Annotated in this window: 204 protein-coding genes, 1 tRNA gene, 1 other RNA gene and 2 riboswitches (2 of these 208 cut by a window edge); of the genes, 127 read left to right on the top strand and 79 right to left on the bottom strand. The window is 63.4% G+C overall.

The genetic code is table 11. The annotated features are described in order from the left end of the window. From B0E46_RS02760 to B0E46_RS02730, 7 genes are all read left to right on the top strand, one after another. Positions 1 to 989, top strand: partial view of a hypothetical protein gene (locus B0E46_RS02760; RefSeq protein WP_139350389.1) — the 3' portion only. Its footprint begins 4 nt before the window's first position; only the last 989 of its 993 coding nucleotides appear in the window; its start codon lies beyond the left edge, outside the window; the stop codon is at positions 987 to 989. A 306-nt stretch (positions 990 to 1295) separates the two neighbouring features. Then, the gene (locus B0E46_RS02755; protein WP_077554125.1) at positions 1296 to 1814 is read left to right on the top strand and encodes a DUF3016 domain-containing protein; all 519 of its coding nucleotides are present in this window, start codon (positions 1296 to 1298) and stop codon (positions 1812 to 1814) included. A 14-nt stretch (positions 1815 to 1828) separates the two neighbouring features. Further along, complete coding sequence (locus B0E46_RS02750) at positions 1829 to 2131, top strand: hypothetical protein (RefSeq protein WP_077554124.1); 303 nt, start codon at positions 1829 to 1831, stop codon at positions 2129 to 2131. A gap of 102 nt (positions 2132 to 2233) precedes the next feature. Next, the gene (locus B0E46_RS02745; RefSeq protein WP_077554123.1) at positions 2234 to 2851 is read left to right on the top strand and encodes an OmpH family outer membrane protein; all 618 of its coding nucleotides are present in this window, start codon (positions 2234 to 2236) and stop codon (positions 2849 to 2851) included. 108 nt (positions 2852 to 2959) lie between these two features. Next, positions 2960 to 3349: a GFA family protein gene (locus B0E46_RS02740; protein WP_077554122.1), complete on the top strand. Its 390-nt coding sequence runs from the start codon at positions 2960 to 2962 to the stop codon at positions 3347 to 3349. A gap of 197 nt (positions 3350 to 3546) precedes the next feature. Further along, positions 3547 to 4506 (top strand): hypothetical protein, encoded by a 960-nt coding sequence (locus B0E46_RS02735; RefSeq protein WP_077554121.1) that lies wholly within the window; start codon positions 3547 to 3549, stop codon positions 4504 to 4506. A gap of 163 nt (positions 4507 to 4669) precedes the next feature. Continuing rightward, positions 4670 to 4984: a hypothetical protein gene (locus B0E46_RS02730; RefSeq protein WP_139350388.1), complete on the top strand. Its 315-nt coding sequence runs from the start codon at positions 4670 to 4672 to the stop codon at positions 4982 to 4984. A gap of 97 nt (positions 4985 to 5081) precedes the next feature. Here the strand turns inward: B0E46_RS02730 and B0E46_RS02725 are convergent, their stop codons facing one another. After that, on the bottom strand, positions 5082 to 5303 hold the full coding sequence (locus tag B0E46_RS02725) for a hypothetical protein (protein ID WP_077554119.1): 222 nt from the start codon (positions 5301 to 5303) through the stop codon (positions 5082 to 5084). Positions 5304 to 5860: 557 nt separating this feature from the next. Here B0E46_RS02725 and B0E46_RS02720 point away from each other — a divergent pair. The 5 genes from B0E46_RS02720 to B0E46_RS02700 all read left to right on the top strand — a co-directional run bounded on the left by B0E46_RS02720 (position 5861) and on the right by B0E46_RS02700 (position 15846). Beyond that, positions 5861 to 8788: a TonB-dependent receptor gene (locus B0E46_RS02720; protein WP_077554118.1), complete on the top strand. Its 2928-nt coding sequence runs from the start codon at positions 5861 to 5863 to the stop codon at positions 8786 to 8788. Between the two features lie 203 nt (positions 8789 to 8991). Further along, the gene (locus B0E46_RS02715; protein WP_254425014.1) at positions 8992 to 11610 is read left to right on the top strand and encodes a glycoside hydrolase family 3 protein; all 2619 of its coding nucleotides are present in this window, start codon (positions 8992 to 8994) and stop codon (positions 11608 to 11610) included. 54 nt (positions 11611 to 11664) lie between these two features. Then, the gene (locus B0E46_RS02710; protein WP_077554189.1) at positions 11665 to 13209 is read left to right on the top strand and encodes a glycoside hydrolase family 30 beta sandwich domain-containing protein; all 1545 of its coding nucleotides are present in this window, start codon (positions 11665 to 11667) and stop codon (positions 13207 to 13209) included. Between the two features lie 311 nt (positions 13210 to 13520). Next, a complete protein-coding gene (locus B0E46_RS02705; RefSeq protein WP_217316305.1) occupies positions 13521 to 14774 on the top strand; it encodes an alkaline phosphatase family protein in 1254 nt (417 codons plus the stop codon). 130 nt (positions 14775 to 14904) lie between these two features. After that, positions 14905 to 15846 carry a M14 family metallocarboxypeptidase gene (locus B0E46_RS02700; protein ID WP_077554117.1) on the top strand — a complete coding sequence of 314 codons (942 nt, stop codon included), beginning with the start codon at positions 14905 to 14907 and terminating at the stop codon, positions 15844 to 15846. A gap of 239 nt (positions 15847 to 16085) precedes the next feature. Here the strand turns inward: B0E46_RS02700 and B0E46_RS02695 are convergent, their stop codons facing one another. Beyond that, on the bottom strand, positions 16086 to 17192 hold the full coding sequence (locus B0E46_RS02695; protein ID WP_217316304.1) for a DUF6765 family protein: 1107 nt from the start codon (positions 17190 to 17192) through the stop codon (positions 16086 to 16088). 67 nt (positions 17193 to 17259) lie between these two features. On the opposite strand from B0E46_RS02695, the gene B0E46_RS02690 reads away from it, so the two are divergent. Continuing rightward, a complete protein-coding gene (locus B0E46_RS02690) occupies positions 17260 to 17520 on the top strand; it encodes a TonB-dependent receptor (protein WP_254425013.1) in 261 nt (86 codons plus the stop codon). A gap of 20 nt (positions 17521 to 17540) precedes the next feature. On the opposite strand, the gene B0E46_RS02685 is transcribed toward B0E46_RS02690, so the two are convergent. After that, on the bottom strand, positions 17541 to 18935 hold the full coding sequence (locus B0E46_RS02685; RefSeq protein WP_077554114.1) for an Hsp70 family protein: 1395 nt from the start codon (positions 18933 to 18935) through the stop codon (positions 17541 to 17543). A gap of 126 nt (positions 18936 to 19061) precedes the next feature. Between B0E46_RS02685 and B0E46_RS02680 the strand changes: the two genes are divergently transcribed. The 6 genes from B0E46_RS02680 to B0E46_RS02655 all read left to right on the top strand — a co-directional run bounded on the left by B0E46_RS02680 (position 19062) and on the right by B0E46_RS02655 (position 24464). After that, a complete protein-coding gene (locus B0E46_RS02680; protein WP_077554113.1) occupies positions 19062 to 20228 on the top strand; it encodes an acyltransferase in 1167 nt (388 codons plus the stop codon). Between the two features lie 56 nt (positions 20229 to 20284). After that, a complete protein-coding gene (locus B0E46_RS02675) occupies positions 20285 to 20668 on the top strand; it encodes a hypothetical protein (protein ID WP_077554112.1) in 384 nt (127 codons plus the stop codon). Positions 20669 to 20703: 35 nt separating this feature from the next. After that, positions 20704 to 21297 (top strand): nuclear transport factor 2 family protein, encoded by a 594-nt coding sequence (locus B0E46_RS02670; protein WP_254425012.1) that lies wholly within the window; start codon positions 20704 to 20706, stop codon positions 21295 to 21297. A 217-nt stretch (positions 21298 to 21514) separates the two neighbouring features. Next, the gene (locus B0E46_RS02665) at positions 21515 to 22846 is read left to right on the top strand and encodes a M48 family metallopeptidase (RefSeq protein WP_217316303.1); all 1332 of its coding nucleotides are present in this window, start codon (positions 21515 to 21517) and stop codon (positions 22844 to 22846) included. Between the two features lie 93 nt (positions 22847 to 22939). Next, a complete protein-coding gene (locus B0E46_RS02660; RefSeq protein WP_077554111.1) occupies positions 22940 to 23242 on the top strand; it encodes a hypothetical protein in 303 nt (100 codons plus the stop codon). Positions 23243 to 23366: 124 nt separating this feature from the next. Continuing rightward, positions 23367 to 24464: a diguanylate cyclase gene (locus B0E46_RS02655; protein ID WP_077554110.1), complete on the top strand. Its 1098-nt coding sequence runs from the start codon at positions 23367 to 23369 to the stop codon at positions 24462 to 24464. A 139-nt stretch (positions 24465 to 24603) separates the two neighbouring features. Here the strand turns inward: B0E46_RS02655 and B0E46_RS02650 are convergent, their stop codons facing one another. Then, entirely contained in the window at positions 24604 to 25104 is a 501-nt protein-coding gene (locus B0E46_RS02650) for an META domain-containing protein (RefSeq protein ID WP_168171118.1), read from the bottom strand. Positions 25105 to 25506: 402 nt separating this feature from the next. Further along, positions 25507 to 26097: a tRNA (N6-threonylcarbamoyladenosine(37)-N6)-methyltransferase TrmO gene (tsaA, locus tag B0E46_RS02645; protein WP_254425011.1), complete on the bottom strand. Its 591-nt coding sequence runs from the start codon at positions 26095 to 26097 to the stop codon at positions 25507 to 25509. A gap of 31 nt (positions 26098 to 26128) precedes the next feature. Here tsaA and B0E46_RS02640 point away from each other — a divergent pair, with 31 nt between their 5' ends. The 4 genes from B0E46_RS02640 (at position 26129) to B0E46_RS02625 (ending at position 28923) form a co-directional block, all read left to right on the top strand. Beyond that, positions 26129 to 26503: a YciI family protein gene (locus B0E46_RS02640; protein WP_077554108.1), complete on the top strand. Its 375-nt coding sequence runs from the start codon at positions 26129 to 26131 to the stop codon at positions 26501 to 26503. A gap of 67 nt (positions 26504 to 26570) precedes the next feature. After that, the gene (locus tag B0E46_RS02635) at positions 26571 to 27104 is read left to right on the top strand and encodes a hypothetical protein (protein WP_077554107.1); all 534 of its coding nucleotides are present in this window, start codon (positions 26571 to 26573) and stop codon (positions 27102 to 27104) included. 68 nt (positions 27105 to 27172) lie between these two features. After that, the gene (locus tag B0E46_RS02630) at positions 27173 to 27886 is read left to right on the top strand and encodes an HAD family hydrolase (protein WP_077554106.1); all 714 of its coding nucleotides are present in this window, start codon (positions 27173 to 27175) and stop codon (positions 27884 to 27886) included. Between the two features lie 74 nt (positions 27887 to 27960). Continuing rightward, positions 27961 to 28923: a quinone oxidoreductase gene (locus B0E46_RS02625; protein WP_077554105.1), complete on the top strand. Its 963-nt coding sequence runs from the start codon at positions 27961 to 27963 to the stop codon at positions 28921 to 28923. Positions 28924 to 28964: 41 nt separating this feature from the next. Here B0E46_RS02625 and B0E46_RS02620 read toward each other — a convergent pair whose 3' ends face one another. Together B0E46_RS02620 and B0E46_RS02615 are read right to left on the bottom strand one after the other, a co-directional pair. Further along, positions 28965 to 29243 (bottom strand): hypothetical protein, encoded by a 279-nt coding sequence (locus B0E46_RS02620; protein ID WP_077554104.1) that lies wholly within the window; start codon positions 29241 to 29243, stop codon positions 28965 to 28967. 58 nt (positions 29244 to 29301) lie between these two features. Further along, positions 29302 to 30198, bottom strand: coding sequence for an ion channel (locus B0E46_RS02615; RefSeq protein ID WP_077554103.1), 897 nt, complete (start codon positions 30196 to 30198; stop codon positions 29302 to 29304). A 136-nt stretch (positions 30199 to 30334) separates the two neighbouring features. Between B0E46_RS02615 and B0E46_RS02610 the strand changes: the two genes are divergently transcribed. Both B0E46_RS02610 and B0E46_RS02605 read left to right on the top strand, forming a co-directional pair. Then, a complete protein-coding gene (locus B0E46_RS02610) occupies positions 30335 to 30523 on the top strand; it encodes a CPXCG motif-containing cysteine-rich protein (protein ID WP_077554183.1) in 189 nt (62 codons plus the stop codon). 46 nt (positions 30524 to 30569) lie between these two features. Further along, the gene (locus tag B0E46_RS02605) at positions 30570 to 31055 is read left to right on the top strand and encodes a putative toxin-antitoxin system toxin component, PIN family (protein WP_077554184.1); all 486 of its coding nucleotides are present in this window, start codon (positions 30570 to 30572) and stop codon (positions 31053 to 31055) included. 9 nt (positions 31056 to 31064) lie between these two features. Here B0E46_RS02605 and pncA read toward each other — a convergent pair whose 3' ends face one another. Next, positions 31065 to 31718 (bottom strand): bifunctional nicotinamidase/pyrazinamidase, encoded by a 654-nt coding sequence (gene pncA, locus B0E46_RS02600; protein WP_077554102.1) that lies wholly within the window; start codon positions 31716 to 31718, stop codon positions 31065 to 31067. 117 nt (positions 31719 to 31835) lie between these two features. On the opposite strand from pncA, the gene B0E46_RS02595 reads away from it, so the two are divergent. Further along, positions 31836 to 32231 carry a hypothetical protein gene (locus B0E46_RS02595; RefSeq protein WP_077554101.1) on the top strand — a complete coding sequence of 132 codons (396 nt, stop codon included), beginning with the start codon at positions 31836 to 31838 and terminating at the stop codon, positions 32229 to 32231. A 52-nt stretch (positions 32232 to 32283) separates the two neighbouring features. Here B0E46_RS02595 and cls read toward each other — a convergent pair whose 3' ends face one another. The 4 genes from cls to B0E46_RS02575 all read right to left on the bottom strand — a co-directional run bounded on the left by cls (position 32284) and on the right by B0E46_RS02575 (position 36632). Beyond that, the gene (gene cls, locus B0E46_RS02590; protein WP_077554100.1) at positions 32284 to 33675 is read right to left on the bottom strand and encodes a cardiolipin synthase; all 1392 of its coding nucleotides are present in this window, start codon (positions 33673 to 33675) and stop codon (positions 32284 to 32286) included. Between the two features lie 19 nt (positions 33676 to 33694). Beyond that, entirely contained in the window at positions 33695 to 35062 is a 1368-nt protein-coding gene (locus B0E46_RS02585; protein ID WP_077554099.1) for an FAD/NAD(P)-binding protein, read from the bottom strand. Positions 35063 to 35089: 27 nt separating this feature from the next. Beyond that, positions 35090 to 35668, bottom strand: coding sequence for a cysteine dioxygenase family protein (locus B0E46_RS02580; protein WP_077554098.1), 579 nt, complete (start codon positions 35666 to 35668; stop codon positions 35090 to 35092). 298 nt (positions 35669 to 35966) lie between these two features. Next, a complete protein-coding gene (locus B0E46_RS02575) occupies positions 35967 to 36632 on the bottom strand; it encodes an energy transducer TonB (protein ID WP_077554097.1) in 666 nt (221 codons plus the stop codon). Between B0E46_RS02575 and B0E46_RS17610 the strand changes: the two genes are divergently transcribed. The 3 genes from B0E46_RS17610 to B0E46_RS02565 all read left to right on the top strand — a co-directional run bounded on the left by B0E46_RS17610 (position 36631) and on the right by B0E46_RS02565 (position 38102). Further along, the gene (locus B0E46_RS17610; RefSeq protein ID WP_168171117.1) at positions 36631 to 36777 is read left to right on the top strand and encodes a hypothetical protein; all 147 of its coding nucleotides are present in this window, start codon (positions 36631 to 36633) and stop codon (positions 36775 to 36777) included. The two genes, B0E46_RS02575 and B0E46_RS17610, sit on opposite strands and share 2 nt — an antisense overlap. A 288-nt stretch (positions 36778 to 37065) precedes the next feature. After that, the gene (locus tag B0E46_RS02570; protein WP_077554096.1) at positions 37066 to 37734 is read left to right on the top strand and encodes a hemolysin III family protein; all 669 of its coding nucleotides are present in this window, start codon (positions 37066 to 37068) and stop codon (positions 37732 to 37734) included. A 2-nt stretch (positions 37735 to 37736) separates the two neighbouring features. Beyond that, positions 37737 to 38102, top strand: coding sequence for a TfoX/Sxy family protein (locus B0E46_RS02565; RefSeq protein WP_254425018.1), 366 nt, complete (start codon positions 37737 to 37739; stop codon positions 38100 to 38102). Positions 38103 to 38153: 51 nt separating this feature from the next. Here the strand turns inward: B0E46_RS02565 and B0E46_RS02560 are convergent, their stop codons facing one another. The 3 genes from B0E46_RS02560 to B0E46_RS02550 all read right to left on the bottom strand — a co-directional run bounded on the left by B0E46_RS02560 (position 38154) and on the right by B0E46_RS02550 (position 41393). Beyond that, entirely contained in the window at positions 38154 to 39929 is a 1776-nt protein-coding gene (locus B0E46_RS02560) for a DUF885 domain-containing protein (protein ID WP_077554094.1), read from the bottom strand. 76 nt (positions 39930 to 40005) lie between these two features. Then, a complete protein-coding gene (locus B0E46_RS02555; RefSeq protein ID WP_077554182.1) occupies positions 40006 to 40488 on the bottom strand; it encodes a DUF456 domain-containing protein in 483 nt (160 codons plus the stop codon). A 128-nt stretch (positions 40489 to 40616) separates the two neighbouring features. Beyond that, complete coding sequence (locus B0E46_RS02550) at positions 40617 to 41393, bottom strand: ferredoxin--NADP reductase (protein ID WP_077554093.1); 777 nt, start codon at positions 41391 to 41393, stop codon at positions 40617 to 40619. Between the two features lie 228 nt (positions 41394 to 41621). Here B0E46_RS02550 and dusA point away from each other — a divergent pair, with 228 nt between their 5' ends. The 4 genes from dusA to B0E46_RS02530 all read left to right on the top strand — a co-directional run bounded on the left by dusA (position 41622) and on the right by B0E46_RS02530 (position 45108). Further along, positions 41622 to 42626, top strand: coding sequence for a tRNA dihydrouridine(20/20a) synthase DusA (gene dusA / locus B0E46_RS02545; RefSeq protein ID WP_077554181.1), 1005 nt, complete (start codon positions 41622 to 41624; stop codon positions 42624 to 42626). Positions 42627 to 42708: 82 nt separating this feature from the next. Beyond that, positions 42709 to 43029, top strand: a complete 321-nt coding sequence (locus B0E46_RS02540; RefSeq protein WP_077554092.1) for a hypothetical protein — start codon at positions 42709 to 42711, stop codon at positions 43027 to 43029. Further along, positions 43029 to 43721: a response regulator transcription factor gene (locus B0E46_RS02535; protein WP_077439428.1), complete on the top strand. Its 693-nt coding sequence runs from the start codon at positions 43029 to 43031 to the stop codon at positions 43719 to 43721. Before B0E46_RS02540 ends, B0E46_RS02535 begins: the two co-directional genes overlap by 1 nt. Next, positions 43687 to 45108 (top strand): ATP-binding protein, encoded by a 1422-nt coding sequence (locus B0E46_RS02530; RefSeq protein ID WP_077554091.1) that lies wholly within the window; start codon positions 43687 to 43689, stop codon positions 45106 to 45108. The genes B0E46_RS02535 and B0E46_RS02530 overlap by 35 nt, the downstream gene beginning before the upstream one ends. 18 nt (positions 45109 to 45126) lie before the next feature. On the opposite strand, the gene B0E46_RS02525 is transcribed toward B0E46_RS02530, so the two are convergent. After that, positions 45127 to 45921 (bottom strand): M90 family metallopeptidase, encoded by a 795-nt coding sequence (locus tag B0E46_RS02525; protein ID WP_077554090.1) that lies wholly within the window; start codon positions 45919 to 45921, stop codon positions 45127 to 45129. Positions 45922 to 45932: 11 nt separating this feature from the next. After that, positions 45933 to 46256, bottom strand: a complete 324-nt coding sequence (locus B0E46_RS02520; RefSeq protein ID WP_077554089.1) for a hypothetical protein — start codon at positions 46254 to 46256, stop codon at positions 45933 to 45935. Between the two features lie 224 nt (positions 46257 to 46480). Here B0E46_RS02520 and B0E46_RS02515 point away from each other — a divergent pair, with 224 nt between their 5' ends. The 10 genes from B0E46_RS02515 (at position 46481) to B0E46_RS02475 (ending at position 54151) form a co-directional block, all read left to right on the top strand. Next, on the top strand, positions 46481 to 47470 hold the full coding sequence (locus B0E46_RS02515; RefSeq protein ID WP_077554088.1) for a biotin--[acetyl-CoA-carboxylase] ligase: 990 nt from the start codon (positions 46481 to 46483) through the stop codon (positions 47468 to 47470). Next, positions 47467 to 48228 (top strand): type III pantothenate kinase, encoded by a 762-nt coding sequence (locus tag B0E46_RS02510; RefSeq protein ID WP_077554087.1) that lies wholly within the window; start codon positions 47467 to 47469, stop codon positions 48226 to 48228. Before B0E46_RS02515 ends, B0E46_RS02510 begins: the two co-directional genes overlap by 4 nt. Positions 48229 to 48259: 31 nt before the next feature. Next, positions 48260 to 48925, top strand: a complete 666-nt coding sequence (locus tag B0E46_RS02505; protein WP_077554180.1) for an SPOR domain-containing protein — start codon at positions 48260 to 48262, stop codon at positions 48923 to 48925. Positions 48926 to 48962: 37 nt separating this feature from the next. Beyond that, positions 48963 to 49038, top strand: a tRNA-Thr gene (locus B0E46_RS02500). 497 nt (positions 49039 to 49535) lie between these two features. Then, positions 49536 to 49781, top strand: a complete 246-nt coding sequence (locus tag B0E46_RS17155; RefSeq protein WP_139350387.1) for a hypothetical protein — start codon at positions 49536 to 49538, stop codon at positions 49779 to 49781. 142 nt (positions 49782 to 49923) lie between these two features. Continuing rightward, positions 49924 to 50175 (top strand): hypothetical protein, encoded by a 252-nt coding sequence (locus B0E46_RS02495; RefSeq protein WP_077554086.1) that lies wholly within the window; start codon positions 49924 to 49926, stop codon positions 50173 to 50175. Positions 50176 to 50458: 283 nt separating this feature from the next. Further along, the gene (locus B0E46_RS02490; RefSeq protein WP_077554085.1) at positions 50459 to 50701 is read left to right on the top strand and encodes a hypothetical protein; all 243 of its coding nucleotides are present in this window, start codon (positions 50459 to 50461) and stop codon (positions 50699 to 50701) included. A gap of 777 nt (positions 50702 to 51478) precedes the next feature. Then, on the top strand, positions 51479 to 52393 hold the full coding sequence (gene rocF, locus B0E46_RS02485; protein WP_077554084.1) for an arginase: 915 nt from the start codon (positions 51479 to 51481) through the stop codon (positions 52391 to 52393). Positions 52394 to 52427: 34 nt separating this feature from the next. Next, complete coding sequence (locus B0E46_RS02480; protein WP_077554083.1) at positions 52428 to 53792, top strand: tryptophan--tRNA ligase; 1365 nt, start codon at positions 52428 to 52430, stop codon at positions 53790 to 53792. 35 nt (positions 53793 to 53827) lie between these two features. Then, positions 53828 to 54151 carry a hypothetical protein gene (locus B0E46_RS02475; protein WP_077554082.1) on the top strand — a complete coding sequence of 108 codons (324 nt, stop codon included), beginning with the start codon at positions 53828 to 53830 and terminating at the stop codon, positions 54149 to 54151. Between the two features lie 19 nt (positions 54152 to 54170). On the opposite strand, the gene B0E46_RS02470 is transcribed toward B0E46_RS02475, so the two are convergent. Then, entirely contained in the window at positions 54171 to 54554 is a 384-nt protein-coding gene (locus B0E46_RS02470; RefSeq protein ID WP_077554081.1) for a VOC family protein, read from the bottom strand. A gap of 76 nt (positions 54555 to 54630) precedes the next feature. Between B0E46_RS02470 and B0E46_RS02465 the strand changes: the two genes are divergently transcribed. Together B0E46_RS02465 and B0E46_RS02460 are read left to right on the top strand one after the other, a co-directional pair. After that, the gene (locus B0E46_RS02465) at positions 54631 to 55149 is read left to right on the top strand and encodes a M48 family metallopeptidase (protein WP_077554080.1); all 519 of its coding nucleotides are present in this window, start codon (positions 54631 to 54633) and stop codon (positions 55147 to 55149) included. Between the two features lie 2 nt (positions 55150 to 55151). Continuing rightward, complete coding sequence (locus B0E46_RS02460; RefSeq protein ID WP_077554079.1) at positions 55152 to 55805, top strand: DUF6348 family protein; 654 nt, start codon at positions 55152 to 55154, stop codon at positions 55803 to 55805. A 64-nt stretch (positions 55806 to 55869) separates the two neighbouring features. Here B0E46_RS02460 and B0E46_RS02455 read toward each other — a convergent pair whose 3' ends face one another. The 3 genes from B0E46_RS02455 to pdhA form a co-directional block, all read right to left on the bottom strand. Then, positions 55870 to 57267 carry a dihydrolipoamide acetyltransferase family protein gene (locus B0E46_RS02455; RefSeq protein ID WP_077554078.1) on the bottom strand — a complete coding sequence of 466 codons (1398 nt, stop codon included), beginning with the start codon at positions 57265 to 57267 and terminating at the stop codon, positions 55870 to 55872. A gap of 98 nt (positions 57268 to 57365) precedes the next feature. Then, on the bottom strand, positions 57366 to 58346 hold the full coding sequence (locus B0E46_RS02450; protein WP_077554077.1) for an alpha-ketoacid dehydrogenase subunit beta: 981 nt from the start codon (positions 58344 to 58346) through the stop codon (positions 57366 to 57368). 3 nt (positions 58347 to 58349) lie between these two features. Then, on the bottom strand, positions 58350 to 59435 hold the full coding sequence (gene pdhA, locus B0E46_RS02445; RefSeq protein ID WP_077554076.1) for a pyruvate dehydrogenase (acetyl-transferring) E1 component subunit alpha: 1086 nt from the start codon (positions 59433 to 59435) through the stop codon (positions 58350 to 58352). Between the two features lie 308 nt (positions 59436 to 59743). On the opposite strand from pdhA, the gene B0E46_RS02440 reads away from it, so the two are divergent. From B0E46_RS02440 to B0E46_RS02430, 3 genes are all read left to right on the top strand, one after another. Next, complete coding sequence (locus B0E46_RS02440; RefSeq protein WP_077554179.1) at positions 59744 to 60592, top strand: tryptophan 2,3-dioxygenase family protein; 849 nt, start codon at positions 59744 to 59746, stop codon at positions 60590 to 60592. 78 nt (positions 60593 to 60670) lie between these two features. After that, entirely contained in the window at positions 60671 to 62170 is a 1500-nt protein-coding gene (locus tag B0E46_RS02435; RefSeq protein WP_077554075.1) for an oligopeptide:H+ symporter, read from the top strand. A gap of 191 nt (positions 62171 to 62361) precedes the next feature. Further along, positions 62362 to 63870 (top strand): peptide MFS transporter, encoded by a 1509-nt coding sequence (locus B0E46_RS02430; RefSeq protein WP_077554074.1) that lies wholly within the window; start codon positions 62362 to 62364, stop codon positions 63868 to 63870. 62 nt (positions 63871 to 63932) lie between these two features. On the opposite strand, the gene B0E46_RS02425 is transcribed toward B0E46_RS02430, so the two are convergent. Beyond that, the gene (locus tag B0E46_RS02425; protein WP_077554073.1) at positions 63933 to 64403 is read right to left on the bottom strand and encodes a MarR family transcriptional regulator; all 471 of its coding nucleotides are present in this window, start codon (positions 64401 to 64403) and stop codon (positions 63933 to 63935) included. A 111-nt stretch (positions 64404 to 64514) separates the two neighbouring features. Here B0E46_RS02425 and hppD point away from each other — a divergent pair, with 111 nt between their 5' ends. From hppD to B0E46_RS02410, 3 genes are read left to right on the top strand one after another with little or no spacing between them, the layout of a single operon-like run. Beyond that, positions 64515 to 65609, top strand: a complete 1095-nt coding sequence (gene hppD, locus B0E46_RS02420) for a 4-hydroxyphenylpyruvate dioxygenase (RefSeq protein WP_077554072.1) — start codon at positions 64515 to 64517, stop codon at positions 65607 to 65609. An 11-nt stretch (positions 65610 to 65620) separates the two neighbouring features. Continuing rightward, entirely contained in the window at positions 65621 to 66979 is a 1359-nt protein-coding gene (hmgA, locus tag B0E46_RS02415) for a homogentisate 1,2-dioxygenase (RefSeq protein ID WP_077554071.1), read from the top strand. A gap of 34 nt (positions 66980 to 67013) precedes the next feature. Then, positions 67014 to 68000, top strand: coding sequence for a fumarylacetoacetate hydrolase family protein (locus tag B0E46_RS02410; RefSeq protein WP_077554070.1), 987 nt, complete (start codon positions 67014 to 67016; stop codon positions 67998 to 68000). Positions 68001 to 68145: 145 nt separating this feature from the next. Here the strand turns inward: B0E46_RS02410 and B0E46_RS02405 are convergent, their stop codons facing one another. After that, complete coding sequence (locus B0E46_RS02405; RefSeq protein ID WP_077554069.1) at positions 68146 to 68682, bottom strand: DUF2058 domain-containing protein; 537 nt, start codon at positions 68680 to 68682, stop codon at positions 68146 to 68148. Between the two features lie 260 nt (positions 68683 to 68942). Between B0E46_RS02405 and tpx the strand changes: the two genes are divergently transcribed. Beyond that, positions 68943 to 69443: a thiol peroxidase gene (tpx, locus tag B0E46_RS02400; RefSeq protein WP_077554178.1), complete on the top strand. Its 501-nt coding sequence runs from the start codon at positions 68943 to 68945 to the stop codon at positions 69441 to 69443. Between the two features lie 43 nt (positions 69444 to 69486). On the opposite strand, the gene B0E46_RS02395 is transcribed toward tpx, so the two are convergent. After that, positions 69487 to 69906, bottom strand: coding sequence for a group III truncated hemoglobin (locus B0E46_RS02395; RefSeq protein WP_077554068.1), 420 nt, complete (start codon positions 69904 to 69906; stop codon positions 69487 to 69489). A 145-nt stretch (positions 69907 to 70051) separates the two neighbouring features. Further along, positions 70052 to 71056 carry a type I glyceraldehyde-3-phosphate dehydrogenase gene (gene gap / locus B0E46_RS02390; RefSeq protein WP_077554067.1) on the bottom strand — a complete coding sequence of 335 codons (1005 nt, stop codon included), beginning with the start codon at positions 71054 to 71056 and terminating at the stop codon, positions 70052 to 70054. 183 nt (positions 71057 to 71239) lie between these two features. On the opposite strand from gap, the gene B0E46_RS02385 reads away from it, so the two are divergent. The 4 genes from B0E46_RS02385 (at position 71240) to B0E46_RS02370 (ending at position 75366) form a co-directional block, all read left to right on the top strand. Then, positions 71240 to 72067, top strand: coding sequence for a S1/P1 nuclease (locus B0E46_RS02385; RefSeq protein WP_077554066.1), 828 nt, complete (start codon positions 71240 to 71242; stop codon positions 72065 to 72067). A 135-nt stretch (positions 72068 to 72202) separates the two neighbouring features. After that, positions 72203 to 73672, top strand: a complete 1470-nt coding sequence (pyk, locus tag B0E46_RS02380) for a pyruvate kinase (protein ID WP_077554065.1) — start codon at positions 72203 to 72205, stop codon at positions 73670 to 73672. Between the two features lie 116 nt (positions 73673 to 73788). Then, positions 73789 to 74220: an energy transducer TonB gene (locus B0E46_RS02375; RefSeq protein ID WP_077554064.1), complete on the top strand. Its 432-nt coding sequence runs from the start codon at positions 73789 to 73791 to the stop codon at positions 74218 to 74220. 141 nt (positions 74221 to 74361) lie between these two features. Further along, complete coding sequence (locus B0E46_RS02370) at positions 74362 to 75366, top strand: class I fructose-bisphosphate aldolase (protein WP_077554177.1); 1005 nt, start codon at positions 74362 to 74364, stop codon at positions 75364 to 75366. 101 nt (positions 75367 to 75467) lie between these two features. Here B0E46_RS02370 and B0E46_RS02365 read toward each other — a convergent pair whose 3' ends face one another. Both B0E46_RS02365 and B0E46_RS02360 read right to left on the bottom strand, forming a co-directional pair. Next, positions 75468 to 76064: a porin family protein gene (locus B0E46_RS02365; protein WP_077554063.1), complete on the bottom strand. Its 597-nt coding sequence runs from the start codon at positions 76062 to 76064 to the stop codon at positions 75468 to 75470. A 238-nt stretch (positions 76065 to 76302) separates the two neighbouring features. Further along, entirely contained in the window at positions 76303 to 76887 is a 585-nt protein-coding gene (locus B0E46_RS02360; RefSeq protein WP_077554062.1) for a porin family protein, read from the bottom strand. 276 nt (positions 76888 to 77163) lie between these two features. Here B0E46_RS02360 and tkt point away from each other — a divergent pair, with 276 nt between their 5' ends. Beyond that, complete coding sequence (tkt, locus tag B0E46_RS02355; RefSeq protein ID WP_077554061.1) at positions 77164 to 79173, top strand: transketolase; 2010 nt, start codon at positions 77164 to 77166, stop codon at positions 79171 to 79173. A 66-nt stretch (positions 79174 to 79239) separates the two neighbouring features. On the opposite strand, the gene B0E46_RS02350 is transcribed toward tkt, so the two are convergent. After that, positions 79240 to 79878, bottom strand: a complete 639-nt coding sequence (locus B0E46_RS02350; protein ID WP_077554060.1) for an HAD hydrolase-like protein — start codon at positions 79876 to 79878, stop codon at positions 79240 to 79242. Further along, positions 79878 to 81059: a phosphoglycerate kinase gene (locus B0E46_RS02345; RefSeq protein WP_077554059.1), complete on the bottom strand. Its 1182-nt coding sequence runs from the start codon at positions 81057 to 81059 to the stop codon at positions 79878 to 79880. The genes B0E46_RS02350 and B0E46_RS02345 overlap by 1 nt, the downstream gene beginning before the upstream one ends. Before the next feature lie 173 nt (positions 81060 to 81232). Here B0E46_RS02345 and maiA point away from each other — a divergent pair, with 173 nt between their 5' ends. Next, positions 81233 to 81901, top strand: a complete 669-nt coding sequence (gene maiA / locus B0E46_RS02340) for a maleylacetoacetate isomerase (RefSeq protein WP_077554058.1) — start codon at positions 81233 to 81235, stop codon at positions 81899 to 81901. Between the two features lie 87 nt (positions 81902 to 81988). Here the strand turns inward: maiA and B0E46_RS02335 are convergent, their stop codons facing one another. Further along, on the bottom strand, positions 81989 to 83101 hold the full coding sequence (locus tag B0E46_RS02335) for a PilT/PilU family type 4a pilus ATPase (RefSeq protein WP_077445983.1): 1113 nt from the start codon (positions 83099 to 83101) through the stop codon (positions 81989 to 81991). A gap of 87 nt (positions 83102 to 83188) precedes the next feature. Between B0E46_RS02335 and B0E46_RS02330 the strand changes: the two genes are divergently transcribed. From B0E46_RS02330 to glmS, 5 genes are all read left to right on the top strand, one after another. Continuing rightward, complete coding sequence (locus B0E46_RS02330) at positions 83189 to 83776, top strand: DUF4398 domain-containing protein (protein WP_077554176.1); 588 nt, start codon at positions 83189 to 83191, stop codon at positions 83774 to 83776. Next, complete coding sequence (locus B0E46_RS02325) at positions 83773 to 84432, top strand: hypothetical protein (protein WP_077554057.1); 660 nt, start codon at positions 83773 to 83775, stop codon at positions 84430 to 84432. The genes B0E46_RS02330 and B0E46_RS02325 overlap by 4 nt, the downstream gene beginning before the upstream one ends. 354 nt (positions 84433 to 84786) lie before the next feature. Beyond that, positions 84787 to 85014 carry a YdcH family protein gene (locus tag B0E46_RS02320; protein WP_077554056.1) on the top strand — a complete coding sequence of 76 codons (228 nt, stop codon included), beginning with the start codon at positions 84787 to 84789 and terminating at the stop codon, positions 85012 to 85014. A 166-nt stretch (positions 85015 to 85180) separates the two neighbouring features. After that, positions 85181 to 86551, top strand: a complete 1371-nt coding sequence (locus tag B0E46_RS02315) for a pyridoxal-phosphate dependent enzyme (RefSeq protein WP_077554175.1) — start codon at positions 85181 to 85183, stop codon at positions 86549 to 86551. A 132-nt stretch (positions 86552 to 86683) separates the two neighbouring features. Further along, a complete protein-coding gene (glmS, locus tag B0E46_RS02310) occupies positions 86684 to 88513 on the top strand; it encodes a glutamine--fructose-6-phosphate transaminase (isomerizing) (protein WP_077554055.1) in 1830 nt (609 codons plus the stop codon). 67 nt (positions 88514 to 88580) lie between these two features. Here the strand turns inward: glmS and B0E46_RS02305 are convergent, their stop codons facing one another. The 5 genes from B0E46_RS02305 to rfbB are packed head-to-tail and all read right to left on the bottom strand — an operon-like array spanning position 88581 to position 93508. After that, the gene (locus B0E46_RS02305; protein WP_077554054.1) at positions 88581 to 89993 is read right to left on the bottom strand and encodes a mannose-1-phosphate guanylyltransferase/mannose-6-phosphate isomerase; all 1413 of its coding nucleotides are present in this window, start codon (positions 89991 to 89993) and stop codon (positions 88581 to 88583) included. Between the two features lie 17 nt (positions 89994 to 90010). Further along, positions 90011 to 90946, bottom strand: coding sequence for a dTDP-4-dehydrorhamnose reductase (rfbD, locus tag B0E46_RS02300; protein ID WP_077554053.1), 936 nt, complete (start codon positions 90944 to 90946; stop codon positions 90011 to 90013). After that, positions 90943 to 91500: a dTDP-4-dehydrorhamnose 3,5-epimerase gene (rfbC, locus tag B0E46_RS02295; RefSeq protein WP_077554052.1), complete on the bottom strand. Its 558-nt coding sequence runs from the start codon at positions 91498 to 91500 to the stop codon at positions 90943 to 90945. The genes rfbD and rfbC overlap by 4 nt, the downstream gene beginning before the upstream one ends. Continuing rightward, a complete protein-coding gene (rfbA, locus tag B0E46_RS02290; protein WP_077554051.1) occupies positions 91497 to 92381 on the bottom strand; it encodes a glucose-1-phosphate thymidylyltransferase RfbA in 885 nt (294 codons plus the stop codon). Before rfbA ends, rfbC begins: the two co-directional genes overlap by 4 nt. Positions 92382 to 92437: 56 nt before the next feature. Continuing rightward, a complete protein-coding gene (gene rfbB, locus B0E46_RS02285) occupies positions 92438 to 93508 on the bottom strand; it encodes a dTDP-glucose 4,6-dehydratase (protein WP_174567051.1) in 1071 nt (356 codons plus the stop codon). Between the two features lie 233 nt (positions 93509 to 93741). Here rfbB and B0E46_RS02280 point away from each other — a divergent pair, with 233 nt between their 5' ends. From B0E46_RS02280 to B0E46_RS02250, 7 genes are all read left to right on the top strand, one after another. Further along, positions 93742 to 94533, top strand: a complete 792-nt coding sequence (locus B0E46_RS02280; protein WP_254425010.1) for an ABC transporter permease — start codon at positions 93742 to 93744, stop codon at positions 94531 to 94533. Beyond that, a complete protein-coding gene (locus tag B0E46_RS02275) occupies positions 94523 to 95896 on the top strand; it encodes an ABC transporter ATP-binding protein (protein WP_254425009.1) in 1374 nt (457 codons plus the stop codon). The genes B0E46_RS02280 and B0E46_RS02275 overlap by 11 nt, the downstream gene beginning before the upstream one ends. After that, on the top strand, positions 95886 to 97346 hold the full coding sequence (locus B0E46_RS17860) for a class I SAM-dependent methyltransferase (RefSeq protein ID WP_077554048.1): 1461 nt from the start codon (positions 95886 to 95888) through the stop codon (positions 97344 to 97346). Before B0E46_RS02275 ends, B0E46_RS17860 begins: the two co-directional genes overlap by 11 nt. Positions 97347 to 97424: 78 nt before the next feature. Beyond that, entirely contained in the window at positions 97425 to 99722 is a 2298-nt protein-coding gene (locus B0E46_RS02265) for a glycosyltransferase family 2 protein (protein ID WP_217316302.1), read from the top strand. Positions 99723 to 99733: 11 nt separating this feature from the next. Next, positions 99734 to 100456 carry a hypothetical protein gene (locus B0E46_RS02260; protein WP_139350385.1) on the top strand — a complete coding sequence of 241 codons (723 nt, stop codon included), beginning with the start codon at positions 99734 to 99736 and terminating at the stop codon, positions 100454 to 100456. After that, positions 100453 to 101553: a GSCFA domain-containing protein gene (locus tag B0E46_RS02255; protein ID WP_077554045.1), complete on the top strand. Its 1101-nt coding sequence runs from the start codon at positions 100453 to 100455 to the stop codon at positions 101551 to 101553. Before B0E46_RS02260 ends, B0E46_RS02255 begins: the two co-directional genes overlap by 4 nt. Next, positions 101540 to 102574: a phytanoyl-CoA dioxygenase family protein gene (locus tag B0E46_RS02250; RefSeq protein WP_168171116.1), complete on the top strand. Its 1035-nt coding sequence runs from the start codon at positions 101540 to 101542 to the stop codon at positions 102572 to 102574. Before B0E46_RS02255 ends, B0E46_RS02250 begins: the two co-directional genes overlap by 14 nt. 118 nt (positions 102575 to 102692) lie before the next feature. On the opposite strand, the gene B0E46_RS02245 is transcribed toward B0E46_RS02250, so the two are convergent. Further along, positions 102693 to 103589: a class I SAM-dependent methyltransferase gene (locus tag B0E46_RS02245; RefSeq protein ID WP_077554043.1), complete on the bottom strand. Its 897-nt coding sequence runs from the start codon at positions 103587 to 103589 to the stop codon at positions 102693 to 102695. After that, on the bottom strand, positions 103586 to 105997 hold the full coding sequence (locus B0E46_RS02240; RefSeq protein ID WP_077554042.1) for a CmcI family methyltransferase: 2412 nt from the start codon (positions 105995 to 105997) through the stop codon (positions 103586 to 103588). Before B0E46_RS02240 ends, B0E46_RS02245 begins: the two co-directional genes overlap by 4 nt. A gap of 224 nt (positions 105998 to 106221) precedes the next feature. On the opposite strand from B0E46_RS02240, the gene B0E46_RS02235 reads away from it, so the two are divergent. The 11 genes from B0E46_RS02235 (at position 106222) to B0E46_RS02185 (ending at position 124089) form a co-directional block, all read left to right on the top strand. Next, entirely contained in the window at positions 106222 to 107388 is a 1167-nt protein-coding gene (locus B0E46_RS02235) for a PLP-dependent aspartate aminotransferase family protein (RefSeq protein ID WP_077554041.1), read from the top strand. A 40-nt stretch (positions 107389 to 107428) separates the two neighbouring features. Next, positions 107429 to 108247: an ABC transporter permease gene (locus tag B0E46_RS02230; protein ID WP_077554173.1), complete on the top strand. Its 819-nt coding sequence runs from the start codon at positions 107429 to 107431 to the stop codon at positions 108245 to 108247. Then, a complete protein-coding gene (locus tag B0E46_RS02225) occupies positions 108237 to 109589 on the top strand; it encodes an ABC transporter ATP-binding protein (protein ID WP_168171115.1) in 1353 nt (450 codons plus the stop codon). Before B0E46_RS02230 ends, B0E46_RS02225 begins: the two co-directional genes overlap by 11 nt. Before the next feature lie 57 nt (positions 109590 to 109646). Continuing rightward, the gene (locus B0E46_RS02220) at positions 109647 to 112862 is read left to right on the top strand and encodes a glycosyltransferase (RefSeq protein ID WP_077554039.1); all 3216 of its coding nucleotides are present in this window, start codon (positions 109647 to 109649) and stop codon (positions 112860 to 112862) included. 123 nt (positions 112863 to 112985) lie between these two features. Further along, positions 112986 to 115415 (top strand): hypothetical protein, encoded by a 2430-nt coding sequence (locus tag B0E46_RS02215; protein ID WP_139350384.1) that lies wholly within the window; start codon positions 112986 to 112988, stop codon positions 115413 to 115415. After that, the gene (locus tag B0E46_RS02210; RefSeq protein WP_077554172.1) at positions 115412 to 115795 is read left to right on the top strand and encodes a GtrA family protein; all 384 of its coding nucleotides are present in this window, start codon (positions 115412 to 115414) and stop codon (positions 115793 to 115795) included. Before B0E46_RS02215 ends, B0E46_RS02210 begins: the two co-directional genes overlap by 4 nt. Positions 115796 to 115797: 2 nt before the next feature. Beyond that, positions 115798 to 116784 carry a glycosyltransferase family 2 protein gene (locus B0E46_RS02205; RefSeq protein WP_077554037.1) on the top strand — a complete coding sequence of 329 codons (987 nt, stop codon included), beginning with the start codon at positions 115798 to 115800 and terminating at the stop codon, positions 116782 to 116784. Between the two features lie 58 nt (positions 116785 to 116842). Next, entirely contained in the window at positions 116843 to 117979 is a 1137-nt protein-coding gene (gene wecB / locus B0E46_RS02200; protein WP_077554036.1) for a UDP-N-acetylglucosamine 2-epimerase (non-hydrolyzing), read from the top strand. Between the two features lie 76 nt (positions 117980 to 118055). Next, positions 118056 to 120128 (top strand): glycosyltransferase, encoded by a 2073-nt coding sequence (locus B0E46_RS02195; RefSeq protein ID WP_077554035.1) that lies wholly within the window; start codon positions 118056 to 118058, stop codon positions 120126 to 120128. A gap of 385 nt (positions 120129 to 120513) precedes the next feature. Then, positions 120514 to 122271, top strand: coding sequence for an LTA synthase family protein (locus B0E46_RS02190; RefSeq protein WP_168171114.1), 1758 nt, complete (start codon positions 120514 to 120516; stop codon positions 122269 to 122271). Positions 122272 to 122601: 330 nt separating this feature from the next. Beyond that, on the top strand, positions 122602 to 124089 hold the full coding sequence (locus tag B0E46_RS02185; protein WP_168171113.1) for a class I SAM-dependent methyltransferase: 1488 nt from the start codon (positions 122602 to 122604) through the stop codon (positions 124087 to 124089). Between the two features lie 118 nt (positions 124090 to 124207). On the opposite strand, the gene B0E46_RS02180 is transcribed toward B0E46_RS02185, so the two are convergent. Together B0E46_RS02180 and B0E46_RS02175 are read right to left on the bottom strand one after the other, a co-directional pair. After that, positions 124208 to 125152 carry an FAD-binding protein gene (locus tag B0E46_RS02180; RefSeq protein WP_077554032.1) on the bottom strand — a complete coding sequence of 315 codons (945 nt, stop codon included), beginning with the start codon at positions 125150 to 125152 and terminating at the stop codon, positions 124208 to 124210. 91 nt (positions 125153 to 125243) lie between these two features. Then, positions 125244 to 125990, bottom strand: coding sequence for an electron transfer flavoprotein subunit beta/FixA family protein (locus B0E46_RS02175; protein WP_077554031.1), 747 nt, complete (start codon positions 125988 to 125990; stop codon positions 125244 to 125246). 279 nt (positions 125991 to 126269) lie between these two features. On the opposite strand from B0E46_RS02175, the gene B0E46_RS02170 reads away from it, so the two are divergent. Together B0E46_RS02170 and B0E46_RS02165 are read left to right on the top strand one after the other, a co-directional pair. Continuing rightward, positions 126270 to 127256: a glycosyltransferase family 2 protein gene (locus tag B0E46_RS02170; protein ID WP_077554030.1), complete on the top strand. Its 987-nt coding sequence runs from the start codon at positions 126270 to 126272 to the stop codon at positions 127254 to 127256. Between the two features lie 7 nt (positions 127257 to 127263). Further along, on the top strand, positions 127264 to 128184 hold the full coding sequence (locus tag B0E46_RS02165) for a glycosyltransferase family 2 protein (protein WP_254425008.1): 921 nt from the start codon (positions 127264 to 127266) through the stop codon (positions 128182 to 128184). Positions 128185 to 128204: 20 nt separating this feature from the next. Here B0E46_RS02165 and B0E46_RS02160 read toward each other — a convergent pair whose 3' ends face one another. Continuing rightward, complete coding sequence (locus B0E46_RS02160) at positions 128205 to 129806, bottom strand: electron transfer flavoprotein-ubiquinone oxidoreductase (RefSeq protein ID WP_077554028.1); 1602 nt, start codon at positions 129804 to 129806, stop codon at positions 128205 to 128207. A gap of 179 nt (positions 129807 to 129985) precedes the next feature. Between B0E46_RS02160 and B0E46_RS02155 the strand changes: the two genes are divergently transcribed. The 5 genes from B0E46_RS02155 to B0E46_RS02135 all read left to right on the top strand — a co-directional run bounded on the left by B0E46_RS02155 (position 129986) and on the right by B0E46_RS02135 (position 135734). Continuing rightward, positions 129986 to 131383, top strand: coding sequence for an amidase (locus tag B0E46_RS02155; RefSeq protein WP_077554027.1), 1398 nt, complete (start codon positions 129986 to 129988; stop codon positions 131381 to 131383). A gap of 93 nt (positions 131384 to 131476) precedes the next feature. Further along, entirely contained in the window at positions 131477 to 132577 is a 1101-nt protein-coding gene (gene gcvT, locus B0E46_RS02150; RefSeq protein WP_077554026.1) for a glycine cleavage system aminomethyltransferase GcvT, read from the top strand. 105 nt (positions 132578 to 132682) lie between these two features. Next, the gene (gcvH, locus tag B0E46_RS02145; protein WP_077554025.1) at positions 132683 to 133078 is read left to right on the top strand and encodes a glycine cleavage system protein GcvH; all 396 of its coding nucleotides are present in this window, start codon (positions 132683 to 132685) and stop codon (positions 133076 to 133078) included. Between the two features lie 692 nt (positions 133079 to 133770). Next, positions 133771 to 134295, top strand: coding sequence for a met regulon transcriptional regulator MetJ (gene metJ, locus B0E46_RS18040; protein WP_077554024.1), 525 nt, complete (start codon positions 133771 to 133773; stop codon positions 134293 to 134295). A gap of 398 nt (positions 134296 to 134693) precedes the next feature. Next, entirely contained in the window at positions 134694 to 135734 is a 1041-nt protein-coding gene (locus tag B0E46_RS02135) for an energy transducer TonB (protein ID WP_077554023.1), read from the top strand. Positions 135735 to 135837: 103 nt separating this feature from the next. On the opposite strand, the gene B0E46_RS02130 is transcribed toward B0E46_RS02135, so the two are convergent. Beyond that, positions 135838 to 137121 (bottom strand): serine hydrolase domain-containing protein, encoded by a 1284-nt coding sequence (locus B0E46_RS02130; RefSeq protein WP_077554022.1) that lies wholly within the window; start codon positions 137119 to 137121, stop codon positions 135838 to 135840. 55 nt (positions 137122 to 137176) lie between these two features. Here B0E46_RS02130 and B0E46_RS02125 point away from each other — a divergent pair, with 55 nt between their 5' ends. From B0E46_RS02125 to B0E46_RS02115, 3 genes are all read left to right on the top strand, one after another. Continuing rightward, positions 137177 to 137764 (top strand): LemA family protein, encoded by a 588-nt coding sequence (locus tag B0E46_RS02125; RefSeq protein WP_077554021.1) that lies wholly within the window; start codon positions 137177 to 137179, stop codon positions 137762 to 137764. Between the two features lie 51 nt (positions 137765 to 137815). Continuing rightward, positions 137816 to 139741 carry a M48 family metallopeptidase gene (locus B0E46_RS02120; protein ID WP_077554020.1) on the top strand — a complete coding sequence of 642 codons (1926 nt, stop codon included), beginning with the start codon at positions 137816 to 137818 and terminating at the stop codon, positions 139739 to 139741. Between the two features lie 197 nt (positions 139742 to 139938). Further along, positions 139939 to 141201, top strand: a complete 1263-nt coding sequence (locus B0E46_RS02115) for an MFS transporter (protein ID WP_077554019.1) — start codon at positions 139939 to 139941, stop codon at positions 141199 to 141201. A gap of 28 nt (positions 141202 to 141229) precedes the next feature. Here the strand turns inward: B0E46_RS02115 and B0E46_RS02110 are convergent, their stop codons facing one another. The 3 genes from B0E46_RS02110 to mtgA all read right to left on the bottom strand — a co-directional run bounded on the left by B0E46_RS02110 (position 141230) and on the right by mtgA (position 143508). Then, entirely contained in the window at positions 141230 to 141658 is a 429-nt protein-coding gene (locus B0E46_RS02110) for a CBS domain-containing protein (RefSeq protein ID WP_077554018.1), read from the bottom strand. Positions 141659 to 141764: 106 nt separating this feature from the next. Beyond that, positions 141765 to 142703 carry a glycosyltransferase family 2 protein gene (locus B0E46_RS02105; protein WP_077554017.1) on the bottom strand — a complete coding sequence of 313 codons (939 nt, stop codon included), beginning with the start codon at positions 142701 to 142703 and terminating at the stop codon, positions 141765 to 141767. A 64-nt stretch (positions 142704 to 142767) separates the two neighbouring features. Further along, positions 142768 to 143508, bottom strand: coding sequence for a monofunctional biosynthetic peptidoglycan transglycosylase (mtgA, locus tag B0E46_RS02100; protein WP_077554016.1), 741 nt, complete (start codon positions 143506 to 143508; stop codon positions 142768 to 142770). Positions 143509 to 143603: 95 nt separating this feature from the next. Between mtgA and hslO the strand changes: the two genes are divergently transcribed. After that, on the top strand, positions 143604 to 144503 hold the full coding sequence (gene hslO / locus B0E46_RS02095) for an Hsp33 family molecular chaperone HslO (protein ID WP_077554015.1): 900 nt from the start codon (positions 143604 to 143606) through the stop codon (positions 144501 to 144503). A 26-nt stretch (positions 144504 to 144529) separates the two neighbouring features. Here the strand turns inward: hslO and B0E46_RS02090 are convergent, their stop codons facing one another. Then, the gene (locus B0E46_RS02090; protein ID WP_077554014.1) at positions 144530 to 147433 is read right to left on the bottom strand and encodes an EAL domain-containing protein; all 2904 of its coding nucleotides are present in this window, start codon (positions 147431 to 147433) and stop codon (positions 144530 to 144532) included. A 245-nt stretch (positions 147434 to 147678) separates the two neighbouring features. Between B0E46_RS02090 and B0E46_RS02085 the strand changes: the two genes are divergently transcribed. Then, positions 147679 to 148590 carry a hypothetical protein gene (locus B0E46_RS02085; protein WP_077554171.1) on the top strand — a complete coding sequence of 304 codons (912 nt, stop codon included), beginning with the start codon at positions 147679 to 147681 and terminating at the stop codon, positions 148588 to 148590. 94 nt (positions 148591 to 148684) lie between these two features. On the opposite strand, the gene B0E46_RS02080 is transcribed toward B0E46_RS02085, so the two are convergent. The 5 genes from B0E46_RS02080 to B0E46_RS02060 form a co-directional block, all read right to left on the bottom strand. Continuing rightward, positions 148685 to 149587, bottom strand: a complete 903-nt coding sequence (locus B0E46_RS02080; RefSeq protein ID WP_077554170.1) for a DUF4097 family beta strand repeat-containing protein — start codon at positions 149585 to 149587, stop codon at positions 148685 to 148687. A gap of 14 nt (positions 149588 to 149601) precedes the next feature. Then, positions 149602 to 150045: a hypothetical protein gene (locus B0E46_RS02075; protein ID WP_077554013.1), complete on the bottom strand. Its 444-nt coding sequence runs from the start codon at positions 150043 to 150045 to the stop codon at positions 149602 to 149604. Further along, the gene (locus B0E46_RS02070) at positions 150042 to 150587 is read right to left on the bottom strand and encodes an RNA polymerase sigma factor (RefSeq protein WP_077554169.1); all 546 of its coding nucleotides are present in this window, start codon (positions 150585 to 150587) and stop codon (positions 150042 to 150044) included. The genes B0E46_RS02075 and B0E46_RS02070 overlap by 4 nt, the downstream gene beginning before the upstream one ends. Positions 150588 to 150731: 144 nt before the next feature. Continuing rightward, positions 150732 to 152531 carry a phosphoenolpyruvate carboxykinase (GTP) gene (locus B0E46_RS02065; protein ID WP_077554012.1) on the bottom strand — a complete coding sequence of 600 codons (1800 nt, stop codon included), beginning with the start codon at positions 152529 to 152531 and terminating at the stop codon, positions 150732 to 150734. Between the two features lie 126 nt (positions 152532 to 152657). Then, positions 152658 to 153236: a TetR/AcrR family transcriptional regulator gene (locus B0E46_RS02060; protein ID WP_077554011.1), complete on the bottom strand. Its 579-nt coding sequence runs from the start codon at positions 153234 to 153236 to the stop codon at positions 152658 to 152660. A 141-nt stretch (positions 153237 to 153377) separates the two neighbouring features. Between B0E46_RS02060 and B0E46_RS02055 the strand changes: the two genes are divergently transcribed. The 3 genes from B0E46_RS02055 (at position 153378) to B0E46_RS02045 (ending at position 157343) form a co-directional block, all read left to right on the top strand. Continuing rightward, positions 153378 to 154292: an alpha/beta hydrolase gene (locus B0E46_RS02055; protein WP_077554010.1), complete on the top strand. Its 915-nt coding sequence runs from the start codon at positions 153378 to 153380 to the stop codon at positions 154290 to 154292. A 13-nt stretch (positions 154293 to 154305) separates the two neighbouring features. Then, positions 154306 to 156774: an acyl-CoA dehydrogenase gene (locus B0E46_RS02050; RefSeq protein WP_077554168.1), complete on the top strand. Its 2469-nt coding sequence runs from the start codon at positions 154306 to 154308 to the stop codon at positions 156772 to 156774. Positions 156775 to 156869: 95 nt separating this feature from the next. Next, positions 156870 to 157343 carry a hotdog fold domain-containing protein gene (locus B0E46_RS02045; protein ID WP_077554009.1) on the top strand — a complete coding sequence of 158 codons (474 nt, stop codon included), beginning with the start codon at positions 156870 to 156872 and terminating at the stop codon, positions 157341 to 157343. A gap of 43 nt (positions 157344 to 157386) precedes the next feature. On the opposite strand, the gene B0E46_RS02040 is transcribed toward B0E46_RS02045, so the two are convergent. The 6 genes from B0E46_RS02040 to B0E46_RS02015 all read right to left on the bottom strand — a co-directional run bounded on the left by B0E46_RS02040 (position 157387) and on the right by B0E46_RS02015 (position 166173). Beyond that, positions 157387 to 158379, bottom strand: a complete 993-nt coding sequence (locus B0E46_RS02040) for a diguanylate cyclase (RefSeq protein WP_077554008.1) — start codon at positions 158377 to 158379, stop codon at positions 157387 to 157389. Between the two features lie 5 nt (positions 158380 to 158384). Then, on the bottom strand, positions 158385 to 158951 hold the full coding sequence (locus B0E46_RS02035) for a chemotaxis protein CheB (protein WP_077554007.1): 567 nt from the start codon (positions 158949 to 158951) through the stop codon (positions 158385 to 158387). Beyond that, positions 158938 to 159807 carry a protein-glutamate O-methyltransferase CheR gene (locus tag B0E46_RS02030; RefSeq protein WP_254425007.1) on the bottom strand — a complete coding sequence of 290 codons (870 nt, stop codon included), beginning with the start codon at positions 159805 to 159807 and terminating at the stop codon, positions 158938 to 158940. Before B0E46_RS02030 ends, B0E46_RS02035 begins: the two co-directional genes overlap by 14 nt. A gap of 5 nt (positions 159808 to 159812) precedes the next feature. Continuing rightward, positions 159813 to 163451 carry a response regulator gene (locus B0E46_RS02025; RefSeq protein ID WP_077554006.1) on the bottom strand — a complete coding sequence of 1213 codons (3639 nt, stop codon included), beginning with the start codon at positions 163449 to 163451 and terminating at the stop codon, positions 159813 to 159815. 143 nt (positions 163452 to 163594) lie between these two features. Continuing rightward, positions 163595 to 164485, bottom strand: a complete 891-nt coding sequence (locus B0E46_RS02020) for a CPBP family intramembrane glutamic endopeptidase (RefSeq protein WP_077554005.1) — start codon at positions 164483 to 164485, stop codon at positions 163595 to 163597. 86 nt (positions 164486 to 164571) lie between these two features. Beyond that, on the bottom strand, positions 164572 to 166173 hold the full coding sequence (locus B0E46_RS02015) for a peptide chain release factor 3 (RefSeq protein WP_077554004.1): 1602 nt from the start codon (positions 166171 to 166173) through the stop codon (positions 164572 to 164574). A 399-nt stretch (positions 166174 to 166572) separates the two neighbouring features. On the opposite strand from B0E46_RS02015, the gene rhtA reads away from it, so the two are divergent. Then, on the top strand, positions 166573 to 167457 hold the full coding sequence (rhtA, locus tag B0E46_RS02010) for a threonine/homoserine exporter RhtA (RefSeq protein WP_077554003.1): 885 nt from the start codon (positions 166573 to 166575) through the stop codon (positions 167455 to 167457). 133 nt (positions 167458 to 167590) lie between these two features. Here rhtA and fusA read toward each other — a convergent pair whose 3' ends face one another. The 5 genes from fusA to B0E46_RS01985 form a co-directional block, all read right to left on the bottom strand. Next, positions 167591 to 169720 carry an elongation factor G gene (gene fusA / locus B0E46_RS02005; RefSeq protein ID WP_077554002.1) on the bottom strand — a complete coding sequence of 710 codons (2130 nt, stop codon included), beginning with the start codon at positions 169718 to 169720 and terminating at the stop codon, positions 167591 to 167593. A 240-nt stretch (positions 169721 to 169960) separates the two neighbouring features. Beyond that, the gene (locus B0E46_RS02000) at positions 169961 to 170635 is read right to left on the bottom strand and encodes a M24 family metallopeptidase (protein WP_077554001.1); all 675 of its coding nucleotides are present in this window, start codon (positions 170633 to 170635) and stop codon (positions 169961 to 169963) included. Positions 170636 to 170649: 14 nt separating this feature from the next. Next, positions 170650 to 171006: a DUF1304 domain-containing protein gene (locus B0E46_RS01995; RefSeq protein ID WP_077554000.1), complete on the bottom strand. Its 357-nt coding sequence runs from the start codon at positions 171004 to 171006 to the stop codon at positions 170650 to 170652. A 115-nt stretch (positions 171007 to 171121) separates the two neighbouring features. Then, positions 171122 to 172231, bottom strand: coding sequence for an acyl-CoA desaturase (locus B0E46_RS01990; protein ID WP_254425006.1), 1110 nt, complete (start codon positions 172229 to 172231; stop codon positions 171122 to 171124). Between the two features lie 231 nt (positions 172232 to 172462). After that, positions 172463 to 173188 (bottom strand): 2OG-Fe dioxygenase family protein, encoded by a 726-nt coding sequence (locus B0E46_RS01985; protein WP_077553998.1) that lies wholly within the window; start codon positions 173186 to 173188, stop codon positions 172463 to 172465. Positions 173189 to 173393: 205 nt separating this feature from the next. On the opposite strand from B0E46_RS01985, the gene B0E46_RS17605 reads away from it, so the two are divergent. The 4 genes from B0E46_RS17605 (at position 173394) to B0E46_RS01970 (ending at position 177234) form a co-directional block, all read left to right on the top strand. Then, complete coding sequence (locus tag B0E46_RS17605; protein ID WP_168171112.1) at positions 173394 to 173531, top strand: hypothetical protein; 138 nt, start codon at positions 173394 to 173396, stop codon at positions 173529 to 173531. 139 nt (positions 173532 to 173670) lie between these two features. Further along, a riboswitch (SAM riboswitch) is annotated at positions 173671 to 173786 on the top strand. Between the two features lie 85 nt (positions 173787 to 173871). After that, entirely contained in the window at positions 173872 to 174903 is a 1032-nt protein-coding gene (locus tag B0E46_RS01980; protein ID WP_077553997.1) for a homoserine O-succinyltransferase, read from the top strand. A 37-nt stretch (positions 174904 to 174940) separates the two neighbouring features. Further along, positions 174941 to 176128 (top strand): cystathionine gamma-synthase, encoded by a 1188-nt coding sequence (metB, locus tag B0E46_RS01975; protein WP_077553996.1) that lies wholly within the window; start codon positions 174941 to 174943, stop codon positions 176126 to 176128. Then, entirely contained in the window at positions 176125 to 177234 is a 1110-nt protein-coding gene (locus B0E46_RS01970; RefSeq protein WP_077445864.1) for a homoserine dehydrogenase, read from the top strand. The genes metB and B0E46_RS01970 overlap by 4 nt, the downstream gene beginning before the upstream one ends. Positions 177235 to 177253: 19 nt before the next feature. Here B0E46_RS01970 and B0E46_RS01965 read toward each other — a convergent pair whose 3' ends face one another. From B0E46_RS01965 to B0E46_RS17145, 8 genes are all read right to left on the bottom strand, one after another. Next, positions 177254 to 177952, bottom strand: coding sequence for a CDGSH iron-sulfur domain-containing protein (locus B0E46_RS01965; RefSeq protein ID WP_077553995.1), 699 nt, complete (start codon positions 177950 to 177952; stop codon positions 177254 to 177256). Between the two features lie 304 nt (positions 177953 to 178256). Then, positions 178257 to 179921 carry an APC family permease gene (locus B0E46_RS01960; protein WP_077553994.1) on the bottom strand — a complete coding sequence of 555 codons (1665 nt, stop codon included), beginning with the start codon at positions 179919 to 179921 and terminating at the stop codon, positions 178257 to 178259. A 344-nt stretch (positions 179922 to 180265) separates the two neighbouring features. Then, entirely contained in the window at positions 180266 to 182323 is a 2058-nt protein-coding gene (locus B0E46_RS01955; protein WP_077553993.1) for a YjbH domain-containing protein, read from the bottom strand. Positions 182324 to 182558: 235 nt separating this feature from the next. Then, a complete protein-coding gene (locus B0E46_RS01950) occupies positions 182559 to 183341 on the bottom strand; it encodes a capsule biosynthesis GfcC family protein (protein WP_077553992.1) in 783 nt (260 codons plus the stop codon). Next, positions 183338 to 183934 (bottom strand): YjbF family lipoprotein, encoded by a 597-nt coding sequence (locus B0E46_RS01945; protein ID WP_254425004.1) that lies wholly within the window; start codon positions 183932 to 183934, stop codon positions 183338 to 183340. The genes B0E46_RS01950 and B0E46_RS01945 overlap by 4 nt, the downstream gene beginning before the upstream one ends. 325 nt (positions 183935 to 184259) lie before the next feature. Beyond that, the gene (locus B0E46_RS01940) at positions 184260 to 185288 is read right to left on the bottom strand and encodes a polysaccharide biosynthesis/export family protein (protein WP_077445875.1); all 1029 of its coding nucleotides are present in this window, start codon (positions 185286 to 185288) and stop codon (positions 184260 to 184262) included. A gap of 175 nt (positions 185289 to 185463) precedes the next feature. Further along, entirely contained in the window at positions 185464 to 185727 is a 264-nt protein-coding gene (locus tag B0E46_RS01935) for a hypothetical protein (RefSeq protein WP_077554166.1), read from the bottom strand. 218 nt (positions 185728 to 185945) lie between these two features. Next, on the bottom strand, positions 185946 to 186215 hold the full coding sequence (locus B0E46_RS17145; protein WP_139350382.1) for a hypothetical protein: 270 nt from the start codon (positions 186213 to 186215) through the stop codon (positions 185946 to 185948). Positions 186216 to 186300: 85 nt separating this feature from the next. Between B0E46_RS17145 and B0E46_RS01930 the strand changes: the two genes are divergently transcribed. The 20 genes from B0E46_RS01930 (at position 186301) to B0E46_RS01835 (ending at position 209310) form a co-directional block, all read left to right on the top strand. After that, positions 186301 to 186954 (top strand): low molecular weight protein-tyrosine-phosphatase, encoded by a 654-nt coding sequence (locus tag B0E46_RS01930; protein ID WP_343124466.1) that lies wholly within the window; start codon positions 186301 to 186303, stop codon positions 186952 to 186954. Between the two features lie 34 nt (positions 186955 to 186988). Further along, positions 186989 to 189190, top strand: coding sequence for a polysaccharide biosynthesis tyrosine autokinase (locus B0E46_RS01925; RefSeq protein ID WP_077553990.1), 2202 nt, complete (start codon positions 186989 to 186991; stop codon positions 189188 to 189190). Between the two features lie 200 nt (positions 189191 to 189390). Next, positions 189391 to 190668 (top strand): Vi polysaccharide biosynthesis UDP-N-acetylglucosamine C-6 dehydrogenase TviB, encoded by a 1278-nt coding sequence (tviB, locus tag B0E46_RS01920; RefSeq protein WP_077553989.1) that lies wholly within the window; start codon positions 189391 to 189393, stop codon positions 190666 to 190668. A 2-nt stretch (positions 190669 to 190670) separates the two neighbouring features. Beyond that, positions 190671 to 191678 (top strand): NAD-dependent epimerase, encoded by a 1008-nt coding sequence (locus B0E46_RS01915; RefSeq protein WP_077553988.1) that lies wholly within the window; start codon positions 190671 to 190673, stop codon positions 191676 to 191678. 23 nt (positions 191679 to 191701) lie between these two features. Then, on the top strand, positions 191702 to 192652 hold the full coding sequence (locus B0E46_RS01910; protein ID WP_077553987.1) for a Gfo/Idh/MocA family oxidoreductase: 951 nt from the start codon (positions 191702 to 191704) through the stop codon (positions 192650 to 192652). A 10-nt stretch (positions 192653 to 192662) separates the two neighbouring features. After that, positions 192663 to 193250: a UDP-2-acetamido-3-amino-2,3-dideoxy-D-glucuronate N-acetyltransferase gene (gene wbpD / locus B0E46_RS01905; RefSeq protein WP_077445855.1), complete on the top strand. Its 588-nt coding sequence runs from the start codon at positions 192663 to 192665 to the stop codon at positions 193248 to 193250. Beyond that, complete coding sequence (locus tag B0E46_RS01900) at positions 193247 to 194356, top strand: DegT/DnrJ/EryC1/StrS family aminotransferase (RefSeq protein ID WP_077445854.1); 1110 nt, start codon at positions 193247 to 193249, stop codon at positions 194354 to 194356. Before wbpD ends, B0E46_RS01900 begins: the two co-directional genes overlap by 4 nt. A gap of 114 nt (positions 194357 to 194470) precedes the next feature. Continuing rightward, complete coding sequence (locus B0E46_RS01895) at positions 194471 to 195151, top strand: hypothetical protein (RefSeq protein ID WP_174567050.1); 681 nt, start codon at positions 194471 to 194473, stop codon at positions 195149 to 195151. A gap of 33 nt (positions 195152 to 195184) precedes the next feature. Then, a complete protein-coding gene (locus B0E46_RS01890) occupies positions 195185 to 196405 on the top strand; it encodes a glycosyltransferase (RefSeq protein ID WP_139350381.1) in 1221 nt (406 codons plus the stop codon). Between the two features lie 10 nt (positions 196406 to 196415). Beyond that, positions 196416 to 197870 carry an oligosaccharide flippase family protein gene (locus tag B0E46_RS01885; RefSeq protein WP_077445852.1) on the top strand — a complete coding sequence of 485 codons (1455 nt, stop codon included), beginning with the start codon at positions 196416 to 196418 and terminating at the stop codon, positions 197868 to 197870. Between the two features lie 131 nt (positions 197871 to 198001). After that, on the top strand, positions 198002 to 199063 hold the full coding sequence (wecB, locus tag B0E46_RS01880; protein WP_077553985.1) for a UDP-N-acetylglucosamine 2-epimerase (non-hydrolyzing): 1062 nt from the start codon (positions 198002 to 198004) through the stop codon (positions 199061 to 199063). Between the two features lie 67 nt (positions 199064 to 199130). Beyond that, positions 199131 to 200408 carry a glycosyl transferase gene (locus B0E46_RS01875; protein ID WP_254424552.1) on the top strand — a complete coding sequence of 426 codons (1278 nt, stop codon included), beginning with the start codon at positions 199131 to 199133 and terminating at the stop codon, positions 200406 to 200408. A gap of 72 nt (positions 200409 to 200480) precedes the next feature. After that, positions 200481 to 201809 carry a hypothetical protein gene (locus B0E46_RS01870; protein WP_077445851.1) on the top strand — a complete coding sequence of 443 codons (1329 nt, stop codon included), beginning with the start codon at positions 200481 to 200483 and terminating at the stop codon, positions 201807 to 201809. Next, positions 201806 to 202924: a glycosyltransferase family 4 protein gene (locus B0E46_RS01865; RefSeq protein WP_077445850.1), complete on the top strand. Its 1119-nt coding sequence runs from the start codon at positions 201806 to 201808 to the stop codon at positions 202922 to 202924. Before B0E46_RS01870 ends, B0E46_RS01865 begins: the two co-directional genes overlap by 4 nt. Before the next feature lie 64 nt (positions 202925 to 202988). Beyond that, on the top strand, positions 202989 to 204119 hold the full coding sequence (locus B0E46_RS01860) for a glycosyltransferase family 4 protein (RefSeq protein ID WP_077445849.1): 1131 nt from the start codon (positions 202989 to 202991) through the stop codon (positions 204117 to 204119). Continuing rightward, a complete protein-coding gene (locus B0E46_RS01855) occupies positions 204116 to 205330 on the top strand; it encodes a LegC family aminotransferase (RefSeq protein ID WP_254425003.1) in 1215 nt (404 codons plus the stop codon). Before B0E46_RS01860 ends, B0E46_RS01855 begins: the two co-directional genes overlap by 4 nt. Continuing rightward, the gene (locus B0E46_RS01850) at positions 205327 to 206514 is read left to right on the top strand and encodes a UDP-N-acetylglucosamine 4,6-dehydratase (RefSeq protein ID WP_077445847.1); all 1188 of its coding nucleotides are present in this window, start codon (positions 205327 to 205329) and stop codon (positions 206512 to 206514) included. Before B0E46_RS01855 ends, B0E46_RS01850 begins: the two co-directional genes overlap by 4 nt. Positions 206515 to 206516: 2 nt before the next feature. After that, positions 206517 to 207188: a sugar transferase gene (locus B0E46_RS01845; protein WP_077445846.1), complete on the top strand. Its 672-nt coding sequence runs from the start codon at positions 206517 to 206519 to the stop codon at positions 207186 to 207188. A gap of 16 nt (positions 207189 to 207204) precedes the next feature. Continuing rightward, on the top strand, positions 207205 to 207807 hold the full coding sequence (locus B0E46_RS01840; RefSeq protein ID WP_077553983.1) for a GNAT family N-acetyltransferase: 603 nt from the start codon (positions 207205 to 207207) through the stop codon (positions 207805 to 207807). Between the two features lie 63 nt (positions 207808 to 207870). After that, positions 207871 to 209310, top strand: coding sequence for a glycoside hydrolase family 55 protein (locus B0E46_RS01835; RefSeq protein WP_254424551.1), 1440 nt, complete (start codon positions 207871 to 207873; stop codon positions 209308 to 209310). Between the two features lie 32 nt (positions 209311 to 209342). On the opposite strand, the gene B0E46_RS01830 is transcribed toward B0E46_RS01835, so the two are convergent. The 10 genes from B0E46_RS01830 to B0E46_RS01785 all read right to left on the bottom strand — a co-directional run bounded on the left by B0E46_RS01830 (position 209343) and on the right by B0E46_RS01785 (position 223435). After that, a complete protein-coding gene (locus tag B0E46_RS01830) occupies positions 209343 to 210020 on the bottom strand; it encodes a YdcF family protein (protein WP_168171111.1) in 678 nt (225 codons plus the stop codon). A 355-nt stretch (positions 210021 to 210375) separates the two neighbouring features. After that, a complete protein-coding gene (locus tag B0E46_RS01825; protein ID WP_254425002.1) occupies positions 210376 to 211485 on the bottom strand; it encodes an undecaprenyl/decaprenyl-phosphate alpha-N-acetylglucosaminyl 1-phosphate transferase in 1110 nt (369 codons plus the stop codon). Positions 211486 to 212080: 595 nt separating this feature from the next. Further along, positions 212081 to 213280 (bottom strand): methionine adenosyltransferase, encoded by a 1200-nt coding sequence (gene metK / locus B0E46_RS01820; RefSeq protein ID WP_077445842.1) that lies wholly within the window; start codon positions 213278 to 213280, stop codon positions 212081 to 212083. Between the two features lie 255 nt (positions 213281 to 213535). Continuing rightward, on the bottom strand, positions 213536 to 215836 hold the full coding sequence (metE, locus tag B0E46_RS01815) for a 5-methyltetrahydropteroyltriglutamate--homocysteine S-methyltransferase (protein WP_077553980.1): 2301 nt from the start codon (positions 215834 to 215836) through the stop codon (positions 213536 to 213538). Between the two features lie 193 nt (positions 215837 to 216029). Next, a riboswitch (cobalamin riboswitch) is annotated at positions 216030 to 216239 on the bottom strand. Positions 216240 to 216361: 122 nt separating this feature from the next. After that, positions 216362 to 217348, bottom strand: coding sequence for a tRNA dihydrouridine synthase DusB (gene dusB / locus B0E46_RS01810; RefSeq protein WP_077553979.1), 987 nt, complete (start codon positions 217346 to 217348; stop codon positions 216362 to 216364). 42 nt (positions 217349 to 217390) lie between these two features. Then, positions 217391 to 218668 (bottom strand): nucleoside permease, encoded by a 1278-nt coding sequence (locus B0E46_RS01805; RefSeq protein ID WP_077553978.1) that lies wholly within the window; start codon positions 218666 to 218668, stop codon positions 217391 to 217393. Positions 218669 to 218891: 223 nt separating this feature from the next. Continuing rightward, a complete protein-coding gene (locus B0E46_RS01800) occupies positions 218892 to 219488 on the bottom strand; it encodes a uracil-DNA glycosylase family protein (protein WP_174567049.1) in 597 nt (198 codons plus the stop codon). Between the two features lie 46 nt (positions 219489 to 219534). Further along, on the bottom strand, positions 219535 to 220905 hold the full coding sequence (locus B0E46_RS01795; protein ID WP_077553977.1) for an FAD-linked oxidase C-terminal domain-containing protein: 1371 nt from the start codon (positions 220903 to 220905) through the stop codon (positions 219535 to 219537). 251 nt (positions 220906 to 221156) lie between these two features. Continuing rightward, positions 221157 to 221513, bottom strand: a complete 357-nt coding sequence (locus tag B0E46_RS01790) for a YraN family protein (protein WP_077553976.1) — start codon at positions 221511 to 221513, stop codon at positions 221157 to 221159. Then, a complete protein-coding gene (locus B0E46_RS01785) occupies positions 221513 to 223435 on the bottom strand; it encodes a penicillin-binding protein activator (RefSeq protein WP_077553975.1) in 1923 nt (640 codons plus the stop codon). Before B0E46_RS01785 ends, B0E46_RS01790 begins: the two co-directional genes overlap by 1 nt. An 81-nt stretch (positions 223436 to 223516) precedes the next feature. On the opposite strand from B0E46_RS01785, the gene rsmI reads away from it, so the two are divergent. The 6 genes from rsmI to B0E46_RS01755 all read left to right on the top strand — a co-directional run. After that, on the top strand, positions 223517 to 224350 hold the full coding sequence (rsmI, locus tag B0E46_RS01780; protein ID WP_077553974.1) for a 16S rRNA (cytidine(1402)-2'-O)-methyltransferase: 834 nt from the start codon (positions 223517 to 223519) through the stop codon (positions 224348 to 224350). Between the two features lie 118 nt (positions 224351 to 224468). Further along, positions 224469 to 224835, top strand: an RNA gene (rnpB, locus tag B0E46_RS01775) — RNase P RNA component class A. Between the two features lie 314 nt (positions 224836 to 225149). Beyond that, the gene (gene mraZ / locus B0E46_RS01770; protein WP_077553973.1) at positions 225150 to 225596 is read left to right on the top strand and encodes a division/cell wall cluster transcriptional repressor MraZ; all 447 of its coding nucleotides are present in this window, start codon (positions 225150 to 225152) and stop codon (positions 225594 to 225596) included. Between the two features lie 50 nt (positions 225597 to 225646). Continuing rightward, positions 225647 to 226600, top strand: coding sequence for a 16S rRNA (cytosine(1402)-N(4))-methyltransferase RsmH (gene rsmH / locus B0E46_RS01765; protein WP_077553972.1), 954 nt, complete (start codon positions 225647 to 225649; stop codon positions 226598 to 226600). A 5-nt stretch (positions 226601 to 226605) separates the two neighbouring features. Further along, the gene (gene ftsL, locus B0E46_RS01760) at positions 226606 to 226866 is read left to right on the top strand and encodes a cell division protein FtsL (protein ID WP_174567053.1); all 261 of its coding nucleotides are present in this window, start codon (positions 226606 to 226608) and stop codon (positions 226864 to 226866) included. Further along, on the top strand, positions 226866 to 228542 hold the 5' portion of the coding sequence (locus tag B0E46_RS01755) for a penicillin-binding protein 2 (protein WP_077553970.1). It continues 141 nt past the right edge of the window; 1677 of the gene's 1818 nt are visible here — the first part of the coding sequence; it begins with the start codon at positions 226866 to 226868; the stop codon falls past the right edge of the window. The genes ftsL and B0E46_RS01755 overlap by 1 nt, the downstream gene beginning before the upstream one ends.

The following is a 228542-nucleotide window of genomic DNA, read 5'->3' as shown; positions in this document are numbered from 1 at the left end:
CAGCACGTGCACGCCATTTTCCACTGATGCTGGCCGCCGCCTGCACTGTGGTCGCGAGCCTGGCGATGGTTCATGCGGATACGCTGCAGGCGTCGCCGCCGCCAGCAGTCGCGCCACGCAGCCCGGCGGCGCTGCAGGCGGACGCCCTGTTCTGGCAGACGCTGCACGGTGGCGACTACGCGCATATCCAGGCCGCGCTGGAGGCCGAAACGGGTGCGCACCTGCGCGATCCGCGTGACGGCACGACCACCGCCCACGTCGGCTTTCTGCACATCTGGCGTATCTCCGAGCGCGCGCGCCAGGCATCGGTGGCGCCCACGGTGACCGACGATGCGGTGCTGGCGCGCAGCTACTTCCAGCGCGCCGTGGATCAGCTGCCGGACGATCCGCGCTACCAGGGCTTTCTGGCCAGCGCGATGCTGGCCGAAGCGGGCATCCAGCACGACCCGGCGTTGCAGCAGCAGGCCACGCGCACGATGCAGGCGGCGATCAAGGCGTGGCCGGCGTTCAACCTGTTCACGGCGGGCTACGTGATGAGCGGCCTGGATGCGGCGAGCCCCGGTTTCCGGCAGGCGCTGGCATGGCAGTGGAGCAATCTGGACGTCTGCGCCCGCGAGCCGGTCGACCGCCGCCGTCCGGACATCGCCCGGCTGGCCGCCCGCATCGAGGCGACGCCTGCCGATGCGCGCGATCGGCGCGCCTGCAACGAGAGCGCGATCGCCCCGCACAACCAGGAAGGTTTCTTCCTCAACATGGGCGACATGCTGGTGAAATCGGGCGACTGGCAAACCGCACGCAGCATGTATGCGGCCGCCAAATCCGCCCCCGGTTACGCCAGCTGGCCGTTCCAGCGCGAACTCGAACGGCGCATCGCCGACGCGCCGGCGAACGTGGCGCGCTTCAACGCGGTGACTGCGCCGGGCAGCACGCCGCCGGCGCGGATGATGCTCGACTCGACGTTCGCCTGCATGGCCTGCCATCAGCGGTGAAGCGCAGGCACGGGCAGCGGTGACGGCTATCCCGTTCGATCGCTCGACGGTCTGGATGTCGCCTTCGCTTCAATCGGCGCCGCACCGACTGGAGCTCGAATCTCTGGGTTGTAGTCGACCAGCCATCGCCCAGCGTGTGCGCACACTCTCGGTGAGGTTTCGAAAGACGTGCAGGTGCAGCCCGCTGCGCTGGGGCATTCCGGGGTAGCCGTTCACCAATCCGCCTTTTGGCCGGACGTATACTGCTGCACCGCGGCCATGCGCGCCTGTTCCGGTCGCTGTCCCTTCCGCTTCGGGAGACCTGCCATGAAACCTTCCCCGCTGTTCCGCCTGCTGCTGGTGGCCTGCGTGGTTCTCGCCTCGATCGTTGCACGGGCGGCGACACCGCCGCCGGACAACGTCAACGTGCACTACAAGGATCCCCAGAACTTCACCGAGGCGAAGCGCGATGTCGGGGTGCACCTGATCGACCCCGCCGCTTACCTGAAGCCGTTCCAGGCCTACATCGCCCAGCGTGCTTCGCGCATCCTGGCACCGGGCCAGCGGCTGGACATCGAGGTGACCGATGTGGACCGTGCCGGCGAGTACGAGCCCTGGCGCGGGCCCCGCTTCAACGACGTGCGCATCATCAAGGACATCTATCCGCCGCGCATCGATCTCGATTTCACCCTGTACGGCGCCGATGGCAAGGTGTTGCGCGAGGGCAGCCGCAAGCTGCGAGACCCGGCCTTTCTCAACCACAACATGGCAGGCGACCAGGATTCGTTGCGTTACGAGAAATCCCTGATCGACCTCTGGCTGCGCAGGGGCACCGGGAAGCTCTGAGGATCGGCGGCGGGATGGAAGAAGCGGGTGTCGACTGCTACCCCTGCAATGAAGGTGTCGGGGACGAGCGGCGCCTAGTTGAGCTTGTCATCCCCGCGATGCAGGGATCCGGCGCATCTGACCGCCAGAAGTCGCCGGATTCCTGTGGCATGTCCCGGGCGCGACCGATCAGCGGCGAGTTTCCTCTTTCTGCCCGGCGCAAGCTGTATGACGTGGCTGTCAGCGATGCGCTGCTCGCATGCCCGGACTGGCTGGAACCAGTGAAGCTGCGGGCCGGCGTCCTGAAGCCGCAAGAGGACGCAAGGCGTTACTCGTGATACCCGCAAGGCGCATCATTTGGGTATGCTGGAAAACCACGTGGCCCTCTCCCCATGGAGTCGATGGATCGCGTGAATTCCACACATACGGGACTACCCATCATGAACCTGCCTCGTTCGTCGCTCGTCGCCTCCCTGATCGCCGTGGCCAGTCTTTCCGCCTTCCCCGTGTCGTCCGTGCGTGCTGCCGACAACCTTGGCGGAGCCAACACACTTGCTGGTGGCAACCCTGTGCCCGGTCTGTGCCTGCTCTCGCGCGAAGCGGTCTTCGCGCAGGCCAAGATCGGCCAGGCCGCCAGCCAGCGGCTGAGCCAGCTGGCCGAGCAGGCGAACAGCCAGCTGGAGACCCAGCGCAAGCCGCTCGATGCGGACATCCAGAGCTTCCAGCAGACGTCGCCGTCCTTGAGCGAAGCGCAGCGCAAGCAACAGGGAGCGGCCCTGCAGCAGCGCATGCAGGCGTTTCAGACCCAGTCCGGCGAGACAAATCAACGCATCCAGCTGACCCGCGCCAAGGCCATGCAAAGTATCAGCGAGGAGGCACAGCCGATCATCGCCAGCAGCTATACAAGCCATCATTGCGGGCTTTTGCTGAACCGTGACGCGGTGATCGCCGGCAACATGGCCAACGACCTGACCGGCGAGGTTATCCAGGGCCTGGACCGCAAGATCACCACCCTCAGTTTCAACCTGGAGCCGCTGCCGAGCGGCAACGGGAAGTAAGCAGAAAGCGGGGCGGTGGCAAATGGCGATAGCCGTCTCCGCCCCCGCTTCAAGAAAACCGGGTAGCTGAGGTTCACTTGTCGCGGGCCCGGGCGACAGGGAGCAGCGATGATCGAAGGCTCATGCCACTGTGGTGCGGTGCGTTGGCAGTTCGACGGCCAGCCCGCTGGGGCCACGGCCTGCAATTGCACGATCTGCCGTCGCTACGGCGTGCTATGGGCCTACGACTACGTGGACGAGGGCATTCGTGTCTCGGGGCTAACGCGGGCCTACGTCCGCGGCAAGGCGATCGAGTTCCACTTCTGTCCGGTGTGCGGGTGCGTGGTGTGCTGGCGCGGCCTTGAGACGGACGCGGCGGGGCGTCGCCGCACCGCCGTCAACCTGCGTCTGGCCGAGCCCGCCGCCGTGGCGCAGATCCCCATCGACCATTTCGACGGGCTGGACATGTTCGAGGACCTGCCGCGCGATGGCCGCTGTGTCGCCGACTACTGGTTTTGAGGCGTATCTTGGGCAGCGGCAGCAGGCCGAGCAAAGCTAAGGGGCGATCCGTGGATAATTCCGAACATCGGAAACAGGTCGTGTCGCGTTTTTCCTAGCACGGTTCCTTGAACCCGGATTTCCGACGCCGGGTTCCGCCGATTTGCAATGTCTCCGTGCTGTCCCCTTTCGCCGTCACGCGAGCCAGGTTGACATCCATGCCCAGTCATTCGTCGAACCCCAAGAAGATCAAGCCGCTGACCGCCCAGCACGTGAAGCTGCGTTGCCTGCGCTGCGGCCGCAAGGCGACCATGTCGTACGCCATCCACGCTGCGATCCAGAAGCTGGGCGGTGCCGGCGCGCTCGGTTGCTGCTTCGGCAACAACGGTGTGTTGTGCGGCGGGCAGATGGTCAAGTACGGGCCGCTCATCAAGCGCAGTCGCACGCTCGCGCTGTTGCCTACCTATGCCTGGGCCAGGGAGCGTGCCTTGCGCCAGCGGCGCAGCGCAGCGATGGCGGCGGAAGCTGCCATCGATCCGGACGATATCGACGAGAACGATGGCAACGACGATCCGGACTTCGTTCTCAGTCGTGACTTCGACATCAGCATGCGCCTCACGCCGGAAGACATGGAAGCGCCGCGCATCGTGCCGGCAGCCCTCACCATCGGCGGCCCGACCACGCTCACCGGGATATCCACCGGCCTGGTGTCCACCGGCAATGCCGACCTTGCCGAGCGGCTCAAGTCGACCAAGACGAACTCGCCCGCGCAGAAGTCCGCATGGCGGCATGCACTTGACGTCGGCGCACCGAATGCCGGGCGCTATCAGGTTGGCAGGCTGGCGCATTACGAATGGTGCCACCTGCAGGGGGTATGCCTGGGCGGCAAAACCAACGCCGCCAACCTGGTCTGTGGCCACTTTGCCGTGAACACCTACATGGCGGTGATCGAATCGGTGCTTAGCGGTTCGGGTACGCAGCGGCGGATCCGGGTTACCGCCTGGTGTGACAAGCAGTACGTCGCCGACTGGCTGCGCTACGAGGTCTTCGACCTGACCATGAACAACATCTTGCCGCAGGCGCGGGCGGACATCTGGATCGATGGGCGCATCACCAAGTTTTCGCAGAACGACCGGACCCGGGTGGCCGATGAACTCGCACGAGCTGGCCTGGGTTGAATCCGTTTTGTACGCGCTGCGGCTGCGTGGTGTGCTGGCGCGGTCATGAAGAAAATGCGGCGCGGATGATTCCGGCAGCAGGCGATGCCAAAGGTACCTTCCGTTGCGGCAGCCACGATGGAATGGATCAGTCAGGCGTCAACGCCATTGAGGGAGGAGTGGCTTGTCGTTCGGATGGACTTTGCTGGGTACGATCGGCCAGCTGATGCTGGCCAACTTGCTTTTCATGCTCGTGGTTTTTTCCGCAGGCGGCATCGTCACCGGCAATCGACTCGGCAGGCTTGAGGTGAAGGTCCTGGACCTGTCGATGTTTGCGCTGCCTGGCGTCTGCGTGCTGAGCGCGCTCATGGTGTTGTTCATGCACTGGCGTGGCGGCACGGCGGCTTCGTACTGGTGGTATGCGATGCCGCTGGCGGCGACGGCGCTGTATCTTGCGTATTTCACCGGATTGATCCGTCGCACGCAGCACGGTCGATGACGGGGACGGTGTTGCGGATACGGTCAGTGCCTCTCCCGTCGGCGACATCGCGCCCGCGACACCCGCGGGGCGTCGGTCGGGGCTGGCGGCGCTGAACCTATTCCTCCATGCCGATCAGGCTCTCGATGTCGAGTTCGGCGGAAAACAGCCCGCGATCCATCGCTTCGTCCCGGGTCAGCGAGGACCCGACGAAAGCCTTGGGCACGAGGCCGATTTTCTTGATCTCGCCGCTCCTGCTCACCTCGTAGCCAGCATGGTCGTACTTGATCTGATAGGTGTAGCGCTTGCCTTGAATACGTTGGTAAGTTGCTTTGCGCATCTCTGTAGCTCTTGCCGTGTGCCGATCTCGTCCATGGTTAGCGCCAGCTTCACGGTTCGTCCGGCGCGTCCAGTGAAAAGTTTTGCAAGATGCTTGCCAGATTGGCAGGGAGCCTCTGCGACAGGCACGCATCCCCCTGTCCTGGCGGCATGGAACCAGCTTCCACGGCACTGCACGCGGTCATCGCGTGCGGAATACGCTCCTTTGTGGCTGGGCTCTACCGGACGGGAGACATTACGCGCAGGGGCTTTCGCATGGCTGCGCTGCGTCAGGAAGTGACCCGTCGCGTACGTGGGAACGGACGGCCTGCAGGGACGACGAGCAGAAGTTCGGCGCTTGGAGAGTCGCTTCAGTGTTGCCGGGCGGCCAGCCAGCCGTGAACAGGGCCCAAGATCAGGATCGAAAGAAGTCGGGGTCGAAAGCGGTGGCCTGCACGCGGCAGCATGGCATGCAAGATATTGCGCGATCGTCGCAATGACACGGCGTATGTATGTGCTTAAGATGCAGCACGGCCGCCGCAAGACGAAGCCGCATGCGGGTCCTCTGGGGAGATACCAATGAATCGTCGTTGTCCGTCGTGGGCGTTTGTCGCGCATGCCACCTCGTCGCACTTGCGTCCTTTGGCTGCCGCGTGCGCTGCGGCCTTGTTCTTCATCATGGCAACCGGCGCGGCTTCGGCGCAGGAGACGGCAGGCCAGGCTCGAGCGAACCCAGCGACATCCGAACCGGCGCCGGCCAAACCGGACGCGAAGACCCCGGCGGCGGCCAGCAAGAAACCCAAGCCTCCCGTAGCTGACCTCAGCACCATCGTGGTGACCGGCATCAGCAGCAGCATCCAGAGTGCGATGAAGCTGAAGGAGGACTCCGGCAATATCGTCGAAGCCATCTCCGCCGAGGACATCGGCAAGCTGCCGGACGTCAGCATTGCCGACAGCCTGGCGCGCCTGCCTGGCCTGGCGACGCAACGTGTCGATGGCCAGGCCAGCGCCATCTCGATCCGCGGCCTGTCGCCCGACTTCGCCGGCACCACGCTGGATGGGCGCGAGCAGGCGACCATCGGCGAAAACCGTGGTGTCGAATACGATCAATACCCGGCCGAGTTGATCAACGGCGCGGTGGTGTACAAGACGCCGGACGCCAGCCTGGTGGGCCAGGGACTGTCCGGTACGGTGGACCTGCACACCATCAATCCGCTGGATCTGTCCAAGCGGACGCTGGTGTTCAATCTGCGCGGCGAGCACAACAGCGACGGCAACCTCAATCCCGGCACCGGCACCGGAGACAACGGGCACCGCGCGAGCTTCTCGTATGTCGATCAGTTCTTCGACCACACGCTGGGCCTGGCCATCGGCATCGCCCAAGTCGACCAGCCGATCCAGGAGAAGCAATACCAGGCCTGGTGGTGGAGCGCCGACAACGGCTCGGCGGGCATCGACCAGAATTGGGGCGGTCCGCACACGCCGGGCATGCCCGACAACGTGATTTCGCAGGAAGGCATGCAGTTGCGCGCGCAGTCGCAGGACCAGAAGCGCAACGGTTTGATGACCGTGCTGGAATGGGCGCCCAACGAGTACTACTACTCCAAGCTCGACCTGTACTACTCCACGTTCGACAAAAGGAAGTTCACCAACGGTGCGCAGTGGTCCAGCAGCCCGTGGGACAACATCTCCTACGACAACGTGGCGACTTCGCCCGGCCAGCCGTTGCCGATCGTCACCTCGGGCACGGTGAACGGCATCGCGCCGATCCTGCAAAACGAATACACCAAGGAGCATGACAAGCTGTATTCGATCGGCTGGAACAACAAGTTCTATGTCGACGACTGGACGGGCATGGCCGATCTGTCGTCCTCCAGCGCCACGGTGCGGCTGCATGACGCCTACCTGTTCAGCGGCCTGTCCAATGGCGCCTTCACCAGTGTCGGCTTCAACACGCCGGCCGGTTATGGCTATCCGGATTTCACGCCAGCGGTCGACCTGAGCAACCCCGCTTCCGCGGTCTTTACCGATCCGGACAACTACGGCTACAACGGTCGCGAGGAATTCGACCGCCAGATCGACAGGATCCATGCCCTGCGCCTGCAGGTGAGCCATCCGGTGGGGTGGATCTTCAGCAGCATGGATCTCGGCCTGGCCTATTCGGATCGCACCAAGACCAAGCAGGCCGATGTCAACTTCGCCTGGCTGGATGGCAACGGCTCCACCGATGCGACCTACCAGAACCACTACAGCACGCCGATCAATCCGGCGTTTCTCTACAACCCGTCATCGCTCGGCTATGGCGGGATCCCGGGCATCATCAACTACAACGTGCTGGGCGCGATGTACAACCAGTTCTACCTGACCCCGGAAAACGGGCAGGGCGACTGGAGCCGCAACTACACGGTGGAGGAAAAGGTTCCGCTCGCCTACGTCAAGTTCAACATCGACACGACGGTGGCCGGCATCCCGGTGGGTGGCAATGTCGGCGTGCAGTTCGTGCATACCGATCAATCCTCCGATGCGCTGCAGACCGATGGCAATACGCTGGTCGGCAGGATTGCCGGCGGCGCGTCGTACAACAACGTGCTGCCGAGCCTGAACCTGAAGGCCGACCTCGGCAACCGCCAATACCTGCGCTTCGGCCTGGCCAAGACCATGGCGCGCGGCCGCATCGATGACGAGAAGGTTTCCACGTCCGCCTATGTGGCGAAAGTCACCGATGGTCCGGCCGCGGGACAGGTGCTCTGGACCGGCAGCGGCGGCAATCCCCAGTTGCGGCCTTACGTCGCGGTCGGTACCGACCTGTCGTGGGAAAAGTATTTCGGCGAGGCGAGTTACGTGGCGGCGGCGGTGTTCCACAAGAACCTGCTGAACTACATCTACAACCAGACCGTCCTCAACTACGACTTCTCGCATTACACCAACGACACTCCGACGTTGATCCCGACCAGCAACATCGGCTCGTTCACCACGCCGGAGAACGGCACCGGCGGCAAGATGGACGGCCTGGAGCTGTCCGGCTCGCTGGAGGGCGGCTTGCTGGCGCATGCGCTGGAAGGGTTCGGCGTGCAGGCCAACTACTCGCTGACCAACAGCTCGATCCCGACCAGCTCCATTTCGGCGATTCCGGGCAGTCCGAGCACGCTGCCCGGCCTGTCGCGAAAAGTGGCGAACCTGACCTTGTTCTATGAACGCTACGGGTTCTCCGTGCGCGTGGCCGAACGCTATCGCTCGTCGTTCACCGGCGAGGCCGTGGCCTTGTTCGATCAGCTTGGCTACACCAAGATCCTGGCCAACCGCCAGACCGATCTGCAGTTGGGCTATGCGTTCTCCAGCGGACGCCTCGACGGGCTGTCGATCCTGTTGCAGGTCAACAACCTGGGCAACTCGGCGGACTCGACGGTGCAGGTCTCCACGCTCGCCAACAACGTGCCGCTGACCCGTCCGCTGGAATACGACACCTGGGGGCGCACCGTGCTGCTTGGCTTCAACTACAAGTTGTAGCCCTAGCGATGGGCCGCGAGGCGCCGCATCGCGGCGCCCTTGTCCGTCCGGTGCGACTCCAGGCGCGTGCTTCATATCCCGCGGGCTGGTGCCGCAGCAGTCGCGTGCTGCAGAATTATGCTGCCGGTGCAGCCCGCGTGCCTCAATGGAAACCACACGCTTGTAAAGTGTCAGGCGAATGCTCCAGACAAACGAGGCTTCCCATGGTCCCTACCCGATGCTTGTGGTTGGTATGCGCAGCGCTGGCGATGCTCGAGTGCGCGGCCAGCGTGCTGGCGGCCGACACGGCCGCGGCGAAAGACGTTCCATCTTTGGCGGCGCCATCGGCCAGCGATGGCGTGCCGGAGCGGACCCGCTATACGGACTGGCCGGCGATCAAGAGCCGCGTTTCCACCGATCCCGCGCTGGAAGCGCGCGTGCGGCACATCGTGGCAAGCATGAGTCTCGCCCAGAAAATCGGTCAGATGACCCAGGCCGAGATCAAGTCGATCACGCCGGCCGAGGTGACGAAGTTTTATATCGGCTCGGTACTCAATGGCGGCGGCTCCTGGCCCGGCGGGAGCAAGCACGCCGGGATCGCCGATTGGCTGGCGTTGTCCGACCGTTATTACGATGCATCGATGGCGACCGATGCGGCGATCAAGCTGCCGGTCATCTGGGGCATCGATGCCGTGCATGGGGACAACAATGTCTTCGGCGCCACGGTATTCCCGCACAACATCGGCCTGGGCGCCGCGCACGACCCGGCCTTGATCGAGGAGATCGGCGCGGCAACCGCCCGGGCGGTGCGCGCCACCGGCGTGGAATGGGCGTTCGCGCCGACCCTCGCGGTGGCACAGAATGCCCGCTGGGGACGCACCTACGAAAGTTTTTCCAGCGAGGGCCCGCTGGTGCGCGCCTATGCGCGCGCCTACGTCACCGGGCTGCAAGGTGGCTTCGGCGACCACAACGTGATGGCGACCGCCAAGCATTTCATCGGCGATGGCGCGACCTGGAACGGAACGGACCAGGGTGACGCCAGGGTCAGCCTCAGCGACATGATCAACGTGCACGGATCGGGTTACTTCGGCGCGCTCGAAGCCGGAGTGCAGAGCGTGATGGCGTCCTACAGCAGTTGGGACGACGTGGGCGCCGGCATCAATTACGGAAAAATGTCCGGCGCGCACGCCTTGTTGACCGATGCGCTGAAGGAGAAGATGGGATTCGATGGCTTTGTCGTTTCCGACTGGAATGCGATCGGCCAGTTGCCGGGCTGCAGCAACGCCAGTTGCCCGCAGGCGATCAATGCCGGCATCGACATGGTGATGGTGCCCGATGACTGGAAGGCCTTCATCGCGAACACCATCCGCCAGGTCGAGGACGGCCAGATCCCGATGGCGCGCATCGATGACGCCGTCAGCCGGATCGTTCGCGCCAAGTTGCGCATGGGCCTGTTCGGCACGCGGCCTTCGCAGCGCGCAGGGGCCGGTGCTGCCGGGTCATTGCAGAGCCGCGAGCTGGCGCGCCGCGCCGTGCGGGAATCGCTGGTGCTGTTGAAGAACAACCACGACGTGCTGCCGTTGAAGCCGGGCAGGAAAATCCTGGTCGTGGGAAAGAATGCCGACAGCCTGCCCAACCAAACCGGCGGCTGGTCGCTGACCTGGCAGGGCACCGGCAACGGCAATGCCGATTTCCCCCATGGCGAGACGATCCTGGACGGGTTGCGCCAGGCCGCCGGCCCGGCGAATGTCACCTACAGCGAAACGGCACAGGGCGTCGATCTGCAGCCCTTCGATGCCATCGTTGTGGTGATTGGCGAGACGCCCTATGCGGAGACCCTGGGCGACATCATGCCGTCGGCGACGCTGCGGCATAGCGATCGTCATCCGGAGGATCTGGCGGTCTTGCAGACGGTGGCCAAGGGCCACAAGCCCGTCGTTACCGTGTTCGTGGCCGGGCGTCCGCTCTACGTCAACAACCTGCTCAATCTCTCCGATGCGTTCGTGGCCGCCTGGTTGCCCGGGACCGAAGGCGCGGGCGTGGCCGACGTGCTGTTTGCAGGCCATGCCGGTGCGGGTTCCTACAATTTCAGCGGGACACTCGCCATGCCGTGGCCCGGTGTTCCCTGTCCCGACGCAAGCAATGGCAGTGCCAAGGCGACGCGCTGGCTGTTCGCGCCCGGCTACGGGCTGCGCTATCCCGCCAAGCATGCGATGGGTATGCTGCCTACCGATCCGGCCGTCGACGCCTGTGCCGAAGCGTCGGTACTGTCGGTGTTCCACACGCTTGCCGTGCCGCCGTTCTCGATGTACCTGGCCGGTGCGAATCCGGAGCAGCCCGCGCATGACATCGGTTCCGATCTGAACGCCGTGATCGAGTGGCCGGCCAGTCATCCGCTGCTGCGTTTGCGCACGGTGCAAGTCAACACCCAGCAGGATGCCAAGTCCGTCAGCTGGCTCGGCGCCGGCCGATTTTTTGCGCGCAGTCCGCAGCCGAGGAACCTGATGCCGCTGCTGGCCACCCATGCGGCCCTGCAATTCGATGTGGTGATCGCCACGCCCGCCAAGGGGCCGCTGAAGGTTTACATGGGATGTGGCGACCACTGCACGACCAGTGTCGACCTTGCACAGACCTTTGGCCGCTATGCGAACGGTACCCGCCATACCGTGTCGATCCCGTTAGCGTGCTTCGCCAGGAACGGCGCCGACCTCTCGCACGTCGATGTGCCGTTCGGCGTGCTGGCATCGCCGCCATTTTCCGCCGCGTTTGCCGACGTGAAAATCGTCGCGGGTACGGCGGCTGGACGCACCGACTTGCCATGTGCAAGCCTGGGAGCGCCGTGATCGTGGGGTTGTCGCAAGTGAGCCGGAACGTGGTCGACAGGTTTTGTGCGCACCATGGATGAGCGCAAAGGCGTTCCCGGTTGGGTGGCCATGGCATCCGTCGCCTTGATCAGCTTGCTTGCACTGGCTTCCCTTCATGCGCCGCGCCGCAGGTCTCCCGCGGCCGGGCCGAAGGTCACCCCCACGATGCATCCGATGATGCCCACCGTCCAGCTGTGGCTGAGCACGGCGGATCGCCGGCTGCGCCTGGTGCAGCAGCCCGACATCGAGATGAGTGCCGGCGGGTCGCTGCCCGCCGATGTGGTCATCGACACCCACAAGACCTATCAATCCATCGTCGGCTTCGGCGCCGCGCTGACAGACTCGTCGGCGTGGTTGCTGCAGAACAGGATGAGCGAGCAGCAGCGCGGCGCGTTGTTGCAGGAACTGTTCGGGCCGCCACCCAACCTCGATCTGAACATGCTGCGCCTGACCATCGGCGCCTCGGATTTCTCGCTGCAGCAATACACCCTGGACGATCTTCCGTTCGGCCAGGTCGATCCGGCATTGCAGCATTTCAATGTCGCCGCCAATTTGCATGACGTGATACCGACGGTACGCGAGCTCATGGCCGTCGATCCCCAGCTGCGCATCGTCGCGTCGCCGTGGAGCGCGCCGGCGTGGATGAAGGACAGCGAAAACCTGATTGGCGGGGCGTTGCTGCCGCAGTACGAAAGCACCTACGCGGACTATCTCGTCAAGTATCTCGATGCCTATCGCGGCTACGGCATCCCCATCTTCGCCTTGACCCTGCAAAACGAGCCGGGCTTTGTGCCGGTGACCTACCCAGGCATGGAATTGCCTGCGGCCACGCGGGTGCGCCTCATCGCGCAGTATCTCGGCCCGGCGTTGGCCAACCGCAAGCCAAGGACACGCATTCTCGAGTGGGACCATAACTGGGACCAGCCGGAGCAGCCCTTGGGCGTGCTGGCCGACCCCGATGCGGCGCGCTATATCGATGGCGTTGCCTGGCACTGCTACAGCGGCAGCCCGTATGCGCAGGGCAAGGTGCATCGCGCGTTTCCGAAGAAGGACGCCTACATCACCGAGTGTTCCGGCGGCGACTGGGAGTCCAGCAAGAACGGTGAGCTGCTCTGGTTCACGCGAGACCTGCTGCTCGCCGGACTCAGGCAATGGGCGCGCGGTGTCGTGTACTGGAACCTGGCGCTCGACGAGCAGCACGGCCCCCATTTCGGCGGATGTGATGCCTGCAAGGGCGTGGTCACCATCGACTCGCGCACGGGTGCGGTGAGTCGCAACGATGAATACTATGCGTTCGCCCACTTCAGCCGCTTCGTCTTGCCCGGTGCCGTCCGGGTGGGATCGAGCGCCACCGACAAGGGCATCGACAACGTGGCGTTCCGGAATGCCGCTGACGGGAGCATCGTGCTGGTGATGGTAAACAGCAATGCGCAGGCGCGCCGCATCTCGGTGATGCAGGGCCAGGCCGGTTTCCAATATGCGCTGCCGCCGCAGAGCGTGGCGACTTTCGTATGGAATCCGGATCGGGCAGGCGCGTGGGTGCGACGCGTTCTCGACTGGTTGAAAAGTGTCCGCTGACGATGGCCTGGATAAGTCTGTGTCCATCATTCCAGCGTCTTCGGTATCTTCAAGCGGTACTGGGTCCCAGCTTCCGCCGGGATGACGAGCTGTCCAGACTGTTCCTGGCAAGCGGGACGATCGGCGACCGCAATCAATTGGCTTACGCAGTGTTCCGACAGACGCCTATTCTCCAGCGAGAGGACCGCATGATGTGCCCAGCCTCCAGTTTGCTTCGAAACGCCGTTGCCGCGGCGCTGTTCCTTGCGTGCAGCGTCGGGCTTCCGCTTTGCGCACAGGCGGCGCCTGCCGCGCAGGGGCCGAAGGTCGTGGTGATCAGCCTGGACGCCTTTGCTGCGGCCAGCCTGCATGAGCCGGAGCTGCCGGCGCCCACGCTGCAGGCGTTGATGCGGCGAGGCGCCTATGCGGTTGCCATGCAGCCGATCAATCCCACCATCACCTGGCCCAACCACACCGCCATGGTCACCGGCGACGACGCAAGCCTGCACCACGTGCTGGTCAACGGGCTCATCGTCAACCAGCGCGCCGCCACGCCACCCAGGATCGAGATGTGGGTGCCGAAGTCCCGGCTGGTCGCCGTTCCCACCGTCTACGATGCCGCGCACCAGGCGGGGCTCACCACGGCGCAGGTGGACTGGGTCGCCATCGAGGACGCAGCGGGCATCGACTGGCCATTCGCCGAGCGCCCCGATCCCGACGGCGCGATCGAGCAGGATCTGCTGCGGCAGGGCGTGATCACCCATGACCAGCTCGTGCATTTCGGCGAGCCATCCCAGGCCTGGCGCGATCGTATGTATACCCGCGCGGCGATCGACATCATCCGGCAGCATCACCCCGACCTGCTGTTGCTGCATCTGCTGGCGCTCGACAGCATCGAGCACGAGACCGGCTTCGGCAACGACTCGGGACGCAACACGATCGCCTTCCTCGATGACCGCGTGAAGGAGGTCGTCGACGCGGTGCGCGCCGCCGGCGACTTCGACCGCACGACCTTCATCATCGTCTCCGACCACGGTCAGCGCAGCGTGCACCAGCTGTTGCACCCCAACGTCCTGCTCAAGCAGGCCGGCCTGCAGGCGGCCTCGGCGACCCAGCCCAGCTACAGCATCGTCGACGGGGGTTACGCCCTGATCTACCAGCGGCACGCGACGGCGGCTTCGACCGCGGCGCTGAAATCGCTCTTCGCGGGCAAGCCCGGCATCCGCTCGGTACTGACGCCCGCCGAGGCGGCGAAGTCAGGCTGGCCGACGCCGGCACAGAGCGATCAGGCGCCTGACCTGCTGCTCTACGCCACCGACGGCTACGCTTTCCGGGAGGGCGACACGGGCGACTATGTGACAGCGACCAAGGAAGTCGGCGACCACGGTTATCCGAACTCGGATCCCCTGATGCAGGGCATCTTCATTGCGGCGGGTTTCGGCATACGGCCGAAGGGTGAAATCCCCGCCTTCCTCAATGTCGACATTGCGCCGACGATCGCGCAGCTCCTGCACGTTTCGCTCGGCACGATCCAGGGCAAGCCGCTGACGGACATTCTGGAATCGCCGGTCGGCGTGGCCAAGTAGGCAGATCCGGCAGGCCAGTCAAACCCCTGTCGAGTTGCGCCGAGGCACACTGGCCGACTGCCGTGCCGGTCGGCGTTTCAGTCCGGTGTTAAAGTCGCAGGCTTGATATCCATGCAGAGCGAGCCACGCGATGAGCAACCATGCACCTTATCCGATCGGTACACCCGGGCTCCCCTGGGGCAAGCCGGAGAGGGCGGAATGGCTGTCGCGGCAAACCGCCCAGCGTAGTTACGCCGCGGACGTGCTGAGTGTGATCGAGGCACTGCGCGCGCGCTTCGACGTGTCGGAGTACGGCCGGCTTGATTACGCGCCTCACAGCTATCCGCTGTTCGCGATCATGAGCCGCGACTGGCGCGATGAACTTCCCATCATGCTGGTGACGGGCGGCGTGCATGGTTATGAAACCAGCGGCGTGCACGGCGCGCTGCAGTTCGTCGAGCAGCATGCGACGAGCTATGCCGGCCGGGCCAACCTGGTCGTCGCGCCGTGCGTCAGCCCGTGGGCCTACGAGCGGATTCATCGCTGGAACGCGGATGCGCTCGACCCGAACCGCTCGTTCCGCGAGAACAGCCCGGCGCGCGAATCGGCCGCGCTGATGCAGCTGGTCGCGCCGTTCCGCGATCGCGTGCTGATGCACATCGACTTGCATGAAACCACCGACAGCGACGAGAGCGAGTTCCGCCCGGCGCTGGCCGCCCGCGACGGCAAGGCGTACGAACCGGGTGAAATTCCCGACGGTTTCTATCTGGTCGACGACAGCGCGCATCCGCAACCGGCGTTCCAGCAGGCGGTCATCGCGGCGGTGGCGAAAGTCACCCACATTGCCCCGGCCGATGCCAAGGGCGAAATCATCGGTTCGCCGGTGGTGGCGCCGGGTGTCATCGAGTATGCGCTCAGCGAGCTTGGTCTCTGCGCCGGCATCACCAGCGCGCCGTACAAGACCACCACCGAGGTCTATCCGGACAGTCCGCGCGCCACGCCCGAGCAATGCAACGCCGCACAGGCGGCAGCGGTGTGTGCAGCGATCGATTTCGCGTTGGCGCATCCCGCAAAGGCTTTGGTCGAGCGGTAACCAAGCGGACGTTGCCGGCTTGGGCAGCGTCGGCTCTAAGGCCTAGAGGTTGCGCCGCGGCGGCACTGTCGCGCGCGTCGCGCCTGCTGGATGCGCGCGCTCGGTGGCTGGGGATCGCAACGGCTTCGGTGCGGTCGCATGGCAGGGGACGATGGCAGCGCAGCGAGGGTGGCGCGCTGTCGTTGCAGGTTTCGGTTCGTGGCAGTGGTCGCTAGCCGAGGGCTGCGCACGCACTTTTTTCAAGCCAGTCTGACGCCGTGCCTGGGCAGGATGAGCTGCGTCACGACGAACCGATGCTCCTTGATGGCATCGTGGAATTTGCGGTAGTCGGACTGTTCGAATCGCTCGCACCAGGTCGGCAGGCGGTCGCCGTCGGCATCCGCATCGGTGATGCCGGTGGCGAGGTCCTTCCACGAGCCCGATCCCTTGGAAACGTAGGCGGGAATGTCTTCCGCGAAGCCGGGGACGCTGCCACTGGCGAATGCCCGGGTCAGCACCTGCAATCGCTCGACGGGGTCAGCACTGCGGTTGGAGCCAAGCAGCGTCGCCAGTGCGGCGCTGACATCCGGCGGCAGTCCCGCTTGCTGGGCATACGCGCTGTCGCCGCTGTGAAATCCCTTGATGGCGCGGTAGGCCATGTCGGCTGCTTCCATGAAGATAAGCAGGTTGTCGCGCTTGAACTTCAGGCCGTGTCCATTTTCGTACTCCCACTTCGCCCACGGCTGGTCGGGAAAGTACAGGGCGGCACCATGGCCAAGTTTCACCACGTGGTCGAGGAAGCCGGTTTGGGCCGTATGCACCACGTCGTCGAGCGACTGCTTCAGTTTGCCCAGCCAGGTCTCGTGCGTGACGTCGTCGCTGCTAAGTGACCTCACCACGTTGTGGTCGCTGATCGTGCCGCTGAAGTTCTGGTGCGCCCAGGTGTCGATGTAGACATGCAGGGTGATGCCGAGCCGGTGCAGTGCGTTCTCCGCGCCACGGCTGTCGATGGCGTGGGTGACCATTTCCCGCGCGATCGTGCTGTCGGGTTTGCAGACCGACTTGTCCTCCAGCGTGCTGCCTTCGCCGGCGGGCAGGAAGTGGAATGGCGCCCAGATGCGCTTGTCGCTGGTGTTGTCGATGTTCATGTAGTCGAACATCTTGTGCGCGCTGGCAAATCGCTCGTAGCTTTCGCCGCCCTCGAACTCGAGCACGCCGGAGACGGTCGAGTCATCCACGTACTGGCAGGCATGCGCCACCGTTTCCGCGTCCGGCTTTTCCAGTCCGGCGAGCCGGCCCAGCAGGTAGATCACGCCGTAGTGAAAGTCGATGTTCATCGAGCCACCGTCCTGACGGGTTCCAGCCATGGCAAAGATAGCTGCAAACGGCAGTCACATACCGAGCAAATGACGCTGCTGTTCCGGCAAAGAGCCTATGCTGACAATCCATGCACGCCAAGAGGCTTTTTCAGCGATGAGCAATGTCTCCGGCAAGACGAGCAATGGCTTCGCCTACGAAGGGGACTACCAGCCCGCGAGCGCGGGCCGTGTGAACTGGACAGCGACCTTTCGCCATGAGGGTGATTACGCCGGCATGCGACACGGCTGTGTCCATGACATGCCAGGCGTCCCCGTGGCGACCATGGATGACGCAGTAAAGGCCGACATCGAGTCGACCTGGACGGATGCTGCCTGACGAGCTAGGCGCGTCGACGATCAGCGATCAGCCTCGCTCGCCGCCACGGCCAACCCGGACACCACGCCCAGCGAGGGGTCGCCCAGCACCAGCGGGATCTCCGGAAAGCAGGCTTGCACGCGCTCCTTGACTTGCGGCGAGCGCGACGTGCCGCCGGTGAGGAAGACGCTGGCGGGGAGTTCGTCGAGGTCGTTGCGCACGGTCGCGAGGGTGCGCTCCATCTGGCCCAGAAACGAGGCGATGGCGCTGTGGAAATCCTCGCTGTCGAGTTCGACCGCCAGGCCATGCTCGATGAAGTCCAGCTCGGCGCGATGGCGTGTCGACGCGCTCAGGGTGATCTTGCTGCGCTCGGCGGCCTGGTTGAGCCGGGTGGTGGCGCCCGGTTCCTGCAGGGCGCGCAGGCGCGAGCCGTAGGGCTCGTCGATCAGGCGGTAGTTCTGCTGACGGAACTCGCGCTGCTTGGGCAGGTTGTGCACGCTGGCGGCATCCACGTAGCGGTGCGCGGGCATGCTGATCCGATCCTTGCCCAGTTGCGGCATGAAGCCGTGCAGGCTGACGCTCACGTCGAGGTCGGTGCCGCCCTTGGGCAGGCCCCAGCTGCGCGCGATGCACGCGGCTTCGCCGCCGCCGAGCCGGGCATGCGCCACGTCGGTGGTGCCGCCGCCGATGTCGACGATCAGCGCGTGCTGCCGTTGCTGCAGGCTCTGGTGGTAATGCATCGCGGCGGCGGCCGGTTCTTCCAGAAAGGTCACGCTGTCGAAGCCGGCCGCCGCGGCGGCCTCGCGCAGGATCTCGATCGCCTGCGCCGAGCCCTGCGCGCCCATCGAGCTGCGGAACTCCACCGGCCGCCCGATCACCGCGCCGCGGACCGGCACGCCGAACTGGCGGCTGGCGGTGAGGCGGATGTGTTCGAGGATATGCGTGGCGATGTGCACGATCACCTTGCGCACCTGCGGGTCGAGCCGATAGCCAAACATCGACTTGGGCGACTCGATCAGGTTGCCGCCGCCGCTTTCCAGATAGCCTTCCACCGCTTCCTCGCCAAACAGCGCGTGCTGGAAACTGGCGACCGAGGCGCCGACGGCGCGGGTCTGTTCCTCCAGCCACTGCCGGCGTACCACGCGCAGTGCCTCGCGGCGCAGTTCGCCTTCGCTGCGCGATGCGGGTGTCTGTCCATGTGCCGCGGCAGCCGCGGCCAGCTGGCGCTGCTGGGTCCGCGCCAGACGCAGCTGGGCCTCCAGTTGTGCTTCCAGTGCCGGGGTCAAGCTGAAGTCGCTGGGGTCCGGCACCCGTTCGGGGAAGAACACCGCCGTGCGGAACTGCTCGGCGTCGCCGAAGCGCACCAGGGTCAGCTTGCCATCGATGATGGCTGCGGCGGCCGAATAGCTGGTGCCGAAATCGATACCGATGTGCATGGGTCACGTTGTCGCTGCATGGCAACCCGGCAGTATGACGGTTGCACTCGCGATGGCCTAGGCGTCGTGCGTGAAACAGGGGTGGCCGGGCTACACTTGCGCCTGTCAGCCCTCGACAGGATGTCCATGAACCGTCTGCCCGGCCTCGATCTGCTCCGTACGGTCGCCATCGTCTGGGTGATGCTGTTCCACTCGTTCATCGTCGGCGGCCTCGGTCCGGACTTCGCGTGGCTCTCGCGCTACGGCTGGGCGGGGGTGGACATTTTCTTCGTGCTCAGCGGCTTCCTGATCGGCACCCAGGTGCTGCGGCCGTTGCAACGCGGCGAGCCGTTGCCGTTCGGCGTGTTTTACGCGCGTCGTGCCTGGCGCATCCTGCCGGCGTTTGCGGTGGTGCTGGCGTTGTATGTGTTGTTCCCGGCGCTGCGTGAAGCGCCGGGGTTGCAATCGTGGTGGCAGTTCGCCACGTTCACGCTGAACCTGCTGATCGACTACGACCGCAACCAGGCTTTTTCGCACGCCTGGTCGCTGTGCGTGGAAGAGCATTTCTACCTGGTCTTTCCGTGGCTGGCGTGGTGGTTGACGCGCCGGCCATCCGCCGCGAGATTCGTCAGCGTGTGTGCTGGCGTGGCGATGCTCGGCATCGCCTTGCGTACGCTGGTCTGGTTGCACGACGCGGCGACCGATCCGCCACGCAACTGGTATATCGAGGACATTTATTACCCGACCTGGATGCGGCTGGATGGCCTGTCGACGGGTGTCGCGCTGGCCGCGTTGAGGGTCTATCGCGCGCAGGTCTGGGCACGGCTGCAGGCGCGTTCGAACCTCCTGCTGTTCGGTGGCGTGGTGGTGTCATGCCTCGCGTTCTGGTTGTTCCGCGATCGTACGGGTCTGCTTGCGAATGCGCTCGGCTGGCCGCTGCTGTCGTTCGCCTTCGGCTTGCTGGTGTTTGCCGGCGCGGATCGCCAGAGCCTGATCGGTCGCTGGCGGGTGCCTGGCACCGGCTGGCTTGCCGCCATTTCGTACAGCTTGTATCTCAGCCACAAGATTGCCTTCCATGTCGTGCAGACAAGCTTCGGCGTGTCGTTGCAGGGGCGTGGCATGCTCGCCTTCGCAATGTACGCGGCGGCCGTGCTCCTGCTGGGTGCGGCGCTGCACTATCTTGTGGAGCGCCCGTTCCTGCGCCTGCGGGAACGTCGGGAAAGCAACCGTGTCCGCAGGGCGCAGGCGGATGAGGGAAGCCCTGGGCAAGACCGGTGTGCTTGCGTGGCGGGGACGGCGGAATCACTCAACTGATCCCGCTCGCCGAACATCTTGGCGGGTGGGTCGCAAATCAGGCAGGGGAAAGGGGAATGAGTACTTACAATCCGTATGAGGCGCCGAAGGCTGATGTTTCGGTGCCGATGATCGACGAGGCTGGCATCGACGACGTGGCGAGTGCGCAGAAGTTGATCATCTACGCGATCCTGGCCTACTTCGCGGCGGTGGCCATCCAGGCCTCATCCATGGGGCCGGTGGGCTTTCTCGTGGCGTTGGGGGCGCTGGTGCTGGGTTTGGTCGGGACCTATCGCCTTTGCGCCAGCCTGGGGTTTTCGACGGGATGGCGAGTCATTCTGCTGGTGCTGATGTTCGTGCCGCTGGTGAATCTGATCGTGCTGCTGGTACTCAATGCCAAGGCGACGGCAAGATTGCGTGCTGCGGGATTCCGCGTGGGTTTGCTGGGTGCGTCGCGCTGAGGCATGCGTGCCGGCGGAAGCGGACTTTCGCCGGCATGTCCGCACACGGGCCGAGCGGGCGGCTGCACTTCCGCAGTGGTATTTTCCTTCGCTCACATGCTGGCCGTGACGTAGGCCCGGAGATGGATGTGCACAGATTGGCTTCGACGAGCGCCGTTCCCGCACTGATGGCCGTGGGGCTTTCCGTGGCCGTTGCCGCGGGCTCGCCACCCGTCGCGCCATTGCCCGCAGACGTTCTGTTCGACAGGATATCGGCACTCGATACGGCCGTATTCGACGCGTTCAACCACTGCAGCTCGCCGCAACAGCTGCAGCTGCATGCCAGTTATTTCGCACCCGATGTCGAGTTCTATCATGACGAAGGGGGTGTGACCTGGACCCGCAAGGAGATGATCGCCAAGACGGCGAAGAACGTCTGCGGTCATTTTCGCCGCGAGCTGGTTCCGGGCAGCCTGAGGGTTTTCCCGATCAGAAATTTCGGCGCCATCGAGCAAGGCGTGCATCGCTTCTGCCAATTCAGCACCGGTAACTGCGATGGCATCGCCGACTTCGTCATCGTGTGGCGCCAGCAGGGCGACAAGTGGCAGATCACGCGCGTGCTCAGCTACGGTCATCGCCCCAACAAGTGAGCCGGCCCAAGAGGTGATCGCCGGTGGAGGAGATGCCACGCATGCATTGCCTGCGGTGCCATGGGGCGCCGAGCGGCGACCGCCGTGGATATGGCGCATCCGACAGGCAGGGTACGGCGGTGCCGGTGGGGTGTCTGGCCGGGGTGTCGGCAGTCGGGTGGTGAAGATGCATGGCTTTGGGTTACGTTGGAGGTTGTTCAGACGAGGGGAGTCGTCCATGAAATACGTTCTTGCCATCCTGCTGATGGCCGTCGTGACGCTGGGTGTGACATCGGCGCGGGCCGCGCCGGCAGTCGATGCTGCAGCGGCCGTCAGTGCGACAACCGCGGCGGCCGGCACGGCGCATTTCGATGTGGATGCCGCCACCAACGCCTATATCGCGCAGTTGTCGCCGCAGGCACGGGCGAGTTCCGATGCGTATTTCGAGGGCGGCTACTGGCTGATCCTGTGGGATCTGCTGGTGGCGCTGCTAGTGGCGTGGCTGTTGCTCGGCACGCGGCTGTCGGCGCGCATGCGCGATTTCGCCGAGCGCATCACGCGCTTCCGCTGGCTGCAGACGGCCATCTATGCCGTGCAGTACATCCTGCTGACGACGCTGCTGGCGCTGCCGTGGAATGTCTATGAAGGCTTCGTGCGCGAACACCAGTACGGCCTGTCCACGCAGAACCTGGCGCAATGGTCGGGCGATCGGGCCAAGGAGCTGTTCGTGGCTCTGATCTTCGGCACCGTGGCGCTGGTGATCATCTATGCGGTGATACGCAAAGCCGCGCGCACCTGGTGGGTGTGGGGCGCGGGCGTGAGCATCGTGTTCGTCACGTTTTTCGCCACCATCGCGCCGGTATACATCGCGCCGATCTTCAACACCTACAAATCGCTGCCGGACAGCCCGCTGAAGGTGGAGATCCTGTCGATGGCGCGTGCCAACGGCATTCCCGCCACGGATGTGTACTGGTTCGATGCCTCGCGCCAGAGCAAGCGCATCAGCGCCAATGTCAGCGGCATGTTCGGCACCACGCGGATCAGCCTCAACGACAACCTGATGAACCGCGGCACGCCGGCGGAGGTCAAGGGCGTGCTGGGCCATGAGATGGGCCATTACGTGCTCAACCACATCTACAAGGGCCTCATCTTTTTCGGCATCATCATCGTGCTCGGCTTCGCTTTCGTGCGTTGGGGATTCGCCTGGGCGGAGCGTCGCTGGGGTACGCGTTGGGGCATCCGCGGCGTCGGCGATGTGGCCGGCCTGCCACTGATCGCGGCGCTGTTCGCGATCTTCATGTTCCTGTTCACGCCGGTAACCAACACGCTCAGCCGCACGACGGAGGCCGAGGCCGATGCGTTCGGCCTGAATGCCGCACGCCAGCCGGACGGCTTCGCCGAGGCCGCCGTGCAGTTGTCCGAGTATCGCAAGTTGCATCCCGGTCCGCTGGAGGAGTTCGTGTTCTTCGATCACCCCAGCGGCTGGAACCGCATCCACCGCGCCATGGTCTGGAAGGCAGAACACCTCGACGACGCGGATATCAAGCAAGAGGGAACGATTGCACGCTGATCCAACGACCGTGACGACGGCGTGGCGCATGCGCTCCGTCGATCCATGCACCGGCCACCTCGGCGGGATTCATTCAACGGAAGGAGTGCCGTCATGACATCTGGATGGGTCACCCTGGGAACGCTTGGCCAGCTGGCGCTGGCCGGTTTCCAGTTCATGCTGGTGATCGTTTCCGCCAGCAGCCTGGGTGCGGGACCGGCGCTCGGCAAGCTGGAGTCGGCGACTCTCAACGCTTTGATATACGTGCTCCCCGCCACCAGCATCGCGAGCGCGGCGATCGTGTTGTATCTGTACCGGCATGGCGGCAGCAGCGCAGGCTACTGGTGGTATGCGCTGCCGCTTGCGGCGACCCTCGGCTACCTGGTCTATGTGGTCGGCCTGAGCCATCGCTCGTAGCGAAAGGTGGCGTGTCCGGGGCGCCACTCTCTGATGCGCGTCCCCACCCCGGCGTTGGTGCGGTGTGGCGCGGCTCGGATCTTGCTTGCAAGTGCTGGTATCAGAACGGTGACAAGGCAGGATCATGTCAGAAGTGTACGAACGCTACGGCGAGTTGCCTCGCTTGCGAGACTCGCAACGGGCAGGCCAGCAGCTGTTGCCGCGCCGGGTGTACCGCTTCCGCGTGCTCGGCATGGGGGTTGCGGGCCTGCCGATTGCGTTGGTGCTGCGCGAGAACGGCGCGGCGCCGTGGTCGTTCGCGTTGCTGGTCTTTACCTGCCTGTTGTGGCCACATCTGGCCTATTTGCTGGCCCGGCGCAGCCCCCAGCCATTCCAGACCGAGCTGCGCAGCCTGATGCTGGATTCGCTGATCGCCGGATTGTGGGTGCCTCTGATGCACTTCAACCTGCTGCCTTCGGTGCTTCTGCTCACCGTGGCCACCGCCGACAAGATCAATACGGGTGTGCGCGCCCTGTGGCTGCGTTCGCTGCCGGGCATGGCGCTGGGGGTCTTGTTTGGCGGCATGCTGACGCATTTCGTCACCCGTTACGAAACCAGCCTGGTCGTGATGCTCGCCTGCCTGCCGTTGCTGGTGATCCATACCCTTGCCGTAAGCCTTGGCAGTTATCAGCTGGTGCGCATGGTGCAGGGGCGGAATCGCCGGCTTGACGAACTGAGCCGTCTGGACGGGCTCACCGGACTGGCCAACCGCCGGCACTGGCAGGACGAGGCCGGGCGGCTGCTGCAGGCCTGGCATGCCGACGGCAAGCCGGCCACCCTGATGCTGGTGGACGTGGATATGTTCAAGGCCATCAACGACCGTCATGGGCATGCCGTGGGTGACGACGTGCTGCGTCGCCTGGCCGAGCTGATCCACCGCCACATCGGTCCGGACGCCCATGCCGGCCGTCTTGGCGGCGACGAATTCGCGATCGTGATGCCGGGCCCGTTGCATGCTGCCGAAGTGGTGGCAGAGCGCCTGCGCCGCAGCGTGGAGACGCTGGACTTGTCGCACGTGCCTGAACTGCGCTGTTCGATCAGCCTCGGCCTGGCGCAGGCCAGCGAGGCCGGTCGCAGCCTGCGCGAATGGAGCGAGGTCGCCGACCGTGCGCTTTATCGTGCCAAGCATGCCGGTCGCAATCGCATGGCCAGCGGGACCGAGCCGCAGACAGAGCCGGCATGAGGGTTGCCGTCGTGCGGCTGCGTCCGCACTGATTGCCCGCACCTGCATCAGGCCGGTTCGCCGGTGGCTCGCGGTGTCGTGCGCACGAAACGAGGTGCCTCAATTCCAGGCCACCCGGCGGTGTGCGTGGTTGTGCTGCTTAGTGCGTCTCGGTCACGGGGTTGCCGGTGAACGTCAGCGTGTGGCCATCGTCCGACGCCAGTGTCAGCGACGGCGCATTGCCTATCGTGGACAGGATCAGGGTAGGCCTGCTTTGCAGCAGGTTGCTGATCGTGGTCTCGCGCTGCATCAGCGTCTGGTCGTGGCAGGCCATCATGGTGTGCATCATGGATGCGACCACGAGATGGTCCTCGACGATGAGGAAACTGCCGCCCATGTTGTTGCAGGCGTTGCGCACCCTGACCCGGCCGTCGGCGAAATCGAGTTGCAGCGGACGGTCCGGCAGGCCAAACAGTGCATCGAGGCGCTGGCCATGGCTGTCGACGGCATCGTGCAGCTGCCAGTGGTAGCGCGCGAGGGTGGCTGGCCAGGTCGATGCGTTTGAGCTGTCCGCGACGGTTGCAGCGGCATGCGCAGGCGGCACCGGTGCCGTCGTGCAGGCGGCGAGAGCAAGGGTGAACAGCAGCAGGTGGATTCTCATGACAGGTGTCCTCCAGTGCCGATTGAACAACGCATGGCGTGAACAAGGTTTGATGATGGCGTTCACAAAAAAAGCCGCGCCGGGCATGTGCCTGACGCGGCAAGAGCTTTGAGCCGACCACTGCCAGGAAGTCGGGAGCCGTCGCCGGAGGGTTCCGTCGCGGAGGAAGCAAGCTAGCGGGAGTGTGTCTCAGCGGTTGAGATGGTGACGTTCGCATCATCGGCGGCTCAGGTTATGGGCGTATGACAGGATGCCGGCAACGCGATGCATGCCAGGCCCCTTGCAGATGGATCGTTCCGAAGCCCCGTTCAGCCGTGCGGATGCCGGCGATATGGGCATGGCATGCGCGGCAAGCCGAGGTCGAGCCGGCCGTGGAGGTGGTGGCTGCTGGCGCGCCGACGATCAGCCGTGTGGCGTGGCGCGTGGGCGGCGCGGTCCCGGTGCTGAGTGCCGCCCCTGCGCCGCGTCGATGGTGTCGATCCAGCCGGCGCGCGAATCCGGGAATGCATCGGCATAGGGCACGTACGGCTTGATGTCGAGGATCGGGGTGCCATCGAGCAGATCCATGCCGCGCACGCGCAGCGCATGCGCCTCGATCGCCACCAATTCGACCGCGGACAGGCCAATCGCGTTCGGCCGGTGCGGCGAGCGGGTGGCCAGCACGCTGCGCTTGCCGCCGCCGCGTGGCGGCCGCACCTCGGCCTTCCAGCCTTCGCTGCGGTGGAACACGAAGACCAGCCAGATGCGCTCGAAGCCGGCCAGGTCGCGAAACGCCGCGGCAGGCAGATCTGCCACGAACTCGATGACCGCCTCGGCGACATCCCCGGTTTCGGTACCTTCCACCACGGTCGGCTGGTGCGGCGCGTCGATCCGTCGCGCATACGGCGAGCGGACGAAGGCAATCGGATGGCAGGAGAACGCGCTGGAGGTATCGTGCATGGTGGTCACGCAGAGCGGGATGGCGCCATTATCCATCTTCGTACTGCTTGCCATGGCTTTATCCACCTTCCCTGCCGAGGACGCCATGAAATACCTGGTCATGATCTACAACGACGATGCCCTGCTGGGCGCGTTGCCGGAAGGCGAGTTCGACGCGCTGATGCGTGGTTGCCTGGTGCACGCGGACGAGCTGCGCGAAGAAGGTTGTCTGCTCGACTCACAGCAGCTGGAGGCACCGGCCACGGCGAAGACGGTGCGTATCCGCAGCGGCAAGGTGACCGTCGTCGACGGGCCATTCGCCGAGACCAAGGAATACCTGGGCGGCTTCAACCTGATCGAGGCGGCGGACATGGACGAGGCGGTGCGGATCGCCTCGGAATTTCCGTGGTCGCGTACCGGCTGCATCGAGATTCGCCCGGTGCGCGACGTGGCGTCGGTGCGGCGCCGGGTGGGCGCGTGATCTCCGGTGCTTCCCTGGTGACGGTGGACGCGCCACCATGCGACTCCTGCCCGCCCGTGATCCAGCCATGAATTCATACGACGACGACCATGATGCCGAGCGCGAATTCGACGATGTCGATGAGGACTCGGTCGAGGCAAAGGTGTGGCAGCTGCTGTTGCTGATCAATCCCGGCGACGAGGAAACCGCGCTGCTGCAGTTCAGCGACTACCGTGAGGCTATGGCCGACATCGATGCCGACGAAGTCGAGCCGATCGAGCTGATCGGACGGGTGATCGACTGGCGTTCCGGTTTCATCGTGGGCACGCATGACCTGCGCTCGCTGGTACAGGCGATCGACGAGCTCTCTTCGCGCTGGAACCTGTCGGTGGACTGGAACGGCGATCCGGACGACGACGAGTTCTTCGACGACCTGGATGCGGCCGAGCTGTTCTCGATCGCCTACGACCGGCTCGCCGAGTTCGGCTACACGCTGTGGGCGTGGGAAACCAATGGCGACACCTATGCCGGCTGGATGACGCTGACCCGCGACGGCGAACCGTTGCGCGAGCTGGCCACGGCCCTGGGCATCAATCTGCGGCTGGGCAGTGAAGTGAGCTGATCGGAGACGACAGGGCGATGCACGGCATCACTTGCCATTTTCATGAACAACGAGTTTCGGATCATTCCATGCTGCAACTGATCGGTTTCGATGGCGACGACACGCTGTGGCACAGCGAGGGTTACTACCGGCAGGCGAACGAGGAGTTCGCCACCCTCGTCGGGCGCTACGTGGACCTGGCCGACCAGCAGGTGCACGACAGCATGCTGGCGACCGAGCAGCGCAACCTCAAGCTGTTCGGCTACGGCGCCAAGGGCATGGCGCTGTCGATGGTGGAGACCGCGATCACGGTCACGGACGGCCGCATCAGCGCGGGCGATATCCATCGGCTGATCGAGCTGGGCAAGGACGTGCTGCAGCATCCGGTGGAACTGCTGCCGGGCATCCGCGCGGCGGTCGAGGCAGTGGCGCAGCATCACGCGGTGGTGCTGATCACCAAAGGCGACCTGTTCCACCAGGAAAAGAAGGTCGCGCAATCGGGCCTGGCCGAGTTGTTCCGGCGCATCGAGATCGTGTCGGAAAAGAACGCCGATACCTACCGGCGCGTGCTGGCCGAGTTCAGGCTGCAGCCGGCGCAGTTCGCGATGGTCGGCAATTCGCTGCGCTCGGATATCGAGCCGGTGGTGAAGCTCGGTGGCTGGGGCATCCATGTGCCGTATCGCGTGACCTGGGCGCACGAGCTGGAGCACGATCTCGGCGACGACCATCCGCACGTGATCACGGTGGATGCGCCATCGGCGATTCCGGCTGCGGTGGCGCAGTTGCGTGAGCGGGCCGCTTGAATCGCGCGCGCATGAGCGGGTTTGTCGCGAGCAGGCCGGATTGAGCAGGTCGGATTGATCAGGAGCGCCACACGATGCATGCCCTGTTGTTCGAAAAGTTCGGTGGCCCCGAGGTGTTGCATTGGGGCGAGCGACCCGATCCGATCCCGGCACCTGGCCAGGCGCTGGTACGCATGCGCAGCGTCGGGTTGAATTTCGCAGACGTCTACCGGCGCAATGGCAACTACCACCTCAGCGGCACGGCGCCGTGGATTCTCGGCTACGAGGGTGCTGGCGTGATCGAGCAGCCGGTCGCCGGCGATGCGTTGTTTCCGCTCGGCACGCGGGTCGGATTTGCCGACATGCCGTATGCGAACGCCGAGCTGGTCGCGGTGGATCTCGACAAGCTGGTCCCGTTGCCGGATGACATCACCTTCGACACGGCTGCAGCGACCTTGCTGCAAGGCTTGACCGCGCAATATCTGGTGACCGACAGCTATCGGGTACGCCGCGGCGATGTGGCCGTGGTGCATGCCGCAGCCGGTGGCGTGGGTCAGCTGCTGGTGCAGATGTTGAAGGCCGTGGGCGCAAGCGTGCTGGGCGTGGCATCAAGCGCCACGAGACGCGCGGCGGTGCGGGCCGCCGGCGCGGATGCCGCATGCGGCTACGACGAGCTTCTCGCGCATACGAAACAGCTGAGCGCCGGCCGTGGCGCCGACGTGGTTTACGACTCGGTCGGACGCACGCTGGGCGAGAGTCTGGCCGCGGCACGTATCGGCGGTACCGTGGTGTTCTACGGGATGGCGGCCGGTGATCCCGACCCGGTCGACCCGCGTCTGCTGATGGACCGTTCGCTGACGCTGACCGGTGGCGATCTGTGGAACGTGCTGACCAGTGCGTCGATCCGGCGCGAGCGGGCGGCGGCGCTGTTTGCGCAGATCCGTGCCGGCCAGCTGCAGCCGAACATCGCCGCGCGTTTTTCGCTCAGTGCCGGCGCGCAGGCGCATGCGTATCTGGAAAGCCGCGAGGCGATCGGCAAGGTGCTGCTGACGCTGTAAGTGACGCGACCCGGCGCGCTCGACAGGCGCCGGGTGCCGGATCACTCCGGCTCGTCGGCCTGCTTGTCGTCATCGAAGCCGGTGTAGTCGTCCGGGAAGATCGGTGTGCCGTCGTCTTCCAGTCCCAGCATATCGGCCAGTGCCTTGGCGGCGGCGGTCTCGGCGATGCCCTTGTCGCGGAAGCTGCGGTTTTCGCAGATCGCGAAATACATCGGGAAGCCGCTCTTGCGCGGGGTCACCGCGAGCCAGGCGGAATAGCGTGAGCCTTCGAGCGTGGCGCCGGAGCGGGCAAGGTAGTTGTCGAACTCGCGCTCGGCCATCGGGGGTCATCCACTAGAGGGAGAGCACAGTGTATCGCCTGGCAGGCGTGACGCAGCGTCAGCCGGACAGGTTCTCGTCGGCTTCCAGCGGCAGTACTTCGTGAAAGACGCTGTAGTCGATGATGTTGATGCCGGCATCGTCGACGCGGACGAGGTCGGTGTAACGATGGTTCCAGCGCAGGTCCTGATGACTCCATCGCTGGCGCGCCAGCATGGATTGCGAGGTAGTCTCGTCGATGCCTTCGAGGCTCAGCAGGAAGGCCGACTGGGTACGTTCCAGGGTTTGCGCAGTCTCGCCGTAGAGCGGGCTGCTCTCGTCGATCACATGCATCAGGCTCCAGCTCAGCATGAAGATCGGATGGCGATCGCGCACCAGTTTCAGATCGTAGATCTTGCGCAGCCTGAAACCCTCCGGCGAAGTTTCAAGACGCAGCAGATGCAATTGCGCAGAGGCTTCGGCGATCACGTTCTGCCGGGTGTTGGCTGCGCGGACCATCAAGGTCTGCCTGCCGTCGATCATGCGCACGATCGGATGATTGGTGAAGATGATCTTCGCGCGCGGACGCGAGAAGCGCGAGAAGATCAGCCCGGTGACCACCGCGATGCAGGCCATCCCGGTGAAGATTTCCACCGTGGCCACGATATGCGCGTAGACAGTCTGCGGATGCATGTCGCCGTAGCCGACCGTGGCCAGGGTCTCCACGCTGAAGAAGAATGCGCCGGCGAAACCATGCGGATACTGGTTCGCGATGGGTTGCGTGCCGAGCTGGTAGATCCCGGCAAAGAGGGTGTTGAGCAGCAGGAAGGCCGCCGCGGCCAGGCCGAAGAACACCGGCCAGCTCACGGTCAGCGCACGATGATAGACGTCGTCCCAGATGCGCCGGGACAGCCCCTGGCTGACGAACTGCCGCCCGGCGATGTCGATGATCCGTGGTCGATTCAGGAAATGCAGCATCTGCCTGGGAGTCTTCGCAAGGATGGAAGCCACTCGGGCCGGGTGGCAGGACGGATCGATTGTAGCGCGCGCGGCAACGGCATCCGGCGACGCCGGCTTGTGGCAAGCTGCGCTATCCATGTCCCGGTATGCACCCATGCTGACGCCCTTCGATATCGCCTGTCCGTATTGCGGCGAAGCCACCGGGATCCTGGTCGATGCCTCGGCTGGCGATCAGTCTTACATCGAGGACTGTCAGGTCTGTTGCCGGCCGATCACCCTGAGTATCCGGATCGATGCCGACGGCGACGCGCAAGTGAGCGCGGCATCCGAGAATGAGGCCTGATGGAATCGGCCGTGCTCATGCGATGGCCTTGCCCGGTGCTGCGGCGATGATCCGCGATGTTTTGCCGGTGCCGCGCATCGTGCTGGATACCAATGTATGCCTGGACCTGTTCGTGTTCCGCGACCCGCTGTGCTCGCATTTGCTGGCGGCGCTGGAACGTGGCGCGGTGCAGGCAGTGACGCGCGACGATTGCCGCGAGGAATGGCAGCGCGTGCTGCATTACCCGCAACTGCCGATCGATGACCGGCAACGGCCTGCCTTCGACGCGGCTTTCGATGCGCTGGTCCAGCGGCTGCCGCCCGAAGAGGCGACGGCAGGCCAGGATATGGTCTTGCCACGTTGCGGCGATCCGGACGACCAGAAGTTTCTGGAGCTGGCGCTGGCTGCGGGAGCCCGCTGGCTGCTCAGCAAGGACAAGGAACTGCTGAAGCTTGACCGCCGCACCCGCAGTGCCGGGCTGTTCGCGATCCGCTTGCCGCAGCTGTGGTCGATTGCCGACCTACGCTCGCACGGCGTGCCCGGATCGGGATGAGCGGCGGTTTCAGGCGCGCCGCAACTCACTTGTCGCAGCGATCGCGATGCCTTGCGCCTGCAGGGTGGCGCGGATCGCGGTGTCCGTGTCGGGCGTCACCGGGCGGCTGAGATCCCATAGCAGGCTGGCGCGCAAGCCGAGTTCCAGCGCGTCTTGCGCCGTCCACAGCACGCAGACGTCGCGGGCCAGGCCACATACGAACACTTCGTCGACATCGCGTTGCTGCAGCCAGCCGGCCAGCCCGGTAGGCGGCCGCAAGCCGGCCGGGCCGTGGTTCTCGCGGAAACCGCTGTAGGAATCCACGCCGGGGTTGCTGCCCTTGCGGATCACCGCATCGAGGGCCGACCAGTCGATCGCCGGATGCAGCTCGGCGCCGTGCGTGCCCTGCACGCAGTGATCCGGCCACAGCGTCTGCGGCTGGCCGTACAGATCGATCTGTTCGAACGGCGCGCGGCCCGGATGCGAGCTGGCGAACGAGACATGTCCGCGCGGATGCCAGTCCTGGGTCGCCACCACATGGCTGAACATGCGCGAGCGCAGCAGTGCATCGATACCCGGCACGATCGCGTCGCCTTCGTGGCAGGCCAGTGTGCCGCCGGGCATGAAGTCGGGCTGTACGTCGACAACCACCAGGGCGGCATGGGGCGAAATGGAATGGCTCATGCGGGGAATTCGAAACCGGAGGCGACAGGGGGAGTCTAGCGCGGTCATGTCGTGGGCCGGGGCATGCGCGGCTGCAGGCATAATGCATGGGCCATCCCAGACGGAAGCCGCCGCACCATGCATTACAACCAGAACTGGATGGGCTACGGCATCGTCGGTGGCATCGAGGCCGGAGTCATTTCCGCGCTGGCGGGTTTGTTGCTGTTCGGCGTGTTCCATTGGCTGGGACGTCGCAACGGCTGGAGTTACGGCCCGCAGATCGGCTGGTCGTTCCTGCTGGCCACGATACTCACGGCGAGTGGCGACCTATGGGATCTGTTCTATTTCAACTACGCGCGCCTGCAGTCGCTGCAGCTGCTCAAGGCTAAACTCGCGCAAGTGCATGACCCGGACAGCATGGGGCTGCGCGTGCTGTGCGAATTGCTGGGCGTGGCTCTGGGCATCTACATCGGTTGGGTGCTGTGCAGCGGCAACGGTAGCCGGCGCGCCGGCAGCCCGAATAAACGGGGATAACCGCTGCCGCCGGCCGGCATGAACGGCTTCGGCGTGGCGCCGCCGCCATCGCCTACAGGACCGGATCGAACAACCGTGCCACGTGCATGGCTACCCGGCGCAGATAGCTTGCGTCGCGGTATTCGTGTTCGTCGATGGCACGGGCGCGGTCGAAGTCCGCCGCCAGCATGGTTTCCACCTCGCCGGCAAACGCCCGGTCGACGATCAGGGCGCTGACTTCGAAATTGAGCCGGAACGAACGGCTGTCGAGGTTCATGCTGCCGATCGCCGCGCTGTCATGATCGATCAGCAGCGCTTTCTGGTGCAGGAAGCCGGGCTGGTAACGGAACATGCGGATGCCGGTGCGCACGGCATGGTAGGCGTGCAGGGTGGAGGCGAGGAAAACCGTGCGATGGTCGGGCCGCGCCGGGATCAGCACGCGCACGTCGACCCCGCGCAGCACCGCCAGTTGCAGCGCCGAGCGCACCGCGTGATCCGGCACGAAGTACGGCGTGCTCAGCCATACGCGCTCGCGTGCGGCGTGAATGGCGGCGGTGAAGAACAGCGAGCCGGTTTCCAGTTCATCGGCCGGACCGCTGGCCACGATCAGCGCGCTGGCATCGCCCGCGCCGGGCGCTGGCGGCAGCATTGGCGGCAGGTTGCCGGTGATCCATTGCCAGTCTTCGGCAAAACGCTGCTGCAGATCGGCGACCGCCGATCCACGCAGCTCCAGCTGGGTATCCCGCCACGGCGCCAGCGGCGGTTTCAGGCCCAGGTATTCGTCGCCCACGTTGAGGCCGCCGACGAAGGCGCAGCTGCCGTCGACCACCACGATCTTGCGGTGGTTGCGGAAATTCAGCTGGAAGCGGTTGCGCCAGCGATGGGTCGCGAACGGGTGGATCGCCACGCCGCCGGCGCGCAGCGTGTCGACGTAGTGGCGCGGCAGGTCGTGGCTGCCGACGCCGTCGAACAGCACGCACACGCGCACGCCGGCCGCGGCGCGTTGCAGCAGCACCTGCTGCAGCCGGCGGCCGAGGCCGTCGTCGTGGATGATGAAGAACTGCACCAGCAGGTAGCTTTCCGCGGCGGCCATCGTCGCCAGCATGGCGTCGAACGCGGCTTCGCCATCGATCAGCAGCCGCAGCCGGTGGCCGCCGCGGAACGGACGCCCCTGCAGGGCGCTGATCGCGGCGAAGCGGGCACAACCCGGATCGATGGCGTGCCCGTCCGTGCTGACCGGCGACAGCGGCGCCGGTCGCCGCCGCCGCCCGGTGCGGTAGCCCAGGAAGCGGCTGGAGCCGAGGTACAGGTAGGGCAGCAAGGTGACATACGGCAGCAGCAGCAGGCCAAGTGCCCAGCCGATGGCGCCCTGCGGCGTGCGTGTGCGCATCACCGCATGCATCGCTGCGAAGGCGCCCAGCAGGTGCAGCAGGAGGATGCAGGTGGTGAGCACGCTGGCGGTCATGGCAGGCTGCGCAAGCCGGCTAGTCGCCCAGTAGCTGATCGGCGAGGTTGCGGGCCTGCTGGCGGATCTCCGGCATGGCGGTGGACTCCCACAGCGTACCGCGCAACAGGCTGCCGATGGCAAACAGGTGCTGCCAGCTGCCGCCGTTGTGGTGCAGGCGGCCCGTCGCGTCGGCCTGGACGCCCAGGCCGAGCGGATCGGCCGCGATGTGCGCGTTGGTCACCAGTTGTCGCACCAGTCGATGCCGGGTACGGCGCACGTCGGTATCCAGGCCGACGGTCTGGATCACCAGGTCGGCTTGCAATGTGCGCGTCTCGCCGGCATGGTTGAGGGTGAGCTGCAGAGCATCGTCGACAAGCTCCACCGACTGCACGCGACCGCGTTGACGTTGCAGCTGGCCCGCCTGTTCCAGGCCCGTGATCGAGTCGAGTACCTGCGGTGGCATGCGATGGCGCATGCGTTCCCAGGCCCAGCGTGCATGACGCAGGAAGCGCGCGCGCTGCTCCAGCGGCAGCACATGCCACAAGCCGGAGGTATGCGGTCGCAGGCTATCGATGACCGGGCGCCAGTCGGTTTCCTGTGCGCATGCTTCGCGCAGCAGGTGCAGCCAGCGATGGATCTCAGGCGCGTCGCGCATTGAGGCGATCAGCTCGGCGCCGTCATCGGTCGGTGCCGTGGCCCTGGACAGATGCGCGGTGGGCAGCAGGCCATGGCGGGAGATCGCGGTGAATTCGGTCTGTGGCCATTGCGCGGCAAGTTCCAGCAGCACGTCGACGGCGGTCAGCCCCAGGCCGATCAGCGCCACCTTGCGCGGCGGCGGATGGATGTTCGCCGCATCGGCCAGCAGTTGCCACGGATCCATCACATAACGACCGCTCTCCAGCGAGGCGGCGTTGACGCCACCGAGCGGCTGCGGCGGCAACGCGCCGAGTGCCAGGACGGCGGCGTCGGCCCGATGGCTTTCCTCGCCGTGGATCAGCGTGACGCCATCGCTTTCGGGAACCAGCGCATCGACGGTGAACGGGATGATGTTGACATCGTGTCCGTGCGCCTTGCCCTGCTCCAGCGCGCGCACGATTTCCGCCTCGAGATAGTCGCCGTAACGGCGGCGTGGCAGGAAATCGGTGCCGGCAATCGCCGGGTCGTCGCGCTGCAGGAAGTCCAGGAAGCCGCGTGGCTTGCCGGCGAACATGCTCATTGATGCCGCCCGCACGTTCAGCAGATGGCGATCCGAGCGGGTGCCATACGCGACGCCGCGCCCCGGCGCAGCGGTAGCGCCGGCATACCAGTCCAGATGCAGCGGTTGCGGTGGCTGGCGCTCCAGCAGTTCGCCGAGCAAGGTCGCTGCCGCGGCACCGCCGCCGATGATGGCGACCCGTCGAAACATGAAATTACCTGTGTGAGTGGCGTACGGTCAGCCGCGCAGGCGGCCGGCGATGCGGCTGTACTGCGGCTGTGCGATCCAGCTGCCGGCAGGGCCGGCCTGTTCGTATGCGAAGAACTGCTCCAGGCTGCCGCCGTAGACGTGCAGGGTCAGCGCGGTATCGTGCTTCGACAGATTGCGGCAGCGGTGCGCGTGGTTTTCGTCCCCTTCGAACCAGGTGCCATCGCCTGGGCCGAGCCAGTCGCGGCCCAGCATGCGCAGGTCGCCCGAGGCCTGGTCGCGTGCATACGACTGCACTTCCAGTGCGCCGGCGAGGGCCACTTCCAGCCCCCACAAACCGGCGTGGTCGTGTACCGGGGTGAGGTGGTTCGGGGGCCATGCCATGACCAGCACGCTGAGTGCCGGCTTGTTGCGCTCGGCCAGCAACCAGCGTTCGAAGCCGCGCTGGCGTGCACGCAACGGGGCCAGGCGGTTGGCCAGCGTCGCCGCATTCTGGTGCACCACGCGGCCCAGTTCACGTGCCATCGTGGCCAGATCCGGTTGCTCGGTGCTGCCGTACTCAAGCGCGATCTCGCGCAGCGTTTTCAGGGTGCGGCTGTGCTTGCCCATGCATGAAGCTCTACAGGGTAACTGAGCATCAGTGGAGCATGGCCGTCGTTAAAGACGTGTAAGCCGATGGCGGGTTTCTACCATGACTTTTGCACCATGCGCCGGACGTGCGAGACGTCCATGCTGGGCCTGCGCCGGTGGCCTCGAAACGCTTTCATGGTGGCGGTTCGGGTTGCCGCGCACCGCGTGCGGTGCGACCCGGCAGGTGATGCGCAGGGACCTGCGATTCAGTTGAGTGGTTGCCGTGGAAGGGCCCGGTCGGCATGTGTTTGTCGGCCGGGCCTTCCGTTTGTCGGACCTATTGTTCCTGCAGTGCGAAGCTCACCGGGACGCGTGCACATGCACGCACTGCCTGGCCGTTCACCAGTGCCGGCTGAAAGCGCCAGCCGGCCAGCACCTGTTCGCGTGCGCTGCGATCGAGCAGGGCATAGCCGCTGCCGTGTTCCACCTGCACATCCACCGGCTTGCCGCTCTCATCCACCAATACGCGCAGCAGCACGGTGCCCTGCATATGCTGGCGCATGGCCTGGACCGGGAACTGCAGTGGCGCCGAGCGATAAGCCAGGCTTGCCTCGACCGGTGCTGAAGCCGTCGGTGCGGTGCCGATGCCGGTGGGACGCAGGGTCGGCATGGTCGCCGGCGGGACGGCGACCTGTCCGTCAATGCTGGGTGTCACCACGGGTGGCGTGGTTAGCGGGATCGGCTGCTGGCGTGCCTGCGGCAAGGCCTTGGGCTGCTTCAAGGGCTTCAGTTCAATCGCTGGCGGCGGCGTCACCTTGGCCGGAGGATCGATGAAGTGGATCTGTTGTGCGGGCGCCAGCGTGTGAATCGCAGCCAGCTGCGCGGGCATGATGGGCCGTGTGGCGATCAAGATGACGGCAAGGTTGAGGGCGATCGCGGCACTGAGCGCAGCGATGCGTGTGGGATCGGGGCGACGAGCAACAGCCAGGCCTGCGGACGACATGAGCGACCTCCTGACGGCAGTTTGGGATGTTGCGTCCGTCACGCTGCGCAAGGGCAGGGGGATCGTGCGGGCGCAATTGCAGCGTATGCCTGTTGCAGGTTATTGCGCAAGTGGACGGCTGGACGTCCATATCGGGAATTTTTGAGTGCGGCTCGCTTGCCGGGCTGGTGGCAACAGCGGCTGCGTTCGGCAAAAAAATGCCCTGCGGGGAGGCAGGGCAGAACGCGGATGGCAGGGGGATGGGTTGCATCCGCGGCGGCAGTGTCGTCGGCAGTGCATGCGGATGGCGTGCAATTGGGGTGAAGGGGGATTTAACGCAGCGCTTGTCCGCTGGCGTGGCGGCTGGACCGTGGCCATCGGTATGCAAGCGCCGGTGTGCCGGGTAAGGTAGGGGCGGCGTTGGGTAGTACCGCGCCTTGCCAGGAGTTTCCCCATGTCCGCCACATCCGGCACTGTCGTGCCGCGCTACAGCTTCGGTGATGAACTTGCCAGCAGCGTCATCCACGGCATCGGCATTGTCCTGAGCATCGCCGGGCTGGCCACGCTGGTGGCGTTTGCCGCGCTGCACGGCAATGCGCTGGCGGTGGTCTCCTGTGCGGTGTTCGGTGCCTCGCTGGTGTTGCTGTACACCGCATCCACCCTGTACCACTCGATTTCCGTGGCCGCGGCCAAGCCGGCCTTGCGCGCACTTGATCACATGGCGATCTACTTGTTGATCGCCGGTACCTACACCCCGTTCACCCTGATCGCACTGCCCGGCGCCTGGGGCTGGAGCCTGTTCGTGGCGGTGTGGGCGCTGGCGCTGGCCGGCATCGCGCTGGAGCTGGGTCTATTGCGGCGCTATCACAAGCTGGCCGTGCTGCTGTACGTGGGCATGGGCTGGATCGGCATGATCGCGTTCAAGCCGCTCAGTGCACACCTGCAGACCGGTGGCATGCTGCTGCTGATCGGCGGCGGTGTGGCCTATACGCTGGGTGTACCGTTCTATCTGTGGCGGCGGCTGCCCTATCACCATGCGTTGTGGCACGCGTTCGTGCTGGCCGGCAGCGTGCTGCACTTCCTCGCCGTCCTGCTGTACGTGCTTCCCGATGCGCCGGCGTGAGCATGCCGGTTGCGCTGCAGGCGATGCGCCGCGAGCTCGAGGATGCTGCCACCCACCTTGGCCGGCCGCACGACCTGCGTTTCAAGCCGATGTTCGGCGGCCTGATGGCATTTCTGGGCGAGCAGCCATGCGCATGGCTGACGTTGGACGGGTTGGCGTTGAAACTCGCGCCGGCCGATCAGTCGGCACTGCTGGGGCTTGAAGGTGCATCGCGACTGATCGCCAAGCCAGGTGCGGCGCCGAGCCGGCATTACATCATCGTGCCTTCGGCAGTATGTCGCGATACGGCAGCGCTTGCCGGCTGGCTGGCGAGAAGCGGGCAGGTGCGCGCTGCGCAACGGCGCTCAGGACTTGCGCCCCGTCATTGAATGACGGGGTGGCATCGTGGCGACAGGCTGGAGCCTGCCGCCACGACGGGTTCAGTGTTTCTGACGTGCGGGGATGAATTGCGTGCGCACCGCCTCGGCCAGTTGGGCCGGTGGCAGCAGGCCCTGGCCGATCACGAAGTCGTTGAATGCCATGCGATCGAATTTCGGCCCCAGCGTGAGCTCGGTTTCCAGCCGCAGCTGCTGGATCCGCATGTAGCCGTAAAAATACGATGCGGCCTGGCCCGGGCTGTTGAAGGTGTAGCGATCGATTTCCTGGCGCGCCATCGGCTCGGACAGGCCGACGTCGTGGATCAGCACGTCCTTCGCCCGTTCCTTGCTGATCAGGCCGAGATTGAGCATCGGATCGAGGTAGGCGCGCGCGGCGCGCATCATGCGGGCCTGCAGCGCGGCGAACTGGCCAGCCGGCGGCTCATACGGCAGCATCTCCGATTCCGAATACAGCGCCCAGCCCTCCACATTGACGCTGTTGAAGGCGAACAGGCTGCGCGCCAGCGACACGCCGCGTTCGAGCATGGCGGCAAACTGCAGCTCGTGGCCGGGGCGGCCTTCGTGCGAGGTGAGCGTCCATGCCGCGGCCTTGAAGGTGAAGTCGTCGTAGCTCTGGCTGGTGTCGCCTGCCTTCGCCGGCTGGCCGGTGCTGAGCACGAACGTGCCCTTCTCGCCGTGGTTGTTGATGAATGGCGGCGGGTCCATGTGCGGCGCCGGGATCTGCGCATTCTCCGCATCCGAGGCCAGGCGCATCTGCATCGCACGCTGGGGCAGGGTGACGATGTGCTCGCGGCGGATGATCGCCTCGATCTGGCCGAGCACTTCGTGGTACCACGGCAGCACCTGGTCCTTCGGCAGCTGCTGTTTCTTCAGCGCCTTCAGCACGTCGCGGTAGTCGGTGGCGTCGATGCCCTCGGCTTTCGCCACCACCGGCGCAAGCATCTGCATCGCTCCGCGCATCTCGACGAATTCCAGTTCCGCCTGCTTCATCAGTTCCTGCGGCGGGATGTCGATGCCGACCTGCTTGAGCGTGTAGGCATAGAGCGGTTCGGGCATGCGGAAGTCGGTGCGTGCATGCGGCAGCACGGTGGTGCGCACCCAGCCGTCGTAATCCTTCAACTGTTGCGCGAGCGTATCCAGCGCGGCCTTGCCCTCGGCGTTGTCCAGCTTGTACTTGGTGAACAGCTGGCGGATGCCGTCGACGTAGTGCGAGGTGTTCTCCAGCTGCTGCTCGACCTGGCCCTTGTAGGGGCCAAGCAGGGCCTTGTTGCCCAGCCGCTCGGTGGTCTGTGCCTCGGCCAGCTGGGTGATCGGCGTGCAACCGGGCGTCTTGCCGATGTAGCACTGCAGTCGGGCCAGCGCGGACGGTCGACGCTTGGCGTCGACGTCGTCCTTCAACAGGGCAAATTCGCCGCCGAAGATCAGCTGGCCGACATCCTGGAACGGCAGCAGGTATTTCGCGTTGAGGTCGATGCCCTCGATCTGCTGCGCGGTGGCATCGATCATGATCTGCAGATCCTGCTGCACGTTGGCGTCCTTTTCGGTCGCCAGCATGTTTTCCAGCTTGCCCTTGGCATCCACCAGCGCCGCGCGCGAGCGTGCGTCGATGCCGGGCTTGAGGTCGGCGACCTTGTCGTCGTAGCCGGGGACGCCGATTTGCGAAGCGAACTCCGGACTGAAGCGAGCCAGCGTATCCAGCAGCACCTGGGCGTCTGCATTGCTGCGCGCGACCCAGGCGGGGGGCGTGGTGGTCTGGGCATGGACCGAACCGGCGGCAGCCAGCGCGGTTGCCATGGCGATGGCGAGATATTTGGACATGGGCACGGTTCCCGAGGAGGTGGCCCAGCCTAGGAGAGTGCGCCGGCCCGGCGCCATGTGCCGAACGTCGTGGCGCTCAGCTGAGCAGCATCGCTGCCCCGAACAGGCCGACCATCGCGAAGGAGAGCACCAGTTTGACGAGGGTGCCGAACAGCAGGCCAAGCCAGGTGCCAAGCCCGACATGCGCCGAACGCAGCACGCTGGTGCCGGACGCCAGTTCGCCGGCGAGCGCGCCGAGGAACGGCCCGAACAGCAGGCCTGGGATGCCGAAGAACATCCCGGCCAGGGTGCCTGCCGTGGCTCCCCACAAGGCCAGTTTGCTGGCACCGACGCGCTTGGCGCCGAGGGTGCTGGCGACGAAATCGATGATCACCCCGATGCCGCCCAGCGTGCCGATGATCAGCAGCCACCACAGCCCCAGATGCCGGTAGCCGTCCACCGCGGCGACCAGCCAGATGCCGCCGAAGATCATCGGGATCCCAGGCAGCGACGGCAGTACCGCACCGGCCAGGCCACCGACGATCAGCAGGGCGGCAAGCACGTATAACGCAAGGTCCATCATGTGGGTCCCGGGGCGGTGGTGGCGGCATTGGAGCAGAAACGAGTGAAGAGGGGGTGAGATATCGAGAGGTAGAGCATCAGGGCGCAGCTTCTCTCACTCCTCTTCACTCACTTCTTGACCTTGCGCTACTTCTCCACGAACGCCCGCTCGATCACGTAGTCACCCGGTTCGCGCGTACGCGGCGAAGCCTGGAAGCCGCGGCCGTCGAGCAGCGCGCACAGGTCGTCCAGCATCACGGGACTGCCGCACAGCATTGCGCGGTCGGTTGCGGGATTCAGCGGCGGCAGGCCGGTTACCTCGCTCATCACGCCGTCGACGATCGCATCGGTAATGCGACCGCGGTTGCGGAACGGCTCGCGCGTCACCGTGGGGTAATAGATCAGCTTCTCGCGCACCAGTTCGCCGAGGTACTCATGCTGCGGCAGTTCGTGCTCGAGGTAATCGGCATAGGCGAGGTCGTTGATGTGGCGCACGCCATGCGCCAGCACGATCTTGTCGAAACGTTCGTAGGTGTCCGGATCGCGGATGATGCTCATGAACGGTGCCAGCCCGGTGCCGGTGCCTAGCAGGTACAGATGCCGGCCAGGCTTCAGGTCGTTCAGCACCAGGGTGCCGGTGGGCTTGCGCGTGACGATCAGGGGGTCGCCGGGCTTGAGGTGCTGCAGGCGCGAGGTGAGCGGGCCGTTGGCCACCTTGATCGAGAAGAACTCCAGGTGTTCTTCCCAGTTCGCGCTGGCGATCGAATACGCGCGCATCAGCGGACGCCCATCCGTCTCCAGCCCGATCATCACGAATTGCCCGCTGTCGAAACGGAAGCCGGGATCGCGCGTGGTGCGGAAGCTGAAGAGGGTGTCGTTCCAGTGCTGCACGTCGATCACGTGCTCGGTCGCCATTGCCACCATGGTGGGTTGTCTCGTCGGGTTGCCGTATCGGGATGTCGGGGTTTGCACGCCTGTCCTTCCGTCAGGCCGGAGGCAGGGATTCGCGGGGAGGGCGGCATGGCCGCGGTGCCTTGCGAGCGCCGGGTCGAGCTCGGCGACTGGCGGCCAAGGATACGCGAACGGGTCGCATGGCGCCTGTGCCTGCCGCCCTGCGGCGAGCCGGCGGCTGCCAGCTACTACAATGGCGGCATGTCCATCCCGCTTTCGCCACGAACCAGCCCTCTCCCTGCCGACGACTGGCGTATCTGCGTCGCCCCGATGATGGACTGGACGGATCGTCACTGCCGCTATTTCCACCGCCTGCTGTCGCCCCATGCGCGGCTGTACACCGAGATGGTGACCAGCGCGGCGCTGGTGCGCGGCAGGCAGTTGCGCCTGCTCGAGCACAGCCAGCAGGAGCATCCGGTCGCCCTGCAACTGGGCGGCAGCGACCCGCATGAGCTGGCGCAGGCGGCGCGCTTCGGCGCCGCGGCCGGCTACGACGAGATCAACCTCAATGTGGGCTGTCCGTCGGATCGGGTGCAGTCCGGCCGCTTCGGGGCCTGCCTGATGCGCGAACCGGCCTTGGTCGGCGACTGCGTGAAGGCGATGCGCGACGCGGTCAGCGTGCCGGTGACGGTGAAGTGCCGCATCGGCGTGGACGACCAGGACGACTACGCCGGCCTGCAGCATTTCACCGAGACGATGCTGGAAGCCGGCGTCGGGGTGCTGGTGGTGCATGCGCGCAAGGCGTGGCTGCAAGGCTTGTCGCCGAAGGAGAACCGCGAGATTCCGCCGCTCGACTACGAGCGCGTATATCGGCTCAAGCGCGAATTCCCGGGGCTGGTCGTGGTGATCAACGGCGGCGTCACCACGGTCGAGCAGGTGCGGGCGCATTTGGCCCAGCTGGATGGCGTGATGCTGGGGCGTGCCGCGTATCATGATCCGTACCTGCTGGCGCAGGTCGAGGCGGCGCTGTACGACGAGCCGCTGCCGCAGCGCGACGAGGTGCTACGTCACCTGCGCCCGTATGTGGAGGCGGAGCTGGCGCGCGGCACCGCGTTCAAGCACATCAGCCGGCATCTGTTGGGGCTGTACCAGGGCGAACCGGGGGCGCGCGCGTTTCGGCGCACCCTGAGCGAAGGGGCGCATCTGCCCGGGGCCGGCTGGGCCCTGCTTGAGCAGGCGCTGGCGCCATGCTCGGTGGCCGCGTGACAGCCGACGGCCGTCAGGTCAGTATTCAGCCCCGATTGCCTACGCTGAGCGCCTCGGCTTCTGCCGGGCGGGATCTTCACGCATGACAACCCACAAAAACTTCATTCCCGTTCTGCTGATATGGCTGCTGGTTGCCGCGGCGACGGCATCGGCACAGTCGGCCGAGCCGGGGATCACGCTGGATCAGGCGGTGCTGAAGGTGCAGCAGGAAACCGGCGGCAAGGTGTTGTCGGCCGAACAGCACCGCGTGGGTCGTGGGGTAAAGTATTTCATCAAGGTGCTCACGCCGGACGGGCATGTGCAGAAGTTGGTGGTTTCCTCCGAGGCGAGCAAGAATTCAGTCCCGGCACAGTCAACCAAGAACCCGCCCGTGAAGAACGCGGGCAGCAAGGAGAGACACTGATGCGCATCCTGTTGGTGGAGGACGAGGCGCCGTTGCGCGAGACGCTGGCGGCACGCCTGAAGCGTGACGGCTTTGCGGTCGATGCGGCGCAGGATGGCGAGGAGGGCATCTACCTCGGCCGCGAGGTGCCGTTCGATCTGGCGATCATCGACCTGGGCCTGCCCAAGATGTCCGGCATGGACTTGGTCAAGGCCTTGCGCGAGGCGGGCCAGCGTTACCCGATCCTGATCCTGACCGCGCGCGGCAGCTGGCAGGACAAGGTCGAGGGGCTGAAGTACGGCGCCGACGACTATCTGGTCAAGCCGTTCCATGTCGAGGAGCTGCTGGCGCGGATCAACGCGCTGGTGCGCCGCGCCAGCGGCTGGTCCAAGCCGATCCTGGCCTGCGGCATGATCAAGCTGGACACCACCGCGCAGACGGTGACGGTGGAAGGCAAGCTGGTCGACCTCACCAGCTACGAGTACAAGGTGCTGGAATACCTGATGCTGCATGCCGGCGAGCTGGTCTCCAAGGCCGACCTCACCGAACACATCTACCAGCAGGATTTCGACCGCGATTCCAACGTGCTCGAGGTATTCATCGGCCGCCTGCGCCGCAAGCTCGATCCGGAAGGCACCCTCAAACCCATCGAGACGGTACGTGGACGCGGATACCGCTTTGCCATCCCGCGCACCGACGGCGACGACGAATGAGCCTGGCTCGCCGGGCCGGCCGCTGTCACTGGCGGCCCGCGCGGCGATCGCCACCGGTTTCGTGCTGGCCGGTTTCCTCGGTCTGGTCGGGCTGACCCTGTCGCAGGCGAACAAGGAACGTGCGCTGACCGCGATGCACGACCGGCTGCAGAATTTCGCCATCGCCTACATCACCAACACCGACGTAAACCGCAACGGCAAGCTGCTGCCGCCGAACGATACGCTGCCCGATCCGAAATTCTCGCAACCCGGCTCCGGGCTGTATGCGGTGGCGGTGGGCGAACACGGCTTCCACTGGGAATCGTCGTCGGCGATCGGGCGCGATTTCAGTTTCCTGAAGCTGCTTGAGCCGGGCCAGGACCAGTTCGTCGGCCCCATCGATACGCGCATGGGTCGGCTGTACTACTACAGCTATGGCGTGGCGCTGGACACCGAGGAGAAGAAATCGGTGAACCTCACCATGACGGTGGCGCAGACCGAGGCGCAGTTCGAGGGCGACAACGCGGTGTTCCGGCGCACGCTGGTGGTCTGGCTGTCGATCCTCGGGGTGATGCTGATCGTGCTGCAGCTGCTGCTGCTGCGCTGGAGCCTGACTCCGCTGCGCAAGGTGGCCAGCGACATGAGCCGGGTCGAGCACGGCGACAGCGAGCAACTGGACAGCCAGTATCCGCTCGAGCTGACCGGGCTGACCGAGCGCATCAATGCCTTCATCACCAACGAGCGCGAACAGCGTACCCGCTACCGGCACACGCTGGCCGACCTCGCGCACAGCTTGAAGACCCCGCTGGCGGTGATCCGCTCGCAGTTGGAGTCGGCCACCGGCGACGAATCCTCGCGGCGCAACGGCGTACTGGTGCAGGTGCGGCGAATGGACGAATTGGTGGCCTACCAGCTCTCGCGCGCCGCCACGTCCGGTCGGCAGACCTTTGCCAGTGCGGTGCCGATCGCTGCCCATGCCGAAGATCTGGTGCAGAGCCTGGAGAAGGTCCATGCCTCGAAGAATGTACTGTGCGAGTTCGATATCGAGGATGGCGCCGTGTTCTACGGCGAGCAGGGCGACCTGCTGGAGCTGATGGGCAACCTGCTGGAGAACGCCTTCAAATGGGCGGGCCACCGCGTGCTGCTGGAAGTGAAGATGCAGCCGCAACCGGGGCGCCAGCGGCCCGGCCTGCGCATGAGCGTGGAGGACGATGGCCCCGGCATCGCCGAGGACAAGATCGAGAAAGTGCTGCAGCGTGGCGTGCGCGGGGACGAGCGCGTGCAAGGCCACGGCATCGGCCTGTCGATCGTGCAGGACATCGTGCATGCCTATCAGGGCGAACTGGTGGTCGATCGCTCGCCGGAGTTCGGTGGTGCCCGGTTCAGTGTGACTTTGGCGGCGAGTTGACGAGACAAACAGCTGGGTTCACCGCGCGCGACAGAATCCGGGCGGTTCGCAGCCCTCGGCCGGTGAACGGCCGTAGAACGCTTCCAGCAACTCCGCGACCGCCGGCTCGGCCTTGCGTAGTAGTGCGGGTTGCGAGTAGTGCAACTCGCTGACCACGGCGAAATATTCGCTGGCGCTTTCCGCCGCATAGTGATCGATCGGGCTTTCGTGATTGTCTGTCGGCGTGCTGAGCAGGCGATCGTGGGCATGCTGGAACTGCTCGATCCAGCGTCGCCGTGGAATCTCCACCAGCGGCGGTACGCCATCGGGCGGCCCGTCGAGCATGTCCAGCTTGTGTGCCATCTCGTGCACGACCACGTTGTAGCCGTCCCACGGCTGCTCCAGGTCAAGTTGCACGTCGGCCAGCGACAGCACCAGCGGATCGCGCTGCCACGCTTCGCCCGCCAGTGTCTCGTCGCTTCCGGTGACGAAACCGGTGCGATCATCGTGATGGCTGCGACGTACCTTGAACTCACCCGGATAAATCAGCACGTCGCGCCAGCCGCGCAGGCTGCCGGCTCCCTGCTGCAACGCCGGCAGACAGGCTTGCATGGCGATCAGCAGCCGCCAGTAGTCGTCCAGCACGGCGCCCGCCAATGCGTGGAAATGTTTGCGGGCCAGAAATAGCGTGGCGAGTCGGCGCAGCTGATGCTGTCGTTCGGGATCCAGTCGACGTGCCAGCGGGCAAGCCATCAGCGCACGTCGCCACAACGGGTCGGCAATCGGCGCAGGTTCGAAGCGTGCCCGCAGTGATTGCCACCAACGTCCTGGCATGGCGCCTGATGTTACTGGATGGATCCAGGCAGCAGCGATTGCCAGCCCAGATGTGGCTGGCGAGAGGGTGCCGGTGCTGAGGAGGTGCCGTTGGAGCGATCGCTGCCGTTGCCGGAGGCGCTGCCCGAGCTTTCGCTGGCGCTACCGCGCGACGGTGTATCCCGCGTTAGCCCCAGCGCATCGCCACCCCCCGCGCTGCTGTCTCGCGAGCTGGTGCTGTCGGCAGTCGCATGCTGGGTGTTGTCCAGCTCCTGGGCATCCAGACTCGTTGCGCAGACGCTGCCGATGCCGGCAATGCACAAGGTGCAACCGATAAGCCAGTGTGTGGCGCGCATGGCGATCGAACTCCCTGACCCGCAAGCGAAGACTTGGATCGTCTCAGAAACATCGTTGCGCTGCCAGTGCTGCGCCCGGATAGCCATTTGCCATGAGGCTCCGCCGCGACGGCATGCCGCGTGCCGTACTGGCCGGGCTAGAATTCGTGCATGCCCATCCTGCCGAATCTCCCTGACTATCGCAGCCACTGGCCTGTGGCCGTTCCTTTGGGTGGTGCGGGCTGATGCAGCCGGCGCAGTTGCTGGCCATGCTTGCCGCGGGTGAACCGCTCTCCGGTACCAGCCTGGCCGAACAGGCTGGCGTGACCCGTGCCGCGATCTGGAAGCAGGTCGAGGTCCTGCGGGCCCGTGGTGTGCCGATCGAGGCGCGCGGTGCGGCCGGTTACCGGCTGCCATGGTCGCTGCAGATGCTGGATGCGAAGCTGATCCGCACCATGCTGCCGCCCACCTTGGCGCGCCGACTGGGTGCGCTGGAGGTGCACTGGGAGCTGGATTCGACCTCCAGCGAGTTGCAGCGGCGTGGTGCCGTGGCGAAGGATTTCAGTGTGCTGCTGGCCGAGACGCAGACCGCCGGCCGCGGGCGGCGTGGACGCAAATGGCTGTCGCCGCCGGGGTTGAACCTGTATCTGTCCTGCCTCAAACGCTTCGAATCGGGGTTTGCCGCGTTGAGCGGCCTGTCATTGGCGGTCGGCGTGATCGTGCTGCGCGCGATGGAGTCGCTGGACATCGCCGGCGCCGGTCTGAAATGGCCGAATGATCTGCTGGCCATCGAGGATGGCCGCCCGGGCGGCAAGCTGGGCGGCATCCTGGTTGAGCTGAGCGGCGAATACCAAGGTCCGTGTGCGGCCATCATCGGGATCGGCCTCAACCTGCGGCTGACCCCGGCACTGCATGCGCAGGCCGGGCAACCAGCCAGTGATATCGCTGCGCTGGCTGGCGGCACGCCACCGGACCGTAACCGCATGGCTGCAGCGCTGATCGCTGGCCTGGTGGAGGGTTTGGAGCAATTCGAGCGCGACGGTTTTGCCGGCTTTGTCGCCGACTATGGCCGACACGATCTCCTGCATGGCCAGCCGCTGCAGTTGAGCGGTTCGCTTGGCATGTTCGGTGGCATCGGCGCCGGCGTGGATCACCGTGGTGCGTTGCAGGTACGTCTGGCCGATGGAAGCCTGCGTTCGATCGATAGCGGGGATGTCACGGTGCGACGCGCATGAGGCTGCTGCTCGATCTGGGCAATACGCGACTGAAGTGGGCACTGCAGGCGCAACCTGGCTCCTGGCTGGCGCATGGTGCGGTAGGTTGGCAGGAGGACGTCGCTGTGGTTTTGCAGCTGGCCTGGTCATCGCTGCCGCGACCTGACCAGATCGCCGCCGGCTCGGTGGTCGACAGCGTGCGTGAGGCCGTGGTGACAACCAGCGCCGTACGGCAGTTCGGGCGTGAGCCGAACTGGTTGCGGACACCAGTCAGCGCCTGTGGCGTGCGCAATGCCTATGCCGAGCCGCAGCGTCTGGGCGTGGATCGTTTTCTGGCCATGGTGGCAGCGCATGCCGATGGGGCTGCACCATGCGTTCTGGCAGGCGTCGGGACGGCGCTGACGCTGGATGCGCTGACCGCAGCCGGCCAGCATCTGGGTGGCTTGATCGCACCTGGGCCGCAGCTGATGCAGCAGTCCTTGCAGGGCGCCACGGCACGGGTACGGCCGGAACGCCCCGGCGAAATTCTGGAGCTGGCGGACAACACGGCCGATGCGGTGACCTCGGGTTGTTGGCAGGCGGCGGCGGCCCTGATTGAACGCTTTGCCACCCACATGGCGCCGCGGCTGGGCGGCTCGGCATCCTTGGTGCTGGGCGGTGGTGATGCGGAGGCCTTGCTGCCCTTGCTTTCGCTGCCGGTACGGCTGAGCCACGATGGCGTACTGCGCGGCCTGGCATTGTGGGCCGATGCGCAAGTGCCAGCATCCTCGCCCGGATAGAATGTGGGTTGCTGCCGGTGATGGGGGTTCGATGTTCCTGCGTCTGCTGTTTGTGCTCTTGAGTGCCCTCAATATTGCTGTGGGTGCATGGCTGTTGCTGGGCCAGCCGTACGCCCGCGGCGGTAACCCGACCGACTCCGGGGTGACGGAGCTGCGCCTGCTGTCGGAGCTGCCGGTCGCTGCCGGCACAACCGGCATGCCAGCTGCAGGGTCGAGCGTGGCTGGCGCGTCACCGGCCATCAGCTATAGCTGCCTTGCGCTGGGGCCGTTCTCCACGCCGCAGGACCTGCGCAATGCACGACAGGCGCTGACCGCCCAGGTCACGCGCATGCGTTCGCGCCAGGAGCAGACCAGTCTGACCAGCGGCTGGTGGGTGTATCTGCCGGCTGCTGCGAGCCGCGCGCAGGCATTGGAGCAGGCTCGACAACTCGGCGCGCATAATCTCAACGACTACTTTGTGGTCAGTTCCGGGGATCAGCCCAACACCATTTCCCTTGGGGTGTTCAAGGATCCAGCCAATGCACGCAACCGCCGCGACCAGGTGGTCGCCGCCGGCTTTCCCGCCCGCATGAGCGAACGCAGCGAAAGCGTGCCCGAATACTGGCTCGACCTGGTGGTACCCGACGGCAGCCGCTTCGACTGGCGCAGCAGGATCAGTGCCAGCGGCATTGGTTCGCACAGCACCGGCTGTTTTTGAGTACGCACGATGGAGCCTGCTAGAATTGCTGACTTTCGCCGGCATAGCTCAGTTGGTAGAGCAACTGATTTGTAATCAGTAGGTCGCGGGTTCGATTCCTGCTGCCGGCACCATTCCCGGTCATCGCGTGCGACCTTGGTTCGGCGATCGCCTGCCATTTCAGCGGCCTCACACGGTTGGCATGTGCCTGCCGACCCAGCTGAAAACTATCGGATGGCATGTTGCCTGATCGGCTTCCGAGCATGCCCTCGCGGGAAAGCCGGTCCCGTTTTGCGCCTCGCGCCGTGCATCGCGTGGTATCAAGTACCTGTCGTCCGCGCCCGCGGATTCATACCGATGTCGCATCGGTCTGCACGCGCAGTCCGTATAGTCGTTTGAGCCGTGTCCATGGGTGCGCCGACGACAAACGGCCGCGGCCGAGAGCGATCGAACTGGAGCTTCGATGCGTCTGTGACCGGTTTATGCGGCGTGTGCAGCCTTCAAGGTATTCGCATCCAAGCTGCATCTAGAATAAAAAATAAGCCCGCCGAAGCGGGCTTGATCCATCTATAGGGCTAGGGGGAATGGGACGGTGATCGCCTCACGGCGGCAGTGGTTAGCTACATAGGTGATGCAAATCACATTTACCCATATCGCCGCGCATGAATTTGTGATCTGCATCACAGATCAATTTCAACGCAGCATCGTGCTTGTCATGCACTGGTCATTCGGTGCGCAGCGATCCAGCAGCGCCCTTGGCGTTCGCCCGGGAAATTATTCAAGGTCGGTGTGGATTCAGGATGATTTTTCAGACGGCTTCTATGCCGAGCCAGCGGCAGGGGCAGGGCATCGACGCGAGCTCTTTACTGTTCGTTGATATCTTGGGCGGCCCATAGGCAGGAGTTGTCGAGTACATGAACGTATGGCTGAACGCGCAACCAGCGTTTAACGCCTTCGTCGCAACTCATGCACTTCGGTGCCGGCACGCTGCTGAGCATGGCTAGCCAAGAGGCCGGATCATGCAAACGCTCTATGTAGTGCAAGGCTTTCATGCAGTGGATGGTGCCGTCTTGCCTGGGAAACCGGTGCTGCACGGTATGGAAGAGTTTGCACGGCGCTGCGGCGAACAGTTGGCCAGCCAATGTGAGGGTGTGCTGGTGTATGCACAGGGCGCCGATACGGATCGCGGCATATATTCGGATCCGATCGTTCTGGCCAAATATGGACGCGTGCCGGATCCGCAACAGCACAGCCTGTCCGGTTATCGCTGAGCGGACGACACGGCATTCGCTGCCGTGGAGCATGCATCAGCGCGAACCAGGCGCATGCCTGGTAGTGCGTGCCAATGCCGGAGTTGCGCGGGTTCTCTTTGTGACCGACCCAGCGGCGGTACGGCACGAATAGTCAGCGCGACGGCACAGCCGGACGTCGGCTGTAGGCCGCCGCCGACATACGCCACGCGTGGCAGCAACGAAGCTGGAACAATCCCGGATTTCATGAGCGTCCTGGGGAGGCGTCGCATATCCGGGCATTCCTTTGCTGGAGGGTGCAACGATGCGTGTTGTTTTGACCATCAAGGAAAGTAGCCACGGTTTGTGGTGCATCAGCAGTGGCTCGACCGTGCTGTTTGATGGATTGCGCCTTGCGCATGCAATCCGCCTGGCCCGTGGGCTTGCGCGCGAGGAATATGCCAGTTCTGGTCGCACAGTCTGTGTCGAGATGGTTTGTGCGGAATTTGTTATCGATCTGGCTCGTTACGCTGATTCGGATATATCAGCTCCCGCCAAGGCAGCGTGATTCTTGACAGCTGCTTGCATTGGCGCATTGGCAGGCACGCGATTGCATACCTTCCCATGCACTTTGCGAGCGTGGCTTGCGTCGTGGTCGAGCCCGGGTGATTGCCGCAAGGGGACTCGGTGGACAAGTGCACGGGCCCGATCTTGGTCCAGGCAGGTCGCGCCAGCCGGCTGGTTTGCAGAGACCACTCACCAGCTGCTTGGGGGTGTTTGTCATGAGATTGCAAGAATGTGCGCAAGGCGTAAAAATTTGCTAAAGTCCGCCTGACCGCTGCACAGGGGCAGCGGAAGGGTGAACTACATGCACGCGCTGCTTGCTCATTCCGCCTTCTGGCGGGGAGTGTGGTTGTTTGCAGGGACGCTGTTGGGGAAAGTTGTTCCAGATACGGGGGCTGCGGAGGTAGCCACCGGTCGCGACCTAGTCTCTTGGAGTTCCGGTGCACGGTCGCGCCGTGAGGATGAGCTGGCGCGAAACCGCCAGCTTGAACCCAATTAGATTGCCGTCGTTCCTTCGTAGCCGTGGCGCCCAGTCGGGTGCAGTGGCCGAGGTCTAGTGTCCTCGTTTCGGATTCGCTTGCGCCGCAGGCCATCTTCAAGCGCGCTTCGGCTTTGAGCATAGCTCCTTCCGTCAGGCTCGCACGGCGCCGATCGGCCCGTTCCGGTAAACTCCGATCAGCTCGCGCTGGCTCATGTCGTGGGTCGTCGCCATTACAACGATGCCGGCTGTGCGCCGGCATCGGCCTGCGCCGGTTGGATGCCACAGGCAGGTACTCATCTGATGAACAAACGGATCGTTTCATTGATCGGCGCGCCGACCGATATCGGTGCCGGACATCGCGGTGCCGCGATGGGTCCGGAAGCGTTGCGGGTAGCCAATCTGGCCGCCAGGCTGGAGCGTCGCGGACTGACCGTGGTCGATCGCGGCAATTTGCAGGGGCCGCTCAATCCGTGGCAGCCGCCCACACATGGCTATCGTCATCTGGATGAAGTCGCGGTATGGAATACGGCTGTCTATACGGCTGTTCACCAGGAGCTTCAAGCCGGACGCCTGCCGATCATGCTGGGCGGTGATCACTGCCTGGCGATCGGTTCGATCTCGGCGGTGGCGCGACACTGCCACGACCAAGGCAAGCGGCTGCGCGTGCTGTGGCTGGATGCTCACACCGACTTCAACACCGCGCAGGCCACGCCGTCGGGGAATATCCATGGCATGCCGGTGGCCTGCCTGTGCGGCACCGGGCCGGCCGAACTGACCGGACTCGGCGGCAACACACCAGCAACCACGCCGGATGTTTTCCGCTATATCGGCATCCGCTCGGTGGACGAGGGCGAAAAGCAGCTGGTGCGCGAGGCACGCATGAGCGTGTTCGACATGCGTCGCATCGACGAGATCGGCATGAAGGGCGTCATGGAAGAGGCGCTGGCCGGCGTCGACGGAAATACCCATCTGCACGTGAGCTTCGATGTGGATTTCCTCGATCCGAGCATCGCCCCCGGCGTCGGCACGACCGTGCGTGGCGGTCCGGATTACCGCGAGGCGCAGCTGTGCATGGAGATGATCGCCGACACCGGCCGCATGGCGTCGCTGGACATCGTCGAGTTGAATCCGGCGTACGACAAGCGCAACCAGACCGCCAAGCTGGCGGTGGACCTGGTCGAGTCGCTGTTTGGCAAATCCACGCTGCTGCGCTGAGTGCACCGGCCCGAAGACATTACAAGCGAAACCTATGCAGACTCGAGTCCTCACCGGCATCACCACCACCGGTACCCCGCACCTGGGCAATTACGTGGGCGCGATCCGCCCGGCCGTCGAGGCCAGCCGGCGCGTCGATGTCGATGCGTTCTATTTCATGGCCGACTATCACGCGCTGATCAAGAGCGACGACGCGGCGCGCATCGAGCGCTCGCGGCTGGAGATCGCCGCGACCTGGCTGGCTGCGGGACTGGACCCGCAACGCGTCACTTTCTACCGGCAGTCGGACATCCCGGAGATTCCCGAGCTGACCTGGTTCCTCACCTGCGTCGCCGCCAAGGGCATGTTGAACCGCGCACACGCGTACAAGGCAGCCGTGGACCGGAATACGGAGACCGGTGAGGACGCCGATGCCGGCATCACTGCCGGCCTGTACATGTATCCGGTGCTGATGGCGGCCGATATCCTCGCGTTCGATGCGCACAAGGTGCCGGTGGGTCGTGACCAGATCCAGCACATCGAGATGGCGCGCGACCTCGGCCAGCGTTTCAACCATATCCACGGCCGCGAGTTCTTCGTGTTGCCGGAGGCGCTGATCGAGGAGCAGGTGGCGACCTTGCCGGGGCTCGATGGCCGCAAGATGTCCAAGAGCTACGACAACACGATCCCGCTGTTCGCCGGTGGCAAGAAGCACTTGCGCGAGACGATCATGCGCATCGTCACCGACTCGCGTCTTCCGGGCGAGCCGAAGGATCCGGACAGCGCTGCGCTGTTCACCATCTTCCGTGCGTTTGCCAGCGAGGCCGAGACGACAGCGTTCCGCCAGGCGCTGCTGGACGGCTTGGGTTGGGGCGACGCGAAGCAGGTGCTGTACGAACGCATCGAGACCGATGTGGCGCCGATGCGTGAACGCTACGAGGCGTTCATGGCCGATCCGGCCGCCATCGAGGCGATCCTGCAGCAGGGCGCGCAGAAGGCCCGCGCGATCGCCACACCGAAGCTTGCCGCCTTGCGCGATGCGCTGGGGTTGCGTTCGGCCGGTACCTCGGCGACCACCGCGGCTCCGCCGAAGACGGCCACGAAGCAGGACAAAATGCCGCGCTTCGCCAGTTTCCGCGATGCCGATGGTAAGTTCCGTTTTCGCCTGTTCTCCGCGGAAGGGGAGGAGTTGCTGCTGTCGATCCCGTTCGCCGATCCGAAGGCGGCTGGGGCGCTGCAGAAACGCCTCAAGACATTGGGTGCCGCCGGTGCGGTGCTGCAGATCCAGCCCCAGGGCATGATCCTGGATCTGGACGGTGTGCAGGTCGCCAGCACGCCCGATTACCGCGATGAGCAATCACGTGATGAGGCACTGGCGCAGTTGCGCCAGGCGCTGGATCAGCTCGCTGCGCAGGATTGATGTGCAGCGGCTCAAGCCGACGGAGTGATTGATCGATGCGTTACCTGGCCATCCTGCTGCTGGCACCGTGGCTGCTGATCCTGTGTTGGGCTTACTGGGCCTATCCGAAAAGCCTCCCGCGGACGTCGGGCCGGCGCATTTTCGATTTCGTGGCCCTGCTGCTGGCGATGATCGGCGCGGTGCAATGCGCGGTGATCGGTTTCGACATGGTCGAGCTGCCGCCGGTCGACCGGTTTGGTCGCGCGAGCGGGGGCATCTGGCAGCAGGTCCTGCCGGCACTGTATGGCTACGGTGCGTTTGCCGCGGTGCTGGTGCTGGCGATGCTGTTGCGCCACGCCTGCTGGGGACGCCGTCGCTGATTTCGACGGCCGGTCGCCGTCAGTCCCAGCGATTGAGGTGAGGGCCGAAGGCATCGCGTTGCGGGCGCACCACGCAGAAGCGGTGGCCGCTGGGCGCCTCCATCACCCACCAGCACCCGCGCATGAAGGACACCCGCTTTGCTCCCAGTCGCTCCAGCCGGCCCACTTCCGCTTCCAGATCGTCAGTCTCGATATCCAGGTGCACGCGGCTGGGGTGATCCACCCTCTGCAGCAGGATGATCGGCTCATCCGCGTCGGTTCCTAGTTCAGCGTACTTGCCGTCGCCGTCCTGATCGGAATTGGCGACAGGCTTGCCCAGCGCCTGGCTCCAGAATGCGGTGGCCGCGGCGAGATCGTCGCCGCAGCAGTCGAGGACGAGGGTGCTGAGTCGGCTGTGGTGCATGATGATCTCCGCTGGATTCGGGGCGTCCCTTCCACGCCGGCACGCGTGAACCCGGCGCAATGCGAGAATACCGCCCATGATGCCGCTCAAGTATCTCCAGGCCTATCCCGCCACTTTGCAGGACAAGGTGCGCCAGCTGATCGCGCAGCAGCGCCTCGGCGAGCACCTGGCGAAGCGCTATCCGGATCGCCATGCGGTGCAGAGCGACAAGGCGCTGTACGCCTACACGATGGATCTGAAGCAGCAGTACCTGAAAAATGCGCCGGGCATCGACAAGGTGCTGTACGACAGCAAACTCGATGTGGTGCGCAACGCGCTGGGGCTGCATACCGCGATCTCGCGCGTGCAGGGCGGAAAACTCAAGGCGAAAAAGGAAATTCGTGTGGCGGCGCTGTTCAAGGCTGCCGCGCCTGAATTCCTGCAGATGATCGTGGTGCATGAATTGGCGCACCTGAAAGAGCTGGATCACAACAAGGCGTTCTACCAGCTGTGCCAGTACATGCTGCCGGATTACCATCAACGGGAGTTCGATCTGCGCGTGTATCTGACCTGGCGCGAACTACCCGCAGCGGTCGATGCGGACAAGCGAGAATGACGATGGATAGTGCGGCGCTACAGAAATACCTGCTGCGGTTGTTCGAGCGGCATGATGTCGAACTAGAGGCGGACGAAGACGGCTGGCTGGTCACCGACGACGACTTTCCGGCGATCCGTGCCGAGTGGCATGAGGGCGCCGCCGGCGAGCCGGGCCGTCTCGATATCGACGTGGTGCTGAGCGAGGAGCGTCGTATCGAGGAGAGCTTCGCCGGTATCGGTGGTGGTGACGCCGGTTGCCGCGATGCCCTGCGCGCGTTCGAGCAGAATATTTTCCATCTGCTACTTGCGGCCTGCTGGTACGTCACAGACGACCGCAAGATGCGGATCACCGCTTGGGATATTGGCGTGCGCGCGTGGGACGTATTCATCGGCCCGTTCACCGTGCGCGGTGCCGACGAAAACGCTGTGCCCATTCCGCTTGAAGCACTTTCGGCGATCGAAACCGCATTGAAGCGTGAAGTACTGGCACCGGAACTGCATTGGCTGCGGCTGGTGCACCAGCACGGAACGGACGGCAATGCGCGTTGCGAAGTGCTGCTCGACAACGAACCCTGGACCGCGGGGACGCTTGCGCTTGATTCCGTCGCGTGGCCGGTGAGCGGGTACGACTACAGCGCGCGCTGTTTCATGCTGCTGGACGTGCGCGACTACTGACCCGCCGCCGGAAACAAGCAGGGCGCCCGAAGGCGCCCTGCTTGTTGATGCATGACAACTCAACTCAGTTCGGCAGCGCCAGATCGTCCAGCATCGCCTTGAGGAAGCGCGCGGCTTCGCCGCCGGTGGCGGCGCGATGGTCGAAGGTCAGCGACAGCGGCATGCGGCGATGCACCTCGATGCCGCCGATCACCGCGACCACGTCGTGGCTGAGCTTGCCGGCGCCGATGATGGCGACGGTCGGTGGCACCACCACCGGGGTGGCGTAACGGCCGGCGAACATGCCGAAGTTCGACAGGCTGATGGTGTAGCCGGACAGCTCCGAGGCCGGGATCGAACGATCCTCGACCTGCGTGCGCAGGCGCTTGATCGCGGCGCGGATGCCGGCACCGTCGAGCACGTCGGCGTTGCGCAGCGCCGGCACGAACAGGCCATCGTCGGTGTCCACCGCGATGCCGATGTCGACATGTGGATGCAGGGTGCGGGTGAGGTTCTTGCCGTCGAACCAGGCGTTCAATGCAGGTACCGTCTTGCACGCCGACACGATCGCGCGGATCAGGCGGGCGGTGATGTCCTGCTTGCCGATCCAGGCATGCAGGTCGGCGTCGTCGACCAGGGTGGTCGGCACGACCTGGGCATGGGCGTCGGCCATCACGCGAGCCATGTTGCGACGGACACCCTTCAACTGTTCCGGTTGGCCGCTGGCCTGTTGCGACGGCGGCGCGGTACGCACCGGCTTGCCAGCGAGCGATACCGGTGTGCGTGCCTGTTCTTGTGGAGCTTGGCCAGGCTGCGGCAGCTCGGGTGCCAGGTGGCGACCGGCAGAAGCGGGCACGGCACGTGCCGGTGCTGCGCCGAGTGCGGCCGAACCGTTCGCGGCGGCGTCCTTGACGTCCTTCATGGTCACGACGCCGTCGGCACCGCTCGGGCGTACGCGGGTCAGGTCGACCTTGAGCTTCTTCGCCAGCGCGCGCACGGCCGGTACCGCCTTCACGCCGCCAATGCTGGCGGCCTGCTCGACGTGCACGTGACTGCCGCTGACCATCGCGCCGACCACGGTGCCTTCGTCTTCGCGATCGTTGCCGCCGCTTTCGATCTCGCCGCCGTCATCGGACGCGACCGCCTTGTGGCTGTCGTCCGCGGCCGCGCTGCCGGCGCTCTTCTTCGGGCCGTGATGATGGCCGGTGGACTCGGCCTCGGCGCGCTGCTTCGCGTTCGGATCGGGCTCGAACTCGGCCAGCGCGGAACCGGTCTCGATGATGTCGCCGGCGGCGCCATGCAGCTTGGTGACCTTGCCGGTGTAGGGCGAAGGCACATCGACCACCGCCTTGGCGGTTTCCATCGAGCACAGCGGCGCGTCGAGCTTGATGCTGTCGCCCACCTTCACGTGCCACTCGACGATGGTCGCGTCGGGCAGGCCTTCGCCGAGGTCGGGCAGGTAGAACGTCTTGATATCAGCCATGGAATTTCATCCGGGAATGGGAAATAGGGAACGGGGAACGGGTTGGGCTCGCGAGAACTTCATGTTCCTCGTTCCCTATTTCCCGTTCCCGAGCCTGATCAGCTTGCCGCCAGCGTACGCTTCGCCGCGTCGACGACGCGTTCCACGCTCGGCAGGTATTTCATTTCCAGGCGGAACAGCGGAATGTGCGTGTCGAAGCCGGTGACGCGTTCGACCGGCGCGAGCAGGTCGTAAAGGCACTCCTCGGCGACGCGCGCGGCGATCTCGGCGCCGAAGCCAGCGGTCTTGGGCGCTTCGTGCACGATCACGCAGCGGCCCGTTTTCTGTACGGATTCGGCAATCGTGTCGAAGTCCAGCGGGGTCAGCGTGGCGACGTCGATCACTTCGGCGCTGATGCCCTGCGCAGCCAGTTCGTCGGCGGCTTCCAGCGCTTCCTTCACCTGTGCGCCCCAGGTCACGATGGTGACGTCGGTGCCGTCGCGCAGCACGAAGCACACGTCCAGCGGCAGCGCCTCGCCGTCGTCCGGCACCTCTTCCTTGTACTGGCGGTAGATGCGCTTGGGCTCGAAGAACATCACCGGATCCGGATCGCGGATCGCGGCGAGCAGGAGACCGTAGGCGCGCGCGGGCGAGGACGGCATCACCACGCGCAGGCCGGGGATGTTGGTGAACAGATGCTCGTTCGCTTCCGAGTGGTGCTCCGGTGCGCGGATGCCGCCACCCCACGGCGCGCGCCATACGGCCGGCACGGTGAGGCGGCCGCGGGTGCGGTTGCGCATGCGCGCGGCGTGGCAGGCGATCTGCTCCATCATCGGATAGATGAAGCCTTCGAACTGCGCCTCGGCGACGGGCTTCATGCCCTGCACGGCGAGGCCGACGGTGACGCCGGCAATCGTGGTTTCGTCCAGCGGCGTGTCGAGCACGCGCAGTTCGCCGAATTTTTCCTGCAGGCCCTGGGTGGCGCGGAACACGCCGCCGTTGAGGCCGACGTCCTCGCCCAGCACCACGACGCTGTCGTCGTGCGCCATTTCATAGGCGAGTGCCTGGGTGACCGCTTCGATGAGAGTGATTTGTGCCATGACTCAATGACCCTTGGTTTCAAGCGAGAGGACGTAATCGCGCTGCTTGGCGAGATCGGCGGGGACTTCGGCGAAGGTGTAGTCGAACATCGCCGAGACCGGCTGCGTCTTGGTCTCGAGGTAGGCGTTCACCTCGTTGTCCATCCACTCGTCGCACTCGGCCTTCCAGGCCTCTTCCTTCGCGTCGTCCCACACGCCCTTGGCGACCAGCCAGTTGCGCAGGCGCACCATCGGCTCCTTCGCCCAGCCGTCCTTCACTTCCTGCTCGCCGCGGTAGCGACGCGCATCGTCGGCGGTGGTGTGATCGCCGAGGCGATAGGTCACCAACTCCAGCACGCTGCCGCCCTGGCCGCTGCGCGCGCGTTCCAGCGCGTCTTCCATCGCCTTGCGCACGGCGATGATGTCGTTGCCGTCCACCTGGATCGAGAATAGGCCGGCCGCAATGCCCTTCTGCGCCAGCGTCGGTGCGCCGGACTGGATCTTGCGCGGTACCGAGATCGCCCACTGGTTGTTGACGATCACCGCCACCAGCGGCAGGTTCTGTGCGCCGGCGATGTTGATGGCGCCGTAGAAGTCGCCCTTGGACGAGCCGCCGTCGCCGATCGTGCACACGGCCACACGCTTCTCGCCGCGGATCTTGAACGCCAGCGCGGAACCGGCGGCATGCAGGCACTGCGTGGCGATCGGTACCGACCAGGCGAAATCGTGGCGTGCCGGCTCCTTCTGATAGTCGTTGCCGCGCTCGTCGCCGCCCCAGTACATGTAGACCTCGCGCGGCTGCACGCCGCGATACAGCTGCGCGCCATATTCGCGATAGCTCGGCGCGTATACGTCTTCGGGTCGCATCGCGCTGCCGATGCCGACGTGCGCGGCCTCGTGGCCAAGGCAGCTGGCATAGGTGCCGAGCTTGCCGGTGCGCTGCAGGGCGATCGACTTGGCGTCGAACACACGGGTCGACAGCATCAGCTTGTACAGCTCGACCATGTGGCCGAGGTCCTTGGCGAACTCGGGCAGATCGTCACGGACCTGCTTGCCCTCGGCATCGAGGTACTGCAGGTATTCAATTTCAAACTTGGCGGCGATGGTCACGACTCGCTCCGGGGTGAGGAAGAGAGGGAAGGCACTGGACAGGCATTTTACCGGGGGTGGGTGGCGGCCGTATGTCCGGACAAGACCGCGCTTGATAACAGGCTGGCATGTTGCACTGCAAGGTACAGCGCAGCATTCGCAGGCGTACGGAATGGCAATCCAGCGGGCGTCTGCAAGGTGTCTCGATGGATGGCCGCGCGTCGAGCAACTCGGCCAGCAGCCTTGCAGGTGCGATTCTCCTGCAGCGGATCAAGCCCTTGCCGTGCGACAACCGTTACCATGGCCGTTTTGAAGCACAGCGGGACACCATGAGCGACAACCAGCGCGACATCGAGGCCGGCATCCAGACGGATCTGAATGGGCAGATGAGCTATGGCGGCTACCTGCGCCTGGAGACTCTGTTGTCTGCGCAGCAGCCGCTGAGCCAGCCACCGCATCACGACGAGATGCTGTTCATCGTGCAGCACCAGGTGGCCGAGTTGTGGATGAAGCTGCTGCTGCATGAGCTGAAGGCGGCCGTGGCGCATTTGCGGGTCGACGATATCGATGCCTGCCTGAAGATCCTGGCGCGGGTGAAGCAGATCCAACGCCAGCTGTTCGAGCAATGGGCGGTGCTGGAGACGTTGACGCCATCCGAATACCTGGAGTTCCGTGGCGTACTCGGGCCGTCGTCGGGCTTCCAGTCGCTGCAATACCGCATGATCGAGTTTCTGCTCGGCAACAAGAATGCGCAGATGCTCAAGGTGTTCGCACACGACCCAGCCGCACACGCAGCGTTGTCGGCCGTGCTTGAAGCGCCAAGCCTGTATGACGAGTTCCTGCGCTATCTGGCACGGCGTGGACATGCGGTTCCAGCCGAACAATTGCAGCGCGACTGGACCCAGCCGCACCATCGCAACGACGCGCTGCTGCCGGTGCTCAAGCGCATCTACGAGCAGCGCTCGGGTTTCTGGCCGGAATACCACATGTGCGAGCAGCTGGTGGACGTGGAGGAGAGTTTCCAGCTGTGGCGTTTCCGCCATATGAAGACGGTGGAACGGATCATCGGCCAGCGCCGCGGCACCGGCGGTTCATCCGGCGTCAGCTTTCTGAAAAAGGCACTGGATCTGGAGTTCTTCCCCGAACTGCTGGACGTGCGCACCGTGCTGGGTAGCTGAGCTGCGCGACGGCGTCGCTGACCTCGCGCGAGCGAGCGGCGGCTTGCACTTTCCGAGATGAATCGCCCAGGGAAATCCATGAACCAGACTGTCGAGACAAGCGCCGCGCCGGACTATCCGCAAATGCTCGGCCACCCGCGTCCATTGTGGATGCTGTTCATGACCGAGTTCTGGGAGCGCTTCGCGTTCTACAGCGTGAGCTGGGCGCTGGCGCTGTACATCGTGGCGCATTTCTACAATGGCGACGCGTCCGGCGAGGCCTGGGCCAGCAGCATCTTCGGTGCGTATACCGCACTCATCTACGCTTCCAGCATATTCGGCGGCTACGTGGCCGACCGTATCATCGGCTACCAGCGATCGATCCTGCTCGGTGCGCTGGTGATGGCGCTGGGCCTGTTCGTGGTGATGTTGCCCAGTCGCGACGTGTTCCTGCTCGGGCTGGCGATGGTGATCGTCGGCAATGGCCTGTTCAAGCCGAACATTTCCTCGATGGTGGGCCAGCTGTACGGCCGCGATGATCCGCGGCGCGATCGCGGCTTCACCTTGTTCTACATGGGCATCAACGGCGGCGCGTTGCTGGCGCCGCTGTTGACCGGCTGGATGGCCAGCTATTTCACCGACACGCCGATGCAGCAGAACTACCGGATCGTGTTCGGTGCCGCCGGCGTCGGCATGTTGCTCAGCCTGCTGTGGTTCTGGTTCGGACGGCGTGGCCTGCAGGGCGTGGGTCGCCCTGCGCCGGAGGCGGCCAGCCGGATGCGCGTGGCGTGGGTGTTGCTGGGCATGCTCGTCGCGGTGCCGCTGGTATACCTGCTGCTGGCGTTCGTCACCACCGGTCTGTCGTGGATGCTGGGGGCGCTGTTCGCCGGCGCGGCGGCGATGCTGCTGGTCGAGGCGGTCAGGCATGGCCGGGTGCAGGTCGATCGGGTGCTGGCGATGCTGGTCATCTTCGCCTTCAACATCCTGTTCTGGATGTTCTATTTTCAGCTCGGCACCTCGTTCAATTTCCTGGCGGAGAACCTGGTCGACCGGAAGATGTTCGGCGGCTGGGTATTCCCGGTGGGCTGGTTCCAGTCGGTGAGCCCGCTGGCGATCATCGTGCTGGCACCGATCGTCACCGTGGTCTGGAGTTTCCTGGCGGCGCGCCGGAGCGAGCCGTCGATCCCGCGCAAGTTCGGCCTTGGCCTGATTTTCAACGGACTGGGTTTTGCGGTGCTGATGTATGCCTTGTCGCGACTGCTCGGTGCACACGGCCTGATTCCGTTCTGGCCGCTGGTGCTGTGCTACGTGCTGCAGACGGTGGGCGAGCTGTGCCTGTCGCCGATCGGACTTTCCATGGTGACCAAGCTGGCGCCGCCGCGGCTGGTCGGTCTGGCGATGGGCGGCTGGTTCCTGTCGCTGGCGGTGGGCGGCAACCTGTCCGGCCTGCTGGCCGGGCATATCAGCGGCGACAGCGGCATGACCGTCGGTTCGGCGCTGAGCGGCTTCACTTTCAGCTTCTGGTTGCTGGCCGGCTCGGGCGGGCTGCTGTTGCTGATCTCGCCGCTGATCAACAAGCTGATGCACGGCGTGCGCTGACCGGGCGCCCGCCATCGGCATGAGAAGGGCGGCCCTCGGGTCGCCCTTCTTCGTTTTGTCGCGCGCATTCCGGCGCGAAACCGACGCATCGTGCTGCACTGCATTTGACGCCAACGGCGCTCAGCGGTTACACCTTTCGCAAAAATTTACGTATCCGCACGTGACGTGCCGACCCGCCAGCAGGAAACCCCATGAGCCAGACCACCGACACGACGCCGCGCGCCGCGCCCGATTATCCGCAGTTGCTGGGCCATCCGCGGCCGCTGTGGATGCTGTTCATGGCCGAGTTCTGGGAGCGCTTCGCGTTCTACGGCATGCGCTGGGCGCTGACCCTGTACATCGTGGCGCAGTTCTTCGATGGCGACAGCGCCGGCCAGGCCTCGGCCAGCCGCACCTACGGCGCCTACCTGGCGCTGGTGTATGCCACCGCCGTGTTTGGCGGTTACGTGGCCGACAAGATCATCGGCTACCAGCGCTCGATCCTGCTCGGCGCGGTGGTGATGGCGGCCGGCCTGTTCATGGTGATGGTGCCGAACCACTCGACCTTCATGCTCGGGCTGGCCACGATCATCGTCGGCAACGGCCTGTTCAAGCCGAACATTTCCTCGATGGTCGGGCAGCTGTATGCGCCGGGCGATTCGCGTCGCGATCGAGGCTTCACCCTGTTCTACATGGGCATCAATGCCGGTGCGCTGATCGCGCCGGTGCTGACCAGCATGCTGGCGACCAAGGTATTCGGCACGCCAGGCCACCAGAACTACCACGTGGTGTTCGCCGCTTCGGGTGTCGGCATGCTGATCAGCCTGGTGTGGTTCTGGTTCGGTCGTCGCCAGCTCGGCCACGTCGGCATGCCGGCGCCGGAAATCGCCAGCCCGATGCGCGTGGTCTACGTCGCGCTGGGTGTGCTGGTGGCGGTTCCGTCGGTCTACCTGCTGATGGACAAGGCCGGCGCCGTGGTGTTGCAGTGGCTGCTGACCGCGCTGTTCCTCGGCGTGGGCGTGATGCTGGTGGTCGAGGCGATCCGCACCGGCCGGGTGCAGATCCAGCGGGTGATCGCGATGCTGATCATCTTCACCTTCAACGTGCTGTTCTGGATGTTCTTCGAGCAGGCGGGAAGTTCGTTCAACTTCCTCGCCCAGCACATCGTCGATCGCCGGATGTTCGGTGGCTGGGAGTTCCCGATCGGCTGGTTCCAGTCGGTCAATCCGGTCGCCATCGTGCTGCTGGCGCCGCTGGTGACGCTGGTGTGGGCGTGGCTGGACAAGCGTCGCATCGAGCCCTCGATTCCGCGCAAGTTCGGGCTCGGCCTGATCGGCAACGCGTTGGGTTTCGCCGTGCTTATGTACGCCCTGTCCAGCCTGGTCGGCGACGACGGCATGATCCCGTTGTGGACGCTGGTGCTGTGCTACGTGCTACAGACCGCCGGGGAACTGTGCCTGTCGCCGATCGGCCTGTCGATGGTGACCAAGCTGGCGCCGGTGCGGCTGGTCGGACTCGGCATGGGCGGCTGGTTCCTGTCCACCGCCATCGGCAACAACCTGGCCGGCCTGTTCGCCGGACATGTCAGCGGCGAGAGCGGCATGACCGTGGGCTCGGCCTTGTCCGGCTACACCATGGGTTTCTGGATCCTGCTGGGTGGCGGCATCCTGCTGTTCCTGGTCGCGCCGTTGATCAACCGGCTGATGCACGGCATACGCTGATCCAGTCGGGTTGAATCGCCACCAGGAAGGGCAGCCATGGGCCGCCCTTCCTGGCGCAGCATTCAGGGCTTCGCCGGTTGCAGTTTGTCGAGGATGCGTTCCAGCCAAAGGCGTTCCTCGGCGTCGAGCCTCGCCAGTACCTCGCGTTCGCGCGCACGCGCCATCGGTGCGACCTCATCGTGCATGACCCAACCTGCCTCGGTGAGGCTGAGTACCGAGCGGCGCTTGTCGTCGTCGTGGATCGCGCGGCTGACCCGCCCGGCCTCGACCAGCCGCGCCAGCGCACGGCTCACCGCCACCTTGTCCATCGCGGTGCGCTCGGCCACTTCGCGCGCGGACAGCCCGTCGAAACGGGCCAGTACCGCCATTACCCGCCACTCGGTCACCGAGATGTCGTAGCGGCGCTGGTAGTCGTCGGCGATCGCCTGGCTGATCGTGTTGGACAGGATCGACAGCCGGTAGGGCAGGAAATGCTCCAGCTGCAGCGGGGCGTGCTCGGCAGTGGCGGGGACAGGCTGGCGTTTGGCAGGCATTGCGGCGGTGTTCCTTGCAAATGGTTTCATATGAAACTATAACGTGAGGATTATCCCGATGGTGGCACGCTCGCGTGCCGGCCATCGTGCACCGACACACAGGAGAGCGCCATGAACGCCCAGCCGAACCTTGGCATGCAGGTCACCACCTTCGAGAACCCGATGGGTATCGACGGTTTCGAGTTCGTCGAGTTCGCCGCGCCCACGGGGCGCGCCGGCGAGCTGCACGACCTGTTCAAGCGCATGGGCTTCACGGCCGTGCTCAAGCACAAGGCACGGCCGATCACCGTGTACCGGCAGAATGGCGTGAACTTCCTGGTCAATGAAGACCCGGATTCGTTCGCTGCCGAGTTCGCCGGAAAGCACGGCCCCAGCGCCTGCGGGTTCGCGATCCGCTTCAAGAAACCATCCGGCGATGTGCTGGCCACGGTACTCGGCAACGGTGGCGAGGCGGTGACCGACAAGGCCGACAGCAAGGCGGTGAATGCGCCGGTGGTGAAGGGCATCGGCGACTGCATGCTGTACCTGATCGATCGTTACGGCAGCGCCGGCAGCATCTACGACGCCGACTACGCGCCGATCGAAGGTGCCGATCAAAACCCGGCCGGCTTCGGTCTGACCTTCATCGATCACCTGACCCACAACCTGTACTTCGGCAACATGCAGAAGTGGTCGGATTACTACGAGCGGTTGTTCAACTTCCGCGAGATCCGCTACTTCGACATCAAGGGCGCCAAGACCGGCCTGGTGTCGAAGGCGATGACCGCGCCGGATGGCGTGGTGCGCATTCCGCTCAATGAATCCAGTGACCCGAAGAGCCAGATCAACGAATACCTCGACGCGTATCACGGCGAAGGCATCCAGCACATCGCCTGCTTCACCGACGACATCTACACCACGGTGGAAAAAATGCGCGCCGCTGGCGTGGAGTTTCTCGATACACCGGACGCGTACTTCGAAGTGATCGACGTGCGTGTGCCGAATCACGGTGAAGACGTACCGCGGCTGGCGAAGAACAAGATCCTGATCGACGCCGACCTGGAGACCAAGCAGCGCAAGCTGCTGCAGATCTTCACCCAGAACGCGATCGGCCCGATCTTCTTCGAGATCATCCAGCGCAAGGGCAACGAAGGCTTCGGCGAAGGCAATTTCCAGGCGCTGTTCGAGTCGATCGAGCGCGACCAGATGAAGCGCGGATTCCTGTAAGGAGCGGCTACATGGGGACGATGGTCAGCAACGGTTACCAATCCGGCTTCGGCAACGAGTTCGCCAGCGAGGCGATCGCTGGCGTGCTTCCGGAGGGACAGAACTCGCCACAGCGGGTGGCGCATGGGCTGTATGCGGAGCAGTTGTCGGGCACCGCATTCACCGCGCCGCGCCACAGCAACCGACGCAGCTGGCTGTACCGGATCCGTCCGGCGGCAGTGCATCAGCCATTCGAGCCGCTGGCGCATGCCACGTTCCATAACCGTTTCGACGAGGCACCGGCCACGCCGAACCAGCTGCGCTGGAATCCGTCGCCGATGCCGTCCCGGCCGACGGATTTCGTCGATGGCCTGGTGACGCTGGCCGGCAACGGCAGTGCCAGCGAGCATGCCGGCATGGGTATCCATGTCTATACGGCGAACCGTTCGATGCAGGGGCGGTTTTTCTACGACGCCGATGGCGAGCTGCTGATCGTGCCGCAGCAAGGCGCCTTGCGACTGGCCACCGAGCTGGGCGTGCTGGACGTAGAGCCGCAGGAGATCGCGGTGATCCCGCGCGGCGTGCGCTTTCGCGTGGAACTGGTGGACAGCGAGGCCGATGCACATGGAAGTGCGAGTGCCGCGGGCGCAGGAAGCGCAGGAGCGGCACGCGGCTATATCTGCGAGAACTTCGGCGCGCTGCTGCGCCTGCCGGATCTGGGTCCGATCGGGTCGAACTGCCTGGCCAATACGCGCGACTTCCTCACCCCGCATGCGGCGTACGAAGACGTCGAAGGCGCGTTCGAGCTGATCGCGAAATTCCAGGGCGCGCTGTGGTCGGCAAAGATCGGCCACTCGCCGCTCGATGTGGTCGCCTGGCACGGCAACTACGCGCCGTACAAATACGACCTGCGCCGCTTCAACACGATCGGTTCGATCAGCTACGACCATCCCGACCCGTCGATCTTCACCGTGTTGACCGCGCCGAGCGACACCGCTGGAACGGCGAACATCGATTTTGCGATCTTCCCACCGCGCTGGCTGGTGGCGCAGCACACGTTCCGTCCGCCGTGGTTCCACCGCAACGTGGCCAGCGAATTCATGGGCCTGATCACCGGCGTGTACGACGCCAAGGCCGAAGGCTTCCTGCCCGGTGGCGCCTCGCTGCACAATTGCATGAGCGGGCACGGCCCGGATGCGGCCACGTTCGAGAAGGCCTCGGCGGCCGACCTGTCGAAGCCGGACGTGATCGGCGGCACCATGGCCTTCATGTTCGAGACGCGCAAGGTGATCCGGCCCACGCAGCAGGCACTGGCATCCCCGCAGCTGCAGGGCAATTATCACGAATGCTGGCAGGGCATCCGCAAGCATTTCGATCCGTCGCAGGCGTAAGTCATTCGCCGCACCGTTCTGTCTGGAGAAACACATGAAGCTGGGAAGTCTTAAGGAAGGCGGCCGCGACGGTACGCTGATCGTGGTCAGCCGCGATCTGACCAAGGCGGTGAAGGCCGGCGCCATCGCGCCGACCTTGCAGGCCGCGCTGGACGACTGGTCCAACAGTGCGCCGCGGCTGAACGCGTTGTCGGACGAATTGAACGAGGGCAGGGCCAGCGGCGCGTTTGCGTTGGACATGACGGCACTCGCCTCGCCGCTGCCGCGCGCGTATGAGTTCGTCGACGGTTCGGCCTACCTTCCGCACGTCGAGCGCGTGCGCCGCGCCCGCGGTGCCGAGGTGCCGAAGTCGTTCTACACCGATCCGCTGATGTACCAGGCGACCAGCGCCGGCTTTCTCGGTCCGCGCGATCCGGTCGTCGTGCCCAGCGAGGATTACGGCATCGACCTGGAAGCCGAAGTGATCGTGATCACCGACGACGTGCCGATGACGGTGACGCCGGCGCAGGCGTCGGAGCACATCCAGCTGGTCGGCCTGGTCAACGACGTGAGCCTGCGCGGGTTGATCCCGAACGAACTGGCCAAGGGCTTCGGCTTCCTGCAGTCCAAGCCGCGTTCGGCGCTGTCGCCGGTGCTGGTGACACCGGATGAATTGGGCGACGCGTGGCAGGGCGACAAGCTGCACCTGCCGATGCGCACCTGGCTGAACGGTGCGTGGTTCGGCGAGGCCGAGTGCGGCGTCGACATGCAGTTCAGCTTTGCCGAGTTGGTCGCCCACGTGGCGAAGACGCGGCCGCTGACCGCCGGCACGATCGTCGGCTCGGGCACCATCGCGAACGAGGACACCGGCAAGGGTGCGTCGTGCCTGGCCGAGCAGCGCACGGTCGAGACATTGCGCGACGGCCAGCCGAGCACGCCGTTCCTGAAGTTTGGCGACCGCCTGAAGATCGATATCACCGATGCCATGGGCGCTTCGATCTTCGGTTCGATCGAGCAGCAGGTCGTGCCTTACCAAGGCTGATGCCATCATTGACAGGGCCCATGTCGGGCCCTGTCATGGGCGGGCCCGCGCAACATGCGGTTAGAGCGGTGGGTTGTGAAGGCGCACCATATAGCGCCTGGCGCGGCGATGGCATGGTCAACGGAATCCTTGGATGGAGCAACCGCTACCAGATGAGATCGTCCGGTACCTGGAATTGCTTGTAGTACTCGTCGTCGTTATCGTTGCCGGCAGCGGTGCTGCGGCCATGGTCGAGCACGATCATCGCCGCATCGCGTGCGTAGACCTTGTCCGCGGCGGCGCGGGGTAGCAGTTCGTAGCCCTGGTCGTGGCGCACGACTACCAGCGTGCCGCTGGCCAACTGCGCGCGCAGCGCCTCATTCACCAGCACACTGCGGATCGTGTCCCCATCGGTGAAGCGGTAGGCGATCTCGCCTTCGCGTTTCTGTTTGTGGCTCTCGACGATCTGGTGGATCTGTATGCGCTGCTCGTTGGCGCGCGCCTGCGCGTTGCGCTCGGCCGCCAGCGCGCGATCGCGCTCGGCACGCTCCGCCTGCAGCCGCTGCGCATCGACCTGCTCGGTGGCAGGCGCCACCGGCGCCTTGCCTTGGCGCTGCTTGGTCTGCTCGCGCACCACCTGGGCCACCTTGTTCTTGTTGACCAGGCCGGCTTTGAGCAGCTGTTCTTGCAGGGGATTGCGCATGCGGACGATGAGGTGGCTGGGCAGGATCGCAGGTGTGATTGTACCGGCGTGGCCCACATCCGGTTCTCGTGGCTGATTCTTCGTCCATAGGCCAGCATGACGAACTGGCCCGATCCCCGTTGGCGAAACTGGCCAAGACCGCGGGGTGGGCGTCCCTCCGTTTCGGCATGCCTGCGATGTTCGGCCTCGTCTTTCTGGTCACGGCCATGTTCTACTTGCAGGCCGGATTCCGTAGCAGCCAGTTACTAGCGAGGTGCATCATGTCCACAGTCACGCTCAAGGGTCAGCCAATCAGCATCAATGGCCAGTTTCCGTCGGTGGGTACGCCGGCACCGGCGTTCAGCCTGGTCGGCGGCGACTTGTCCGACGTCACGCTGTCGAATTTTCCGGGCAAGCGCAAGGTGCTGAATATTTTTCCGAGCGTCGATACGCCGACCTGCGCGATGTCCGTTCGGCATTTCAACGAGTCGGCCAGCCAGCTCGACAACACCGTGGTGCTGTGCATCTCGGCCGACCTGCCGTTTGCGCAGGCACGCTTTTGCGGTGCCGAAGGGCTGAGCCGGGTGGTCAATCTGTCGCTGATGCGCGGACATCAGTTCCTCAACGATTACGGCGTGGCAATTGCCAGCGGCCCGCTGGCTGGCTTGGCCGCACGCGCGGTAGTGGTGCTGGATGCACATGACAACGTGATTCACGCCGAGCTGGTCAGCGAGATCGCGCATGAGCCGGACTATGATGCGGCCTTGGCCGCGTTGAGCTGATGCTATGGACAAGGCGTGGGCACCGAGCCCACGCCTTGCGGGTTCACTTCCGAGACTGTCCCACGATCGGGATACCGAGCGGTCGTGCTTGCAGATGTTCCGGCAAATTCAGACCCAGACGCAGGCTTCGGCCGATACGTTCGGCGTATTCGGTCATTTGCGCTGTACCGGCCTCATCCAGTATTTCGGGTGTGGTCTCTCGCCACAGCGCGAGCCAGCGTTCGAAATGTCCGGGACGGATCGCCGGCTGAGCGCGATGGACGCCCATCGGATTGCCGCGGTAGCTGTTCGCGCGCAACGCCACCGAACACCAGAAGGACGTCAGTAACTTCTTGTGTTCGTCCCAGTCGTGCACGGCCGCGTTGAATACCGGGCCGAGCAGCGGGTCGGTACGGACCTTGTCGTAGAAGCGGTCGACCAGCCTTGCGATGCCTGCCTCGTCGAGGATGGATGAGGTGTCCATGCCATCCATGATAGGACGTACCCGCGGTCGACCCGTGCGGCGTATCGCCGCTGCGCAGGCGGTGTCGCGGCGGTGATTGACGATTCGCGCGATCAACGAAAAACCGCGCCGGTTGGCGCGGTTTTCATCTCGGAAAAGGCCCGGCTTATTTGGCCGCGACCACCCGCACCATTTCCAGGCACTTGTTCGAGTAGCCCCACTCATTGTCGTACCAGCTCACCAGCTTGACGAAGGTATCGTCGAGCGCGATGCCGGCCTCGGCGTCGAAGATCGAGGTGCGTGCATCGCCGCGGAAATCGGTGGCGACGACCTTGTCCGTGGTGTAGCCGAGGATGCCCTTCAGGGCGCCTTCGCTCTGCGACTTCATCTCGGCGCAGATCTCGGCATAGGTGGCGGGTTTGTCCAGCTCGACGGTGAGATCGACGACCGAGACATCCGACGTCGGCACACGGAACGACATGCCGGTGAGCTTCTTGTTGAGCTCGGGGATCACCACGCCGACGGCCTTGGCGGCACCGGTCGAGGAGGGAATGATGTTTTCGAGGATGCCGCGGCCGCCGCGCCAGTCCTTGTTGCTCGGGCCGTCGACGGTTTTCTGCGTCGCGGTGGCGGCGTGCACGGTGGTCATCAGGCCGCGCTTGATGCCCCACTTGTCGTGCAGCACTTTGGCCAGCGGCGCGAGGCAGTTGGTGGTGCAGCTGGCGTTGGAGACGATTGCCTCGCCGTTGTACTTCTTGTCGTTGACGCCGAACACGAACATCGGCGTGTCGTCCTTCGACGGCGCCGACAGGATCACTTTCTTCGCGCCCGCGTCCAGATGCTTCTGCGCCGTGACCTTGTCCAGGAACAGCCCGGTGGACTCGATCACCACGTCGGCGCCCACGTCGCCCCACTTCAGCGCCGCCGGATCGCGCTCCTGGGTCAGCCGGATGGTCTTGCCGTTGACCACCAGTTGGCCGCCTTCCACCTTGACGTCGCCCTTGAAACGGCCATGCACCGAGTCGTAGCTGAGCATGTAGCCAAGGTAGTCCGGCTCGAGCAGGTCGTTGATCGCCACGATCTCGATGTCGTTGCCGAAGTTCTGCACGGCAGCGCGCAGCACGTTGCGACCGATGCGGCCGAAGCCGTTGATGCCGACCTTGATGGTCATGAGGGGGCGTCCTCCAGATGGGAATGAAAACGTGACCGCGACTGGCGGCCGGCAAAGCCGCGATTTTACAGCCAATCGCGACCTGGCGCTTGCCGCCGCCGGCGAGCGGCGCCACCACGGCGGGGCACAAAGTTCCAAGCCGACTGTGGCAGACTGTTTGAAATGTCCTGCCGGATCATTCCCATGAGCTTCACTCGCAGCGCCACCACCGTTCTGCTCGCTTGCCTTGTCATAGCGCCCGCGCAGGCATGGGGGCCATTAGGCCACAGCGTGGTCGCCGAACTGGCGCAGCGGCATCTCAGTCCAGCGGCCGAGGCCGAGGTCGAGCGATTGCTGGCGCCGGAACACACCACGTCGCTGGCCGACATCGCGAACTGGCCTGACCAGATCCAGGACGATCCGGCGCGTGCAGCCCTGTGGAAGCAGACCCGTAGCCAGCACTACATCAATTTCCATGACGGCGATTGCGATTACGTGCCGCCGCGTGATTGCCGCGACGGTCGCTGCGTGGTGGCCGGGTTGCAGTATTACGTCGGCGTGCTGGGCGATCGCAGCCAGCCGGATGCCGCGCGCCGCGAGGCGTTGAAGTTCGTGGTGCATTTCGTGGGCGACATCCACCAGCCGCTGCATGCGGGTTATCGCGACGACAAGGGTGGCAATACCTACCAGGTGCAGTTCGACGGCAAGGGCAGCAACCTACACAAGGTATGGGACTCGGGCATGCTGGGTACCCGCCACCTTGACTGGCAGGCCTATGCGCAGCAGTTGGACTCACCGGTGCCGGTGGCACTGCCGCTGCCGATCGCACCATTGGACAACCCTTACGCCCAGTGGGCGGAAGAGTCCTGTCGGATCACGGCGGCAGCGGATTTCTATCCGGCCGACCACCAGATCAACTCGGCGTATGTTGATGCCGAATTGCCCGTGGCCGACCAGCGCCTGCGCGAGGCCGGCCGGCGGTTGGCCGAGGTGCTCAACCTCACGTTGACGCCGGCAGCACCAGTGCGCTGAAGCGCCAAGGAGTGCCGCAAGGCGTTCTTGCGGCCTACTCACCTGGCCTGGTTTGGGTCGTGTCTGGACACCCAGACATCCATCGCATACGTTTCAGGGCTGGCGCCACGGCTCGCATCTGCTAGCCTCGACAGCATGACTAACACTCCCCTACGCCGCACCAAGATTGTGGCCACCCTTGGCCCCGCCACCGACGTGCCGGGCATGCTCGAGAAAATCATCGCCGAAGGCGTCGACGTGGTTCGCCTGAATCTGTCGCACGGCCAGCCCGACGATCACCGCGCGCGGGCCAACGCAGTGCGCGCAGCCTCGGCGGCGGCCGGCCGCGAAGTCGGCATCCTGGCTGACCTGCAGGGGCCGAAGATCCGCATCGAGACGTTTGCGAACGGGCCGGTGGAACTGGTCGACGGCGCACCGTTCGTGCTGGACTGCCGTCCCGATGCGCCAGCCGGCGATGCCTCCCGTGTGGGTGTGAGCTACTACGAGTTGCCGCAGGACGTGCATGCTGGCGACGTGCTGCTGCTGGATGACGGCCTGGTCGCACTGACCGTGCTGGAGGTGGTTGGCGCCGAGGTGCGCTGCCGGGTGCTGATCGGCGGCAAGCTGTCCAACCGCAAGGGCCTGAACCGGCAGGGCGGCGGACTCTCGGTGACGGCGCTGTCCGACAAGGACAAGGCCGACATCAAACTGGCGGCCGAAATCGGTGCCGATTTCCTGGCGGTATCGTTCGTGCGTTCGGCCGAAGACATGCATCAGGCGCGTCGGTTGCTGCACGAGGCAGGTGGCGATGCCTCCTTGGTGGCGAAGATCGAGCGCGCCGACGCGATTCCGGTGCTGGGCGAGATCATCGATGCGTCGGACGTGGTGATGGTGGCGCGCGGCGATCTGGGCGTGGAGATCGGCGACGCCGAGCTGCCCGGGTTGCAGAAAAAGATCATCCGCGAGGCGGTGGCGCACAACCGCGCGGTGATCACCGCCACCCAGATGCTGCAGTCGATGGTGCGCTCGCCGATCCCGACCCGTGCCGAGGTGCTCGATGTGGCCAACGCGGTGATCGACGGCACCGATGCAGTGATGCTGTCGGAAGAGACGGCTGCCGGTGCGCACCCGGACAAGGCCGTGGCGGCGATGCGCCGGATCTGCCTGGGTGCCGAGCGCCAGTTCGAGCCGAAGGAGGATCTGGCTTCCGCAGGCCACCGCCTCGACCGCACCGATCAGGCGATTGCCCTGGCCGCGATGCTGCTCGCCGGACAGCTGGGCGTGCGTGCGATCGTCGCACTGACCGAGTCCGGTGCCACCGCGCAATGGCTGTCGCGCTACCGCACCGCGGTGCCGATCTATGCACTGTCTCCGCTGGCCGGTGCGCGCCGGCGCATGCTCATGCTGCGTGACGTGCAGCCCGTCGAGTTTGCCCATGTAGGCCTGAATTCGGCGGCCACCGCCCGCGCCGCGGTGCAGCAGCTGTTCGCGCAAGGTCGCCTGAGCGAAGGCGATCGTGTAGTCCTTACGCATGGCGACCATGTGGGGCAGGGTGGTGGCACCAATACCTTGAAGCTGCTCTCGGTCGGTGCCGACGGCATGGTCGAAAGTCTGCGCGACCTCTGATCCGGCGGCAGTCGCGTGCCTCAATGCGCGGTGCGCGATCGTCCCTGACGCCAGCATTGCGCAGGACGGTTAAACTGTATGCATCAGGGTTTCCCCGCCCTGCCCAGGAGGTCGCCATGAAAACGATAGTTCGCCCGGCTCTGGTGCTGGCTTTGACGTTGGGTTTTGTGGCGCCGGTACTGGCGCAGACGCGCAAGGTCGATCAACAGGACCTCTACCGTTACTGGATACAAATCAATCCCAAGGTGCAGATGGATGCGCCTAACAGCGGGCTGAACCTGGACAAGCCCGGTTGCGTTGCGGTGACCTACACGATCGGCTCCGACGGCGTGCCGATGAACGTGCAGGTGGTCAAGCTGATGCCCAAGAGCGATCTTGGCCCGGCGGCGCGCAGTGCGATATCCAACTTCCGCTACGGCCCATCGCTGAGCAACCGTATCGCCGAGCCGATCGATACGTATTACGTGGTGCTGTTCAACGCCCCCGAGGACAAGGCGCAACACCAGCAGCTGGTGGATGCCTGCAAGCTGCCGGGCTACGCCGCCTGAAGTGACGCTGGTCTCGACGCGGGGCTGCGCAGCCGCTGTCGCCGATCTGGCTTATAATCGTCGTTTTGAACCATGCCGCTTCGTCATCGAGGCGGCTTCAACCTTGTGCGGGCGTTGCCGTTCGCGCACTACGGAGTCGCCATGAGTATTGAAGATCTCGAAAGCATCGCCCTGGCGATGGTCGCGCCCGGCAAGGGCATCATCGCCATCGACGAGTCGACCAACACCATCAAGAAGCGGTTCGAGGCCGTCGGCATCGAGAACACCGAAGAGAATCGCCGCGCCTACCGCGAGTTGCTGCTGACCACGCCGGGTCTGAACGAGCACATCTCCGGCGCGATCCTGTACGACGAGACGATCCGCCAGTCGACCAAGGACGGCGTGCCGTTCACCCAGCTGATGAAGAAGCTCGGCATCATCCCGGGCATCAAGGTCGACAAGGGCCCGCAGCCGCTGGCCGGCTTCCCCGGCGACGTGGTCACCGAAGGCCTGGACGGTCTGCGCGAGCGCCTGCAGGAATACGCCAAGCTGGGCGCGCAGTTCGCCAAGTGGCGCGCGGTGATCAACATCTCCGAAGACAACCCCAGCTCCACCGCGATCGAGGCGAATTGCCACGTGCTGGCCCGTTACGCCGCACTGTGCCAGGAAGCGGGCATCGTGCCGATGGTCGAACCCGAAGTGATCATGGACGGCGACCACAGCATCGAGGTCAGCTACGAAGTGCACGAGGCCGTGCTGCGCAGCCTGTTCAACGCGCTGTACGAGCAGAACGTGATGCTGGAAGGCACCATCCTGAAGGTCAGCATGGTCATTCCGGGCAAGGATTCGGACGAGCAGGTCGACGTCGAGGAAGTCGCCGAGGCCACCGTGCGCGTGCTCAAGACCACCGTGCCGGCCTCGCTGCCGGGCATCGTGTTCCTGTCCGGCGGCCAGACCGACCTGCAGTCCACCGCGCATCTGAACGCGATGAACCAAATCGGCCCGCACCCGTGGCCGCTGTCGTTCTCGTACGGTCGCGCCATGCAGCAGGCGGCGCTGAAACTGTGGGCGAAGGACATGAAGGCGAACTACGCCGAAGCGCAGAAAACCGTGCACGCCCGCGCTCGCGACAACGGCCTGGCTGCGCTGGGTCAGTGGAAGGGCTGATCCCGCGAAAGCGCACTCAGCAGGCCGTCCAGGCCTGCTGAGGTAGAAAAAGAACGGGCGCCTTGCGGCGCCCGTTTTCGTTGCAGACCTCGATCAACCGATCAGAAGCGGTATTCCGCGCTGGCCGAGACCATGTCGGTGCTCAGATCGACATTGTGCTTCTTCGCGTCGAAGTAATCGTAGTTCAGGCCGACACTGAGGTTGCGGGTGATGTTGTAGCCCACACCGACACCGCTGTACCAGCTGTTGTCACTCAGGCCCTTGTTGACCGGGTTGACGTCGTTGCTCAGGCCGTGTCCGGTCCAGCTATAGAGGCCGGCGCGGCCGCTGAGGTACCAGTTCGGGCTGAGATCCAGATGGGCGTTGGCGCCTGCAGTCCAGCCATGCAGCTGGGACTTGCCCGGGGCGATCACCGGTTGGCTGTTGAAGATGTTCTTGGCGCGGATGTTGCCAAGGTCGTTGTAGCCCACTTCGCCACCCAGGGAGAAGTTCGGTGCCAGCGACCAGCGGTAGCCGCCATTGAGCGCATAGCCGGTGTCATGGCCGTTGTCGTACGGGCCCTGATTGATGGCGGTACGGCCGACGCTGCCATTGACGAACCAGCCGCCGTTGTCGGCGGGTGCGTTCTGCGCGAAGGCGGCAGGAATGGCCAGTGCACCGGTGGCGGCGAGGGCGAGGGCAATAAGTGTCTTTCTCATGGAGAGTCTCCTGTTATGACAAAAGCGGTCGCCGGCCGGTAGGGGAGTGGGCGCGACGCCGGGTGTGGCCAAACCAGAGTTCGGCAAGCACTCACAGTTAGATGGAGTTGCCACGGGAAGATTCAATACTCATAAGTACAGTATTAATCTTGAGTTAAGTTATGGGCAAATACTTGACTTACCGAAGAAACGGGCGCTGCTGCGCCCGCTTCTGGTGTGGCCGGCAGGCAAGAGCTGATCAGAAGCGGTATTCCGCGCTGACGTTGTAGGCGCTGGTCTGCAGTTCGACGTTCTTGCCGGTGCCGTTGTAGTAGTCGTAGTTCAGGCCCAGGCTCCACTGCGGGGTGATGTTGTAGCCCACGCCGGCGCCGGCGTAGTAGCGAGTGCGGTTGAACTGGGTGAAGGTGGGGCTTGCCGCGTCGGTGAGACCTTCGCCCTGGGCGTAGAACGCACCGCCACGCAGCTCGCCGTACCAGCTCGGGCTGAGGTTGTAGCGCAGGTCAAGGCCGGCGGTAGTGCCGCGCAGCTTCGATTTGGCCGAATCATCACCGGCCAGGCCACGGGCGCTGACGCGACCCAGATATTGGTAGCCGACTTCCATGCCGAGCGAGGTTTCCGGATTGATCGCGAAGCGATAACCGCCCTTTACGCCACCATCGGGTGCGCCATTGTCGTAAGGACCCTTGCTCAAGTCCGAATAGCCGGCGTTGGCGCCGACATACCAGCCCTGTTGGGCGGTCGGAGCGGTGTCCTGGGCAAACGCAGCTGGGATGGTCGCCAAAACGGCGGTGGCAAGGGCCATAGCGTGTAGTGTCTTTTTCACGGGGGATATTCCTCTTGTTCTGGATATGCACCGCGGGGCCTCGGGGGAAAGGCGTGGTCGCGGCTAGGCTGCTGCATGGGGCTGCAGCGCCGGGTCATTAGACGTTGGCGTGCCTGAAGGGTTTCAACACCGAATGGTTCAGAATTAAGCGGGAGTTAATGTCAAGCCGCTGGCGGATGGTGAGTCGATGCGTATGAGGCGAAGTGCGGGCGACAGATTTCCACTGATCGGCGACAATGCCCGCTTTTCGCCGACGCCTGCCCGGAGCATTGCCTGATGACCACCCGCCGCGAACTCGCCAACGCCGTGCGCGCTCTTGCCATGGACGCCGTGGAGGCGGCCAATTCCGGCCATCCGGGCATGCCGATGGGCATGGCCGATATCGCCGAGGTGCTGTGGAACGACTTCCTGCAGTTCAACCCGGCCAACCCGAAGTGGTTCAACCGTGACCGCTTCGTGCTTTCCAACGGCCACGGCTCGATGCTGCAGTACGCCTTGCTGCACCTGACCGGCTTCGACCTGCCGATCGAGCAGCTCAAGCGCTTCCGCCAGCTGCACTCGAAGACCGCCGGCCATCCGGAAGCCAGCGAAACCCCGGGAGTGGAAACCACCACCGGTCCGCTCGGCCAGGGTCTGGCCAATGCGGTCGGCTTCGCGCTGGCCGAAAAAGTGCTGGCGGCACACTTCAACCGCCCCGGCCATGCCGTGGTCGATCACCACACCTATGTCTTCCTCGGCGACGGCTGCCTGATGGAAGGCATCTCGCACGAAGTCGCCTCGCTGGCAGGCACCTGGCAGCTTGGCAAGCTGGTCGCGATCTACGACGACAACGGCATCTCGATCGACGGCGAAGTGCATGGCTGGTTCACCGACGACACGCCGGCGCGCTTCGAGGCGTATGGCTGGAACGTGATCCGCGGCGTGGACGGCCATGACGCCGACGCCGTGAAGCAGGCGATTGCCGCCGCGACCGCACAGAATCACAAGCCCACCCTGATCTGCGCCAAGACCATCATCGGTTTCGGTGCGCCGAACAAGCAGGGCAAGGAAGAGAGCCACGGCGCCGCGCTGGGCAAGGCCGAGATCGCCGCTGCGCGCGCGCAGCTGGGCTGGAATTACGCCCCGTTCGAGATCCCGGCCGAGATCTACGCCGGTTGGGATGCCAAAACTGCCGGCGCCAGGCGCGAGCAGAGCTGGAACGACGCGTTCGCCAAATACGCCGCCGCGCATCCGGAACTGGCGGCGGAGTTCACGCGTCGTCTCGCTGGCGAGCTGCCGGCCGACTGGGCCGCGAAGTCGCAGGCCTATATCGCCAAGCTGCAGGCGGAAGGCCCGGAAGTGGCCTCGCGCAAGGCCTCGCAGATGACGCTGGATGCGTTCGGTCCGCTGCTGCCGGAACTGATCGGCGGCTCGGCCGACCTGGCCGGTTCCAATCTCACCAAGTGGAAGGGCAGCCTCGATGCCACCACCGGCAACAGCTCGGATGGCAAGGGTAACTACATCTATTACGGCGTGCGCGAGTTCGGCATGAGTGCGATCGCCAATGGCGTGGCGCTGCACGGCGGCTTCATTCCGTACGACGCCACGTTCCTGGTGTTCTCCGACTATGCGCGCAACGCGGTGCGCATGAGCGCGCTGATCCCGGCACATGCGATCCACGTCTATACGCACGACTCGATCGGCCTGGGCGAAGACGGCCCGACCCATCAGCCGGTCGAGCATATGGCCTCGCTGCGCTACATCCCGAACAACCAGGTCTGGCGTCCGTGCGATGCGGTGGAATCAGCGGTGTCGTGGAAGGCGGCGATCGAGCGCAAGGGCGCGCCGGCCTGCCTGATCTTCTCGCGGCAGAACCTCAAGCATCAGCAGCGCAACGAGCAACAGGTCGCCGACATCGCGCGCGGCGCCTATGTGTTGTCCGATCCGCTGGATACGAAATTCCAGGCGATCCTGATCGCCACCGGTTCGGAGGTGGAGCTGGCGATGGAGGCGGCACGCACGCTGGCGCAGCAGAACGTGCCGGTACGCGTGGTGTCGATGCCGTGCACCGAGGTATTCGACGCGCAGCCGCTGGAATACCGCGAAGGCGTGCTGCCGGGCTGGTGCCGTGCCCGCGTCGCGGTGGAAGCGGCGACCGCGGACTTCTGGTGCAAGTACGTGGGCCTGGATGGCGACGTGGTCGGCATGACCACGTTCGGTGCATCGGCGCCGGCGCCGCAGTTGTTCGAGCATTTCGGTTTCACGGTGGCGCATGTGGTGGATGCGGTGAAGCGCGTGATTCGCTGAGCCCAGCGCTGACCGGCACCAAAAGGCCGCGGCATGCCGCGGCCTTTTGGTGAGCTGAAAAACCAGTCAGGCTGTCAGCAAGCCAGCCAGTTCGTCCGGCGTGGCGGCAATCGCGCTGGCGCCGGCCAGCTCCAGTTCGGCGCGGCCGCCAAAACCCCACAGTACGCCGATGCCACGCACGTGGTTGGCCACCGCGCCTTCGATATCGAAACGGCGATCGCCGATCATCACGGTGTTTTCGGGCTTGGCGTCGAAGTCCGCCAGCGCGGCGGCAATCATCGAAGCCTTTTCGCTGTGCGCGCTGCCCGGATCTGGCCCATACAGGCGCAGAAATGCGTCGCCGAACGGCAGGTGCCCGATGATCGGTGCAGCGTGTCGTTGCGGCTTGCTGGTGACCACGACGAGCTGATGCCCGGCATCGAGCAGTCGCTGGATCAGCGACTCGATGCCGGGATAGATGTCGTGTTCGCGCCAGCCATCCGTGTGGAAACGCTCGTGATAATGCTCCACGGCGGCCTCGATCCGGACCGGATCGTGATCCAGCAGCGGCGCGAAGCTGTGCCGCAGCGGTGGGCCGATCCATCCGCGCAACTCCTGCTGCGACGGCGCCGGCACGTCCAGTTTCGCCAGCGCGTGTTTCACGCAGGCGATGATGCCGTGCTCGGAGTCGATCAGCGTACCGTCGAGGTCGAACAGGCAGAGCATTACTTGGCCGCACGCGCCTTGAGCGCGGTGACCGCCGGCAGTTCCTTGCCTTCGAGGAATTCGAGGAAGGCGCCGCCGCCGGTGGAGATGTACGAGACATCGTCCGCAATGCCGTACTTGTCCACCGCGGCCAGCGTGTCGCCGCCGCCGGCGATCGAGAACGCCGGCGATGCGGCGATCGCGCGTGCCAGTGTCTCGGTGCCCTTGCCGAAGGCGTCGAACTCGAACACGCCGACCGGTCCGTTCCATACCACCGTGCCGGCCTTGGCGATCAGTTCGGCGTAGCGCTTGGCGGTTTCCGGCCCGATGTCGAGGATCATCTCGCCGTCCTTCACCTGGTCGACCGGCTTCACCGTGGCCGGCGCCTGCGCGGAAAACGCCGGCGCCACCACCACGTCGACCGGCATCGGCACTTCGGCACCCCGGCGCTTGGCGTCGGCGAGCACTTTCTTCGCGGCGTCGATCAGATCCGGTTCGTACAGCGAGTTGCCGACCGAGTGGCCCATCGCGACGATGAACGTGTTGGCGATGCCGCCGCCGACGATCAGCTGGTCGACCTTGCCGATCAGGTTGTCCAGCAGGGTGAGCTTGGTCGAGACCTTGGAGCCGGCGACGATCGCCAGCAGCGGATGCGCCGGATGTTCCAGCGCCTTGCCCAGCGCGTCCAGCTCGGCCGAGAGCAGCGGGCCGGCGGCGGCGACCGGGGCGAACCGGATCACGCCGTGGGTGGACGCCTGCGCGCGATGCGCGGTGCCGAAGGCATCCATCACGAAGATGTCGCACAGCGCGGCGTACTTCTTCGCCAGTGCCTCGTCGTCCTTGCCCTCACCGACGTTCATGCGGCAGTTTTCCAGCATGACCACTTCGCCGGCGGCCACGTCGACGCCATCGAGATAGTCGGTCACCAGCCGTACCGGCGTGCCGAGCCTGTCGCCGAGCCACCGTGCCACCGGCGCCAGCGAGGACTCGGCGTCGAACTGGCCTTCCTTGGGCCGACCCAGGTGCGACAACACCAGCACCTTCGCGCCGGCATCGCGGGCGGCCCGGATCGTCGGCAGGGCGGCGTCCAGGCGCTGGGTCGAGGTGATCTGGCCGTGGTCGTCGATCGGCACATTCAGATCCTCGCGGATCAGGACGCGCTGGTCGCGCAGATCGAGGTCACTCATGCGGATGACTGACACGGCAGAACTCCAGTGTTGGGTTGAAAACGGTCGCGAACCTGCGGCAACCGCCTATTGTCCGGTGGCTCAGGCGCCGATGCAAACGGCGGCCGAGCGAAAGAATGCGTTGCCGCCGGTGATCTGTCGGGGCCAGACTGTGGTTAAACTGCGACTTTCGAGCAGGGGGACGACTCATGGCTACCGGGTTGGTGCTCTACGGCTATTGGCGCTCCAGCGCCGCCTACCGCGTGCGCATTGCGCTTAATCTGAAAGGGTTGAGTTACGAAACGCAGCCGGTGCATCTGCTGCGTGATGGGGGCGAACAGCATGCTGCGGCTTACAGCGCGCTCAATCCGCAGCAGCTGATCCCGTGCCTGCTTGACGGCGACCGGGTGATCACCCAGTCGCTCGCGATCATGGAATATCTCGATGAGATGCATCCCGAGCTGGAGACGGCCCTGCTGCCCGTCGACGCGCGAGGGCGGGCGCAGGTTCGCGCACTGGCCATGACCGTAACCTGTGACATCCATCCGCTGGGCAATCTGCGGGTGTTGAACCGGCTCGAATCGCAATTCGGCGCCGACGAAGAGCAGCGTGCCGAATGGTCGCGGCACTGGATCGCCACCGGCTTCAAGGCAATGGAGGCGATGCTGGTCGACAGTGCGGCGACCGGTCGCTACTGCCATGGCGAAACCCCAAGCATGGCCGATGCCTGCCTGGTGCCGCAGTACTACAACGCGCTGCGCTGGAAAGTGCCGCTGGACGATTACCCGACGCTGCGACGGATCTACCAGGCGTGCAATGAACTGGAAGCGTTCCAGCATGCCGCACCGGAAGCGCAGCCGGATGCGCCAAAAAGCTGAGGAGTGAGAGGATAGGAGTGAGAAGCGAGAGCGAGCGGGGCGAGACGGCGATGCCTTCTCTCACTCCTCTCCCCTCACTCCTTGATTCTAGAAGCCCATGCCGTACGGATCGTTGCCGGCCAGCTCCTGATTGTCGGTGCCGCCTTCGGCAAGCCGGATCTTGAGCGCAAGGCCGTCACGCGAGTCGGATTTGTTGAGCGCTTCTTCCAGCTCCACGCGGCCGTCCTTGTACAGCCGGTACAGCGACTGGTCGAACGTCTGCATGCCTTCCTGCAGGCTGCGATCCATCGCCTCCTTGATCTCGTGGGTCTGGCCACGGCGGATCATGTCGCGGATCAGCGGTGTGTTCAGCAGCACTTCGGCGGCGGGAATGCGGCGTCCGTCCTTGCCGATCACCAGGCGCTGGCTGATCACCGCACGCAGGTTCAGCGCCAGGTTCATCAGCACGTTCTTGTGCGCCGATTCGGGGAAGAAGTTGAGGATGCGCTCCAGCGTCTGGTCGGCGTTGTTCGAGTGCAGCGTGGCCAGGCACAGGTGACCGGTCTCGGAGAACGCGATCGCCGCCTCCATCGTGTCGGTGTCGCGGATCTCGCCGATCATGATCACGTCCGGTGCCTCGCGCATCGCGTTCTTCAGCGCCTCGTGGTAGCTGTGCGTGTCCAGCCCCACCTCGCGCTGGTTGACGATCGACTTCTTGTGGCGATGCAGGTATTCGATCGGGTCCTCGATGGTGAGGATGTGGCCCGACGAGTGGGTGTTGCGCTGGTCGATCATTGCCGCCAGCGTGGTGGACTTGCCCGAGCCGGTGGCACCGACCACCAGGATCAGTCCGCGCGGTTCCATGATCAGGTCGCGGAAGATGCTGGGCAGTTGCAGCTGATCGATGCTGGGGATCTCGCTCTTGATCGCGCGGATCACCATGCCCACTTCACCACGCTGCTTGAACACGTTGATGCGGAAGCGGCCGGCTTCCTTCACCGCCAGCGCCATGTTGAGCTCGAGGGTGCGCTCGAACTGCGGCACCTGGCCTTCATCCATCAGCGAGTAGGCGATCTTCTTGACCATGCCACCGGGCAGGCCGGTATTGCCCAGCGGGTACAGCTTGCCCTCGACCTTGATGTTCACCGGGGCGCCCGTGGTCAGGAACATGTCCGACGCGCCCTTGTCTACCATGAGCTTGAGGAAGTAACCGATATCCACAAAAGTCCCCTGTTTCTGAAATGCGCGTTGCAATGATGGATTATGCCCGCCCACAATACGTCGCGACACACTATGAGGAATGTGACGGTGCACATCTTTTTCCTGCCGACCAGGTTTCCTGGTCGCCTTCGTACGGCTGCCGCAGCCCTGACGCTGACCCTGGCGCTGGCAGGTTGCGCCACGGTGCCGCCCCCGGATGACTCGATGAACCTGGCGCAGACGCAGCTGCAGGCGGCGCGCGACGCAGGCGCGGCCGATTATGCGCCGGTCGATCTGGGCTTTGCGCAGGACAAGTTCCAGCAGGCCCAGGCCGCCATGGCCGAGCGCAAATATGCCGACGCGGCCAGTCTGGCCGAGGAGTCCCGGGCGGATGCCGACCTTGCACGCGCCAAGGCGCGGCTGGGAGCGGCACGCGCGCAGATCCAGGGCAAGGTCCAGGAAAATGACCGCCTGCGCGCCGAAGGTCAGCAGGCGGAGGCCGCTGCCGCTGCCGCAGAACAGCAGGCTGCGGCCCCGGCCACCGCTTCCTCGTCCACGCCGGTACCGACCGAGGACATGCCGGCGCCGGCTGCGTCGGTACTGTCCGCGCCGCCCCCCGGCAGCGGTTTCCAGACGGTGCCCGACAACACCCCGCAGCCAGCCTCGAGCTCCAGCACCCAGGGAGGCCAGCCATGAAGCGCTTCACAGCAACTTTCATCGCCATTTCATTGGCGTTGGCCACGATCGGCGCGGCACAGGCGCGGCAGGACGACATCGACATCGCCCGTCTGACCAGCAGCCTCGACCAGCTTGCCAACGACCCCAGCCTGGGCAGTTATGCCCAGGCCGAGCAGGCACGTGCGCGCGATGCGATCGGCCGCCTGGCGCAGGCCGGCCGGCATGATCGGGCGCATGCGCTGTATCTGGCGGAACGGCGGGTGGACCTGGCCAAGACGGCGGCCCAGCTGCAGGATGCCCAGGTCAAGTTGACCCAGCTCGACCGCGAGCACGACCAGATCATGCTCGACAACAGCCGGCGCGAGACGGAGATCGCGCGCCGCGAACTCGAGCGTCAGCGCCTGCAGTCCCAGCTGGCCCAGGAGGAGGCTGCGCGGGCGCAGGAGCAGGGCGAGGCTTATTCCCAGGCGGCCGACCAGGCGCGTGCCGAAGCGGACCAGGCGAAGAAGCTGGCGGCGGCGCAGGCCAAGGTCGCCAAGGCCGCACGCCGTGAGGCTGCGCTGGCTGCCGAGGCGGCCAAGGCGATGCGCTCCCAGATGCAGGATGGCAGCACCAGCGATGCGCCAGCGAGTGGCTCGAAGAAGCATCCGAAGAAGCCCGAAGGCCAGCCCTGACATCGGGCCAGACGCACTGGTCGCCCTTGCACGGGTGGCCAGTGCAGGGCTGGCTTCCGGTGTGGTTAGGTCGATGTAAAATGCTGTTTTTACAGCTTTTTTACCTTTGCCAAGATGTCTGGCCAAGTGTGCCCGACGGACTTGCGTCACCCCGGTCGGGGGAGTAGGGTCGAAGTCCCATGGGGCATTCCTGCCGCATGGGTCACTGACCTGAACCATGCACTCATTCCACGTTTACTTCTCCTCCTGCGCACCGGCATCCGGTCGCGGGGCGTGGTTGCGTGCGTGCGTTCAATCGTCTGCGGATGCTCCGGTTACGGGGCGCCGCACACCCACTCGTGAGGAGGTCGGATCATGTTTGAAAACCAGCAGCGTGAGGATGTCGAGGCATTGATGAAAGCTGATGCCGAGTTCCGCCGGCTCTACCAGCATCATCGGCAGCTCGACAGCAAGGTGCACGACGCCGACATCGGCGTACTTCCGATTGATGATGTCACCCTGGCCGGCATGAAGAAGGAGAAGCTGCTCGCCAAGGCACGACTCGAACGCATGTGGGCGGATCGGGCGCACCATATCCACTGAACCTGCGGTTTGACGTGAGCGCGGCCTCGGGCCCTTCCTGCGATATCGGAAAGGGTGCCGGGGCCGCCGCGTTTCCGGCGGCCCGCAAGGCGGCTCGGTTATCATGGCGATCCTGCCGGATCGGCGCGTCGGACGCGTGACCGGCGTTCCCAGCCACGGAGTCTCCATGACGGTCCACCAGAGTGTCCTCGAACTGATCGGACGTACCCCGATGGTGCGCGCGCAGCGCCTGGATGCCGGGCCGTGCGAACTCTACCTCAAGCTCGAGAGCGCCAATCCCGGTGGCTCGATCAAGGACCGCATCGGCCTGTCGATGATCGAGGGCGCCGAGAAGGCTGGCCGGATCAAGCCCGGCGATACCCTGGTCGAAGGCACGGCCGGCAATACCGGCCTGGGTCTGGCGCTGGTCGCGCAGCAGAAAGGCTACCGCCTGATCCTGGTGGTGCCGGACAAGATGAGCCGCGAGAAGATCTTCAACCTCAAGGCAATGGGCGCCGAGGTCGTGCTGACCCGCTCGGACGTGGCCAAGGGCCATCCGGAGTACTACCAGGACATGGCCGAGCGCATCGCGCGGGAAACGCCCGGCGCCTACTTCATCAACCAGTTCGGCAACCCGGACAATCCGCTCGCGCACATCCAGACCACCGGCCCGGAAATCCTCGAACAGATGGATGGCAGGGTCGACGCGGTCGTGGTCGGCTGCGGTTCCTCCGGCACCTTGAGCGGGCTGTCCAAATATTTCGCCGAGCATTCGCCGCAGACCGAACTCGTGCTGGCCGACCCGGTGGGTTCGATCCTCACCCAGTACATCAACGAAGGCACGCTTTCGACCAAATCGGCCAGCTGGATGGTCGAAGGGATAGGCGAGGATTTCCTGCCTCCGATCAGCGACTTCACACGAGTGAAAAAAGCCTACGCGATTTCCGACAGGGAGAGCTTCCTCACCGCACGCGAACTGCTGGCGAAAGAGGGTGTGCTCGGTGGTTCGTCCACCGGCACGCTGCTGGCCGCGGCGTTGAAGTACTGCCGCGAGCAGACCGCCGCCAAGCGGGTGGTGACCCTGGTCTGCGACACCGGCAACAAGTATCTGTCCAAGATGTACAACGACTACTGGATGCTCGACAACGGCTTCCTGGAGCGCGAGCGGCATGGCGACCTGCGTGACCTGTTGCTGCGCCCGTTCGCCCAGCGCGACACCGTGGTGATCGGCCCGCATGAATTGCTGATCACCGCCTACACCCGCATGAAGCTGTATGACGTGTCGCAGCTGCCGGTGATGGACGGGCACAAACTGGTCGGCATCGTCGACGAGTCGGACGTGCTGATGCATGTGCATGCCGATGAGACGCGCTTCCGTGATCCGGTGGCCACGGCGATGATCACCAACCTGCAGATGCTCGACGTGCGCTCGCCGATCGAGTCGCTGCTGCCGGTGTTCGAGCGCGGGCACGTGGCGATCGTGGTGGATGGCGAGCAGTTCCTCGGCCTGATCACCCGTATCGATCTGTTGAACTATCTGCGCCGCAAGGTGAACTAAGCGGGGTCATCCGGTTCGGGCCTGGCAGGCCCGACACCTGGCCATGAAAGCTTGCAGTAATGCAGCGTGGCCAGAATGACCGCTTCGTGACGGTGCCGGAAGCTTCGTCCTTTCTCAAAGGAAACCCAGTCGATGTGTGGAATTGTTGCTGCCACTGCCCAGCGTGATGTCGCTCCGCTGCTGATTGCCGGCCTCAAGGCGCTGGAATATCGCGGTTACGATTCATCGGGCGTGGCCGTGCTTGGCCAGGGCGAGATCCGCCGCGTGCGTGCCAAGGGCAAGGTGCGCGAGATGGAGGCGCTGTATCACGCCGATCCGATCCCCGGCGGCACCGGCATTGCGCATACCCGCTGGGCCACGCATGGCGTGCCGAGCGAGGCCAACGCGCATCCGCATGTGGCCGGTCGCGTCGCGCTCGTGCACAACGGCATCATCGAGAACTACGTCAGCCTGCGCGCCGAACTGCGGGCCGGTGGCCACGTGTTCACTTCCGAAACCGATACCGAAGTGATGGCTGCGCTGATCGATCGGCGCATCGGCCAGGGCATGAAGCTGCGTGAGGCAGTGTTGACCACCGTGCGCGAGCTGGAAGGCGCCTATGCGATCGCCGTGGTCAGCCGTGACGAACCGGGCCGCGTGGTCGGTGCGCGTCGCGGTGCGCCGCTGCTGGTCGGCGTCGGCATCGGCGAGAATTTCCTCGGCTCGGATGCGCAGGCGCTGATCCAGGTCACCAACAAGATGGTCTATCTCGACGAAGACGACGTGGTCGAGATCACCCGCGACAGCGTGCAGGTCTATGCCCTCGACGGGCAGCCGGTCGAACGCGCCGTGCATGAGAGCGAACTGTCTTCCGATGCGGTCGAGCGTGGCGAATACCGTCACTACATGCAGAAGGAAATCTTCGAGCAGCCGCGCGCCGTGGCCGACACGCTGGAGGCGCGCATCGGCGCGCATGGCGTGTTGCCGAACATCTTCGGCATCGACAGCGATGCCCTGCTGCAGCGCACGCGTGGCCTGCACATCATCGCCTGCGGCACCAGCTACCACGCCGGCATGGTGGCCAAGTACTGGATCGAGGAATACGCGCGGCTGCCGGTCAGCGTGGAGGTGGCCAGCGAGTACCGTTACCGCGAAGCAGTGGTACCGGCAGACACCTTGTTCGTGGCGATCTCGCAGTCCGGCGAAACCGCCGATACGCTGGCCGCGCTGCGCGAGTCGCGTCGCCGCGGCTACCTCGGCACGCTGGTGATCTGCAACGTGCCTGAATCTTCGCTGGTGCGCGAGGCGGACCTGAAGCTGATGACTCGTGCCGGCCCCGAGATCGGCGTGGCCTCGACCAAGGCGTTCACCACCCAGCTCGCCGGGCTGGCCCTGCTGGCGCTTGATCTGGCGCGCCGCAACGGCCTCGATCCGCAGCGTTACGAGGCGCTGTGCGCCGAGCTGCAGCATTTGCCGCGCGCGATCGAGGATGCCTTGAAGCTGGAACCGGCGATCGTCGAACTGTCGGCCGAATTCATCCATCACCAGCACGCGTTGTTCCTTGGTCGCGGCGCGCAGTATCCGGTCGCGCTGGAGGGTTCGCTCAAGCTCAAGGAAATCTCCTATATCCACGCCGAGGCGTATCCGGCCGGCGAACTCAAGCACGGTCCGCTGGCCCTGGTCGACGAGGACATGCCGGTGGTGGCGGTGGCGCCGAACGGCCCATTGCTGGACAAGCTCAAGTCCAACCTGCAGGAAGTGCGTGCCCGCGGTGGCCGCCTGATCGTGTTCGCCGACGGCTCGGCGGGCATGGACGACATGGCCCGTCATGGCGCGATGCTGCGGGTGGAATCCGGCGGCAGCTTCATCGCACCGGCCGTGTTCACCGTGCCCTTGCAGCTGCTGGCCTATCACGTCGCCGTGCTGCGCGGCACCGACGTCGACCAGCCGCGCAACCTGGCGAAATCGGTCACCGTGGAATAAGCCGGCCGCTCGCCGCATAAAAAACCGCGCTCTTCGCGCGGTTTTTTTATGCGACACCTTGCATGCCTCAGGTACGACCGTAGACGTCGTCGAAACGCACGATGTCGTCTTCGCCCAGGTAGCTGCCGGACTGCACCTCGATCAGTTCCAGCGCGACCTTGCCGGGATTGCGCAGGCGGTGCTTGCTGCCGAGCGGGATGTAGGTGCTCTGGTTTTCGCCGAGCAGGAACACCTTGTCGTCGCAGGTGACTTCGGCGGTGCCGGAGACCACGATCCAGTGTTCGGCGCGATGGTGGTGCTTCTGCAGGCTCAGCGACGCGCCCGGCTTGACCTGGATGCGCTTGACCTGGAAGCGTTCGCCCGCCTCCAGCGAGTCGTAGTTGCCCCATGGCCGGTGTACCACGCGATGCAGGGAGTGTTCGCTGCGGCCGGCAGCCTTCAGTTGATCGACGATCTTCTTCACGTCCTGCGCGGCATCGCGGTGCGCCACCAGGGTGGCATCCGGGGTGGTCACCACGATCAGGTCGTCGACGCCGACGGTGGCGAGCAGGTGGCGGTCGTGCGAACGCAGCAGCGAATGGCGCGTATTCACCGCCATCGTGTCGCCTTCGCGGTGGTTGCCATGCGCGTCCTTGTCGCCGGTCAGCCACAGCGCCGACCACGAGCCGATGTCGCTCCATGCGCAGCTGACCGGGATCACCGCGGCGCGGCGGGTCTTTTCCATCACGGCGTAGTCGATCGAGTCATCCGGCACCCGCGCGAACGCCTCGCGATCGATGCGCACGAAATCGAGATCGGCGGCTGCCTTGGCATGCGCCTCGCGCACGGCGGCAAGCATCTCGGGTGCGTATGCGGCCAGTTCCTCCAGGTAACACGCCGCCTTGAACAGGAACATGCCGGAGTTCCAGTCGTAGTTGCCGTCCGCCAGGTACGACTCGGCGGTGGCCAGGTCGGGCTTTTCGACGAACTGCTCCACGCGGTAGCCATGGCCATCGACTGCCTCGGCACGGCGGATGTAGCCGAAACCGGTTTCCGGGCGGTCCGGACGGATGCCGAAGGTCACCAGCCAGTCCCGCCCGGCCAGCGGCAGCGCCTGCTGCACGGCTTCGACGAACGCGGCGGTGTCGCCGATCAGGTGGTCGGCCGGCAGCACCAGCAGCACGGCATCGGCATCGCGCTCAAGGGCGCGCAGTGCGCCCAGCGCGATCGCCGGCGCGGTATTGCGTGCCAGCGGTTCCAGCAAGATGGTGGCGCCTTCGACGCCTGCTTCCAGCAGCTGGTCGGCGGCGAGGAAGCGGTGATCCTCGCTGGCCACCACGATCGGCGCAGCTACCCCGGGCAGCTGCCGGGTGCGCGCGATGGTCTGCTGGAACAGCGTGCCCTTGCCGGCCAGTTCAAGGAACTGCTTGGGCAGGTTCCTGCGCGATACCGGCCACAGCCGGGTGCCACTGCCGCCGCTGAGGATGAGGGGAATCAACATGGGCGCCGTATCCTTGTTCAGTGGCTGGATGGAGCGAGCTGGCGCATGACTTCGCGCAAGCCTTGCTGCCAGTCAGGCAGGGGGAAGCCGAAGTGCTGCTGCAAGCCGGTATTGTCCAGCAACGACCACGCCGGACGCACGGCGGGGGTGGGGTAGTCGGCACTGCCGATCGGGACTACACGCGGCGAATGTGCGAGCAGGCCACTGGCGGCAGCCTGCGCAAAGATCGCGCAGGCAAAACCATGCCAGGTCGTGGCACCACTGGCCACCAGGTGATGGGTGCCGTTGAGCTGGCGGCGCTGTGCAAGGTCGGACTGCTGCCAGCGATCAAGCGCGGCAAGGCTGGCGTTGACGATCAGACGGGTGTCGGTGGGGGCGCCATGCTGGTCGGCTACCACGCGCAGCTCGTCGCGCTCGGCGCCGAGGCGCAGCATGGTGCGCAGAAAATTCTGCCCGTGCGCCGCATACACCCAGGCCGTGCGAAAAGTCAGATGATCGGCACCGCTGTCGTGCAACGCCTGTTCCCCGGCCAGCTTGCTGCGGCCGTAGGCACCCAATGGGCCGGTCGCTGCATCGACCGCGTAAGGTTGCGGCTGCCGGCCATCGAAGACGTAATCGGTCGAATAATGGATCACCAGCGCGCCATGCGCGGCGGCCCAGTCACCGGTCACACGGACGGCTTCGCCATTCACGCGCGTAGCCAGTGCTTCTTCCTGTTCGGCGCGATCGACCGCCGTATAGGCAGCCGTGTTGACGATCACGTCGGGTTGAACACGATCGAACAGGGCCGGCAATGATTCCGGTATCGACAGGTCGGCGATCTCGCCCTGGCCACCCTGGCCCAGCACGCCGTCGCGACTGGCAACGATCATCCTGCCGCGCGCAGCCAGGCCGCCATGTTCGAGAAAGGTGCGGCCAAGCTGCCCGTTGGCACCAAGCAGCAGAATGTTCACGGCAGAAAATCCGGCAGGCGTTCGGGGGCGACATCCTCCAGCAGGGGAGCCTTGCCGTCCTTGTCGGACAGCAGGGGCGCACTCAGCGGCCAGTCGATGCCCAGTGCGGCGTCGTTCCAGCGGATGCTGGCGTCCGCCTTGGCATCGTACAGCGCGGTGCACTGGTAGGTGAACGTGGCGAACTCCGACAGCACGCAGAAGCCATGCGCAAAGCCTTCCGGTATCCAGAAGTGGCGATGGTTGTCGGCGGTCAGCATCACGCCGACCGACTGCCCGAACGTGGGCGAGCCGCGACGGATATCCACCGCCACGTCATACACCTCGCCTTCGAGCACGCTGACCAGTTTGCCCTGCGGATTCGGCCACTGATAGTGCAGTCCGCGCAGCACACCTTTGGCCGAGCGCGAGACGTTGGACTGGATGAAGTGGTGATCGATGCCAGCCTCGCGGTACTTCGCCTGGTTGTAGCTCTCGTAGAAAAAACCGCGGGCATCGCCGAACACCTGCGGTTCGAGGATCAGCGCACCGGGCAAGGTCGTCCCGATCACTTTCATCGCACGTGGCCCTGGCGAGTCAGCTGCTGCAGGTACTGGCCGTAGCCGGTCTTGGCCAGCGGGGCAGCCAGCGCCAGCAACTGTTCGGCGTCGATCCAGCCGTTGAGGTAGGCGATCTCCTCCGGGCAGCACACCTTGAGGCCCTGGCGGTTCTCGATGGTCTGGATGTAGTTGCCCGCCTCCATCAACGACTCGTGGGTACCGGTATCCAGCCAGGCGAAACCACGGCCGAGCCGTTCCAGCTGCAGCGAGCCGTCGTCGAGGTAACAGCGGTTGAGGTCGGTGATCTCCAGCTCGCCGCGTGGAGATGGCCGTAGCGCGGCGGCATAGTCGCAGACCCGGCTGTCGTAGAAGTACAGGCCGGTGACCGCGTAGCTGGATTTCGGCTGCGCGGGTTTTTCCTCCAGTCCGATCACGCGGCCGGAAGCGTCGAACTCGGCCACGCCGTAGCGCTCCGGATCCTTCACCCAGTAGCCGAACACGGTGGCGCCATGCTCGCGCGCGGCGGCGCGCCTGAGCTGCTCGGTCAGGCCGTGGCCGTAGAAGATGTTGTCGCCCAGCACCAGGCAGCTGGGCTGTCCATCGACGAAATCGCGGCCGATGGTGAAGGCCTGCGCCAGTCCGTCCGGCGAAGGCTGCACGGCGTAGCGGATGTCGATGCCCCACTGCGAGCCGTCGCCGAGCAGGCGCCGGAACATGTCCTGCTCGTGCGGCGTGTTGATCACCAGCACTTCGCGGATGCCGGCCAGCATCAAGGTGGCCAGCGGGTAGTAGATCATCGGCTTGTCGTACACCGGCAGCAGCTGCTTGCTGATCGCACGGGTGATCGGATGCAGCCGGGTGCCGGAGCCACCGGCGAGGATGATGCCTTTCGTGGTCATGCGCGAATCCTTGATGGTCCCGGCGCTCAGGCGCCAATCCTTGATGATCTCGGCGGTCAGGCGCCGAGGCGCTCCATACGATAACTGCCGTCGAGCACGCGCTGCACCCACGGCTGGTTGGCGAGGTACCAGTCCACCGTTTGCGCGATGCCGGTCTCGAGGGTCTGCGATGGCTGCCAGCCCAGCTCGTCTTGCAGTTTGCTGGAATCGATCGCGTAACGACGGTCGTGGCCCGGGCGATCCTTGACATGGGTGATCAGCGATTCGCGCGGGCGTCCACCGGCCAGCGGCTGGCGCGCGTCGAGCAGGGCACAGATGGTTTTCACCACGGCGATGTTCTCGCGCTCGGCATTGCCGCCGACGTTGTAGGTTTCGCCCACGCGACCGGCTTGCAGCACGCGGCGGATCGCGCTGCAGTGGTCGCCGACGAACAGCCAGTCGCGAATGTTGCGGCCGTCGCCGTAAACGGGCAGAGGCTCACCGGCCAGTGCTTTCTGGATCACCAGCGGAATGAGCTTTTCCGGGAACTGGTACGGACCGTAATTGTTCGAGCAGTTGGTGGTCAGCGTGGGCAGGCCGTAGGTGTGCTGGAACGCGCGCACCAGGTGATCGGAGGCGGCCTTGGAGGCGGAATACGGCGAATTCGGCGCGTAGGCGGTCTGCTCGGTGAACTTGCCCTCGGCGCCCAGCGAACCGTACACCTCGTCGGTCGACACATGCAGGAAGCGGAACGCCTCGTGCGCAGCGCCTTCAAGGCTGCGCCAGTAATCGCGGGCGCACTCGAGCAGCGCGAGCGTGCCGACGACATTGGTTTGCACGAATTCGGCAGGGCCGTCGATCGAGCGATCCACATGCGATTCGGCAGCGAAATTGACGATGGCATCCGGCCGGTGTTCGGCCAGCAGCTTGGCCACCAGCGCGCGGTCGCCGATGTCGCCGTGGACGAATACGTGGCGGTCGTTGTCCTGCAGCGAAGCCAGCGTGTCCGGGTTGCCGGCGTAGGTGAGCTTGTCCAGATTGATGACCCGCAGACCGTCCGCGACGGCCTGCAGCACGAAATTGGCGCCGATGAAACCGGCTCCGCCGGTAACCAGCAGCGAAGTGATGTGACGTGACGGGCTGTTCATCGGTCCTTCTTTAGTGTCGAATGGCGAACATTCGGGTGCGAATGGTTGATGGATGGACTGGTCGCCAGGTCAGGAAACCGGGACATGCGCACGGCGGATCAAACGCTAGTTTGCCACGATTGGTCATACGGATTTGAGGTGTGGCGTGGCTGGCGGACGACAGATGGTCAGTGGCGCTTCAGCGTCGAGCAGTACTTCAGACAGGGCACGGCATGAGGATGGAAGTGGCGAGAATGTCATTGCTTGGGCGCATCTGGGCCAGGCGGGATGTTTTCTGGGAACTGACCAAGCGCGATGTCGCCGGGCGCTACAGCGGCTCCTTTCTTGGCCTGCTGTGGTCGTTTTTCAACCCGCTGCTGATGCTGGCGGTGTATACCCTGGCTTTCCGCGTATTCCTCGGCATGCGCTGGCCGAACATGGAATCGGGTGCCGATTTTTCGCTGATGATCTTCTGCGGCATGATCGTCCACTCGCTGTTGGCCGAATGCATCACGCGTGCCCCGGGCGTCATCGTCTCGCAGAGCAACCTGGTGAAGCGGGTAGTGTTTCCGCTGGCGATCCTGCCTTGCGTCATGGTGGCATCGACGCTCTTCAATGCACTGCTCAGCCTGCTGGTGCTGCTGATCTTCGTGGTGGTCTCGCAACATGCACTGCATGCGACGGTGCTGTACCTGCCCCTGCTTTATGCGCCCTACGTGCTGTTGCTGTGCGGGGTGAGCTGGCTGATGGCATCGCTGGGCGTATTTGTCCGCGACGTCACCCAGATCGCTGGCGTGATCTCGTCGATCCTGATGTTCCTGAGCCCGGTGTTCTATCCTGCATCGAACCTGCATGAACCGTATCGCAGCTGGATTGCCTTCAATCCGCTGACCTTGATGATCGAGCAGACCCGGCGACTGGTGCTGTTCGGCCAGTCGCCGGACTGGCATGCGCTGGGCATCTATAGTGTGGTCGCAGTGGCCGTACTGCTGTCCGGTTACGCCTGGTTCCAGCGCACGCGGGATGGGTTTGCCGATGTCCTCTAGCGATGTCCAGACGATGCCGGAATCGTCCGGCGATGCGGTGATCGAGGTGCGTGGGCTCGGCAAGTGCTACCAGCTCTACGACAAGCCGGTGCACCGCATGCTGCAGAGCCTGGTTGGCGGTCGTCGGCGTTTCTACCGGGAGTTCTGGGCGCTGCGCGAGGTCGGTTTTGAAGTGCGGCGCGGTGAAACCCTGGGTATCGTCGGTCGCAATGGCGCCGGCAAGTCGACCCTGCTGCAGCTGATCGCAGGCACGCTCAAGGCCAGCGAGGGCGGCGTCGCCGTGCGCGGTCGCGTGGCTGCACTGCTGGAACTCGGCAGCGGGTTCAATCCGGAGTTCACCGGCCGCCAGAACGTGTATCTCAATGCCTCGATCCTCGGGCTGAGCCGCGCCGAGGTCGACGCGCGCATCGACACGATCCTCGCCTATGCGGACATCGGCGATTTCGTCGACCAGCCGGTGCGCAATTACTCGACCGGCATGGTGATGCGCCTGGCGTTCGCCGTCGTGGTTCACGTCGACGCCGACATCCTGATCATCGACGAGGCGCTGGCGGTCGGCGATGCCTTCTTCATGCAGAAGTGCATGCGCTATCTGCGCGAGTTCCGCAAGCGCGGCAGCATGCTGTTCGTCAGCCATGACGGCAGCGCGATCACCAGCCTGTGCGACCGCGCGGTATGGCTGGAGCACGGCCGCGTGCAGCGCATCGGCGACGCCCGCATGGTGATGGAGGCTTATATGGAGGCGTCGCTGGCCGAGCAGCAGGGCGGCTTCCAGTCGCGGCAGCTTCGTGCGGCACAGTCGTCCCGTACGCTGCAGGAGCGCCAGGTGGATCAACGGCAGGAGCTGTTCGATCGCTCGATCCTGCGCAGCGACGTGCGGATTTTTCCGTTCCGCCCCGACGCGGCCGGTTTCGGCGAGTTCAAGGTGCGGATCGTCCATGCAGCCCTGTGCAACGAGCATGGACAGGCCGTGGCGGCGGTAGTGGCCGGCGAGCGCGTGATGCTGCGCATCGAGCTGGCCGCAGACGCGGACACCGACAACGTGATAACCGGTTTCTATGTGAAGGATCGCCTCGGGCAACTGCTGTTCGGCGACAACACGGACTTCAGCCATGAAGGTGACTTCGCGGTCGCCGCGGGCCAGCATTTCCACGCCAGCTTCAGCTTCGTGATGCCGCGGCTGATTTCCGGCGAGTATTTCATCGCGGTGGGAGCCGCCGAAGGCACGCAGGAGCAGCACGTGGTACAGCACTGGATGCATGAGGCGTTGCGTTTCACCGCGACCGGGGGTTCCATGGTGGCAGGCCTGATCGGCATACCGATGCTGGACATTCGGCTGGAGCGGGTGACGAATGAGTGCTGACTTCATGCTGGAGAACCATCCGCTGATCCTGATGCGGCCGCGGATCATGCCGCCGTATGGCTGGGTCGGCCACATCCCGTTCGCGTATCTCGCGGTGGATCTGCTGCGGCCGGCCCGGCTGGTCGAGCTGGGCACGCATTCGGGCAATTCCTACCTGGCGTTCTGCCAGGCGGTGCATGCGCTGCAGCTGGACTGCCATTGCACGGCGGTGGATACCTGGCAGGGCGACGCGCATGCCCTGCATTACGGCGAGCAGGTGTACCAGGCCTTGCGCGCACGGCATGACCCGCTTTACGAAAATTTCTCTCGACTGTTGCGTCGCCCCTTCGACGAGGCGGTTGCGCAATTCGAGGACGGCAGCATCGACCTGCTGCATATCGATGGGCTGCATACCTACGAGGCGGTGCGCCACGATTTCGAGACCTGGCTGCCGAAGCTCAGCCACCGTGCGGTGGTGCTGCTGCATGACACGGCCGTGCGCGAGCGCGGCTTCGGCGTGGCGCAGTTCCTGGAAGAGCTGTCGGTGCGATACCCGTGCTTCGATTTCCGGCATAGCCATGGCCTGGGTGTTGTCGCGGTGGGTGCGGCGGTGCCGGCGCCGTTTGTCGCTTTCATGCAACACGCCCGAGGTTCCGCGGAGGCGATGCGCGGCTTCTTCGAGGCGCTGGCGGGCACCTTGGTGGATGCCGACGATCGTCCTGTGCAGGCCAGCGTGATCGAGCCGCAACCGGTGATCAGCCATCTCTATTATCGCGCGCAAGATGAGACGTTCGACGACAGCCGCATGCTGTCGCAGGCGATCGATGCGGTCGACGGCGTGGTGGACCTGCAGTTCGTGCTGCCGGCCGGCATTCGTCCCGATTACCTGCGGCTCGATCCGGCCGATCTGCCAGGCATTTATGGCATGGGCCGGGTTGCGCTGCAGCTCGGCGACGACTCACCAGTGCAGGAGCTGCCGCGGCTGTCCGATCGACTCGGGCATGTCAGCGGTGAATTGCTGCCTGCCGCCGGTACGTCATCGCTGCGTCTGGTGAGTTTCGATGACGATCCGAACGTCGAGTTCGAGATCGGCAGCGCCCTTGACGCAGGACCCCAAGGCGCCGCGTTGAAGGTGACCCTTCGGGTGGAATACGAGGCGATCATTGGCGCGCCGTTGCTGCGCCACCTGCTCGAACAGCAGGCGGCATCCCTGACCGATATGCGCCAGCTCTCGCATGCGCGCGTGGATGTGCAGAATCTGGCACGTGAGTTCCAGCTGCAGCGGGTCATGCAGCAGCAACTGGCACGTGAGTTCCAGCTGCAGCGGGTCATGCAGCAGCAACTGGCAATGGAAATCGATCACGTCAGGACCACGCTGCAAGGGAACCTGCAGCAACTGCAACAGAGCGTCGACACGCTGGCGAGACGCAATTTCTGGTCGCTGCTGAAGCGGCTCATCAAACGGGACTAGTGGGCAGGGTCACTGGAACATATGCAGTCCGCGTATCGATCACTCCGGAACTACCTGCGCTCGCGTTGGCTTGGCAGCGTGCTGACGCTGCAGCCGCTGGATCAGCTCACGCCGGTGATCGATGAGCCGGGCACATGGTGCGCCAGCGGCAACGATCCGAAATTTGAATGTGCGGGCGGTGGCTTTCCGCTGAAAGCCGGCTGGTATGGCTTTTCCATCGAGTTGCAGGATACCGATGGCGACCGGCTGGAGCCGGTACTGTACTTCGACTACGGACATGGCATGCATGAGTCGTGGTCGCTGCACCTGGGTTTCATACGGCCGGGCGCACGGCACCACACGGGTGTGGTGCTGCTCCTGCATGACGTGCGGCGGTTGCGACTTGATCCGGCAAGCATGCCGTGCACATTTCACGCCCAGCACTTGAAGATCAGGCGGCTGGGGCGCATCGGCGCCAGCTGGCGCATGTGGCGGGCCGTGACACGAGAGGCCGCTGCGGCGGGTGCCGACACCCATGGACTCAAGCTGGACGCATGGCGAAAGCTGCGAGAGCCCGGTGGGCGGCATGCCTTTGCGACATGGCTGCATGCGCTGTACGTGCGGCGCGACTCCAAGGCACCGACTTACGAGCGCTGGCTGAAGCTTTACGATCACGCTGTTTCGCCGGCACGGATCCAGGGCGACGGGCTGATATCGATATTGCTGCCCACGTTCAATACGCCGGAAGTCTGGTTGCGGCACTGTCTGGACAGCGTGCTTGCGCAGTCCTATCCGCACTGGGAGTTGTGCGTCGCCGACGACGCATCCACTGAGCCGCAGGTGCGGCTCGTGCTGGAGGAATACGCCGGCCGCAACGCCCGCATCCGGATCGTCTGGCGGGAGCGCAACGGCCATATCTCGGCCGCGTCGAACAGTGCGCTGGCCATGGCGCGGGGCGACTACGTGGCCTTGCTGGATCACGATGACGAGCTGCATCCTTGCGCGCTGGCCACGATTGTCGAGGCATTGCATCGTCATCCGCAGTGGCAGTTCGTGTATTCGGACGAGGACAAGATCGATGCCGATGGCCGACGCTACGATCCCTATTTCAAACCGAACTGGAATCCCGACCTGCTGCATGGCCAGAACTGCGTCAGCCATTTGGGCGTCTATTCGCGTGCGCTGGTCAACGCGGCAGGCGGATTTCGTGAAGGGCTGGAAGGCAGCCAGGACTGGGATCTGGCCTTGCGCTGCAGTGAACGGCTGACCACGGACCAGATCGGTCATGTCCCCGCGGTGCTCTACCACTGGCGGGCGATCGCCGGATCGACTGCACAGGGTGTGGACCAGAAGGATTATGCCCATGCTGCGGGGCGACGTGCGCTGCGTGAGCATTTTGCGAGGCTGGGCGAGGCCGCCCAAGTGATGGAGATCGAAGGACTCTGCGGCGTGTTCCGGATACGTCACCCGCTGCCTGATCCGTTGCCGCAGGTCAGCATCATCATTCCCACGCGCGACCGCGCCGATCTGCTGCGGCAGTGCGTGGATTCGATCCTCGCGCGGACCACTTACACGCACTATGAAATTGTCGTGGTGGACAACCAGTCGGTCGAGCCGGAATCGATAGCCTATCTGGCCGAGCTGGCGACCCATCCCAGGGTGCGCGTGCGGCGGCATGACCAGCCGTTCAATTTTTCGCACATCAACAACGCCGCGGTTGACGGCTGCCGGAGTGAACTGATCTGTCTGCTCAACAACGATATCGAGGTGGTCACGCCGGACTGGCTGGAGGAGCTGGCGAGCCATGCGATGCGTCCGCATGTGGGCGCCGTCGGCGCCATGCTGTACTACCCCGACGACACCATCCAGCACGCCGGTGTGGTCACTGGCGTGCACGGCGTGGCGGCACATCCCTATAGCGGCATGCCACGGGGCTACGCCGGCCAGATGGCGCGGGCGAAGCTGACGCAGGCGATGAGCGCGGTCACGGCGGCCTGCCTGATGGTGCGTCGGGCCACCTACCAGCAGGCCGGAGGCCTGGACCCTGCGCTGAAGGTGGCTTTCAACGACATCGATTTCTGCCTGCGGCTGCGGCAACTCGGCTACACCAACGTGTGGACGCCGTTTGCCGAGCTTTACCATCACGAGTCCGCGTCGCGCGGACGCGAGGACACACCGGAGAAGCGGGCGCGCTTCTCGCGTGAAGTGGAATTCATGAAGCGGCGCTGGGGCAGCCTGCTGGATCACGACCCGGCCTACAACCCCAATCTCACGCTCGCTGGCGAACCGTTCACGCTGGCTTTTCCTCCACGTGAATGGTCACAGACCACGGTCGAGGTGCCGCCGATGACGGCAGGCAGCGCGGCGGTGCACGAAGTCAGGGCTTCACTCGCATGAGGATGGGCTGGTTGAATCCCAGGGCCGGCAAACCGGGCCCGCTGCTGTGCATCGGCCACAGCCACGTGGCGTGCGTGGCCCGTGCTGCCGAAGCGGCGGGCATTCCGCTGACCGCGCTGAATTTCTGGGAGATGCCTGGCGCGATCCTGCACGATGGTGATGCGCCGCGGTTCACGCCGTCACTGGAACAGCAACTGCAGCAGCATCGCGGGCCGGTGTTCTCGATGGTCGGCGGGGCGGCGCACGGCGTGCTCGGCATGCTTGTACACCCGCGGCGTTTCGATTTCGTGTCGCCGGCCCGGCCGGAGCTGCCGCTGGATCCTGCCGCCGAATTGCTGCCGGCGTCGGCGGTGCGTAGCGTGCTGGCATCGTTGATGACCGAATATCTGGCGTTGATGCTGCAGATACGCCGGCTCTGCAGTGGCCCGATGTTCCATCTCGAGTCGCCGCCGCCGTATGCGGACGGCGTGCGCATGCATGCTGACGTGCCATGGGGCATGTTCCCCGGCATGTGCCGTGAGATCTCGCCGGCGCCATTGCGCTACAAGCTGTGGCGCCTGCATTCGCAGATCGTCCGCGAAGGGTGCGATGGTGCCGATGTCACCTTCGTGCCGTGCCCGCCCGAGAGCGTCGACGACACCGGGTTCATGCGCGAGCCGTACTATGGCGACGGTGCCCATGCCAATGCGGCCTATGGCGCGCTGGTGCTGGAGCAGATGAGGCGTCTGGCATGAAGCATCCCTACCAGCACATCGACGAGCGGCAGCGCTGGAGCCGGGCCATGGCTGGCCGCGCCAGCGCCGAGATCGATCCGGTGATGCCGCCACCGTTCCGGATTGCATCGCATACCCGGGTGGTGACTGCGGGCAGCTGTTTCGCCCAGCATGTCGCGCGCCACCTGCGCGAACACGGTCTGGCCTGCTTCGAGACCGAGCCGGCACACCCGCTGCTAGGCACTGAACTCGCCGAAACTTTCGGCTACGGCATCTATGCGGCGCGCTACGGCAATATCTATACCTCACGCCAGCTGCTGCAGCTGTGGCGGCGCGCGACCGGCGCGTTCATGCCGCTGGACGACGTGTGGGAGGACGCTGCGGGCTGGTTCGATCCGTTCCGGCCCACCATCCAGCCCGGCGGCTTCACTTCCCTGCGCGAATACCACGAGGATCGGCGCCAGCATTTCGCCGCGGTGCGCCGCGCCTTCAGCGAGATGGACGTTTTCGTGTTCACGCTGGGGCTGACCGAATGCTGGGCATCGCGCGAGGATGGCGCCGTGTACCCGCTGTGTCCGGGCGTCGCGGCGGGGTGCTTCGATGCATCCCGGCATGTGCTGCTCGATCTTGCGGTGGACGAGGTGGTCGCCGATCTGCGTGCCTTCATCGAGGAGGTACGTGCAGTCAATCCTGGGATGCGGATGATCCTGACCGTCTCGCCGGTGGCCTTGGCGGCGACCGCCAGGCCGCAGCATGTCCTGCTGGCGTCGACCCATGCCAAGGCCGTGTTGCGGGTGGCCGCCGAGCAGCTGGCGCGGCTGCCCGATGTCTACTATTTCCCGGCCTACGAGATTGTCAGCGCCGCCGGTCGCGAGTATCTGGCCGAGGATCGCCGCTCGATCCTGGAGGCAGGCGTGCGCCAGGTGATGTCGCTGTTTTTCCGGCACGTGCTGGACGGCGTCACTGGGTCGCCACCGGCCGTGGTCGGCAATGACGATTTGCTGCGGCTGGGCCAGGCGGTGATGGATACGCTTTGCGACGAGGCGCGACTTGATCCGCCGGCAGTCGATTCGACGCAGGAACAATCACAAGTGGAAGGGCATGATGGACAGCCATGAACTGGCGGACGAGAGCCTGCTTCGCGCGCAGGAGCTGATGCAGCAGCTCCGCTTCGACGAGGCGATCGCGGGCTTGACGCGATGCCGCCGGCAACAGGCCGACGAACGCATCGAGCGGCTGCTGGCGCTATGCCGCTATCGGGCTTACCTGGAGCAACCACCTGCCGCGGTGATCGCCGATCCCTGGTCGACGCCTCCCGCGGATCCGTTCGCCGGTGTTGCCGGGGTGCCGGAGATTCCCGCTGCAAGGCTGGATGCCCGCACGCTTGCCGCCGGCATCCGGCACCACGGGGCGCTGCTGGTCAGGGGGTTGCTGCAGCCCGCCGAGGCGGAGCGGCTGGCCGGTGGCGTGAGGCGGGCACTGGATGCCTGCACGGCCTGGCATGCAGGCGGCGAGGGCGCTTTCGAAGGCACCTGGTATTCACGCCTGCCGTTGCAGGACGACTGCGAACTGGCGCAGGCGCGCCCCTGGGTGGAAGGTGGTGGTGGCGTCTGGCTGGCCGACTCGCCGCGCATGCTTTACGAGTTGACCGAACTGTTCGGTGCCAGCGGCATCGCCCGGATGGTTGGCGAGTATTTCGGCGAGCAGCCGATGCTGTCGGTCGGCAAGTCGACCCTGCGCTGCGTGCCGGGGACGATCCGCCAGGCCGACTGGCACCAGGACGGCGCCTTCATGGGCGCCGACATCCGCAGCGTGAATGTCTGGCTGGCGCTTTCCCACTGCGGGGAGGATGCGTCCGGGCTGGAGTTGCTGCCGCGCCGGTTGTCGCAGGTGCTGCCCACCGGTACGCACGGCGCCTATTTCGACTGGTCGGTGGGCCAGGGCATGGTTGCCGAGACGGCGGCGGGCATGGCCACGGCCAGCCCCGTTTTCGCGCCGGGCGATGCGCTGCTGTTCGACCATTTCTTCCTGCACCGCACCGGTATTCCCGCCGCGATAGCGAAGGACCGTTATGCGATCGAGTCGTGGTTCTTCGCGCCGTCCGCCTATCCGGCCGGGCAGGTGCCGCTGAAACTCTAGGCGCCCGAAGGAAGCCTCAAGCGGCCATGCAGCCGGCGCAGAACGTCCGTGACTTGCTCGTTGAAGAGGTGCCTGGACAACGCCTCAACGGATGGGTCGGAGCGTTTGCGGGGACGATCTACGCACGACCCGCCAGGGCGCCGGTGGCGTTCCCGTGCTGCAGCCTGGCGATTTCCTGCCGCTGCGCCTCGATGATCTCGCGGGCGCGCTGCAACGCTTCGGTCCGTTTGGTCAGGCAGGTCTCGGTTCGGCCCAGCATGCCGCGCAACTGCATGCCGTCCGCCTCCAGCGCCTCGCAGGCCTGCAGCAGGCTTTGCGCGGTGAAGAAGCTGTCGATCAGCGCCTGCAGCGCAGGCGTCATCCGCGCCGCGGGCACCAGGATGCCCAGCCCGTTGAAGAAGGGCAGCTTGCGGAAAGTAAACTCGATGCCGGCGCTGGCGATATAGTCCTCGATCGCGGTAAGCACGCCGTTGCGCGGGCCGCCCTCGTGCATCGCATTGGCCAGCCAGCCGTTCACGCCCTGCTCGTCCAGTTCGGACTGGCCCGGCAGCATGCCCTTGTAGCTGTAGGCGTGCTTCTGCCAGCCGTCCAGGTCGTCCGGGTTGTAATACATGTCGCGGCGGGCGTAGGGCCACGCCACATCGTGCGACAGCACGATCGGCGGCGCCTGGCCGGCCTTCTCCGCACGCGCCTGCAGCAGGTTGAGTTCATGGAACACGGTGGCCCAGTTGTGGTCGCCATCGAGCAGTACCAGGTCCGGGGCTTCCAGCTGCGGGATCGCGGCGATGCTCTTCAGCGGCAGGAAGCGGTATTCGGCGGGGCCGAATTGCGCCAGTTCGTGCATCAGGGCCGGCAGCGGCGCCGGGTCGATGATGTCGGCGTGGGCACCGTGGGCGCGGCAATAGGCCAGCACGTGGCGGGTGTTCCAGCCGAATTCGGCGCCGATCTCCATGATCCGCTTCGGTTGCACGAGTTCGAACAATGGGCTGATGTAGCGGGGCCAGAAGCGGTTCATTGTGGATTCTCCAGAAGCGCCGGCTGATCCGGAGCGAGATTGTCGAGTGCGTCGTCGTAGCTGGCTGCGCTGGTGATCCCGCCCACCTTGCGCAGGTAGCCGAACGGGCTGGTGCTGACCAGCTGGCGGGTCAGGCTGCGGTCGACCACGAAAGGCGAGTCGCCGGCAGTGAACTCGCGGATCGCCTTGAAATGCTGGCGGCTCGAATAACCGAGCCAGGGTTGTCCGAACACGCTGCCCAGGCAGACCAGGTAGGAACGGTGCGAGACGAGCCGGCCCCAGGCCTGCAGCGTTGCTGGCGAGACATCCTCCATGCCGCTGACATCGAGCAGCACCAGCACCATCTCGGCGGTGGCAGCCCAGTTGCGCGCAGCCGCGGCGCTTGACGGATCGTCCGGCGCGCCATGCAGCGGCGTGATCCGCGCCGAGTGCGGCGCAGCTGCTTCGGCGTGAGCCAGATGCAGGATGCGTGCGCCGTCGATGCCGACCGCATGCGCCGTGCTGTCGACGAAGCCGACCAGCCCGCGCTCGGTTCCCACACTGATGATCGCGTCGGGCCGGACCTGGTGGATGATTTCCTGAAGGCTGACCAGGTCGGCCGGCGCCACCCCGGTGGGCAGGCCCAGCCAACGGACATCGTGGCGCAAACCGCATTCGGCGTAGACCGACATCAGATACGACTGCGCGCCGTCGTCGAACTGCGCGGACAAGCGGCCGGGCCGCACCTGTCCGGTGATGCCCAGATGCATCGGCATCAGCGTGCGCTGGCGCGTGCCCGTGGCGAACTCCGAGGGCATCCGGCCGCGGAAACTCAGATGGTTGCGCTCGACCCGCACGAAGCTCTCGCCGCGCAAGCTGCGGTAGGCGTTCGCGTACGCACGCACGCGGACGTCCTTCTCGATGTCGTCGACGTTGGTGGTGGTGCCGCCATGGAACTGGTGGAAGCTGGCCTCGCCCACCAGCGCCACCAGCGGCCCGGTCGCGACAGTGCTGGCGCGACGCCAGAGGTCCAGGTTGGCAAACCCGCCCCCGGCCTGGTCGAAGCCCTCGTCGAAACCGCCGATGCGATCGTAGAGCGCCGTCGGCAGCATCAGGCAGTTGGTCTCGGTGATGCCGTCGAACCACGGTTCGGGGTTGTCGCTCATCGGGGAACCGATGCGGAACAGGTCGTAGCCGTTGACCGGCCAGCGGATGCGCTCGAACAGCAGGTCCTCCTGTTCGCGCGTGTAGCCGACCAGGGTCAGCCAGCGCTGGTCGCCACCGACGAACCACTGGCGCAGGGCCACCACCGAATCAGGGTTTTCCTGCCAGGCCAGCGCGGCCTCGCGGAACACGCCGGGCGAGAGCACGTGCGCACCGTCGATCATCACCGCCAGGTATTTGCCGCGGGCCATCAGCGCGGCTTCGTTGAGCGCGGCGCATGGCGAGGCCAGCCTGCGGCTGGGGCGGACCAGGCGGAACTGCGGGCCGAAGCTGGCGATCCACTCCGCATCGAGCGGCGGGTCGGAGCCGTTGTCGATGCACAGCACCTCGTAGTCGAAGTCGCCATGGCCCTGCTGGTAGCCGCTGCCGAGCGAGGCCAGCGTGCGTGCCGCCTCGCGCTGCATGTTGTAGAAATTCACGATCACCGAAAGCGTGATGCTGCTGTCGGTACTGCGCTGCAGCGGTGCCGGTGCGGCGGCCGTTCCGGGCGTGCGGTTCGCTGCCGCGGAGGGCAGGTGGACACGAAACGGGATGCTCAGCAGAGTCCCGTGGTCGTCGGCGATGCGCAGTTCCAGCTCGTGCGAGTTGTCGTCGCGAAGTCCGTCGGGCAGCGCGACATCGAAGCCGCAGCAGCCATCGCCTTGATGCAGCTCGGAGAGGTCGGCACGCCACTGGTTGGCGTCGAAGCGCAGCCACTCGCGTCCGCCCTCGTGCAGCGACAGGGTCGGCGACACCTGCTGGCCATCCAGACGGCGCACCCAGCCATGCATGCGCTCCGGGCCGCATTGATCCAGCGAGCCCTGCAGGCGTGCACTGCCTATCGGCAGCGGCAGCACATCGGTGCCGTTTGAGCGGGCAATGGCCGGATCGTGGGCGGGCATGACATACGGACTGCCGACGCGATACCGGCTGCCGTCGCTGCCCATGGCAGTGACCACAAGCACGGTGCCGGCAGGCGGAAGCGGCTCGAGCCCGATGGCAAAGGCGCAATGACCGTCGCCCTTGCCGGCCATGGCCAGATCGGCGCGGAACATCGTGGCCATGCCGTGGCCGAGCAGAGCACCGTCAGCATGTACCTCGATGCGCAACTGCGACTGCGTTTCGTCGTGACTGCAGGCCCATCCCCGCAGCACATGGCCGTTCAGGTCGTCCACCACGCCTTCAAACTTGCCCGGGGGCGTGGAGTCGTTCAGGGGATCGCTCATCTATGTGAAGTCTCGCTGGAGTCCGGGCCGGAATGCCGCGGGCATGCAGGCATGCTGCTAAAGATCGCGTTTCCGGACGCGATCCGCAATACGGGCGGGTATGGCCAGGCGTGATGGCGTTCGCTAGATGAACGGATGCCGGGGCGTCGGTTCAGGTGAAGCGAGTGCGCCGGGTAAGATAGGCACTTTGCTTCAACCACTCCGGATCGGGACGCGCTTACCCCATGAAAAACCGCAGCAAGCCTGAAGTACTCGGCCTCGGCACCCGCGCCATCCATGCCGGGCAGCATCCGGATCCCAGTACCGGCGCGATCATGACGCCGATCTACGCGACCTCGACCTACGTGCAGGAGAGTCCGGGCAAGCACAAGGGCTATGAGTATTCGCGCACGCAGAATCCGACGCGGATGGCTTATGAGCGCTGCGTGGCCGACCTGGAAGGTGGCGTGGCCGGTTTTGCGTTCGCCTCCGGCCTGGCGGCGGCGGCGACAGTGCTGGACCTGCTCGACTCGGGCAGCCACGTGATCGCGATGGACGATCTTTACGGTGGCAGCTACCGCCTGTTCGAACGGGTGCGCCGGCGTTCGGCCGGGCTGGATTTCAGCTTCATCGACCTCAATGACAGCAGCGCGCTGAAGGCGGCCTTGAAGCCCAAAACGCGGATGATCTGGGCCGAGACCCCGACCAATCCCATGCTGAAACTGGTCGATCTGGCCAAGGTCGCCGCCTTCGCGAAGAAGCACGGCCTGATCCTGGTGGTGGACAACACGTTCTGCTCGCCGATGCTGCAGCGTCCGCTGGAATACGGCGCGGACCTGGTGCTGCATTCGGCCACCAAGTATCTCAACGGCCATTCGGACATGGTCGGCGGCATCGTGGTCGCCGGCAGCAAGGCCATGGCCGACCAGATGGGTTTCCTGCAGAACTCGGTGGGCGCGGTGGCCGGTCCGTTCGATGCGTTCCTCGCCATGCGCGGCTTGAAGACCCTGCATCTGCGCATGAAGGCGCATTGCGAAAGCGCACTGATCCTGGCGAAGTGGCTGGAAAAGCATCCGGCGGTCGAGCGGGTGATCTATCCGGGCCTGAAGAGCCATCCGCAGCACGCCCTGGCCAAGCGCCAGATGCACGGTTTCGGCGGCATCATCACGATCGAGGTGAAGGGCGGCCTGAAGAAGGCGCGTCGCATGCTGGAGCGCTGCGAACTGTTCGCGCTGGCCGAATCGCTGGGTGGCGTCGAGAGCCTGATCGAGCACCCGGCCATCATGACCCACGCCTCGGTGCCGGCGGCCAACCGCAAGCGGCTGGGCATCAGCGACGGGTTGATTCGGTTGTCGGTAGGTGTGGAAGACGTGCGGGACCTGCAGGACGAACTGAACCGGGCGCTGGCGTGATGCGCTGGCTGTCGCTGGTTTCGGGTTACGGGTACGTTTGATGCCGAGGCATGCCATCTCGCCGGCCGCACTCGTGCGCAGTACGTGGAAGCATCGCGAGCTGATCCTGCAGCTGACGCGCAAGGACGTCATCGGGCGCTACAAGGGCTCGTTGTTCGGGTTGGCCTGGTCGTACATCAGCCCGCTGTTCATGCTCGGGATCTATACCCTGTTCTTCACGGAAATCTTCCATGCCCGCTGGGGTGCGACGGATACCGGCAAGGGGCAGTACGCCACGGCGTTGTTCGCAGGCCTGATCGTGCATGCGATGTTCGGTGAATGCATCACGCGCGGCAGCCAGCTGGTGACGGACAACGCCAACTACGTCACCAAGGTGATCTTTCCGCTGGAAATCCTGCCGTGGGTTTCCAGCCTCACGTCGATGTATCACGCACTGGCAAGCCTGGTGATCCTCGCCGCGTTTTCGCTGATCTTCAACGGACACATCGCGGCGACCTTCCTGCTGTTTCCGCTGGTGTTCCTGCCGTTGATACTGATCGCCACGGCCGCAGGATGGCTGCTCGCGTCGCTTGGCGTCTACGTGCGTGACGTGGGACAGATGACCAGCCTGATCGTGATTGCCCTGCTTTATACGGCGCCGGTGTTTTTCCCGATGGATCATCTGTCGCCGAAGATGCAGGCGGTCATGCATTTCAATCCGCTGACGTTCCTGATCGTGCAGGCGCGCGAGGTGCTGCTGTGGGGTCACCTGCCGGACTGGTCGGGACTTGCACTCTATACCGCCGGTGCGTTGCTGGCCTGTTGGCTGACCTATGCCTGGTTCCAGCGTACCCGTGCAGGATTCATCGATGTCCTCTGAAATCATCCGGGCGGGCCGCACGGGTCCGCTGATCCGCGCCAAGGGCATCGGCAAGCGCTATCTGGGCTATGCCAAGCCGCATCACCGGCTGCTGCAGATGCTGGGCCGTAAGACCTATGCCAAGGAATTCTGGGCACTGCGTGATTTCGACCTGGAAGTGTGGCCGGGCGAGACGATCGGCATCATCGGCAAGAACGGTTCGGGCAAGTCCACCTTGCTGCAGATGATCTGCGGGCTGATCGAACCGACCATCGGCGAGATCGAGGTCAACGCGCGGGTGGCCGGCCTGCTTGAGCTGGGTGCAGGCTTCAATCCGGAATTCACCGGGCTGGAAAACGTCTACCTGAAAGCCGGCTTGCTGGGCATGGGCCGCACCCAGGTCGATGCCAAGCTCGATTCGATCCTCGCCTTCGCCGAGATCGGCGACTTCGTGCACCAGCCGGTCAAGACCTATTCAAGCGGCATGTTCGTGCGGTTGGCGTTTGCCGTGGCGGTGGCGGTCGAACCCGACGTGCTGGTGGTGGACGAGGCGCTGGCGGTGGGCGACGCGTATTTCCAGCGCAAATGCCATCGGCGCATTCAGGAGTTGCAGGAGGCTGGCAGCACGCTGCTGCTGGTCACCCACTCCACTGATGCGGTGGAGCGCATGTGCAGCCGCGGCGTGGTGATCAATGCCGGCAGCAAGGTATACGACGGACCGGTGCGTGGCGCCATCTCCGACTATCTGCAGCTGATCTTCGGGTCGCATGTGGCAGAGCCAGCAGGCAAAGCGGCGATCAAGGTGCTGGGTGAGACGGCCGACGATGCGGTCACCGAGCTGCTGGCTTCCGGCAATGCTGATGTGCTCTCGCAGCGCAGTGGCTATAACCGCGACGAGATCCGCGTAGGCAATGGCAAGGCGATGCTGGCCGATTTTCATGTGGTGGGGCAGTCGGGTGTGCCGATGCTGTTTCCGGGGCAACCCGTGGAGTTCCTGGTCAAGTACGTGTTCAAGTCTCCCTTGGGTCGCGTCATTTTCGGCATGCTGATCCGTACGCCCGAAGGCGAACTGGTTTACAGCACCAACACGTTCCTGGAGCGCGCAGAGGCATTCCACCATGAAGAGGGCGATGTCGTGGTCGTGCGCTGGAAGTTCAATGCGCATCTCATTCCCAAGCAGTACCTGATGACGTTCGGGATTTCGCAGTTCGACGAATTCGGGCAGGAGACCATCGCCATCGATCGGCGTGCGGATGTCATGGTGCTGGCCGTATTGGGTGACACGGGTGCTGCCCAGGGCGTCGCCAATCTGCAGGCAAAGTGCGAAATCGAAACGATGGTTGGTGCAGGTGGCAAGGGGTAATTCGCGTCATCCGCTTATTGTTGGACGGGTGGCGGGTAAGCTCATAGGGACTTCAAATTGCGTACCACACTGAACATCCAGGATCCGCTGTTCATCTCGGCCCCCAATGACGGTGGGTTGTTGTATGTGCATCGCGATCTGCTAATGCCCATGTTGCATGAGGACATCACGGGACTGTCGCCGACGGCGGATGGCCTGCTGTGGTGCGTGCAGACAGCGGGCAGCCCCCTGCTGCGCGAAGTCCGGCAAGGGCAGCTCGAGGCGATTCCGGTCGCGACGAACCCGCTGGATCTGCACGATGTGCTGGTCGATGCGACGGGCATCTATGCGGTATTCACCGAGACCAACCAGGTCGCACGCCTCGATGAGGCTTTCCGTGTGCAGGAAAGCTGGCGCTTCGGCGAAGAGCCGGATTGTGTGCACGTCAATTGCATCGCCATGCACAACGGGCGTCTGCTCGCCTCGATGTTCGGGGCATTCACCACCCACCGAGGTTACAAAGGCGAGACCCGGCAGGCCGGCAAGGTAGTCGATGTACGGACTGGTGCGACGTTGATCGAGGGGCTGTCCCAACCGCATTCGCTGGTGGCGGTGGGTGAGCAATTGTGGCTTTGCAGTTCGGAAGACTGCATGGTGCACATTTACGACAGGGAGTTCCGGCTCGAACGGCGAATCGCATTGCCGGGATACACGCGCGGGCTTGCCGTCGGCAAAGACACCGTCTACGTCGGCATCAGCCGGAGCAGAAATCTCGCGGCCGGCGAGGTTGGGCGGTTTGGCTCGGCCGTTGTCGCACTGCTGGATCGCCAGTCGCTGGAAGTCGTCGGTTACCAGCCGATTCCGTGGAACGAAATCTACGACATCCGGATCGTGCCATCGGCGGATCTGGTGACCAAGGTGATGGCATCCACATGGACGTACGAACGTGGTATCGCCCAGGCTGAGCTGGCACGGACCAAGGAGCTTGCCGCGGCAGCGGACGTCTCCAGCAAGGCTGAGCTGGCGCGCTTGCAGCAGCAAGCGGGCGACGAAATCAGGCGGATGCAGCAGCAGGTGTCATTGACCCATGACGCCATGCGGGTAACGACGCGGCATGCCGAAAGTCTGCAGGCGCAGTTGATTGATGCGCGTGGCGAAATCGTCAAGCGCGATGCGCGTATCCATGTGCTGGAGTTGGCCCGGAACGAGCTGGAACTGATCAAGTCCAGCCGCTCGTGGCGCTGGACGCGACTGCTGCGCTTCGTGACGCGCACGATCCAGCATCGTGGACTCAGCGTGGAAGATCGGCGCCGGCTGCTGCGTCGGCCGCTCGTTCCCGCGGTATCGGGAGCCTCGTCGGCAGCACACGTTGAGACGATGCCGGGCACGACGCCTTCCTTGGCGGATGTCCGGCTGGAACCGCCGTCCGGCATGCTGCGCGACTTCTTCGTGTGGGCCGTGATCGATTGGCACTTCCGCATCCAGCGCCCGCAGCACCTTGCGCGTGAACTGGCCGCGGCGGGTCACCGCGTGTTCTACATGTCGAACCATTTCATCGATCACCCCGGGCCCGGCTTCAGCGTCGAACCGCTGGACAAGGCAGGGCGCCTGTTCCAGATCCACCTGCACCTGCAGGGCAGTCCGGCGATCTACCACGCGTCTCCCGACGCCGCAGCGCAGGCGCAATTGCGCGAAGGGATCGGCATGCTGCTGGCATGGACGCACAGCCGCGCCTGCGCTTCGCTGATCCAGCATCCCTATTGGCTGGAAACGGCGCAGATATTGCCGAGCCAGCGGATCGTCTACGACTGCATGGATCACCACGGCGGCTTCGCCGACAATTCGGACGAAGTGCTGGCGCGCGAGCACGAACTGATGCGCGATGCCGACCTGCTGGTGGTGACTTCCGACTGGCTGCATGCCGAAGCAGGCAAATACAACGCGCACCGGATGATGATACGCAACGCCTGCCAGTATGAGCATTTCGCGACACCTCCCGCTCGCGTGTTCAGGGACGCGAGTGGCCGCAAGGTGATCGGTTACTACGGTGCGATTGCCGAATGGTTCGACCTGGATCTGCTGGAAAAGGTCGCCCGTCGCTTCAGCGATTGCCTGGTGTTGCTGGTCGGTGCCGATACCTGTGCAGCACGGCAGCGTTTGCGCGCGCTGGACAATGTGGAATTCGCCGGCGAGGTGCCTTATGCCGAGCTGCCTTACTACCTCGAAGGTTTTGATGTCTGCCTGCTGCCGTTCCAGGTCATTCCGCTGACCCTGGCAACCAATCCGGTCAAGGTCTACGAATACCTGAGTGCAGGCAAGGAGGTGGTGTCGATCGCATTGCCGGAGATCCGTCAGTTCGGCGATCTCGTGCGCACCGGCATTGATCATGCGACGTTCCTCGCTGCCGTGGATGAGGCCTTGCAGGCCGAACCCGATCCCGACCAGGTTGCGCGCCGTCGCCAGTTTGCGGCCGAACAGACCTGGGCGCACCGCGTGCAGGACCTGGTGCGGGGCATCGAGGAGCTGTCCGAACCGCGTGTAAGCGTGGTGGTCGTGACCTACAACAACCTAGATCTCACCAAGGCATGCCTGCACAGCCTCGAGCAATACAGCGACTACGCGAATCTCGAGGTGATCGTGGTCGACAATGCCTCGGCCGACGACACCCCCGACTACCTCAGGATGTGGGCGACGGAAGGTCGTGATCGCCATGTCGTGCTGAATGCGGACAATCGGGGTTTTGCCGCGGCGAACAATCAGGGCCTGGCGCTGGCGAGCGGCGATTACCTGGTGATGCTCAACAACGACACCTATGTCACGCCGGGCTGGATCGCCACCCTGGTCGGGCATCTGCGGCGCACCGCAAAGCTCGGCATGCTCGGCCCGGTGACCAACAACATCGGCAACGAGGCGCGCATCGAGATCCGCTATGACGACATGGACGACATGCTGCAGGCTGCCGGTGACTACACCAGCCGGCATGCGGGACAGCTGACCCAGCTGCGTACGGCCGCCTTCTTCTGCGTGATGCTGCGCCGTGAGGTGTACGAGACCGTGGGTGGGCTGGACGAGGCGTTCGGCATCGGCTTCTTCGAGGACGACGACTATTGCCGTCGGGTGGAGCAGGCCGGCTGGACGATTGCGTGCGCTGACGACGTGTTCGTGCACCACAATCTGTCGGCATCGTTCAACAAGCTCAAGCAGGAAACGCGACAGGCGCTGTTCGAGCAGAACAAGGCAATTTATGAGGCGAAATGGGGGGCATGGACCCCGCACAAGTATCGCGATGCGTGACTTCCGCAATGCATGTCAGATGGCCGGCCGGCTTCGAGTGCTCAAGCCACGGCTGGTGTTGCTGACTCGATGTCCTGATCCCTTGATCTGCCTGGGAGTGTTTGAGTGTTGACACGTGTGCGCATGGCTCCATGGGTCTTGTTCGCGGCGGGCTTCCTGCTGGCCGCCATCGGTTTCGTCGGCAACGCCATGTGGAGGCAGATTCCCTGGAGCCCGGCGGCTTTGCTGGCAGGGCTCGCGCTCGTATCACTGCTGCTGGCGTACGGGCTCGCCCGCCTGTTTCAGTGTCAGGCGGCGACCTCTGCGGCGGCCGTCTGGTTGGGGGCACTGGTTTACTTCGCCGGTATCTCGCCGTTTGCCTCGGTGCTGCTGATCACCGTGGCCGCGTTGGCGATAGGGAGCGTGCTGGTGCCGAAAGGCTGGGACGCACGCGTACCGCTGTCGGTTCTGGCCGGGTTGGCACTGCTCTGCGGCATCGTCGGTTGGTTGTTGCCATTCCCTCTTCACGGCCATGCGGTGTACACCCTGGCTCTGCTGGCCGTGATCATCTTGCGCCGGCGGGCCGTGCTTGACATGGTTGCGCCGTTGTCGCGCTCCTGGACAGCCGCCGTGGCCGGCTCGCCTTGGGCGGCCCTGCTCGGGGTACTGGTGCTGGGCCTGGTCTCGACCTGTGCCTGGGTGCCGACGATCCACTACGACGATCTGGCCTATCACCTCGGCCTGCCATACCAGCTCGAGACGCTGGGTTATTACCGGATGGACGCCGGGTCGAGGGTATGGGCGGTTTCGGCCTGGGCCGGTGACGTGCTGCAAGGCATGGCCCAGGTGGTCGCCGGAGGCGAGTCGCGAGGTCCGGTCGACGTCCTGTGGCTGATGCTCACCGTGACGATGATGTGGAAGCTCTGTGAGGCACTGCAGCTCAGTCCGCGCACGCGCTGGCTGGCGGTCGCCATCTACGCCAGCATGCCGATGACCGCCGGTACGCTCACGGGGATGCAGACGGAAGGAGCCACCGCGGCGGCGGCGGTTGGCGTGGCTTTGCTGATCCAGCGAACCATGATTCCCGGTCGCAGAGAGCTGCTGCTGGTGGCCTTGTTGCTGGGCCTGTTGCTCGGCTTGAAGGTGAGCAATCTGATGGTGGCCGGCCCCCTTGGCTTGTGGCTGCTGTGGCAATGGCGCGCGAAGCTGCCCTGGCGAACCCTGCCGCAAGCTGTCGTGCTTGCGCTTTTCGTCGGCGGGTCCAGCTATTTCTATGCGTATCTGCTGACCGGTAATCCGGTGTTGCCGCTATTCAACGGGTTCTTTCATTCAACGTATTACAACGCCTCGAATTTTCACGACGCAACCTGGGATACGGGCTTTCACTGGAGCCTTCCATGGGACCTGACTTTCCACACATCCCGGTTCATAGAAGGATCGGATGGCGCTGGCGGATTCACCTTGCTGGCACTGCTCGGTGGTCTTTTGCTCGCCGTGACGCGGCGCAATCTGCGGCCGCTGGCATTGATGGCGAGCTTGGTGTTCCTGCTGCCGCTGACCCAGATTCAATATCTCCGATACGCCCATCCAGCGATGGCGTTATTGGTGCCGGCGATGCTGGGCGGGTTACCTGCCGCAGATCAATCCAGGCGCCAGGCGCGTGTGCTTGCCTTGATGCTGGTAGGGCTGGTGCTGGGGAACCTGCTCTTCGTCGCGAACGGTGACTGGCAGTTGCGGCAGGGAGTCCTGCGGAACGTGCTGGTGCAAGGGCGCGCCTCGACCACCGATACGTATGCCCCGATCCGTCGTCTCGCGGCATTTATCCGTGATCGCTATGGTGCACAGGCGCGCGCGCTGATCATCGATGGTCAAAACCCTTTTGCTGCCGAGCTGGCCGGGAATGCCTTTGTCATCAATTGGTATGACCAGGAACTCTCGGCAATGGCTGCCGGCGCCGACGGTGATCCCAGTGGAGAACGGTGGTCTGGTTTGTTCAAGCACACGGGGGCAAACCTGCTTGTGGTGAACAAGGTCGGGCATACGCAGGCGCTCGATGCCGCCATCGACAAGGCACAAGGCGCCCGTGTCTACGAACTGGGTGACCTGGAACTTTGGACGCTGCATTCGGGCGTCGCAGGTATCGAGGTGCCTGCTCCGGCGCATGCCGTCGTCGTGAAATTCGATAGTTCGTCGACGCCGGCAGGTGCGACGGTCGTCAGTGCGGACCTGGACCTCAAGTGCAAGGCGGCAAATGTCCCCATTGTCATCAGCTGGGACGTTACGGAGGCGGACGGACAACACTGGCAGCGGGCCGAATGGGCCAGATGCCTGCAGACCGGCAAAGCCGAAGCATCGCTGGAGGTGCCCTTGTTGTCGAAGGTCACCGGTTTCAGCGTGAATGCCGCGCCTTCGCAGCCGGTGGATCTTCAGTTGCAATTGACCACGGCGACGGCGGCGTTTCGTCCGGATCTCGCGGCGGATCGCGATCTGGCCCTCCGCTTGCGTAGTGATCTGATAGGCACAGTGAAAATGTGGAACAAGGCGAGGCGGGCGGCACGGAAGGCGAAGCCATGAGCATCTTGCGGCAGGGCACCAGCTTTCTGTTCATCGGCGGCTGTCTGGTACTGGTCGACTGGGGCGTTTTCGTACTCTTGAGTGCATCAGGGGTGGATACGCCGATCGCGAATGTGGCCGGCCGTGTCGTCGGTGCATTGCTTGGCTTTGTGGCGAATGGTCACATCACTTTCGGCTCGGCCGGTTCGGCCCGTCTGGGCATGCATCGCTTCGGCCGCTTCGTGTTGCTCTGGCTGGTGATGACATTGCTGAGTACCTTTCTGGTGAGTGAAGTGGCGACCCATCTGAGTCTGCGGCTGGCATGGCTAGGCAAGCCGATGGTTGAAGCCGTGTTGGCCGCTGCCAGTTTCTTCATTTCCCGTCACTGGGTCTATCGTTGATCATGAATACGACATCGAATCCGCGTATCGCGGTGGTCATTCCATGTTTTCGCGTGAGCGCCCAGATTCTGGGCGTGATCGGGCGTATCGGTCCCGAGGTTGGCTGGATCCTCGTGGTCGACGATGCTTGTCCTGAGCATACCGGCGATGTCGTCGAGCGGGATTGCCATGATCCTCGGGTAGTGGTCCTGCGCCATCCGCAGAATCTCGGCGTGGGTGGTGCCGTGATGACAGGTTACGCGGCCGCGTGCAGCTTGCCGGCTGAGGCGGTGGTGAAGCTCGATGGCGATGGGCAAATGGATCCTGCCCTGATCCCGAGACTGGCCGCTCCCTTGCTGAAGGGGCGTGCCGACTACGTCAAAGGCAATCGGTTCTACCGTGTGGCCGATGTTTCGGGGATGCCGCCGGTACGGTTGTTCGGCAATGGCGTATTGTCATTCCTGACCAAGCTGTCGTCGGGTTACTGGCAGCTTTTTGACCCGACCAACGGGTTCACGGCGATTCATCGCGCCCTGCTGGCCGAGCTGAATTTCGAACACATCGCCAGGCGATATTTTTTCGAGTCGGATCTGCTTTATCACCTAAACCAGTTGCGCGCGGTCGTGGCCGAGATGCCGATGAGCGCCTCGTACGCCGACGAGCCATCGAGTTTGAAGCCAATGCGGATGATCGGGCCCTTCCTGCGCGGCAACATCCGGAACTTCAGCCGCAGGCTGATATACAGCTATTTCCTGCGCGGCTTCTCGGCGGCCTCGATGGAATTGCTCATCGGTTTTCCGCTCCTTGTGTTTGGTCTCGTGTTTGGTGCCTGGCATTGGTGGGGCTCCGTCATCGGGCGTGTGCCAGCGACAGCGGGTACCGTGATGCTGGCAGCGCTGCCGATTATTCTTGGAACCCAGTTCTTGCTGTCATGGCTGAACTTCGATGTGGCCGCAGAACCCAGGCATCCGGTGCATGCCACGCTCAGCCACCGCGCTCGCGAGGAATAGCAGCCTGGCAATGCCCATGTGAACGAAAACAGTCAGCCCAGCAGAGATCCGGATCTTCATGCACCAACCAAAGCATATCCTTTGCATCGTGGGCACCCGTCCCGAAGGCATCAAGATGGCGCCGCTGATCAAGGCGCTGAAGCGAGAACCCTGGGCGCGCGTGACGGTGCTGGCCACGGCGCAGCATCGTGGCCTGCTCGATCAGGTACTGTCGCTGTTTGATATCCAACCGGACGTGGATCTGGACATCATGCGCGCCAATCAGGCCCTGCCCGAGCTGACCTCGCGACTCATCACGGCGCTCGACCAGAAATTCACCGAGTTGTCGCCGGACGTGGTGCTGGCGCAGGGTGATACCACCACGGTGATGACGGCTGCGCTGGTGGCGTTCTATCGACGCACGCCGTTCGGGCACGTCGAGGCGGGTCTGCGCACCCATGACCTGGACAATCCGTTTCCGGAAGAGATGAACCGGCTGGTCGCGGGGCATCTGGCGAAGTGGCATTTCGTGCCGACCGAGCGTTCGCGCCAGAACCTGTTGCGGGAGGGCATTGCGGACACGGCCATCCACGTCACCGGCAATACGGTGATCGATGCGCTGCTTGAGGTGGCGGCAACGGATTGGCCGCTGGGCATTCCGCTGGATCCGGACAAGCGGCTGGTGCTGGTGACGGCCCATCGGCGCGAGAATTTCGGCGAGCCGTTTCGTGCGGTTTGCCGTGCCATCCGTACGCTGGTTGATCGCCATCCCGATATCGAGGTGCTCTATCCGGTGCATCCCAATCCCAACGTCAGCGAGGCGGCGCACGGGTTTCTGGGCGACCACCCGCGCATTCGCCTGTGCCAGCCACTGGACTACGCGCCGTTCGTCGAGGCGCAGAAACGTGCCTTCCTGATCCTCACCGATTCCGGCGGCGTGCAGGAGGAAGCGCCCGCACTGGGCAAGCCGGTGCTGGTGATGCGCTCCGAAACCGAGCGGCCCGAGGCGGTGGATGAAGGTGTCGTGCGGCTGGTCGGTACCGATGAGGCGCGCATCGTTGCCGAAGCCTCGCGCCTGCTGGATGACCCGGATGCGTATCGCCGGATGGCGCGCGGTGTTTCTCCCTACGGGGATGGCAAAGCCTCTCGGCGTATTGTCGGTGTGCTGCGTGCGGCGCTTTGCCCGGATCATGCACCGGCAGTGAGGGAGCCATGAGCATGTGGTGTCTGCCCGCGTGAGTCTTCCACGACGACCATCGCGATGGCGGCGGAAGGCCCTGCGCGCCAGCCGCATGCTGCGCTTTGCCGTCGACACCGCACGTCTTGCGGTGTCCGGGTTGCGCGCACGCTGGCACGGGAAGTCGACCAAGTCGCAGTCGCCCACGGGCAGTGCAGAGGTTGCCCCGACAGTGGCGGAGCAACCGGCAGCGGTATCGCATCCCGTATTCCGTTTCGAGGATGCGCCGCAGGTCAGCATCGTGGTTCCCGTCTATAACCACCTTGATCAGACCAGGCACTGCTTGCGCTCACTCGCGGCAGCCGGCGCGAAGTGCACCTTCGAGGTGATTGTTGTCGATGATGGTTCGACCGACGGCTCCGCCGAATGGCTGGCAGCCTGCCCGCAGGTGCGGGTGCAGCGCATGGCCGAGAATCGCGGTTTCGTCAGTGCCTGCAACGCAGGCGCCGATATCGCGCGCGGCCGATACGTGGTGTTCCTGAACAACGACACGGAAGTCACGGCGGGCTGGCTCGACGCCTTGATGGGAACCTTCGCAGTGCATCCGGATTGCGGGCTGGTTGGCGCCAAGCTGATCTATCCCGATGGGAGCCTGCAGGAGGCCGGCGGCATTGTGTTTGCGGATGGCAACGCCTGCAACTACGGCCGTGGCGGCAGCCCGCAGGATCCTCGCTACAATTTTGTGCGCGAAGTGGACTATTGCTCCGGCGCCTGCATGGCATTGCCGACCGAGCTGTTCCGATCGCTCGGCGGGTTCGATCTGCGCTATATGCCCGCCTATTACGAAGATACGGACCTCGCCTTCTCGGTCCGTGCAGCCGGCTATCAGGTGCTCTATCAGCCGCACGCCGAGGTAGTGCATTTCGAGGGCAAGACGGCCGGCACGGATGCCTCGCTCGGGATCAAGAGGTTCCAGCGTATCAATCGCGAGAAATTTGCGGCCAAGCAACAGCTTGCGCTGGCCGGCCAACCGAAGCCGGAGGATTTCGCGCACTCTCCCGAGCACTGTGCCACGCATCGTCGTGGCCAGCGCGTGCTGGTGGTCGATGCGGATTATCCACGGGTCGATCGCGATTCCGGTTCATTGCGCATGTTCAACATGCTGCTGCTGCTGCGTGAGCTGGGCTGCCATGTGCAGTTCTGGGCGACAGGCGCCGCCGGTGACGATCACGATGCACGCATGCTGGAACAGCACGGCATCGAACGCATCGTGGCACCGTCGCGTGCGCAAGCATTGCGCTGGTGGTACGCGCATGGCGACAGCCTTGACGTGGTGGTGCTGTCTCGCTTGCCCGTGGCGCTGAATTCGCTGCGGCTGACGCGCCGCTATGCGGCGCGGGCTGCATTGATTTTCGATACCGTCGACCTGCACTTCCTGCGCATTGCACGAGGCGCTGCCATGCATCGAAACAGCGCCGAAGCGGCCTGGGCAGACGAGCTGCGGCGTAGCGAACTGGAACTGATGCGCCAGGCCGATCTGACCCTGGTAGTCAGTGAGTACGAGCGCAACCTGTTGAGCGAGTTGGCACCGACGGCCGACGTGCAGGTTCTTTCCAATGTCCATCTTGTGCATGGACGGCAGGCATCTTTCGTTTCGCGGAAGGGCCTGCTGTTCCTTGGAAATTTCGAACACGAGCCGAATGTCGATGCAGTTCGCTGGCTGACTGAAGAGATCATGCCGCGATTGCGGGCCCGGCTTGCAGGAGTGAGCCTGCACATCGTCGGCTATGCGGGGGGCGACGTGTTGGCGGGCTTGGCCAGCGAGGATGTGCTGGTCCACGGCTACGTGGCCGATCTCGAGCCGGTGCTGCGCAGCGTGAAGGTGGCCTTGGCGCCGCTGCGCTACGGCGCAGGCGTAAAGGGCAAGATCAACATGGCGATGAGTCATGGCGTGCCGGTGGTGACCACATCGATGGGTGCGGAAGGCATGGCATTGGTCGATCGGCGGGATGCGATGATCGCCGATGACAGCGATGCGTTCGTGGATGCCATCGTCGAGTTGTATGTCAACGAAAAGCTCTGGTTGACGTTATCGGACCACGGCCTCGAAAACGTCCGTCAGCATTTTTCGGTGGAAGCGGCACGCACGACACTCAAGCGCATTCTGGCAGCGAAGTCGTGCCTCTGACGCAGCACTGAGCGGGCCACGGCCACCGCTTTCGCTCTTCGTGTTGCCTGTCCTGTTGCGGGCGCCGGCGTTTCCGTGGCTTGACCGCAGCATGGCGATGTCATACCAATGCAACCTTGGTGCAATGCTGTTGTCACAACGAGGTTGCGTTGCCATCGAGCATAAGCCTGCTTGATGGCGTGGTGGTGGCGACATTCCGCCCGTTGGATCTGTCTGGGTGGGTGGCACGCCAAACAAGCGAAAGCCCTTGTCCTGCGAGCGACTGGGAGGAGGTGAACGGCAATTCGCGCAGAAAGGGGCCCGGCGAATGACATCACGGCTACGTATCGGCAGTGCCATGCGCACCTTGCTCAGTGGCGGCAGCATACAGGCGACTTGCCTGCACATGCTGCTCATCGCGCTCATCAGTGTCATATTGGTCGAGCGACTCGACTCATCCCTGACCATGGGTTTTCATATCGGACTGGTCTGGCGCAATGCGTTGCCGGTAGCGCTGTTTATCCTGTTGATATACGGCCTGTGCGGACGCCTCCTGCTTTCCCTCATGTTGGGTAGCGGAATCACTTGGCTGGTGTTCGACGTGAACGCCGTCAAGGAACTGAATATGAATTTGCCGCTGTTGCCGGGCGACCTGGTGCTTGTGCATCAAGTGTTGGGCAACATCGGGTTCTTTGCGCACTACACCGGCCATCGCCTGGTATGGCTGGTGCTGGCAGCACTGCTGTTCGCCATCGTGACAGGCGTCATCTGGAAAGTTGAAAAGCACTGGCAGCGCGGCGGCAGGATCAGTCGCGCGACATGGACATGCCTGTCGCTGGCGGCACTCGTCACCATGTATCAAGGCGACGGCTTCTGGCGGGACGTCTATGGCGATGAGGCACTCCCCGGTTTCCAGCAATGGGATCCTATCCTGAGCGTGCAGCAGACCGGTTTCATGGCCGGGATGGTACGAACGACGCAGGAGTCGAGGATCAGCATTCCGCAGGCCGACAAGCCACTCGTTGCCGGTTTTGCGCAGAGCCACGCTGACGAGCTGAACATGCGCATGACGCGCAAAGCTCCCCTCGAGCTACCTGATATCGTGGTCGTGCAGAGCGAGGCCTTCTTCGATCCCGGCGTGCTGAAGAGTGTCGACTATGGTCAATTCGTGCCGAATTTCCAGCGCCTGGCCGCCACCGGAGTCAGCGGGAGCCTGACCACGCCCACTTACGGCGGCGGCACGATCCGTACGGAATTCGAGACGCTTACGGGTTATCCGATGCGGGCGTTTCCTTCCATCATGTATCCGTATTACGGGCTGGCCAGCGGATGGATGCCTACGGTGCCCCATCGGCTGGAGTCGTTCGGTTACTCGACGACGTTGTTCCATCCATTCCGCGCCGGCTTCTGGAATCGCCGACAGGTCATGCCCGAGCTCGGGTTCCAGCACGCTTATTACGAAAAGGATTTCGCCGGTGCGGCACGTGCAGGCGAATTCGTCTCTGATCATGCGCTTTTCGATTTCGTGCTTGCCCATTTTGACGAAGGCAACATGGGCGCGCAGTACGCCATGGTAATCACGATGGAAAACCATGGGCCATGGGACTACGACGTGGGTCCGCTGGCCAAGGTATTGAACGAGCATCCATTGCCACCGGGCCTGTCGGCAACCGGCACGCGGGAGATGACGTATTACCTTTCCCATCTGGTCAATGGGGATGCCGCGCTGGGTGATTTTGCGCAACGGCTGCTGGCACGTCCTCGATGGACTCTACTGCTTTTCTACGGCGACCATTTGCCGGCTCTCGATGCAGCCTACAAGGATCTTGGCTTCGACGATGGCAAACGCAGGGGGCAGCAGCACACCCGCTACATGCTGCTCTCCAACCGGCCGCTCGATCCGCAGATTCCGCGCCAGCTTGACCTCAGCGCCTATCAGTTGCCGGGGTTGCTGTTCGATGCCGTGGGATTGCCCGAGGATGGTTACCTGGCGCTTGCGTCCACCATCCGTACGGCTTGGGAGCAGGATCATTTGCAGCATGCGGAGCAGTATCGGCAGCTGCAGTTCAACGCGGCTTTGCTGGAGGTGAGCTGTGGTCACAAGCTCAGCGCTACAGGCAAATGCAAGCGCCAGGTGTTCTCCGCCAACGCCGACAACAACTGAGCGAAGCGAATGTTGGCGGCAGTGTATTGGTCATTCCGGCCGATCGGTGTCCGTGCCGCGTAGCCGGATATGAACGACGCTTATTGAAAAGGCGGTAAGGTCTCCTGACCGGGTCGAGGATGGAGCGGGCGAATGGTTGCATCGTTTTTGCTGGACGAGGGTGGTACGGACCTTCGAATCGAGCCTGTGGAGGCGCCGGGGCGCCGCGTACCGGCGCGCACCGGCGAAGGAAGCATCCGCCAGCTCACCAGGAGGGCGCTAGGTTACTTGCAGCGATCCATGCAAGCCCCACAAACGGACTTGAAGGGAGCGTGGGATTCGCGGTTCAGCATGGCCGATCGTTGGACCGAGTTTCCGCACCTGCCGCAGCGCGAGCGTGGCTTGATGATGCGTGCCGGCGAACGTCTCAGCCTGCCAGTCGTGACCGTGCCGCGTGAGCCGATCCTGTGGATGCGCTGTCTGCGGGCCGTGCCGCAGATCAGCGACGATGGATTGGACGTGGAGATATGGTCTGGCCGCACCGGCGAGCCAATGCAGTTGCTGATGACCCAGCGATTGGATAACTCGCAGGCAGGAGCCAGCCTGCGCGAGCTGACCATCGATCTGCCGGCGCCGGCGCAGAGCCTGCTTCGAATCGAGATCCGTTGTGGCGCGGGTCCGCAAGGACAGGACGCGGGTGATTGGCTGGGGTTGCTTGGCTTGGTGGTTTGCGCGCGGGACGAGCTCGATCTGTTGCGCGCACGCACCCACCACGCGTGGCGGCTGCAGAACGAGATTGCGCATTTCAGCCAGGTATATTCGGGCGACTTCTATCGTGATCGCCACAAGGATCGCCGCGCCAGCGCCGATGGCAGCAGTCTGCCGCGGGCATTGCCGCCTCGCCCGGCCGGTCATGCGGGCGAAATGCTCATGCGCGAGGCGCTCAAGGCACGCCTGCGAAAAGTGCAGCCGGCAGCGGGCGAAAACGCGTTTTCCTATGCCAACCGGATGCTGGCGACGGCCATCCCGGTGCAGCCCCCGGATTTCCCCGGGCGCCTGCGGGCTATGTCGGCACGGCAGGCGGGCCGGCCATTGCGCATGCTCGCGCTGTGCGCGGGTGAAGCTGCCATCGAGGGCGGCATACTTGCCGCGGCCGGGGTACCGGTCGAGCTATGCATCGTCGACGTCAATGCCGGCCTGCTCGATCAGGCGATGATGCACATGCCGGCCACCGTGACGGTGGATCGGGTACTGGGCGATGCCAACGACGTCGGCCCGCAACTGGGGCAGTTCGACGTAGTGAACATTACCTCGGGCCTGCATCATCTCGTCGAATTGGAGCGCGTACTTTCGGCGATCGCCGAGATCCTTTCACCCGGTGGCGAGTTCTGGCTGATCGGCGAACAGGTTGGCCGCAACGGCAACCGGCTATGGCCCGAGGCCTTGGATATCGCGAACCGCATCTTCTCGGCGTGGCCGGCGGACAAGCGCAAGAACCACAATACCGGCAAGCTGGACGAGAACATCCCGGATGTCGACTTCTCCGCGGGATGCTTCGAAGGCATCCGCAGCCAGGACATCATCGATCAGCTTGACCGACATTTCCTGCCGATAAGCTGCTACTTGCGCAATGCGTTCCTGTGGCGACTGGTGGACGTGGCTTATGCGACCAACTTCGACCTTGGCGACCAGGCCGACCGGGAACTGTTGATTCACGCCGCGGTGGAAGAGGCCATGCACTGGGCGCAGGGGGGGCGCAGCACGGAAATGCACGCCGTCTATCAGAGCAAATGGGCAGGAATGGCCGGGCTGATTGCAGCAAGCGACGGATCGATTTAGCCGCGCTTGTCCTGGCATCGAAGTCCCGTGTCGCTGACGCATGGCCTGCATTCGGCGGGCAATGCGTCAGTCAGCAAAGGAGCGTGCGTGCGCGCAACCGCGGTCACCTGCACGCGGCTTAACCGATCGCCTGCTCCAGCTCCGGAATCAGCTTGAACAGGTCGCCCACCAGGCCGATGTCGGCTATCTCGAAGATCGGCGCCTCGCCGTCCTTGTTGATCGCCACGATGGTGCCGGCATCCTTGATGCCGGTGAGGTGCTGGATCGCGCCGGAGATGCCAATCGCCATGTACAGCTCGGGGGCGATGATCTTGCCGGTCTGGCCGACCTGCAGCTCGCTCGGCACGTAGCCGGCGTCGACGGCGGCGCGCGAAGCGCCGACGGCGGCGCCGATCCGGTCGGCGAACTTGTAGATGATCTCGAAGTTTTCCTTGGAGCCGACGCCACGGCCGCCGGAGACGACCTTGCTGGCGCTCTGCAGGTCGGGGCGGTCGCTGCTGCCCTGCTTCAGTTCGACGAAGCGGGTATGCGTGGGCAGTGTCACGTCGATGGCCAGTGCTTCGATCGGCGCACTGCTGGCGGCATTGCCTGCGGCAGCCCACGAGGCGGAACGGATCGTGGCGACCACGGTGTGGCTGGCGTCGGCCTCGACCGTGATGATCGCGTTGCCGGCGTAGATCGGGCGCTTGAAGGTGTGTGCGGCTTCCACGCTCATCACGTCGCTGACCTGGGCCACGCCGAGCAGGGCGGCGACGCGCGGGGCGATGTCCTTGCCGAACGTGGTGGACGGCACGAATACGTGGCTGTAGCCGGCGGCAGCCTTGGCGATCTGCGGGGCCAGTACGGTAGCCAGTGCGTGCGCGTTGTCGGACCGCGCGATGGTGAGCACGCGGCTCACGCCGTCGATCTTCGCCGCTTCGGCGGCGATCGCGTCAGGCGCGTCGGACAGCACTAGCACGTCGATGGCGTCGGCTTTGACGGCCGCGGCGGCACTCACGGCGCGTGCGGTGGAGGAATTGAGTTTGCCGCCCAGATGTTCGGCGATGACCAGAATCTTGCTCATGTGTGTCTCCGAAGCTTTGTGCAGGGCCCCACCCTGTGGGCGATGCGACGAGAAGCACCGCCCACACGGTGGGCTCCTGCAGGATTGGGGGTTACAGCAGACCTTTCTGCTTCAGCGCCGCGACCAGTTCGGCCGCATCCTTCACCATCACGCCCTTGCTGCGCTTGGCGGGGGCCGCGTAGTGCGTGGTCCTCAGATGATCGTGCGCCTCGACGCCGAGCGAACCGAACTCGATGCTGTCGATCGGCTTGGACTTCGCCTTCATGATGTCCGGCAGCTTGATGAAGCGCGGCTCGTTCAGGCGCAGGTCGGTTGTGATCACCGCCGGCAGCTCGGCCTCGATCACTTCCAGTCCGGCATCGACCTCGCGGGTCACCGTGGCCTTGCCGTCGGCGATGTCGACCCTGCTGGCGAAGGTGGCCTGCGGGCGATCCCACAGCGCGGCCAGCATCTGGCCGGTCTGGTTGGCGTCGTCGTCGATCGCCTGCTTGCCCAGGATCACCAGTTCCGGTTGCTCCTTTTCGATCAGCTTGAGGAATACGCGCGCCGCGGTCAGCGGCTGCACGGCGTCGGCGGTGACTACGTGGATCGCGCGGTTGGCGCCCATCGCCAGGCCATTGCGCAGGTGCGCGGTGAGATCGGCCGGACCGATGCCGACCACGATGACTTCCGTGGCGACGCCTTTCTCGCGCAGGCGCAGAGCCTCTTCCAGTGCGATGTCATCGAACGGGTTGGCGGACAGCTTGACGCCGTCGGTGACCACACCGGTGCCGTCGGGTTTGACCTGGATGCGCACGTTGTAATCCACCACGCGCTTGTAGCCGACCAGAATTTTCATCAACGATTCCTTCTACGGGCGCCTGCGGGGCGCATGCGGTAATGAAGCAGCGCACTATTCTAACCCGAGCCGGCACCATGGCTCGGAAGTGGCCTGTATTCATCGTCAGGTCGCCCTTTGGCTGGCCTGGGCCGGTCTTTCAGTATGATGGGGCGCCGCCTGGCATGAGCGTCGAGGCGGTGTCTGCCGTTTGCCCGAGGACGATGGCCGGTAACGGTCGGCGCGGTTCATAGGGATGCGTCATCGTGACGGCCTGGCTATCTGCAGCAACGAGTGAGCATGACGCAACCCCGCCTTTCCATCGTGATCTGCACCTACAACGGGGCCGCCTACCTGCAACCGCAGCTGGACAGCCTGCTGGCGCAGACCCGGCTGCCCGACGAGATCGTGATCGGCGACGATGGCTCGACCGACGCCACGCCGGAGATCCTGCAGCGGTTTGCCGAACGTGCGCGGCATGCCGGCATCGAGGTGCGGCTGCGACGCAATCCAGCCAACCTAGGTTATGTGGAAAATTTTTCAGCGGGGCTGCGGCAGGCTGGCGGCGACGTGCTGTTCTTGTGCGACCAGGATGATGTCTGGCGGCCGGACAAGCTGGCCAGCATGGCGGAGCGCTTTCGGGCCGATCCATCCTTGTTGTTGCTGCACAGCGATGCACGCCTGGTGGATGCCGGTGGCGAGTCCCTCGGATGTTCGCTGTTCGATGCCTTGCAGCTGACCGCGGAGGAAAAGCAGGCGATCCATGCGGATCGTGCCTTCGAGGTGGTGCTGCGGCGCAGCTTCGTGACGGGCGCCACTGCCGCATTCAGGCGCGAATTGGTCGAGCTGGCGCTGCCGGTCGCGCAGGACTGGATTCACGACGAATGGCTGGCCGCGGTGGCGGCTGCGGCTGGCCGCGTCGATTTCATCGACGAGCCACTGATCGACTACCGCCAGCACGACGCCAACCAGATCGGCATGCGCCGGCGCACGCTGGCGATGAAATGGCGTGACCTGCTGCTTCCGCGTGGCCGGCTGTTGTCCGATGAGGCGGGGCGGCTGCGGCGGCTCGAGGCGTTCCTGGCGGAGGCAGGGCTTCGTGATGGCGTCGAACGTGCCGTGCAGATCCGGCACAAGCGATCCCACTTCGAGCGGCGTGTCGCGATCGGCCGATTGCCAAGGCTGCGACGGCTGCTGCCGGTGCTGCATGAGGCGCGCGAGGGTTGTTACGGGCTTTACGGCACCGGTGGCCGCTCCGTACTGCGGGATCTGCTGCGCCATGACTGAGTTATGCATGACCGACGTCTGCGCGGTGATCGTGAGCTATCAGCCCGAGCCTGCCGCCATATCGAGCCTTGTCGACAAGGTGGCGATTCAGGTCGGCGCTGTCGCGCTGGTCGACAATGCCAGTGCGGGCGGCTGGCAGCAGGCATTGGCCGAGAGCCTGTCGCACCGGGGCGGGGCATTGCTGGAGCAGCCGTACAACCTCGGTCTGGCGGCTGCGCAGAACATCGGCATCGCCTGGGCGCGCTCACACGGATATCGCCATGTACTGCTGCTGGATCAGGACAGCGAGCCGGATGCCGGGATGGTGGCGTCGTTGCGGCAGGCGCTTCAGGCATTGGCGCCGAACCGGATCGCTGCAGTGGGGCCACGCTTTCATGATTTGCGCGAGCATCGCGATGCACCCTTCGTGCGCATCGGTTTTCCGCTGAATCGCAAGCTGTGGTGTGCAAGCGATACCCAGCATATTGCCTGCGATTTCCTGATCAGCTCGGGTGCGCTGATTCCGCTCGAAGTGATCGATCGCGTCGGTCCGATGGACGAAGGCCTGTTCATCGACAACGTGGATCTGGAATGGAGCTTTCGCGCCCGGGCCCAGGGTTATGCCTTGTACGGCGCATGCGCGGCGACGATGCACCACAGGCTGGGCGATGCCCGTCGCGCGCTGCCTTTCGGCATTGGCCAGGTCGTGGTGCATGGGCCGCTGCGGCTTTACTACATGATGCGCAACCGCCTGTTGCTGTACCGGATGCCGCACACGCCACGCGCGTGGGTGGCCCAGGATGTGCCGCGCGTGCTGGCCAAGCTGTTGCTGTTCGGTGTACTGATCGGACCGCGGCTGCGCAACCTGCGTTGCATGCTGCGCGGCCTGCGCGATGGCTGGCGCGGGCAGCGGGGTGCGTGCCCGGCGGACCTGTCCGGGCATGATTGAGTCGTGTCTGATGCCGTCGCTTACAGGTTCTGGTAATTCGGTCCCGAGCCGCCTTCCGGCGTCACCCAGTTGATGATCTGATAGGGGTCCTTGATGTCGCAGGTCTTGCAGTGCACGCAGTTGGCCGCGTTGATCTGCAGGCGCTTGCCAGCCTCGTCGTCGACGATTTCGTAGACATTCGCCGGACAGAAGCGGGTGCAGGGGTTGCCGTATTCCTCCGCGCACTGGGTGACGCAGACCGAGGTATCGGCCACGTGCAGATGGATCGGCTGGTCCTCGTCGTGTTCGGTGGCGGCGAAGTAGACGCCGGCGAGGCGGTCGCGCGGGGCCAGCGTGCGTTGCACGTAGTCGCGTTTCGGCTCCTCCTGCGCGCCCAGCTTGTGCAGTGACGACCAGTCGGCCTTGTTCTTCAGCGTCCACGGCGAGCCGCCGCCGGTGATGGTTTCCCAGGCGGCGTTCAACATGCCGAACCACAGGCCCTTCTTGAACGCAGGCTTGATGTTGCGGACTTTCTTCAACTCCGCCATCACCTCGGAGCCGCGCAGCTTCGCGTCGAAGCCGGCAGATTTCAGCTCGTTCGCAACCAGGTGTTCGGCGGCGAGCATGCCGCTCCTGATCGCCTGATGCGTACCCTTGATCTTGGGCACGTTGAGCAGGCCGGCGGTGTCGCCGATCAGCAGCGCGCCCGGCATCTCGGTTTTCGGCAGCGACTGATAGCCGCCGGTGACGATCGCGCGCGCGCCGGCCGAAAGGATGCTGCCGCCGTCCAGCAGCGATTTCATCATCGGGTGGTTCTTCCATTGCTGGAAGGCTTCCCACGGCTGGTAGTTCGGGTCGCTGTAATCGAGCCCGCTGACGTAGCCGAGCGCGATACGATCCTGGTCCAGGTGATACAGGAAGCTGCCGCCGTAGGTGTGGCTGTCCGCCGGCCAGCCGAAGCTGTGCACGATCTTGCCCGGCGTCACGCGCCCGGTCGGCACCTGCCACAGCTCCTTGATGCCGATCGAGTAACCCTGCGGATCGCTGTCCCGGTCCAGCTTGAAGCGCTTGATCAGCTGCTTGGTCAGGCTGCCGCGCGCGCCTTCGGCCAACACGGTGACCTTGGCCTTGATGTCGATGCCTTCGGTGTAGCCGGGCTTGTGCGTGCCGTCCTTCGCCACGCCCATGTCGCCGATGCGCACGCCGGCGACCGAACCGTCCTCGTTGTGGATGGTGTCGGCGGCGGCGAAGCCGGGGAACACATCCACCCCCAGCGCCTCGGCCTGCGGCGCCAGCCACGCGCACATCGCGCCCAGCGAGACGATGAAGTTGCCGTGGTTGTGCATGCCCGGGGGCACCGGCAGCTTGCGGCCACCGGTCTTGCTGAGCAGCCAGAATTCGTCTTCGCCAGCCGGCACGCAAATAGGCGGTGGCCGGTCGCGCCAGCCGGGCAGCAGCGCATCCAGCGGCTGCGGCTCGATCACCGCACCGGAGAGGATCTGCGCGCCGATGGTCGAGGCTTTCTCGATCACGCAGACACTGACATCAGGCTGCAGTTGCTTGAGGCGGATCGCGAACGACAGCCCGGCCGGCCCGGCACCGACGACGACGATGTCGTATTCCATTGTTTCGCGTTCGCTCATGGCGGACTCCAAGCATCGCAGTAAGGCGGGCACGGTAAGCAGGCAGATGCCGTGCGTGAGGGTATGGACCAGGCGGCCATTGTCCGGTTTCACGTGCCGCGCGGCAACGCGTGTTGCGCTACCGCTTGCAATCGTTTCACCAGACGCGGTGATAATCCGGACACCTGCTGGGAGTTTTCATGAATTCGATGCCGCCGATCGCCGATCTGGACCTGCGCCGAGCTTCGTTGTGCCAGCTGTTGCATTGGTTGGCGGTGGGGCGCGTGCAGCCGCAGGCACTGGCGGATGCCTACCAGCAGGCGATCGAACGGCTCAATCCCGAACTCAACGCTTATGTGGATCAGCGTTCGGGGTTGCTGCAGGAGCAGGCACACATGGCGGATCGACGCCGCCGAGACGGCGTGATCGGGCGGCTCGACGGCATTCCGCTGGCGTTGAAGGACAATTTCGACATGGCCGGGTGGCCGACCCGTGCCGGTCTGCCTGGCCGCAACAAGCCAGCGCGCGATGACGCGCATGTGGTGGCGCGGCTGCGTGCATCCGGCGCGGTGCTGGTGGGCAAGACCAATATGGATGAGGGTGCGCTGGGCGCGACTACCAACAACCCGCATTTCGGCGCGACGCACAATCCGCACCGGCACGGCTACACGGCCGGCGGCTCCTCCGGAGGTGCTGCGGCAGCCGTGGCGGCAGGTCTGGCTGTGGCGGCGGTCGGATCGGACAGCCTGGGTTCCATCCGCATCCCGGCCAGTTACTGCGGTGTCTACGCGCTCAAGCCGACGCATGGCGAGATTTCCGCGCGCGGTCTGGTGCCGGCGGCACGGCGACTCGATGCGGTCGGTTTGCTCGCGCGCAGTGCGGATGACCTCACCGTGCTGCTGCAGGTGCTGGCCGGCTACGACGCGGATGATGCGCGCTCGCGCCGCCGCCGGGTCGCGTTCGCGCTGCCGGACTGGGAGCCGGGCAATCTGCGCACCGGCCTGCTGCCGGATCTGGCGGCGGTCGGCGTGCAGTCGGAGGTGATCGAAGTGTTCGAGGCGGCCCTGGCCAAGCTGCCGCATGCGCTCGGCGATCGGCGCACGGTGGATTTCGCCGACTGGGATTTCGCGCGCACCCGCCGTGCCGGCCTGTTGCTGATGGAGGCCGAGATGCTCGGCACCTTCGCTGCCGACCTGGCCAATGGCGAGCCTCCGGTGTCCGCGGGCTTCCGCGGCATGCTCGGTTACGCGGCGACCAAGAGCGCGGCTGACTATGCCGTGGCGGATCGCGTGCTCGATGCGGCGGCCCTGAAGATGCGCCGGTTGTTCGCCCAGGTCGACGTGCTGGTGCTGCCGACCACGCCGCAGGGTGCGTTTCCGCTGGATGGGCCGGTGCCCGATTCACAGGCCGACCTGACCAGCTTCGCCAGTCTCGCCGGTTGCCCGGCCGTCAGCCTGCCGATGGGCATGCTGCCCAGCGGATTGCCGATCGGCCTGCAACTGGTCGGCGCACGTGGTTCCGACTTGCGTCTGCTGGAACTGGCATCGGTGTGTGCGGCGACGCTGGACGTCGATCCGGTCTATCCGGTGCTTGCCTGATCGAGAGGGGATGCCTCGCCGCAGCCGGTATCGCTTGGATTGCCCCGTGCCGGCGGCGATAATGCAAGCCTTTCCCCGCAAGGCAGTTCCGTGATGACCGAGAAGACCGTACTCAACGCCACCCATCGTGCGCTTGGCGCGCGGATGGTCGATTTCGGCGGCTGGGACATGCCGATCAACTACGGCTCGCAGATCGAGGAGCATCATGCGGTGCGCCGCGACGCCGGCATGTTCGACGTCTCGCACATGACGGTGATCGACCTGCACGGTGCGCGCACGCGGGAGTTCCTGCGCCATCTGCTGGCCAACAGCGTCGACAAGCTGAAGGTCACTGGCAAGGCGCTGTACTCCTGCATGCTCAACGAACAGGGCGGCGTGATCGACGACCTGATCGTCTACTTCTTCGATGAGGCGCACTTCCGGCTGGTGGTCAATGCATCCACCCGGGTGAAGGATCTGGCGTGGATCGAGCGGCAGGCGCAGGCGTTCGGCGTGGAGGTGAAGGAGCGCCCGGATTTCGCGATGATCGCGGTGCAGGGGCCCGGCGCCCGCGCGAAAGTGCTCGGCCTGCTGCACGAGGTCGACCGTGCGCGCATCGAGAAGCTGGGCAAGTTCGCCGCCGCCGCCGCCCAGGGGCCGCACGGCATGCCGCTGTTTGTCGCGCGTACCGGCTATACCGGCGAGGATGGTTTCGAGATCATCGTGCCGAACGAACACGCCGTTGCCTTGTGGGAGGCGCTTGCCACGAGCGGCGTCGCACCCGCCGGCCTCGGCGCGCGCGACACGCTGCGGCTGGAGGCCGGCATGAATCTCTATGGCCAGGACATGGACGAGACGGTATCGCCATGGGAGGCGAACCTGGGCTGGACGATCGCGCTGGACGAGGGCCGCGCCTTCATCGGCCGTGCCGCACTGGAGCAGCAGAAGGCGACCGGTGTGCCGCGCGTGATGGTCGGACTGGTGCTGGACGACAAGGGCGTGTTGCGCCACGGCCAGAAGGTGCTTACCGCCAACGGCGAGGGCGAAATCCTGTCCGGCAGTTTTGCGCCGACCCTCAACAAGGCGGTGGCGTTCGCACGCATTCCGGCGGGGGTGGCGGGCGACGTACGCGTCGACATCCGCGGCCGCGAAGTGCCGGTGCGGCTGGTCAAGTATCCGTTCGTGCGCGACGGCAAGCCCTGCGAAGGGATTTGAGCGAGCTGCTGCCACGTTGTCATCCATGACACGTTTTTCCCCGCGGTGGATGTGGCTAGAATCGCCGCTTGCACCTTCAACTGAACACAACGACTGGACCCGATCATGAGCGAGATTCCTGGCGATCTGAAATTCCTCAAGTCCCACGAGTGGGCCCGCGCCGAAGACGACGGTCTGGTTCGCGTGGGTATTTCCGACCATGCGCAAGGTCAGCTCGGTGACCTGGTATATGTCGAGCTGCCGGAAATAGGTTCGGCGGTGAAGGCGGGTACGGGCGCTGCCGTGGTGGAGTCGGTGAAAGCCGCCTCGGACATCTACTCGCCGGTTTCCGGCGAGGTCGTCGAGGTCAACGAGCTGCTCAACGACAAGCCGGAAACCATCAACGAAGATGCTTATGGCGAAGGCTGGATCTTCCTGGTGCGCCCGAGTGATCGTGCAGAGCTCGACGAACTGCTCGATGCGAACGAATACGAAGAGCTGGTAGAGAACGACGACCACTGACGCCGACAACAAGGTTGTCTGATGTTACCGGCCGCCAAGTGCGGCCGGTAACGTTTCAGGACGACGCATTCCATGCATGCGGGCCGCGCATGCACGACATGAATCTGCCGCGTGATCGCTGCGAATCGATACATCCGCGATGCCAGACTTGCATCATGTCTTTCCAGTGCGATTCCCCTGGCGCATGTGCGCCAGGCATGCCGGCTCGGCATGGCCATCGCGAAGGGATATATGCGCTGGCTGTCCGAACGGTGGATGCCTCGGGTATGTGCGTTGATGCTCCAGGATGGGTTCGCCGAACCCGGCAGACGACGCTTTGTGTCGTTGTCCGGGCGCATGAGCAGCTCGCTCCAGTCGTGTCCCGTTCATCTGGAAAACAAGCGGCGGGCGCATTGAAAACATGGTTGGCTGCGAACGCTTTGCGATAAATTTCAATTTCCGATGTATCGCTTGATATTTTGTGAAAAGCCTTGATGCATAAGGGTTCTGAGGGTTATGTCGTTATTGCATTGATTTTCATATGGACGTATGGATGTCCATATGAATGTTCTTGACATCTTTCAAAAGCGTTGCCGCGACAGGGTTCTCGTCGGGTTGGGGGTGATGAAGCGGTTTGATTTCTTGACTAAAATCAATTGACAGCTGAAATCTTCAGGGATAGCTTTCGCAACAGATCACGGGGAACGCGCTTTATGGCGACAACGAAATTCATCAAGCCGTATATCGAACACGGTGAAAAGGCCAATGCAGTACGCAAGATCACTGTCTCGATTCCGCTGCATGTTTTGCGGCGGCTTTCCGATTTGCGCACCCACCGTCAAGTGAACAATCTTCGGCACGCTACCAACAGCGACTTGTTGGTTGAGGCGTTCCTGCACGCTTTTACTGGGCAACCACTGCCAACTGATGAGGAGCTGAGACGAACCATGGCCACTGCCAAGAAATCCGCCGCAAAGAAACCGGCCGCCAAGAAGGCCGCCAAGAAAGCCACCGTGAAGAAGGTTGCCGCCAAGAAGCCGGCCGCCAAGAAAGCTGCCGTGAAGAAGGTTGCCGCCAAGAAGCCGGCCGCCAAGAAAGCTGCTGCCAAGAAGCCGGCGGCCGCCAAGAAAGTTGCCGTAAAGAAGGTTGCTGCGAAGAAGGTTGCCGCCAAGAAGCCGGCCGCCAAGAAAGCTGCGCCGGCCAAGGTGGTGAAGGCCACCAAGACCGCCAAGAAGTAAGCAACACGCAATACGCGACACGTACCATCCAACAAGAAACGCAATCGACTTCTCTCCCCGCGGTGCCCAGCGCGGGGAGAGTACTTCGAGAAGACTTCGTCCCGGCCTGGCCGGGACGCTTCGTTTCCGGGGTCGAAAATCTCCCGCCATGATGATTGCGTGCCGCTGCGCCGACCGCGTTGGCCGGTGTTGTCATGCGTAGCGTCTTTGCTTAAGTGTGCCGCATGGACGTCCGGGGGCAAATTTCGAGTCGTGCCGTGAAATCACGCACGATTTGCCGTGCCGGGCTATTGGGGTTACCTTTTGCACATCCGCGCCGCGGTGAGTCCGGGGACTCGTCGCTCCTGGATCGACAGGGGGAAAAAGCGCGGGTATCTGTCGACACTCAGCGAGAGACCATGGATACCCGATACTTACTAGATACGCGCCGGCATGCGCGAGGTGCCATCAGGCCCCTGGTCATTGCCATCATTGCCATCATCGGCCTGCTTGCCGTGGCCGCTTGGTTCCTTATCATCAAGCCGCATCAGGAACTGATCATGGCGGATTCGGGGGGGCATCCGTCCACGCCGGTGTCCGCCGCGACGCGGGCAGCGCCACCACCGCCGGTGAATGTGGCGGCGATGGACGTCAACCAGCTGCTGATCGAGGCGCGTACCGCCATGAACCAGCAGCGTTACCTGGCCCCGGCCGGGAACAACGCCTTCGAATTCTACTTGCGGGTGCTGGTCAAGGATCCCGGCAACAAGGTCGCTTCGGATGCCTTGCGCGAGACGTTCCCGTTTGCAGCCAACTCGGCCGAGCAGTCGATCAATTCGCGTGACTTCAATGAAGCGCAGCGCCAGATTGATCTGCTGGCCAAGGCGGATCCGACCAACTTCACGCTGACCATCCTGCGTTCCAAGCTGGACGCCCAGCGCAAGACGCTGGACAAGGAGCAGCAACTGGCGCTCGATCAGCAGAAGAGCCAGCAGCAGGCCGCACAAAAGGCGGCTGCCGAAAAACTGGCTGCGGATCAGCTCGCCGAACAGCAGAAGGCACAGGCGGCCGAGCAGCAGAAAGAAAGGCCGACACACTCCACGCAGCCTGCGGGCCAGTCGGCAGGCACGGCGACCAAGCCTGCAGCAGGTGCCGAGGCGACCGCTGCGACTGGCAGTGCCACCGGCGGCGAGACCAGCGATGCCGTACTGGTCAAGGGCGCGGCACCGGATTACCCGCCATCGGCGTTGCGAGCGCATGAAAGTGGCTGGGTCGTGGTGTCGTTTTCGATCAGACCCGATGGGAAAACCGATGACATCCACGTGGTCGATGCGCAGCCTCGTCGGGTCTTCGATCGTGCAGCGATGGATACGGTGCGTCGGTATCAGTTCAAGCCGGCGATGAAGGATGGCGTTGCAGTGTCCACGACGCGCCAGTTGAAGATCGAGTTCAACCTCTGATTTAACTACACGGACGGAAACGGCGCATGCTTGCATGCGCCGTTTCCGTGTTGCGGAGTTGCAGGCGCCGAATCGTGCCTAGCTATGGAGTTTTCGAGCCAGGTCAGTTCTGGCGGCGTGTGATGCGGCGTTTCTTCTTGGGAATGGTCTTGCCTGGCGAGGGAGCGGTGCTCTCGATGCCGGCCCAGTCGACGTGAGGCAACCCGAGCAGGCCGTCAAACACCATCGGCATCAGCCCGCTCGGCGTCGGACCGGTCGAATTCCACATGGTGACTACGCCGGCATGGTATTTCGGAAAGAAACCGATCATGGTGCGGTAACCGGCGACGGCGCCGGCGTGAAAGACCAGGGTTTCCCCAGCGTACTGGTACACCCTCCAGCCCAGCGCATATTGCGCAGCGCTCAGCCTCGCGCTACGCCATGGAGTGGCGTGCAGTTCGGTGGGCGTGGCAATTCCGGGCGCATGCAATACATCGAGCAGTGATGTGGGCAGCACGTCCTGGCGTCCGCCCATTTGCGCGATCAGCCATTTTTCCATGTCGTGCAGGCTGGCGTTGACCCCGGCGGCGGGTGCCACGCGGTAATACGTTTCGCTGGGCTCGAACGGCACCCAGCCATGCCCGGCGGCCCGATGCGGACGTGCCCAGCTCTGGCTGGATTCCAGCGCGGCGCGACCATAGCTCGCCGTGGCCATGCCCAACGGGTAGAAGATGCGCTTGTCGACCAGGTGGTAGAAGAAATCGCCGGTGCGCGCGAGTACCACGTCTCCGATCATCCCGAACGCGACGTTCTGGTAGCCGTAGCACTGGCCCACGCCGCAGACCAGGTTGACTTCGTCCAGTTTTCGGACGAGCTCTTCGTAGGGAATGTCGCCCTCGAGCATGTTGTCGTAGGTGTTGTGCGGCAGGCCGAGTCGCTGCCCCAGGATGTCGCTTACGGTAGCTTCCGAAGCGGCCTGCATATCCTTGAGCTTGAAATACGGCAGCACATCGACCAGCTTGGTGTCCCAGCTGAGTTTGCCATCGTCCACCAGCAGGCCGGTGATTGCAGTTGCGAAGGCCTTGGACAGCGAGGCGAGCCGGAACACGGTATCCGCGGTCACCGGTTGTTGAGTGGCGGCATCGGCGTAACCGACCGTACGCTCGAACACCACCTTGTCGTTGACCACCACAGCCGTGGCCAGTCCGGCGACGGCATTGCGTTCGGCGAGCTGATCCAGCCAGCGCTGATAATCGGCCAAAGTGCTCTGGATGCGTGCTGGCGGTAGCGTCTGCGTGGTGGCGACAGCCCTGTTGACCGGAGCGATCACCGAAGTGCTCGCGCAGACTGGCAGGCAGATCAACCCAAGCACGCCCGCGATCACTGGAAAGAGCTTGCGAAACGGCATGGTATTCTGGCGAGGTTCCGGCGCGGGGATGCGTCGCAGGGTGGAGAATGTACCGATGGGTCTGATCATTGTTCTGGTTGTTGTCGTTCTGATTGTCTTGTACTTCGTGTCGATCTACAACGGACTGGTTACTTCGCGGAATGGTTACAAGAATGCTTTTGCTCAGATCGACGTGCAGCTGACCCGCCGACATGATCTGATTCCCAACCTGGTGGAGACGGCCAAGGGTTACCTCGCGCATGAACGCGGTACCCTGGAAGAGGTCGTACAGGCCCGCAACGCGGCAGTCAGTGGTTTGGCCGGTGCCAAGGCCAACCCGGGTGATCCGGGTGCGATGCAGCAGCTTGCCGGCAGCGAAAATGCTTTGACACAAAGTCTGGGGCGTTTGTTCGCGCTCAGCGAGGCTTATCCGGATCTGAAGGCCAACCAGACCATGATGCAACTCTCCGAGGAACTGACCTCGACCGAGAACCGGGTGGCGTTTGCGCGGCAGGCCTATAACGATTCCGTGCTGACCTACAACAACAGTCGCGAAGTGTTTCCGGCGTCGTTCGTGGCGAACAGCTATGGTTTCGCCGCCGCCGAGCCGTTGAAAGTCGAGGATCCGGCCGTACGCGACGTGCCGAAGGTTTCCTTCAGCTGATCGTCGGCGCCATCGCGATGTAGGTCGCGCTGATCTCTCCTGGGGGACTCGATGGATTTCTTTGCCCAACAGGCGCACGTGCGCCGCAGCACCCGGTTTCTGGTGCTGCTGTTCGTGCTGGCGGTGCTTCTGATCGTCGCCGCGACTGACGTGGTGGTGGTGATGACATGGTTCATCTGGGGTCACCATCATCGTCTGAGTCCGTCGGTCTGGGTCATCAGCAGCATCGTGGTCGTGGGCTTCATCGCGCTGTGCTCGATGTATCGCATCCAGAGCCTGTCGGGGGGAGGCCAGTCGGTGGCCGAAAGTGTCGGCGCCGTGCCTGTATCCCCGGATACCAATGACCCGCAGCTGCGCCAATTGCGCAACGTGATCGAGGAAGTGGCGATCGCTTCCGGCTTGCCGGTGCCGGATATCTACCTGATGCAAGACGAGCACGGCATCAATGCATTCGCTGCCGGGTACTCACCATCCGACGCAGCGATATGCGTGACTCAGGGTTGCATCGATCAGCTGAGCCGTGACGAGTTGCAAGGGGTGATCGCACACGAATTCAGCCACGTGCTGAATGGCGATATGCGGCTCAACATCCGTCTGATGGGGCTGCTGTTCGGCATCATGGTGCTGGCGATCATCGGCCGTCAGATGATGTGGGTCGGTGGTGGTCGCAGTGGTCGCCTGAGTGGCGATGACGGCAGGCAGGGGCTGATCGCACTGGCATTGCTCGGGATTGGCTACACCGGTTTCTTCTTCGGACGGCTGATCCAGGCAGGTGTGGCGCGTTCACGCGAATCGCTGGCTGATGCTTCAGCGGTTCAGTTCACGCGCCAGACTGCCGGCATCGCCGGTGCGCTGAAAAAAATCGCGGTCCTCGACGAGGGTTCCGCATTGCAGGCGGGCAACCGGCACGAAGTGGCGCACATGTTGTTCGGCGAGGCCGATGACACGTACGACGCGTGGTATGCCACCCATCCGCCGCTGCGGGAGCGAATCCGGATATTGGAGCCCGGTTTCCAGAATGAGGAATTGGTGCAGCTGGCGCAGTCCCTGAGAAATGCGTCGGTGGCTCGCGAGGCCGTAAGTGCCGACACCAGCGGGCCGCCCATGTCGGCTGCGTCCGGCGCTGCTCTGCTGCAGCAGGCCAGTGCAACCGGCACACCGGCCGCATCGGCGCAGCCAAGCCAGGCGGGTGCAGGGAGTTTCGAGCATGCAGCTGCCTTGCAGCAGAGCATCCCGGCCACGCTGACGAACGCGACGCAGCAGCCGGAGTCGGCATTGCCGTTGGTATTGGCTCTGGCCATGTCGGCGCATGACGATCTGCGGGCACAGCAGCGACGGACGATTGCCAATGCATTTGGCGACGATCTGCAATACGCCGTGACTTCTCTTGCCGGGCAGATAGAGGCGCTGTCTCCCGTCGTGCGCATGCCACTGGTCGCACTTTCCTTTCCGGCACTCAAGCAGCTGCCGCAAGGGCGTCAACAGACCCTGTTGACCACCCTGGAAGCGCTGGTCGGCATGGACAGCAAGGTCGATCTGGACGAGTACTGCCTTGCCCGTCTGCTGCGCGTGCAGTTGCTGGAGGCGATGCGACCACGCCGGGCACCGGTGGACGGCCAGAAGAAGTTGCCCGCATGCCGCGACAGCGTGATGTTGGTCTGCGCCGTGGTTGCCGCTCACGGCAGTACCGATGATGCCGCCGCAAGGCGTGCATGGCTGCTGGCGATGGATCAGGCATTTCCAGGCCAGGCGCCGACCTGGCAAACACCATCGCTGGACTGGCAGCAGCCATTTGAGCGGGCGCTGGATGATCTGGACGGCTTGATGCCTGCCGCGAAAGAGATCGTGATACTGAGCCTGCTCCGTGCGATCCGGGCCGATGGCGTGATCAAGGCGGCAGAGACCGAACTGCTGCGGGTAATCTGCGCCAGTCTGCACTGTCCGCTGCCACCGCAGTCAGACATTCAGGCTGGCTAGAGCTCAAACGTGGCCAAAGATTCAGTCTGCCGGCGCGCACGACCGCGTAAGGATTGGCGCATTGGCGTCGTAGCTGTTCATGGGTTTGCCAGCCTCGCTGGATGTGTCATGGACGCGTGCTAGTCTGGCCGCGTCCCACGCTGGATGTGCCCGTGAGTTTGCCCCGTCAAGCCGTTGTGGAACAAGCCTCCGCGCCGATGTTGTCCGCGCTGGCGTTCTTTTTCGTGATGACGTCGTACTACATCGTGCGACCGGTGAGAGATCAGCTGAGCGGGGCAGTTGGTTCATCGTCGCTGCCGCTGTTCTACGGTGCGGTCCTCGTGGTGATGCTGCTGCTGACGCCGGTGTTCGGCATGCTGGTGGCGCGTTTCCCGCGCAGGCAACTGCTTGGCTGGAGCTACAGCTTCTTCATCGTGTGCCTGCTTGTCTTCGTGCCGGCCTTCATGGCACAGGACCGCATCGGTGCACGTACGCTGGGCGTGATCTTTTTTGTCTGGGTCAGTGTGTTCAACCTGTTCGTGGTGTCGCTGTTCTGGAGCTTCATGGCCGACATCTTCTCCAGCGGCCAGGCCCGCATGGTCTTCTCGCTGATTGCGCTGGGCGGCATGGCCGGGGCGATCTTCGGCCCGCTGGTGACCAAGCTGCTGGTGCAGCTGATTGGCGTAGCACCGTTGCTGGTCGTTTCTGCATTGGCATTGGGTATGTCGCTGGTGCTGCTGTTGCGGCTTTCCGCACAGCATGATCGGCAGCCTGGTAGTCGCGGCGAAGAGGCGATCGGTGGCTCGCTGTGGGCTGGCATCAAGGAGCTGTGGTCGCGTCCGTTCCTTCGCTACATGGCCTTGTTGATGCTGTTTGGTGATGGCATCGGCACACTGGCTTATGCGCTCGTCGCCGATTACGCCAAAATGCATTTCACCAGCGCAATCGCGCGCACGGAGTTCTACAACGATCTGGATCTGGCAACCAACTTGTTCGGGGCATCGCTGCAACTGACCTTGACCCCGGTATTGCTTGTGCGGCGCGGGGCCGGCTGGGGTCTGGTGCTGCCGGCTCTGGTCAATGTCGTGCTGCTGCTGGTGGCGGCCGTGTGCGGCGGTGGCAGTTTGTTGCTGTTTGGCTGTCAGGTGCCGTTGCTTGCGCTGATGCTGGTCATGACACGCGGCTTCGCCTATGGCATGACCAAGCCGGCAGTCGATGCGCTGTATACGCGGGTGCCGCGCGAGACGCGATACAAGGGCAAGAATTTCGTCGAGACGGCGGTATGGCGCTTCGGCGACGTGGTGGTGACCGGCGCTGTGAGTGGCCTGCGCCTGCTGGGCTGGGGTATTGGCGGCATGGCCTTGCTGGGTGCAGGGGTCGCCGCATTGGCGGCTGTCGTGGCACGGCGGGCGGGCTGGTCACACGACCTGATGCCAGACGAACATGCGCGGGTCGCAACTGACGAACCGTCATCAGCGTGATCCTGACGGTTCGTCCTGCACGCTTGCTTCAGCTGGTGATGTAACGCTGCAGATGCTCGATCTGCTCGGCCTGCGCGTCGATCACGGCCTTGACCAGGTCGCCGATCGAGATCACGCCGACCACCGCATTGCCCTGCACCACCGGCAGATGCCGGATGCGGCTGTCGGTACACAACCGCATGCAGTCGAACACGTCGGTATCCGGGCCGACGGTGAGTGGCTCGCCGGTCATGATGTCGGACACGGCTGTCTGTGACGAGGAGCGACCCTGCAGGATCACCTTGCGCGCGTAATCGCGTTCAGAGACCACGCCGACCAGTCGTTCGCCGCGCATCACCAGCAACGCGCCGACCCTGTGTTCGGCCATGCGCTTGATCGCTTCGAGTACCGGCGCTTCCGGCGCAATGCTGAAGATCGTGCTGCCCTTGCTTTCCAGCAGATGCTTGACCTGGCTCATGCTTCGACCTCCTGCGGGCCCTTGGATGGGCCGTCTGTGACGAGTCTAACGCCGGCATCGGGCCGGCGTGTAGTGCAGCCGTGAAGCCGCGTCGCAGCAAGGACTCTCAGCGTGGATGACGCGGCAGACGCCGTTCCTCGATGAAATACAGCGGCCGCTGCTTGCTCTCGGCATAGTTGCGGCCGAGGTATTCGCCGATCACGCCGAGCGCGAGCAACTGCACGCCGCCGAGGAACAGGATCACCAGCATCAGTGTCGGATAGCCGCGCACCGGGTCGCCGTAGAACAGCGACTTGACCAGCACCAGGATGCCGTAGACGAAGGCCAGTCCGGCCGAGGCCAGCCCGACCCAGGTGGCCAGCCTCAGCGGTGCGGTGGAGAACGAGGTGATGCCTTCGATCGCCAGTTGCCCGAGGCGCCAGTAGTTCCACTTGGTGGTGCCGGCCTGGCGCGGCTCGCGCAGGTAGCGTACCGAGGTCTGCCGGTAGCCGATCCAGCTGAACAGGCCTTTCATGAAACGCTGGCGTTCGCGCAGCTGGCCCAGCGCATCCAGGGCGCGACGCGAAAGCAGGCGGAAGTCGCCGGTGTCGCGTGGAATCGCGGTATCCGACAGCCGCTCCATGCTGCGGTAGAACGCCGCCGCGGTGAAGCGCTTGAAACCACTCTCGCCTTCGCGCGCGCTGCGCGTGGCATAGACCACGTCATGGCCGGCCTGCCATTGCTCGACCAGGGCGGGAATCAGTTCGGGTGGGTCCTGCAGGTCGGCATCGATGACCACCGCCGCACCGGCGGTGACGGCATCGAGCCCGGCGGTCAGCGCCGTTTCCTTGCCGAAATTGCGCGAGAGCTTGAGCGCCCCCGTGCGTGGATCGGCGGCGGCCAGCGCCTCGATGATCGACCAGGTATCGTCACGGCTGCCGTCGTCGACGTACAGCACGCACGAGTCCAGTGGCAGCGAGTCCAGCACCTTGCCCAGCCGCTGGTGGAAGGTTTCCAGCACGGCCGATTCGTTATAGGCGGGAACGACGACGGTGAGTTGCGGCATGAGCGCAGCCAGCGGAAGAAGCGCTCATGCTAACCAACCACGGGCTGGCGGGCGAGCGTGCTGTTCAATGCGGCTGGCGCGGCGGGGCATGGCCTGCAACATAGGCCGTACCGCCAAGCTGCCCCATCTGCTGCTGGATCCAGCCGGCCCGACGCAGCACATAGGCGCTGGGCCGATCCGCATGCAGGCGGCGCGGATTCGGCAGCACGGCGGCCAGTCGCGCCGCCTGTGCCTGATCGAGCCGCGCCGGCGAGGTATGGAAGTACGTCTCGCTGGCCGCGCCCACGCCATAGATGCCATCGCCCAGTTCGGCGATGTTCATGTAAACCTCGAGGATGCGCCGCTTCGGCCAGCTCAGCTCGATCAGTACGGTGAAATACGCTTCCAGGCCCTTGCGCACGAAGCTGCGTCCATTCCACAGGAACAGGTTCTTCGCCGTCTGTTGGCTGATCGTGCTGGCTCCACGCAGGCGCCTGCCGTCGTCGGCTGCGTCAATCGCGTTCTGGATGGAGTCGAAATCGAAACCGTGGTGATAGGGAAACTTCTGGTCCTCGCCGGCCACCATCGCCAGCGGCACCCAGGGCGATATCTGGCTCCATGGAACCCAGTGCTGGCGCAGCCGGAAATCATGTTCGCCGCGGATCACTGCACCGAGCCGTCGTTCGAGCATGACCGCGGAAGTCCATGGCGGCACGAAACGCAGCACCAGCACCAGCAGCCAGCTGAGTACCAGCCAGGCCAGGACCAGCAAGGCCAGGGCGCGCAGCAGGCGGATCAGCATGGGGCGGCGGAACAAGGCTGGCATGGCAGTAGGCTGCGGAAAGTCGAGCCAGTATAAGGGCGTTGTTACGAACGCCCGGTGCCCCCATCTGTGGCGCCTGACCTCAAGAGTGCACTGCCGTGGAAAACCTGCCTGCCGACGATGTACTGCACCGCTTTCTGCTGGAACACGCCGGTGTGCGCGGTGTGCTGGTGAAGCTGGGCCCGACCTGGCGGGAGGTGGCGGCCCGCGCGGACTATCCGCCGGCCGTGCGGGCGCTGCTTGGCGAGACGCTCGCTGCCAGCGCATTGCTTACCGGCAACATCAAGCTGGATGGCGCGCTTTCGATCGAGCTGAAGAGCAGCGGCGCGCTGCGCCTGCTGTTTGCCGAGTGCACCGACCAGGGGCGGCTGCGCGGCCTGGCACGCTGGAATGAGCCGCTGCCGGAATCGCTGGCGCTGCACGAGCTGCCTGACGCGGGCATGGCGATCACCATCGGCAACGTGGAGCGTGGTCAGCGCTATCAGGGGCTGGTCGAGCTGCAGCACGCCGGTGTGGCCGAGGCGCTGGAGAATTACTTCGTCCAGTCCGAGCAACTGCCGGCGCGCATCCTGCTGGCCGCCGATGGCGAGCATGCTGTCGGCCTGATGCTGCAGAAGCTGCCCGACGAAGGCGGGCATCATGCGGCACAGGACGAGGATGCATGGAACCGCATCGTGCATCTCACCGCGACGCTGGGTGTGCAGGAATTGCTGACCGCTGCGCCGGAACAGTTGCTGTACCGGCTGTACCACGAGGAGTCGGTGCGCCTGTTCGAGCCGCGTGCGCTGGCGTTCGGCTGCAGCTGCAGCCGTGAGCGGGTGAGCGGGATGCTGCGTTCGCTGGGGCGTGACGAAGTCGAGGCTGCACTGGCCGCGCGCGATGACCAAATCGAGGTGATCTGTGAATTCTGTGCGCAGCGCTATCACTTCGACCGCATCGATGCCGAGCTCCTGCTCAACCACAACGTGGTGACTGCCGCGCCGGACACCACGCAATGACGAGGCTTGGACGGACTGGCCGCGATTCAGGCCGGCAGTAGGGAATTGTTCTTGCCCAGCCAGGTCCTGGCTGGTTGCGGCTCGGCGAACAGGAAGCCCTGGCCATAGCGGCAGCCGACCCGCAGCAGCGCCTGGCGTTGCGACTCCTTCTCGATGCCCTCGGCAATCACCTTCATCTGCAGCGAGTCGGCCAGCACCTGGATCGCGCGCACCAGCGCCAGTCCCTGGGTTTCCTCGTCGCCCTGCGGCAGCTCGATGATGAAGGAGCGATCGATCTTCAGCGTTTCGAACGGGTACTGGTGCAGGTAGCTCAGCGAGGAGTAGCCGGTGCCGAAGTCATCCAGCGCGACGCGGATGCCGTGACTGCGCAAATTCTTCAGCATCTGCTTGACCTGGGTCGGGTTCTCCAGCAGGGCATGCTCGGTGACTTCGATGCGGATGCAATGGGTCGGCACGGCATACTGCTCGAACAGCGCGAGCAGCCGCTGGTCGAGGTCGGCGGAACGGAAGTGCCGGCCGGAGACGTTGATGCTGATGAAACCCTCGGTGCCGATCAGGCGCACGGCCTGGGTGCAGACCTGTTCGAAGATCTGCCAGTCGATCGCCTCGGCACAGCCACATTCCTCGGCGATGAGCAGGAAATCATGCGGCGCCAGCAGGCCGCGCTCGGGATGGTGCCAGCGCAGCAGCGCCTCGTAGCCGACCACGCGGCCATCGGCGAGCTCCACGATGGGCTGGTAGAACGGCTCGAATTCATTGCGACTGAGCGCGTGGCGCAGGTCGCTTTCCATGTCCAGCAGCGAGAGTGCCTCGCGGCGCAGGCGGTCGTCGAACAGCGCCGCGCGATGGCGGCCGCCGTCCTTCGCGTTGTACATCGCCGCGTCGGCGTCGCGCAGCAATTCCTCCGGCTGCCGGTAGTGCGGGCTGGACAGCGCAATGCCGATCGATGCGGAGGTAAAGATTTCCTTGGTGCCGAGCCGGAACGGCGTCTGCAGCTCGTTGATGATGCGTTCGGCAATCAGCGTGGCCTTGCCGGTGTCGCTGATGCCTTCCAGCAGGACGGCGAATTCATCGCCGCCAAGGCGCGCGACCACGTCCCGGGTTTTCAGGCAGGCGCGGATGCGTCCGCCGACCTGGAACAGCAGATCGTCGCCGACCAGGTGCCCGACCGAATCGTTGATCACCTTGAAGCGGTCCAGGTCGATGAACAGCACGGCGAACTGTTCGCTGGGGTTGGCGGCGCAACGCTGCATCGACTGTTCCAGCCGCTGCAGCAGCAGCGTGCGATTCGGCAGCCCCGTGAGCGAGTCGTGCAGCGTCTCGTATTTCAGCCGTCGCTCGACCCGTTCGCGCTCGGCAATCTGCTCGCGCAGGTCGCGGTTGGCCAGCGCCAGCGCCCGGGTGCGTTCGGTCACGCGGCGTTCCAGCCCGGCATAAGCCTGTCGCAGGGACGCTGCTGCCTGTTTGCGCTGCAGTGCGTTGGCGATGTGGTAGCTGACGAAGGTCAGCAGCTCCTGATCGCGCTCGTTGTAGGTGTGCTCCGGCGAATAGCTCTGCAGCGCCATCACGCCCATGGATTTGCCGCCCCAGATCAACGGCACGCCAAGCCAGCACACCGAACGCGCACCGAAGTGGCTGATTTCGCCCATGGCCACCAGATGGTCGAGCTCCTCGGAGTCGGCCAGCAGCGGCTTGGCATGACGCAGCACGTATTCGGTGAGGCCGCGACCGTGGGCGCGCGGTGGCCGCACGCTGTCGACGTCGTCCACCGAATAGGGGAAGGTCAGATGTCCGCTTTCCTCGTCGACCAGTGCGATATAGAAGTTGCGCGCGTAGAGCAGGCCACTGATCACCTGGTGCATGGACGCGTAGAATTTTTCCAGGCTCTCCGAGGTGTTGGCGAGTTCGGCAATGCGGAACAGCGCCGCCTGCAATCTTTCGCCGCGCTGGCGTTGCAGCACCTGCTGGCGCAGCACGCGGTTGGCTTCCCGCAAGGCGGCGGTGCGGTCGGTGACCCGCCGGCCCAGTTCGATATGTGCCTCGTGCCGCTCCAGCGCAGTCTGCACGTGCTGGGCCACGTAGTTCAGCAGCTCCATGTCATGCTTTGAATAATGAGTGTCGGCACGATAGCTCTGCACCACGATGCCGCCCGCCACGCGCTCGCCACGCAGCAGCGGCACGCCGAGCCAGTGCTCGCAGCTAGGGCCCACCAGGACGAAGCGCTCGCCGAATTGCTGCCTCAGTTCGTCGATCGAACCCATCAACGGGCGCCCCTCGCGCAGCAGGTTCCAGGTCAGGCTGTGCAGCATGTCGTGCAGCGGCAGATCCTGATCGGGCGGCGGCGGGTCGTTGTCGGCGATATCGACGTAATAAGGAAAGCGAACGGTATCGGTGGCCGAGTCATACAGCACGATGTAGAAATTCTCGGCGTACATGAGGCTGCCGACGATGCCATGCAGCGAATGCATCATTTCGGGCATGTTGTGCCCCGAACCGGCCTGTTCGGCGATCGCGTACAGCGCGCGTTGCAGTCGTTCGGCCAGCGCGAGGCGCGAAATGGCCTCGTACAACCGGCTGGTTTCGGCCAGCTGGTGCAATCGGGTGCCCGCCAGTCGTCCCAGCCAGGCCAGCTGTTCACGCACGTCATCAGGCAGCGGCAGCTCGGCCGTTTCCAGGGTGAGCATCCGCGTCCCCTGGGGATCTTCGGCGAGGTCGACCTGGCTGCTCGGCAGACGGGTGGGCTGTTCGTCCAGACGACGCCAGCGCAACCTGCCATGGATGCCGAGATTGCCCAGCATGTTTTCGCAGATTTCCATCATGCTGGCGGCGTCGACAGCCCCGAACAATCGTTCGACGGCCTGATACAAGGCCGCAAGATCCCGTTCCGTCGAGGGCGGCTGGGATGAACGGATCGTCGGGGCGGAGCTCATTGGACGGTGGTTGGTTCCGGAACGATCCGGCAGGATCGACGTCGAACGCCTTTATAGCGTGTAAGTCGGGCTTGTCGCCAGCGATCACGGTCCCTCGCCAGGAACCTGCGTATGGTTGAATGGGTCTCAGGGAGCTTGCCTGCGCTTTTTGTGCTTGGTGGCAGGTTTTAGGGTGTTAGCAAAATGTAAAACTAGGTATACTGGCCATCGAATTTCGTACTTGAATGAGTGGTTCGTTCAAAGCCATGCGCCGCCTCGCCGCCCTGCTGCTGATCTCCCTGTTGCCGCTTGTCGCGGCCGGGCAGTCTGTGGATGGCGGCAGCGCGCAGGCTGAGCGCCTGCTCGCGCAGCCACCGGATCAGTTTACTGATGTCGAATCTGGCGTGGTTGTGCCGCTGTGGCGTGGCCGCGATGGCCACCTGCTGGCACTCAAGGCGGACAGCAGTAGCGGCGCCGATGCCTTGCGTCTGAATGCTCCGCTGGCGCTGCATGTGGTCGATGCGTCGACCGTGACGACGACGGGGTTGCAGTACGGGCTGGCTCCGAATCTGCAGGCACAGGCTGCAGTCAGCCAGAGCTCATGGGTCAATCAGCCGGTTCGGGTCATCGGCAGCGAAGTCGGTGCCACCTATGCCGTCGGGCGTTACAGCCTGGGCCTGAGTGTCGGCTCCACCAGCACGCCCGACAACAGCGTGGCATTGCCACGCGTACTGCCCAGTGTGGTGCCCAGCGTGGACGGTCTGTCCGGCTTCGACAGCAGCTCCCAGCTCAATGCGCGCGGCCGGCTTTCCTTTGGCAGCAGGAGCGGCATCGACCTTGGCGCCAGCGTGGGTCGCATCCATCTGCTGCCCGGCAACCTACTGGGCGTCAATACGCTGGACCAGAAGGCGCTGAGCTTCGGTGTCGATCATGGCGTGCTGAGCGGTGTCCTGATCGGCCGCAGCATGCAGCCCGAGGCCGGTATTCCGGGTGGTTTGAGCCCGGATCGACGCTGGAACAGCATCGATCTGGGCGTGACCTGGCGCCTGCCGTGGCGCGGTTCGCTGAGCGTCGGCGCGCAAAACCTGTGGTCGTCCGGCACGCCAGCCAATACTCCGGCGGGGCCCGAGCCGGATCAGTCACGTACGCCGTACGTGCAATATCACCAGGATCTCTGATTCGTCCTAGGTGCAGCGTCCGGTTCTTCCGCACATGAAAACGCCGTCGCTCAAGCGACGGCGTTCTCGTTTGGTAAACCTGGGTATCCCGTGCTCAATTTTGCTTGCGGATGCGCAGGTCGCCGCTGAAGGTTTCGACATTGATCGTGCCCTGGCCGTCGCCAAGGCGGGTATCCAGGTTGCTGCCGGGCCCATGTTCGGGCTTTTGCGGTGTGCCGAAATCGCTGCGCAGGTCGCCGCTGAAGCTGCTGGCGTGCAATTGGCCCGAGGTGGCTGCTGGCAATTGCAACTGCACATCGCCGCTCATGCTATCGATGCCGAGCTTGCCATCGGCAGCCAGCGCCCCGCTCAGCTGCACGTTGCCGGACACCGTGCTGAGCGTCAGGGTCTTCCATGGGCCGCCATCGGCCTGGATGCGGCCGGAGATGGTCTGCAGCTTCGCTTCGCTGCCAAGTGCAGGGGCGAGAATGTCGCCGCTGACGGTCTGCAGATCGGCCTTGTCGGCATGCCCGGCCAGCTCGATGCCGCCGCTGACGCTTTCCACTTTCAGTGCCGGCGTGCGCGCATTGATGCGAGCCCTGCCGCTGACCGTGTTGACGGCGATGCTGCCGCCAACGATACCGTCGATGACCAGCGGCGCGCTGATCACGCCGATATCGAGCGACGCTCCGCGGGGCACGTGCAATTCCAGCGTGCTGGATCCCATCCGGCTGTCGCCGCTCCAGTTGAACAGGCCCGAGCCGCGTTGCGGCTCGACCTTGACCGCCAGGTTGCTGCTGCTGCCGGTGATGGCCAGCGGCTTGGCGCCGTCGCCAAGCTGCCCGCGGACTTCCACCTCGTTGCGATCCCATGCAGTCACAGTCACCGAGCCAGCGATGTTGCTGACACTGACATGAACCGTCGAGGTGGCGTCATGGCTGAGCTGGATCGGAGTGCTGGCCAGGGCCTGGCCGACGCACAGACACAGCAGCAGGGGAGCGTAGCGGGCGGTTCTCATGGTCATTCCTGGGTTCAGCCGGCGTGGCCAGCCAGTTGGCGTAATTGCATCTGTTGGTGTTCGGTACGGTCAAGCAGGCGCTGCAGCGCCGGTGAGTCGGGTGCCTGCTGGATCGCCAGTTGCAGTTCCATGTGTGCGGCGTCCAGTTCGATCGCGGCACCGGCGAGGCGCGGATCAGCAGGCTTCCACGGCGTCGTCGCGGTGCTGGCGAGCGCGGCCGCGGCTGGCGCGTGCCGCAGTGCATGCCAGCCGAGCGCACCGGCCAGCAGCAGCGATGCGGCAAGACCGGAAGCGAGCAGCCAGCGCAGCGGGCGAGCGGGCCGCTGCTCGGGGATGGCGGTGGCGCGTGCGGCATCGGTAGCGTCCAGCGCGGCGTCGATCGCCACCCACAGGTCACGTTGTGGCGTGAGTGGCTGATGCAGATCGCGCAGTTGCCGGCGCCATTCGAATTCGTTCATGACCTTTCTCCCAATACCTTGCGCAGCAGACTGCGTGCCCGATGCAGTTGCGCTTTCGACGTGCCGACGGCCATGCCGAGCTCGCCGCCGATTTCCTCGTGCCGCCAGCCTTCGATGTCGTGCAGCACCAGCACGGCGCGTGCCCGCGGCGGCAACTGGCCGATCGCGCGTTCCAGTTCCTCGCGCTCGGCAGCGCAGAACGGCGTCTCGCCGGGATCCGGCAGCAGATCGTCGTCGAGCATGCTGACCGGATCGGCGTTGCGGGCACGGATGTCCATCAGCGCCAGATTTACCGCCAGCCGGTACAGCCAGGTGCCGAATGCACTCTCGTGACGAAATCCGGGCAGCTTCTGCCAGGCTCGGATGAACGCGTCCTGGGTCAGGTCCTCGGCGCGGGCGCGGTCGTAGCCGGCAAGCCGGTACACCGCGCCATGCACGCGATCCACGTGCAGTCGGTACAGCCGCTGGAACGCCTGGCGGTCACCGGCTGCCGCGGCGCATACGTCATCGGTGTCGTTGGCTCCCGACGGGGCAGGCGACATGGAGCTTCCAATGGCAGGGCAGGCGGCGATCATCTTGCCAGCTTGGATGCGCGGTCGCGCGAAAGGGTTTGCACGAGGCGGGTTGGGCGGCGCAATCACGCCTGCACAGACCGGTCGTGCGGACCGGCCTGTGTGGGCGCCCGCTCAGGAGGCTGCGGCTTCCCGCCTGGGCTGACCGGCGGCTGCAGCGAGCGCGCTGGCCACGCGCTGTTGTTCACGACGCAAATGCGCCGGCAGGCGTGTTCCGAAGCTGTCCAGGTATTCGCCGATCGCGGCCAGTTCGAGCTGCCAGCCGGCATGGTCCACGTCGAGCAGTTCGTCGAGCCGGTCGCGCTCGAGCGCGAGTCCGTCCAGCTTCAGTTCGCCGGTGTCCGGCAGGATGCCGATCGGTGTTTCGACGCCATCGACGCGCTCCTCGACGCGGTTGATCATCCATTCCAGCACGCGCAGGTTGTCGCCAAAGCCAGGCCACAGGAACTTGCCGTCCGCGCCCTTGCGGAACCAGTTGACGTGGAAGATCTTCGGCAGCTTGGCACCGGGTTGGTCGAGCGACAGCCAGTGCGCGAAATAGTCGCCGTAGTGATAGCCGCAGAACGGCTTCATCGCCATCGAGTCGCGACGCAGCACACCGACCGCGCCGGTGGCGGCAGCCGTGGTTTCCGAGCCCATCGCGGCGCCCATCAGCACGCCGTGGGTCCAGTCGCGCGCTTCCATCACCAGCGGCAGCAGCGAGGGGCGGCGACCACCGAACACGATGGCGCTGATCGGTACGCCCTGCGCTGCCTCGGCCTGCTCCGACCAGGTCGGGCATTGCCTTGCGCTGACCGTGAAGCGCGAGTTGGGGTGCGCCGCCGGGCCGTTGGCCGGATCGTATGGGCGCCCCTGCCAGTCGGTGACCGGCGTGCCGGGCAGGCCTTCCCACCATGGCTGGTTGTCGGCGGTGACGGCGACGTTGGTGAAGATGGTGTCGTGCGCGATGCTCTTCAGCGCATTCGGATTGGTCGCATGGCTGGTGCCCGGCGCCACGCCGAAGAAGCCGGCCTCGGGGTTGATCGCATACAGACGTCCATCTGCGCCGGGGCGCATCCAGCAGATGTCGTCGCCCACGGTCCATACCTTCCAGCCATCGCGGCGATAACCTTCCGGTGGGATCAGCATGGCGAGGTTGGTCTTGCCGCAGGCGGACGGGAAGGCCGCGGCGATGTAATGCGTCTCGCCCTGCGGGTTCTCGATGCCGACGATCAGCATGTGTTCGGCCAGCCAACCTTCGCTGCGGGCCTGGTGGCTGGCGATGCGCAGCGCGTGGCACTTCTTGCCCAGCAGGGCGTTGCCGCCATAGCCGGAGCCGTAGGACTTGATCGACAGCTCGTCCGGGAAGTGCATGATGAAGCGGCGCTCCGGATCCAGTTCGCCGGTGCAATGCAGGCCCTTGATGAACATCCCGTTCGAGAGCAGTCCCTCGCGCTCGATCCGCGCCTGCGCGGCGGCACCCATGCGGGTCATGATCTTCATGTTGGCGACCACGTACGCGCTGTCGGTGATCTCCACGCCGCAGCGGGCCAGCGGAGAATCGATCGGCCCCATGCAGTACGGGATCACGTACATGGTGCGGCCTTCCATGCTGCCGTCGAACAGCGCGTCGATCTTCGCGTGCGCCTCGACCGGATCCATCCAGTGGTTGTTCGGGCCGGCGTCTTCCTGCTGCGGATGGCAGACCAGGGTGAGGTGCTCGACGCGGGCCACGTCGGTGGGATGGGAGCGATGCAGGTAGCAGCCGGGGTGGGTCTGCTGGTTCAGCTCGATCAGGGTGCCATCGGCCAGCATCTGCTGCACGAGCAGCCGGTATTCCGCATCGGAGCCGTCGCACCAGTGAATCTTCGCGGGGCGGGTCAGTGCCGCCACCTCGTTCACCCAGTGCTCGAGTGCTGCCAGCTTGCTCGCCATCGTGTCCCTCATAAGGTCTTAGGAAAAAAAGGAACCGAAACGGTAGTTTGCGTGAACTGGTATTGCAAGGTTCCATGCAACAAAAACGGCGCCAGACGGCGCCGTGCGGGCATGCTGCGAGGCATATCAGACCGGAATCAAGGTCGCGATCATGTGTTCGACGTAGGCGTCGAATTCCTCGTGGTTGATCCGCGGCAGGCCCAGCGTGAAGTTCAGCTGCAGGAAGCCGACGTAGGCGGCATAGGTCAGCCGCGCACGGTTGAGCGCCTCGGGGGCCGGCAGGCCGGCTTCGCGATAGGCGGTGGTCAGGAACTCCATCCGTCGTTGCGAGACACGCGCCATCACGGGCACCACTTGCGGGTGATCCAGTGCTTTCAGCAGGGCGGCATACACGCGATGCGGCTGCAGCTCGTGTGCGACCCGGCGGAACAGCTCGGGCAGGCGCTTGCGCGGGTCGGCGATCTGCTCGATCTGGCCGAGCACTTCACGCTCGCCGTATTGCTCCCAGCGCTCCAGCGCCGCTTGCAACAGGGCTTCGCGGGTACGGAAATGCCAGTAGAAACTGCCCTTGGTGACGCCTAGCTGGCGTGCCAGTGCCTCCACGGCCAGGGCGCCGACGCCCTGTTCGGCGATCAAGTGCAGGGCGGCGAGTTCCCAGTCCTCGGCGGACAGGCGGGTACGTTCTGGCTTGCTGCTGACATTCATCCACGTATGGTAGCGATACCCCGCCGGTTTGTAATCTGCGGGGTGCAAGGTGTCTGAAATGAATGGATTTTCGGCATCGATCGGTGGCTCATCGCGCGCAAGTATTGACGACGCTTGCCGGAGCGATCCATACTCATCCGTATGGTAAACCTTGTCGACAACCTGGCCGTGCTCGAGCGCTTTCCGGTGGCGGATCTGCTGCTGGCGGTGGAAACGCACCATCCGGCCGGCCGGCCGACGCTGTTGTTTGCGCATGGTTTCGGCCAGACCCGCGGTGCGTGGAATGACGTGGCGGCGGCGCTGGCGGCCGCGGGTTGCCGCTGCGTGACGTTCGACAGCCGCGGCCATGGTGAAAGTGATCGCTTGGTCGACGGCGCGGACCCTCGACGTGGGTATCACATGAACCAGTTCGCCGACGACCTGTTGCGGCTGGCCGCGGCCCAGCCGCAACCGCCGATCCTGGTGGGTGCCTCGATGGGCGGCCTGCTCGGGATCGTGACTGCAGGCGAGATGCATCCGTCGCCATTCCGTGCGCTGGTGCTGGTCGACATCACGCCGCGCTGGGAAACCGCCGGGGTGGAACGCATCCTGGCCTTCATGCAGGCGCATCCGGACGGTTTTGCCGACTATGCCGAGGCGGCCGAACAGATCGCCGCGTACCTGCCGCAGCGACGCGAGCGCAAGAGCGAGGAGCAATTGCGCCCGCTGCTGCGCGAAGGCGCCGACGGCCGGCTGCGCTGGCACTGGGATCCGGCCCTGCTGGCCGGCGACCTCGTGCAGGAGAGCGAGCGTTACCAGCCGCGCCTGCAGGCCGCCGCGGTGAAGATCGACGTGCCGGTGCTGCTGCTTTCGGGGGCGCGCAGCGACGTGGTGTCGCGCAGCACGGTCGACGAATTCCTGCAACTGGTGCCGCATGCCCGGCATGTGGAACTGCCGCATGCCACCCACATGGTGGCGGGCGACGCGAATGACGCATTCACGCGCGAAGTCGTCCGTTTCGTGCAGAGTCTGGATCAACCCGAGGCCCGGCCCTGTGCCGGTGCTGCTCAACCGTGATGAGGTACTGAAGATGTCCGTGATACTGACCCTGCTGGCGGCCTTGATTGCCACCGGTGCCTGCGCCTACCACCGCAGCAGCCTGCGTACCTGGGCGATCGCCACGACCGTCGTCACGCTGGTGGTCGGCCTGATCGTGCATGCGCCATGGACGACGGTGATCCTGCTGATCATCGAGGCCGTGATCGCGGTGCCGCTGCTGATGGTGGATTTTCGACGCCGGCAGATCAGCGCGCCGCTGCTGAAACTGTTCGCCAAGGTCACGCCGAAGCTGTCCGAGACCGAGCAGACCGCACTGGAAGCGGGCACCGTCGGTTTCGAGGGCGAGCTGTTCTCCGGCAAGCCGGACTGGCACGAATTGCTGAAGCAGCCCAAGCCCGAGCTGAGCGTGGAGGAGCAGGCTTTCCTCGACGGCCCGGTGGAAGAACTGTGCGGGATGATCGACGACTGGCAGATCACCCACGAACTGGCCGACCTGCCGCCGAACGTGTGGGAGTTCATCAAGAAAAACCGTTTCTTCGGCATGATCATCCCGAAGCAGTACGGCGGCCTGCAGTTCTCCGCGCTGGCGCACTCGGCGGTGCTGCAGAAGCTGGCGACGATGTCGGCCACGGTGGCCTCGACCGTCGCGGTGCCGAACTCGCTCGGGCCGGCCGAGCTGCTGCTGCACTACGGTAGCGACGAGCAGAAGAATCACTACCTGCCACGGCTGGCGGTGGGCGAGGAAATCCCCTGTTTCGCGCTGACCGGTCCGTATGCCGGTTCCGATGCCACCTCGATTCCCGACTTCGGCATCGTCTGCAAGCAGGTCGTCGATGGCGTCGAGACGGTCGGCATCAAGCTCACCTTCGACAAGCGCTACATCACGCTGGCGCCGGTCGCGACCGTGGTGGGCCTGGCCTTCCGCATGTATGACCCCGAGCACCTGCTCGGCGAGAAGGAAGATCTCGGCATCACGCTGGCGCTGCTGCCGCGCGCGACGCCGGGCCTGCAGATCGGCCGTCGCCACTTCCCGCTGAACGTGCCGTTCCAGAACGGTCCGATCCATGGCAAGGACATGTTCGTGCCGCTGTCCACGCTGATCGGCGGCCCTCACATGGCCGGCCACGGCTGGCGCATGCTGGTCGAGTGCCTGTCGGTGGGACGCGCGATTTCGCTGCCGTCCAACGCCACTGGCGGTGTGCGTGCCGCCGTCGCCTCGGTCGGAGCGTATGCGCGCATGCGCAAGCAGTTCGGTTTGGCGATCGCACGCTTCGAGGGCGTGGAAGAGGCGCTGGCGCGCATCGGCGGGCTGACCTACGCCACCGCCGCGCTGTCGCGTGCTACTGCCGCCGCGGTTGATCGCGGCGAGAAGCCGGCGGTGCCGTCGGCGATCGCCAAGTACCATGCCACCGAGTGGGGCCGGCGCATCGCTGGCGACGCGATGGACGTGCTCGGCGGCAAGGCGGTGCAGCTTGGTCCGAAGAACTACGCCGGCCGCGCCTGGGAAGGCGTGCCGATCGCGATCACGGTGGAGGGCGCCAACATCATGACGCGCAGCCTGATGATCTTCGGTCAGGGTGCGATCCGCTGCCATCCATACGTGCTGAAGGAAATGCAGACGTTGGCGATCACCGATCGCGGCGAACAGCTGAAGACGTTCGATCGCCTGCTGTTCGGCCACATCGGTTTTGGCCTGTCCAACGCGGTGCGCAGCTTCGCCATGGGCGTTACCGGCTCGCGTATCGGCGACGCTGCCGGCGATGCCTATACGCGTCGTTATTACCGCAAGCTCGATCGTTATTCCGCTGCGCTGGCGCTGTGCGCCGATGTGTTCATGGGTGTGCTCGGCGGCAAGTTGAAGTTCAAGGAGAAGCTGTCCGCGCGTCTCGGCGACGTGTTGAGCTATTTGTACATCGCCAGTGCCATGCTCAAGCGTTACGAGGATACCGGCCGCCCGGAAGCGGATCGCCCGTTGCTGGCCTGGGCATTCCACGAATGCGTATGGAATATGCAGATGGCACTGGACGGAGCGATCCGCAATTTTCCGGTGCGTCCGGTGTCCTGGCTGCTGCGCGCGTTGGTGTTCCCGTTCGGTCGCCGTGAAGTGCCGCCGTCCGATCGCCTGGGCCGTCGGGTTGCCGCGTTGATCACCGCGCCCAGCGAGGCGCGCGACCGCCTGCTGGAATGGGTGTACCTGACGCCGACGGCCAACAACACGGTAGGTCGCATGCACGCCCTGCTGCCGGACGTGATCCTCGCCGAGCCGGTCGACCGCAAGTTCGCCAAGGCGCAGAAGAGCGGTCAGTTCAAGTCGCACGATTACCTCGACCAGCTGGTCGAGGCCGAGCAGGCAGGCGTGATCAATGCCATCGAGGCGGCGCTGCTCAAGCGCGTGCGCGAAGGCGTGTTCGAGTTCATCTCGGTGGACGACTTCGAGCCCGACGAACTGCGCGCGTTCAAGACGCGTGCGGACGGGAAGAAGCTGGCCAACGCTGCGTAGTTCCGAACGCGTAGTCGGCCCGCGCTGAATGTCTCCGCATGGCATCCGGCGCGGGCCGATGGCTGTCTGAGTACCTGCTACCGGGAGAATGGCGGATGAGTGCGTCTGTGCTGTCGCTGTACCGCCGCATCACGCGCTGGCCGGCGGGTCACTGGATCTTCTCGCGGCTGGTGTGCCTCAAGGCGCCATACTTCGCCACCATCGCGCCGCGGTTCGTGGCGCTGGAGCCGGGCCGATGCGAAGTGCGCATCCGCGACCGGCGGCGCGTGCACAACCACATCGGCACCGTGCATGCGATCGCGTTGTGCAACCTGGCCGAGCTCAGCGCCGGGGTGATGACCGAGGCGACGATCCCGCCGGAAATGCGCTGGATTCCCAAGGGCATGACGGTCGAATACCTGAAAAAGGCCGTGGGCAGCTTGCGTGGAGTCGCCACGCCTGCGATCGCGGCCAGCGCATCCGGGGATGGTCATGAATGGCCGGTCGACGTGCAAGTCACCGATGCCGCCGGCGAGGCGGTTTTCCGCGCGCGCGTCATGATGTGGGTGTCGCCACGCAGGCACGCCTGAGCGTGTGGACCGTGTTGCGCCGTGATCTGCCGGGCAGAAAAGTTCAGCTCGCCAGCACGCAACGATTCTTGCCGCCGCGCTTGGCTTCGTACATCGCGCGGTCGGCGTTCTGGATCAGCTGCTCGTCGGCGTCGGGCCGCTCACTGGGCAGATAGGCCGCGATGCCGATGCTGGCGCCAATCCGGACATTCACCGAACGGCCGTTGACACGCAGCGTGTAGGGCTCGCCCAGCGCCACGCAAAGCTTCTGGCAGAGTTCCAGCGCCCGCTGCGGGTCTTCGATGTCCTCCAGGATCAGTGCGAACTCGTCGCCACCGAGTCGTGCCACAGTGTCGTTGCCGCGCAGATGGGTCAACAGCCGCGCGGCGATTTCCTGCAGCAGCGCATCGCCGGCCGGGTGGCCATGGGTGTCGTTGACATTCTTGAAGCCGTCGATGTCGATGCAGGCCAGCGCGAAGCGATCATGGTGGCGCTGCGCGCGCTGGATCGCGACATGCAGCCGATCATGGAACAGCATGCGGTTGGGCAGGCCGGTCAGCATGTCGTGGCTGGCCTGATGGCGGACCATCGCCTCGATCAGTTCGCGCTCGGCAATTTCCTGGGTCAGCTGGTGGTTGCGCTCGGCCAGCTCGGCCATGGTCTGCTGCAGCTCGGCACGCGCCGCGTACAGCTCCAGGAAAACGCGCACCTTGGATTGCAGGATCGCGTCGTTGATCGGCTTGGCGATGTAGTCCACGGCGCCCGAGCGGTACCCCTTGAGCCGGTTCAGGTCGTCGGCATACGCCGCGGTGACGAAGATGATCGGGGTCTCGCGCAGCTGCTCGGCTTCGCCAAGCAGGGCGGCCACCTCGAAGCCATCCATGTCGGGCATGTTGACGTCGAGCAGGATCAGCGCGAACTGGTGGTCCAGGCACAATGCCAGCGCTTCGTTGCCGCTGCGCGCCTCGAAGATCTGCGCGCCACTCTGTGCAAGCAGGCGGCGCATCGCAACCAGGTTGGCGTGCGTATCGTCGACGACCAGGATTTTCGGGAGCATGGCATTCATGTCAGGCAGAGGCGGTTGAGCAGCGGAGCAATCTGTTCCAGTGGCATGCAGTAGTCGGCGCCGGCGATATCCAGCGCGGCCTGTGGCATCGCTGCCGCTTCGGCACTGGCAGGTTCCTGTACTACCGCAAGGCCGCCATGGGCGCGGATCTGCGCCAGGCCATGGGCACCGTCGCGGTTGGCACCAGTTAACACCACGCCGATCAATGCCGCGTGATAGGTATCCGCTGCAGAGTCGAACAACACGTCGATGGACGGCCGCGAGAAACACACCTGTTCGTCCACCGACAGCGCGAAGTGCCGGTCGTGTTCCAGCAACAGGTGATATCCGCCTGGGGCCACATGCACGACGCCGGGTCTGGCCGGCTGCCGTTCGGTTGCCTCGATCACCGGCAGCGCCGAATGGGCGGCGAGCAGGCCAGCCAGCACGCCGGCACCGCTGGCGGTATGGCAGCACACCAGCACGGCCTGCGGCAGCTGCGGGTCTAGCGCGTCCAGCAAAAGCTTGAGTGCGTTGAAGCCACCTTTTGAGCAGCCGATCACGATAGCCTCAGGCCGTTCCATCGTGTTCCTCCAGAGCTGGCTGACTGTTGCGCCGGTAAAGTCGCAGGGCGGCATCGACGGCGGTGAAATCGCCTGCCGTCGGGGCGAAATCCAGCGATTCCCGCATGCCCAGGCAGAGATGGCCGCCGCGCACCAGGCTGTCGCGAAACAGTGCCAGCGTACGGTTCTGCAGCGGATTGGAGAAATAGATCAGCACATTGCGGCACAACACCAGATGCGCCTCGCAGAACACCTTGTCGGTCACCAGGTTGTGATTGGCGAAGGTGATGTGGCGGCGCAGCCGCTGGTTCAACTTGATGAAGTCGTAGCGGGCACTGTAATAGCTGGCCAGCGACTGGCCGCCGCCGGCCAGCAGGTAGTTGCGTGACCACAGCTGGGCATCCCGTGCCGGGTAGATGCCTTCCTGCGCCCGCTGCAGGGCATCGGCGTTGAAGTCGGTCGCAAAGATATGGCTGCGCTCGTACAGCCCGGCCTCTTCCAGCAGGATGGCCAGCGAGTAAACCTCCTGCCCGTGTGCGCAGCCTGCCTGCCAGATGGTGATCTGCGGATACGACGCCAGTACCGGCAGCACATGCTGACGCAGGGCGCGGAACACCGGCGGGTCGCGGAACATCTCCGACACCGGCACCGACAGGCCCTGGATCACCAGGGGCACGAAATCCGGTTCGTGCAGCAGGCGTGCGGTGAGCGCGCTGATGCTGCCGCAGTGGTGGGTGTGCACCAGCTGGCGCACCCGCCGTGTCAGCGAGGCGGGTGCGTACTCGCTGAAATCATGGCCATGCCGGCGCTTGAGCGCCTGCAGGAACAGGTCCAGTTCGATCTGTTCCAGTTCCGCGTCGGGCAACGGTGCAGGCACGACAGTCAGCGTTGCAGCCAGACACGCATCATCGACGACAGCTTGTCGATGTCGATCGGTTTGGACAGGTAGTCGGTGGCGCCCATTTCCAGGCACTTCTCGCGGTCGCCGCGCATCGCCTTGGCGGTCAGCGCGATGATCGGAAGCTTGGCGAAGCGTGACTGCGCGCGGATCGCGCGGATCGTTTCGTAACCATCCATCGTCGGCATCATGATGTCCATCAGCACCAGTTCCGGTGCCTCGTCATCCGCCAGCGCCTTGAGCGCTTTCTGACCATCCTGCGCCATGTTCACCACCAAGCCCCAGCCGCGCAGCACCTTGGACAGCGCGAACAGATTGCGCATGTCGTCATCCACCAGCAGTACCCTGCGGCCGGTCAGTTCGGCTGCCAATGATGGCTTGCTGTTGCCGGCGCGGCGTGGCGCGTGCTGGATGCTGTGCAGGAACAGACTGACCTCGTCGAGCAGGCGATCCGGCGAGCGCGCGCCCTTGACCACGATCGAGTCGGTGTAATGGCGAAGCAGGAGATTCTCCTCGCTGCTCAGGTCACGGCCGGAGTACACCACGACCGGAGGTACGCCGCCGGGCTCCTTCGACAGCTGCTCAAGCAGCTCCAGCCCCGACATGCCGGGCAGGCCAAGATCGAGCACGATGCAGTCGTAGCGGGTATGCGCGGTTTTCTGCAGCGCTTCCTCGGCGCTGCCGGCCTCGTCGATCAGCACGTCCTCGGCATGCAGCATGCTGCGCACGGCGGTGCGCGAGTCGGCTTCATCGTCGACGATCAGCAGGTGCCGCTGATGGCCTGCGGAGAAATGCAGCAGGCGCTTGAACGCAGTATCGATCGCGGCGCGGCTGACCGGTTTGGTCAGGAAGCCGACCGCGCCGAGTTCGAGTCCGCGGGTGGCGTCGTCGGTCGCCGAAATGAAATGCACCGGAATGGCCCGCGTGGCAGCGTCGGCCTTGAGCTGGTTCATCACGGCCCAGCCGTCCATGGCCGGCAGCATCACATCCAGCAGGATGCCGGTGGGGCGATACTCGCGGGCCAGCTGCAGGCCTGCCTCGCCATCGGCGGCGGCCAGCGCGCGGTAACCCTTGCGATGGATCATGTCGGTCAGGATGCGCGCGAAGGCCGGATCGTCCTCGATCACCAGGATCGTGGTTTGGCCGGGCAGCAGGGAGTTGCGGTCGTCGTCGATGCTGTCCCGCAGCAGGTAGGACGACGATGGCCGTGCCAGTGGCTGCGGCCTGACCGGCGCCGCCCTTTCGGGCGTATCGCGCTGCTGCTCGGGCGGCGTTTCGGGCAGCAGCACGGTGAAGCTGCTGCCATGGCCGCTCTCGCTGTGCAGGGCAATGTCGCCGCCCAGCAGCATGGCCATCCGTCGTGAGATCGCCAGGCCCAGTCCGGTGCCGCCAAACTGGCGGCTGGTGCCTGCGTCCACCTGTTCGAACGCGTTGAAGATGCGTTGGAACTTGTCGGTTGGAATGCCGATGCCGGTGTCGCTGACCGTCAGTGCGAGCAGTGGCTGCCCGAGCAGCATCTCGGGGATCGTGACCTCGCTGCCGGGGCGGCCGATGCGCACGGCGACGCTGCCGTGCGCGGTGAATTTGAAGGCGTTGCTGAGCAGGTTGTTGGCGATCTGTTCGAGCTTGGCGCTGTCGGTGCGCAAGCCGGCAGGCAGGCCCGGTTCGATATCCAGCGTGAAGCCAAGGCCCTTTTCCTCGGCGACGTGGGTAAACGTGCGCTTCAGCCGTTGCTCCAGATCAGCCAGCGGCAGTTCGTCGATGACCAGTTCCATCTTGCCTGCCTCGATCTTGGACAGGTCGAGGATGTCGTTGATCAGGTGCAGCAGGCTGGTGCCGGCGTCGTGGATGATCTGTGCCGATTCGATCTGCTCCTCGTCGAGGTTGCCGCTGTCGTTGTCGGCCAGGCTGCGCGAAAGGATCAGCAGGCTGTTCAGCGGCGTGCGCAGTTCGTGCGACATGTTGGCGAGGAACTCGGACTTGTACTGGCTCGCCCGCGCCAGCTCGTCGGCCTTGTCCGCGGTCTCCTGCTGCAGTTCCTCCAGCACGTGTTTCTGCCGGTTGAGGCTCTCGGTTTTTTCGCGCAATTCCTCGTTGGAGGCCTGCAATTCCTCGGCCTGCAGGCGCAGTTCCTCCTCGGAGGCGACCAGCCGCTCGGACTGTTCCTCCAGCTCGGCCGTCTTGGCTTGCAGGGCTTCGTTGTTGTCGCGCAGCACCTCTTTCTGCTGCCGCATCACCAGTTCCGACACGCGCAGTTCATCGGCCTGCTCCTGTGTCTGCAGCAACAGGTCGTGTGTGCTGATGGCGCGGTTGAGGTTCTCCAGCGCCAGCCCGACGATCGGCAGCAGTTCTTCCAGCAACTGCAATTGTTGCGGCCTGAATACCGCAAAGCTGGCCAGTTCCAGGACGCCGATCAGCGTGTCGCGGTAGAGCACCGGCAGGATCGCGATGTGGCGCGGCAGCGCCTCGCCGCTGCCGGAGTCGATGTGCAGGTAATTCTCCGGCACGTCGTCGAGCATGATCGGCTTGCGCTCGATCGCGCACTGGCCCACCAGACCCTCGCCGGGCAGGTAGTGCTCGGCGGTGCGGTTGCTCAGGCGCAGGCCATAACTGCCCAGCAGGTCGAGCCGACGCCGCGCATCGTCGAACGAATAGAACAGGCCGACCCCGGCCCCGAACAGCGGCACCAGCTCGCTGGTCAGCCACTGCGCGAATTCCTTGTGGGTGGTGGCTTGCTGAAGCAAATGCGAAATACCCGAGACCTGGGTCTTGATCCAGGTTTGCAACTCGGTGTCGATCACCATGCGTTTGAATACCTGCAGGGCGCGGGCAATTTCGCCGATCTCGTCGCGGCGGTCGAGTTGATCGATCTCGAAATCATGATCGTGATTGGCCAGCCGGGCCATCAAGTCGGCCTTGCGCCGCAGTGGTCGCGTGATCAGGCGTGAAGTTAGGCCGATCACCGCGATGCCGAGCAGGATGCCGAACAGGGCGGCGATCGCATTGATGGTCTGGGTCTGGTTGAGCGTGCTGCTCAGCTCCCGGCTGCGCACGACCAGCAACTGGTTTTCCTCGCCGATCATCTGCTCGACGGCATCGTTCAGGTCCTCGATGCGAACCGTGCGGTGTTCCAGATAGTTCGACTGGATGCGCTGGAATTCCAGCGCCATCGCCACGGGGTCGGCAGTCTTCACGCGGGCCATCGCGTCGATCGCATTCACCGTGACTTCGCGCTGCCATTGCGCGGCCAGTGTCTCCAGGTTATCGATGCGCGATTGCTGCAGCGGGTTGTCCGCCATGAGCTTGCGCAACTGGGCAATGCGGTCGTGCAGGCCGCTTGCGCCGCTCTCGAACATCGCGCGCTGGTCCGCACGCTGGGTCAGCATGTAGCCGCGCGCGCCAAGCTGGCTGGTCTGCAGGGTATGCAGCACCTGGTCCAGTTCGAGCAGAACCTGGTAGGTGTGGACCGTCCAATAGCGATTGGTTTCCTGCCGGCGCAGCGAGTGCAGGGTCACCACGCTGGTCAGCAGGAACAGGCCGAGCAGCAACACGACCGCGTAGATGATCTTGCGCTGCAGCGGCTGGTCGGCCAGCCAGGAGAATTTCGATTGAGTCGGATGCATGGCGGGCCATCGCGGTTCGTGGGCGACCTGTCACACGATGGCTGGAACAGCCATCGTGCCATCGACAGGGTAGCCGGTGCGGCGATCGAACCAAAGATGCTGTTTTGCGGCGGGTCGGCCACGCTACCGCAATGAGGGGACTGTCAGCGCCGGTAAGGCACCGTCGAGCCGCGCCGCACCGCCGCAGCGAGCAAGGCGAGCGAGCACAGCGAGCACAGGCCCAGCGCGACGACCGAGGCCTCAGCGCCGAACGCGCCACCGCTCAGCCAGTCCGGTCCGGTGCGGGTGGAGACCAGCCAGCCGTCGACTTTCATGCCCGAGACCGGGATGCCGTAGACCGTACCCTGGCAGAAGTTCCAGGCCGCGTGCAGGCCCATGCAGGCCGGCAGTGAGCGGGTCAGGTGATACAGCAGGCCGAACAGCAGGCCGGCCTCGATCGCAATCGCCATCGAACTCCACCAGGTGGCGCCCGGATTGCTTGCGTGAGCGAAGCCGAAGAACAGCGCCGAGACCAGCAATGCCGCCCAGGTGCCCAGACCTTCCTCGACGATGCGAAACAGCACGCCACGGAACAGAATCTCCTCGCCGATGCCGGCGCCGATGCCGGCGACCAGCAGGGCCGGCAGCCAGTCGGCGTGCGCATTGAAGCCGGTGACGTGATAGCTGCCAAGCAGCCAGAGCACGCCCACTACCGTACTGAACAGCAAGCCGCCCGCCAGTAGGCCGCCGAGTGCGTCGGGCCAGCGCCGCAGTGCCAGTTCCGCCGGTCTGCGGCGCTCGACGATGCAGACCAGGAACACGTAGGTGACGATCGCCGGCAGCACGAAGACCGCAAGGTAGGCCAGTGCCGAGGTCATCGGCGTCTTGGCCATGCCTTGCGTGAGCACGTGCATGAGCGCCGAGGCCGACCGGTTCACCACGATGAATACCGCCATGAAGATCACGATGCGCGCCAGCGGCGAGCACACCAGCCAGCGCTTCCAGGCTGGCACCGTGGCCGGCGAGGCGTAGGCGAGCGACGGCGTCGAGTTCATGCGTGCAATTCCCCTGGGTGAAGTGCTGCAAAGCCTAGCGGGTGCGAAGTATCCCGTCTGCGTGACTTCCGCCACGCGAAGGCGCGTTACAGTTCCACCGATGCCGCGTGCTCGCGCGTGTTGGAGAAGCGCACCTGTGGCCAGCGCTCCTGCGCCAGCTGCAGGTTCACCCGCGTCGGCGCGATGTAGACCAGCTCGCCGGCGCCGTCGACCGCCAGGTTCATCGCGTTCTTCTCGCGGAACTCGGCCATCTTCTTCTCGTCGTCGCAATGCACCCAGCGCGCGGTGGTCACCGTCACCGGCTCGAAGCTGGCGTCGACGTTGTATTCGTCCTTGAGCCGGTACGCGACCACGTCGAACTGCAGCACGCCGACCGCGCCCAGGATCAGGTCGTTGCTCATCAATGGGCGGAAAAACTGGGTGGCACCTTCCTCGGACAGCTGCGCCAGGCCCTTCTGCAGCGCCTTCATCTTCAGCGGATCGCGCAGCCGGGCACGACGGAACAGTTCCGGCGCGAAGTTCGGGATGCCGGTGAAGTTGACCAGTTCGCCTTCGGTGAAGGTGTCGCCGATGGTGATGGTGCCGTGGTTGTGCAGGCCGATCACGTCGCCCGGGTAGGCGGTCTCGACGATCTCGCGGTCGCTGGCCATGAAGGTCAGCGCGTTGGCGATGCGCACTTCCTTGCCGGTGCGCGTCTGGAGCATCTTCATGCCGGCGTTGTAGGTGCCCGAGCACACGCGCATGAAGGCCACGCGGTCGCGGTGCGCCGGATCCATGTTCGCCTGGATCTTGAATACGAAGCCGCTGAGCTTGTCTTCCTCAGGCTGCACCTCGCGGGTGAGCGTGGCGCGAGGGCGCGGCGAGGGCGCATGCTCGACGAAGAAATCCAGCAGCAGCTGCACGCCGAAATTGTTCACCGCCGAGCCGAAGAACACCGGCGTCTGCCTGCCGGCGAGGTATTCGTCGATGTCGAACGAAGGCGCCGCGCCCTGCACCAGTTCCAGTTCATCGCGCAGCTCGCGCATCGCGTCGCTGCCGATCGCCGCTTCCAGCCCCGGCGCATCGAGACCCTTGAAGATGGTCGAATCCTGCCGGGTGAAGTTCTTGCCCGGCTCGAACACGTGCACCTCATCCAGCAGCAGGTGATAGACGCCCTTCAGCCGCTTGCCCATGCCGATCGGCCAGGTCAGCGGCGCGCAGGCGATGCCCAGCACGGATTCGACCTCATCCAGCAGTTCGATCGGCGAACGGCCCTCGCGATCGAGCTTGTTGATGAAGGTCATGATCGGCGTGTCGCGCAGCCGGCAGACTTCCATCAGCTTGATCGTGCGTTCCTCCACGCCCTTGGCGCAGTCGATCACCATCAGCGCCGAATCCACCGCCGTGAGTACGCGGTAGGTGTCCTCGGAGAAGTCCGCATGTCCCGGTGTGTCGAGCAGGTTGACGATCTTGCCCTCGTACGGAAACTGCATCACCGAGGAGGTCACCGAGATGCCGCGCTCCTTCTCCAGCGCCATCCAGTCGGACGTCGCATGCCGCGCCGCCTTGCGCCCTTTCACCGAGCCGGCCATCTGGATCGCGCCGCCGAACAGCAGCAGCTTTTCCGTCAACGTGGTCTTGCCAGCGTCGGGATGGCTGACGATGGCGAAGGTGCGGCGGCGGCGGGTTTCTTGCAGTTGGGTGGACATGGGTCACGGTTGGCTTGAGCACTAACCGTCAATTGTAGCTTGGATCCGGTGATGGCCTGAGAGCGCTTGCGTCACCAATACCCACCGCCAGCACTGGGCGTTCGCCGCCTGAGCCAGGCGCCTTCTCGGTAATTGGCTGCTGTTCCGGCTCGCCGATCTCGTGACCAAGGCCGACAATGGGCTCGCCAAATCGAGCTGAGCACCTGACATCGCAGTGTTTCGTGCCTATCCGTACAGCGTGAAAGCGGACACTTCTTTCATACGCCGATACGTTCGGGCGTATATCAGGTGGCAGCTTCTGACCGTCCAACAGACATGGTGGACGCCTTTCAAAAAGGTGGGTTTCGTCAGGCTCTGCGGGCATCATGGGCGGACTGTTCTCCCGCCGCGGCTGCGCTCATGTCATCACGTTCCACCATGGCTCCGGTCGCGCTTGCGGTAGGCATGCTGTTGATCAGCATGGTCTCGTACCAATGCGGCGCGTCGCTGGCCAAGCACCTGTTTCCGCTGGTCGGAGCGCAGGGCGCTACCGCCTACCGGCTGGGGCTCAGCGCGTTGATCCTGCTGCTGTGGCGGCGGCCGTGGCGGCGCTCCGGCGGCCGGCGCGACTGGCGGGCGCTATGGGGCTATGGCCTCTCGATGGGCGCGATGAACCTGGTGTTCTACATGTCGCTGCGCACGATCCCGCTGGGCATCGCGGTGGCGCTGGAATTCACCGGGCCGCTGGCGCTGGCGCTGTTCGGCTCGCGCCGGCTGATCGACTTCGTCTGGATCGCACTGGTGGTGGCCGGGCTGGCCCTGTTGCTGCCGCTGCGCGGGCAGGTGCAGGCGCTCGATCCGGTGGGCGTGATCTACGCGCTGGGCGCCGGCGTGGGCTGGGCGTTGTACATCGTGCTGGGAAAGAAGGCGGGCGCGGCCTACGGCGCGGACGCGGTGACGCTGGGCACCTCGATCGGTGCGCTGCTGGCGATCCCGTTCGGTGTCGCGTACGCCGGCAGCGCACTGCTGTCGCCGGCGCTGTTGCCGTATGCGCTGGGCGTGGCGGTGCTCAGCTCGGCGTTGCCGTATTCGCTGGAGATGGTCGCGCTGACCAGGTTGCCGGCACGCACGTTCAGCACCTTGTTGAGCCTGGAGCCGGCCATTGCGGCGATGGCCGGCGTGGCGCTGCTGGGCGAACGGCTGAGCCTGCTGCAGTGGCTGGCGATCGGGACGATCATCGTGGCGGCGGCCGGCACCGCGTTGAGCGTGCATCGGCCTGTGCTGACCGAACCACTGGTCAACTGAGCGCCGCCGACAAGGCGCCGCCGCATCCACTTTCTCCAAAGCAGCTTTGCAAAAAAAGAACCCGGGGATCGCTCCCCGGGTTCCTTAATCGCTGCGCTGACTTCCAGGTCGGCGCCCTGCATGAAGCGAAGCCTTACCTGGCCTCCTTCTCCATCAGCTTCTCGACCATGCTGGCCGGCACTTCCTCGTAATGATCGAAGATCATGGTGAAGTTGCCGCGGCCGCTGGTGGCGGAGCGCAGGAAGTTGATGTAGCCGAACATTTCGGCCAGCGGCACGAAGCCCTGCACGAAGGCATTGGCACCCTTCTGGCCCTGTTCGGTGATCGAGCCGCGACGACGGTTCATGTCGCCGATCACGTCGCCCAGATAGGTCGCCTCGGTGACCACTTCCAGCTTCATCACCGGCTCGAGCAGCTTCGGCTTGGACATCTTCTGCGCCTCGCGGAAGCAGGCGCGGGTGGCGATTTCGAAGGCGAGCGCCGAGGAGTCCACGTCGTGGAACTTGCCGTCGACGAGGCGTGCCTTGAAGTCCAGCACCTGGTAGCCGGCGACCTGGCCCTGGCGGGATTCCTTCGCGATGGCCTGCTCCACCGCCGGGATGTACTCGCGCGGCACGCGACCGCCGACCACTTCGTCGGAGAACACCACGCCGGTGCCCGGCTCGCCCGGTTCGAAGATGATCTTCACTTCGGCGAACTGACCCGTGCCGCCGGTCTGCTTCTTGTGCGTATAGGTATGCTCGACGGTCTGGCCGAAGGCCTCGCGGAAGCTGACCTTGGGCTTGCCCATGTTGGCTTCCACGCCGAGCTCGGTGCGCATGCGGTCGATGGTGATTTCCAGGTGCAGTTCGCCCATGCCCTTGAGCACGGTCTGGCCGGTTTCCTGATCCACTTCCATGCGCAGCGACGGATCGGCCTTGACCATCTTGTAGAGCGCGGTGGACATCTTGTCGACGTCGTTGCGGCTCTTCGGCTCGACCGACACGCTGATGACGGGATCCGGGAAGCGCATGCGCTCGAGCAGGGCCGGGTGCGCCGGGTCGCTCAGCGAGTCGCCGGTCTCGGTGTCCTTCATCGAGACGAAGGCGCAGATGTCGCCGGCGCGAACCTCGTCGATTTCCTTGGTGGCGTTGGCCTGCACTTCCACGATGCGACCCACGCGCTCCTTCTTGCCGCGGGTGACGTTCTGCAGCGTGTCGCCCTTCTTGATCACGCCCGAATAGATGCGGCAGAAGGTCAGCGTGCCGAACTGGTCGTTGATCACCTTGAACGCCAGCGCGCGCGCCGGCGCGTCGTCGGTCACTTCCTGCTCGCCGATGACGTTGCCGTCCTCGTCGACCATCGCGATGCCGCCGTTCTCGCCCGGGTAGGGCATGTAGTCGACCACGGCGTCGAGCAGCTGCTGCACGCCCTTGTTCTTGTACGACGAACCGCAGAACACCGGCACCAGCTTGCCGGTGACGCAGCCCTTGCGGATGCATTCCTTCAGCTTCGCCGGGTCGTGTTCGCCGGTCTCGATCAGGTGCTCGAAGGCTGCGTCATCCATCGCCAGCGCGTGCTCGATCATCTCCTCGCGCAGCTTCGGCAGCTGGGCGACCCAGTCGTTGTCGACGGTGGAGCCGAACTTCAGGCGGTTCTTCGCCTCCTCGAAGGAGACGGTTTCCCACTTGCTGTCCTTGTCGTCGGAGTGCCAGATGTAGGCCACGTTGGCGACCAGGTCGGCCATGCCGCAGAACTCGTCGCTGCTGCCCAGCGGAACCTGGCACAGCAGGGCCGGCGCGTTCAGGCGCTCGCGGATACCCTTCACGCAATGCGCGAAGCTGGCGCCGATGCGGTCCATCTTGTTGATGTAGCACACGCGCGGCACGTTGTACTGGTCGGCCAGGCGCCAGTTGGTTTCGGTCTGCGGTTCCACGCCGGCCACGCCGTCGAACACCACCACGGCGCCGTCGAGCACGCGCAGCGAACGGTTCACCTCGATGGTGAAGTCGACGTGTCCCGGGGTGTCGATCACGTTGATCTGGTGGCCCTTCCATTCGGCCGAGACGGCAGCCGACTGGATCGTGATGCCGCGCTTGCGCTCCTGCTCCATGTAGTCGGTGGTGGTCGAGCCCTTGCCGTCCTTGGTGTCGTGCACGTCGATGATCTGGTGCTTCTTGCCGGTGTAATAGAGCACGCGTTCGGTGGTGGTGGTCTTGCCGGCGTCGATGTGCGCAATGATGCCGATGTTGCGGTAAAGCGAGAGAGGTTTCTGGCGGGCCACGGTCTGGATTCCAAAAAGAGGCGTAGGACAAGCGTGAAGAGGCCAGCTCAGATGCTGTCCTCCGGGATGTTTTTCAATATGCCTGCGGGCTGGGCTGGATTTGCGCCGCCCCCGCGGGCAGGGTGCAAGTGCTTGGGACGCGGCACGATACCCGATAGACGGCGAGCTTGCTCGGATCGGTTCAGCCAGCGGGCGACGACGGGATGCGGATGAGGCGCTGCATGACGGTCATGCCGAGGCCTATTTTCCGCTGGGGCGGCTCAACAGGTCTTCGTAAAACGCGCCGAACGGCTTGTCCGGATGGGCGATCTGAATCTCCAGGATCCACAGTCCGCTCGATGGCGCTGCTTCCAGATCGCCAAGATCGCCGGCCTTGTGCACCGAATGCGGAAAATCGCCGACCCGGTGTCCCTTGATTTCGTGGTTGAGCCGCCAGCCCATCGCCTGCGCGCGTTCACCGGCAAACGCGTACAGCGCCTGGCCGCTCAACTCCTGCACACGCCATACCTCGGCCACTTCATGGAACAACCTGCGTGCGGCATCGGCGCAAGCCTGCCGCTCGGGTGCATGGCCCACCACGAAGGTCTCGCCCACGTCGCCCTCGTGGCCGTCGAATACCAGCCCGAGGTCGATGAAGTAGCTGTCGTTCTCGCCCAGCCGCACGCTGGGGTCGGAGCGCTGCCGATAGGTCTTGGTGGTGTTCGCGCCGATGCGGATCAATACCGGATGCCACAGCCGTTCGAAGCCAAGCTCGCGAAATACCTCGGCCGCCCCGGTTTTCGCCTCGTCCTCGCTGATGCCCGGATGCATGCGTTCGCGGATGCGGTGCAGCGCAGCCCAGGATTTTTCGCGGGCGTGCTGCATCAAGGCGGGATCGAAGCGTTGTCCGACAGTTTCGCCAGAGGGTGTCGCCATCGGTATCTGCCTGCTCAGGCCAGATGGACGAGTGCCAGCCCAATGGCTGCCGGCAACGCCTGTATCCAAAGGATCTTCCTGCTCGCCGTGAGGCCGCCGAAGATGCCGGCGACCAGCACGCAGCCGAGAAAGAACACCTTCACGCCGAAACCGGCGCTGCCCAGGCAGAGGCCCCAGATGAGTCCGGCGGCGAGGAAGCCGTTGTAGAGGCCCTGGTTGGCGGCGAGCGCCTTCGACTGTTCGGCGAATTCGGCGGTGAGCCCGAATGCGCGGCGGCCGGACGGCCGGGTCCACAGGAACATCTCCAGGATCAGGAACCAAACGTGCAGCAGGGCGATCAGGGCGATCACGACATGGGCGGCAATGGACATGACGCAGGTTCCCTTGGAAAGGCGGGTGGCGACGCCCGGTGCTCGGCGTCTTGCAGCGAAGTGTCGCAGCCGTTTCGATGCACCGCAAACGTGCGGGGCCGGGCTTGTGGCTCGCTCAGCCGTGCACTGCGGGCACGGGCGTCAGCACGGGAACAGCAGCGGCGACAATCGCCGGCTGGCCCAGCCGCCGCAGCCAGCGGTAATGCGAGGCGATACCGGCAGCGAACGTGCGGTGTTCGAGGTAGGTCACGCCGAATTCGCGGCAGGTCTCTTCCACCACGCGGGCGACCGCCGCATAGTGCACGTGGGAGATGCGTGGAAACAGGTGGTGCTCCACCTGGAAATTCAAGCCGCCGATCAGCCAGCTGAGTACGCGATTGCCGCGCGCGAAATCCACCGTGGTCTGCAGCTGGTGGATCGCCCATGGCGTGTCCATGTGCTGACCGCCTTCATCGGGCTCGGGAAACGCCGCCTGTTCCACCACATGCGCCATCTGGAACACCAGCGCCAGCAGGATGCCGGCGACGGCGGCGGTCACCGTGTAGAACAGCAGCACGGCACCGATCGAATGGAAGACCAGTGGCAGCCCGAAGGCGAGGGTGAAGAACGCCAGTTTGCCGGCCACGAACACGACCAGGTCCCAGCCGCGTGGCCGCGCGAACGGACGCTCGCCGACCGTGCCGGTGATCATGTCGCGGAAGTCGCCGTACAGATGCCAGCGGATCGCGGTGACGCCGTACAGCACCCACAGGTAGAAATGCTGCCAGCGATGCCACGGGCGCCGGGGTTGCCGTGGCGACAGGCGTCCCAGCACGCCGAGGTCGATGTCGCTGTCATGGCCGGCGACGTTGACCCAGGTATGGTGAAAGCGCGCGTGCTTCCACTGCCAGATGTACGAACTGCCGCCGACCATGTCCAGCGTCATCGCCATCAGCCGGTTGATCCAGCGACGCTCCGAATACGCCTGATGGCCGCCGTCATGCATGATGTTGAAACCGATCCCGGCCGTCGCCACGCCAAGCACGATGCTCAGCCACAGGGCCTGCCATCCGCTGGTCGCGAAGAACACCAGCGCCGCATAAGTGAGTGCGAACAAGGCCAGGATGATCGCCGTCTTCAGGTACATCTGCGCACTGTCGCGCTGGCGGCGACCGCTGCGCTTGAACTCGGCATCGACACGCCGGCGCAGTTCGCGGTGGAAGGAGTTGTCACCGCTGAACTTCAATCGCTCCCCGATGGCATGGTGTGGCGGAGGAGGAGCAGCGTTGTCCCTGCGATGAGGTGAATCGAGGGACATGGGCCTGCCTTCTGAAGGATGTGGGCTACATCATGACAGGTGTGACGTAACGCGGACGTTGATGGCCGTTCCAGCAAATTCGCGGCCTGCCCGGGGTACTCCGTGCGCGGCGCCCGTCAGCTGACGATGTCGTAACAATGGCGGCGATAAGCAGAATACTCATGCGGACGCCTTGAACGTCACCACCAGCACGTCGCGATGGGCTGCCAGTGTGGGGTCGAGCGGCGTCACCGCAGTGACGCCGTGGCAGACACGGGCATCGTCGACCAGCGCGGCGTCCAGTGCATGGGTGAGCGTGAAGCTGCCCAACAGGGTGCCATCGTGGGCGTGGATGGTGGTGGTGCCGCTCTCGATGTTGGCGCGGTCGATCAGCAGCACCAGCACGTAGTCGACGCCGTCGCGATGCACGCCCTCCGGGGTCGGCTCGCCGGCTTCGTCGGCGCGTGCCTCGATGCGGAACTGATGCACCTCGATATGCCAGTGGCGGGTAGCCGGCGCAAGGGCGCCGAACAACTCCCGGCAGTAGGCAAGGATGCGGCGCAGGCTGGCGCCTTCGGCGACCGCCGGTCGCACCGGCTCGAACCAGCGCTGGATATCGCCCTGCAGCGCGTTGTAGGTCAGGCTCTGGTAATGCGGCTGGTGCGGCTCGCGGCGGATCTCGCCGCTCGCGTCGGCGGAGAACACGGCATGCCGCCGGCGCCGGTGCCGCCCGCGTGCGGCCAGATAGGTGTCAGGACCCAGCTCGTTCCAGCTGGCCACGAACGCAGGCCAGTCGCCCAGTGCCTGCATCTGCAGCAGGTCGCGCATCTGGGCGGCGGTGAGAAAGGCAAAGCCGTCGCGTTGCAGCCGGGTGTGCAGCATCGCCGTATCGGGGTGTTCGGTCATGCGGATACGTTAACAGGACGCGGATGAAGCGATGCCGACCTGGCTGCCGTTGCCGCCAGGGACAGTCGAACAAATTTTGCCCGTCATGCCAGCGAAGGCTGGAAAGCTCCACAACAACGAAGCTGGTCAATCCAGCGCTTTTGTCTTTCGTGCCTTGCAGCATCGCGGGGTTCAAGCTCTTGTCCCCTGTCCGGAGTTCGCTGGGATGACGAATTATTCAGGTCACCCGCAGGGAATTCCCTTGTGGGGCAAGCGTGGCGGCGCCGGTGCCAGTCCAGGGTGGGGCTTCATCTTCGTCGCCGCTTCGCCGGAGGTGTTCCTGGTTGCCGGTTGGCCAGCGTGATCGGCTTGCGGCAATGGTGTGGTTGAGCGACATGCTTATGCTTCGCGTAGGCTGAAGAGCGTTATGACTAATAAACATATATGCGTTTAGATGTTTAGACGTCTATTGACACGAGCAGGACATGCGTCCAATATCGCCACACTCATCGAGACCGGCTGAGGGACAGGCCCTTTGAAGCCGGGGCAACCTGCGGAGCGTTTCCGCCACGGTGCCAACTCCTGCGGAGGTGCTTCGGCACCGACCGGTAGATGGGCGTCATCCGTAGCGCAGCTATCCGCTGCCGATCCCGGAGTGGCGACCTTTCCGGTACTGCGCAGGGCGATGCCTACCGGAGAGCGAGATGACCTTCCTGCCCGAAACCCGCTATGTCGAGACCAGTCACGCCGCGTTTGTCGAGGGCCTGGAGCCGCGACACGCGCGCCCGCAGCTGACCGCCCAGCGCAGCACGCGTCGGTTGCAGCTCACCCCCAAATACGGCAGCGGTCCGCGCGAGGTCGAGGTGCGCTACCTGTGGTGCGGCGCGCCGGATGCACCCACGCTGATCGTGCAGGGCGGCATCTCGGCCAGCCGCGATATCACCGCACTGGACGGCGACAGTGCTCCGGGCTGGTGGCAGGCGCTGGTGGGCACCGGTGCGGCAATCGATCTGGAGCGCTGGCGTGTGCTGGCGATCGACTGGCTGACCCCGGCCGAGCTGGGCGTCGACTCGGTATCCAGCGAGGATCAGGCCGACGCGCTGGCGGCGCTGCTGCAGGCGCTGGCGATCCCGCAGGCGCATGCCTTCGTCGGTTCCTCGTATGGCGCGATGGTGGCGCTGGCCTTCGCTGCACGCCATCCGCGTTGCGTCGATCGGCTGCTGTTGCTGGCCGGCGCGCACCGGCCGCATCCGCTGGCCACCGCGCAGCGCAGCGTGCAGCGCGGCATCATGCGGCTCGGCCAGTCGACCGGTCGGGTCGACGAGGCGCTGGCTTTGGCACGCCAGCTGGCAATCACCACTTACCGCGGCAGCGGCGAATTCGGCCGGCGCTTTGCCGGTGGCCCGGAATGGCGTGACGAGCGCTTCCATTTCCCGGTCGAGGACTATCTGGAGCATCAGGGACGCCGCTTCGTCGAGCGCTTCGATGCAGATCGTTTCCTTGCGCTATCCGAGTCGATCGACCTGCATGACGTGGCGCCGGAGCAGATCCCGACGCCCGCCACGCTGATCGGCTTCCCGTCCGACCGGCTGGTGCCGCTGGCCGACCTGTGCGAGCTGCAGCGCCGCCTGCATGGCCCGGCCACGCTGGAAGTGGTCGAGTCGCCGTACGGCCACGATGCCTTCCTCAAGGAACCCGAGCAGCTCGCGCCGCTGTTGCGCGAAGCGCTCGCCTGACTTCATCTGATAACTGACAAGAACTGGAGATCCACCCATGAGCGAGTCCGCCCCCTGTACCCGCGCCGTGCGCGCCGGCATCGAAAGCGACACCCAGCACGGCGCGGTGGTGCCGCCGCTGCATCTGTCGAGCAACTACAGTTTCGCGGGCCTCGGCGGCAAGCGTGCCTACGATTATTCGCGCAGCGGCAATCCCACCCGTGATCTGCTCGGCAACGCGCTGGCGGAACTGGAGCAGGGCGCCGGCGCAGTGGTGACGTCCAGCGGGATGTCGGCGGTGGCGCTGGCGCTGGAACTGGTACCGGCGGGATCGAAAGTCCTCGCGGCGCATGATTGTTACGGTGGTACGTGGCGCTTGCTGGATGCGTGGGCGAAGAAGGGGCGCTTCAGCGTCGATTTCGTCGACCTGACCGACAGCGTGTCGCTCGCCGCCGGCCTGGCGCAGAAACCGGCGCTGGTCTGGGTGGAGACGCCGTCCAATCCCTTGCTGCGGATCACCGACATCCGCCACGTGGCGCAGGCCGCGCATGCGGTCGGTGCGCTGGTAGTGGTCGACAACACCTTCCTGTCGCCGGCCCTGCAGCAGCCGTTGCTGCTCGGCGCTGATGTGGTGGTGCACTCCACCACCAAGTACATCAACGGCCACAGCGACGTGGTCGGCGGCGCGGTGGTGGCGCGTGAGCCGGCCGTGTTCGAGCAGCTGAAGTGGTGGGCCAATTGCAACGGTCTCACCGGCGCGCCGTTCGACAGCTATCTGACCTTGCGCGGTCTGCGTACCCTGTCGGTACGCCTGCGTCAGCATCAGGAGAACGCCGAACGCATTGCCGTGCAGCTGGATGCCCACCCCGCCGTACGCAAGGTGTATTACCCCGGTCTTGCCAGTCACGCTGGGCATGCCCTGGCCGCGCGCCAGCAGCAGGGCTTCGGCGCCATGCTCAGTTTCGAGCTGGAAGGCGATGTGACCCAGATCGAAGCGTTCGTCGATGGCTTGCAGTATTTCTCGCTGGCCGAATCGCTGGGCGGCGTGGAGAGCCTGATCGCGCATCCGGCCTCGATGACGCACTCGTCGATGGCGGTGGAGGCGCGTCACGCCGCCGGTATCGCCGACAGCCTGTTGCGGGTGTCCGTGGGCATCGAGGATGGCGACGACCTGCTGCGTGATCTCGATGCGGCGCTGCTGCGTGCCGTCGCCGTGGATAAATCCAAACGCCGGGTGATCGCATGAGCGCGGTACTGGTGGAAGCGGCTGCTGCGGTTGACCGGAAGCTGCCGCGCGCCACCCTTGCAACTGGAACCGCGCCCACGATTGCCATCGTGCTGCTGGGTACCGGCGTGGTCGGTGGCGCGTTGTTGAAGCTGCTCAATACGTCGGCTGCGGTCAGCGTACGGCTGGTCGGTGCGGCCAACTCGCGTCGCCAGCAGACCGATCCGGTCCATCTGGCCCATCGCAGCCTGCGCGAGCAGCTGAACAGTCAGGGCGATACGCGTGACAACGCCCACCTGCTCAAGGTGCTGGATGCCAGCGGTGCGGCGGTGAAGGTGATCGTCGACGCCACCGCCAGCGTGTCCCTGGCCTCACGCCACGCTGAATGGCTGGCGCGTGGTTGTCACGTGGTCACCGCGAACAAGGCGCTGGCGGGCGGCGAACTGCCCGGCTGGCGTGCGCTGCAGGCGGCGGTCGCGAATGGCGGTTGTTATGGCGATTCGGCCACTGTTGGAGCCGGCCTGCCGGTGCTGTCCACGCTACGCCGTTTGCGCACTTGCGGTGACAGCCTGCTCACGCTGGAAGGTGTGTTCTCCGGTTCGCTGTCGTGGCTGTTCAACCAGTACGACGGCAGCCAGCCATTCTCTGCCTTGCTGCGCGAGGCGCGTCGACTGGGCTACACCGAGCCCGATCCGCGCTCGGATCTTTCTGGCGAGGACGTGGCGCGCAAGCTGCTGATCATCGCCCGCAATGCCGGTTTCTCGCTCGGCACCGACGAGGTGGATGTACAGGGTCTGGTACCCGAGCCGTTGCGTGCGCTGGATACCGAGTCCTTTCTCGCACGGCTGGAGGAACTGGACGAGCCGCTGGCGAAGCTGCATGCCGACGCGAAGTCACGCGGTTGCGTGCTGCGCTTCCTCGCCCGCCTGAACCAGCGCGGCCGCGCCCGTGTCGGTCTGGTCGAAGTGCCGCTGACTCATCCGGCTGCGCGCCTGTACGGCACCGACAACCAGTTCGCCCTTACTACTACCCGCTACAACACCCAGCCGCTGGTGATCCAGGGGCCGGGCGCGGGGCCGGAAGTGACCGCACAGGCGTTGTTGGGAGATGTACTGGCGCTGGCCTGATGCTGCTTGGTCAGCGCACTCATTCGCTGTCGCTGAATCCCATGGATGCATGTGTGCCGTCGCAGAACGGCTTGTTCTGCGACTCGCCGCAGCGGCACAGGGTCATGCGGTTGCGCACCTCGTATTCGAAGCCGTCGGCACCGATCAATTGCACGCCGCCACGCAACCAGATCGGTCCGGAACAGTTCTGCGCAGGATCCTCGATCAGGCCGATCGATGGTTCAAGCGCGGGCTCGATCGGTTTGCCGGTCGCATTGTCCCAGGCCACCAGTCGCCCCGACGGACAGGCACAAGTCTGGCTGACGAAATGCTTGGCGGCGGAGGGATCGTCGGTCTGGTTGACCAGATTCCATACCTGGCCATGCGGATCGCAAAAGCGTGCGAACGCGCACAGGCCCTCGACATCGGTCAGCGACATGGTCGGACCGCGGATGACCTGAGCCTGTTCGAGATATGGCTGGCGACTCGCGGTTTCGCTGCCGTCAAAATCGACCTTCGCATGCGTGCCGTCGCAGAACGGTTTGTTCGCGCTATGGCCGCAGCGACACAGTGCGTATTGCTCCTCCGCAGCATACTGCTGCCCCTTTTCCCACTTTGTCGACTCGGCATCCTCGTTCGTGCCGATAGTCTCCTTGTGCAGAGGCAGGCCGCCCGAAACGAGATAGGGGCCGTTCTTCGAAATCTTGACTCGCGCACCGACTGGCTTCTGCGGATTCATCTGACGTCCCTCGGTTGAGCAACGTGAAGGCCACGATCCAAGTGTTTACTTTACAACTAAGGATGGTCTGAATAAGTCTTTGCCCGTCATTCCAGCGAACCCCGAACAGGGGGCAAGAGCTGGAATCCAGCGTCTTCAGTGTCTTGCAACGGCACTGGGTCCCAGCTTTCGCTGGGATGACGAGTTATTCGGGCTATCCCCACTGCTGCTGCTGTCAGGCGCGGATGTAGTCGGATGGGAGCATTCGAAACAAAAAACGCGCGGCGATGAGCCACGCGTTCTTGTTTGGTCAAATGATCGAAGCTCAGTGCCCGGTGATGCGCTCTGCTGTCGCCTCATCCGGTGGCACCAACGGCGAGGCCGGATCACTTTGCGCTTCCAGTTGCGCCGCTTCCACCGACGGCGTCCGCCAGCCGGACTTCACACCCCACAGATAGAACACCAGGCCGATCACCGCGACCACCGCGAGATCCACGCCGTAGGACAGATAGCCCTGGCCGCCGAAGGTGGTGCTGCCGGCCCATGAGACGAAGGCCAGTGTCGGCAGGTAGAACACCAGCCACCACGCACCTTTCATCTGACGCGCGAAGTCGTGCCAACCGCTCTTGGCCTGGTAGTACAGGTACACCGGTAATGCCACCACCATCAGCAGGATGATCTCGCCGGTCAGCGGCCACTTTGCCCAGTACAGCAGCTCGGTCGACATGATGAAGGCGATGCCGGCGAGCACTGGCAGGCCTTTCAGGCGCAGCGGGCGGTGCAGTTCCGGCGCGGTGCGACGCAGCGTCATCACGCTGATCGGACCGGTGAGGTAGGAAATGATCGTGGCTACCGAGATCACCGCCGCCAGCGTGCCCCAGCCGCGGAAGAAGAACAGGAACAGGAACGACACCACCAGGTTCAGCCACATTGCCGGGCGTGGCACGCCCGACTTCGGGTCCACCAGGCCGAGGATCTTCGGCAGCGTGCCGTTGCGCTCCATGCCGTAGATCATCCGCGCAGTGGTGGCGGTGTAGGTCATGCCGGTGCCGCTGGGGCTGATGAATGCATCGAGGAACAGCAGGTTAGCCAGCCAGAACAGGCCGAGAATCTTCGCCAGGTCCGCAAACGGCGAGCTGAAATCGAGGCCGTGCCAGCCGGCCTTGGCCAGCAGATCCGGCGGCACCGCGCCGATGTAGGCGACCTGCAGGATCACGTAGACGACGGTGGCGATCCCGATCGAGCCGACGATCGCGAACGGGATGCTCCTGCCCGGATTGCGTGCTTCGCCGGCGAGATTCACCGGACTCTGGAAACCGTTGAAGCTGAACACGATGCCGGCGGTAGCCACGGCAGTGAGGATGGCCGCGAAGTCCGTCACATGCGCGCCACCGTGGATGCCGACCGAGAAATTTTCAGGATGAAAGCCGCTGGCGATCAGCAGCAGGCCGGTCGCTGCCGGCACCACCAGCTTGAACACGGTGATCGCGGTATTCGAGTGAGCAAACAGCTTCACGCTCCAGAAGTTCATCAGGAAATAGACGATCACCAGCACCGCAGCGATAGCCAGGCCGATATGGCTCAGCTCTCCTTGTCCGCCCGGCACATGCGCGTACAGGTCCTTCGCCCATTGCCACTTCCAGCCGGACATGTACTGCACCGAGGCCTCGGCCTCCACCGAGATCACCGACACGATAGCGATCCAGTTCGCCCACGCGCCGATGAAGCCGACCAGCGAGCCATGCGAGTAATGGCTGTAGCGCACCATGCCGCCGGACTCGGGAAACATCGCGCCCAGTTCGGCATAGGTCAGCGCAATCGTCATGATGATCGCAGCACCCAGCACCCACGCCCATACCGCGCCGGGCCCGGCCAGGCCTGCCGCCTTCCATGCGCCGAACAGCCAGCCGGAGCCGATGATCGAGCCCAGGCCGGTAAGCATCAGGGCGAACGGGCCGACGTCGCGGCGGAGAGGGCTGGATGAGGACATGGAAGCTCCTGCGCGGGCGTTGATGCGCTGAAAGAGTCTGATGGTTGCAGAGTGCCCGCCGCCTGTCACCCGTCACAGGTCATCTGGGTGACGCGGACTTGCTGCTTGGCGAGTTCGGGCTGCCTGAAACGCGTCTTCTGCATTCACCGGAGTGACTTCAGGGGAGCCTCGAAACCGGTTTTTGCTCGTCATCCCGGCTTTCGCAGGAATGACGATGGTTTTCGGCATGCTCTTCAGGGAACCCTGAAACATTCCCGTGGCAACATTCCGCTTTCGCCGGGATGACATCCAATACGGTTCACGCATGGTTCCCTGAAATCGCATCCGCAGCAGATGGCGTGTACCTACTCGGTAATCATCTTCAGGTTGTCCTGGAACAGGTCGCTGTCGCGATCGCTGGTCAGGTCATACAGGTTGTAGCGCTTGTCCAGGCGTGCGCCGCCATCGCGCAGCAGGGGTTCCCACAGGATATTGGCGCTGCGCACGTGCGAGCCCGGCAGGATCAGATCGAACGGAATCGACACGTAGATGCCCTTGTCGAAACTGCCTTCGCCGAACTGCGCGGCCGACACGTTGGTGAAGGTGGCATAGGCGCCGATCTGCACACCGTTGCTGAACTTGCGCGAGATATCGATGGTGGTGCCCCAGTCGCCTGCCAGGTAACGGCCGGCACTGAGCTTGAGCGTGACGTCCTTGTAGCCCAGGTCGAAATAGCCGGTCACCTGGCCGGTGACGACGTGATAGTCGCGGAACGTGAAACCCTGATCGAAGCCGCGCTGCTTGACCCAGTTGACGTCGGCGCCGATGGCCCAGCGCTCGCCCATCGGACGGTAAAGCACTTCGCCGCCGGCACCGCCGAACATGCTCTCCAGCATGCCCGCATAGGCCATGCCGTAGAGATCGGTGTCCAGGCGCTGGGTCGTGGTCAGCTGGAACACCGGCATGGTGATGGTCGAACTGGTGAGGTACTCGCGGATATAGGTACGCACGCGTGGCAGCTCGCTCGGCGCGTCGTAGGTGAACTTGTCGTAGTTGTTGAGCAGGTTCGCGCTGACGTCGCCGCTCCACCACAGGTTCGGGGTGAAGTGGTAGTCGGCGTCGTAGTCGGCAGACACTTGGTACAGGATGAACGCGTTCGGGCCACCCAGGGACTGGCTGTAGTTGAGCGCCAGGCCGCCATCGAATTTCTTCGGCGTGGCCTGGTACAGCACTTCCTCGTGCTGCGGCAAGGGCGTGTCCTGTTCGACGCTGCGGCGGAACGATTGCAGGTCGATGTTGTAGTCGAGCAGGTCATCGAAGCGCTGCCGATGCACGCTGGTGGCGACCATCGGCATGCCTGCCTGGGTGTCCACCACGGTGAACCAGTCGATGTCCGGTCCGAGCTGGTTGTCCAGCACGCGGGCCGTGCGCCCCACGCCCTTGGCGGGATAGAAGTAACGCTTCTGCTCGCCCGTGACCACGATTTCGCTGTCGCGGCGGGTGATCTTGGACACCTCGATGCCGGCGTTGCTGCGCAGATCCTTGCTGACCGTCGCCCAATCCACCTGTTCCGGCGACTGCGTGGGCGGGGTCTGCGCGCGCACGGGCGGCGGTGGATCGAGCAGCTTGGCCGGCCCGGTGTCCTGGGCCAGGTTGGTGTGCAAGGTGAAGCCGAACATCGCGGTGGTGCCACGCTCGAAGGCCAGACTCACGTCGATGTTTCGATTGAGCCTGTAAACCGCACCGACGTTGACGGGCGTGCGTTGCTGCTGGTTGTCGTCGTGAGGTTCGTGCTTGTAATTGTTGCCCTCGTATTCCAGCTTCAGGATCAGCGGTTGCCATGGTGTCTGGTAGCTGATGCCGCCGAAGAGGGCGGTGGGACCGCGGAAGTAACGGTTGCCGCTGATCTCGCCGCCGCTGCCCAAGGTGCCGGTGGGGCGGACACTGAATTTGTCGCTGATGATATCGAACGGATTGCCGATATCGCCGCGGGCGCCCATGTAACCCCAGGCCAGACCCAGGCTCGCATCGACCGGCCCGAAGCGCTTGTTGGCGACGAAATATTCGCTGGAGAACAGGCCGGTACCGCCCAGATCGCGAATGCCGACCGCGAACGCCGGCAGGTAGCGACTTTCCTGCCACAGCCGCACCTTGGCGTCGATCGACTTGTCTTTGAGGCTCTGAGTACCACTCAGCGATTCAGGCCCATAGGGGATATTGGAGATGTCCACATAGCGGAAAACTCCCTCCAGCCATGGCAGCGGCTGCAGAGTGAAGTTGTAGCGGGTATACGGCGAGGTGCGGTCGGCGGTGAACGCCACCTCGCCTTCATCAGCCATCCGCGCGGTCGGGGTTTGCCATAGCCCGGCACCACCCCAGTCGCTCTGCGTAGGTGCGTTTTGCGCATGTACAGAACAAGCCATCAACCAGCCGGCCAGCGGTAGCAGGCAAGTGCAGCGACGACGGATAAGTTGGAGCCTGGTGTTCAAACCCACGGGTTCCTGTAGTGGTTTCTCAAGAGAGCGTCAGAAAGCCGTGGTGAACGCCATCCGCAAACAGGTGAAGGACAAGATCCCAAATCAGCACGCTGCGGCTTCAGCTCCTCCCCCTGCTTGCAGGGGGAGGTAGGGAGGGGGTGAAGCTCTTGCCAGAAATCCATCATTCCACCCCCGGCCCCGGCAACAACTGTGTCGCCAGAAACGCAGCCAGGTCGTCGTTCAATGACGGGTCAACCGGCTTGATCGCGTGAGTACTCAGCGGCACGTAGATCAAGGCGCCCGGCGCCAGCATCTTCGGCACGGTCCGGTTCCACAGGGCGACATCCTCTACGAACATACGGCCATCCGGTTCGATCACATAGATCGTGTCCCGATCGGCCTGGTCGGCCATTGGGCATGACGCCAGATAGAGACGGGCATCCTGCAGCGGCACCAATGGCAGGGAACACGCCTGTCGCACGGCACCGACCACGCGGATGGTGTCCGGGCGCAACGGGTAATACAGGCGATCGCCGTCGGCAAGCGGATGGTTCTCCGGCGCATCCACCTCCACCGCGCGCGGATCGAGCAAGGCCGGCTGCCTCCCGGTGACCGGCATCGGCTTGATCCAGTCCAGCAGGTTGCCGGCGAGCGTGGCCAGCTCCGGCTTGTCCTTGCTGATGGCGCGCTGCTGCAGGCTGGTCAAGTCAAACAATATGCCTGCCTTCAATCGCTGCTGCGATTCCCGCAGGCTCGGGCGAAGCCATGCTGCTCCAAGCATGTAGGCCGTTGGAAGCGGCCGGGCGGCGAGTGCGGCATCGCTGAGGCGGGCGTGATCCTTCAGCATGGCCGTTCTCTCCGTGGTCACGGCGCCGCCCACTTGCACCTGCATGGCTGCAGCAAATCCCGCTGTCGACGTCGCCAGCAAGGCCAGCGCATACGCGCAACGCAGCGCGCGCCTCATCCCTGCTTCTCCCGGTACGGGTGCAGTTGCAGCAGTTGCAGGATCAGACCTGGAGCCACCTGCTGCTCGCTCTTCCAGATGAAGCCATCCTGGGGATCGACCCAGTAGTGATTGATGGTGCGGTCATGCGCAGCCGGCGCATTGATCCGCTCATCCACGCGCAATACCTGATGGGTGGTGCCGAGAATGCTGATCTGTTCAGTGCCGGCCGGTATCAGTCTGGCATCAACATGCACGCCATAGCGGTAGCCGGGCGACCAGTCCTGCGTGTAGCTGTAATCCACCGGTGCGGTGAGCGTCTGCAGTCCACGCGCGAAGGGATCATTGGCAGGCAGCTGCAGTCCATCCAGGTTCTGATGCAGGCCGGCAGTCTGCACGATCCGACCATGCTCAAGGAACACCACGACCTGATGGGTGCCGTACCACGCCTGGCGCTGACCATCCAGGTTGCCGAGAATCAGGACCGCACTACCGTCAGGACTGGTCGCCTGCATCTGGTAATACGGTTTGGCAGCTACCTCGGCGGCGGTAGGTTCGACGTGGGGGTGACGCTGCACTGCCAGCTTCATGGTGTCGACCGACGAGCGCGACAAGTCCGTGCAACCATGCAAGCTCAGTAGCAGCAAAGAACCTGCAAGCAAGGAACGAGGCCAGCATCGCGTTGGCGTCGCGTACCTCGCAGCTGAGCATGCTTTCGACGTCGTTGTGCATGCAGTGTTCGTCAGCTGATCCGGTTGCAAGCCTGGGTCCTCATGTTCTTATCTGGCACAGTATTGAACTGTTTAAAAGGGCATTGTCTACGCGATTGCCAAAACTTGTGGAAGCGATTTCCATCGCGACAGCCTCGAAATTCGACGAGATGCACAAGCATTGCGACTCAAGTCAAACCCCACAGGCGTTTTCACGCTCCAACGAGGATCAATGGCCCAGTTCGTAATTTGCACTGGCCGCGCTGCTGATCAGGCCTGATACCGGTAACAACTGGCTCAGTAGGCGATTCCAGCGAGTAACGCCAGCAGGGCCAACGAATACAACATCACCTGGTTTCACCTTGAACTGGCTGGCCAAGGCAAATGCTACTGGCGATCGCGCATCGAGCTGGAACACTTTGGCTGGCGCTTGTTCGAGATCTTCCACACCACGGATCACATAAACCGCCTTGCCCTTGGATGTAGTCTCGTTGAGACCACCAGCACGGCCCAGCGCTTGGTTCAGCGTAAGATCGGAAGTCTTGAAGCGGATGGCCAAGGGATGATTCACCTCACCCACGACATAGGCTTCTTGGCGATCGTTGTAAGGCAGAAATAGACGATCACCCGGCTTCAGATAAATATCTCTCGCCACATTTCTATCGCTGTTCAGCGCATCTAAATCCAAGTGGTAATCATGTCCATCCCTGCTCAGTACCAAGCCAGACAGATTAGCTTGCTCGGTGTTGATGGTGGCTATGCCTAACGCCAGCGTCAGCGTCAGCGGTACCGCTGTGATCGGTTGAGGGTCGGTTTTCATGAAGGCACCCTGCAACAGCACGCGTTGGCTTCCATAACCGACAACACTGACATCAACCTGTGGCTTCGCAACGTAGGTGGCGAGCTTTTTGGTTATTGCTTCGCGCAGTTCCTCGATCGTCATGCCGGCAACCCTCAAGGGGCCGCCAATATATGGATAAAACAGCGTGCCATCCGAGCGCACGAGACGGCCATTGGCAATGGTTGCCTGCTGTGGGCCAGCTGGCGAGGTCAGCTCCGGATGATCCCAGACGGTGATGTAGAGGCTGTCGCCTGGACCAATACGATAGGGCTCAGGCTGGTACGTCAGCAGCGCATCTGGAATGGCAATTGCTTGTGCCGAAGCGCGGTTCATCGCCAGCAACTTCGGGGTGATCGGTATCAGCTCCACATGGCTATTGTCGGCAGAATCACCACGGACAAGACTGCTGGTAGACATGTGCTGTCCCGGCGCCCACATGCAGCCATGCAGAAGTGCCGTGAGGGCAATAAGGGTCAAGGAGGATAATTTTTTCACGATCAGGTGTGGCTCATCGATGTTCAGGAAGGCGAACGGCAGGCACAAAAAACGTGCCGAATGGGTCGGCACGTTTTTGACACCGTAAGGCGGAGACTTAATGAGTCCCGGTAGTGCCGCTGGTATGCCCGTTGCGGTGCGCGCCGACGGCGATAAGGGCAACAGCGGCAACAACAATGCCGACACCTACAACAGTAGCAGCGGTGACGCCGCCGGAAGACGCCGAGCTGGCGGCAGCTGCGCCAGCAACTGCCGGCTGCGATGATTGGTTCTGGTCATTGGGCTGAGGTGCGGCGGCGGCCTGTGCAAATCCCGAGACCATCATGCTGGAAGCAAGAAGGGTGGCAAGCATCTTCTTCATAAAATAGCTCCTTGTGACCAGGGTCCAGAGGTGGACGTGCAAGAGTATACCCGCACTCTACGTGAAGGAAGCATCGTGGCTACTCTCATGCCCTTACCTGACTAGGCAGCGTTTGCTATCTAAAATTCTGTCCAGAATGCTTTGGAATAGCTCCTCTCGATAGGCACAAAAAAGCCGTGCCGGGCGTACCCGGCACGGCTTTTGAACGAAGACGCCTGTCAGTGCGTCCCGGTAGTTGCGGCCTTTTTCCCGCCGCTACTCCCGCTGGCGACGACAATCACGCCGACGGCTGCGATACCTGCCACGACATAAAACGGGGTCAGATCACCCAGAGACTCCGTGCTGGCAGTCTTTGCACCAGGTACGGACGGTGCGAGGCTAGCGGGTGGAGGCGGTGCAGATTGCTGGCCACCTTGCGGCGAAGCCGGCTGAGCAAATGCAGAGCCCATCAGGCCTGCGGCCAGAAGCGCAACGATCAACTTCTTCATGGATAAGGTCCCCGGGTAACCGCGCTTTCACAAATTGTAGGCGCGCCTGCATTGAGTATAGCTGCAATGAAGCTGAAGGGTCCATATGCATCAAATCTTAGATAAGCCTTTCATGTACATGGTATTGGCTATACTAGCCGGCCGACCGGAAGGCATAGTTGTACATGTCGAGATGGGTATGTACATGGGCGTGTGGGAAGAGATGCTGAGAGGAGCCGCTGGCTTGGTTGGATGTACCTGCAAGCAGCGAGATCACCAGCGATTGTCCCGATCTCTAGCAGGGCTTGAGGAGTATTTCAGTACAGTGTTCAAACGGATATTGATTGTTTGTATAGGCAACATCTGTCGTAGTCCGACAGCCGAATACCTGTTACGTCAACATCTGGTATCACGTGATATCCAGCTTGGTAGTGCAGGTCTAGGTGCGCTGATAGGGGGCGGGATGGATGCTGCCGCGTTACAGCTGCTAGCGGAGCATGGCATAGATGGAACGGCGCATCGTGCGCGCCAGCTTACCCCGGCTATGTTGCGCGAGGCTGATCTAGTGCTCAGCATGGAAAAAAGTCATGTGGGCGCCATGACGCGGTTGGCCCCCGAAGCTAACGGCAAGATCTTTTTGCTGGATAAATGGTTGTTGGGACGTGATATTCCCGACCCGTATCGTCAGCAGCGAGAAGCTTTCGATCATGTTTACGGCATGATCAAGCAAGGCGTTGATAGCTGGCTGCGTTACCTCTAAGCATCATCAAATAAACTAAGGGACAACCACCTCGATGGCCGCTACACAAGACCTATCGCAGCGCGATGACGAAATTGATCTGGGTGCGTTGCTAGGCACGCTAAATGACCATAAATGGTTGATCGGTATTGTCACTGGCATATTTTTCCTGATCAGCATCGCATATGCATTGCTGGCCACTTCGATCTATCAGGCTAATGCAGTCGTTCAAGTTGAGCAGAAGGTACCGGATCTACCGGGCTTAAGCGCGATCACGCAGACGCTCGGTGCTTCCAACTCGGAGGCAACAACTGAGATTGCATTGATTACTTCACGGACCGTGATTGGCAAGGCAGTTAATAACCTAAATCTGACCATGGAGGTTAGTCCGCAGCGATTTCCACTAATCGGAAATTTCATTGCGGGCCATTATTCGCCTGAGCAATCTGGTGCAGTGGCTCCAGCTAAATTGGGACTGAGTCGTTATGACTGGGGTGGAGCAAAACTGGATATCTTCCAGATGGATGTCCCTACCTCTCTGTTAGACAAACCATTAGTCCTGATCGCAGGTGAGCGCGGAACTTATACGCTGCTGGACAATGATGGCGGCACCTTGGTCAACGGCCAAATGGGACAGTACGTCAGTGGGCATGGTGTGACTATGCAGGTTAAAGACCTGGTCGCCAATCCTGGGACGCATTTTAATGTCATCCGTCATCGTGAGTTGGCGGTCATCAACAACTTGCAACAGAGCATCAATGCCAGTGAGCAGGGCAAGGATTCCGGCATCATTGCGTTGACTTACGAAAGTGCAGATCCTGAGTTGGCTGCTCAACTACTTGACCAAGTCAGTGAAATTTATGTGCGACAGAATGTGGACCGCAATTCGGCTGAGGCGGCAAACAGTCTGAAATTTGTCAAAGAGCAACTGCCCAATGTGCGTCGTGATCTTGAAAAAGCCACTGCAGCACTGAATGCATTCCAGATTCGCGCAAATTCCGTAGATATCACGATGCAGACCAAGGCACTGCTGACCCAGGAGGTCGCGGTTGAAACCAACATCCAGCAGTTGCGCATGCAACTGGCTGACATTGAGCGTAGGTTTACTCCGCAACACCCGGCTTATCAGGCGCTGATGCAACAGATCGGTCAGCTGCAGGCGCAAAAGGATGGCATAGACAAGCAGGTCGGCAACCTGCCGGATACCCAACAGGAACTGCTCCGGTTGACCCGCGATGTCCAGGTGAGCAATCAAACCTACACGGGCCTGCTTAATCAGGCCCAGCAGCTGGATATTGGCCGCGCCGGCACGGTGGGCAATGTACGCATTGTCGACAAGGCGGCAGTGGATGTTACTCAGCCAGTCAGACCGAAAAAACTGGTGGTTGTATTTGGAGGCACGTTCCTCGGCAGCTTTCTAGCGATTGCTTTCGTGTTCCTGCGCCAGATGCTCAATCGTGGCGTGGAAGATCCCTCTGCCATCGAACAGCTCGGTCTGCCGGTGTACGCCTCGATTCCGATCAGTGTGGGAGAGCAAGCGATCTCCATGCACGGCAAACATGTGCATCGTGACGGTAAACAACATCTGCTGGTGATAAATTCCCCGGCGGACCTGGCTACTGAAGCCTTGCGCAGCCTGCGCACCAGCCTGCATTTCGCCCGCCTGGAGGCGAAAAACAATGTGTTGATGATATCCGGTTCCAGCCCCGAAGCTGGTAAGACCTTCGTTTCCGCCAATTTGGCGGCTGTCGTTGCCCAGAGCGGTCAGCGGGTGTTGCTGATTGACGGCGACATGCGCAAAGGTGCATTGCACAAAGTGGTGGGCGGCAAAGCCGATAACGGCCTTTCCGAACTGATTTCGGGTCAGGTTGATCTAGAGGCAGCGACTCGCATGATTGCGCCTTTGGATAGCCTGTACTTCATCTCCCGTGGCCAAATACCGCCGAATCCCTCCGAGCTGCTGATGAACGCCAAGTTCACCGCATTGCTAGATCAACTGAAGCCACTGTACGACTTGATCATCATTGATACTCCACCGATTCTGGCGGTTACCGATGCCGCCATCATTGGCCATCAGGCTGGTACCAGCTTGCTGGTGGTGCGCTTCGCCCTAAATCAGGCGCGCGAAATCGCGTTGGCCAAACAGCGCTTCGAGCAGAATGGTGTGGAGGTCAAGGGCGCCATCTTCAACGCCGTGGAGAAGCGCAGTGCGGGCTATTACTCCTACGGCTACTACGAGTACAAGACTGCCAAGTGAGTTTGTAGCTAAGGTAGGGTTTGCATTTACCCGTCATTGCGGCACAGATCTAGTCTGGAAATGGCGGGTTGACAATCGATTAGGGAAACGCATCGGGACATAAAAGCAACGGCCGGAATTCTCCGCCAGTCTTTCTCGATCGCCCGGCCTATGTTGAGACGACAGCAGGCTCCCCACAGACATCGCCATACGGAAGCACCATGCAGCAACTGGACAACGTGAAGATCGCCATTATTGGTTTGGGTTATGTGGGATTGCCGCTGGCGGTGGAATTTGGCAAGCAGTTCGACACGGTTGGCTTTGATATTCGTGCAACCCGTGTAGGTGAATTGCGTGCAGGCCGTGACAGCACACTGGAAGTGGAGAGCGATGAGCTGTCTGCTGTCGCCCGTTTGCATTACAGCGCGGAGCTGGAGGATATCCGCAAGTGCAATGTCTATATTGTCACCGTACCTACTCCGATTGATGCTGCCAAGCGGCCCGACCTCACCCCCCTGATCAAGGCCAGCCAGAGCATCGGCAAAGTGCTTAAACCTGGCGACGTTGTGGTCTACGAGTCCACCGTGTATCCCGGTTGTACTGAAGAGGTTTGTGTTCCGGTTCTTGAACAGGTATCCGGATTGCAGTTCAACCAAGATTTCTTCGTCGGATACAGTCCCGAGCGGATCAACCCAGGCGACAAGCAGCATAGGGTCACGACTATTCTCAAGGTGACGTCGGGCTCCACCCCTGAAACAGCCGACTTCGTCGATAGCCTGTACTCCAGCATCATCACCGCTGGCACGCACAAGGCTAGTTCGATCAAGGTGGCCGAGGCTGCCAAAGTTATCGAGAATACACAGCGCGATCTCAATATTGCCTTGGTCAACGATTTGGCTATGTTGTTCAACAAGCTCGGCATCGATACATTGGAGGTGCTGCAGGCAGCAGGAACCAAATGGAACTTCTTGCCCTTTCGTCCGGGCTTGGTCGGCGGTCATTGCATCAGCGTGGACCCGTACTACTTGACGCATAAGGCGCAAGAGGTAGGCCACCACCCAGATGTCATTCTGGCGGGGCGCCGCACCAATGACGGCATGGGGCCGTACATCGCCAACGAAGTGATGCGGCTGATGGTGCGTAAAGGCATTAACCCGGTTGAGGCACGCATTCTCGTGCTCGGTTTGGCGTTCAAGGAGAACTGTCCCGATTTGCGCAATACCCGAGTGGTGGACATTGTGCAGGCATTACATGGTTACAACGCGACAGTGGATATCCATGACCCTTGGGTGGACGCTATCGAGGCGGCACATGAATACGGGCTGACACTTGTTGCTCAGCCAGCCCAAGGTTCATACGACGCGGTGATTGTGGCAGTTGGTCATCAACAGTTCGCAAGCATGGGGGCCAAAGGCATTCGTGCGTTCGGTAAATCAGCATGTGTGATTTATGACGTGAAATACGTGCTGCCCCGTGAGTCGGTAGACGGGAGGCTGTGAGCATGAAGGTGCTGGTTACAGGCACGGCGGGCTTCATCGGCTCGCACGTCGCCTTGAAGTTGCTTGAGCGCGGTGACGAAGTTGTCGGCTTCGACAATCTCAATGATTACTACGATGTCAACTTGAAGAAGGCGCGCCTGGCGCGCCTCACGAATCATTCGAGGTACGCGCATGTAGAGGGTGACCTGGCTGATCGCGCTGCCGTGGAGAGGGCATTCCAAACGCATAAGCCACAGCGCGTGATCAACCTGGCGGCACAGGCTGGTGTGCGGTATGCCGCACAGAACCCTCACGTGTATGTCAGCAGCAACGTCACCGGATTCCTGCATATCCTCGAAGGTTGCCGTCATCACGGTGTGGAGCATCTGGTATTCGCTTCCACCAGCTCGGTCTACGGCGCCAACACCAGAATGCCGTTCTCGGAGCATCAATCCACCGAGCATCCGTTGACGCTTTATGCCGCTACCAAGAAAGCCAACGAGCAGATGGCGCACAGCTATGCGCATCTCTATGGCATTCCCAGCACAGGTTTGCGTTTCTTCACCGTATACGGACCGTGGGGGCGGCCGGACATGGCGCTCTTTCTGTTCACCAAGGCCATCCTTGCCGGTGAACCGATCAAGGTTTTCAACCATGGCCAGCACAAGCGCAGCTTCACCTACATCGATGACATCGTTGAGGGTGTGGTCCGGGTACTCGACAAGGTGCCTGGCAAGAATCCGGATTGGGACGGCAACGCGCCCGATCCAGCCAGCAGCGGTGTGTCGCCGTACCGCATCTACAACATAGGCAACGAACAGCCGGTGGAGTTGTTGCGCTACATCGAGGTTCTGGAGCAATGCCTTGGTCGCAAGGCGCACATGGATATGATGCCCTTGCAGCCTGGTGATGTGCCGGATACCGAAGCTGATGTTTCGGAACTTGCACTGGCCATCGGATATCGGCCAAAGGTATCGGTAGAAGAAGGTGTGGCGAATTTCGTTGACTGGTACAAACACTATTACTCGTGATTGAAGGCAGGCACACAGATTTCATGAAGAACTTTGCCCTCATTGGTGCTGCTGGCTACATCGCCCCGCGTCACATGCAAGCAATCAAGGATACGCGCAACCAGTTGGTTGCTGCTTATGACCCGAACGATTCCGTCGGCATCATCGACAGTCACTTTCCGGATGCCGACTTCTTCACCGAGTTCGAGCGCTTTGACCGGCATGTGGACAAATTGCGTCGTGCCAAGCACGACAACAAGATCGATTACATATCGATCTGTTCACCGAATTACCTGCACGATTCGCATATGCGCTTTGCGCTGCGTTCCGGTGCGGATGCGATCTGTGAGAAGCCTTTGGTGCTGAACCCGTGGAATATCGATGGTCTGCAGGAGATCGAGAAGGACACTGGCTGCAAGGTCAACACGATCCTGCAACTTCGCCTGCATCCAGCGATCATTGGGCTGCGCGAGAAAGTGCGGAATGGCAAGCATGACCGTAAGCACGAAGTAGACCTGGCCTACATTACCTCGCGTGGCCACTGGTACCTGCAGTCGTGGAAGGGCGATACCAAGAAGTCTGGTGGTATCGCCACCAATATCGGCGTGCATTTCTTTGACATGCTGCACTTCATCTTTGGCGAGATGCAGGACAATGTCGTGCATCACGTCAGCGACACCAAGGCCGCTGGTTTCCTGGAATACGAGCATGCCCGCGTGCGCTGGTTCCTCTCCGTGGATGTGGAAGACGTGCCCGGCGCGCTGCGTGCTGCAGGTCAACGCACGTTCCGTTCGATCACCGTGGACGCCGAGGAGATCGAGTTCTCTGGTGGTTTTACCGATCTGCATACGCGCAGCTATCAGGAAATCCTTGCCGGCCACGGCTATGGACTGGAGGCGAACCGCACCGCCATCACTACGGTGGCGACGATTCGCAATGCGCAGCCCATAGGCTTGCAGGGAAGCTACCATCCGTTCCTCAACCGTTGCCGCTGAGCATGCCTTCATGAGTTTCTACCAACATCCCAGCGCTATCGTTGACGACGGCGCGCAAATTGGCGAAGGCTCACGCATCTGGCACTTCGTCCATATCTGCGGCGGAGCGCGTATCGGCAGAGGTGTATCACTCGGGCAGAATGTATTCGTCGGCAGCAAAGTGGTGATCGGAGACCACTGCAAGATCCAGAACAACGTATCCGTGTACGACAACGTCACCCTGGAAGAAGGCGTCTTCTGCGGACCAAGCATGGTATTCACCAATGTATATAACCCGCGGTCACTGATCGAACGCAAGGACCAGTACCGCGACACCCTGGTGAAGAAAGGTGCCACGCTAGGCGCCAACTGCACCATCGTTTGTGGGATCACTGTTGGTGAATTCGCCTTCGTCGGTGCGGGCGCGATGGTCAACAAGGACGTGCCGGCCTATGCCTTAACCGTGGGTGTGCCGGCGCGACAGATTGGCTGGATGAGCGAATTCGGAGAACAGCTCGAGTTGCCGCTGCAAGGCAATGGCGAAGTTGTGTGCGAGCACACTGCCGCACGCTATGTGCTCAATGGTCATCAGCTGGTCAAATTGGATGCAACAGCATGATCGAGTTCAATGACCTGAAGGCCCAGCAGGCACGTATCAAGGACAAGATCGATGCGGGCATCCAGCGTGTACTGGCACACGGCCAGTACATCCTGGGACCTGAAGTGGCCGAGCTGGAGGAAAAACTGGCTGCGTTTGTCGGTGCCAAGCACTGCATCAGCTGTGCTAATGGCACCGATGCGCTACAGATTGCCTTGATGGCATTGGGTATCGGTCGGGATGACGAAGTCATCACACCGGGCTTCAGTTACATCGCAACCGCCGAGACAGTCGCGCTGCTTGGCGCAAAGCCGGTGTATGTAGATATCGATCCGCGTACTTACAATATGGATCCACCGCTGCTGGAGGCCGCGATCACGTCGAAGACTCGCGCCATCATTCCCGTTTCGCTGTATGGGCAGTGTGCGGATTTCGACGCCATCAACGCCATCGCCGGACGGCATGGCATTCCAGTGATCGAGGACGCGGCACAGAGTTTCGGTGCCAGTTACAAGGGGCGCCATTCGTGCAACTTGAGCACGATTGCCTGCACCAGCTTTTTTCCGAGCAAGCCATTGGGCTGCTACGGAGACGGTGGCGCCATGTTTACGAACAATGATGAGCTGGCTGTCGTACTGCGCCAGATCGCCCGCCATGGCCAGGATCGTCGATATCACCATATACGTGTCGGGGTGAATAGCCGACTGGACACTTTGCAGGCAGCAATTTTGCTGCCCAAGTTGGAAATCCTGGATGAAGAAATCGAACTTCGCCGCCAGGTAGCGAATAGCTATCACCATCTGTTGGGCGAAGTGGGCATTAACAGCACCCCACACATCGAGCCGGGCAACCAAAGTGTGTACGCGCAATACACCATTCGTGTAGACCACCGAGAGCAAGTGCAAGCTAGATTGAAGGAGGCGGGAATTCCCACTGCAGTGCATTACCCTTTGCCGCTGAACAAGCAGCCCGCTGTTAGCAACGACAGCAGCAATCTCCCGGTGGGTGATCTGGCTGCTAAACATGTGCTGAGCCTGCCGATGGATGCATATTTATCTTTAGACAAGATGAAAGTGATAGCGGCTGAGCTTCACCATGTCTGCTCGGGCGTCTGCGAAGAACAGTGAAATGCCTGTAGCGCCGTGGCGCCGATATATTATGTATCAAGATCAAAAGTATTTCGTTCAAGATTTTCGGGTGCTCGATTAACAATAAGCATTGTCTCAATCGGAAAGGTCGATATGAAAAATCTGATCAAAAAGATACCTGTGATTGGGCCATTCGCTCGAAGCGTATACAAAAAATGGCTAAAGCCATCCAAGCCATTCCAAGACTCTGAGAGTTACTGGGTCGATCGATATAAGTCCGGAGGCAATTCCGGCGCTGGTTCATATAATCGACTGGCCGACTTCAAGGCAGATGTGTTGAACGGCTACGTGGCGAAAAATAATATCCGTAGTGTCATAGAATTTGGCTGTGGAGATGGCAATCAACTGAAGCTGGCACGTTATCCGTCATACGTCGGATTTGATGTGAGTCCCGATATCGTGGCCACATGCGGAAAGATTTTTGAAACGGATACAACAAAAACATTCAAGCTGGTCAAGGATTATGCTGGAGAGACCGCTCAGCTAGCGTTGTCACTCGATGTTATCTATCATCTTATCGAAGATAATGTGTTTGAAAAATATATGGAAACACTATTCGATTCGGCACAAAGCTATGTGATTGTTTATTCATCCGATAAGAGTGACAAGCAGACATCTCATGTCAGGCATCGCAATTTCACCAAGTGGGTGGCTGAAAATCGGCGAGAATGGGAAATGCTTGAGCACGTACCCAATCGTTATCCGTACGCTGGAGACAATGCGACTGGATCGCTCGCAGACTTTTTTATATATGGGAAAATGCCGTCGGCATAGCATTTTTGAAAGTTTTTGTTCCAAGCAATACCGATGGACCAGCTTATTGTGCATGTTTTGATCATTCCATCGTGGTATCCCGATAAGCCGGGAGATATTACCGGAAGCTTCTTCCGAGAGCAGGCAATGGCTCTGCAACGATCCGGGTGCGTCGTGGGTGTGATTTATCCGCAGCTGAAATCGTTGCGGAATTGGCGTTCGGCTGCATCTGCAGCTTGCCGGACGCTGGAATTTGACGGAGCAATCCCGACACTTCGATCTCGCGGAGTGAACTGGTTTCCGCTCTTGCATGGTGCTGCATCGAGACTATGGTCACGACATGGGCTTGAGCTGTACAAAAACTATGTCAGCCAGTTCGGCAAGCCGGACATCATTCATGCGCATTCGGCACTTTACGCGGGCGAGCTTGCGAGGTTGCTATCGCAGCATGAATCCGTTCCCTTTGTGATTACCGAGCATAGCTCATCATTCTCCCGTGGCAGGGTAAGCAAGACACAGGCAAGGATCGCCAAGCAGGTATTCAATGAGGCGCACAGGAAATTTGCCGTGAGCGAACGGTTTGCATCTTTTCTCGACAATTATTTTGATGAAGAACCGTCGAGCTGGGAGGTGATGCCGAATATAGTCGACGGCATATTCCAGAACGTAATTGTGGAGAAGAGCCTCATCGACAAACATTTTGTGTTTGTAAGTATCGCGATGCTTGTTGAAGGCAAGGGTATTCACCATTTGATCACTGCCTTTGCCAAGGCGTTCTCGTCTGACCCACAAGTGGTTTTGAAAATTGGCGGCGACGGACCAGAACGGTCTCGTCTTGAACGCTTGGCCAAAACATTGGGGGTGTACAACCGGGTGGATTTTCTCGGCTCACTTACCCGGGCAGATGTGGTGCGTGAGATATCCAGTGCGGATGTCTTGGTTCACCCCAGCAGTTACGAAACTTTCGGTGTCGTCCTGATCGAGGCGCTTGCCTTAGGCAAGCCGGTAGTAGCAACCCGATGCGGCGGCCCAGATTCCATTGTGAGGGATCGTGACGGCATGCTTGTTCCAGTAAATGATGATGCCAGTTTGGCCATGTCAATGTCTGCAATTCGAGACAGGATCAGCGAATACGACCCCGAAGAGATTCGCCAATCATGTCTAGCGAGATTTGGCGAGCATGCGATCGTGGAGCGCCTCAAGAAGGTGTACACCGAAGTACTGGATAAGCTATCTACCGATGGAGTAAATCAAGTGCCTGGGCTAATTCACTAATGCTATCCGCATGAGCAAGATGAAAGTTGCGGGCTTTGCGCTCGGTCCCCTGGGTTCAGCCCTGATCGGTTTTGTAACTCTTCCGATGCTTGCGTGGTTCTTTACCGCTGAAGATATCGGTCGCATATCCATGCTTCAGGTGGCAACAAATTTTGCGGTCATACTTTTCACATTTGGTCTTGATCAAGGCTATGCACGCGAATATCACGAAGTCAGTGACAAGTCTGCTCTATTGAAAGCAGCGGTGGCGCCTGGGTTGCTTGCGTTGCTGATGCTCATGGTGGCTCTGTTGAGCTTTGATCCAGCCCTGCTTTCCAGATGGCTATTTGTTCTGAACGAACCAATGTTCAGCGCAGTAGCTGCATTCACGATTGTGGCAACCTTTGTTTCCAAGTTTTTTTCGATTATTTTGCGCATGGAAGAAAAAGGCTTCGCATTTTCCATAAGCCAGATTCTGCCCAAGGCACTCTTTTTGGCCATTGTTGCAGCGTATGCGCTATTCGGTGCGAAATACAATTTCTCCAAATTGCTGCTTGCCAATGCAGCTGCAGCTGCAGCAGTGACACTGATATATGGTTGGAACACAAGGCATGCGTGGATTCCGGCCCTTTCCTCATCAATCGACAGGGCGCAGGCAGGCCGTTTGCTGAACTTTGGCTTTCCACTGATTTTTGGCGGTCTTGCCTCATGGGCATTCATGGCAATGGATCGGTTGTTTCTGCGCGATATGTCCACTCTGACAGAGCTCGGCATTTTTTCGGTCTCGGCCAGCGTCGCCGCGGCGGCGGGCATTGTCTCGGGAATTTTCACCACGATCTGGGCACCGACCGTCTATCGGTGGGCGGCTGCGGGTGCTGCCAGACAGAAAATCGAGAATGTAACTACGCATCTGTTGGCGGCCATTCTTTCGATCTTTGTAATTACCGGATTGTTCTCGTGGGTGATATCTTATTTACTTCCGCATGCCTATGACCGAGTTCAATATTTGGTGGTAGCCAGTCTGGCACCGCCATTGCTTTATGCGCTGTCCGAATGCACGGCGATTGGCATTGCATTGGCCCGAAAAAGCATATATTCCATGCTGGCATCATTTATTTCAGCAGCCGTAAATTTTCTGGGAAATTATTTACTTGTGCCGAGATTTGGTGCGAGCGGAGCAGTGATTTCAACGGCTGTTTCCTTTATGGTTTTCCTTATCGTAAAAACAGAATTTTCTTGCCACGTCTGGCACGCTGTGCCGCGAACTCGGCTGTACAGCACGATGGCGTTGGTCACAAGCGCTGCGATCTGTTTTGTCCTGTTCGGCGAGAATAATAGATTATTATTCACGAGTATCTGGGTGGGTATTGGATCGATAGTTTTTGTCTGGTTTCGATCATCTATGCGGTTGGCTATGCATGCATGTGCGCACATTTTTCTTGAAGTGCGACGAAAGATTTTTAGTCGTGCAAATGAATATCGATAGTATGGTGAGACGGGTCGAAATTACGTTGTTTACGCTCTCTCCTTTCACTTACTTGAGGTCGATTATGAAATAAGCCTATCGATGGTATTTAGTGATTTTAACCGTGCTTGCAAAATTTATTGGGTAGCAACGTGAAAATTATCACCATAGTCGGTGCAAGGCCTCAATTTATTAAGGCTGCCGTTGTATCGCGTGCATTTGCCAATCAACGCTCTGATGTTCAGGAATTGATAGTGCACACGGGACAACATTATGACGCCAACATGTCGGATGTGTTTTTTGATGAACTGGACATTCCGCGACCAAAACATCATCTAGGGATTGGCGGTGGCACGCATGGTCAGAATACTGGGCGCATGATTGAGAAGATCGAAGCGCTATTGCTGACTGAACAACCTGACTGGATGTTGGTTTACGGTGATACTGATAGCACGCTTGCAGGTGCGCTTGCGGCGTGCAAGCTGCATGTCCCTGTTGCGCATGTTGAAGCCGGACTACGCTCTTATAATCGACGCATGCCTGAAGAAATCAACCGACTCCTGACTGATCATGTCGCCAGTCTATTGCTGGTGCCCAGTGAGCGAGCGCGTTGCAATCTACATAACGAAGGAATCAGCGGACCGAAAGTACAGGTGGTCGGCGACGTGATGTACGACGCCGCGCTTTATTATCTTAAAAAAGCCCGAAGACCTACTGTGCCGGTGCTAGATAACCTCGTCGAAAATGAGTTCGTGCTCTGTACCATTCATCGCGCCGAAAACACTGACGATGTCACGAGACTGACGAACATTCTTAGCGGTCTTGCTGCGCTGCCCACAGCGGTAATCCTGCCACTACATCCGCGAACGCGCGCGCGGATGACTAGTTCCGGGATCGAGTTTCCTGCCAACGTTCGCGTAATCGAGCCAGTGGGCTATCTGGAAATGGTCTGGCTGGAAGCACACTGCAGACTGGTACTCACTGATTCCGGCGGTGTACAGAAGGAAGCTTATTTTCACGGCAAACCCTGCATCACACTTCGCGATGAAACAGAGTGGGTTGAACTAGTGGAGATAGGAGCGAATTGCATCGTTGGTGCTTCTGCAGCGGCGCTGGAAGCGGCTTACGAGCGAATGCTATCAGGCCATATCTCTACAACCGTACAGCCTTACGGTAAGGGGCGCGCCGCCGAGCTCGTCGTAAAAGCGCTGTGAGTGCCATTGTAGACATGCTATACGGCAATTTCAGTGACCGTATCCAGGACAAACAAGTTGAGAGCCCATGGTGAGAAAGATTAATTTGTTCATCTTCGCGACCCATCACTCGTCCAACAACATTGCTTCGCAGCGGTTCAAGGGGCTGGTGAAATATCTGGATTTTCAGAAATATCGGGTCTTCATTTTTTCTCGCGAACCTAAAGAGGAAGCTAGTGCCCATACATTTCACAGTGATGCTGATATCACTGTGATGAACTTTCCAGGACATTGCGTCGGCAATGAATCTTCGGCATTGGGCTCGCTTCTGGCTTTGTTATCGGCGTTCTTTTCTTTTGCCCCGTTCCTCGTCAACCGGTTGTTCGGACGTAGTAATAGGGCATGGTTGATACATGCGTTGGTTGCGGCAGACACATTGTGTCGCGAGCGGCTGAAGAATGGTGAGCCATGCATTGCCATCGGTACTTACTCACCGATCGATGCGCTGGTTGCCGCGCGTTGTCTTTCCGTCAGGCATCAGATCCCTTGTCAGCAGGATTTCAGAGATGGGCTGACGTTCGAAGCACTCGGCAAACAGGGTAGGTTCAGGTCATTGATGAAGGCCCTCGTCGAGGAAAGAGTGGTCAGTGAATCCATATTGGTCACATCCGTGAGCAGGGCGCTGGTGGATGATTTCGAGCGACGCTACGCAGGCAAGAAAGTCGGTTTGATGCCGAATGGCTACGATCCAGCTGATTTTATCGTGCAAGAAGATGCAAACAGTGTTGCCGCCACTAATCTCGTGGCGCAAAAAGTTCCGCCAGATAAGCATTTGATCGGCCATTTCGGCCGCATTAGCGCGAGTGACCAGACCCGTATTGGAAGTCTGGAGTGCTTCGTGCGTTCGATGAACGCAAGTGCGGGTGCACGGCAGTACGCTCACGCACTTTTTGTCGGAGAATTGACAGCGCCAGAACACGATATTATCAGTCGACTGGAATGCACGTATAGCACGGTCGACTCGGTGGCGCGTCCGGTTGCGTTGCGACTGATGAAGCATTGCGAAATATTGCTGCTGATCACCGGTGATGGCACAGGTTGCGCGACAGGTAAATTGTTCGAGTATCTCGCAGCTGGTTCAGAAGTAATCTGCTTCTCCGGCGTCGTGAATGAGGCATCCCATATTCTTTCCGAGACAGGCGCCGGCGAGACCGTGCTGAAAACCGAAGATGCGAAGGCACAAGAACTGCTCAACAATGTGTTCACAGCGTCGCGACATACAATCGTGCGGCGGAAAATTGGTGTTTACAGCAAGGTCGAGCAGGTCAAACAGTTCGACCGATGGCTGACTGGCATGGTGGCTTGATGCGTCGCGAGCTTGTATGTCGGACACAACGCTCGACGATTTCCGTCGGGCGAGACGATGCGGGGGAGCGATATGACCACTGACGTGGGTTTGCCGGCGCCCGCCGGACGTGTCATGTCACGGCAAGGGCACGTGCCGCGGTCGAGTAGCCCGTGGCAACGCGTGTTGACTCAAGGCAGCATGTTCGTTGGCGCCGCCATGCTATTGCTGTTCCTGTCGGTGGTCATTCCGAATTCGCTGCAGATACCCACTGCCGTCATGCTGGCAATCTGCTTTCTACTGTGCCTGCCCGGCTTCAGGATGGTGCGCGGGCTAAAGACGGTCTTCATTTTCTATACGTGTTCGGCGACGGTGACGGTTCTCTTCATGGCCGTGGGCTTCTTGAGCGCAGCGCCGTTGATGGCCGCGGTACAGATTCCGGCGATTTACCTTGTCTCGCCATTTCTGTGGATCGTCATTGCTGCGCGGCTATTCAATCAGCTGGGTGAGGATCGGCTGGTCGAATGGCTTGTCTGGCTGGCCATCTTGTGTTGTTGCAGCGTGGCGATGTACTTCTATCTGTATAACACCCGTGGAGCAGATGCGGTTTCGTTCTTTACAGAATCGGCGAATGTAAATACGAAAGACGGCTATGCCGGTGCAGTAATGCATGTCTATGGATCGTTGATCTTCCTATGCGGTGGATTTTTCAGTTCGCCAGAACTGATCCGCAACAGGTTGCTGCGGCTGGTTCTGCTGGCATCGTTGCTTGTATGTGCGATCACGTCGGGGCGTGCGGCGCTCATCTTGTCAGTGCCGCTTGGATTGCTGTTGGGCATGGTACTCACGCCGCGCACAATCGGCAGTCAGGGGCGTCGATCGGTGATTACACAGGTCATGAAATACGGCTTGCCGGTGGCTTTTGCAGTCATCCTGGTCATGCTGGCGCTCAGTCAGTTCACCAAGATCAATCTGTCGCTTATTCTTGGTGGCGTCGCGAATAAGGTTGCGTCTGGTGGTGGCGACGAACGTGTAGGGCAGGCGCATGCTCTTTACGAAGGTATCCTGAATAGCGGTGGGATGGGCGTCGGACACGGCATCGGCGTGTCTTTCATTCGTAGCTCGGATTATCCGTGGCGCTACGAACTGGTATGGTTGGCGACTGTGCTACGAGTTGGCATCCTTGGTGCCCTCGTATATGCCGCGTTGTTTTTCGTGTATATCGCCAAGGTGCTGAAGATCGCGCTACAGCGTCGTCTCACGCCAGGCATGAAGTTTATGTTCTGTGGCTTCATCTGCGCATTCATTGCGTCCAGCACGAATCCATATATCGAAGCTTTCGCATTTCAGTGGATGTACGTACTCCCTGTGGTGGGTTTCTTTGTGGAACATTCGGCCGCACGGATGTCGGCTCCGAAATGAAGCAGCTCAAGGTAACCCTGTACTCGAAGTATTCGCGTATGGGCGCGAGTTCACGCCTGCGCAGCCTGCAGTACGTGCCGGTACTTGAGCAGCAAGGTATCGAAGTGCAAGTGCGCGAGCGTTTTTCGGATGCCTATCTGAAAGCTCGCTACGGCGGCAACCTGCTTGCGCTTGGCAAACAGGTCTGGAGGAGCTATTGGCAGCGCATCGTGCAACTTTCCCGCAAGGATGAGTACGATGTGGTGTGGCTTGAGGGTGAGCTTTTCCCGAAATTGCCATATTGGTTCGAATCAATGCTTCGTCGAACGGCTACGCCATACGTGGCTGACTACGACGATGCGCTATTCCACAACTACGATATGGCACGAAATCCGCTGGTCAGGTACGCACTCGGTCGCAAGATCGACAAAGTCATGCAGCACGCAGCCTGCGTGATCGCCGGTAACGGTTATCTCGCTGCACGCGCTACCCAAGCGGGCGCGAAACGGGTCGAGATCATCCCCACGGTGGTAGATCACCGACGTTATGCGGTAGTGACACATGGGGAGCGGGCGCAGCCTGTGATCGGCTGGATTGGTTCACCGAGCACGCAGAAGTACCTGCTTGATATCCGCGATGCACTGCGGCAGGTATGCGCAAAGCATGATGCGCGATTGCTGCTGGTCGGTGCCAGTGCGCAGATGGGCGAGCAGCTGGCGGGAATACCCATCGAGATTGTGCCCTGGAGTGAAGCAAGTGAGGCGGCCAGCATCGCCCGCATGGATATCGGTGTCATGCCGCTGATTGATGGTCCGTGGGAGCGAGGCAAGTGCGGCTACAAGCTGATCCAATACATGGCCTGCGGATTACCTGTCGTGGCATCGCCAGTGGGAGTCAATACGGACATCGTGCAGCACGGCACCAGCGGTTTTCTGGCTGCGGACACTATTGCCTGGCAAGAGAGCCTGGCTCGACTGGTACTGGATGTCTCCTTGCGCCGGCGCATGGGTCGCTCCGGACGTGAGCGGGTCGAGCACGAATATTGCCTTGAGGTACAGGCTCCACGACTGGCAGAAGTGCTGCGCAGTGTGGGTATCGGTGGAGTATCGCGACGCGATGGTGCCGCTATGGCATGACAGAATTGGACCAGGCGCCATGGGAGATGGGCGCATAACGCAATGGTTTCCAGAGCTCGCTTGAATGACCTTTCTTTTAATCGCCAGCTTCGCCGACTCGGTCCTGCATTTTCGCGGACCACTGATCGATGCACTGCAGGCGCGCGGCCTCGTCGTGCATGTGGCAGCCCCGGATCTGGCGCAAGGTTCGATGATGCGTACGCAGTTGCAGGCACGAGGCGTCATGGTGCACGACATCCCATTGCAGCGCACCGGCATGAATCCATTGGCAGACTTGCGTACGCTATTCCATCTGAAGAGGTTGATGCGCACGATAGGCCCCGACATCGCTCTGGCCTACACGATCAAGCCGGTAATCTATGGCTCGCTTGCGGCACGGTTGGCTCGCGTGCCGCGACGTTACGCGCTGATCACCGGGCTGGGTTATGCATTCACTGGCAATGACTCAAGCGACAGGAGCCGGCGTGGTCTGTTGCGTTCCCTGGCGCAGCGCCTGTACAGGCTGGCATTGGGAGGTGTGCACAAGGTGTTGTTTCAGAATCCGGACGACGAAGCTCTATTTCGAAAACTCGGTATCTTGCCATCGACAACGCCATCGTTCGTGGTCAATGGCTCCGGCGTCGACGTGGCAGCGTACAACGTGACGCCGCTGCCTACATCGCCGAGCTTTCTGCTCATCGGACGCCTGCTCGGCGACAAGGGTGTGCGCGAATACGTCGAGGCTGCGCGACGCATCCACGCAATGCATCCGCAGGTGCGTTTTACACTGGTCGGATGGATCGATGAGAACCCGGACGCGATTACGCAGCAGGAACTTGCCCAATGGATAGCTGAAGGCACGCTCGAGTTCGCTGGGCGCCTGAGTGACGTACGGCCAGCCATTGCTGCATGCAGTGTGTATGTACTGCCCTCGTACCGCGAGGGCACACCGCGCACCGTTCTGGAAGCGATGGCGATGGGCCGCGCGGTGATTACCACGGATGCTCCAGGTTGTCGCGAGACAGTGACCGATGGCGACAACGGTTTTCTGGTGCCGGTGAAATCGGTAGATGCGCTGGTGGCAACGATGCGCCGCCTCATCGACGAACCTGCGTTGATAGAGCGCATGGGTCGGCGCTCGCGTGAAATTGCCGAATACAAATATGACGTGCACAAGGTCAATCAATCAATGCTCGTGCAGATGGGTATCGCTTGAGCAGCCAGTTGCGAGGAAAAAATATGCAGGCAATACAGGAAACAGACGCCCGTTTTGACGCGGTGCTTGGCGTCGTGCGGAGCATTTATGGCGATGGGCCGATTCCGCTGCATCGGCCAGTGTTCGAAGGTAACGAGAAGCGGTACCTTTTAGATTGCATCGAATCGAACTTCGTATCCTCAGTCGGCAAGAAGGTGGTGGAATTCGAGCAGCAACTTGCCACATTCACCGGCGCAAAGCATGCCATTGCCACTGTCAATGGCACCGCGGCATTGCATGTGGCAATGCAACTGACCGGGGTGGATCGCGATAGTGAGGTCATTACCCAGGCATTGACCTTCATCGCGACCTGCAACGCGATTGCGTACTGCGGTGCGCATCCCGTGTTCGTCGATGTGGATCGAGAGACGATGGGCCTGAGTCCGGATGCTCTACGAGCGTTTCTGGCCACGAAGGTCGTTCGTCGCGATGGCAATGCATTCAACATGGCGACTGGTCGTCGGATCGCCGCCTGCGTGCCGATGCATACGTTTGGCCATCCGTGCCGGATCCAGGAGATCGTTGCGCTATGCGACGAATACGGCATCCCTGTGATCGAAGACGCTGCCGAGTCGCTTGGAAGCTACCGCGATGGCCGTCATACCGGCACTTTCGGCAAGCTGGCAACGCTGAGCTTCAATGGCAACAAGGTGATCACTACCGGTGCTGGCGGCATGATCCTCACGGACGATAGCGAACTGGCAAAGCGCGCAAAGCACATCACCACTACCGCGAAGGTGCCGCATCCGTATGAGTTCGTGCACGACGAGACTGGCTACAACTATCGTCTGCCGAACTTGAATGCTGCGCTCGGCTGCGCGCAGATGGAGCGGTTGCCGGAATTTCTCGAAATCAAAGCGGCCGTTGCCGCTCGTTACGCGGCATTCTTCGCAGGACAGGGCATGCACTTTGTGCACTCGCCTGTTGGTGCTATTTCCAACTACTGGCTCAATGCACTCGTGCTAGATTCGCTGGCCGAGCGTGAGGCGTTTCTCGAATACAGCAACAGCCGCGGTGTGATGGTCCGGCCGATCTGGCGGCTGATGACGCGGCTGCCCATGTTCAGTGACTGCGAGCATGATGGTCTGGAAAATTCGCGCTGGCTGGAGGATCGCGTCGTCAATATTCCATCCAGTGTCCCCGATCATGCTTTGAAGGTGGTGAATCCATGAATCTGCTTGAGATGATCGGTCGTGAGCGCCAGCTATTCGATCTGGACGTGCAGCGAGAGGAAAAGTTGCTGTCAGAAAAGGTGGCTGCAGGGCGCTTCCTGGTGATCGGTGGCGCTGGCTCAATCGGACAGGCGGTAACGCGCGAAATCTTCAAGCGAAAACCGCGGGCGCTGCACGTGGTGGATATCAGCGAGAACAACATGGTCGAGCTGGTACGCGACATTCGCAGCACGCTTGGCTATATCGACGGCGATTTCCGCACTTTCGCGATCGACTGTGGTGGCCGGGAGTTCGATGCGTTGATGCGCAGCGAGGGTGGTTACGACTATGTGCTCAACCTCTCTGCACTCAAGCATGTGCGCAGCGAGAAGGACCCGTTCACCCTGATGCGGTTGATCGAGGTAAACGTGCTCAACACGATCCGCACGATAAAGCAGGCGCACGAACACGGAGCCAGGAAATATTTCTGCGTGTCCACCGACAAGGCAGCAAACCCGGTCAACATGATGGGCGCGAGCAAGCGCATCATGGAAATGTTCCTGATGCGCGCGAGCGCACAATTGCCGATCTCCACCGCGCGCTTCGCCAACGTGGCGTTTTCTGACGGCTCCTTGCTGCACGGCTTCAACCAGCGCTTTGCCAAACGTCAGCCGATCTCCGCGCCGAACGATGTGCGTCGCTACTTCGTCACGCCACAGGAATCCGGTGAGCTATGCCTTCTGTCGTGCCTGCTCGGTGACAACCGCGACATTTTCTTTCCCAAGCTCAGCGAGCATCTGCACCTCACCCGTTTCTCCGACATCGCGGTACGCTATCTGCAAAACCTCGGTTATGAGGCTTATGAATGTGCCAGCGAGGACGAGGCACGTTTGCGTACCGGCGAACTCATCGCGCAACGCAAGTGGCCTTGCTATTTTTTCGCCAGCGACACTACCGGCGAAAAGGACTTCGAGGAATTCTTCACCCATGCCGAAACTCTGGACATGGCACGCTTTGAAAGTATCGGTGTGATCAAGAACGAACCGGTATACGACGAGGCACGGCTGGAGCACTTTCTCATCACGATCAGCTCGATCCGTTCAGGCGCAAGCTGGGACAAGCGTGAGATTGTCGATCTCTTCAATCACATGATTCCGGATTTCGCGCACAAGGAAACCGGCAAGTACCTCGACAGCAGGATGTGAGCATGCAACGTTTCTTCGACATAGCTTTATCCCTGCTTGCGTTGCTGGTGCTCTCGCCGCTGTTGATCCCAGTATTGATCATCCTGCGCCTTAGCGGTGAAGGCGAGATCTTTTACGTGCAGCAACGGGTTGGTCGTAGTGGCAAACTGTTCGGGCTGCTCAAGTTGGCAACCATGCTGAAGAACAGCCCGAACCTCGCCACCGGTACGGTCACCGTGAAGGACGATCCACGTGTACTGCCCATAGGCAGGTTCCTGCGCAAGACGAAACTCAACGAGCTGCCGCAGCTGATCAATATCCTCAAGGGCGACATGAGCATCATCGGGCCGCGCCCGCAGACCCAGCGCTGCTTCGATGCATTTTCCGAGGCGGTACAGGAGCAGGTCATCAAGGTGCGGCCGGGCCTGTCCGGCATCGGGTCGATCGTGTTTCGCGACGAGGAAAATCTGATGCATGGTCATGTCGAGCAAGAGCGCTATTACGATGAAGTGATTGCCCCGTATAAGGGGGTGCTTGAAGAGTGGTATGTGGCCAATCAGGGGCTGCGCAGCTACTTCATGCTGATCGTAATAACCGCCTGGGTCGTGATCTCCCCGAGGTCGTCGATTGTCTGGCAAGCCTTCGATAACTTGCCTCGCCCACCCGCTGGGTTGGCTGAAGTGCTTGGTACGTGATGTGAACACGCATGCCATGAGCAAGCGTGAACTGTATCGTCAAGTCGCGGCCCTGCATGTCGCGAACATTGATCAGGGTTTCTTGTCGCTGCTTGGTGTGCGCTTCGTGTCGCTGATGTATCAGGCGATCGACGAGGGCGAGGAAAGCGTGTTGCTGGTTATTGAGCGTGATGATCGTGTGATCGGTTTTGTTGCCGGTGGCAGCGGCATGAGGCCGATCTATCGCCGGATGTTGCGTCATGCTCCACGGGTGATGCTCGCGTTACTGCCCTCGCTGTTCTCGCTGCGCCGGGTTAGACGAATGCTTGAGATACTGCGTTATAGCCACAGAAATGATCGGTCGGTGCACCTGCCACGTGCCGAGCTGTTGAGCATCGCGGTGGATCCGGCCTATCGGGGCCAGCAGCACGCCGAAACACTCTATCGAAAGCTGACAGAAATTTTCAGCCGCCAAGGTATCGATGAGTTCAAGATCATAGTGGGCACGGCATTGGCGCCGGCACACAGGTTCTATCGGCGCATGGGTGCACTGCCGATTGCGGAGATCGAGGTCCATCAGAACGAAGCATCGACGATTTATAGCCAGCGGTTGTCAATGACTATCGATGCGGCAGAATGAACCACCAATACGCCGGCGATTGCAGGCAGTGTATCGGTCAGCATCAGAACCGGAGTAAGCATCGTGACGAAGCAAGTGAGCGTGCTCGATTTTTTGCCGGTGGCTGAGCATGCCGCCATCCATGCTGGTACCAGTAATTACGACTGCACCGCCGGCATCCAGAAGGCAATCGACACGGGGGATCGTGTGTATGTACCGCCTGGGGTATATCTCACCAAGCAGCTGAACCTGAAATCCGGCATCGAATTCTATGGTGCGGGTCCATCCAGCGAACTGAGGGTGTATGACGCGACGACCGCATGCCAATTTCTGCTGGCTACCCATGTACGTGATGGGGGTACCGAAAACACTGCAGACAATCTGCGCAATATCCATATCCATGGGCTCAAACTCAATGGGCGTGTGGCGGAATTGGGCTATTCGCCATTCTTTTTTCTACTGGCTGTTAACGCCACGTCAGACATGAAGGTAGAGCAGGTCACGTTCTATGGCTTCCGTGGTGATGGCATGTACGTTGGTTCCGGGACACTGAACACGACCAAACGATTCAACCAGCGCATCCTGGTGCGCGATTGCTTGTTCGACGGTGCAGTCAAGAACAATCGCAACGGTTTGTCGGTTATCGACTGTGACGGCCTGATCGTCGACAGCTGCATATTTCAAAATATTGGCAACTCCAAGCTGTCGGCATCAGTCGGTGGCATCGACTTCGAGCCTGATCACAACTGGAGTATCTATCGCGACGTCAGCGTCAGAGACTGCAAGTTCCGCAACATCGACTCCACCAACACAGCGGGCATCACATTCCACAATGCCTATCAAGTCGGGCAAAACATGCACGACTGGGAGGTGATTGGTTGCCAGTTCGACAACTGTTACTGGGGTATCGCATCCTCGGCAAAACCGAAGAATGTCGGTGATGTCGAAGACAATCTTACGATCAGTCACTGCCACTTCCTGAATTCTGTCCGCACAGATGTAGCGGTGAATGGTCTCAATGGCACGCGAATCATGGCGTGCATCTTCGAACGGTTACCGCCCGGAGCCGGGAAAGGTGGTGATGCGATCCGCCTAGGCACGTCCACCTCCGCTCGCAGCAGCAGCGCTCTCAATGCGGTCATCACTGGCAACATGTTCAGCGGCATTCACCCACAACTCGGTGTGATCGGCGTAATCGGTGTAAATGGGCTGGTGTGCGCCGGAAACAGTTTCACCGACATTGTGGGTACCTGCATCAGCTTCCCGACAGAGGATATGGCCAATACTGCAGGACATATTGAGTCGGTAATCATTTCGGGAAATGTGGTGCAACATAGTGCGCGCCTGGTTGCTGGTCGGCCTATAAATACGGTTTTTCTGGCCGTGAGCAAGAGTGTGAATGGAGGTGCCAGCAGCGTTGTTCTCGACGAATCTTGCTTTGAGTACAATAACCAGCTGGGTAGCGGCGTACGTCCGGTCGCTAGCGGTGAAACGGTCCAGTTCCGTGGACGAGTCACTCCCTGAAATGCGATGACGCTTATGTCGAGTGCGGAAGTTTAGGCGAGGCCACGAAGCTTGTAGATCCACAGGCCAAGGTATTCATGCAAAATATGCGAGCAACGCCACAGCTCCGCACGCTGTGGTCGCCATCGATGGTTATCTCGAAAGGGACTATTTAGCTGAGAGCTAAACGCTGGCGCGGGTACTACGTCCATTCCCTGTTTACGGAAGCTGGCGACTGCTCGCGGCATGTGTAGAGCCGAGGTCACCAGCAGAATGCGCTGTATGCCTTGGTGTCTGAGTATGGCTGCCGAGTAAAGCGCGTTTTCATAGGTGGTTTTACTGCGATCCTCGATCAATAGCGCCGTGGATGGGACACCTTGCTGCTCAAGCATGCGAGCCATGTCCTGTGCGCCGCCATGACCTGCTGAAAGCAGAACGAGTGGTGCGCGCTGCGCCTTGAAGAGCAGATAGCCGAAGCCGGCACGAGTGGCTGCCGTAATGTTCGTATCGTCGTTCCAATCGCTGTTTTCATGTGGCGGTATATCACCACCGAGTACGACGATAGCGCCCTCGTTAGGGTAGGCTGAGGCCGGCTTGATGGCGTATTGGTCTTCGAGGCCGCGCTGCAAGTGATCGACAAATACTGGCATGGCGCAGAAGGTGACCCATAGAGCTCCAAGAGTTACGATGCCCAAGCCGATGCGACGGTGACGCGTCAGTACGAAGATCAACCCGATAAGGCATATAACCACTGCATGCGTAATCGGGTGGCTGTATCCGTAAAAGAAGGGCGGGAAGTACATATCGTGTGATTAACCGGAGCGCTGAAACTTGGTGGCTCGAAGATAGTTCACACTATAGTTTCTGTATACATAGAAATATCTGCGCTTAGTCAGTGCTAATTTCCTCTTGGCATGGGAGCGGTATGCAGCTCTTGATGGCGCTGATATGGGCAATTTCGATGCATTTGTAGGCATAATCATGCATGCCGCACATCCAGTGGGGCTGTTATTTAGCTAATGACTACTGACGAGATGGAGCTTGATCAGCCCCTATCTGATGGCCTTGCCATAGGTTCGAAAGCTATTAATCGGCAGGACGCGCTGCTTTAATCATTGCAACTTTGTTCGTAATGCGGTCGTCATTGGCTGCATTAATCCGAGTCGAGGCGCTGATTGGTTGTGCATTCTGACGAACCCAGATTCGTGTAACAGTCATTATGTAGACGCCGCCAAAGATGCAAAATATCGCCAGATTGGAGCCAGCTCCGGCACCGAGTGAGCGAGCTACGCTACCCACGAAAGCAATGGAAGCGGCTAGCGCAACGAGAGCAATTAGCGTTGCACGTGAACTTAGGCCAGCGCGAAGCAGGATGTGGTGAATGTGCCCGCGATCCGGCTTAAATGGCGACTTCCCTTGGCGTAACCGGCGGTACATCACAGCAAAGGTATCAAGTACAGGCAAAGCCACGCACCACAGGACATTGACTGGCGACAGACGTGTTCCTGGCTCTTGGCTCATGTGGATCAAGGCCCAAGCCAATAGATAGCCAACGAACATGCTGCCAGCATCACCCATAAAAATTTTGCGGCCCATAAAGCCTAGATTCGCAGCTAGATATGGAATTACTGCAGCGGCCAATAGCGTCATGAGTGCCATGCCGCTGTGCAATGGAAGTGGTCCCGCAAACATGACGATCGCAGCGATGCTTACCAGCGCCAGACTGCCAGCGAGGCCATCGATGCCATCCATCATGTTGAAGGCGTTCAGCAGACCGATCACGGCGACGACGGTCAACGGTATGCCCAACCAGCCGAGCTCCAGCTCGTAACCGTAGATGTGCCCCAAGGTGTGGACATACACGCCCGTGCTGGCGATGACGGCCAGGATCGCAATGGTCTGAACCAGCAAGCGAACCCGTACGCTCAGGTCGAATCGATCATCCAATGCACCAAGCAAGGCAAGTACGGCCGCAGTGCTCAGCAGGGTGTTCAGAAACGTATGGAACCGGCCATAGCAGAGCGCACCAGCGAGCACACCCATGAAAATGGCCAAGCCGCCAACCAATGGGACGCTGCCTACGTGATGTTTGCGCTCGTTCGGATGATCGACCAGGCCCAGGGGGATGGCTAATCGGCGCAGAACCGCTATCGCCAATGCTGAGGTGCATGCGGCGACCAGGCAAGCAAGCAGCATCCGTGTGTCCTGCATAGGAGGTCTTAGTGTCCTAATTGAATCATGTCAAAAAGAATGCTTCCGGAATTCCGAAGACGGTTTTTGGCGCGTGTCGCAATAGGTCAGGGCAACGAGATGTGCTGGTGGTCGAATTTCGCCGTTTGTTCCGGAATCACTGCCATGAACAGCATGCGTGTCGCAGCAGCATGCCGATCGTGCCCCTCAGTGATGGTTCGTGTTTAGCGATATCAGTAGATGCGAAGCCCGATTTTATCATGCAGGAGCAGGCGATATCTGCAGTACCTTGCAAGCGTTCAGCCAGTGGCTGTGTAGGTGAATGGAGTGTCAAGGTTGATAGTCGAATTGAGCTCGCATGTGTTCTTGCGGTCTTTGCTTATGCATCTCGCTGCGTATTGAGTATGTGATGTCGAGATGATCATTCGTTACGCACGTGCCTGGATCGATCTTTCAATTCGCTCCGATCGAGGGACATGCTCTCTGCTTTTAGTGCATGAGCCATGTCGCTATTTCTTGCGAATGGCGTTGGCTCTGAATAAAAAAACGGGCCGTTTGAGTCGGCCCGTTCTTGTCAGCACATCACAGCAATGTTACCGGCTTACTTCAGTCCGGCATCCTTGCGCAGCGCTTCGGCGCGATCGGTCTTTTCCCACGAGAACGCGGTGAAGGTGTTGCCGCTGGCATCCTTCATCTCGTACGGGGTACGGCCGAAGTGACCGTAGCTGGCGGTCTGCTGGTACATCGGATGGACCAGGTCGAGCATCTTGAGGATGCCATAAGGGCGCAGGTCGAAATGCTTGCGGATCAGCTTCTCGATCTTCTCGTCGCTGATCTTGCCGGTGCCGAACGTGGTCACCGAGATCGAGGTCGGATGCGCCACGCCGATCGCGTAGCTCACCTGCACTTCGCAGCGGTCGGCAATGCCGGCGGCCACGATGTTCTTGGCCACGTAACGCGCGGCGTAGGCGGCCGAGCGGTCGACCTTGGACGGATCCTTGCCCGAGAACGCACCGCCACCGTGACGGGCCCAGCCGCCGTAGGTGTCGACGATGATCTTGCGGCCGGTCAGGCCGCAGTCGCCCACCGGGCCACCGATGACGAACTTGCCGGTCGGATTGATGTGGAACTTGGTGCCCTTGTGCAGCAGCTTGGCCGGCAGCACGGGCTTGAGGATGTGCTCGCGCACGGCCTCGATCAGGTCCTTCTGCTTCACGCTCGGATCGTGCTGGGTCGACAGCACCACGGCGTCGATCGCGGTCGCCACGCCATTCTCGTAGCGCAGGGTGACTTGGCTCTTGGCATCCGGGCGCAGCCATGGCAGCGGCGAGTTCTTCTTCTTGCGGACCTTGGCCTGCTGCTCGACCAGGCGGTGCGAGTAGTAGATCGCCGCCGGCATCATGTCCTTCGTCTCGTTCGTCGCATAGCCGAACATAAGGCCCTGGTCGCCGGCACCCTGGTCTTCCGGGTTCTTGCGGTCCACGCCCTGGTTGATGTCCGGCGACTGCTTGCCGATCAGGTTCAGCACGCCGCAGGTCTCGCCGTCGAAACCGACTTCGCTGGAGTTGTAGCCGATGTCGACGATGACCTTGCGGGTCAGCGCCTCCAGATCGATCCAGGCACTCGTGGTGACCTCGCCGGCGACGATCGCCACGCCGGTCTTGACCATGGTTTCGCAAGCGACGCGGGCGCGCGGGTCCTGCGCGAGGATCGCGTCGAGCACGGCGTCGGAGATCTGGTCGGCGACTTTGTCCGGATGGCCTTCGGAGACCGATTCGGAGGTGAACAGGTAGTTGGACATCGCGGTATATATCCTTTCGTGCGGATAGAGAGATAAAGAAGCCCGACATGATACATCGACGCTCCCGGTTTTGCAGCCCGGGCTGATTTTGGTGGCTGCGGGGTTAGGCGCATGTTCAGTCGCCCTTGGCGCTCCCTCCCCTGTGCGCAGGGGAGGGCCGGGGAAGGGTGCTTTTGATCTCTGTCGCAAGGCCGGGTAACCCCCTCCCAGCCTCCCCCTGCGAGCAGGGGGAGGAGCCTATGAGCAGGAGGAGGGTTAAAAGTCGCATACCAGCAGTTTGAGTTCGCTTCGCAACTGCTGCGCGGCACCAACCATGTGGCGCAGTGCCAGCTCCACCTCGGGCCAGCCTCGGGTCTTCAGCCCGCAATCGGGATTGATCCAGAGCTGGTCCGGTTGCAGCACGTCGAGCGCCTTGTGCAGCAGGTCGAGCATTTCCGCCGGTTCGGGCACGCGCGGTGAGTGGATGTCGTACACGCCCGGGCCGATGCCGTTGGGGTAGCGAAAGCGCACGAACGCGTCGAGCAGTTCCATCCGCGAGCGGCTGGTCTCGATCGAGATCACATCGGCATCCATCGCGGCCACCGCATCGATGATGTCGTTGAACTCCGAGTAGCACATATGCGTGTGGATCTGCGTCGCGTCGCGCACGCCGCCGGCGGTGATGCGGAAGCATTCCATGGCCCATGCCAGATACGCAGGCCACTCGCTGCGGCGCAGTGGCAGGCCTTCGCGCAGCGCCGGCTCGTCGATCTGGATCACATGGATACCGGCGGCTTCCAGGTCATGCACTTCGTCGCGCAAGGCCAGCGCGATCTGCCGGCAGACAGTCTCGCGCGGCAGATCGTCGCGCACGAACGACCATTGCAACATCGTCACCGGGCCGGTCAGCATGCCCTTCATCGGCTTTTCGGTCAGCGATTGCGCGTAGCTCGACCAATGCACGGTCATCGGTGCGCGACGGGCGATATCGCCATAGATCACCGGTGGCTTCACGCAGCGCGAACCGTAGCTCTGCACCCAACCAAGCTTGGTGAACAGATAGCCATCCAGTTGTTCGCCGAAGTACTCGACCATGTCGTTGCGTTCGGGTTCGCCGTGCACCAGGACGTCCAGACCGATGTGTTCCTGGAAACGCACTACACGTTCGACTTCGGCTTCCAGCAGGGCGTTGTAGGCGGCATCGTCCAGCCTGCCGGCACGATGGGCGGCACGCGCCTTGCGCAACTCGTCGGTTTGCGGGAAGGAGCCGATCGTGGTGGTCGGCAGCGGCGGCAATGCCAAGGTCTCGGACTGTGTCAGCTGGCGTATGGGATAGCCGGAGCGACGCAAGGTCGCCTGCGGGTTGAGTGCGCGCAGGCGGCTGCGAACCCCGGTATCGATGACGCCAGGTGCATGTGCCTGTGCAGTCAACAGGGCCTGCTGCGCCGCCAGTGCGGCGTCGGCTTCCGGCAGGCCGGCGAGCGCATCGGCATACACGCGCAGCTCCTCGATTTTCTGCCGGGCGAACGCCATGGGGGCAAGGCGCGCTGGATCGAGTGTGGTTTCCGCCGCGAGATCGATCGGCACGTGCAGCAACGAGCAGGATGGTGCGAGCCACAGGCGTTCACTGCCGATGCGCGCCCGAGCCTTGTGCAACAGCGGCAGCACGCGCTCGGGCTGGCTGCGCCAGATGTTGCGCCCATCGACCACGCCGACACTGAGGATATGGCTGGGCGGCAGCGCGTCCAGCACACTGTCGAGCTGTTCCGGCGCACGCACCAGATCGATGTGCAGCCCATCCACCGGCAGCGCAGTTGCCAGCTTCAGGTTGTCGCCCAAGGCGCCGAAGTAACTCGCCAGCAGCAGTCGTGGTGTGCGCGCCCTGGCCAGTGCAGCGTAGGCACGCCGATAAGCGGCGTGGTCATCGTCATCCTGATCGAGCGCAAGACAGGGCTCGTCAAGTTGCACCCAGTCGGCACCGGCGTCCGCCAGTTGTTCGAGCAGCTCGACGTAGACGGGCAGCAGATTGTCCAGCAACGCCAGGCGGTCGCTGCCGTCGACAGCCTTGGAGAGCAGCAGGAACGAAACCGGGCCGAGCAGTATGGGGCGTGCCCGATGACCTTGTGCCTGCGCTTCGCGGAATTCAGCGAGTGGCTTGTCGCCGCTGAGCGCAAAACGTTGACCAGCCTCCAGTTCGGGCACCAGGTAGTGGTAGTTGGTGTCGAACCATTTGGTCATTTCCAGCGCATGCAGGTCATGGCCGTCGCGCTTGTGGCCGCGGGCCATCGCGAAATAGCCGTCCAGGGGGTTTTTGGCGAACAGCGGCCGATAGCGCGACGGAATGGCGTCAAACAGCACGGCTGTGTCGAGTACATGGTCATACAGGCTGAAGTCATTGCACGGCACGACATCGGCACCGGCGTCCGCGGCCAGCTGCCAATGCCGATGACGCAACATGCTGGCGGTGTCGGACAGCGCCTCTGCACTGATTTCACCGCGCCAGTGTGATTCAAGCGAGCGCTTGAGTTCACGCTTGAGGCCGATGCGCGGAAAGCCTGAATAGGTAACGAGTGACATTGGATTTCCTCTTGCAATGGGCAAAGAGGAACGAAGGATGACCAGCATGATCGCTGTGCCTTTGACCTTCGCCCCCGCGGGCGAGCCGGCACTGCCGCGGGATGAGCGAAGCCAGCGCATCATCCGCATATGACGGAGGGCGCACGGGCTCCGGTGTTCCCCCGCGGAAACGCCAGGTCGGACAGAAGCGCGCATGCACGCTTCCGGCTGAGGCAGGTATTCGGGCTCGTGGACGTACGGCTCAGCCTACTGTCCGTCGCTTCCCGGACGCATCGCGTCCAGTGCATGTAACGGAGGTCGTTTCCACATACCGCTGCGGGGCAGCGCCGGATTCACACCGGCTTCCCTTGAGTCATCTCTTTATTCGCATGAAGAGATAGTTACCATCAGCGTGGCAAAAATTAGCCGTATGGACGTCCGAAGTCAAACCATGCATCGGGTGATGCAGGAACGACAGGCTGGCTTGCCGCCAATCGACCAATCGTTTTCGTCGAATCGACCGGGGCCAGACACGGGGATCGTGGTTCAGGCTGCCAAGCGTTCGCCGGCAGCGAGTGCAGCGAAATACTCGCGGGTCAGGCGCAACTGCGTATCGGCCGATTCGGCGCGATTGACCACCTGCCGGAATGCGGCATTCTCCGGCCGATCCTTGGCGTACCAGCCCAGGTGCTTGCGCGCGATGCGCACGCCCTGCAATTCACCGTAGAACGCGTAGAGCTGTTCGAGATGGCCGAGCAGGATCGTGGCGACTTCGGCCGGCTCGGGCTCGGGCAGCAGTTGGCCGGTGGCCAGGTAGTGCGCGATCTCGCGGAAGATCCACGGCCGACCCTGTGCGCCGCGACCAATCATCAGCGCATCGGCGCCGGTGATGTCGAGCACGTGGTGCGCCTGCTGCGGCGTACTGACATCACCGTTCGCGAGCACCGGGATGCGCACGGCTGCCTTCACCGCCGTGATGGTGTCGTACTCGGCTTCGCCTTCGTATTTGTCGGCGCGGGTGCGGCCATGCACGGCCAGCGCGGCGATGCCGTTGTCCTCGGCAACGTGCGCGATGTTCAGTGCGTTCTTGTTCTGCCGGTCCCAACCGGTGCGGATCTTCAGCGTTACCGGTACCTCGACGGCATCGACCACGGCCTTGACGATGCGCGCCACCAGCGGTTCGTCCTGCAGCAGGGCCGATCCCGACCATACGTTACAGACCTTCTTCGCGGGGCAGCCCATGTTGATGTCGATGATCTGCGCGCCGTTGGCGACGTTGAATCGGGCCGCCTCGGCCAGCATCGCCGGATCGTAGCCGGCGATCTGCACGCTGACCGGTTCGGGTTCGCCGACGTGGTCCATCCGCTGCAACGATTTGCGCGTATGCCACAGGCGTGGATCGGCGTTGGTCATCTCCGACACGGCCAGCCCCGCGCCCAGCCGCTTGCACAGCAGGCGGAACGGCTTGTCGGTGACGCCCGCCATCGGGGCGAGCACCACGGGCGGGTCGATGAGGTAGGGGCCGATGCGCATCCGCACATTGTAGCCGGCCGGGCCGTTGCAGGCCCGGCGGTGTCAATGCGTCGGCAGGGCCTGCAGCGTCTGCGCCCGGTGCTTGTGCCGGAACAGCGGCACGAACAGGAAGGCCATGACCAGCGAATAGCCGGCGAAGGCCAGCCAGATGCCGTGCCAGTCCTTGCAGATGGCGACGGTGTCGTTGCAGGCATGGTCGATGAAGAAGCGGTCGATCATCCAGCCCGCGATCAGGCTGCCCAGCACCGCGCCGACGCCGTTGGTCATCAGCATGAACAGGCCCTGTGCGCTGGCGCGGATCTTCGGGTCGGCCTGGCTCTCCACGAACAGCGAGCCGGAGATGTTGAAGAAGTCGAACGCCATGCCGTAGACGATGCAGGAGAGCACGATCATCCACAGGCCGTCGGCCGGGTTGCCGAAGCCGAACAGGCCGAAGCGCAGCACCCAGGCCAGCATGCTCATCGTCATCACCGCCTTGATGCCGAAGCGCTTGAGGAAGAATGGGATGGTGAGGATGAACGCGGTTTCGGAGAACTGCGAGATGGAGATGATGATGGTGGAGTACTTCACCGTCAGCAGGTTGGCGTAGGCCGGCACCTTGACGAAGTCGCTGAGGAAGGCGTCGCCGTAGGCGTTGGTGAGCTGCAGCGCCGCGCCGAGCAGCATGGCGAAGATGAAGAACACCGCCATGTTGCGGTTCTTGAACAGCACGAACGAGGTGAGGCCGAGCCGATCCATCACGCTGCGGCTGTACGCGGCATCGAGCTTGGGCGGGCACTTGGGCAGGGTGAAGGCATACAGGCCCAGCAGCAGCGAAGCGCCCGCGGCCACGTGGAACTGCGCGGCGGAGGCCTTGAAGCCCAGCAGGCTGGTGGTCCAGGTGGCGGCGATGAAACCGACGGTGCCCCACACGCGGATCGGCGGATAGGTGCTCACCACGTCCAGCCCATCCTGCTTCAGCGCGTTGTACGCCACCGCGATGGAGAGCGAGATGGTGGGCATGTAGAAGCACATGTACAGCAGCACCACCCAGAACATCTGCTGCGGATCGCCCGCGTGCGGGATCGCCAGCAGCACCGCTGCGCCCAGGATGTGGAACAGGCCGTACAGCCGTTCGGCGTTGACCCACTTGTCCGCCACGATGCCGGCCAGCGAAGGCATGAACAGCGAGGCGATGCCCATCGTCGAGAAGATCGCGCCGAAGCTGGTGCCCGACCAGTGCAAGGTCTGGAACCACCACGTACCGATGGTCAGCAGCCACGCCCCCCAGATGTAGAACTGCATGAAGTTCATCACGATCAGGCGAAGCTTCAGATTCACGGGCAAGTATCCGGCATGTATGTCCCCTGACGCAGCCGAGGGAACTGCCCCGTGGCCACCAGCCGGGGCAGGTTAGAGGAAGCCGCCGGGAACCGGCAAGGCGCGCTGCAGCGACCGTGGCGCGGAGCCGGCAAAAGCGGCAACCCGCGAAAATCGCTGGCCATCTCCATCGCGAGCCTCCCGAATTTGTAGGTGCATCCTGTGCGCTGCTGCGGGCGGCCTTTCAGGTTGCTGCATGCAGGACAGCAGCCACGCGTTCGCGCAGCGGCGGCAGCAAGTCGGCCTCGAACCATGGATTGCGCACCAGCCACAAGCGGTTGCGTGGACTGGGATGCGGCAGTGGCAGCCGGCCATGGGCGAGATGATGGCGCCAGCTTAGTACCGTGTCGGTGAGGCGCGTGCCGCGCGCCACGCCGAGGATGCCGGCCTGCGCGTACTGGCCGATCAGCAGGGTCAGTCGAACCTGTTTCAATAGCGGCAACAGGCGTGGATGCCAGGTCGGCGCGCATTCGGGTCGCGGTGGCAGGTCGCCGCCACGGCCGGTGCCGGGGAAGCAGAAGCCCATCGGCACGATCGCGATGCGGCTGGCGTCGTAGAAGGTGTCGCGATCGATGTTCAACCATTCGCGCAGACGTTCGCCGCTGGCATCGTTGAACGGAATGCCGGTGTCGTGCACCTTGCGTCCCGGTGCCTGGCTGACGATCAGCAATCTCGCTGTGGCCGATGCCTGCAGCACGGGACGCGGGCCCAGCGGCAGGTGCGCCGTGCAGATCCGGCAGGCGCGGATGTCGGTCAGCAGCTTGTCGATGGCGTCAGGCATGGGATATCGCCGGAATGACGAGAACAAAAGCGTGGCCTCTTGCTGTTCACGGCAGCAACTTTCCGGGATTGAGGATGCCGTCCGGATCGAAGGCGCTCTTGATGTTGCGCATCAGTCCCAGTGTGTTCGCTGACAGCGCCAGCGGCATGAATTCGCGCTTGATCATGCCGATGCCGTGTTCGCCCGAGAGCGTGCCTTCCAGCCGGATCACCAGTGCGAACACGTCGGCGAGGCAGGCGTGTGCACGCGTGCGTTCGGCTGCGTCGCGCGGCAACAGGTTCACATGCAGGTTGCCGTTGCCGGCGTGGCCGAAGGTGACGATCGGCACGTCGTGCTGCGCCGAAAGCCGCTTGATGCCGTCGACCAGTTCGGGCAGGTGGCTGACCGGCACCACCACGTCCTCGTTGATCTTGTTCGGCGAGATCGTGCGCTGCGCCGGCGACAGCGCCTTGCGCGCCGACCACAGCGCGCGGGTTTCCTCGGCGGTTTCCGCCAGGCGCAGCTCTTCCAGGCCATCGCCACGCGCCGCACGCGAGACGGCTTGCACGGCGGAAGGCAGGGTTTCCGGCTCGCCATCGACCTCGATCATCAGCATCGCGCCGGCCAGCGGCACGCTGTCGCCGCCATGCGCATGCGCCAGCTTCAGTGCGACGTCGTCGATGAACTCCAGCGCACATGGCGTCACCGGCTGCGCCATGATCCGCGCCACCGCCCGCGCGGCACTGCCGACATCGCGATAGGTTGCGCGCAGCGTGCGCACCGCGGACGGTTTTGGCGTGAGTTTCAAGGTGGCCTCGGTGATCAGCGCCAGCGTACCTTCCGAGCCGATCAGCAAGCGGGTCAGGTCGTAGCCGGTGGCGCCCTTGCTGGTATACGTGCCGCAGCGGAAACCTTCGCCGTTGCCGGCCACCGCGCGCAGGCCCAGCGTGTTCTCGCGCGGGCTGCCGTATTTCACCGTGCGCGGGCCGGCCGAGTTGCAGGCGAGATTGCCGCCGATGCTGCACCAGGGGGCGGAGGAGGGATCGGGTGGCCAGAAGAACCCGTGCGGCGCCAACGCCTGTTGCAGGTCGCCGTTCAACACGCCGGGTTCGACCACGGCGAGGCGGTTGTCCGGATCGATGCGCAGGATCCGGTTCATCCGTTCGAAACTGACCACCACGCCGCCGTCCACCGGCACCGTGGCGCCGGTGGTATTGCTGCCGCGTCCCCGTGCGATCACCGGCACCTTGTACGAGCGGCATGCCTGCACCAGTGCTTCGACCTGGGCATGTTCGGTGGGGAAGGCCACGGCATCGGGCAATGCGTGCTGGCGCGAGTTGTCGTACGAATAGGCGATCCGTTCGGCCTCGCCGTCGGCGAGCGCATCGGCGGGGAAAATTTCGCGCAGGCGGGCGAGCAGTTCGGTGGAGAGCGGCATGCGTGAAGCGTAATCCACTCGCGGGAATTTCGGCGTGCAAGGGTTTCGCTGCCGTCACGGCTATGCGCAGGGAGTGCCCAAGGGGGATCTCGAAAAACCCGGCTTTTGCTCGTCATCCCTGCGAAAGCAGGGATCCAGTGCCTTCAGATTTAGTCGCTTGAAGTCGCTGGATTCCTGCTTTCACAGGAATGACGATAGTTTTTCGAGATCCCCCTTGGGCGCTCCAGCGGATTCGGCGGCAGGCCGTTGGCTCAACCGGCCTCGAATGCGCCACGCAGCCAGTCGCGACGGATGGCATCGACTGGGCCGTCGTAGCTGACCACGTCGAAGCGGCAGGCGCGTTGCGCATGCTGCGGATGGGCGGCCAGCCAGTGCTGCGCGGCGAGGATCAGCCTGGCCTGCTTGCTGGCGGTGACCGAGCTGGCCGCATCGCCGTGGCCGGCGCTGCGGCGGTAACGCACTTCGACGAAGACCACGGTATCGCCTTCGCGCATCACCAGATCCAGTTCGCCGTGGCGGGTGCTGTAGTTGCGTGCCAGCAAGGTCAAGCCGGCACGCTCGAGTTCGCTACAGGCGCGCGCCTCGAAGGAGTCGCCGGCGGCGCGCATCAGCCCGGCATGGGCGCGCCGGCACCGGTCGACGACGGGCTTGCCGGTGCGCTGTCCGTGGGCGGTGCGCCGGAGGGCACGTCGTCCATCTGCAGGCTGCCGGTCAGGGGTCGTGCCAGGCCATCCTGGAACTTGGCCCAGATCAGCACGCGGCGGATGCGGCCAAACTGGTCGGCGGTCAGCTGGCCGCTGGCGCCGGGCATGTAACTGCCCGGATGGGTGCGCAGCCAGTCGAGGTACGGCACCAGGCTCCATGCATCCATGCCGAACGCAAACAGCCGTGCGGCGCTGCCGCGGGCGGCCGGCAACTGGGCCGCGATGTCGTCATGGTTGGGCAGGCCCGGCTGCGCATTGAACAGCCATGGCGAGTCGCAGAACTCCACGCCGTCGAGGTCGCGGTTTGCGGTGGCATCGTCGCTGCCGTCATAGACGTGCGAGGTGGCGAATATCGGCAGATGGATGTTGGCGATCAGCAGCTGCGGCACCAGCATGCGCGCCTGGTTCGGCCGCATGCTGATGAAGATGCCCATGTCGCTGCCGGCGCCGCTGGCGGCGTCTGTCGGTGTTGCCGCGGTGTCGCCGCCGCTTGCGCTGCTGGAGCTGCTGGCCGGGGTCGGGCTGGCGTGCGGGATATTCAGCCCGCTGACCGCGTCGGTGAAGCTGGTCAGGGTCAGCATGCTGTCGAGCTGGCCGCCGCGGGCAGCGAACTCGGCCTTGAAGGCACTGGCCGCGCGCTGGGCGAAATCGTCGTTGGAGACCAGCACATAGGCATGATGCAGGCCACGTTCGATCATGTGGTCGGCGGCCTGGGCGCCCTCGGTCTCCGGCAGCAGGCCGAACTCGCTGGTGTCGCCGGTGGGCAGCTGGCGATCGTCCGGGTGGTTGAGTGCGAGCAGCGGCACCGGCAGATGCGCCTGCCCGAACACGGCGGAGACTTCGCCGCGGGTCAGCGGGCCGACCACCAGGTTGGCGCCGTCGCTGACGGCCTGCTGGTACGCTTTGACGGCGCCGTCGGCAGTGCCGTGGCTGTCATACACGCGCACGACCGGACGAGGCGCGTGGTTGTGGCCGGCATCGAGATAGGCGGCGAAGAAGCCTTCGCGGATCGGCGTGCTGGCTGCGGCGTAATTGCCGTCGCTGGGCAGCAGCAGGGCCAGTTGCGCGGGCGCCTTGTAGCCTTCGCGCACGTTTGCGTTGGCGCCAGGCAGCAGGGTGCCGACCGGCTGCTGCAGATCCGGTTGCGGACGTGCCACGGCCACGCCCCGACGGGTCAGTGCCTCGTTCGCCCACGACAGCATGCGGTCGCCCGGCTTCATTGCGGCGGCACGCTGCTTGAGCGAATCGAGATCCACCTTGCCGAGCAGATCGAGGATCTGCCGCCGGTTCTGGGTGTGGTCGAAGCCGCTCAGCTGGTCATCCATCTGCACGCGGGTGCGTGCGGCACCCCAGTTGTCGCCATTGGCCTGCATCGCGCGGGCGCGCAACTCCAGCAGGCGCAATTGCATGGCGGCCGGTACGCTGACATTGGCCTGGGTGGTGAGCTGCAGCGCGGTCTGCGCATCGTGCCGGCTCAGCGCCAGTTCGGCGCGCAACAGGTCCAGGCGCAACGGCTCGTCGCCGCTCAGGCGCTGGCGCTTGATGCTGTCCAGGGTCGCCGCGGCGCGTTCGATCTGGCCTTCCTCGCGCCAGGCTTCGGCAGCGAGCAGGCGGTAACTGTCGGCGTGACCCGGCGCTTGCGTGGCCAGCGTGAGATACGCCTGCGCGGCCTGGTCGAACTGTCCTTGCTGTGCCATCGCGGCGGCACTTTGTGCGGCGGCGATTTCCGCCGGCGAGCGCGGCACGTTGGTCGGCACGCAGGCGACCAGCGCGAGCGAAAACGCCAGTCCGATCGCAGCGGTGCGCGAGAGGCGCATGAAGCGCATGGGAGATCCCTTGGTCGTCATGGTCATCAATGCGCGATCATAGCCGATCGTCTTGCCGGCCCGCGGCGCAGGAGTTTTCAAATGTCATCCGTTCAACCAGGCTGCCTGTGGGTGGTCGCCACCCCGATCGGTCACCGCGACGACCTGTCCACGCGCGCGATCGAAACCTTGCGGGCGGTGGCGGTGATCGCCGCCGAGGATACCCGCCACAGCCGCCCGTTGCTGGTGCATCACAATGTCGACACGCCGCTGATCGCCCTGCACGAGCACAACGAGCGCGATGCGGTGGAGGCGATCGTGCGGCGGCTGCAGGGTGGCGATTCGGTGGCGTTGATTTCCGATGCCGGCACGCCGTTGATCAGCGATCCGGGGTTTCGCCTGGTGCGCGCCGCGCGCGCGGCCGGCATCCGTTGCATCCCGGTGCCGGGCGCCTGCGCGGCGATCGCAGCGTTGTCGGTGGCCGGGCTGCCCAGCGACCGTTTCGTGTTCGAGGGTTTCCTGCCGCCGAAGGCGGCAGCGCGGCGCAGTCGCCTGCAGGAATTGGCCGGCGATGCGCGCACGCTCATCTTCTATGAGTCGTCGCACCGCGTGGCCGAGAGTCTGGCCGACATGCGCGATGTCTTCGGTGCCGAGCGCGAAGCCGTGCTGGCGCGCGAACTGACCAAGATGTTCGAGACCGTGTTGGGCGAGCCGCTGGCAGAGCTGGCGGCGCGGGTTGCAGCCGATCCGGACCAGCAGCGCGGCGAATGCGTGATCCTGGTCGCCGGCCGCGGCGAGGAGGTCGATGCCAAGCTCGCCGAAGGTCAGCGCATTTTCGCGATCCTGCGCGAGGAACTGCCGCCGGCGAAGGCGGCGAAGCTGGCGGCAGCGATCACGGGTGCACCGCGCAAGGCTCTCTACGAGAGCGAGAAGTGAGGAGAGAGGAGTGAGAAGTGAGAAGTGAGAAGTGAGAAGTGAGAGAGGGCAAGCACGCATGCAGCGGCTTTTCTCTCACTTCTCACTCCTCTCTCCTCACTCCTGTATTCTTCTCCCCGGAGTCGGCCGGGCAGTCGCGTCGCACGCAAGTGCATCGAGGAAAGTCCGGGCTCCACAGGGCAGAGTGCCAGGTAACTCCTGGGCAGCGTGAGCTGACGGCCAGTGCAACAGAGAGCAGACCGCCGAACGGCATCTCCGGATGTGCGTGGTAAGGGTGAAAGGGTGCGGTAAGAGCGCACCGCGTACGGGGCCAACGTCGTACGGCACGGTAAACCCCACTCGGAGCAAGACCAAATAGGGGAACGATAACGCGGCCCGCGTTGTTCCCGGGTAGGTTGCTGGAGCCAGGCGGCGACGTCTGGCCGAGAGGAATGACTGTCGCGTCGCAAGACGTACAGAACCCGGCTTACAGGCCGACTCCACCTCTTTGCGAACGCTTCCGGCGCGGCATGTCCGCGCCGGAAGCGTGTGCGGTACCCGGTAATGAACGCCGGTTCATCCCGGATGCGCCTGAAACACCGAATCACGCTTGATTCGGTGCCATCGGGCACGGGGTCATGAAATAAAAAAACCCTTGCTTTCAAGCACCTTGCAAAGGTTCATGAGAAAACGCTGGAAATACCGTCACAACTTCGCCTTTCTCTTTGATTCACAAGCGAATTTCCCTTGACAGTCTCATGGGGCGAGATTATCGTGGGTTCCAGTGTGAAATCGTGGGTTTTAGTGGAGTCTAGATACTGTGTTCCAGGGCGAAACCGCCATCACCGTTGACGACAAAGGCCGCCTGGCCATCCCGACCGCATATCGCGACCTGGTCGCGGGCGAGTGCGGCAATCGTCTGGTGGTCACCTACAACCCGTTCGAGCCGGGCTGCCTGTGGCTGTTCCCGCATGCCGAGTGGGAGCAGGTGCGCGATCAGGTGAACGCACTGCCCAAGGTGAAGGCCGCCCATCGCGACATGCAGATGAAGCTGGTCGGCGCCGCCGCGGTGGTCGAGCCCGATGGCGCGGCGCGGGTGCTGTTGCCGGCCAGCCAGCGTGCGGCGGCGGGCATCGAGAAGAAGGCGGTGCTGCTGGGCATGGGCAACAAGTTCGAGCTTTGGAGTGAGCAGGCCCACCTGGCCAAGATCCGCCAGAGCATCGGCGAAGACGACATCACAGACGAAATGGCAGTTCTGCGCCTGTAACCGGCAACGGTGGGCGCAGTGGATCGGTATGGACGGGGCGGGAGTGCGGCATGGCCGAGCAGTTGCGGCACATCCCGGTGATGCTGGGTGAAGCGGTGGAGGGTCTGTCCGTGCAGTCTGACGGGCGTTATCTCGATGGTACGTTCGGACGCGGTGGCCATGCCCGCGCCGTACTGTCGCGCCTCGGCCCCACCGGCCGGCTGTTGCTGATGGATCGTGACCCCACCGCGATTGCTGCCGCGCAGGCCGAATTTGCCGACGATGCGCGCGTGACGATCCGCCATGCGAATTTCTCCAGCCTGGCCGAGTGGGACGAAACCGCGGCCGGTCTGGATGGCGTGCTGCTCGATCTGGGCGTGTCCTCGCCGCAGCTGGACGAGGCTGCACGCGGCTTCAGCTTCATGGCCGATGCGCCGCTGGACATGCGCATGGACACCACCCAGGGCGAAAGCGCCGCGGATTTCCTGGCGCATGCCGACGAGCGCGAAATCGCCGACGTGCTGTGGACCTACGGCGAGGAGCGCCACAGCCGGCGCATCGCCCGCGCCATCGTCGAGGATCGTGCCACCGCGCCATTCACCCGCACCGGCCAGCTGGCTGCGCTGATCGAGCGCGTGGCCGGTCGCCGCGAGCCGGGCAAGCATCCGGCCACGCGCAGCTTCCAGGCCTTGCGCATCCGCGTGAACGGCGAGCTGGACGCGTTGCAGCAGGGCCTGAACGCCGCGTTGGAACGGCTCAAGCCGGGCGGCCGGTTGTCGGTGATCAGCTTCCATTCGCTGGAAGACCGCGCGGTGAAGCTGTTCATCCGCGACCACTCCGGCCGCGTGCAGAACAGCCGGCGCGGGCCGCCGGTGCAGGCGACGCCGGCGCGTCTGGCGGCGGTGGGCAAGGCACAGTTTCCGTCGCAGGCGGAGATCGCGGTGAATCCGCGTTCGCGTTCGGCGGTGCTGCGTGTGGCGGAAAAGTTGCCCGGCCAGGGGTTGCTGCAGGGAGGGCGCGCATGAAGGCCATCGGCGCCGTGTTCATGTTCATCCTGCTCGTGGCCGTGCTGACCAGTGCGATCAGTGTGGTGTGGACGCGCCATGAGAGCCGCGTGCTGTTCGTCGACCTGACCATGCTGCAGAACCAGCGTGACGAGCTGAACATCGAATACGGCAAGCTCGAACTGGAGCAGGCCACGTATGCCGAACCGCGGCGCATCAACGACGAGGCGCGGCAGCGACTGGGCATGGTCGATCCGCGCCCGCAAGACATCCGGTTGCTGCACTGATGGGCTGGCGCGATCACAGCACGCCAGCCCGGCAAGGTCGTCGCCACGGCAGCGGTCCCAGCGCCCGCCGCCGCATGACGGTGGTGGTCGGCCTGCTCGGTTTGGCCTCGATCGGTCTGGTTGCGCGCGCGTTCGACCTGCAGGTGGTGCGCAAGCAGTTCTACCAGAGCCAGGGCGACGCGCGTTTCCTGCGCGAGATGAAGATCCCGGTGTCGCGCGGCACCATCTTCGACCGCAACGGCGAGCCGCTGGCGGTGTCGACGCCGGTGATGTCGATCTGGGCGAATCCGTCCGAGGTACTGGACAACGCCGACCGCATTCCGGCGCTGGCCAAGGCGCTGAACGACGACCCGGCCAACATCAAGCAGTATCTCGAGCAGCGCGCGGATCGCGAGTTCGTCTACCTGCGTCGCCAGATGTCGCCGACCGCGGCACAGGCCGTGCTCGACCTGGACATTCCCGGCATCAACGGCCAGCGCGAATTCAAGCGCTACTACCCGTCCGGCGAAGTGACCGCGCACGTGCTCGGCTTCACCAATATCGACGACCACGGCCAGGAAGGTCTGGAGCTGGCTTACGACGACTGGTTGTCCGGCAAGCCGGGCATCAAGCGGGTGATCCGGGACGGCAAGGGCCACATCGTCGAGGACCTGGAACAGGTGCGCGCGCCGCAGCCTGGGCGCGACCTCACCCTGAGCATCGACCGGCGCATCCAGTTCCTGGCCTACAGCGAACTGAAGAACACGCTGGACAAGTCGCAGGCCGATTCCGGCTCGATGGTGATCATCGACGTGAAAACCGGCGAAGTGCTGGCGATGGTCAACCTGCCGACCTACAACCCGAATGCGGTAGGCAGCACCTCGGCGTCGAATCGCCGCAATCGCGCGATGACCGACGTGCTCGAGCCAGGCTCCACGATCAAGCCGGTGCTGATGGCCGCGGCATTGTCCAGCGGCAAATTCACGCCGACCGGTCCGGCGATCGACACCACCGGCGGGCACTGGTATTTCCAGGGCCACGACATCCACGACACGCACAATTACGGACTGTTGACGCCGACCGGCGTGATCACCAAATCGAGCAATGTCGGCGCAGCGCATATCGCCATGCAGCTCGATACCGGGCTGATGTACGACACCTATCGCGCGTTCGGCTTTGGCAACAGCACCAACAGCGGGTTTCCCGGTGAAGCGTCCGGTTACCTCAAGATCGGACGCGACTGGCGGCCGCTGGAAAAGGCCATCCTGGGTTATGGCTATGGCCTCAACGTGACTGTGCTGCAGCTGGCCAATGCCTACGCGACGATTGCCGATGGCGGCGTCATGCATTCGCCGACCTTCGTCAAGGGCAACGACAGCGACCCCAAGGTGATCATCGAGCCGCAGGTTGCCCAGCAACTGGTGAGCATGCTGGAAACCACCACCCAGCCCGGCGGTACGGCGGCACCGTATGCCTGGATCGCCAATTACACCGTGGCCGGCAAGACGGGTACGGCGCACAAGGCGGTGGCGGGCGGCTACTCGAAGAACAACTACGGCGCAGCCTTCGCCGGCATGGTGCCGGCGACCAATCCACGGCTGGTGGCGGCCGTGGTGGTCGACAACCCCAAGAAGGGCAGCTACTACGGTGGCCTGGTCTCGGCTCCGGTGTTTGCGACGGTCATGGCGGGCGCGCTG

The organism is Rhodanobacter sp. B04 (genome assembly GCF_002001125.1).
Taxonomy (GTDB): Bacteria; Pseudomonadota; Gammaproteobacteria; order Xanthomonadales; family Rhodanobacteraceae; genus Rhodanobacter.
Note: the sequence above shows the minus strand (reverse complement) of the source record. Positions and strands in the feature narration are given on the sequence as shown.

What these genes read in the sequence shown, in the direction of transcription:
- B0E46_RS02755 (WP_077554125.1), top strand. Translation starts at nt 1,296, where the DNA reads ATGAAACCTTCCCCGCTGTTCCGCCTGCTGCTGGTGGCCTGCGTGGTT.
- B0E46_RS02750 (WP_077554124.1), top strand. Translation starts at nt 1,829, where the DNA reads ATGGAAGAAGCGGGTGTCGACTGCTACCCCTGCAATGAAGGTGTCGGG.
- B0E46_RS02745 (WP_077554123.1), top strand. Translation starts at nt 2,234, where the DNA reads ATGAACCTGCCTCGTTCGTCGCTCGTCGCCTCCCTGATCGCCGTGGCC.
- B0E46_RS02740 (WP_077554122.1), top strand. Translation starts at nt 2,960, where the DNA reads ATGATCGAAGGCTCATGCCACTGTGGTGCGGTGCGTTGGCAGTTCGAC.
- B0E46_RS02735 (WP_077554121.1), top strand. Translation starts at nt 3,547, where the DNA reads ATGCCCAGTCATTCGTCGAACCCCAAGAAGATCAAGCCGCTGACCGCC.
- B0E46_RS02725 (WP_077554119.1), bottom strand. Translation starts at nt 5,303, where the DNA reads ATGCGCAAAGCAACTTACCAACGTATTCAAGGCAAGCGCTACACCTAT.
- B0E46_RS02720 (WP_077554118.1), top strand. Translation starts at nt 5,861, where the DNA reads ATGAATCGTCGTTGTCCGTCGTGGGCGTTTGTCGCGCATGCCACCTCG.
- B0E46_RS02715 (WP_254425014.1), top strand. Translation starts at nt 8,992, where the DNA reads ATGGTCCCTACCCGATGCTTGTGGTTGGTATGCGCAGCGCTGGCGATG.
- B0E46_RS02710 (WP_077554189.1), top strand. Translation starts at nt 11,665, where the DNA reads ATGGATGAGCGCAAAGGCGTTCCCGGTTGGGTGGCCATGGCATCCGTC.
- B0E46_RS02700 (WP_077554117.1), top strand. Translation starts at nt 14,905, where the DNA reads ATGAGCAACCATGCACCTTATCCGATCGGTACACCCGGGCTCCCCTGG.
- B0E46_RS02695 (WP_217316304.1), bottom strand. Translation starts at nt 17,192, where the DNA reads ATGGCTGGAACCCGTCAGGACGGTGGCTCGATGAACATCGACTTTCAC.
- B0E46_RS02690 (WP_254425013.1), top strand. Translation starts at nt 17,260, where the DNA reads ATGCTGACAATCCATGCACGCCAAGAGGCTTTTTCAGCGATGAGCAAT.
- B0E46_RS02685 (WP_077554114.1), bottom strand. Translation starts at nt 18,935, where the DNA reads ATGCACATCGGTATCGATTTCGGCACCAGCTATTCGGCCGCCGCAGCC.
- B0E46_RS02680 (WP_077554113.1), top strand. Translation starts at nt 19,062, where the DNA reads ATGAACCGTCTGCCCGGCCTCGATCTGCTCCGTACGGTCGCCATCGTC.
- B0E46_RS02675 (WP_077554112.1), top strand. Translation starts at nt 20,285, where the DNA reads ATGAGTACTTACAATCCGTATGAGGCGCCGAAGGCTGATGTTTCGGTG.
- B0E46_RS02670 (WP_254425012.1), top strand. Translation starts at nt 20,704, where the DNA reads ATGTCCGCACACGGGCCGAGCGGGCGGCTGCACTTCCGCAGTGGTATT.
- B0E46_RS02665 (WP_217316303.1), top strand. Translation starts at nt 21,515, where the DNA reads ATGAAATACGTTCTTGCCATCCTGCTGATGGCCGTCGTGACGCTGGGT.
- B0E46_RS02660 (WP_077554111.1), top strand. Translation starts at nt 22,940, where the DNA reads ATGACATCTGGATGGGTCACCCTGGGAACGCTTGGCCAGCTGGCGCTG.
- B0E46_RS02655 (WP_077554110.1), top strand. Translation starts at nt 23,367, where the DNA reads ATGTCAGAAGTGTACGAACGCTACGGCGAGTTGCCTCGCTTGCGAGAC.
- B0E46_RS02650 (WP_168171118.1), bottom strand. Translation starts at nt 25,104, where the DNA reads ATGAGAATCCACCTGCTGCTGTTCACCCTTGCTCTCGCCGCCTGCACG.
- tsaA (WP_254425011.1), bottom strand. Translation starts at nt 26,097, where the DNA reads ATGGCAAGCAGTACGAAGATGGATAATGGCGCCATCCCGCTCTGCGTG.
- B0E46_RS02640 (WP_077554108.1), top strand. Translation starts at nt 26,129, where the DNA reads ATGAAATACCTGGTCATGATCTACAACGACGATGCCCTGCTGGGCGCG.
- B0E46_RS02635 (WP_077554107.1), top strand. Translation starts at nt 26,571, where the DNA reads ATGAATTCATACGACGACGACCATGATGCCGAGCGCGAATTCGACGAT.
- B0E46_RS02630 (WP_077554106.1), top strand. Translation starts at nt 27,173, where the DNA reads ATGCTGCAACTGATCGGTTTCGATGGCGACGACACGCTGTGGCACAGC.
- B0E46_RS02625 (WP_077554105.1), top strand. Translation starts at nt 27,961, where the DNA reads ATGCATGCCCTGTTGTTCGAAAAGTTCGGTGGCCCCGAGGTGTTGCAT.
- B0E46_RS02620 (WP_077554104.1), bottom strand. Translation starts at nt 29,243, where the DNA reads ATGGCCGAGCGCGAGTTCGACAACTACCTTGCCCGCTCCGGCGCCACG.
- B0E46_RS02615 (WP_077554103.1), bottom strand. Translation starts at nt 30,198, where the DNA reads ATGCTGCATTTCCTGAATCGACCACGGATCATCGACATCGCCGGGCGG.
- B0E46_RS02610 (WP_077554183.1), top strand. Translation starts at nt 30,335, where the DNA reads ATGCTGACGCCCTTCGATATCGCCTGTCCGTATTGCGGCGAAGCCACC.
- B0E46_RS02605 (WP_077554184.1), top strand. Translation starts at nt 30,570, where the DNA reads ATGATCCGCGATGTTTTGCCGGTGCCGCGCATCGTGCTGGATACCAAT.
- pncA (WP_077554102.1), bottom strand. Translation starts at nt 31,718, where the DNA reads ATGAGCCATTCCATTTCGCCCCATGCCGCCCTGGTGGTTGTCGACGTA.
- B0E46_RS02595 (WP_077554101.1), top strand. Translation starts at nt 31,836, where the DNA reads ATGCATTACAACCAGAACTGGATGGGCTACGGCATCGTCGGTGGCATC.
- cls (WP_077554100.1), bottom strand. Translation starts at nt 33,675, where the DNA reads ATGACCGCCAGCGTGCTCACCACCTGCATCCTCCTGCTGCACCTGCTG.
- B0E46_RS02585 (WP_077554099.1), bottom strand. Translation starts at nt 35,062, where the DNA reads ATGTTTCGACGGGTCGCCATCATCGGCGGCGGTGCCGCGGCAGCGACC.
- B0E46_RS02580 (WP_077554098.1), bottom strand. Translation starts at nt 35,668, where the DNA reads ATGGGCAAGCACAGCCGCACCCTGAAAACGCTGCGCGAGATCGCGCTT.
- B0E46_RS17610 (WP_168171117.1), top strand. Translation starts at nt 36,631, where the DNA reads ATGAGCGACCTCCTGACGGCAGTTTGGGATGTTGCGTCCGTCACGCTG.
- B0E46_RS02575 (WP_077554097.1), bottom strand. Translation starts at nt 36,632, where the DNA reads ATGTCGTCCGCAGGCCTGGCTGTTGCTCGTCGCCCCGATCCCACACGC.
- B0E46_RS02570 (WP_077554096.1), top strand. Translation starts at nt 37,066, where the DNA reads ATGTCCGCCACATCCGGCACTGTCGTGCCGCGCTACAGCTTCGGTGAT.
- B0E46_RS02565 (WP_254425018.1), top strand. Translation starts at nt 37,737, where the DNA reads ATGCCGGTTGCGCTGCAGGCGATGCGCCGCGAGCTCGAGGATGCTGCC.
- B0E46_RS02560 (WP_077554094.1), bottom strand. Translation starts at nt 39,929, where the DNA reads ATGTCCAAATATCTCGCCATCGCCATGGCAACCGCGCTGGCTGCCGCC.
- B0E46_RS02555 (WP_077554182.1), bottom strand. Translation starts at nt 40,488, where the DNA reads ATGGACCTTGCGTTATACGTGCTTGCCGCCCTGCTGATCGTCGGTGGC.
- B0E46_RS02550 (WP_077554093.1), bottom strand. Translation starts at nt 41,393, where the DNA reads ATGGTGGCAATGGCGACCGAGCACGTGATCGACGTGCAGCACTGGAAC.
- dusA (WP_077554181.1), top strand. Translation starts at nt 41,622, where the DNA reads ATGTCCATCCCGCTTTCGCCACGAACCAGCCCTCTCCCTGCCGACGAC.
- B0E46_RS02540 (WP_077554092.1), top strand. Translation starts at nt 42,709, where the DNA reads ATGACAACCCACAAAAACTTCATTCCCGTTCTGCTGATATGGCTGCTG.
- B0E46_RS02535 (WP_077439428.1), top strand. Translation starts at nt 43,029, where the DNA reads ATGCGCATCCTGTTGGTGGAGGACGAGGCGCCGTTGCGCGAGACGCTG.
- B0E46_RS02525 (WP_077554090.1), bottom strand. Translation starts at nt 45,921, where the DNA reads ATGCCAGGACGTTGGTGGCAATCACTGCGGGCACGCTTCGAACCTGCG.
- B0E46_RS02520 (WP_077554089.1), bottom strand. Translation starts at nt 46,256, where the DNA reads ATGCGCGCCACACACTGGCTTATCGGTTGCACCTTGTGCATTGCCGGC.
- B0E46_RS02515 (WP_077554088.1), top strand. Translation starts at nt 46,481, where the DNA reads ATGCAGCCGGCGCAGTTGCTGGCCATGCTTGCCGCGGGTGAACCGCTC.
- B0E46_RS02510 (WP_077554087.1), top strand. Translation starts at nt 47,467, where the DNA reads ATGAGGCTGCTGCTCGATCTGGGCAATACGCGACTGAAGTGGGCACTG.
- B0E46_RS02505 (WP_077554180.1), top strand. Translation starts at nt 48,260, where the DNA reads ATGTTCCTGCGTCTGCTGTTTGTGCTCTTGAGTGCCCTCAATATTGCT.
- B0E46_RS17155 (WP_139350387.1), top strand. Translation starts at nt 49,536, where the DNA reads ATGCAAATCACATTTACCCATATCGCCGCGCATGAATTTGTGATCTGC.
- B0E46_RS02495 (WP_077554086.1), top strand. Translation starts at nt 49,924, where the DNA reads ATGCAAACGCTCTATGTAGTGCAAGGCTTTCATGCAGTGGATGGTGCC.
- B0E46_RS02490 (WP_077554085.1), top strand. Translation starts at nt 50,459, where the DNA reads ATGCGTGTTGTTTTGACCATCAAGGAAAGTAGCCACGGTTTGTGGTGC.
- rocF (WP_077554084.1), top strand. Translation starts at nt 51,479, where the DNA reads ATGAACAAACGGATCGTTTCATTGATCGGCGCGCCGACCGATATCGGT.
- B0E46_RS02480 (WP_077554083.1), top strand. Translation starts at nt 52,428, where the DNA reads ATGCAGACTCGAGTCCTCACCGGCATCACCACCACCGGTACCCCGCAC.
- B0E46_RS02475 (WP_077554082.1), top strand. Translation starts at nt 53,828, where the DNA reads ATGCGTTACCTGGCCATCCTGCTGCTGGCACCGTGGCTGCTGATCCTG.
- B0E46_RS02470 (WP_077554081.1), bottom strand. Translation starts at nt 54,554, where the DNA reads ATGCACCACAGCCGACTCAGCACCCTCGTCCTCGACTGCTGCGGCGAC.
- B0E46_RS02465 (WP_077554080.1), top strand. Translation starts at nt 54,631, where the DNA reads ATGATGCCGCTCAAGTATCTCCAGGCCTATCCCGCCACTTTGCAGGAC.
- B0E46_RS02460 (WP_077554079.1), top strand. Translation starts at nt 55,152, where the DNA reads ATGGATAGTGCGGCGCTACAGAAATACCTGCTGCGGTTGTTCGAGCGG.
- B0E46_RS02455 (WP_077554078.1), bottom strand. Translation starts at nt 57,267, where the DNA reads ATGGCTGATATCAAGACGTTCTACCTGCCCGACCTCGGCGAAGGCCTG.
- B0E46_RS02450 (WP_077554077.1), bottom strand. Translation starts at nt 58,346, where the DNA reads ATGGCACAAATCACTCTCATCGAAGCGGTCACCCAGGCACTCGCCTAT.
- B0E46_RS02440 (WP_077554179.1), top strand. Translation starts at nt 59,744, where the DNA reads ATGAGCGACAACCAGCGCGACATCGAGGCCGGCATCCAGACGGATCTG.
- B0E46_RS02435 (WP_077554075.1), top strand. Translation starts at nt 60,671, where the DNA reads ATGAACCAGACTGTCGAGACAAGCGCCGCGCCGGACTATCCGCAAATG.
- B0E46_RS02430 (WP_077554074.1), top strand. Translation starts at nt 62,362, where the DNA reads ATGAGCCAGACCACCGACACGACGCCGCGCGCCGCGCCCGATTATCCG.
- B0E46_RS02425 (WP_077554073.1), bottom strand. Translation starts at nt 64,403, where the DNA reads ATGCCTGCCAAACGCCAGCCTGTCCCCGCCACTGCCGAGCACGCCCCG.
- hppD (WP_077554072.1), top strand. Translation starts at nt 64,515, where the DNA reads ATGAACGCCCAGCCGAACCTTGGCATGCAGGTCACCACCTTCGAGAAC.
- hmgA (WP_077554071.1), top strand. Translation starts at nt 65,621, where the DNA reads ATGGGGACGATGGTCAGCAACGGTTACCAATCCGGCTTCGGCAACGAG.
- B0E46_RS02410 (WP_077554070.1), top strand. Translation starts at nt 67,014, where the DNA reads ATGAAGCTGGGAAGTCTTAAGGAAGGCGGCCGCGACGGTACGCTGATC.
- B0E46_RS02405 (WP_077554069.1), bottom strand. Translation starts at nt 68,682, where the DNA reads ATGCGCAATCCCCTGCAAGAACAGCTGCTCAAAGCCGGCCTGGTCAAC.
- tpx (WP_077554178.1), top strand. Translation starts at nt 68,943, where the DNA reads ATGTCCACAGTCACGCTCAAGGGTCAGCCAATCAGCATCAATGGCCAG.
- B0E46_RS02395 (WP_077554068.1), bottom strand. Translation starts at nt 69,906, where the DNA reads ATGGACACCTCATCCATCCTCGACGAGGCAGGCATCGCAAGGCTGGTC.
- gap (WP_077554067.1), bottom strand. Translation starts at nt 71,056, where the DNA reads ATGACCATCAAGGTCGGCATCAACGGCTTCGGCCGCATCGGTCGCAAC.
- B0E46_RS02385 (WP_077554066.1), top strand. Translation starts at nt 71,240, where the DNA reads ATGAGCTTCACTCGCAGCGCCACCACCGTTCTGCTCGCTTGCCTTGTC.
- pyk (WP_077554065.1), top strand. Translation starts at nt 72,203, where the DNA reads ATGACTAACACTCCCCTACGCCGCACCAAGATTGTGGCCACCCTTGGC.
- B0E46_RS02375 (WP_077554064.1), top strand. Translation starts at nt 73,789, where the DNA reads ATGAAAACGATAGTTCGCCCGGCTCTGGTGCTGGCTTTGACGTTGGGT.
- B0E46_RS02370 (WP_077554177.1), top strand. Translation starts at nt 74,362, where the DNA reads ATGAGTATTGAAGATCTCGAAAGCATCGCCCTGGCGATGGTCGCGCCC.
- B0E46_RS02365 (WP_077554063.1), bottom strand. Translation starts at nt 76,064, where the DNA reads ATGAGAAAGACACTTATTGCCCTCGCCCTCGCCGCCACCGGTGCACTG.
- tkt (WP_077554061.1), top strand. Translation starts at nt 77,164, where the DNA reads ATGACCACCCGCCGCGAACTCGCCAACGCCGTGCGCGCTCTTGCCATG.
- B0E46_RS02350 (WP_077554060.1), bottom strand. Translation starts at nt 79,878, where the DNA reads ATGCTCTGCCTGTTCGACCTCGACGGTACGCTGATCGACTCCGAGCAC.
- maiA (WP_077554058.1), top strand. Translation starts at nt 81,233, where the DNA reads ATGGCTACCGGGTTGGTGCTCTACGGCTATTGGCGCTCCAGCGCCGCC.
- B0E46_RS02325 (WP_077554057.1), top strand. Translation starts at nt 83,773, where the DNA reads ATGAAGCGCTTCACAGCAACTTTCATCGCCATTTCATTGGCGTTGGCC.
- B0E46_RS02320 (WP_077554056.1), top strand. Translation starts at nt 84,787, where the DNA reads ATGTTTGAAAACCAGCAGCGTGAGGATGTCGAGGCATTGATGAAAGCT.
- B0E46_RS02315 (WP_077554175.1), top strand. Translation starts at nt 85,181, where the DNA reads ATGACGGTCCACCAGAGTGTCCTCGAACTGATCGGACGTACCCCGATG.
- glmS (WP_077554055.1), top strand. Translation starts at nt 86,684, where the DNA reads ATGTGTGGAATTGTTGCTGCCACTGCCCAGCGTGATGTCGCTCCGCTG.
- B0E46_RS02305 (WP_077554054.1), bottom strand. Translation starts at nt 89,993, where the DNA reads ATGTTGATTCCCCTCATCCTCAGCGGCGGCAGTGGCACCCGGCTGTGG.
- rfbC (WP_077554052.1), bottom strand. Translation starts at nt 91,500, where the DNA reads ATGAAAGTGATCGGGACGACCTTGCCCGGTGCGCTGATCCTCGAACCG.
- rfbA (WP_077554051.1), bottom strand. Translation starts at nt 92,381, where the DNA reads ATGACCACGAAAGGCATCATCCTCGCCGGTGGCTCCGGCACCCGGCTG.
- rfbB (WP_174567051.1), bottom strand. Translation starts at nt 93,508, where the DNA reads ATGAACAGCCCGTCACGTCACATCACTTCGCTGCTGGTTACCGGCGGA.
- B0E46_RS02280 (WP_254425010.1), top strand. Translation starts at nt 93,742, where the DNA reads ATGTCATTGCTTGGGCGCATCTGGGCCAGGCGGGATGTTTTCTGGGAA.
- B0E46_RS02275 (WP_254425009.1), top strand. Translation starts at nt 94,523, where the DNA reads ATGTCCTCTAGCGATGTCCAGACGATGCCGGAATCGTCCGGCGATGCG.
- B0E46_RS17860 (WP_077554048.1), top strand. Translation starts at nt 95,886, where the DNA reads ATGAGTGCTGACTTCATGCTGGAGAACCATCCGCTGATCCTGATGCGG.
- B0E46_RS02255 (WP_077554045.1), top strand. Translation starts at nt 100,453, where the DNA reads ATGAAGCATCCCTACCAGCACATCGACGAGCGGCAGCGCTGGAGCCGG.
- B0E46_RS02250 (WP_168171116.1), top strand. Translation starts at nt 101,540, where the DNA reads ATGGACAGCCATGAACTGGCGGACGAGAGCCTGCTTCGCGCGCAGGAG.
- B0E46_RS02245 (WP_077554043.1), bottom strand. Translation starts at nt 103,589, where the DNA reads ATGAACCGCTTCTGGCCCCGCTACATCAGCCCATTGTTCGAACTCGTG.
- B0E46_RS02240 (WP_077554042.1), bottom strand. Translation starts at nt 105,997, where the DNA reads ATGAGCGATCCCCTGAACGACTCCACGCCCCCGGGCAAGTTTGAAGGC.
- B0E46_RS02235 (WP_077554041.1), top strand. Translation starts at nt 106,222, where the DNA reads ATGAAAAACCGCAGCAAGCCTGAAGTACTCGGCCTCGGCACCCGCGCC.
- B0E46_RS02230 (WP_077554173.1), top strand. Translation starts at nt 107,429, where the DNA reads ATGCCGAGGCATGCCATCTCGCCGGCCGCACTCGTGCGCAGTACGTGG.
- B0E46_RS02225 (WP_168171115.1), top strand. Translation starts at nt 108,237, where the DNA reads ATGTCCTCTGAAATCATCCGGGCGGGCCGCACGGGTCCGCTGATCCGC.
- B0E46_RS02215 (WP_139350384.1), top strand. Translation starts at nt 112,986, where the DNA reads ATGGCTCCATGGGTCTTGTTCGCGGCGGGCTTCCTGCTGGCCGCCATC.
- B0E46_RS02210 (WP_077554172.1), top strand. Translation starts at nt 115,412, where the DNA reads ATGAGCATCTTGCGGCAGGGCACCAGCTTTCTGTTCATCGGCGGCTGT.
- B0E46_RS02205 (WP_077554037.1), top strand. Translation starts at nt 115,798, where the DNA reads ATGAATACGACATCGAATCCGCGTATCGCGGTGGTCATTCCATGTTTT.
- wecB (WP_077554036.1), top strand. Translation starts at nt 116,843, where the DNA reads ATGCACCAACCAAAGCATATCCTTTGCATCGTGGGCACCCGTCCCGAA.
- B0E46_RS02195 (WP_077554035.1), top strand. Translation starts at nt 118,056, where the DNA reads ATGCTGCGCTTTGCCGTCGACACCGCACGTCTTGCGGTGTCCGGGTTG.
- B0E46_RS02190 (WP_168171114.1), top strand. Translation starts at nt 120,514, where the DNA reads ATGCTGCTCATCGCGCTCATCAGTGTCATATTGGTCGAGCGACTCGAC.
- B0E46_RS02185 (WP_168171113.1), top strand. Translation starts at nt 122,602, where the DNA reads ATGGCCGATCGTTGGACCGAGTTTCCGCACCTGCCGCAGCGCGAGCGT.
- B0E46_RS02180 (WP_077554032.1), bottom strand. Translation starts at nt 125,152, where the DNA reads ATGAGCAAGATTCTGGTCATCGCCGAACATCTGGGCGGCAAACTCAAT.
- B0E46_RS02175 (WP_077554031.1), bottom strand. Translation starts at nt 125,990, where the DNA reads ATGAAAATTCTGGTCGGCTACAAGCGCGTGGTGGATTACAACGTGCGC.
- B0E46_RS02170 (WP_077554030.1), top strand. Translation starts at nt 126,270, where the DNA reads ATGACGCAACCCCGCCTTTCCATCGTGATCTGCACCTACAACGGGGCC.
- B0E46_RS02165 (WP_254425008.1), top strand. Translation starts at nt 127,264, where the DNA reads ATGACCGACGTCTGCGCGGTGATCGTGAGCTATCAGCCCGAGCCTGCC.
- B0E46_RS02160 (WP_077554028.1), bottom strand. Translation starts at nt 129,806, where the DNA reads ATGAGCGAACGCGAAACAATGGAATACGACATCGTCGTCGTCGGTGCC.
- B0E46_RS02155 (WP_077554027.1), top strand. Translation starts at nt 129,986, where the DNA reads ATGAATTCGATGCCGCCGATCGCCGATCTGGACCTGCGCCGAGCTTCG.
- gcvT (WP_077554026.1), top strand. Translation starts at nt 131,477, where the DNA reads ATGACCGAGAAGACCGTACTCAACGCCACCCATCGTGCGCTTGGCGCG.
- gcvH (WP_077554025.1), top strand. Translation starts at nt 132,683, where the DNA reads ATGAGCGAGATTCCTGGCGATCTGAAATTCCTCAAGTCCCACGAGTGG.
- metJ (WP_077554024.1), top strand. Translation starts at nt 133,771, where the DNA reads ATGGCGACAACGAAATTCATCAAGCCGTATATCGAACACGGTGAAAAG.
- B0E46_RS02135 (WP_077554023.1), top strand. Translation starts at nt 134,694, where the DNA reads ATGGATACCCGATACTTACTAGATACGCGCCGGCATGCGCGAGGTGCC.
- B0E46_RS02130 (WP_077554022.1), bottom strand. Translation starts at nt 137,121, where the DNA reads ATGCCGTTTCGCAAGCTCTTTCCAGTGATCGCGGGCGTGCTTGGGTTG.
- B0E46_RS02125 (WP_077554021.1), top strand. Translation starts at nt 137,177, where the DNA reads ATGGGTCTGATCATTGTTCTGGTTGTTGTCGTTCTGATTGTCTTGTAC.
- B0E46_RS02120 (WP_077554020.1), top strand. Translation starts at nt 137,816, where the DNA reads ATGGATTTCTTTGCCCAACAGGCGCACGTGCGCCGCAGCACCCGGTTT.
- B0E46_RS02115 (WP_077554019.1), top strand. Translation starts at nt 139,939, where the DNA reads ATGTTGTCCGCGCTGGCGTTCTTTTTCGTGATGACGTCGTACTACATC.
- B0E46_RS02110 (WP_077554018.1), bottom strand. Translation starts at nt 141,658, where the DNA reads ATGAGCCAGGTCAAGCATCTGCTGGAAAGCAAGGGCAGCACGATCTTC.
- B0E46_RS02105 (WP_077554017.1), bottom strand. Translation starts at nt 142,703, where the DNA reads ATGCCGCAACTCACCGTCGTCGTTCCCGCCTATAACGAATCGGCCGTG.
- mtgA (WP_077554016.1), bottom strand. Translation starts at nt 143,508, where the DNA reads ATGCCAGCCTTGTTCCGCCGCCCCATGCTGATCCGCCTGCTGCGCGCC.
- B0E46_RS02090 (WP_077554014.1), bottom strand. Translation starts at nt 147,433, where the DNA reads ATGAGCTCCGCCCCGACGATCCGTTCATCCCAGCCGCCCTCGACGGAA.
- B0E46_RS02085 (WP_077554171.1), top strand. Translation starts at nt 147,679, where the DNA reads ATGCGCCGCCTCGCCGCCCTGCTGCTGATCTCCCTGTTGCCGCTTGTC.
- B0E46_RS02080 (WP_077554170.1), bottom strand. Translation starts at nt 149,587, where the DNA reads ATGAGAACCGCCCGCTACGCTCCCCTGCTGCTGTGTCTGTGCGTCGGC.
- B0E46_RS02075 (WP_077554013.1), bottom strand. Translation starts at nt 150,045, where the DNA reads ATGAACGAATTCGAATGGCGCCGGCAACTGCGCGATCTGCATCAGCCA.
- B0E46_RS02070 (WP_077554169.1), bottom strand. Translation starts at nt 150,587, where the DNA reads ATGTCGCCTGCCCCGTCGGGAGCCAACGACACCGATGACGTATGCGCC.
- B0E46_RS02065 (WP_077554012.1), bottom strand. Translation starts at nt 152,531, where the DNA reads ATGGCGAGCAAGCTGGCAGCACTCGAGCACTGGGTGAACGAGGTGGCG.
- B0E46_RS02060 (WP_077554011.1), bottom strand. Translation starts at nt 153,236, where the DNA reads ATGAATGTCAGCAGCAAGCCAGAACGTACCCGCCTGTCCGCCGAGGAC.
- B0E46_RS02055 (WP_077554010.1), top strand. Translation starts at nt 153,378, where the DNA reads ATGGTAAACCTTGTCGACAACCTGGCCGTGCTCGAGCGCTTTCCGGTG.
- B0E46_RS02050 (WP_077554168.1), top strand. Translation starts at nt 154,306, where the DNA reads ATGTCCGTGATACTGACCCTGCTGGCGGCCTTGATTGCCACCGGTGCC.
- B0E46_RS02045 (WP_077554009.1), top strand. Translation starts at nt 156,870, where the DNA reads ATGAGTGCGTCTGTGCTGTCGCTGTACCGCCGCATCACGCGCTGGCCG.
- B0E46_RS02040 (WP_077554008.1), bottom strand. Translation starts at nt 158,379, where the DNA reads ATGCTCCCGAAAATCCTGGTCGTCGACGATACGCACGCCAACCTGGTT.
- B0E46_RS02035 (WP_077554007.1), bottom strand. Translation starts at nt 158,951, where the DNA reads ATGGAACGGCCTGAGGCTATCGTGATCGGCTGCTCAAAAGGTGGCTTC.
- B0E46_RS02025 (WP_077554006.1), bottom strand. Translation starts at nt 163,451, where the DNA reads ATGCATCCGACTCAATCGAAATTCTCCTGGCTGGCCGACCAGCCGCTG.
- B0E46_RS02020 (WP_077554005.1), bottom strand. Translation starts at nt 164,485, where the DNA reads ATGAACTCGACGCCGTCGCTCGCCTACGCCTCGCCGGCCACGGTGCCA.
- B0E46_RS02015 (WP_077554004.1), bottom strand. Translation starts at nt 166,173, where the DNA reads ATGTCCACCCAACTGCAAGAAACCCGCCGCCGCCGCACCTTCGCCATC.
- rhtA (WP_077554003.1), top strand. Translation starts at nt 166,573, where the DNA reads ATGTCATCACGTTCCACCATGGCTCCGGTCGCGCTTGCGGTAGGCATG.
- B0E46_RS02000 (WP_077554001.1), bottom strand. Translation starts at nt 170,635, where the DNA reads ATGGCGACACCCTCTGGCGAAACTGTCGGACAACGCTTCGATCCCGCC.
- B0E46_RS01995 (WP_077554000.1), bottom strand. Translation starts at nt 171,006, where the DNA reads ATGTCCATTGCCGCCCATGTCGTGATCGCCCTGATCGCCCTGCTGCAC.
- B0E46_RS01985 (WP_077553998.1), bottom strand. Translation starts at nt 173,188, where the DNA reads ATGACCGAACACCCCGATACGGCGATGCTGCACACCCGGCTGCAACGC.
- B0E46_RS17605 (WP_168171112.1), top strand. Translation starts at nt 173,394, where the DNA reads ATGACGAATTATTCAGGTCACCCGCAGGGAATTCCCTTGTGGGGCAAG.
- B0E46_RS01980 (WP_077553997.1), top strand. Translation starts at nt 173,872, where the DNA reads ATGACCTTCCTGCCCGAAACCCGCTATGTCGAGACCAGTCACGCCGCG.
- metB (WP_077553996.1), top strand. Translation starts at nt 174,941, where the DNA reads ATGAGCGAGTCCGCCCCCTGTACCCGCGCCGTGCGCGCCGGCATCGAA.
- B0E46_RS01970 (WP_077445864.1), top strand. Translation starts at nt 176,125, where the DNA reads ATGAGCGCGGTACTGGTGGAAGCGGCTGCTGCGGTTGACCGGAAGCTG.
- B0E46_RS01965 (WP_077553995.1), bottom strand. Translation starts at nt 177,952, where the DNA reads ATGAATCCGCAGAAGCCAGTCGGTGCGCGAGTCAAGATTTCGAAGAAC.
- B0E46_RS01960 (WP_077553994.1), bottom strand. Translation starts at nt 179,921, where the DNA reads ATGTCCTCATCCAGCCCTCTCCGCCGCGACGTCGGCCCGTTCGCCCTG.
- B0E46_RS01955 (WP_077553993.1), bottom strand. Translation starts at nt 182,323, where the DNA reads ATGGCTTGTTCTGTACATGCGCAAAACGCACCTACGCAGAGCGACTGG.
- B0E46_RS01950 (WP_077553992.1), bottom strand. Translation starts at nt 183,341, where the DNA reads ATGAGGCGCGCGCTGCGTTGCGCGTATGCGCTGGCCTTGCTGGCGACG.
- B0E46_RS01940 (WP_077445875.1), bottom strand. Translation starts at nt 185,288, where the DNA reads ATGTCTACCAGCAGTCTTGTCCGTGGTGATTCTGCCGACAATAGCCAT.
- B0E46_RS01935 (WP_077554166.1), bottom strand. Translation starts at nt 185,727, where the DNA reads ATGAAGAAGATGCTTGCCACCCTTCTTGCTTCCAGCATGATGGTCTCG.
- B0E46_RS17145 (WP_139350382.1), bottom strand. Translation starts at nt 186,215, where the DNA reads ATGAAGAAGTTGATCGTTGCGCTTCTGGCCGCAGGCCTGATGGGCTCT.
- B0E46_RS01930 (WP_343124466.1), top strand. Translation starts at nt 186,301, where the DNA reads ATGCATCAAATCTTAGATAAGCCTTTCATGTACATGGTATTGGCTATA.
- B0E46_RS01925 (WP_077553990.1), top strand. Translation starts at nt 186,989, where the DNA reads ATGGCCGCTACACAAGACCTATCGCAGCGCGATGACGAAATTGATCTG.
- tviB (WP_077553989.1), top strand. Translation starts at nt 189,391, where the DNA reads ATGCAGCAACTGGACAACGTGAAGATCGCCATTATTGGTTTGGGTTAT.
- B0E46_RS01915 (WP_077553988.1), top strand. Translation starts at nt 190,671, where the DNA reads ATGAAGGTGCTGGTTACAGGCACGGCGGGCTTCATCGGCTCGCACGTC.
- B0E46_RS01910 (WP_077553987.1), top strand. Translation starts at nt 191,702, where the DNA reads ATGAAGAACTTTGCCCTCATTGGTGCTGCTGGCTACATCGCCCCGCGT.
- wbpD (WP_077445855.1), top strand. Translation starts at nt 192,663, where the DNA reads ATGAGTTTCTACCAACATCCCAGCGCTATCGTTGACGACGGCGCGCAA.
- B0E46_RS01900 (WP_077445854.1), top strand. Translation starts at nt 193,247, where the DNA reads ATGATCGAGTTCAATGACCTGAAGGCCCAGCAGGCACGTATCAAGGAC.
- B0E46_RS01895 (WP_174567050.1), top strand. Translation starts at nt 194,471, where the DNA reads ATGAAAAATCTGATCAAAAAGATACCTGTGATTGGGCCATTCGCTCGA.
- B0E46_RS01890 (WP_139350381.1), top strand. Translation starts at nt 195,185, where the DNA reads ATGGACCAGCTTATTGTGCATGTTTTGATCATTCCATCGTGGTATCCC.
- B0E46_RS01885 (WP_077445852.1), top strand. Translation starts at nt 196,416, where the DNA reads ATGAGCAAGATGAAAGTTGCGGGCTTTGCGCTCGGTCCCCTGGGTTCA.
- B0E46_RS01875 (WP_254424552.1), top strand. Translation starts at nt 199,131, where the DNA reads ATGGTGAGAAAGATTAATTTGTTCATCTTCGCGACCCATCACTCGTCC.
- B0E46_RS01870 (WP_077445851.1), top strand. Translation starts at nt 200,481, where the DNA reads ATGACCACTGACGTGGGTTTGCCGGCGCCCGCCGGACGTGTCATGTCA.
- B0E46_RS01865 (WP_077445850.1), top strand. Translation starts at nt 201,806, where the DNA reads ATGAAGCAGCTCAAGGTAACCCTGTACTCGAAGTATTCGCGTATGGGC.
- B0E46_RS01860 (WP_077445849.1), top strand. Translation starts at nt 202,989, where the DNA reads ATGACCTTTCTTTTAATCGCCAGCTTCGCCGACTCGGTCCTGCATTTT.
- B0E46_RS01850 (WP_077445847.1), top strand. Translation starts at nt 205,327, where the DNA reads ATGAATCTGCTTGAGATGATCGGTCGTGAGCGCCAGCTATTCGATCTG.
- B0E46_RS01845 (WP_077445846.1), top strand. Translation starts at nt 206,517, where the DNA reads ATGCAACGTTTCTTCGACATAGCTTTATCCCTGCTTGCGTTGCTGGTG.
- B0E46_RS01840 (WP_077553983.1), top strand. Translation starts at nt 207,205, where the DNA reads ATGAGCAAGCGTGAACTGTATCGTCAAGTCGCGGCCCTGCATGTCGCG.
- B0E46_RS01825 (WP_254425002.1), bottom strand. Translation starts at nt 211,485, where the DNA reads ATGCTGCTTGCTTGCCTGGTCGCCGCATGCACCTCAGCATTGGCGATA.
- metK (WP_077445842.1), bottom strand. Translation starts at nt 213,280, where the DNA reads ATGTCCAACTACCTGTTCACCTCCGAATCGGTCTCCGAAGGCCATCCG.
- metE (WP_077553980.1), bottom strand. Translation starts at nt 215,836, where the DNA reads ATGTCACTCGTTACCTATTCAGGCTTTCCGCGCATCGGCCTCAAGCGT.
- dusB (WP_077553979.1), bottom strand. Translation starts at nt 217,348, where the DNA reads ATGCGCATCGGCCCCTACCTCATCGACCCGCCCGTGGTGCTCGCCCCG.
- B0E46_RS01800 (WP_174567049.1), bottom strand. Translation starts at nt 219,488, where the DNA reads ATGCCTGACGCCATCGACAAGCTGCTGACCGACATCCGCGCCTGCCGG.
- B0E46_RS01795 (WP_077553977.1), bottom strand. Translation starts at nt 220,905, where the DNA reads ATGCCGCTCTCCACCGAACTGCTCGCCCGCCTGCGCGAAATTTTCCCC.
- B0E46_RS01790 (WP_077553976.1), bottom strand. Translation starts at nt 221,513, where the DNA reads ATGCGCGCCGCCGGCGACTCCTTCGAGGCGCGCGCCTGTAGCGAACTC.
- B0E46_RS01785 (WP_077553975.1), bottom strand. Translation starts at nt 223,435, where the DNA reads ATGCGCTTCATGCGCCTCTCGCGCACCGCTGCGATCGGACTGGCGTTT.
- rsmI (WP_077553974.1), top strand. Translation starts at nt 223,517, where the DNA reads ATGTCATCCGTTCAACCAGGCTGCCTGTGGGTGGTCGCCACCCCGATC.
- rsmH (WP_077553972.1), top strand. Translation starts at nt 225,647, where the DNA reads ATGGCCGAGCAGTTGCGGCACATCCCGGTGATGCTGGGTGAAGCGGTG.